Origin of the sequence: Streptomyces sp. NPDC058239, from assembly GCF_042882185.1 — a bacterium.
Taxonomy (GTDB): Bacteria; Actinomycetota; Actinomycetes; order Streptomycetales; family Streptomycetaceae; genus Streptomyces.
In genome coordinates this window covers 1-166684 of sequence record NZ_JBHVWS010000014.1, presented here as the reverse complement: position 1 = coordinate 166684, position 166684 = coordinate 1, and the positions used below count along the sequence as shown (strand labels likewise).

Annotated in this window: 99 protein-coding genes and 13 pseudogenes; 65 read left to right on the top strand and 47 right to left on the bottom strand. The window is 70.5% G+C overall.

Annotated elements, in window-relative coordinates:
- From ACFVYE_RS18150 to ACFVYE_RS18140, 3 genes are all read right to left on the bottom strand, one after another.
- The coding region (locus tag ACFVYE_RS18150; RefSeq protein WP_389606314.1) for a transposase at nucleotides 1-177 on the bottom strand (177 nt) is incomplete at its 3' end.
- A 109-nt stretch (nucleotides 178-286) separates the two neighbouring features.
- A complete protein-coding gene (locus tag ACFVYE_RS18145) occupies nucleotides 287-1249 on the bottom strand; it encodes an alpha/beta fold hydrolase (RefSeq protein WP_383958929.1) in 963 nt (320 codons plus the stop codon).
- Between the two features lie 137 nt (nucleotides 1250-1386).
- A complete protein-coding gene (locus ACFVYE_RS18140; protein WP_383958931.1) occupies nucleotides 1387-1746 on the bottom strand; it encodes a YrhB domain-containing protein in 360 nt (119 codons plus the stop codon).
- A gap of 153 nt (nucleotides 1747-1899) precedes the next feature.
- Here ACFVYE_RS18140 and tnpA point away from each other — a divergent pair.
- Nucleotides 1900-2199: pseudogene (gene tnpA, locus ACFVYE_RS18135) on the top strand (IS200/IS605 family transposase); the annotation flags it as partial.
- Between the two features lie 87 nt (nucleotides 2200-2286).
- Here tnpA and ACFVYE_RS18130 read toward each other — a convergent pair.
- A pseudogene (locus ACFVYE_RS18130) lies at nucleotides 2287-2601 on the bottom strand (hypothetical protein); the annotation flags it as partial.
- Between the two features lie 57 nt (nucleotides 2602-2658).
- Here ACFVYE_RS18130 and ACFVYE_RS18125 point away from each other — a divergent pair.
- The 5 genes and pseudogenes from ACFVYE_RS18125 to ACFVYE_RS18105 all read left to right on the top strand — a co-directional run.
- Entirely contained in the window at nucleotides 2659-4062 is a 1404-nt protein-coding gene (locus ACFVYE_RS18125; protein WP_383958933.1) for an SMI1/KNR4 family protein, read from the top strand.
- A gap of 89 nt (nucleotides 4063-4151) precedes the next feature.
- Nucleotides 4152-5120, top strand: a complete 969-nt coding sequence (ligD, locus tag ACFVYE_RS18120; RefSeq protein ID WP_383958935.1) for a non-homologous end-joining DNA ligase — start codon at nucleotides 4152-4154, stop codon at nucleotides 5118-5120.
- Nucleotides 5121-5324: 204 nt separating this feature from the next.
- A pseudogene (locus tag ACFVYE_RS18115) lies at nucleotides 5325-5616 on the top strand (TerD family protein); the annotation flags it as partial.
- A 247-nt stretch (nucleotides 5617-5863) separates the two neighbouring features.
- Nucleotides 5864-6877, top strand: a complete 1014-nt coding sequence (locus ACFVYE_RS18110) for a DUF4331 family protein (protein ID WP_389606305.1) — start codon at nucleotides 5864-5866, stop codon at nucleotides 6875-6877.
- A gap of 60 nt (nucleotides 6878-6937) precedes the next feature.
- A pseudogene (locus ACFVYE_RS18105) lies at nucleotides 6938-7174 on the top strand (IS1380 family transposase); the annotation flags it as partial.
- Nucleotides 7175-7300: 126 nt separating this feature from the next.
- Here the strand turns inward: ACFVYE_RS18105 and ACFVYE_RS18100 are convergent.
- Nucleotides 7301-8695, bottom strand: a complete 1395-nt coding sequence (locus ACFVYE_RS18100; protein ID WP_383959022.1) for a phage/plasmid primase, P4 family — start codon at nucleotides 8693-8695, stop codon at nucleotides 7301-7303.
- A 3058-nt stretch (nucleotides 8696-11753) separates the two neighbouring features.
- On the opposite strand from ACFVYE_RS18100, the gene ACFVYE_RS18095 reads away from it, so the two are divergent.
- The 4 genes from ACFVYE_RS18095 (at nucleotide 11754) to ACFVYE_RS18080 (ending at nucleotide 21953) form a co-directional block, all read left to right on the top strand.
- On the top strand, nucleotides 11754-12248 hold the full coding sequence (locus tag ACFVYE_RS18095) for an ATP-binding protein (protein ID WP_389606303.1): 495 nt from the start codon (nucleotides 11754-11756) through the stop codon (nucleotides 12246-12248).
- Between the two features lie 1522 nt (nucleotides 12249-13770).
- A complete protein-coding gene (locus ACFVYE_RS18090; protein ID WP_383958941.1) occupies nucleotides 13771-13980 on the top strand; it encodes a DUF5988 family protein in 210 nt (69 codons plus the stop codon).
- A gap of 178 nt (nucleotides 13981-14158) precedes the next feature.
- Nucleotides 14159-15442: a beta-ketoacyl synthase N-terminal-like domain-containing protein gene (locus ACFVYE_RS18085; protein WP_383958943.1), complete on the top strand. Its 1284-nt coding sequence runs from the start codon at nucleotides 14159-14161 to the stop codon at nucleotides 15440-15442.
- Nucleotides 15443-15590: 148 nt separating this feature from the next.
- A complete protein-coding gene (locus ACFVYE_RS18080) occupies nucleotides 15591-21953 on the top strand; it encodes an SDR family NAD(P)-dependent oxidoreductase (RefSeq protein ID WP_389606300.1) in 6363 nt (2120 codons plus the stop codon).
- 181 nt (nucleotides 21954-22134) lie between these two features.
- On the opposite strand, the gene ACFVYE_RS18075 is transcribed toward ACFVYE_RS18080, so the two are convergent.
- Nucleotides 22135-22779: a hypothetical protein gene (locus ACFVYE_RS18075; protein WP_389606298.1), complete on the bottom strand. Its 645-nt coding sequence runs from the start codon at nucleotides 22777-22779 to the stop codon at nucleotides 22135-22137.
- Between the two features lie 806 nt (nucleotides 22780-23585).
- Here ACFVYE_RS18075 and ACFVYE_RS18070 point away from each other — a divergent pair.
- The 6 genes from ACFVYE_RS18070 (at nucleotide 23586) to ACFVYE_RS18045 (ending at nucleotide 30288) form a co-directional block, all read left to right on the top strand.
- Nucleotides 23586-24533: a formylglycine-generating enzyme family protein gene (locus ACFVYE_RS18070; RefSeq protein ID WP_383958949.1), complete on the top strand. Its 948-nt coding sequence runs from the start codon at nucleotides 23586-23588 to the stop codon at nucleotides 24531-24533.
- Between the two features lie 78 nt (nucleotides 24534-24611).
- Nucleotides 24612-25178, top strand: a complete 567-nt coding sequence (locus ACFVYE_RS18065) for a PadR family transcriptional regulator (RefSeq protein WP_383958951.1) — start codon at nucleotides 24612-24614, stop codon at nucleotides 25176-25178.
- Between the two features lie 142 nt (nucleotides 25179-25320).
- Nucleotides 25321-26901 carry a sulfatase gene (locus ACFVYE_RS18060; protein WP_383958953.1) on the top strand — a complete coding sequence of 527 codons (1581 nt, stop codon included), beginning with the start codon at nucleotides 25321-25323 and terminating at the stop codon, nucleotides 26899-26901.
- A gap of 43 nt (nucleotides 26902-26944) precedes the next feature.
- Complete coding sequence (locus ACFVYE_RS18055; protein ID WP_389606295.1) at nucleotides 26945-28294, top strand: MFS transporter; 1350 nt, start codon at nucleotides 26945-26947, stop codon at nucleotides 28292-28294.
- Between the two features lie 207 nt (nucleotides 28295-28501).
- Complete coding sequence (locus ACFVYE_RS18050) at nucleotides 28502-28846, top strand: hypothetical protein (protein ID WP_389606293.1); 345 nt, start codon at nucleotides 28502-28504, stop codon at nucleotides 28844-28846.
- Nucleotides 28843-30288 (top strand): sulfatase-like hydrolase/transferase, encoded by a 1446-nt coding sequence (locus ACFVYE_RS18045; RefSeq protein ID WP_389606291.1) that lies wholly within the window; start codon nucleotides 28843-28845, stop codon nucleotides 30286-30288. The genes ACFVYE_RS18050 and ACFVYE_RS18045 overlap by 4 nt, the downstream gene beginning before the upstream one ends.
- 164 nt (nucleotides 30289-30452) lie before the next feature.
- Here ACFVYE_RS18045 and ACFVYE_RS18040 read toward each other — a convergent pair whose 3' ends face one another.
- The 3 genes from ACFVYE_RS18040 to ACFVYE_RS18030 form a co-directional block, all read right to left on the bottom strand.
- Complete coding sequence (locus ACFVYE_RS18040) at nucleotides 30453-31223, bottom strand: SDR family oxidoreductase (RefSeq protein WP_389606289.1); 771 nt, start codon at nucleotides 31221-31223, stop codon at nucleotides 30453-30455.
- A 149-nt stretch (nucleotides 31224-31372) separates the two neighbouring features.
- Nucleotides 31373-32227, bottom strand: coding sequence for an alpha/beta fold hydrolase (locus tag ACFVYE_RS18035; RefSeq protein ID WP_389606287.1), 855 nt, complete (start codon nucleotides 32225-32227; stop codon nucleotides 31373-31375).
- A gap of 143 nt (nucleotides 32228-32370) precedes the next feature.
- Nucleotides 32371-33069: an alpha/beta fold hydrolase gene (locus ACFVYE_RS18030; protein WP_389606285.1), complete on the bottom strand. Its 699-nt coding sequence runs from the start codon at nucleotides 33067-33069 to the stop codon at nucleotides 32371-32373.
- Between the two features lie 177 nt (nucleotides 33070-33246).
- Here ACFVYE_RS18030 and ACFVYE_RS18025 point away from each other — a divergent pair, with 177 nt between their 5' ends.
- From ACFVYE_RS18025 to ACFVYE_RS18015, 3 genes and pseudogenes are all read left to right on the top strand, one after another.
- Nucleotides 33247-33885, top strand: a complete 639-nt coding sequence (locus tag ACFVYE_RS18025; protein WP_383958967.1) for a CGNR zinc finger domain-containing protein — start codon at nucleotides 33247-33249, stop codon at nucleotides 33883-33885.
- A gap of 19 nt (nucleotides 33886-33904) precedes the next feature.
- A pseudogene (locus ACFVYE_RS18020) lies at nucleotides 33905-34110 on the top strand (TetR family transcriptional regulator); the annotation flags it as partial.
- Nucleotides 34111-34562: 452 nt separating this feature from the next.
- Entirely contained in the window at nucleotides 34563-35336 is a 774-nt protein-coding gene (locus ACFVYE_RS18015; RefSeq protein WP_389606283.1) for a glycosyltransferase family 2 protein, read from the top strand.
- Between the two features lie 40 nt (nucleotides 35337-35376).
- Here ACFVYE_RS18015 and ACFVYE_RS18010 read toward each other — a convergent pair whose 3' ends face one another.
- The 3 genes from ACFVYE_RS18010 to ACFVYE_RS18000 form a co-directional block, all read right to left on the bottom strand.
- Nucleotides 35377-36303: a TauD/TfdA family dioxygenase gene (locus tag ACFVYE_RS18010; protein ID WP_389606281.1), complete on the bottom strand. Its 927-nt coding sequence runs from the start codon at nucleotides 36301-36303 to the stop codon at nucleotides 35377-35379.
- A gap of 84 nt (nucleotides 36304-36387) precedes the next feature.
- Nucleotides 36388-37125 carry an ABC transporter permease gene (locus ACFVYE_RS18005; RefSeq protein WP_383958969.1) on the bottom strand — a complete coding sequence of 246 codons (738 nt, stop codon included), beginning with the start codon at nucleotides 37123-37125 and terminating at the stop codon, nucleotides 36388-36390.
- A 2-nt stretch (nucleotides 37126-37127) separates the two neighbouring features.
- Nucleotides 37128-38051: an ABC transporter ATP-binding protein gene (locus ACFVYE_RS18000; protein ID WP_383958971.1), complete on the bottom strand. Its 924-nt coding sequence runs from the start codon at nucleotides 38049-38051 to the stop codon at nucleotides 37128-37130.
- A gap of 109 nt (nucleotides 38052-38160) precedes the next feature.
- Between ACFVYE_RS18000 and ACFVYE_RS17995 the strand changes: the two genes are divergently transcribed.
- The 3 genes from ACFVYE_RS17995 (at nucleotide 38161) to ACFVYE_RS17985 (ending at nucleotide 41400) form a co-directional block, all read left to right on the top strand.
- Nucleotides 38161-39381, top strand: coding sequence for a sensor histidine kinase (locus tag ACFVYE_RS17995; RefSeq protein ID WP_383958973.1), 1221 nt, complete (start codon nucleotides 38161-38163; stop codon nucleotides 39379-39381).
- 5 nt (nucleotides 39382-39386) lie between these two features.
- Nucleotides 39387-40046, top strand: coding sequence for a response regulator (locus ACFVYE_RS17990; RefSeq protein WP_389606278.1), 660 nt, complete (start codon nucleotides 39387-39389; stop codon nucleotides 40044-40046).
- A 133-nt stretch (nucleotides 40047-40179) separates the two neighbouring features.
- Entirely contained in the window at nucleotides 40180-41400 is a 1221-nt protein-coding gene (locus ACFVYE_RS17985) for a cytochrome P450 (protein WP_383958976.1), read from the top strand.
- Nucleotides 41401-41425: 25 nt separating this feature from the next.
- On the opposite strand, the gene ACFVYE_RS17980 is transcribed toward ACFVYE_RS17985, so the two are convergent.
- Nucleotides 41426-43453 carry a BTAD domain-containing putative transcriptional regulator gene (locus tag ACFVYE_RS17980; RefSeq protein WP_389606276.1) on the bottom strand — a complete coding sequence of 676 codons (2028 nt, stop codon included), beginning with the start codon at nucleotides 43451-43453 and terminating at the stop codon, nucleotides 41426-41428.
- 294 nt (nucleotides 43454-43747) lie between these two features.
- On the opposite strand from ACFVYE_RS17980, the gene ACFVYE_RS17975 reads away from it, so the two are divergent.
- Nucleotides 43748-44419, top strand: a complete 672-nt coding sequence (locus ACFVYE_RS17975) for a DUF6875 domain-containing protein (RefSeq protein ID WP_383958980.1) — start codon at nucleotides 43748-43750, stop codon at nucleotides 44417-44419.
- Between the two features lie 109 nt (nucleotides 44420-44528).
- Here ACFVYE_RS17975 and ACFVYE_RS17970 read toward each other — a convergent pair whose 3' ends face one another.
- The 7 genes from ACFVYE_RS17970 to ACFVYE_RS17940 are packed head-to-tail and all read right to left on the bottom strand — an operon-like array spanning nucleotide 44529 to nucleotide 52512.
- A complete protein-coding gene (locus ACFVYE_RS17970; RefSeq protein ID WP_383958982.1) occupies nucleotides 44529-45578 on the bottom strand; it encodes an LLM class F420-dependent oxidoreductase in 1050 nt (349 codons plus the stop codon).
- 23 nt (nucleotides 45579-45601) lie between these two features.
- The gene (locus tag ACFVYE_RS17965) at nucleotides 45602-47236 is read right to left on the bottom strand and encodes an AMP-binding protein (protein ID WP_383958984.1); all 1635 of its coding nucleotides are present in this window, start codon (nucleotides 47234-47236) and stop codon (nucleotides 45602-45604) included.
- Between the two features lie 20 nt (nucleotides 47237-47256).
- Complete coding sequence (locus ACFVYE_RS17960) at nucleotides 47257-48450, bottom strand: CaiB/BaiF CoA transferase family protein (protein ID WP_383958986.1); 1194 nt, start codon at nucleotides 48448-48450, stop codon at nucleotides 47257-47259.
- 22 nt (nucleotides 48451-48472) lie between these two features.
- Entirely contained in the window at nucleotides 48473-49504 is a 1032-nt protein-coding gene (locus ACFVYE_RS17955) for an ornithine cyclodeaminase (protein ID WP_383958988.1), read from the bottom strand.
- Entirely contained in the window at nucleotides 49501-50532 is a 1032-nt protein-coding gene (locus tag ACFVYE_RS17950) for a cysteine synthase family protein (protein ID WP_383958989.1), read from the bottom strand. Before ACFVYE_RS17950 ends, ACFVYE_RS17955 begins: the two co-directional genes overlap by 4 nt.
- A gap of 7 nt (nucleotides 50533-50539) precedes the next feature.
- Complete coding sequence (locus ACFVYE_RS17945; RefSeq protein WP_383958991.1) at nucleotides 50540-51451, bottom strand: oxygenase MpaB family protein; 912 nt, start codon at nucleotides 51449-51451, stop codon at nucleotides 50540-50542.
- A 38-nt stretch (nucleotides 51452-51489) separates the two neighbouring features.
- A complete protein-coding gene (locus ACFVYE_RS17940; RefSeq protein ID WP_383958993.1) occupies nucleotides 51490-52512 on the bottom strand; it encodes a hypothetical protein in 1023 nt (340 codons plus the stop codon).
- Between the two features lie 319 nt (nucleotides 52513-52831).
- Here ACFVYE_RS17940 and ACFVYE_RS17935 point away from each other — a divergent pair, with 319 nt between their 5' ends.
- From ACFVYE_RS17935 to ACFVYE_RS17865, 15 genes are all read left to right on the top strand, one after another.
- On the top strand, nucleotides 52832-53611 hold the full coding sequence (locus ACFVYE_RS17935) for a thioesterase II family protein (RefSeq protein ID WP_383958995.1): 780 nt from the start codon (nucleotides 52832-52834) through the stop codon (nucleotides 53609-53611).
- A 17-nt stretch (nucleotides 53612-53628) separates the two neighbouring features.
- Nucleotides 53629-53916: a phosphopantetheine-binding protein gene (locus tag ACFVYE_RS17930; protein WP_383958997.1), complete on the top strand. Its 288-nt coding sequence runs from the start codon at nucleotides 53629-53631 to the stop codon at nucleotides 53914-53916.
- Nucleotides 53913-55304: a TrpB-like pyridoxal phosphate-dependent enzyme gene (locus tag ACFVYE_RS17925; protein WP_383958999.1), complete on the top strand. Its 1392-nt coding sequence runs from the start codon at nucleotides 53913-53915 to the stop codon at nucleotides 55302-55304. The genes ACFVYE_RS17930 and ACFVYE_RS17925 overlap by 4 nt, the downstream gene beginning before the upstream one ends.
- Nucleotides 55301-56524: an acyl-CoA dehydrogenase family protein gene (locus ACFVYE_RS17920; protein WP_389606272.1), complete on the top strand. Its 1224-nt coding sequence runs from the start codon at nucleotides 55301-55303 to the stop codon at nucleotides 56522-56524. Before ACFVYE_RS17925 ends, ACFVYE_RS17920 begins: the two co-directional genes overlap by 4 nt.
- Complete coding sequence (locus tag ACFVYE_RS17915; RefSeq protein ID WP_383959003.1) at nucleotides 56508-58190, top strand: amino acid adenylation domain-containing protein; 1683 nt, start codon at nucleotides 56508-56510, stop codon at nucleotides 58188-58190. The genes ACFVYE_RS17920 and ACFVYE_RS17915 overlap by 17 nt, the downstream gene beginning before the upstream one ends.
- Nucleotides 58172-58993, top strand: a complete 822-nt coding sequence (locus tag ACFVYE_RS17910; RefSeq protein WP_383959005.1) for an alpha/beta hydrolase — start codon at nucleotides 58172-58174, stop codon at nucleotides 58991-58993. Before ACFVYE_RS17915 ends, ACFVYE_RS17910 begins: the two co-directional genes overlap by 19 nt.
- A gap of 16 nt (nucleotides 58994-59009) precedes the next feature.
- Complete coding sequence (locus tag ACFVYE_RS17905) at nucleotides 59010-59375, top strand: nuclear transport factor 2 family protein (protein WP_383959007.1); 366 nt, start codon at nucleotides 59010-59012, stop codon at nucleotides 59373-59375.
- 5 nt (nucleotides 59376-59380) lie between these two features.
- Nucleotides 59381-60229, top strand: a complete 849-nt coding sequence (locus ACFVYE_RS17900; RefSeq protein WP_383959008.1) for an enoyl-CoA hydratase/isomerase family protein — start codon at nucleotides 59381-59383, stop codon at nucleotides 60227-60229.
- A complete protein-coding gene (locus ACFVYE_RS17895; RefSeq protein WP_383959010.1) occupies nucleotides 60229-61173 on the top strand; it encodes a TauD/TfdA family dioxygenase in 945 nt (314 codons plus the stop codon). Before ACFVYE_RS17900 ends, ACFVYE_RS17895 begins: the two co-directional genes overlap by 1 nt.
- 283 nt (nucleotides 61174-61456) lie before the next feature.
- Entirely contained in the window at nucleotides 61457-75664 is a 14208-nt protein-coding gene (locus tag ACFVYE_RS17890; RefSeq protein ID WP_389606269.1) for an amino acid adenylation domain-containing protein, read from the top strand.
- A complete protein-coding gene (locus ACFVYE_RS17885; protein ID WP_389606267.1) occupies nucleotides 75661-76980 on the top strand; it encodes a cation:proton antiporter in 1320 nt (439 codons plus the stop codon). Before ACFVYE_RS17890 ends, ACFVYE_RS17885 begins: the two co-directional genes overlap by 4 nt.
- A gap of 14 nt (nucleotides 76981-76994) precedes the next feature.
- Entirely contained in the window at nucleotides 76995-77993 is a 999-nt protein-coding gene (locus tag ACFVYE_RS17880) for a phytanoyl-CoA dioxygenase family protein (RefSeq protein ID WP_389606265.1), read from the top strand.
- Between the two features lie 123 nt (nucleotides 77994-78116).
- Nucleotides 78117-96347 carry a non-ribosomal peptide synthase/polyketide synthase gene (locus ACFVYE_RS17875; protein WP_389606263.1) on the top strand — a complete coding sequence of 6077 codons (18231 nt, stop codon included), beginning with the start codon at nucleotides 78117-78119 and terminating at the stop codon, nucleotides 96345-96347.
- Nucleotides 96347-97591: a crotonyl-CoA carboxylase/reductase gene (gene ccrA, locus ACFVYE_RS17870; protein ID WP_389606261.1), complete on the top strand. Its 1245-nt coding sequence runs from the start codon at nucleotides 96347-96349 to the stop codon at nucleotides 97589-97591. Before ACFVYE_RS17875 ends, ccrA begins: the two co-directional genes overlap by 1 nt.
- Nucleotides 97588-98541 carry a TIGR03621 family F420-dependent LLM class oxidoreductase gene (locus ACFVYE_RS17865; protein ID WP_383974303.1) on the top strand — a complete coding sequence of 318 codons (954 nt, stop codon included), beginning with the start codon at nucleotides 97588-97590 and terminating at the stop codon, nucleotides 98539-98541. The genes ccrA and ACFVYE_RS17865 overlap by 4 nt, the downstream gene beginning before the upstream one ends.
- Nucleotides 98542-98553: 12 nt before the next feature.
- On the opposite strand, the gene desII is transcribed toward ACFVYE_RS17865, so the two are convergent.
- The gene (gene desII, locus ACFVYE_RS17860; RefSeq protein ID WP_383974306.1) at nucleotides 98554-100011 is read right to left on the bottom strand and encodes a dTDP-4-amino-4,6-dideoxy-D-glucose ammonia-lyase; all 1458 of its coding nucleotides are present in this window, start codon (nucleotides 100009-100011) and stop codon (nucleotides 98554-98556) included.
- Nucleotides 100008-101213, bottom strand: a complete 1206-nt coding sequence (locus ACFVYE_RS17855; RefSeq protein WP_383974309.1) for an aminotransferase class I/II-fold pyridoxal phosphate-dependent enzyme — start codon at nucleotides 101211-101213, stop codon at nucleotides 100008-100010. Before ACFVYE_RS17855 ends, desII begins: the two co-directional genes overlap by 4 nt.
- 243 nt (nucleotides 101214-101456) lie before the next feature.
- On the opposite strand from ACFVYE_RS17855, the gene ACFVYE_RS17850 reads away from it, so the two are divergent.
- The 4 genes and pseudogenes from ACFVYE_RS17850 to ACFVYE_RS17835 form a co-directional block, all read left to right on the top strand.
- On the top strand, nucleotides 101457-101669 hold the full coding sequence (locus tag ACFVYE_RS17850) for an MbtH family protein (RefSeq protein ID WP_114248261.1): 213 nt from the start codon (nucleotides 101457-101459) through the stop codon (nucleotides 101667-101669).
- Nucleotides 101666-102541, top strand: a complete 876-nt coding sequence (locus tag ACFVYE_RS17845) for a hypothetical protein (RefSeq protein WP_389606258.1) — start codon at nucleotides 101666-101668, stop codon at nucleotides 102539-102541. The genes ACFVYE_RS17850 and ACFVYE_RS17845 overlap by 4 nt, the downstream gene beginning before the upstream one ends.
- A pseudogene (locus tag ACFVYE_RS17840) lies at nucleotides 102438-102689 on the top strand (sugar phosphate nucleotidyltransferase); the annotation flags it as partial. The gene ACFVYE_RS17845 and the pseudogene ACFVYE_RS17840, both read left to right, overlap by 104 nt.
- A gap of 26 nt (nucleotides 102690-102715) precedes the next feature.
- A pseudogene (locus tag ACFVYE_RS17835) lies at nucleotides 102716-102892 on the top strand (sugar phosphate nucleotidyltransferase); the annotation flags it as partial.
- On the opposite strand, the gene ACFVYE_RS17830 reads toward ACFVYE_RS17835, so the two are convergent.
- Both ACFVYE_RS17830 and ACFVYE_RS17825 read right to left on the bottom strand, forming a co-directional pair.
- Nucleotides 102862-103011: a hypothetical protein gene (locus ACFVYE_RS17830; protein ID WP_383974314.1), complete on the bottom strand. Its 150-nt coding sequence runs from the start codon at nucleotides 103009-103011 to the stop codon at nucleotides 102862-102864. The pseudogene ACFVYE_RS17835 and the gene ACFVYE_RS17830 overlap by 31 nt on opposite strands.
- An 86-nt stretch (nucleotides 103012-103097) precedes the next feature.
- Nucleotides 103098-104393, bottom strand: coding sequence for a glycosyltransferase (locus tag ACFVYE_RS17825; RefSeq protein ID WP_383974317.1), 1296 nt, complete (start codon nucleotides 104391-104393; stop codon nucleotides 103098-103100).
- Between the two features lie 134 nt (nucleotides 104394-104527).
- Here ACFVYE_RS17825 and ACFVYE_RS17820 point away from each other — a divergent pair, with 134 nt between their 5' ends.
- The 3 genes from ACFVYE_RS17820 to ACFVYE_RS17810 are packed head-to-tail and all read left to right on the top strand — an operon-like array spanning nucleotide 104528 to nucleotide 107049.
- Nucleotides 104528-105808, top strand: a complete 1281-nt coding sequence (locus ACFVYE_RS17820) for a glycosyltransferase (protein WP_383974320.1) — start codon at nucleotides 104528-104530, stop codon at nucleotides 105806-105808.
- Between the two features lie 7 nt (nucleotides 105809-105815).
- On the top strand, nucleotides 105816-106475 hold the full coding sequence (locus ACFVYE_RS17815; RefSeq protein WP_389606255.1) for a 4'-phosphopantetheinyl transferase family protein: 660 nt from the start codon (nucleotides 105816-105818) through the stop codon (nucleotides 106473-106475).
- Entirely contained in the window at nucleotides 106435-107049 is a 615-nt protein-coding gene (locus tag ACFVYE_RS17810) for a hypothetical protein (RefSeq protein WP_383976935.1), read from the top strand. Before ACFVYE_RS17815 ends, ACFVYE_RS17810 begins: the two co-directional genes overlap by 41 nt.
- Before the next feature lie 37 nt (nucleotides 107050-107086).
- Here ACFVYE_RS17810 and ACFVYE_RS17805 read toward each other — a convergent pair whose 3' ends face one another.
- The 3 genes from ACFVYE_RS17805 to ACFVYE_RS17795 form a co-directional block, all read right to left on the bottom strand.
- The gene (locus ACFVYE_RS17805) at nucleotides 107087-108730 is read right to left on the bottom strand and encodes an amidohydrolase (protein WP_389606253.1); all 1644 of its coding nucleotides are present in this window, start codon (nucleotides 108728-108730) and stop codon (nucleotides 107087-107089) included.
- Nucleotides 108731-108883: 153 nt separating this feature from the next.
- Nucleotides 108884-110347 (bottom strand): sodium:solute symporter, encoded by a 1464-nt coding sequence (locus ACFVYE_RS17800; protein ID WP_389606251.1) that lies wholly within the window; start codon nucleotides 110345-110347, stop codon nucleotides 108884-108886.
- Complete coding sequence (locus tag ACFVYE_RS17795; protein ID WP_383976927.1) at nucleotides 110344-110565, bottom strand: hypothetical protein; 222 nt, start codon at nucleotides 110563-110565, stop codon at nucleotides 110344-110346. The genes ACFVYE_RS17800 and ACFVYE_RS17795 overlap by 4 nt, the downstream gene beginning before the upstream one ends.
- A gap of 162 nt (nucleotides 110566-110727) precedes the next feature.
- Here ACFVYE_RS17795 and ACFVYE_RS17790 point away from each other — a divergent pair, with 162 nt between their 5' ends.
- Together ACFVYE_RS17790 and ACFVYE_RS17785 are read left to right on the top strand one after the other, a co-directional pair.
- Entirely contained in the window at nucleotides 110728-111765 is a 1038-nt protein-coding gene (locus tag ACFVYE_RS17790) for an Lrp/AsnC family transcriptional regulator (RefSeq protein WP_383976924.1), read from the top strand.
- A gap of 576 nt (nucleotides 111766-112341) precedes the next feature.
- Nucleotides 112342-114183, top strand: coding sequence for a protein kinase (locus ACFVYE_RS17785; protein WP_389606248.1), 1842 nt, complete (start codon nucleotides 112342-112344; stop codon nucleotides 114181-114183).
- Between the two features lie 337 nt (nucleotides 114184-114520).
- Here the strand turns inward: ACFVYE_RS17785 and ACFVYE_RS17780 are convergent, their stop codons facing one another.
- From ACFVYE_RS17780 to ACFVYE_RS17770, 3 genes are all read right to left on the bottom strand, one after another.
- Complete coding sequence (locus ACFVYE_RS17780; RefSeq protein ID WP_383976918.1) at nucleotides 114521-115033, bottom strand: GNAT family N-acetyltransferase; 513 nt, start codon at nucleotides 115031-115033, stop codon at nucleotides 114521-114523.
- A gap of 685 nt (nucleotides 115034-115718) precedes the next feature.
- Nucleotides 115719-116399 (bottom strand): sigma-70 family RNA polymerase sigma factor, encoded by a 681-nt coding sequence (locus tag ACFVYE_RS17775; RefSeq protein ID WP_389606246.1) that lies wholly within the window; start codon nucleotides 116397-116399, stop codon nucleotides 115719-115721.
- Between the two features lie 136 nt (nucleotides 116400-116535).
- On the bottom strand, nucleotides 116536-117327 hold the full coding sequence (locus ACFVYE_RS17770) for a hypothetical protein (protein ID WP_389606244.1): 792 nt from the start codon (nucleotides 117325-117327) through the stop codon (nucleotides 116536-116538).
- Nucleotides 117328-117586: 259 nt separating this feature from the next.
- On the opposite strand from ACFVYE_RS17770, the gene ACFVYE_RS17765 reads away from it, so the two are divergent.
- Entirely contained in the window at nucleotides 117587-118714 is a 1128-nt protein-coding gene (locus ACFVYE_RS17765; RefSeq protein ID WP_383972536.1) for a CynX/NimT family MFS transporter, read from the top strand.
- On the top strand, nucleotides 118711-119790 hold the full coding sequence (locus ACFVYE_RS17760; RefSeq protein WP_389606242.1) for a sugar ABC transporter permease: 1080 nt from the start codon (nucleotides 118711-118713) through the stop codon (nucleotides 119788-119790). Before ACFVYE_RS17765 ends, ACFVYE_RS17760 begins: the two co-directional genes overlap by 4 nt.
- Nucleotides 119791-119800: 10 nt before the next feature.
- Here ACFVYE_RS17760 and ACFVYE_RS17755 read toward each other — a convergent pair whose 3' ends face one another.
- Nucleotides 119801-120931: an acyl-CoA dehydrogenase family protein gene (locus tag ACFVYE_RS17755; RefSeq protein ID WP_383972532.1), complete on the bottom strand. Its 1131-nt coding sequence runs from the start codon at nucleotides 120929-120931 to the stop codon at nucleotides 119801-119803.
- A gap of 191 nt (nucleotides 120932-121122) precedes the next feature.
- Here ACFVYE_RS17755 and ACFVYE_RS17750 point away from each other — a divergent pair, with 191 nt between their 5' ends.
- Together ACFVYE_RS17750 and ACFVYE_RS17745 are read left to right on the top strand one after the other, a co-directional pair.
- The gene (locus ACFVYE_RS17750) at nucleotides 121123-122904 is read left to right on the top strand and encodes a CoA transferase (protein WP_383972530.1); all 1782 of its coding nucleotides are present in this window, start codon (nucleotides 121123-121125) and stop codon (nucleotides 122902-122904) included.
- Nucleotides 122901-124553, top strand: coding sequence for a class I adenylate-forming enzyme family protein (locus tag ACFVYE_RS17745; protein ID WP_383972528.1), 1653 nt, complete (start codon nucleotides 122901-122903; stop codon nucleotides 124551-124553). The genes ACFVYE_RS17750 and ACFVYE_RS17745 overlap by 4 nt, the downstream gene beginning before the upstream one ends.
- 139 nt (nucleotides 124554-124692) lie before the next feature.
- Here ACFVYE_RS17745 and ACFVYE_RS17740 read toward each other — a convergent pair whose 3' ends face one another.
- The 3 genes from ACFVYE_RS17740 to ACFVYE_RS17730 are packed head-to-tail and all read right to left on the bottom strand — an operon-like array spanning nucleotide 124693 to nucleotide 126949.
- On the bottom strand, nucleotides 124693-125493 hold the full coding sequence (locus ACFVYE_RS17740) for an ABC transporter substrate-binding protein (RefSeq protein ID WP_389606239.1): 801 nt from the start codon (nucleotides 125491-125493) through the stop codon (nucleotides 124693-124695).
- Complete coding sequence (locus ACFVYE_RS17735; RefSeq protein ID WP_383972525.1) at nucleotides 125451-126317, bottom strand: metal ABC transporter permease; 867 nt, start codon at nucleotides 126315-126317, stop codon at nucleotides 125451-125453. The genes ACFVYE_RS17740 and ACFVYE_RS17735 overlap by 43 nt, the downstream gene beginning before the upstream one ends.
- Nucleotides 126314-126949 carry an ATP-binding cassette domain-containing protein gene (locus tag ACFVYE_RS17730; protein WP_383972523.1) on the bottom strand — a complete coding sequence of 212 codons (636 nt, stop codon included), beginning with the start codon at nucleotides 126947-126949 and terminating at the stop codon, nucleotides 126314-126316. The genes ACFVYE_RS17735 and ACFVYE_RS17730 overlap by 4 nt, the downstream gene beginning before the upstream one ends.
- 330 nt (nucleotides 126950-127279) lie before the next feature.
- On the opposite strand from ACFVYE_RS17730, the pseudogene ACFVYE_RS17725 reads away from it, so the two are divergent.
- A pseudogene (locus tag ACFVYE_RS17725) lies at nucleotides 127280-127466 on the top strand (hypothetical protein); the annotation flags it as partial.
- Between the two features lie 45 nt (nucleotides 127467-127511).
- On the opposite strand, the gene ACFVYE_RS17720 reads toward ACFVYE_RS17725, so the two are convergent.
- The 3 genes from ACFVYE_RS17720 to ACFVYE_RS17710 are packed head-to-tail and all read right to left on the bottom strand — an operon-like array spanning nucleotide 127512 to nucleotide 130527.
- The gene (locus tag ACFVYE_RS17720) at nucleotides 127512-128039 is read right to left on the bottom strand and encodes a copper chaperone PCu(A)C (protein ID WP_383972521.1); all 528 of its coding nucleotides are present in this window, start codon (nucleotides 128037-128039) and stop codon (nucleotides 127512-127514) included.
- Nucleotides 128036-130333: a heavy metal translocating P-type ATPase gene (locus tag ACFVYE_RS17715; RefSeq protein WP_389606236.1), complete on the bottom strand. Its 2298-nt coding sequence runs from the start codon at nucleotides 130331-130333 to the stop codon at nucleotides 128036-128038. The genes ACFVYE_RS17720 and ACFVYE_RS17715 overlap by 4 nt, the downstream gene beginning before the upstream one ends.
- The gene (locus tag ACFVYE_RS17710; protein WP_383972517.1) at nucleotides 130330-130527 is read right to left on the bottom strand and encodes a hypothetical protein; all 198 of its coding nucleotides are present in this window, start codon (nucleotides 130525-130527) and stop codon (nucleotides 130330-130332) included. Before ACFVYE_RS17710 ends, ACFVYE_RS17715 begins: the two co-directional genes overlap by 4 nt.
- Nucleotides 130528-130982: 455 nt before the next feature.
- Here ACFVYE_RS17710 and ACFVYE_RS17705 point away from each other — a divergent pair, with 455 nt between their 5' ends.
- Nucleotides 130983-131612 carry an SMI1/KNR4 family protein gene (locus tag ACFVYE_RS17705; RefSeq protein ID WP_389606234.1) on the top strand — a complete coding sequence of 210 codons (630 nt, stop codon included), beginning with the start codon at nucleotides 130983-130985 and terminating at the stop codon, nucleotides 131610-131612.
- A 374-nt stretch (nucleotides 131613-131986) separates the two neighbouring features.
- Here ACFVYE_RS17705 and ACFVYE_RS17700 read toward each other — a convergent pair whose 3' ends face one another.
- The 7 genes and pseudogenes from ACFVYE_RS17700 to ACFVYE_RS17670 form a co-directional block, all read right to left on the bottom strand.
- The gene (locus ACFVYE_RS17700) at nucleotides 131987-133225 is read right to left on the bottom strand and encodes a cytochrome P450 (RefSeq protein WP_383972514.1); all 1239 of its coding nucleotides are present in this window, start codon (nucleotides 133223-133225) and stop codon (nucleotides 131987-131989) included.
- A gap of 780 nt (nucleotides 133226-134005) precedes the next feature.
- The gene (locus tag ACFVYE_RS17695) at nucleotides 134006-134440 is read right to left on the bottom strand and encodes an ester cyclase (protein WP_383972513.1); all 435 of its coding nucleotides are present in this window, start codon (nucleotides 134438-134440) and stop codon (nucleotides 134006-134008) included.
- A 105-nt stretch (nucleotides 134441-134545) separates the two neighbouring features.
- Nucleotides 134546-135268, bottom strand: coding sequence for an SDR family NAD(P)-dependent oxidoreductase (locus ACFVYE_RS17690; protein WP_389606232.1), 723 nt, complete (start codon nucleotides 135266-135268; stop codon nucleotides 134546-134548).
- Nucleotides 135268-135402: a hypothetical protein gene (locus ACFVYE_RS17685; protein ID WP_383972509.1), complete on the bottom strand. Its 135-nt coding sequence runs from the start codon at nucleotides 135400-135402 to the stop codon at nucleotides 135268-135270. The genes ACFVYE_RS17690 and ACFVYE_RS17685 overlap by 1 nt, the downstream gene beginning before the upstream one ends.
- 43 nt (nucleotides 135403-135445) lie before the next feature.
- The gene (locus tag ACFVYE_RS17680; RefSeq protein WP_383972507.1) at nucleotides 135446-135994 is read right to left on the bottom strand and encodes a dinucleotide-binding protein; all 549 of its coding nucleotides are present in this window, start codon (nucleotides 135992-135994) and stop codon (nucleotides 135446-135448) included.
- Nucleotides 135995-136181: 187 nt separating this feature from the next.
- Complete coding sequence (locus ACFVYE_RS17675) at nucleotides 136182-136646, bottom strand: MarR family winged helix-turn-helix transcriptional regulator (protein WP_382221163.1); 465 nt, start codon at nucleotides 136644-136646, stop codon at nucleotides 136182-136184.
- A 112-nt stretch (nucleotides 136647-136758) separates the two neighbouring features.
- Nucleotides 136759-137283 (bottom strand): annotated as a pseudogene (locus ACFVYE_RS17670) (alpha/beta hydrolase fold domain-containing protein); the annotation flags it as partial.
- 5 nt (nucleotides 137284-137288) lie between these two features.
- On the opposite strand from ACFVYE_RS17670, the pseudogene ACFVYE_RS17665 reads away from it, so the two are divergent.
- Nucleotides 137289-139760, top strand: a pseudogene (locus ACFVYE_RS17665) (LuxR C-terminal-related transcriptional regulator); the annotation flags it as partial.
- 58 nt (nucleotides 139761-139818) lie between these two features.
- Here the strand turns inward: ACFVYE_RS17665 and ACFVYE_RS17660 are convergent.
- Entirely contained in the window at nucleotides 139819-140466 is a 648-nt protein-coding gene (locus ACFVYE_RS17660; RefSeq protein ID WP_383044786.1) for a hydrolase, read from the bottom strand.
- 318 nt (nucleotides 140467-140784) lie between these two features.
- Complete coding sequence (locus ACFVYE_RS17655) at nucleotides 140785-141357, bottom strand: hypothetical protein (protein ID WP_389606312.1); 573 nt, start codon at nucleotides 141355-141357, stop codon at nucleotides 140785-140787.
- A 136-nt stretch (nucleotides 141358-141493) separates the two neighbouring features.
- Here ACFVYE_RS17655 and ACFVYE_RS17650 point away from each other — a divergent pair.
- The 6 genes and pseudogenes from ACFVYE_RS17650 to ACFVYE_RS17625 form a co-directional block, all read left to right on the top strand.
- Nucleotides 141494-141645 (top strand): annotated as a pseudogene (locus ACFVYE_RS17650) (IS110 family transposase); the annotation flags it as partial.
- Nucleotides 141646-141904: 259 nt separating this feature from the next.
- Nucleotides 141905-142432, top strand: coding sequence for a GNAT family N-acetyltransferase (locus tag ACFVYE_RS17645; protein WP_383968519.1), 528 nt, complete (start codon nucleotides 141905-141907; stop codon nucleotides 142430-142432).
- A gap of 77 nt (nucleotides 142433-142509) precedes the next feature.
- Nucleotides 142510-143022: pseudogene (locus ACFVYE_RS17640) on the top strand (FAD-binding protein); the annotation flags it as partial.
- A 7-nt stretch (nucleotides 143023-143029) separates the two neighbouring features.
- Complete coding sequence (locus tag ACFVYE_RS17635; RefSeq protein WP_389606310.1) at nucleotides 143030-143695, top strand: FAD-binding protein; 666 nt, start codon at nucleotides 143030-143032, stop codon at nucleotides 143693-143695.
- Nucleotides 143604-143846 carry an FAD-binding protein gene (locus tag ACFVYE_RS17630; protein ID WP_389606308.1) on the top strand — a complete coding sequence of 81 codons (243 nt, stop codon included), beginning with the start codon at nucleotides 143604-143606 and terminating at the stop codon, nucleotides 143844-143846. The genes ACFVYE_RS17635 and ACFVYE_RS17630 overlap by 92 nt, the downstream gene beginning before the upstream one ends.
- An 81-nt stretch (nucleotides 143847-143927) precedes the next feature.
- The gene (locus ACFVYE_RS17625; protein WP_389606229.1) at nucleotides 143928-144632 is read left to right on the top strand and encodes a GntR family transcriptional regulator; all 705 of its coding nucleotides are present in this window, start codon (nucleotides 143928-143930) and stop codon (nucleotides 144630-144632) included.
- Between the two features lie 132 nt (nucleotides 144633-144764).
- On the opposite strand, the pseudogene ACFVYE_RS17620 reads toward ACFVYE_RS17625, so the two are convergent.
- Nucleotides 144765-145397, bottom strand: a pseudogene (locus ACFVYE_RS17620) (ABC transporter substrate-binding protein); the annotation flags it as partial.
- A gap of 479 nt (nucleotides 145398-145876) precedes the next feature.
- On the opposite strand from ACFVYE_RS17620, the gene ACFVYE_RS17615 reads away from it, so the two are divergent.
- The 5 genes from ACFVYE_RS17615 to ACFVYE_RS17595 all read left to right on the top strand — a co-directional run.
- Complete coding sequence (locus ACFVYE_RS17615; protein WP_389606227.1) at nucleotides 145877-148273, top strand: ricin-type beta-trefoil lectin domain protein; 2397 nt, start codon at nucleotides 145877-145879, stop codon at nucleotides 148271-148273.
- A gap of 123 nt (nucleotides 148274-148396) precedes the next feature.
- Nucleotides 148397-151939: a discoidin domain-containing protein gene (locus tag ACFVYE_RS17610; RefSeq protein ID WP_389606225.1), complete on the top strand. Its 3543-nt coding sequence runs from the start codon at nucleotides 148397-148399 to the stop codon at nucleotides 151937-151939.
- A gap of 1109 nt (nucleotides 151940-153048) precedes the next feature.
- Nucleotides 153049-153405, top strand: coding sequence for a DUF5132 domain-containing protein (locus tag ACFVYE_RS17605; RefSeq protein WP_114248407.1), 357 nt, complete (start codon nucleotides 153049-153051; stop codon nucleotides 153403-153405).
- 221 nt (nucleotides 153406-153626) lie between these two features.
- Nucleotides 153627-155870, top strand: a complete 2244-nt coding sequence (locus tag ACFVYE_RS17600; RefSeq protein ID WP_389606223.1) for an ATP-binding cassette domain-containing protein — start codon at nucleotides 153627-153629, stop codon at nucleotides 155868-155870.
- Between the two features lie 106 nt (nucleotides 155871-155976).
- A partial coding sequence (locus ACFVYE_RS17595; protein ID WP_389606221.1) for an amino acid adenylation domain-containing protein occupies nucleotides 155977-166684 on the top strand: 10708 nt, incomplete at its 3' end.

Sequence of the window (166684 nt, the reverse complement as noted above, 5' to 3'; positions counted from 1 at the left end):
CGTGCGCAGCGTCTCGTGGTTGACGCCCACGTCCTTGGCCACCGACGCATACGTCCCACCCGGACTGGCGTGGTACAGCGCGACGGCATCGGCCCGGAACTCAGGCGAGTACTTCGATGTCCCCAACGGGAACTCCTGTCCTATGGATCTACACGATCCAATGATCAGGGTGTCCACGATCAAGGGGAAACGCCCGTCCTCGCCGACCGGCCTCCTTCACGCTTCCATGGAACCGAGGCGCTGCTGAACAACGCACAAGGGGGCTGTGGGTCGAGCCTGTCCGCCGTCAGCGGCGGGCGCGTCGCAGTCGGTGGCCGAGAAGAACAGCTCCCGCACCGACGATGAGGGACGCCCCGGCGAACCGAGCGAGGACGGTCATGGCATGTGCGTCATTCGCGGATCCGCTGGCTGCCAGGGACGGCCGGGGTGAGCCGGGAGCTGCAGCCGCCTGGAGGATCAGGTCGGCGACCGCCTCGGGGTGGGCGATCAGGGACACATGTGAAGAGTTGATCTCCACCGTGTGCGAGCCGGCCCGTTTTGCCTGGAAGCGTTCCTGATCCGGGTTGATGGTCTTGTCCTGCCGGCCTACCAGCGCCCAGGACGGTATCTGCTTCCAGGCCGCGACCTTGGCCTTCTCCGAGAAGGCGGTCGTGGCGACGGGCCGCTGGGTGACCCCCAGCAGATTCGCCTCGCTCTCCGGCAGGTCTGCCGCGAAGACCTGGTGGACCTTGTTGCGCTCGAGGTACAGGTCGGTCCCACTGCGACCGCTCTCCCGGAACGGGACGGACTTGGTGGCGGTGCCCAGTTCACTGGGGAACCGCGCGGCCAGCGACATGCCGCTCTCGCCCACGTCGGGCATCAGAGCCGACACGTACACGAGCGACTTCACCTTGGGGTTTCCGGCCGCGGCCGAGCTGATTACGGCGCCGCCGTAGGAGTGGCCCACCAGCACGACGGGGCCCTGGATGCTGTCCAGTACCGAGGCGATGTAGGTGGAGTCGTTGTACAGTCCGCGCAGCGGGTTGGAGGGTGCGATCACCGGGTAGCCGCTGCGCTCAAGGCGCGAAATCACCCCGTCCCAGCTGGAATTGTCGGCGAAAGCACCGTGTACCAGAACCACCGTGGGTTTCGCGCCGGAAATGTCGCCGTCCGCGAAAGCCGGGACTGCGGTCGTCGTGCACAGGACCAGGGCACATCCGGCCACGGTGACGTGCGCTCGCGATATGCCGGAGATCGCCGATGAGGTCATGCTGTTCTCGCTTTCCTCGATGCCAACAGCACCTCAGCGTTCACGCAGTGGCGCCGCCGGGCCCGGCAGTACCCCCCAACCGGGTGAAAGGCGCGTGCATCGGAGTGATTGGCCGGCCTCGCCTGGCGTGGCAGCGCTCACCTGCCCCATGACGGGGGCTGCCGGGTCCAGATGGTGCCGAAGGCGCGCGGGTCGGTCAGCTGGTTCAGCCGCTCCGGCCAGGCCCCGTCGTCACACCACGCCCGGCCCTCCTCGGTGGTCAGAGCGCTCGGCGTGAAGTCGATCAGTGAACCGTCCTTGAACACCACGAGCTCCCGAACCATGGGCGCCTGGGTGAAATCTCCCGTGTCGATGTGCTCCTGCGAGTCGAACCAGACAGTCCACGCCAGGCGGTACTCCGTCGCCGCGTCCGGCCCGATCACGATCGTCGGCGGCCCGTCGCCGTACCTGTCCCGAAGGAACGCCCAGGCGGCGGCAAGCGCCTGCTCCGCGGTCATATACATGCACCTTCCTTCGACTCTTCAGCCGGTTCTTGCGAGGAACCCCCGGCGTTCACGCCCGGAAGGAATCGCATCCTAGTAGGGCGGTGCGGAGCGCCGCATCGCTCCGGAATGCTGCCCCGCTCAGGAGCGGGCGTTCCTGGTTCTCGTGAGGAGATCACGCGGGAGGTCTGCACGGACTTCGGCGCCGAGCTCCGCGAGTTCAACGGCGAGACCGACCATGTGCACCTGCTCGTGCACTACCCGCCCAAGGTGGCCCCGTGCCGGTTGGTCGGCAGCCTCAAGGGCGTGTCCGCCCGATACCTCCGCCAGGAGTTCCCCGGCCACATCCGCAAGTACCTGTGGGGTGACCACTTCTGGTCCCCCATCTACTTCGCAGGAAGCTGCCGAGGCGCACCGCTCGCCCTCATCAAGAGCGGGGAGATGCGACCCGTGACCGCCCTGCCGTAGGGGCAGTCGGGAGCGCGAATCGGTGTAGATGATCTGAGCCAACAAGCCCGGTCGTTCACGGCCGAGAAGATGGCAGCGCCGTACAAGCTCCGCGAACTGCGGCGGAAGCGATGCGTCCGCCGTGGTGGCCGGCGCCGCCGAAGTGTCCGGCAGCATCTCCCGGGGCGGCAGAAAGGTCGTGAACCGCTTTCCGGACCGGCTCGCGAGCAGCCCTTCGGCAGGTCGCGCTCGGGCACGTTGGTGTACCGCACCCAGTTGACGCGTCTGGCGCCCTCGACCAGCTTGCCTTCGGGGCCCGGGGCCCGGGCCCAGGTGGCACAGCATCTGCCGGCCGTCCGAGCCGAAGAACGTGAACCGGCCTGCCAGCATGTCCAGCAGGGCGTCAGTCAGAGGCAGAGCCACGACCACCGGAACCCGCGTACGAGTATCAATGTCAGTGGCCCCGCGTACGGTCTGCGCATGGTTGATCAAAATTCTCCCTTGCCCTCGGTGCACGACTTCGCGACCTGGGAGCCCGTGCTGCGGCTTCTGCGGGACAGCGAGGCGAAGGAGCAGGCTGCCGCGCCCATCCGCGTGGCGGGACGCATCGGCCGACGGGGCTGGAGTCTGCCCCTGCGGCGACGGCTTCCCCCGCCCGGTCGGGCCGCCCAGGTCGAGGACATGCGGGACGAGATGGAGGCGGTGGAGCGGGTGCATCACGCGCTCGCGGACGCCGGTGTCGACGACATCTCGTTCACAGCGGAGATATCGCCGGTCGGGAAGGCCGTGCTCCGCCTGCTCGGGCCCAGCCCCGCCGTGGAGCCCGGCATCGGCACCCCGCACCCGGGGGCGCTCATCCTGGTTGAGGGCGCCATTCCCCAGCCCTGGCACTGTCTTCCCGACCCGGTACCCGGGGTGGTGCCGGCCCCTTCGGCGGATCCGGCGTTGCTGGAGCGGACGCTCCGTGAGCGGTTGCCCGATGCCATAGGCGCGACGGAGGTGGAGATCGCCGCTGCGGAAGCGCGCCTCGGCGTCACCCTGCCCGAGGAGCTCAAAGCGCTCTACCGGGTGACACGGTCACAGTGGGAGGACTGGGGCGACGACTACGAGGCAGTGGCACGTGAATGCATGGCGGTCGGCTGCGAGCTCTTCGCGTTGGACGACCTGTACATCGCCGACGCGTCGTCCCGCCACTGTCGTTGGGAGTTCGCGGCGATGGAAGCGGTCGTCACCCCGCCCGACGCCGCGGTGCAGGGCCTGGTTGGCTCACCCGGCTGGATCGCCTTCGGGGACAACGGCGGTGGCGACCGGCTGGCGGTCGATCTGACACCCGGCCCGCGCGGACACGCCGGGCAGATCATCATCCTCAGCCACGAGGAGAACATCGGCGCCTCCCTGGTCGCCGACTCGCTCACCGACCTGGTGATGAACCAGCGCAGCAAGCGACGTGGCGGCTCGGGCGGAGACCAGCCGCCGGCCGTGGCCCACGTCAATATCCGAAGCCTGCCAAGCATCGAGGCCGCCGCACACCCCGGCTTGGAGGTCCTGTCCATCGGCGTACGGGACGCTGAGCCACTCAGCCTTGCCCCGGTCACCGAGCTGCCCCGCCTGCGGACCCTTACCGCCTACCCCGACACGCTCGCCGATCCTCTGGAGATCGCCGAGCTCACCACACTGGAGTTCCTGGAACTCGGCCCAAAGGAATGGCGCGTCCTCCTCGACGCGGGAGCCGTCCCGCGCAGCCTGTCGGCCGCCGCCATCAAGGTGCACGGCAACCAGGACCCCCTGCCCATCGTGGCCATCGCCAACGAACTCCTGGCCCTCTGGGACCGGCCTCAGATCATCCAGACCGTCCTCGAAGGCAACCTCGCCCCCATGCCTTAGCCGACGGGCAAGCACTCGATCGCACAAACGGGCGAGTGTCGTCTGTGGTTGGACTGCGAAGACCTGTCCGTCGCTCAATCATCGAAAGTATGGCTTCGAATTCCAGGCGCACCCGGTTCGCCCCGCCGTATATCGCGCCGATGCTGGCCGTGCCGGGGCCGCTGCCCGCGCGCGATGAAGACTGGGCGTTCGAGGTCAAATGGGACGGTGTGCGGTGTGTCCTGACGACTGAGGGCGACGGCGCGGTCCGCCTGGCCTCCCGGGCAGGCAGTGACGTCACCTCTACGTACCCCGAGCTACAGGCGATGGGAGAAGTCCTGCGTGGGAGCGGCGTCGTCCTCGACGGCGAGGTCGTAGCCCTGGAACCGGCAGGGCGGCCGGATTTCGGGCTGCTCCAGCGCCGGATGGGTGTGGTGAACGCGCGCCGTGCCACCTATCTGGCACGGGAGATCCCCATTCATCTGCTGGTCTTCGATGTCATGTTCCTTGACGGCCGCCTGCTGCTCGAATCCTCATACCGCGAGCGTCGCCAGATCCTGTCCGGCCTGGCAGTGGCCGGTCCGCACTGGTCGACGCCCGCATCCCTTCACGGGCACGGTGCCCAGGCATGGGACGCCGTTGTGCGCGAGGGCCTGGAAGGGCTGGTCGCCAAGAGACTCTCCTCCCCGTATATGCCGGGAGCCCGTTCGCCTCACTGGCGCAAGATCAAGAAGGTGGAGACCGTGGACGTCGTCATCGGCGGCTGGACACAGAGCCGCGGCGCGCCCCGGGGCATGCCGGGCGCGGTCCTGGTGGGCGTGGAGGCGCCGGCCGGTCTGCGGTACGTAGGGTCGGTGGGATCGGGGATGTCCGAACGTGAGCGCGGCGAACTCGCCTCGTACCTGGCGGTCATCGCTCGCACCGAGTCGCCGTTCACTGACCCGGTCCGGGTGGCCGGCGCGCACTGGGTCCAACCACGGCTGGTCGCGGAGGTCGCCGTCTTCGCGTGGACCGCCGCCGGCCGTCTGCGTCATCCGGTCTGGAAGCGGCTGCGGCCGGACCTGACCCGGCTGGGCTGAGTCCCGGACAGCGGCGTTCGTCTCCCGCCGCTGTTCCGCTCCAAGCTGCCTGATCGCCTGCTCAGAAGCCGCCGGCGCAGCACTCACATCCTGGAGTGGTCGGCCGTCAGCTTCTTCACCTGATACATGGTGTTGCGGCCCCTCGAAGTTCCGGCCGAGTGTCCAGCCCCGGTTGGACCGGGCACGCCCTCCGATGAACGTGTCTTCAACGGCCCGAAGAGCACCGACGGGTCGGTCGAGCATACCGGCGAAGCCCCCACCGGTGAGGGCGAGGGCGACGGCGATGAGATCAAGGTGAACCTCGCCGCGTTCCGGCTGACGTCGACAAGATCGTGTTCCCGGCCTCCACCTGCGACGCCGATATCAGGGCGACTGGAAGTTCCGTGCCGCAGAGCCGGGGTACCCGTCGGAGCTGCGCGGTATCGCTCTGGACTTTGGCATCAAACGGACCAACTTCCTTTACGGGAAGTCGCTGCAGGTAGAGGCAGTGCTGTGACGCGGCGAGCCATCGGCCGAAGGCGTCGCGTGGGCACGACTCGGGTTGCGTCGACGGGGCTGCCGGGCAGCGGCCACGCAGACCGGCCCCAGCTAAGAATCTGACATATTTGACAGCTTTTGTGATTCAGTGTCTCAATCATTAGCGAAAGTCCATTTCGGTAGGGGTAGGTCGCCCGCGTTCCCCCAGCCTCCAGATCCTGGCCCCGCCTGGCAGTTGACCCATCACCAGCGAAAGGACATGCAGGATGTCAAATCACTTCACCGGTCTCAGCCTCGGCGCACCGCTTGGGGACCAAAGGCTCGACCTCTGTGACCTTTATGCGTTTCAGTCCCCCACCGACCCGACGAGGACGGTGCTCATCCTCAACGCGAACCCGAATGCCGATGCTTTGCACCCTGATGCCATCTATCGTCTCAACATCGACAATGACGGGGACTGTCTCACCGACATGGCGATCAGTTATGTCTTCTCTCCGCCGCAAGACGGCCGTCAGACATTCAGTGTCTTCATCGCAAAAGGCGATGAGGCCCGCTCGCCCGAAGCCGTCGGGGAGACGGTTGTCACTGACGCCGAGGTGTCGTTCGGCACGATGGGGAACCGCGTCAGCTCAGGTCCCTACACGTTCTTCGCCGGTAGTCGTAGCGACGCCTTCTTCTTCGACTTCGACGGGATCAAGAATCTTTTCGACACCAGTGGCGGCAGGAACTTCACCGCACCTCATCTCGGTGGCAAGTCGCCTTGGACCGGTGTGGACTCGAACACGGAAGCCAACGTGTTCTCGACGGTTGTGGAACTGCCGACGAGTGAGCTCGGGGCTGACCCCGAGATTCGCATCTGGGGCCGTTGCAGTGTGCGGGAAGGCAGCCAGCTCGTCCATGCCGACCGTGCGGGCCACCCTTCAGTCAGCAGCTTCTTCAATACCGACGAGACGAAGGAGGAGTACAACGCCAGTGAGCCGGTGAACGATCGTGAGCGTTGGACCGATCAGTTCGTTCACCTCATGGGGCACACCGGGAACTACACACGAGAAGAGGCGATCGCGGCGATCGACGCCGACGCCATCTTGCCTGACATGCTGGTCTTCGACCCCTCGAAGGCCGCGCGGTACCCCAACGGCCGCATCTTCACCGACGACGTCATCAACCATCGGCTCTCATTCCTCTCGAAAGGCGACATCCCTCCCACCGGGCTTGAGCCACACACCGACCTTCTGAACGAGTTTCCCTACCTCGGCAACCCGCACCCCAAGACGAACTAGCCTCGCGCTTTCACGAGGCAGGGTGTCCGAGGCTTGATCAAAAACGTGAGAAGTGGGGTCCGCGAGTCCGGTCTGGACAGCGCGATATCAACGGCGTTGGCGCCGTGGCCAAGCCGCGGGCGTGCACGATCCGGGCAAGATCTTGCTGGATGCGGCCCTGGCCGTCGCAATTGGCAGAGCTTGTCCGGCGAAGTCGGCATGCTGCGGGCCGAGCCGGGTGTGTCTGGCCCGGTGACATCCGACCCGACCGTCTCCAGGCTGGTCGACGCTCTGGCCGCGTCCGGGCCGACGGCCCTGGGCCACGTGATCACCCATGTGATCGACCGCCGACTACGCCGAAGCTCTGCCTGTCCAACCCCGGCTGACCAGTTATTTCAACCGTCCCGACATCCCGCACCGCCGCACCGGGTTTGTTGAGGGTGTTCATGTTTGCATTCCTGGTTCGGGGTTCAGTGCGATTCCGGGGTAGAACTTGCGTTGGTTGGACAGGAGCATATTTTTGGGTGTGGTGATGCCGATGGTTTCACGTACGCGTGCGGCGAACGCTCGTGAGGAGATCGGGTTGGCGCCTTCGAGCCGGCACCAGTTGCGGTAGCTGGTGTAGAGCTGGGTCTGTTCCGCGCGCATGGCGGGGTCCATGGTGCAGCACTTGTTCAGGAACCGGCCGGTGTGGTCTTCGGTTTCGGCGTATGTGTGGGTGGCAGTGCGTACCTGCGGGGGGCCGGTCAGGTCGCGGGGGCCGCTCAAATAGCGGCGTGCGCCGGTGACGAGCCAGTGCAGGATGCCGGGGCCTTCTTCGGTGACCAGGGCGTCGGCGAGGTTGTCGACCTTCCGGTCGTCGGTGACGGTCCGCTCGAACGGGATGAGTCTCATCCGGCGCCAGAACGCGTAGTCACCGGTGCCGGCTTCGGGGCGTTGGTTGCCGAGCAGCCACAGTGTGTGGGTGGGGGTGAAACTGAAGAAGTCCTGTCGCATTCTGCGGGCCTTGATCCGGTCTCCGCCGGTCAGCAACTTGACGCGGGACTCGTCGAAGCGGTCGCCGGGCTTGAGTTCGGAACAGACGATGATGCGTCGGCCGTGCAGCTCGGCGAGATCGGTGGGGTGCGTTTCGAAAGACCGGGCCATCAGGAAGCCGGGCGGCGCGGCATCCGCGTAGTCTCCGAGGAGTCTGACAATGACGTCCAGAAGAACGCTCTTGCCGTTTCTCCCCTGTCCGTAGAGGAACGGCATGATCTGGGCGCCGACATCCCCGGTGATCGAGTAGCCCAGCAGTTCGTGCAGGAAGCCGATCATCCGACGGCCGTCGGCGTCGTCGCCGAATGTGTCGGTGAGGAACCGCTGCCAGCGGGGTGTTTTCATCGGCCGGGCTCCGAGTGTCGTGGCACGTGAGTGGCAGTGCTTCTCCGGATCCGGCGCGGCGATCAGACCGGTGTGGAGGTCGACCACTCCGTCCGGTGTGCACAGTGCATAGGGATCGGCGTTCAGCAGTGAAGCGTTGAGAGCCATCCCCGGTGCGGCCTTGGCCTGTATCAGCATGGCCGTCATTCCGGATGTCGCCAGAGCCCGTCGGCGGTGCCGACGCAGTTCCGCCGTGCCGTGCCGTCCGTGCGGGTCGGTCTCTGCCAGTCTCTCGGCCATCTCGCCGGCCGCCCACAGTACGGTGTCGGCCTGGTCGATCTCCCACCGGTAGCCGGACCACCGGTGCCAGCCCAGGCCCGGCACGTGCCTGAAGTCCCGCCCGTACAGGGTGACGAACAGCTTGGCGTTGCCACGGTCGCTGAGGGTATCGGGCAGCAGACCGTGCTCGGTTGCCCGCATCGCCGTCGGCGCAGCTGCCCTGGAGACCTGTGCCGGGACGGTGCCGACGGGAGAGCCGGGCTGAATCCGGCGTGCGACCTGTTGAGGGTGGAACGGCCCGTTGTCGTGGCTCGGTGCGTGATTCACCTACTGTCTCCCGGATCGAGGGATGGCGGCTGCCCGCAGGTATCTTGGGCCGGATGATGTGCGGTGTTCGGCGTTCCTGGCCCGGGATGCTTGTGAACCGCGGCCGCCAGAAGGGCCGCTCTTGCGCCCCGCGTCGCCGGATGGCCCGTGGTAGCCCGCGGTGTGAGCGGCCGGGTCGGGCCTGGCACCGGAGTTTCCTCTTCTGCCGCAGCAGTGCAGGCGAGGACCGGGGCCGAGGCGGTGGCCGGATCCGCTTTCGCGAGGCGGGAGCCACCACCTGTGGCCGGGACGGCTTCCCGGGCAGGGTGCGGCACAGGTCTGGCGCGGTCCTGCCGGGCAGGCGGCACCGGCCGGTGGCCGGTCCGGGCGAGTTTTGACGCGAGCTTGTGCGGCGGTGGCGCCGGGCGGGTGTACCGAGGGGAGAGCCCTCGGTATGTTCTGGCGGCTGTCCTTGTCCCGGGCGCGAGGGTGCAACCGCCGTGGGCGCGTACATCCACGGGCGGGCCGGCGCCAGGCCCACCCGTGCGGTGAGACCGGCGGGGGAGTCGCGATGCCGGGCAGCAGCAGGTCCCGCTCGGACGGCGGTGCCCCGTGGGCATCGGCCTCGATGACGACGAGACCAGCACCTTTGCGCGCGATACCGGCCCCGGATCCGAGCTGTTGTGCCCACCCTGCCCGGATGCACCGGCATCGGCCCCGCGGCTTGGGAGCAGTGACACCGGCGGCAGCTGTGGCCAGATTCTTTGGCGATCGTGGCAAGGGGTGGAGGTGTCCTGCGACGGACAGTCGGCGGCTGCACCGGCCGGCGCCAGCGGGCGCACCAGCGAGATCGACGGGACGTCAGGCAGCGACGCTGTCGGCCGGGACGCTACGGCCCGGCCTGAGTCGCTGTCACACAGGTGCGGTTCAGGAACCATGTGCACTCCTTCCAGCGACTGAAGCGACTCAAATTCCAAATTGGTGGAGTGCAGATGGACCGGAGCGCCTGGGGCCTGCACGAGGTTCGCCCCGCGCTTGTTTTCCTCACGTTCGTCCGGCTGCGAGGGAAGTATTCAACCGGGGAACTATCTGGCTGAATCGATGCGGTGGTGACAAGGAGTCATCTCTTGTTTCATCTGTAAGGTCCAAGCTCGATCACCTTATATGTGGAAGAAATTTTACTTTCCGCATAAATGTGCTCTCCGGGGATCCAGGCGGTGCGCCGGGTAGTGCGCCGGGTGGTGCAGCGTGGAAATGGCTGGTTGTTATACAGATGTGGCTGGTGAGCATCGCCTGATCTCACTCACCCGACGTGAGATGCCGCAGGAAGCCTTTCGCTCGGGCGTCGGTTCCGTGGTCGGGTCCTTTGCCGGTATGCGACTTCATCTGCTGCAGCACCGAGGCTGCACCATTCCGTGACTCGGCGTCAAACGATCACTGTGATGCCGTGGTGGGGGTCGGTGGCCGACTGTGCGAAACGCGCCGATATGACTGGTCACGGCAGTTGACGGGTCTGTATCACGCCGTCCGTGGGCCTGGTGATCCGTGGTGCCTGGGGTGATCCGGCCTGTGGCGGTGCGGTTTCCGAGCGAGTCACGGGTGCCGGTCACGGTGTCGAAGTGCACAACCCCACAGGGTGAGAGGGTCGTGATGTTGTAACGCCTTATGACTCTGTCATGGGGGCGTTACCGGCCATCGAATTCTCCCACGTGATCAGACCGAACGGATCACGCCAGGAACAGCCGTGGCGGACGGTTGTGAAAGGGAGTCAGGAGAAGCGATTCGCCAGGAAGAACCGTCGCGCCGTGTGGCGTCGATTCCATGGCATCGCGGGCTTCCCACGTGCATGAACCACTTCATCCGGATGCTTGATGACGGCCCTGCCCGGGGAGTCTTCGATCGGTCCGGTGCGGGGGTGAGGGTATTGACACAACTACGCCATCCGGGTGACATCCTGTCGGCTTTGTTGCTGTCATATGCGGCCGAGAGGATAACTGTCACTATCCAAACCGGTGGGCCGCCCACCCTCTCCGGGGGAGCGGCTGCTCATTTCTCTCGCAGCTATCCAGGTGAGGTGAAAGCCTGGGGATCTGCCGGGTGGGACTGCCGCAATGGGCACCCCCGTGGGAGGGGTTTGGATCCGCCAGTCGGTGCCAGTAGCCGGTGCCGACTGGCGCGGCGACCCATGTGACCTCTTTGGGGGGCACCATGAGCGCTTCTCCGACGGTTGTTCCTGCGTCCGACGCTCGGCACCGGACTGCTGAGTTCTGCGGTGGGACCGCTCCGGTCGGCGCGGCGAAACGCCAGTCGGTGGGGGATACCTTGTCGCTCTCGCCCTGTTCTCAGCCGATTTGCTCATCGTCGCGCCGCGTGCGGGGGCTTTGCCGGAGCGCGGAGTTTCCTGCCTCCCACGGCACCGAATCGCCTTCCATGCCGGCGGCGGTAATCGTGCGGACCCCGTTCGGTGACTGGTGTTCGGGGCGCCGGTCCCGGCTGGACGGCCGTGTCACCACCGGGCGCCGGCACTGTCTGGGTGGCCGAGACCGCTCCTGCGGATCAGGGCGCCCGGTGCCGTCCTTCTCGGCGGGATCGCCGTTCATCTCACTTCTGTGCTGCTACCAGGGGCGGCACGGACAGCCTCGACGGCGCCGATCCGGGCACCGCCACCGGGTGTCGCAGTCGATCCGGGCCGGGATCGGCACCGCCGCGGATGCGGGACTGCGGGCGGCCTGGCTCATCCCGTGTACGGCCTGCCGTGCCGACGGCGGGCGGGTGCGCCCCGCTTCCCGTCACTGAACCGCCCGCCGGGCTCCCGGCGCGGTTGTCCCCGCCCGGCGGGCACATCGGGTACGGCAGGCAATCCACAGCCGGCGGCTTGTGCCGTGTTGTGTCCGCAAGCGCAAACCCGCCACCCCGCCACCTCAGCAAGGCCCAGAACGAGAGAGGAAGAACCATGCAGCCGACTGCTTGGCCGGGGGCGCAGATCGCACTGTCCCCCCAGGAGATTGAACAATGGCCGAATGCGGCGTCAGCCCGGGCCCTGGTCGACGACTGGCCTGCGGGGCGACCGGCCGCGTTCCGCGTGCCGACACTGGAGCGAGCGGTGCCGGTCTGTCGCCAACTGGCCCGCCTGTGGATGGACTTTGCGGGTATAACGGACGAAGGTGTCAGATGTGCTGCCTTACTTGTGATCTCTGAGCTGATGACCAACGCCATCGTCCACACCGACAGCCGCTCGATCACCGGCCGCCTGAAAAAGGACGGTGACTGGCTTCTCGTGGAAGTCCAGGACGAGGGAGGAACATCGTCCGTCCCGCACCGGGCCGGCGACGCCAACGAGTACGGTCGGGGCCTGGTGGTGGTCGCGCAGTCCGCCCAGGCGCTGGGAACGCGGCGAGAGACCGACGGCGGCCGCACATTCTGGGCACGGATCTCGCTGGCTGGGTGAAATCCCTCCAGGTTGCGGTCCGAGACCGCGAACCCGTCCGCCGGGCCCCGTGAACACAACACGGCGCCCGGGTCCGCCGCGGCTTGTCCGCGGGACGCGGCTGCAGCAGGGTCACAGAGACCGTCTGGGCCGGGGCGAACGTCCGGCACGTCGTCAGTGTGGACATGAGCGGGTCCTCCTGCGACAGGCGGACCGTTGCGGTCCGCACGGGGACCGGCCGAGAGCGACGGCGGGCTTCCCCCATGCCCGGGAAGGGGTCAGGGGGGAGAGGAAGAACGGCACTCGGTTCCGGGGAAGGCGACCGGGCAGTGGCTTGCGGTGATGGGTCCGCTCGGGACGGGGGCGGACCCGGCGGCGACCGGGGGCCGACGGGCATCAGCCGCGACGTGCGCACCACTGCCCGGTCTCAAGCACGGCGAGACGCTTCACCAGCCGATGTCGGGAGCACCCACCGGCCGGTGGCTCTCCGGGCAGCCGTGCAGTGGCTCTGCTCGCCGAAGCCCTGCCAGAAGGAAGGGCTGAAACGGGCGGGCCAATTGCCGAGCTCCCCGGAGAGGGATGGGCGGCCCACCGGTTCAACGACTTCAGTAACCCCAATGAATGAACTGTCATCAACCCCTGCGCCAATCAGTCACCCGATCGGCCCAGTCCGAAATTTGCTCCGGGAATGGCGGCCAGCTGCCGGCCGCTGCCTGTGCGACAGCAGAAATCACGCCAAGATCATTTCACCGCGACCGGCCACTACGGGATAATTTCCGGGTGTGCACCATTCATTTCCGGCCGTGAACCATCCGACGGTAAATCGCCACGAATCCGACCTCGTGCCCCGACGGGGCCGGATTTGCAGAGCCCGTCGAGAAGAAGGCGCCCCCGTTGAGTGCACTACGCCATACGGGTGAACTGCCAGCGGTCTCATTGCGAGATTATTCAGCTCCATGGGATAACCGTTTTGAATCCAACCGGTGGGCTGCCCTCCTTTCCGGGGAGCGCGGCAACCGACGATCCGCCGCAGAACTGGCCAGCCAGTTGTGAGCAGCATCGAGATCGTTCGTCGCAATGAGCGCCCCTCGGCAAGGAAGAGGCAGCTCGCATCACCTCGTCAAGGGGCACCATGCGAGTTCCCTGTGCTGTTCAATCCGTCATCCGGGTCTGTCTCCTGACGTCAGGACCGGCCGTGATCCCGACGGCCGCCTGCGCCAGAACCCCCGCGCTGCGCCCTGAGGCCGCGCTGGTCGATACGGTCGCGACGGCGCACACCGTCGGCTGCGGCACCGTGGCGTTCACACCGTTCCGTATGCGAGGCCGGCTGCCGATATCATCCGCGGCGCCTCCGGTTCGGCTCTCGCACGCCGGAGAATGACGCGCCGCGCATGGGATGCCTGGGCCAGTTGCGCGGCTTCGTGACACTCACTGTTCTGTGGTGGATGCATTTTCGGCAGCACTCAAGACGGCGTGGCGGAAAACAATCGAGCCGACGCCTCCGCTGATCACTCAGCGCTGATCCTCCCGACTGGAGAGCGCTATGTCTCAATCGATTCGAGTAATGCTCAGCGGGGGGCCGGAGGGCTCACCGTCGACCTGGGAAGTGAAATCACTGGAAAGTGAAACAAGAGTGACGGTTCCCCGCTGGAACGGTTATGAGCATTTCGAGTTCGCGGATCACTATGCCGAACTCGATGGCGAACTGCTGCCCGTCTACCGCTGGATCTACCGCACATACATTGCCGAATAGGGCCCTGCTCGAATCCGGCCGCTGCGGAATCTTTTCCTCAACAGCACACAGCCGCTTACGTGCGGGTGCTACCAACTGATCCGGAGGGGATCGAAATGACGAATTCTCAGTTGCCCGTAGGTGTGTCGTGAGCGGGGCGGCCCCCCTCTCGGGAGGTGGTCGGCACGCGCGGGATGCCATGGTCACCGGTATCGGGTTCTGCCTTCCCGGTGACGGGCGACCCGTCTTCACAGCGGACGACCTGTGGAACATCGCCTCCCGAGGGGCCTCCTGCCTCAGGCAGAGCAACGCCTACTACGGCTCCGTAGACCTCTCGGACGCCATGTTCGACGAACGCCTCCCCGATATCGCCCCGTTCTTCGCACGCCACTACACCGCAGCGCACCGGTTCGGCCTGGTGTCCATGACGGAGGCATGCTCGGATGCTGAACTGGATCCCCTCTCCGGCGACTTGGCCGATGCGGCGATCCTGGCCGGACGCGGCGGCGTCGACGCGAACATCGACAGCTACCTCGCCGTACTGCGAGCCGACCCCGAGACCATTCGCGTGACGGAGGCGATGGAACTGTTCGTCGCGGCGGAACAGGCCGTCACTCCCTCCGACGTCGCCCTGGTCCAAGGCGCACTGTCCCGCTCGAAGGGCCCCAACTTCACGGTGTCGTGCGGCTGCGCGTCATCCGCGGTGCAGATCGGCAACGCCCGACGCCTGATCGCCGACGGAGAGGTCGACATCGCCGTCGTGACCGGCGTCGACGTCTTCAGCGTCAAGCTGATCCGCAACATCCAGCGCCTGCTGCAGGGCGCGCAGAAGACGTACGAAATCATCCGGTCCAACGACATGCCCGCGCTTCTGCCGTCCTTCGACTCCCTCATGCGCCCCTACGACCGGCGTGCCGACTGCATCAACCACGGCGAGGGATCGGTGACCGTCATCATGGAGAGCCGCGAGCACGCCACCCGGCGCGGGACCCACCTGTACGGTCAGGTGCTCGCCCAGGCCACGACCCGCGACGGGCTGACCAATCCTCTGGCGTCCGATGAGACGGGCCGCGAACTGGTGAGCGCCGTCCGCCGATGTCTCAAAGACCGCTGGGAGACCGGCCAGGTGCCCTACGTCCACGGCGGCAGCGACGGCAACGTGGTGGTCACCGCCTTCGAGGCGAACGCGATCAAGGAACTGTACGGATCTGCCGCGCAGGACCTGCTGATGACGTCCCAGGAAGGCTGCTTCGGCCACAACGGCGCGCCCGCGGGCTGTCTCGGCGTCGCTCTGACACTTCTCATGATGGAGCGCGGCGAGGTATGTCCCACCGCGAACTGCGAGCAGCCGGCGGACAACCTCACCTTCGACCCCGTTCCCGGCACGCGCACCCGCCCTCTCGACTTCGACTACGCGCTGAGTTTCAACTACCAGGTCGGTGGGGTGAAGAGCGCGATCCTCCTGGGCAGCCCCGACGTCTGAGGCCCGTCCCGTAAACCTCAGTCCTCCGCGGCCCCCGCCCGACCCGCCCGATTCCGGTACGCATGCACGCCGCCGACCCCGGGCGGCGAACCGTCAACAGAGCGGGGGTTTCCCGCCCCTGCGCAGCCGATCGACAAGGAGAACTCCCATGGGCCGACACAGGCATACCTCCAACGACGCGACGGATTCTCTCGCCGTGATCGGCATGGGCTGCAGGCTTCCCGGCGACATCGACTCTCCCGCGGCCCTGTGGCGGCTGCTCGCGCAGGGGCAGGAGGCAGTCGGGAATCCGCCGCCGGGACGCGAGACGCTCTGGGCACAAGGCGACGCTGAACGAACCCCCGGCGGGCCCACGTCTCCTCAGCGAGGCGGGTACCTCGGCGACGTGTCGGGTTTCGACGCGGACTTCTTCGGTGTCTCCGGCCGCGAGGCGGACGTCCTCGATCCCCAGCACCGGCTGCTGCTGGAGGTGGTCTGGGAGGCGTTGGAACACGCCGGGCTCCCACCGGATCGACTGACCGGCTCGCCGACGGGGGTCTTCGCCGGTCTCAGCTACAACGACTACATGGATCAGCTCGCCGGACAGCCCCAGGAACTCGAGGGCTCCATCCTGACGAACGGGCATTGCGTCGCCGCAGGCCGTATCTCCTACCTCCTGGGCCTGCACGGTCCCTGCGTGGCACTCGACACGGCCTGCTCGTCCTCGCTCGTCGCGTTCCACCTGGCCTGCCGGGCACTGCTCCACAACGAATGCGATCTCGCCCTGGCCGCCGGTGTCACGCTCATGCTCCGACCCAGAACAACCCTGTCTTTCGCCCGGATGGGAATGCTGTCGCCGACGGGACGTTGCCACACCTTCGATGCCGCCGCGGACGGCTTCGTCCGCGGTGAAGGCTGCGGCGCCGTCGTACTCAAACGCCTGGCCGACGCCGAACGGGACGGCGACCGCATCCTCGCCGTCGTCCGTGGCACCGCCGTGAACCAGGACGGCCGGTCCGACGGCCTGGCCGCTCCCTCGCCCACCGCCCAGCGGGCCCTGTTCCAGCAGGCGCTCGCCAACGCCGGGATCGACCCGCAGGACATGGGAATGATCGAGGCTCACGGAACGGGAACCCCGGTCGGTGACCCGATCGAGTTCGCCAGCCTGGCACAGGTGTACGGCACCGGCCACGGCCGGTGCGCTCTGGGATCGGTCAAGACCAACCTCGGCCACCTGGAGCCCGCCGCCGGGATCACCGGACTGATCAAGACCGTCCTGTGCCTGCAGCACGGGCTCATTCCCCCCAACGTGAATTTCGCCCGTTGGAATCCGGCCATCGCCGCAGACAAGACCCGCTTCTTCGTACCCACCGAGCTGACCCCGTGGCCCGTACAGGCGCCGACCAGGCTGGCCGCGGTCTCCTCCTTCGGATTCTCCGGTACCAACGCCCACGTAATCCTGGAACAACCGCCACGGGACAGCCGAACAGCCCTGCCACTGCGGCGACAGACCCCTCCCGCCGCACCCGAAGTGGTCCTGGTCCCGGCCGGATCCCCCGCCGTACTGCCGGCCGCGGCACTGCGTCTGGCCGACTGGCTGGAGGGCGACGGCGCGAAGGTACCGCTGCGCGACGTCGCGCACACCTTGGCCCTGCGACGCAGCGCGGGGCGGGGACGTCTCGGAGTCGTGGCCCGTTCAACGCGCGACGCGGTCGGCGCACTGAGGTCGTTCGCAGCGGGCCGGGCCCACCCGGCCGTGGTGTCGGGGCCGACGAGTGTCACCGTCTCCCGGCAGCCGGTATGGGTGTTCTCCGGGCAGGGCTCGCAGTGGCCGGGCATGGGGCGCGGGCTGCTGCAGCAGGAACCGGCCTTCGCGGCGGCCCTGGCCGAAGCCGATTCCCAAATCTCCGCCGAGGCCGGGTTCTCCGTACTGGACGTGGTACGCGCCGGTGAACCGGTGACGGAGTGTTCCAAGGTGCAGCCGGTGCTGTTCGCCCTGCAGATCGCGCTGGCCGCCACCTGGCGCGCTCACGGAGTCGAACCGGCCGGTGTCATCGGCCACTCCATGGGAGAAGTCGCGGCCGCTGTCGTGGCAGGGGCACTGTCACTGAAGGACGGCGCCAGGGTGATCTGCCGGCGCTCCTCGCTGCTCTCCCGGATCGCGGGAGCCGGCGCCATGGCGACCGTAGGACTGGACCGGGCCTCGGTGGAGGCCGAACTCGTCGCGAACGATGCCGAGTCCGTCTCCGTGGCGGTCCTTGCCGCACCGAACTCCACCGTCGTGGCCGGCGACACCACACAGGTGGCAAGGCTGGTCGCCGACTGGAAGGACCGCGGAATCCCCACACTGCCCATCGCGGTGGACGTCGCCTCCCACAGCCCGCAAGTGGACCCGCTGCTCGCCGAACTCCTCGCCACTCTCTGCGACCTGGCTCCTCGGCATCCCCAGGTCCCCTTCTACTCCACCGTGCTGCAGGACCCGCACGAGGTGCCGGCCTTCGACGCCGCCTACTGGTGCGCCAACCTGCGCAACCCGGTCCGCTTCTTCCCGGCGGTGGCCACGGCCGGCGCAGACCGGAACCTGGTGTACGTAGAGGTCTCCCCGCACCCAGTCGTCACACACGCCGTCGTGGAGAGCCTGGGCGACCTGGCCGGCGAACCGGTCGTGCTGCCCACGCTGCGCCGCGCAGAGGATGAACCCACCACGTTCCGCACCCAGCTCGCGGCCTTGCACTGCGCGGGTGTGAAAGTCGACTGGTCGCCGCTGTACGCGCAAGACCGCCTCGCGGACGTTCCCACCATCACCTTCGACCGCAAGCGCCACTGGGCAGATGCCGCCCGGCCGGCCACCCCCGGCGAACAGAGCGCCGCACGCTCGGCCGTCGCGCTGCCGGGCAGCCACACCGAGGTACCCGGCGAACGGGTGCGTCACTGCTGGCAGGGGAACGCCGGAACCACGGAACTGCCCTGGCTGGCCGACCACCGAGTGCACGGCACCCCGGTACTGCCCGGCGCCGCCCACTACGCCATCGCGCTGACCACCGCCTGCGAGGTGTTCGACGCCGCCCCCATCGACGTAGAGATCACCGATGTCTCATTCCGGGAGATGCTGCGCCTGACCGGGCACACCGACCTCAGTACGACCGTCACCCTGACCACCCCGGATCACGCCACATGCGAGATCTTCGGACGCGGCGACGACGGCCAGTGGGTGACGTACGCCTCCGCCGTGCTGCGCCGTCTCTCCCTGCCCTCGCGCACCCGCACCGTCTCCGTCAACACCTTGGCCCGAAGGCATCCGGTCACCATCGACTCCGCAGCCCTCTACTCACGACTTCGTACCCGGGGACTGGAACACGGTCCGGCGTTCGCCGGAATCACGGAGCTGCGCGCCTCCCGCAGCCGCGAGAGTTTCTGGGCCCGTGTGGAGGTCCCGGAGCCCGCTCGGACCCCAGAGCACTCCTTGCAAGTCCACCCCGTCCTCGTTGACCTCTGCCTGCAACTCCTGGTCGCAGGGCCCGTCGAGGACGCCGGCCAGGGACTGATCCTCCCCGTCCAGATGCAGGCCGTACGGATTCTGGGCGATCCCGCGACCGCTGCGTACTGCCACGCGCGGATCGTCGAGACCACGGCCGACAGCGCCGTGGGGCATGCCCGCCTGCTGAACGAAGCGGGCAATCCGGTGATGGCCCTCGACGGAGTGAGGTTCGCACGCCGACGCCCGCAGAAGGCCGACACGGCCGACAAGTGGTTCCTGGAGGCAGGCTGGCATCCGGCCCCACGTCCGCAGGCCACCCAGCCGAGCCCGCCCGGAAACTGGCTCGTCATCGGCGAGGAAAGCGAAGACGCCGAAGCACTGGCCCGCATCCTGCGCGAGGCCGGGGCCCGGGCCGAGGTGTGGGACACCCCGCTGGGAGATGAGCGGCTCGGACTGTTCGGCGACTCCGTCAGCACACACCTGGAGGCCGTCCCGTCCCCCTCGCGCGCCGTGGTGATGCTGTGCGGCACATCGCCCACCACCACGGACGATCCCACCGTGGGCGCCCAGCGGCGTGCGCGGCGAATCCTCGGTATCGCCCAGGCAGCCGCCCGCAGTTCCACCCCTCCTCGCCTGTACGCGGTCACCCGGGCGGCACGTGCGGTAGCGGCCGACGAGACCGTGGACCTCGAGCAAAGCGCCCTGCGCGGCGTGATTCGCGTCCTGGCGTTCGAGCACCCGCACATGCGGGCCACCCTGGTGGACACAGACCATGGCGACCTGGGCCTGCGGAGTCTGGCCGAAGAACTGCTCGCCGACGGCCACGAGGACGAGATCGCCCTACGAGGCGCCACCCGGTACATCGCCAGGCTCGATCGCGCCCCGCTCGCCGCCTCCGAGGAGGTAACGGCCGCCACCCGCACCGTGCGCTACGGGGTGGACGGATTCCGGCTCCGCGCGGGGCGGCTCGGGGACCTCGGCAGTCTGGAACTCGCCGCGACCGGGCGCCGGACTCCAGGACCGGGTGAGGTGGAGCTGCGCGTCCAGGCGGCGGGCGTCAACTTCCGCGACGTACTCACGGCCATGGGCCTCCTGCCCGGCGAGCAGGACATCCAGTACCGGATCGGCTTCGAGTGCGCAGGCGTGGTGACCGAAGCAGGGCCCGGCGTCGAGCACCTGCGCGTCGGCGACCCGGTGCTCGCCGTGCACCTCGAAGGCGGCGCCTTCGCCTCGTTCGTCACTGTGCCCGCGACCGTGGTCGCCCCGATTCCGGCCATGCTCGACCCTGTCTCCGCAGCAGGAATGCCCACGGCTTTCCTCACCGCCTGGTACGCCTTGCGCCACGTCGCCCGGCTGCGCGCGGGGGAACGCGTACTGATCCATTCGGCCAGTGGGGGCACCGGTATGGCGGCGGTCGCCGTCGCCCGGCTGCTCGGCGCCGAGGTGCTGGCAACAGCCGGCAACGAAGAGAAGCGACAATACTTACGGGGCAGCGGGATCAGCCATGTGATGGACTCCCGGTCCCTGGACTTCGCCGAGCAGACCCGCAACGCCACCCATGGACTGGGCGTCGATGTCGTCCTCAACTCGCTCTCCGGTGCGGCAATCCGAGCAGGACTGGAGACGCTCCGGCCCTTCGGCCGCTTCGTCGAGCTGGGAGTGCGCGACATCCTGGCCGACGCCCCTGTCGGGCTGGCCCCGTTCCGGCACAACATCACCTTGAGCACCGTTGATCTCATCGAACTCCGGCGGACCCGTCCCGATATGTTCGCGACCGTACTGCGTGAGGTTCTCACCGAGTTCACCGAAGGCCGGCTGAAGCCGCTGCTCTGCACCACGCACCCGCTCTCCGAAGCCACCGACGCATTCCGCCTGATGGCCGGCGCCCGCCACATCGGCAAGCTGGTCCTGACCATCCCGGACCGAGGGGAAACCACCGCAGTCCTTCCCGAGGGGCCGCCCGTCGTTCACACCGACGGCGCTTACATCGTCACCGGCGGCCTGCGCGGCCTCGGCCTGGCAACCGCGCACTGGCTGGCCGGGCAGGGCGCGAGTCACATCGTCCTCAACGGCCGTACAGCTCCCTCCCTCGCGGCGGCACGCGCAATCAGGAAGCTGTCCGCCGACGGTACCCGCATCACTGTCGTACTGAGCGACATCGCCAAACCCGGTACCGCCGAACGCCTTGTGGCCACCGCCACCGAAGACCGGACACCTCTGCGCGGTGTCATGCACTGCGCCATGGTCCTCGAGGACGCTGCGATCACCAACATCCGAGACTCCCAGCTGAAGCACGTATGGAACCCCAAGGTCACCGGCGCATGGCAACTGCACAACGCCACATCAGCACACACACTGGACTGGTTCGTCGTCTTCTCCTCCATGGCCTCGTTGCTGGGCAACCCCGGGCAGGGCGTGTACGCGGCCGCCAACTCCTGGCTCGACGCCTTCGCCGCCTGGCGGACCAGCGCAGGCCTGCCCACGCTCGCCGTCAACTGGGGGCCATGGGGCGAGACCGGTGCCGCAACCGACTTCGGCAGCCGGGGCTACGAGACGATCCCGACCGACCAGGGGTTGCTGGCGCTCCACTCACTCCTGGCACACGGACGGGTCCAGACCGGAGTGATTCCCGGGGAGCCGAGCACCTGGATCCCCCTCGCCGGACGGCAGTCCTCGTTCTTCAGCCTCCTCGCCCCGGGCAACGAACACGCGGCCGACTTGCCGGAGAACTCCCCCGACATCCAGGCCCGTCTCACGGGCCTGGCACCGGGCACCGCCCGGCGCGAGGCACTCGAGACCTACCTGGCCGATCACATTCGCGGAGTTCTCCGGCTGGGCAGCACCACCCTTGACCCGCAGACCCCCCTGAAGGCGCTGGGCTTCGATTCACTGCTGTCCATGGAATTACGGGTCCGTCTGGAATCCGACCTCGGGGTCGAGCTCGCCGGCAACTTCGTCTGGCAGCACCCGACGCTGTCGGCACTCGCCGCAGGCCTCGCCGAGTGCATGGGTCTGGAACTGCAGAGCACCGATCAGCCGACCTCAAGCAGGTGATGGCCCAACCGGACTCGGGAGCCGGACGGCTCCGGAGTCCGCACGTCCTCACCGGTGCCCTGCACAGGCTTCCGGCGGTCACGGCCGTCCGTCCAGGCGGCAGTCCGGCCCGGACCGGGCCAACGGGGCCTCGTGGTGCACTTGCGTGCCCGGTCGGTTCAATGAGCAGCCTGAGGCGGTGTCATGCGCTGGCGCCGTGGCGCGTCCTTGGCAGTGGGCGAATGCACTGCAGATCTCGTTCATGGACATCGCCCAGGACGTCGCTGACCTGGATTCTGATGTCGAGCACGGCCAGGCGCTCAAGAGCCTTCGAGCCCAGAGCGAGCAGTTCCACACCATCTCGGCCGACGTTCGTCATCGGTATGGCCGCGCCGGAACCGAGGTGAAGGAGGAAGAAGTCCTGGCCCCGGTCGAGCCCAAGTGCCACAAGCGAGTCGATGGCGTCGTGCCAGGACATCCAGCCGGAGGGGAAGTCAGCGCCGTCCGCGTATGGCCCGGATGCCCGGATCCGGTAGGTGACGGAGCGCACCACGGATCGTCCCCCGCCGGCATTGACGAGGGAGACCGTTCGTAGTGAGTCCGTCAGTTCGCGGCTGTGTCCCGCGAACCCGGACCAACTCAAAACGGGCTGCATGGTCTGAGACAGCTGGGACCGGGTCACGATGATGCCGGTCAGCAGAGCGACCACGGCTGCGCATGTGGACGCGTCGAGCACCGTGAGCCGCCACGGCCAGTCTCCGCGCACATGGCTGCTCAGATTGGCCTTGACGATCTCCCAGGTCAGATCGACAAGGGCGAAGGAGAGCAATGCCCTCGGTAATCGCAAGGTCCTGCTGCTGGTCGAGACCCGCCGCTGAATCCATTGTGACTCTTCCACATGCTCTCCCAAGCCTTCGTACCCGCGTGGTCTCACCATGCAGCGCGCCGCGTCATGGGAGCAATAGCCTCAGGTCCGGCCGGCCCGCGGCTGACCGGCGACGCTGCCGTTGTTCGTGCCGACGGCCGAGCCTGCGGACTGCCCATTGAAGGGTCGCAGTCCCTCGCTGCAACGATCGGTGGTGAACACCTCGCCGTACGTGCAAGGCCCACGATCACCAGGACGACCTGGTGATGAACGCTCTCACGGTGGCGCGTGTTCTTCCCGTTGGGCCGATGGGTGGCCCGGCATCGGGCGAAGGACTTGGGCAGGCGCTGAGACATCGCTTCAACTGGGTCCGCGCGTCGAAGAGTTGGATGCCACATTCGGTCAGGAAGACCGCCCGGCCCCGTGCGACGCGGGCATAGGTCTCCCGCGACTCCATGGCCGGACAGCCATTTCCTGGCAACTGTTGGAGCCATCGATTGATCACTGGTGTAGCCCGAGGGGGCGTATGTCATTGGGCATCGGGTCGCGGCCGGCCAGGAGCGCGGATGAGGAACGCCGTTGCTCGGCGAGGCGCGTGAAGTCCGGCGCGTTGATCCCTTCCCGCCCCGTACGGCGGAAGGAAGCGCCGGTTGAGCGTGTCGAACATGACCACGATCGCCTTCATGCGGCTCTTCCCTCCCGCGGCTCTGGATAGCTATGTTCGTACGAACATAGGTTGGAGTTGTTGATGGGGACAACCCCCGATGACCAGGAGGATCGGATCCGAGATGAGTGTCTCCCGCGCCCCCGCGCGCTGCTGCATGCCGAACGGTGGAGGGTCCGCGGCCGTGTCGGTGCCCTTGTTCCCCGCGCCGGGCCGGGTGCGCGACGACCAGGGGATGGTGCCGCTGCCGGGCGGCGAGTTCCTGATGGGCACCGACGACACCGAGGGCTTCGCCGGGGACGGCGAGGGGCCGGTGCGGGCGGTGCGGCTCGACCCGTTCCGCATCGACGTGTGCGCGGTGACCAACGAGCAGTACGCGGCTTTCGTCGCCGCCACGGGGTACCGCACCGACGCCGAGCGCATCGGTTGGTCGTACGTGTTCGCCGCCTTCCTGCCGGCGGCCCTGCGGCGCGGGGTGCCCCGGCCGGAGCGCACCCCCTGGTGGTGCGGAGTGCGGGGCGCCGCCTGGGACCGGCCCGAAGGGCCCGGCAGCACAGTGGAGGGGCGCGGCAACCACCCTGTCGTGCATGTGTCCTGGAACGATGCCGCTGCGTACGCCGCGTGGGCGGGCAAGCGACTGCCGACCGAGGCCGAGTGGGAGTACGCGGCGCGCGGGGGACTTGAGCAGAAGCGCTACCCCTGGGGCGACGAGCTCGACCCCGACGGCAGCTACCGTTGCAACATCTGGCGTGGCACCTTCCCCGGGAAGAACACCGCCGCCGACGGGTATCGCGGCACGGCCCCCGCCGACGCCTTCGATCCCAACGGCTTCGGCCTGTACAACACCTCCGGCAACGTCTGGGAGTGGTGCATCGACTGGTGGACCACCGATCACGGATCCGCCCGGCCGCTCGTCAACCCCCAGGGGCCGCCGCAGGGTTCGGACAAGGTGATCCGCGGCGGCTCGCACATGTGCCACGCCTCGTACTGCAATCGCTACCGCGTCGCCGCCCGGACCGCCAACAGTCCGGACAGCTCCAGCGGCCATGCCGGGTTCCGCTGCGCGATCTGATCGTGGCATGACCCTTGACAGCAACCGAACCCCGGGTGAATCTGGGCCAGATAGATTCCCAAGAACATATGAGGTCGGATGCAGCTCGACTACGTGATCCTCGGTGCGCTGGCGCTTCGTCGGCTGTCCGGCTACGACCTGCGCCGCTGGATGGACGGGCCGGGCCGGTACATCGGCTACGGCGTCAAGCTGCCGCAGATCTACCGCAGGCTCGGCACCCTGGTGGAGCGCGGCTGGGTGGACTTCGACGTCGACCCGCGTGAAGGGCGGCCCGACGCCAAGGTCTACCGGCTCACCGAGGAGGGCGAGGAGGCGCTGCTGGCGTGGGCGCGCTCCCCGTACGAGCCGTCGCCGCGACCCATGGATCCCGAGTTCAAGCTGCGCTTCCTCTTCGCGGGTCAGCTCGATCCCGAGATCGCCCTGGACGTCGTCCGCACCGAGCTCGCGTACCGGCTCAAGCACGATGCGGGCAGCGCCGCGCTGCCCGTCCCCGCCCCGTACGAGCCGCAGATCGACGGCCTCGACGCGGACTGGGCCCGTGAGGTGCACACCATGGCCCACGAGCACGGCTACGCGTTCGCCGCCTCCTACATCGCCTGGCTCCAGCTGACCGAGGCCCGCCTGGAGGCCCGGCTCGGCCGCTGATCCCCGCCCCCTACCGGAAACCCGTCTCGAAACCTTCGATAACTCCATACCTGCATACCTGCATACCGCGTTCGCAGCGCGTGGCGAGCCGCACCGCCACGTGGCGGTCGCCCCTTGCCCGATCCCCTGCCGGGAGCTGCACATGCGCATCATCTACGTCGACGTGGACACTCTCCGCGCCGACCACACCACCCCGTACGGATATCACCGGCCCACGACCCCCAACCTGCAGAAGCTCGCCGACAAGTCCGTCACCTTCGACCGCTACTACTGCTCCGACTCGCCGTGCCTGCCGTCCCGTACCGCCCTGACGAGCGGCCAGTTCGGTATCACCAACGGCGTGATCGGGCATTTCGGACCGGCCGCCCAGTTCCGGCTCGACGCCGGGCACGGCCCCGAGCCCGACCGGCCGCTGCTCGGCCAGCGCCTCGGCTTCGGCGGGTATTACACCGCCGCCGTATCGGTCTTCGCCGAACGCCACCGCGCGTACTTCTTCCACGCCAACTTCCGCGAGTCCATCCGCGCCACCGACCGCATGGGCGACGAAGAGGCGCACGACGTCAACCGCGCCGCGATCGACTGGCTGCGCCGGCACGCCGACGACGACAACTGGTATCTGCACCTGACCTATTGGGACCCGCACACCAACTACACGCAGCCCGCGGAGTGGACCGAGAAGATGGCTGCCTCCGGGCCAGTGCAGTCCTGGCCGGACGAGGAGACGATCGCCGCGCATGCCGAGGTGTACGGCCCGCGCAGCGCCCTCGACCTGCACTATTCGATCGGTGGCGCGGGCACCTCGCCCGTACCGCACAACATGCCCGACGCGATCCGCTCCCGCGCCGACTTCGAGCACCTCGTGAACGGTTTCGACGGCGCCGTCGCCTACTGGGACCACTGCTTCGGCCAACTCATGGACACCTTGGAGGAGTTGGGGATCGCCGACGAAACCGCGGTGATCGTCAGCGCCGACCACGGGGAGTCCTTCGGCGAGCTGGGCTCGTACGCCGAACACGGGCATGCCGGCGAGCCCGTCCAGCGCGTCCCGCTGATCGTGCACTGGCCGGGGCTGACCGACCACCTGTCCGACAAGGCCCGCCGCAACGACGCCCTCCTCTACAACATCGACCTCGCCCCGACTCTGTGCGACCTGCTCGGCATGGACGTCCCGGCCGGCTGGCAGGGGGAGTCGTTCGCGCCCGCGATCCGCGGCGAGCGCATCGACTCGCGCGAGTACCTCGTCCTCGGCCACGGCGCCCACACCTACCAGCGTGCCGTCCGCACCCGCGATCACCTCTACATCCGCACCTACCATCCCGGCAGCTTTCGTGCCGAGTGGGAGCAGCTCTTCGACGTGTCCAAGGACCCGTATCTGACCAGGGACTTGATGGGCGAGGAGCCCGAACTCGCCGCCCTGATGCGGTCTCGTCTCGCCGAGTGGTGGCACGAGTACGCGGGCCGGCCCGGCGCCCTGCCCGACCCCATGCAGGCCACCCTGCAGACCGGGCCGACGTACTACAACGACCCCGTCCGCTACGCCGCGCACCTGCGCGCCACCGGCCGCGAGCATCTCGCAGACGACCTGGAGCAGCGCCTCGCGACGCTGAACATCCCCGTGTCCTGGCACGCCCCCGACCGGCCGCGCACCGCTGAGCTCCTCGAACGCTGGACTCATCTGCTGCAGACCCGTGACCAGCGCACTCTCTCCGGGTCGGGCGACTGACCCGCCTCGCCCTCGCATGTCCCCGCACCCGCAAGGAGCCGTGATGCCGACCGATGCCGTACCGTCCGCACCGTCGCAGGCCGCCCCGCCGCCCGCGAAGGCGCCACCGCCCTCAGCCCCGCGTCGATGGCGTCAGCTCTCCTTGCTCGGCGGACTGTTGAGCGTCGACAACAGCGAGTCCAGTGTGCTGTCCGTCCTCTTTCCCGCGCTGCGTGCCGCCCTCGGTCTTCCGCTCGCCGCGCTCGGCCAGCTGGTCGCCGCGAGCAAGCTGGTCACCGTGATCGCCGGGCCCGTGTGGGTCGCCCTGGCCCGCAGATGGCCGCGCAAGAACGTCCTCGCCGTCTGCTGCGGTTTCTGGGGCGTATGGACCGCGTCCATGGGTCTCGCCCAGAACTTCGTTCAGCTCCTCGTCCTGGCCACCGTCGCCGCGGCCGGGTTCGCGGGCGGCGGCCCGCTCGTCAACGGCCTGGTGGCCGACCTCTTCGACGACGCCAGTCGCGGCCGCGCGGCGGGCGTGCTCTACGGCATCGCCGCACTGGGGCTGGGCGTCGCAGGACCGGTGCTCGGCCTCCTCGCGGACGTGGAGAACGGCTGGCGGTACGGCTTCTTCGCCTCCGGCGCCGTCCAGGTGCTCTTCGGCGTGCTGATCCTCGCCTTCCTGTACGAACCCGGCGTCGGCGCAACGGAAAGCGGCAATGTCGGAAAGGCGGCTGCGCCCCGGCTGACCCGGGCGCAGCTGCGCGGTCTGCTGCGCAATCGCACCCTGCTGCTGATCTGCGTCCAGCGCCTGACCACCGGGCAGTTCATCCTGATCAGCTTCGGGGTGACCTTCCTGGTGGACGAGCGTGGCTTCAGCAATGCCACCGCCTCCCTGGTGACGCCGGCCGTCACCATCGCGTACCTGCTCGGCACGTTCCTCGGCGGCTTCCTCGCCGACCGGGTCCACCGGCGTCGACCACGCGCCGGCCGGATCGCGGCAATGCAGACCGCGATCGTCACCTATGCCGTGCTCGCCTGCGTCGCCACCCAGATCGACTGGGGTCCGCTGTGGGTGTACGCGGTCCTGTTCAGCCTGCTCGGCGCCGTGCAGAGCGTCAATCCCGGCATCAACCGACCGATCGTGATGTCCGTGGTGGTGCCGGAACTGCGCAGCACCGCCTTCGCGTTGATGCTCTCCGCCGAGGCCGCCGGGTGGGCACTCAGCTCCCTCCTCGTCGGTCATCTCGGCGACGCGTTCGGCCTGCAGACGGCATTCCTCTGGCTGACCGTCGTCCTCATGCTGGCCAACGGCGCGCTCGTCACTCTGCTTTACCGGCCCTACGCGCGCGACGCCGCGGCCCTCCAGGCGGAACTGACCCGCCGCGCCGCCCCCGGCCGAACGGAACACGCATGACCACCACCATCGAGACCAGAACCCACCACACCTCACCGGCTTCCGGAGACCGACTCCCGCTGCTCCTGTGGGAACCGGCGCACGCCGCCCCCACGGCCGTCGCGCACATCCGTGAACTTGCCACACTGTCACCGCTGTTCCTCGGCGGGCGGTCAGCTTGCGACGGCCACGGCGCTCACCGGGGCCGACCCGATTTCTGCCGGGCTCGTGCTGTTCAACCCTGTGGTGGACCTGTGCGGCAGAGGCGAGATCCTCGACCACTTCCGCGCCGAGCTCGGCCTCGACCCGCGCACCGCCGCCCGCCTCGCCGCTTCAACTGACACGCCCTGGTGTGCCGCCCGCGATCGCCTTCCAGGGCCAGGCCGACGACATCATCCCGCTCGGTGGTTCCGGAACACCGAGCGGGCGGCCGGAGCCGACTGCCGCCTCGTCGAGTACACGGGCGCGCCACACGGATTCTTCAACCCGGGCAGCGGCGAGGAGCGCTGGTTCGAAGAACCGGTGTGCCGCGCCGTCGCCTTCGTCACCGAGCAAACGGAGAACGCCTCGTGAGTACCCGCCCCAACTTCCTGATCTTCATGCCGGACCAGCTGCGCGCGGACGCGATCGGCGCCTTCGGCAACCCGCACGCGAGCACCCCGCACATCGACGCGCTCGCCGCGCGCGGCACCCGCTTCAGCAATGCCTACGTCCAGCACCCCGTGTGCTCGCCCAGCCGCGCCTCCATCCTCACCGGCTGGTACCCGCACACCGCGGGCCACCGCACCCTGACCCACCTCCTCAAGGAACACGAGCCCAACCTCCTGCGCGTCCTCAAGGACGCCGGATACCACGTCACGTGGGCCGGAATGCGCGGCGACACCTTCGCGCCCGGCGTCACCGAGTCCAGCGTCGACGAGTACGGCTTCTCGACCCGGCCCAGCAGGCTCTACGGCGGGGACTACCCGGAGGGCGTCTGGTCCCGCCTGTTCTACCGCGGCAGAGTCCCCGACGACGGCCGGATCGACCCCGACGAGGCGGCGGTGCACACCGCCGAACAGTGGCTGCGCGAGCCCCCGCAGGACCGTCCGTGGGTGCTGTTCGTGCCGCTGGTGGCGCCGCACTGCCCGTTCCAGGTGGAGGAGCCGTGGTTCTCGCGGTTCGACCGCGATGCGGTGCCCGATCCGGCCCCGCCGGGCGACCCCTCCGGCGAACCACGCTATCTGCGCGCCATCCGCGAAGCGCACGGCCTGGACCGGGTCACACCCGAACAGTGGCGCGAGGTCGTGGCCACGTACTACGGAATGGTCTCCCGCCTCGACGACCAACTCGGCAGAATCACCCGGGCAGTGGAGCAAGCGGGTGTCGCGGAACGCACCGTCACCCTCTTCTTCGCCGACCACGGTGAATACCTCGGCGACCACGGGGTGATCGAGAAGTGGCCGTCCGCCATGCACGACTGCATCACCCGTGACCCGCTGATCATCAGCGCTCCCGGGCTCGGTGAGGGCGGTCAGGAGTGCGATGCGATGGTGGAGATGGTCGACGTCCTGCCCACCGTGCTCGACATCGCGGGCGTGCCCGCGCCCCATCGCCACTTCGGGCGCAGCCTCCTGCCGCTGTTGCGCGATCCGGCGGCGCCGCACCGCGAACTCGCCTTCACCGAGGGCGGGTTCACCGTGGAGGAGGAGCCCCAGATGGAGCGCGCCGACTTCCCGTACGACCTGAAGTCGGCGCTCCAGCACAAGGATCCGACCTTGGTGGGCAAGGCCGTCGCCGTCCGGGACAGGGAGTGGACGTACGTGTGGCGGCTGTACGAGCAGCCCGAGCTGTACCACCGTGCCGAGGACCCGCACGAGTCCACCAACCTTGCGGGGCGCCCCGAGCACGCCGAGGTGGAGCGGCGCCTGCACGATGCCGTGCTGCGCTGGTCGGTGGAGACCTCCGACGTCATCCCGGCCGGCCCCGACCCGCGCCGGCCCGACGTGGACCTGCCTGCCCCGGCACATCCCTGATTGAGCCCCGCACACGAGCAAGGGAACCAACGATGCATCACCCCGACCGTGCCGCCGTCGTCGAGCGAGGCCGCTCCGGCCCGCCTCGACCTGGACACCAGGACCCGCCTGCTGGTGTCAGCAGACCGCGGGCGTCGCGCGCGGCGGAACGTATGTTTGCGCGATCAGACGGATTTGACCTCGCTTCCGTCCATGCGGAGCGTCGAGCCGGTCATCCAGCGGGCCGCCGGTGAGACCAGGAAAGCCATCAGTTCGGCGATCTCCTCCGGCCGGCCGTAGCGTCCGATCTCGGCCTGCTGCGGGAACTTGTCGATCGCTTCCTCGACGGTCATGCCGTGGATGGGCGCCCAGTGCTTGAGGTACGAGCGGCGGCGATCCGTCATGACAGGGCCGGGCATGACGCTGTTGACCTGGACGCCGTCGGTGATGCCACGGTCGGAGAAGGCCTTCGCGAGGGCGGCGATCGCTGCGTTGATCGTGCCCACCGCCGCGTAGGGCGCCTTGGGAAAGATGGCGGAGTTGCCCGACATCAGCACGACGGAACCTTTGGTCTCGGTCAGCGCCGGCCATGCCTCGATCGTCAGTCGCCGGGCCCCGTGGAGCTTGAGGCCCAGGCCCGCGTCCCACTGTTCGTCCGTCATCTCGAAGAGATCGATCTGGGGCACCGCACCTGCGATGTTGACCAGAGCGTCGATGCGTTTGAAGGCATCGAGGGTCTGCCCGACCACCGTTGCGGCCGCCGCCCGGTCCGACAGGTCCAGGTCGATGACGAGTGCCTCGGCCCCTTCCTCTCGCACCTTGGCGGCTGTCTCCTCCAGGTGGGTTCGGTTCCGTGCGACGAGCACGATCGAGGAAAAGTCCCGCGCCAACCGGATCGCCGTGGAGCGCCCCATACCCTGGCTGGCCCCGGTGACCACTGCTACTGACTTCGACATGTCACTTCTCTTTTCCTTCACTGAACTCGAGTCGTCCGCCCGGTCGGGACCGCCGATGAACCCTTCAGTCAACGGGCTCTTCCGTGTCGGCGGCCGGGTGGGGAGATGTGACCCTGCAGTGCGCGATCCGCACACCGACCGCTCGCTGCCTAGCTGGTGAGGAAGCCACGAATCGCCGTCGCGATCTCCTCGACATGGGTTTCCAGGGCGAAGTGGCCGGTGTCGACGAATCGCACGTCGGCTTCGGGGATGTCACGCTTGAAGGCTTCGGCCCCGGCGGGCAGGAAGAACGGATCGTTCCTGCCCCACACCGCGAGCAGTCGCGGCCTCCTGGTCCGGAAGTACTCCTGGAATGTGGGGTACAAAGCGACGTTGCTCGCGTAGTCGAGGAAGAGATCGAGCTGGATCTCGTCCGCGCCAGCGCGCGCGAGGTAGTGGTTGTCCAGCCCGTAGCCGTCCGGGCTGACCCGCGTTTCGTCGGGCACGCCGTGCTGGTACTGCCAGACCGTCGTCTCCGGCTGTACGAGCGTCCGGATCGCTTCCCGGTTGGCTGCCGACGGGGCCTTCCAGTACGCCTGCACCGGATTCCAGTTCTCGCTCAGGCCTTCCTCGTACGCGTTGCCGTTCTGCGACACGATCGCGCTGATCCGCTCGGGATGGCGGGCGGCGATCCGGAATCCGACCGGCGCGCCGTAGTCGAACACATACAGTGCGAAGCGATCCAGGCTCAATACCTCCGTCAGACGGTCGATCACATCCGTGATGTGTTCGAAGGTGTAGTCGAAGTCGTCTCGTGGGGGCATGTCCGACATGCCGAAGCCGGGCAGGTCAGGGGCGACGATGTGGAACCTGTCGGCAAGCAGGGGTATCAGCTCGCGGAACATGTGGCTCGAGGAGGGGAAACCGTGCAGCAGGATCAGTGTGGGTGCATCCGGTTCCCCGGCTTCCCGGTAGAACACCTTCAGGCCGTCCACGTCAGCCGTGCGGTATGCAATGTCAACCATGACGTTCCCCCTTTTTCTGGGCAGCCACCGGAGCGTGGCCTCAAGAACTGTTGAAATCGACTCCATTGGTAACTGTTCAAGCGGAACTCGAAGGGTTACCCGTCTTGCGTTTTCGGATGACCGCCGCAGCTTCGCCGGATCCGTCACCTCTCCGACCCGACCTCGCGCACGGCTTCCATCACGATGTCGACGACCGCTCCCGGCGCCGTGAGCATGGGAAGGTGATCGACGGGGGCCGTGCGCACCCGGGCCTTCATCCGCCGGGCCATGAACCGCTGGGTGTCCGGAGGGATCATGCGATCCTCCTCGGCCACCAGGAACCAGCTCGGCCGGTCCTTCCAGGCCGGACGCCCCACCGGGACTTTGATGGCTGCAGCTGCGAGGGGCCGCTGCGTAGCGGCCAGCTGCGCCTGCTCCTGCCCCGAGGCGTTCTGGGCGAATGCGTCGGCGAAGGCGTCTTCGGGCAGCCAGATCAGTTCGTGGTGATCGGGGACGATCGTGGGTGCCCGGGGGTGCGGCTCCGCTCGGTAGAAGACGTCGGCCACTGTCTCGCCCTGTTCCGGTGCGAGTGCGGCGATGTACACCAGTGCGGCGACCTTGTCGTCGTCCGTCGAGGCGATGACCGCGCCGGCGTAGGCGTGGCCGACCAGCACCACCGGACCGTCGACCAGTTCCAGCGTCCTGTCGAGCGCCGTGATGTCGTCGGCCAGTGAGGTGAGCGGCAGCGGCGCGGCAATCGCCTTCACCGCTTCGGATCCGAGCCCGGCGATCACCTTGTTCCAGCTTGACCCGTCGGCCCACGCCCCGTGGACCAGCACCACTCCGACGTTGTTCTCGGACATTGACTGTCCCTTCCGGGACGGCCTGCTCGGCGAGTTGGCGTACTCTAATGAATAACCGCCCTGATCTCATTTTCGAGGTTACGAGCGTCGCAGTAACTTGTCAAAGCGGCCCAGGGGGGTTACTTTCGCGTTCCAGCGCTGACGCCACGCACTCACGCACGGGAAGGTGCAGCCAGCATGGCCCAACACACTCCGGCTCTGTTCCTGGCCGATTCGCCCGGTCTGGACTTCCTCAACTCGGTCGCGACACCTGGCGACACACAGATCGACTGGATCGAGGACGGCGCCGGCCTGCTGGCTTGGCTGGGGCAGGCGGAGCTGGTTTCGCCCAACACACTCGCATCACTGCGGGAGCAGGCCATGCCCGGCGAGCTCGACACAGTCGCCGCCCAGGCGCGGAGCCTGCGCGAGGAGTTCCGAACATTCGTCCGCGAACACAAGGGCAGGCGCCTGGAGGCGGAGACCCTGGCAGAACTGGCGGCCCTGAACCGACTGCTCGCAGGAGACGAGGGATTCTTCCAACTCGACTTCGTGAAACAGCAGAACGCACCAGGTCTCCAACTGCGCAGGACACGCCGTTGGCGCTCACCGGACTCACTGCTGCTGCCCATCGGCGAAGCGCTGGCGAGACTCCTCAGCGAGGAGGACTTCTCCGACGTCAAGGTTTGCGAAGGCCCCACATGCACGCTCATGTTCGTCGACCACACCCGCGGGCGCGTCCGCAGGTGGTGCAGCATGGCGATCTGCGGCAACCGCGCGAAGCAGACCGCACACCGCAACCGGGTCAGGAAGATCCGGGACACCGCGGGCGCGTAACTTTCCTCGTTGAACCCGAATGCCGACGCCGTCGCGGCGAGATCGCGCGAACCGAGCGGCACCGCGATGGCGGCGAGCGGCCACCCGCGTCGTGCAGTGCGAAGGTGTCAAGAGCGTCACCTTCGGCTCCGTTGCCGCGGAGACCGGCCTGACCAAGGCGCACTCCTCTACCACTTCGCCTCCCGCGACGACCTCGTCCAGGCCATCCACCAGCACCTCGCCGACGAGCCGCTGCGACGAGCTGGTCCCAGGTGTTGTAGTGGGCTGCCATGGCGATCAGGAGCTGGGCCGTGGCGTAGGCGTCGAACATGGCTCGGTGCCGCTGTGCGGGGCCGCTCGCAGGTCTGGTTGGACGTGCTCGATCAGGGCGTCGAGCGAGCATTTCGGCAGGCCCGGGTAGGTGGCCCTGGCCAGCCGGAGCGTTTCGAGCACTCCGGCCGGCATCCACTGAGGCAGGTGCGCGGACAGGACGCGGTAGTCCACGTGCGCGTTGTGGGCGGCGATCCATGCCGCGGGTCCACGTCGAAGCCGACGTCACGGTGCCCCACCTCTGCGGTGTGGACGGCCAGCGGCAGTCCCCTATAGCCCTGACCAGCGACGACAACATGCATGGCAGCTCCTGCTCGATCGCAGTGCTTGAATGGACCGTCGTTCCTGGCTGAGCAAGGAGAAGCGCTGTGCCCCTGGTGTCTGTCGTGATGCCCGTGTACAACTCGGCAGCCACTCTCGGCCCGGCAATCCGGTCGGTGCTCACGCAGACCCACAGCGACCTGGAGCTGCTGATCACCGACGACAAGTCGTCCGATGGCTCCATGGACCTGCTCATGGAGTTCGCCCGGCAGGACAAGCGCGTCCTGCCGGAATCGGCACCCGAACGGGGCGGTGCCGGCCGGGCACGCAACCTCGCTGTCGAGCGGGCCCGGGGGGACTACGTCGCCTTCCTCGACAGTGACGACATGTGGCTGCCGGAGAAGGCCGAGCGGCAAATCGAATTCGCGGCGGCGGGTAGTGCACCTCTCACGTTCACCTCGTACTTCAAGATGGACGCCGACTACGACGGCGAGAGCACCGACTTCATCCCGAACGGGCGCGTGGTCCGCGCGCGGGAACACGTGGACTACCGCGCGATGCTGGTCCAGGACCACATCGGTGCTCTGACCGCCATGTACGACCGCAACGTCCTGGGCACGAGGCTGATGCCGGAGATGCGGAAGCGACAGGACTACGCGCTGTGGCTGTCGATCATGCGCGACGGCGCTGACGCCCGGGGCCTTCCCGAGCCGCTTGCGGTGTACAGGGCCCACCAGGCGGGGTCACTGTCCTCCAACAAGCTGTCGCTCGTCCCGTACAACTGGGAGCTGTACCGCGAGCACGAGGGACTGTCGGTCCCGCGGGCGACGCGGGCGCTGACCGGCGCTGTGTGGCAGTCGCTGCGCAACTCGCGGATCTAGGACCCTCCGCGAGACCCGGCCAGACACCCGCCCGCACGACCTACGAGGCGGCCTGACCCGCGGCGCCCGCACTGCGCAGGAACAGTTGGAGCAGCAGGCGGCGGTTCTCGGGCGTGACACCGTGCCGGCCGTCGCCGAGCGGCTCGCGGCCGTGGACCCAGCGGTGCTGGTTCACGATCAGGAAGTCGCCGCGCCGGAGCGTGCAGGAGACCTGGCCGGCGACCATCCGGTCCGCGAGTTCCTTGGCCGCCAGGGCGTGCCCCTCGTCGAGTCCGGGTTCGGCGAGCATCTTGGCGGTGAACCGGACGAATCCGAGGTCTTCGGGTTCGCCGTCCAGGACGGGGAACGGCGTGTACTCCTCGCCGACGTCAGACAGCTCGAAGAACGATCCGTAGCGGTATGCCACGTCGGCCAGGAGGGCGCGACTTGATGACGTCAAGCGCGATACGGCCTCGCGAGCATCGGAAAGTATGCTCGCGCCGGCACCGAGCGGATCGGGGCGGACGCACAGAAGCGTGGTGTAGTCCGGCGGCTGGGTCGCGTTGACCAAGTCCATGTGAAATGCGTTGTACCCCGTACCGGTGGACAGGCCGGGGTTGGCGTTGAGGTTGGTCCCGAGCTCCTTCCACAGCGGCCATCGCTGGAAAGGCTGGAAGGGGTTCGCTACTTCGGCAAGAATCGCCGTTGCCAAGCGGAGGAACTGGTCCCCGACTCCCAGTGCCTGGGCGATGTTCCCCATGCGCACCACGGCGTATCCCCCCGGCGCCCCGTTCAGCGCGGCGAGGAGACGGCCCCTGATTTCATCGAACAGCGGAGCCGAGTCCAGTTTGGTCGGGTACCTCTCGATCGTGGAACCCGCCAGGAAGGCGCCCTCCACGCTCCAGGCAGGAAGCGTGCTTCCAATCTCGATCAGATCGCCTTCCAGCTCTTCCGGCAGGTCGATGAAGCGGTCCGAGTCAGCGTTCACGATCTCGGGCATGTGCTGTGCCCGAGGACGTGGCAGGCCGGGGGCAGCCGGTCTCATCCGTTCCCCCGGCCTGTCACGCGGGACCTACGCGTCCCTGCGCCTCAGGGACCACCACCCCGCCAGAACCGCCGCGCCCGCCCACAGTGCCGTTACCCCAAGGCCTGCCCACGGCGTCAGGTCGCTCGGCGGGTTCACATACAGGACCTGCTGTCCGGCGCGGTCGGGGAGGTAGTCGGCGATGGAACCCGAGGTCTCGCCCAGGATCATGGAGACGATGAGGATGAACGGGATCAGGATGCTGAGCACGGCGAGGCCGCTGCGCAGCACCGCCGTCAGGCCGGCTGCGAAGAGCGCCATCAGCGCGAGGTAGACGGCCCCGCCCAGACAGGCGCGCAGCGCGTCCCCGTCGCCCAGGCTCAGCGCCGCGTCGCCCAGGAAGGCGCTGCCGCCCAGGAACGACACGAACGTCGTCACCAGGCCCATCGCCAGCGCGAGGCCCGCCACGTTCGCGAGCTTCGCCGCGTAGAACAGGCCCCGGTTCGGCACCGCAGTCAGCGACGCGCGGATGGCTCCCCCCTGGTACTCGGACGACATGGCCATCGTGCCGAAGGAGATCACCGCGATCTGGCCCAGGTTGAGGCCGAGGAAGACGGAGAAGAGCGCGTCGAAGTCGGCGCTGTCCGCTTCGGAGTCGCCGGTCGCCGCGTTGGCCGCGACGGCGAAGCCGGCCGTCAGCAGGAAGACGGCCAGCAACGACCACGCGGTTCCGCGCAGGGTCCTGATCTTGATCCACTCGGAGCGGAGTACGGCTGCGGTGGACATGGTCAGGCCTCCTGCGGGGCTCGTGCGGAGAATTCGGTGGAGGCAGCGGTGAGGTCGAGGTAGGCCTGCTCCAACGTGGCCTCTTCGGCGGCGAGTTCGAGAATGACGATGCCCTCCTGGGCGGCCAGCGGGCCGATGGCGTCGATCTCGACGTCGTCGATCAGCATGCGCCCGTCGTCCGACTCGACGGGGGTGTGGCCGTGCCGCAGCAGCGCCTCGCGCAGCCGTGCGGGCTCCGTCGTACGGACGCGGACACGCGGCTTGACGCGGGCCGCGATGAAGTCCTTCGTCGGCGTGTCCGCCAGCAGCCTGCCCTTGCCCAGGACGATCAGGTGGTCGGCGAAGGAGGCCGTCTCGCCCATCAGATGGCTGGAGACCAGCACGGTGCGGTTCTCCCGCGCGAGGCGGCGCATCAGCTCGCGGATCCAGATGATGCCCTCGGGGTCGAGGCCGTTCGACGGCTCGTCGAGCAGCAGCACCTGAGGGTCGCCGAGCAGGGCCGCGGCGATGCCGAGGCGCTGGCGCATGCCGAGGGAGAACGTCTTCACCCGGCGGGACGCCACGCTCGCGATGCCCGTCAGTTCGAGGACCTCGTCCACCCGCCGGTCGGGAATGCGATTGCTCGCGGCGAGAGCGAGAAGGTGGCTGCGGGCGGTGCGGGAACCGTGCGGCGCCTGGGCGTCGAGGAGGGCGCCCACATGCCGCAGCGGCTCGTCGAGCTGCGTGAACGGGCGGCCGCCGATCGTCGCCGTGCCGGAGCTCGGGCGGTCGAGGCCGAGCATGAGGCGCATGGTGGTGGACTTGCCCGCGCCGTTGGGGCCGAGGAACCCGGTGACCTGGCCGGGCCGGACGGAGAAGGTGAGGCGGTCGACCGCGCGCACCTGTCCGTAGACCTTGGTCAGGTCCTTCACTTCGATGGCTGTCATGATGACGACGGTGCCGTTCACAGGGGGGTGTCCGCTTCCCCCGGCGGAGGGAACGTCCTCCCCCACACGGGGGAGGCGACTGCCCCACCCCGCTGGGATCATGGTCCTCATGAAGCGTCTCCATCGGCTGCTGCGGCCCGTGTCGCGTGCGGTCACGTACACCCGGTGGCTGCACCTGTTCATTGGCGCGGTGGCCGCCGTGGTGGTGGTCGGGGTGGCCTTCCCGGGCCTTGAGGACCCCAGCGGGGGCATGTGGCTGCTGCTGTTCTTCGTGCCGCTCCCGCTGCTCGCGCTCGCCGCGGTCGTCCCCGGCACCCGGGTCGCCGAGACGATGCAGGCGCGGCTGCTGCTCTACCCCGGGCCGCAGTCACCGCAGGAGCATCCGGCGCCGGAGATCGCCGGTTCGCCCTCGGCCACGTGGGGCGACCGGTGGCGGGTCTTCGTGTGGCTGACCTTGCGGCTGTGGCTCGGCTTCGGGGTCACCGTGGTCACGCTCAACGGCGTCGTACTGACGCTGGGTCTGCTGATGCCGTCCCTGTGGCCGCCGTTCGGGCCCGCACCCATGCTGCTGCCCGGGAGATGGGGGTGGTGGTACCCGCTGCTGGCGCCGGTGTCCGGCGCCGCGCTGGTCGCCGTCGTATGGGGGGCCGGCGCGCTGATGGCCGACCTCGCACCCCGGCTGCTCGGCCCGTCCCCGGCGGAGCGGCTCGCGGAAATGGAGGAGCGGACCGAGCGGTTGCTGGAGCGCACGCGGCTCGCCCGCGAGCTGCACGACACCATCGGGCACGCGCTCACCATCGCCGTGGTGCAGGCGGGCGCGGCGCGCGCGGCGGGGACGCCGGAGTTCACCGACCGGGCACTGGCCGCCATCGAGGACACCGGGCGCGAGGCGCTGTCCGAACTGGACCGGGTGCTCAGGCTGTTGCGCGAGGACGCCCACCCGACGGCGCAGCGGCCCACGCTCGCGCACGCCGGACGGCTGGTCGAGTCGGCGCGCGGGGCCGGGGCCGACGTGACCACCCGGATCGGCGGGGACCTCAACGCCGTGCCCGGGCCGGCCTCGCGCGAGGGTTACCGGATGCTGCAGGAGTGCCTCACCAACGTGCTGCGGCACGCGGGCTCGGTGCCGGTGACCGTGCGGATCGAAGTCCTCGACAGCCGACTGGAGTTGGAGGTGCGCAACAAGCAGCCGGCTGAGTCCGGCGGGTCCAGCGGCGGCGGCTCCGGGCTGCGCGGGCTGCGCGAGCGGGCCGTCCTGCTCGGCGGTGCGGCCGCGTACGGGCCGTACGACGGGGTGTGGCGGGTTCACGTCACCCTGCCGCTACAGTGACGGGCATGCCAATCACCGTCCTGCTCGTCGACGACGACGCGCTCGTACGCGCTGGGCTGCGCGCCATCCTAGAGGCGCAGCCCGACATCGAGGTCGTCGGCGAGGCGGCGGACGGCGCGGCCGTCATTCCCCTGGTGAGGAAGCTGAGGCCGGACGTCGTAGCCATGGACGTACGCATGCCGCTGATGGACGGCATCGAGGCGACCCGGGCCGTGCTGCGGACGGTCACCGATCCGCCGAGGATCCTCGTCATCACCACGTTCGAGGAGGACGAGTACGTCTACGGGGCGCTGCGCGCCGGCGCCGACGGGTTTCTGCTGAAGCGCGCCCGGCCCACCGAGATCGTGCACGCAGTGCGGATCGTCGCCGAGGGCGAGTCGTTGCTCTTCCCGCCCGCGCTGCGATCCCTTGCCGCCGCGCACGGCAACGAGTCGGCGCGGCGGGCACTGGAGAAGGCCGCGCTCACCGAACGCGAGGGCCAGGTGCTGCGGTTCGTCGCGCGCGGCCTGGCGAACGCGGAGATCGCCGCCGAGCTGCACCTGGGCACCGAGACGGTGAAGACGCACGTGAGCGCGGTGCTGGCGAAGCTCGGCGCGCGCGACCGCGTCCAGGCCGTGATCACGGCGTACGAGTCGGGCTTCATCACCGCGGGGGCGGACGGGTAGCGGCACCCGGCCGCGCCGGGGTCCAGGGGCGGGGAGGGGCACTTGACCGTGTAGTCCGGCGACAGAACTGCGCCCGCCCGCGGGGCTAGCCTCCGTGTCCATCGAGCCCACGACGCGATACGTGAGGAAGCAGATGAGCGGTGTGCGGGAGCTCCCGGAGGACTGCACCACGGTGGATCTGGCCGACCCCTGGTTCTTCCGGCTCCACGACCAGTACGAGCTGTGGCGCAGGCTCCGGGCCAAGAACCCGGTGTTCTGGACGGAGCCCGGAGAGGGCCGGCCGGGTTTCTGGTCGGTTACGCGCTTCGAGGACGTGCAGCGCGTCTACCGCGACAACCGGCGGTTCACCTCCGAGCGCGGCAACGTGCTCACCACGCTGCTCGCGGGCGGCGACTCGGCGGCGGGAAAGATGCTCGCGGTCAGCGACGGCGAGCGCCACCGGGAGCTGCGCAACATCATGCTGAAGGCGTTCTCGCCCCGGTTCCTGCGGTCCGTGGAGCGCCGGGTGCGGGACATGGCCGACCGGCTGATCTGTGAAGTGGTGGAGCGGGGCGGCGACTTCGCGGCGGACGTGGCGGAGAAGATCCCGATGGGGACGATCTGTCATCTGCTGGGAGTTCCGGAGAGCGATCAGGCGTACCTGCTGACCCTCACCAAGTCCGCGCTGAGCTCGGAGCACGAGGACACCACCGAAGAGGCCGCCGTACGCGCGCGCAACGAGATCCTCCTCTACTTCCTGGACCTCCTGGACGGCATCAGGAAGACGCCCCGCGAGGGCGCGATCGCCGCCCTCGCGGACGGAGCGGTCGGGGGCCGGCCCCTCACGGAGGAGGAGATCGTCTTCAACTGCTACAGCCTCGTCATCGGCGGGGACGAGACCAGCCGGCTCTCCATGATCGGCGCGGTCCACGCACTGGCGGAGCACCCGGAGCAGTGGAAGCTGCTGCGCGCGGGGGAGACGGGGACGGACACCGCCGTGGACGAGGTGCTGCGGTGGACCACCCCGGCCATGCACTTCGGGCGGACCACACTGGAGGAAGTGACGATCGGCTCCCGCACGATCGGGCCCGACTCCGTCGTCGTGCTCTGGAACACCTCGGCCAACCGGGATGAGGAGGTGTTCGAGGAGCCCGAACGGTTCCTGCTGTCACGTGCGGCGAACCGCCATCTCACCTTCGGCTACGGACCGCACTTCTGCATCGGGGCCCACCTGGGGCGCGCGGAGGTCGGTGCCGTACTGGACGCCCTGCGCGCCCACGCCTCGGCGCTGGAGCTCACCGGCGAACCACGTCGGGTGCACTCGAACTTCCTCAACGGCTTCAGCAGCCTTCCGGTTGCCTTTACCCCGAACTGAGGAGGGGGCCGGGGCCCCGCTCTCGTCAGGCGCACCGCTCGCGGGCGTGCAGCCTGGTGAGCACCGGGAACGCGTAGCGGCCCGCGGAGTCCGGCCCCTCGAGGAGCTGGTGGTCGACGAGTGTCTCGGCCGCGTCCTCGGCGGCGACCAGGCTGCAGCCGAGCGAGGCGGCGGCGGCCCGCAGGGTGAAGGAGCCCCCGCAGGCCCTCGCCAGCGCCAGCAGGGCCCGCCGGGAGGCGCTCGCCAGGGAGACGAAGTGCGTGTCGAGGCGGGCCCGGACGTCGAGCTCGCCGTGGGACAGTTCCGACAGCCGGCCCTGTTCGTCGGTGAGCCGCTGGACCATGCGCAACAGGGACCAGTGGGGGCGGGTGACCAGACGCTGGCCCACGATCCGGATGGCGAGCGGGAGATGCCCGCACAACTCGGCGATCTCCTCGGCCGTCTGACGCTCGGCGAGCACGCGCTCCTCGCCCACGATCCGGGTCAGCAGCCTGACCGACTGCTCGGCGGTGAAGAGGGAGAGCGGCAAGTGCCGGGCTCCGGGGATGGAGGACAGCGGCGCCCGGCTGGTGAACAGCAGGGCGCTGGTGAACCCGCCGGGCAGCAGCGGCTGCAGTTGCTCGTCCCGTACGACGTTGTCGACGACGACGAGGACACGGCGCTCGGCGAGCAGGCTGCGGTACGCGGAGATCCGCTCCTTGAGCCCGCGCGGGACCTCGGCCTCGGCCATGCCCAGCGCCCGGAGGAAGCGATGCAGCGTGGTGTACGTGACGTGGTTGTCGGCCAGGGCTTCGCTGCGCAGGTCGGCGTAGAGCACCCCGTCCGCGTACCGGAGCCTGCACGAGTTCGCCACGCGGACCGCGAGGACGGACTTGCCGACCCCCGGCGGTCCGTAGATGGAGGCGACCGGCGAGGGGCCGAACAGGCCGCCGGGCGAACCGCTCTGGGTGAGGTGCTGCAGCAGCTGATGGTGCTCGCTGCGGCCCACCAGGTCGGGGGTGTCCGGCGGCAGCCCGTACGGACGCTCGGCCTCCGCCCGGGGCTGGGTGGCCCGCACGGCCTTCTCGTCAGTGGTGCGGCTGACGCCACGCAGCACGGACAGCTGCGCGGCGCGCAGTTCGGGTCCGGGGTCGATGCCGAAGTCGATCCGCAGGGTGCGGTCCAACTTGCTGAACAGGCCGAGGGCTTCGACCTGTTGGCCGGCTCCGGCCAGCGCGACCATCAGCTGGGCGTGCAGGCCCTCGTGCAGCGGATGGTGCCGCACGAGGGGCTGCAGCTGGTCGATGGCCTTCTCGTAGTGGCCGTAGGCGACGGCGAGTTCCGCGAGGCGCAGCGCCGCGGTGATCTGCCGCTGGTTGGCGTCCAGGGCGAGCGGGTGCTGCTGCAGCCGCGGCGAGGAGCCGTGCAGCACCGGACCCGACCACAGGCGCAGCAGGTCCGTCAGGATCCGCACCTCAAGGCTGAGATCCCCGCTGACCCGGGCGTGTTCGGCCTCCTCGGCCAACTCGCGGAAGCGCAGCAGGTCCAGCTGGTCTGCGCCGATCCGTAGCTCGTAGCCCGCGTTGCGGCGCACGATCTCCGACGCGTCGGAGCTCGGGTCGCTGTGCTTCGCCAGCAGCGCGCGCAGCCGCGAGACATACGTGTGGACCAGCTGGTTGAAGGAGTTCGGAGGGGCCTCGCCCCACAGCACGTCGACGATCTCCGCCTGGGAGACGCTCTCGTTCGCGTGCAGGGCCATCAGGCCGAGCAGGCTCTGCTGCATGGGGGTGCCTGCGTTGAGCACGCTCCGGCCGCGTACCGCGCTGAGCGGACCGAGGACCCGGAGCATCAGCCGGTCGTCCTCGCCGTACGCGGCCTCGTCCAGCTGGGACTTGGCGGCCGCATGGTCGAGCAGGCGGGGTTCCTTCAGCACTTCGGCCAGACGCTGTATGGAGTGCCGCCGCGGCATGCGGACACGGCCGTTCTCGATCTCCCGAAGTGTCCGGAGGCTGATTCCGGACCGCTCGGCCACCACCCGCTGACTCAGCCGGGCTCTCTCTCGCGCGTCTCTCACCAACTCCCCTACATCGTCGGTCTGTTCGTCTAATGCGCCTTGGACCGCCATCAATTCCCCGTTCGTTGACGAGCAGCCATTCCTGGCACCCATTCCGGCTAGGTATTTCACACGTCTGTACGACTCTGCGGAAGAGGCAGATCGTGCATCCAGTGTCTATCCAGTGAGACGCGTGAGCGCCATGGAAATATTTCTGCGCGTCGGACGAAGATCCGCTTTGAAATTGATTGTGCTGGATGATCCCTTGTAAGCGAAGCGTTAGGGTGGGCGTGCCCGGGTGGGAGTGACTCAGCCATGCTGATTCGCGAAAGCAGTGCGCGACTGACCTTGATCGAGCTGGGCGACCTCGCGCGAAATGATCTACCCTCATGGCTTGAGAAGCATGAGGAGTCCCTGCGTGAGATAGTCGAGTGGGCGTCCAGCTACCTCTCCCGACCTCACCCCGAAGTTGGGCGAAAGGGGCATGTCTGCCCGTTCGTCAAGACGTCGATGAACAGAGGGCTGTTCTATCTGGCGGTGGAATCAGGGGTTCCGAAAAGCTCCGCGGAGACTGCGGAGGCGCTTCGCGGATACCGTGACTGGTTTGTCGAACTCGCCCGTCAGAGCGGGGGTGCCGCGCAGTACGCGACGGTTCTCGTGCTCTTTCCCGATCTGCCGCGGGACAGGGTGGTCGAAATTATTGAGAACACCCAGGTGTTACTGAAAGCGGACTATGTCTCGCACGGGCTGATGATAGGTGAGTTCCATGACGGTCCGCCGGCCAAGGGTGGCTTATGGAATCCGGAATTCCGCCCGCTGAAGAGCCCTGTGCCGTTGCTGGCGATACGTCACATGGTGCCCACAGATCTGCCGTTTCTGAAGGACGACCCGGAGCAGCTGGCAGAGTATCTCCGCCGCTACGGCAAGGAGACACCGCCGGCCATGGCCGCGCGGCCTCCCGCGCGGGAGCGGGGCGAGGACCACTGAGCATTTCCGATCTTCACTCGCCCGAGGGCAGATCGGAAATGCTCACTGAAGAAACCGTCGGCCCCTGAAGAGGGGCCGACGGTGCGGTGGACCGAACGACCGGGGCTCGTCAGTCGCAGAGCTCCTTGAGCCGTGACAGCAGCCCGGCCTCCGTCTGGCCGTCCTGGGGCACGGGGACGACCTGGAGTTCGGTCACCCCGGCCGCGCGATATGCCGCGACCCGCTCCTTCACATAGCCCTCGGGCCCGCACAGCGTGGTGGCCTCTAGGAGTTCCGCCGGAACGGCTGCCGCTGCACCCGAGCGGTCACCTGCCCTAAACAGCCGCGCCACGGCCTCCGCCTGGGCCCGGTAGCCGTACCTGCAGACCAGGTCGTAGTAGTAGTTGTGCCCCGCGGCGCCCATCCCGCCGATGAACAGGGCCAGTTGGCCGCGGGCCAGCTCCCTGGCCCGGGCAGCGTCCGGGCCGATGGCGAGCAGCCCGCCCGCCGAGATCCGCAGCGGGCCGAGCCCCGGGTCCCGCCGCGCCGCCCCGGCCCGCAGGTCGTCGCCCCAGACCTCGTCGCACCGTTCGGGGTCGAAGAACATGGGCAGCCAGCCGTCGGCGACCTCGGCGGTCATCCGGACGTTGCGCGGGCCCAGCGACGCCACCCAGACGGGGACGGCCGGCCGCACCGGCGGGGTCAGCAGCTTCATGGCGGTGCCGAGCCCCGTGCCGCCGCCCTCGCCCGGCGGCAGCGGCAGACGGTGCACCCGGCCCTCGTACGTCACCGGTTCCTCGCGCCGCCAGAAGGCGCGCAGCACCGCGATGGTCTCCCGGGTCCGTGCCACCGGCTCGCGGTACGGGACGCCGTGCAGCCCCTCGACCACGCGGGGGCCGGAGGTGCCAAGTCCCAGGTGACAGCGGCCGCCTGAGAGTGCGTCGATTCCGGCGGCCGTCATCGCGAGCAGCGCGGGCGTGCGGGTGTAGACGGACATGATGCCCGAGCCGATCTCCACCCGTCGGGTGCGAGCGGCGATGAACCCCATGAAGCTCGGGGCGTCGTGGCCGTAGGCTTCGGGCACCCAGATCAGGTCGAGACCGGCGCGTTCGAGCTCCGCCACCTGCTCGGCGGCGGCCACGATGTCGCCGTCGTACCGTAACTGCATGGAAATCCGCATGGTGCGCTCCGGGTTCAGGGGGTTCAGGCGGTGGGGGTGCCGCTGTCGAGACGTTCCAGGCGGCCGCTGACGGCGAGTTCGGCTACGCGGAACCGCTGGACCTTCCCGGAGGCGGTGAGGGGGAGGTCTGCCGCCAGGAACCAGTGGACCGGGATCTTGTACGGCGTGAGCCGTCCCTCGCACTGGGCCAGCAGGGCCTCCAGGCAGAGCGCCGCACCCGGCGCGGGCTGGACCACGGCCGCGACCTCCTCGCCCCACACGTCGTCGGGAACCCCCACGACCACGGCCTCCCGCACCCCCGGGACCTCCGCGAGGACCTCCTCGATGGCGGCGGGCGCGATGTTCTCGCCGCCCCGGATGATGAGGTCGTTCAGCCGCCCGCCGATCCGCAGGGCCCCGGTGGCGTCCATCGAGCCGAGGTCGCCGGTGTGCAGCCAGCCCTCCGCGTCCACCTTGCCCGCGGTGGCGGCGGGGTCTCCGTAGTAGCCGATCATCTGCTGGTAGCCGCGGGCGCAGATCTCGCCCTGGACGCCGAGCGGCTGCACGGCGCCCGACTCGGAGTGGACGATCTTGCACTCGGCGTGCGGGAGGGGGCGTCCGACGGTGCTGGTCTTGTCCTCGACGGTGTCGTCGGGCCGGGTGAGGGTGAGGACGGAGGCGAGCTCGGTCTGGCCGTAGAGGTTGAACACGGTGGTCGAGAAGAGCCGTTCGGTCTCCGCGATGAGCTGCGGGCGGACCGGGGCGGCACCGGTCAGGACGGACGAAAGCACCGGGCGGTCCGGGACGTCGCGGGCAGCCTCGTTGAGCGTGCTCAGCACCGTGGGAACACTGGTCAGCACCGCGCCGGGCGCCTCGCTCAGCGTGCTGAGCAGCACCTTGGGGTCGAAGCGTTCGAGCAGCACGAACGTGCCGCCGCTCCAGAGCGGGCCCAGACATGAGATGACGCAGCCGGCCGTGTGGAACATGGGGAGCGGACTGACGACCGTGGCGCCCGGACGCACCCCGAGGGCCTCGAAAGTCAGCTTGGGGACGTTCACCACGGCCTGGTGGGACAGGAGAACGGCCTTCGGGGCGCCCGTCGTCCCCGAGGTGAACTGGATCTGGGCCGGGGCGGTCGAGGCCGGCTCGTGCTCCGCGGGCAGCGGCCTGCTGCCCTTGAGCTCGTCCCAGTCGGAGAGGGAGACGACATGGCGCAGTCGCGGCAGCCCGGCGGCGACCGATGACACCACGGCCGCCATGTCGTACGCGCGGCTGCGGTCGGCGTGGACCAGCATCTCCGCCTCGGAGAGACCGAGGGCGTACGTCAGGTCGGCGGCACGGAACGCCGGGTTCAGGGTCACCAGCGTCACCCCGGCGAGCGCCGCCGCATACTCGAATACGGGCCACTCGGGGACGTTGGGCGCCCAGATGGCGACCCGGCTGCCGCGCGGGATCCGGGCGAGGATGCCGGACGCGACGCTCTCCGCCTCGGCGAGCAGCTCGGCGTACGTCCACTGCCGGGGCGTGCCGCCGCCGTCCGGGACGCAGCGCAGGGCGACGGCCTCCGGGCGGCGGGCCACGGTCTCCCGGAGCAGCGCGCCGATGGTCCGGTCGGCGAGCGGGCTGCGCCCGTCCGCGCGCAGGACCGAGCCCGGGCGCGTTCTCGGGCTTCCGTTCACTGCCCTTACGGTTCGGCCGGTCACTGTGGCTCCTCACGTCGTCGGTCTGTGGCGTCGATCTCCGCCAGAACCTCGGCGGTGTGTTCCCCGTGTGCGGGAGCCGCGCCCCGCAGGGATTCCAGCCCTGCCCCGAAGAGCACGGGGAAGCGGACCTGGGTCTGCGGGTCGCCGCCGGGCGGGCCCGGAACGGTGCCGACGAGGCCGCGGGCCGCCACATGCCCGTCGGCGAGGAACTCGTCCGCCGACTCGTAGACCGGGGCCCAGGGCACGTCAAGGTCGGACAGGGCGGCGGACCACCACGTGAGGTCATGCCGCGCGAACACGTCCGCGAGCGTTGCCCGTACCTTCTCCTTGGCCCGGGTGCGGTCGGCCCGCCGGTCGTACGCGTCATCGGCGAGCGCGGGGAACTCCGCAGCGAAGCGGCGCCGGAAGGCGATCCAGAACTTGTCCTCGAAGGTGGCGAGGGTGAGTCGCCGCCCGCACGCCAGGACGAACACGTCGTTGTCTCCGGTGACCAGCGGATTCCCGCCCGGCCCCGCCCGGCCGTGCCGCGACAGGGCGAGCGGGGCCGCCCAGGCGGCCGCGGCCTCGTGCAGGGAGACGTCGAGGTGCTGGCCCTCGCCCGTGACCCGTGCCGCGAACACCGCCACGGTCGTGGACAGCGCCGCGTACATGGCGCCGGCCGTGTCGGCGACCCGGACGCCGACCCGGTCCACCGGGCCCGCCTCTCGGTGCGGCACCGCGAAGAAGCCGGACAGGGCGAGGAAGTTGAGGTCGTGGCCGGGCCGTGTCGCGTACGGCCCGGTCTGGCCGAAGCCGCTGATCGAGCAGAGCACGACCCGGCGGTTGGCGGCGCGCAGCCGCGCGTAGCCCAGCCCCATCTTCTCCAGCACACCCGGCCGGTGGCTCTCCACGACGGCGTCGCTGCGCTCGACCAGGCGCAGCAGCGTGTCGCGGCCCTCGGGCTCCCGGAGGTCGAGGACCACCGACCGCTTGTTGCGGTTGAGCGCGGCGAACGTGTCGGGGTCGACGAGCCTGCCGTAGTCGCCCCCGTCGGGGCTCTCGATCTTGATCACGTCGGCGCCGAGGTCGGCCAGCAGCAGTGTGGCGAAACCGCCGGGCAGCAGGCGGGACAGATCCAGCACCCGCAGCCCGGTCAGGCCGGGCCACCCCGCCGTCCCCGCGGTCCCGGCCGCCCCTGACGTCGCGTCCATGGCTGTTTCTCCCCTGTCGGTGTCAGTGCGGCAGTCGCGTGCCGAGGCCCAGTTCGGCCGCCCTGGTGTGCACCGCGGCGGCCACCGCGATGTCGTGCACGCCCATGCCGAACGGATTGATCACCACGCGGTCCCGGTCGCCCACCTGCCGCCGGTAGGCGCCCGCGAGCAGGTCGGGGAGGGCGGCGTCGACGGACCGGCCGCCCTCGGGGGCGGGGGCGCCGGGACCGGTGACCCGGCCCGCGCCGGCGAGCACGCCCAGCAGGCGGTGGTCGTCCTCGGCGACCAGCTGCCAGTCATCGACGAACAGGTGGTCGCAGCCGAGCAGCAGGCTCTCGGCCGCGTCGTCGAGGGAGACGTTGACGAAGGTGCCGCCCTCGGGCACCCAGTCGTTTTCGACGTACGGCTCGGTCGTGGTGGTCACCGCGAACGTCAACTCGGCGCGTGAGACGGCCTCTTCGGGCCGTTCGACCACGGACACCGCCACCTCGGGCCGGGCCGCGGCCCAGGTGGCGGCGGCCTGCTCGGCGCGGGCGCCGTCCCGGTCGTGGAGGACCACCTCCCGCAGCCCGGTGGCGTGGCGCGCCAGCAGCCCGTGATGGACCTCGGCCTGCCGGCCGCAGCCGAGGTAGGCCACACGGCCGATCCCGGCGAGGTCACGGACCGCGCCCACGGCGGCGAGCGACACCCCGGCCGTCCGCAGGGCGCTGATCAGGGCGCCCTCCATGATGCACAGCGGGCGTGCCGTCTCGGGGTGATCGAGCACGATCAGGCCCGCGGCCCGGGGCAGCCCGAGCGCCTGGTTGCCCAGCGAGGCGTTGATGATCTTGCAGCCGTAGTTGTCGCCCGCCCAGCCCGGCAGGATCAGGCTCCGGGCGGAGGCCCCCGAGGACGTGGTCCACCGCAGGGCGGCCTCGGGGGTGAGCCCGGCCTTGCCGGCCCGCACGGCCAGCAGCGTCTCGCGCACCAGCTCGACGACGGGCAGCTCGGCGCAGACGCGTGCCACGTCGGCGCTCGCGAGATAGGTGATCGGTGGCGGGGTGTGCACGGTCATGGCTGCGCCACTCCTTCGGCGACCGGGGGTGTGCCGGGGTGCGCGTACTCGTCGGAGCGGGCGTGCCCCAGGGCGTCGAGGGCCGCCGCGACCTCGGCGGTGACCCCTTCCGGGTTCCGTGTCACGACGCCGGTGAGCTGCGGGTACTTGTCGCCGCCGTCCGGGCAGACACAGGCCGCGTCGGCCGTATCCGGGCGCCGGGCCGCGTCCATGACGGTGGCGAGCACCGAGGCGCCCGCGCTGCCGCCGAGCGACAGGCCGGTCCGCTCCCGGATCCGGTTGCAGGCGGCGATGGCATCCAGGTCGCGGACCCGCACCAGGCGGTCCCAGTGGTGGCGCGCCACGAACCGCGAGGCCCGCCCGGAGCCGAACCCGGCCAGCTTGTCCGGGCGGTGCACCGGGGTCCCGCCCAGCGCCGCCGATCCCACGGCGTCGACCGCGATGATCCGGGTCGAGGGCCGGTGCGCCCGGAAGTAGTCGGCCACCCCGGCCAGCGTCCCACCTGTGGAGACCGCCACGGCGACCGCGTCGAAGCCCCCGCCCGGGGCGTCACGGGCCAGCTCCACGGCGGTCCGGGTGGTGTGGACGCGGGGGTTGGCGCTGCTCTCGTACTGATCGGTCCACACGGCGGTGTCGTCCTGGCGCAGGATGTCCCTGACCGCTTCCAGCCGGGCGTCGAGAGTTCTGCCGGACGGCAGTTCGGGCACGGTCACCACGTCCGCGCCGTACTCCGTCATCAGCGCGACGCTCGCGCGCGGGGTGCTGGGCTCGACGACCAGGGTGCACCGGTAGCCGCGGGCCGCGCACAGACCGGCCAGCGCGATGCCCAGGTTTCCCGATGTGGACTCCACCACCCGGTTCCCGGGGCGCAGCCTGCCGGCCTCCTCCAGTGCGTCGAGCAGCGCCTCTGCGGTGCGCGCCTTGATGGAGCCGAAGGGGCCCAGTGCTTCCAGCTTGAGCCACAGGCGCAGGGCCCGTCCGGGCAGGGGGACGCGTACGGGCAGCAGGGGAGTCGGTGAGTGGGTCACGGTCCGGTCAGCTCTCAAGGTTCTCGGCGGAGGTGTGGCCGAGGGCGAGTGGGCCCTGGTGGGTGTCCCGCGCGTGCTCGGGGCCGATACTGCTGATCCGGTAGCCGCGCGGATATCCCGGGTACGTCCTGGCGGTCGGCCGGGTCATCAGCCGCGCCATCAGCGCCGGCGCCGCCCGCTCGGCCCGCGCGTGGGCGTGCAGCCCGATCCGGTGCAGGGCTCTGGCCGGGGGAGACGCCTGCGGTATGCCCAGCGCCTGCCGGGCGGCGGCGTCGAGCCGGCACGGCAGCGTGGCGGCCACCAGGTCGGAGACGGGACGCGGATACCAGGAGGAGTAGAGCTTCATGACGGCGGCGCCGACCCGTACGCTGCTGGGGGTCAGCCGGAAGTTCGCCCGCTCGTACTCCACGTTGAACCGCTCGAACTCGGTGTACTCGCTGGGGAGGTCCTGGATGTTCATCCTGGCCCCCACCTCCCGGAAGAAGTAGAAGGCGGACAGCCGCTCCGTCTCGACGGTCCTGCGCCAGGCCCAGCGGTCGATCCATCGGATGGGCTCGAAGATGAACGTGGACAGCACGTACAGCATGTCGTCGTTGGAGATCGAGTAGCGGCGGTGCGCCAGGTTGATCTGCCGCAGGGCCTGCCGGCCGCGCTCGGAGGCGTAGCCGTTGCGCACGATCTCGCCGAGCAGGATCCGGGTGTCGTCGTAGCGCTTCTGCGCCCGCCGCGCGAACTCGCCCGTGCCGTCCAGGAGTTCGGAGATGCTCGGTATGCAGCAGGTCCGCCAGATGGCCACCTCAAGACCCCGGCCGTAGTCCCACGGGAACTCCCGGTCGGAGGACGTGCGGTGGATCACCTCGTGGTCCGCCTTCGGGTCGAGGGACCGCAAGTACTCAACGGTGGCATACCGGTTCCGCATGTCGCTCCTCGATCCGGATCGTGTGGTGTGGCCGTGGACTACAGCGGGGTGGATCCGGCGGCACTGGTCACTTCGGGGCGCGTGGGGTCGAAGCGCCGGGTCTCGTAGCGCCACTGGAGCTGGCCGGTCAGCCAGCTGCGCAGGCCCGCTACATGGCGGGCCAGCGCAGCGAGCAGGGACGGATCGAGAGAGTCCCGCAGTGGCGCGTCGGGGAACGTCCGGCTGAGGTCGGTGAAGGTGGTGACGCGGCCCTGGACCATCTCACCCACCGCGTCCACGGCGGTCTGGAGGCCGGTGCCATGGGCGTGCCGGTGGACGGCCACCAGGTTGTGCGGGTCGCCCAGCAGGGCCTCCTTCTCGCAGGAGAAGAGGTCGTTGGTCCACAGGTCGGCGTCGGAGAGGGACCGGTTCAGCTCGGTGAACACCGGGAGCCGGTAGATCTCCGCCGGGATCTCGAAGTGCGTGGTGACCTCGATGAGGTCCAGATACGGCATGAGGGCCCGGCCGCGCATCGCGATGTACTCGTCCAGCTCCGGCGTGCGCCCCGTGAGACGGTTCTCGGCCTCCCAGGCGCAGGTGTCGAAGAACGCGCCGATGTGCCCGGCGAGCCGGGTCCGCCAGGCGTCGGAGGTGTAGGGACGGGTACGGCGCCACAGGTCGGCGAAGGCCGGCCGGAAGGCCGTGACCACCGAGTGTTCCGCCGAGCCGGGCGCGGCCTCGTCGACGGAGCCGTCGGGGGTGAGCCAGCCGAGCACCTCGCGGCACACCGCGCGCAGCCGCTCCGGGTCCTTGCCCAGGTCCGTCTCGTCGAACTGGTCGTCCAGCACCAGCATGCAGCTGATCCAGTCGGTGACCAGGGCGAGTTCGGTGCGGCCCGCGTGCGGATAGGCGCGTGACATCAGGGTGCCGAGCAGCGACCGCTCGTGGTGCCGGCGGGCCACCTCGTCGGGCACGAGGCCGAACCGCCGGACGAACGCGCGGGTGCTCTCTTCCACCTGGTCCCGGAAAGGGCTGAGCTCCGTGGGGAAGTCCACCCGGATCTGAGGTATTCGGAGGGTCACGATGACTCCGGCGTCGAAGGAGCGGGCAGGGAGTGGATCGGCGGAACGGACACGTACAGGCGCGGGGGAGAAGCAATTCAAGAAAAGCGGAGCGGTTCGCATCCATGGGCGCGCCACATGCCGCCGTAAACAGAATTCACGGACAGAGATTCCATGCGGGGCGATTACAGCCTACGGGAGAGCTGTTCCCGGGACTGGAAGCAACCTGTACGACCAACTGCCCCTACTCGAAAGGGAAGTGACGGTGGATGAAGAACCGGCTAGGGTGCCGATTCGGAAGTGACCGAAGGTTGTTTGCCGCCCGATGGAGAGGCGACCAGTGTCCTCATCCGCAATTCCCGCTCAGCTTTCCGAAAGCGCCTGGCTCAAGCGGTTCGAGCCGGTGACGGCGCCTCGGATCCGACTCGTCTGCCTGCCGCACGCGGGGGGAACCGCGGGCGCCTACCACGCCTGGACCCGCGACCTGCCAGCGGACGTGGAGCTCGTCGCCGTGCAGTACCCGGGCCGCCAGGAGCGGTTCGGCGAACCGTGCGTGACGGACATGGGCACGCTGGCCGACCACGTCACGCGGGCGCTGCTGCCCCTGACCGACCGGCCGTTGGCGCTGTTCGGGCACAGCATGGGAGCGAGCGTGGCGTACGAGGTGGCGCTGCGGCTGATCATCCGTCACCAGGTGTGCCCCCAGATGCTGTTCGTCTCCGCCCAGACCTCGCCGCTGCGCCGGAGCGAGGACAAGGACCTGCATCTGCGTGACGACGAGGCGCTGTTGGCGGGGCTGCGCGCCCTCGGGGGCGTGGAGGAGGAGGTGTACGCCGACCCCGACCTGCGGCAGTTGGTGATTCCCTCGCTGCGGTCCGACATGCGACTCATCGAGAACTACCGGCGCACCCAGGTGCAACGGGTGGACATTCCGGTGACGGCGTACGCGGGTGATTCCGACCCGGAGGTCTCCGCCGCCGACATCGGGGCATGGCGTGACCTCACCACGGCGGAATTCGCGGCGCACACACTCCCGGGCGGTCATTTCTATCTGCAGGATCGGCAGGCGGAACTCGTCGCCGATATCGCTGCACGGCTGACTTCGGTCCGCGCCCGGTAGTTCGAAGGGAACCCACGATGGACAGCAATGACTACGAGTTGGCGGGCGTCGTACGGAAGCTCATGGTAGACGTCCTCGACCTTCGGCTGAGCCCGGAGGAGATCAAGGACGGGATGTCGCTCTACTCGCCGACGATTCAGCTCGATTCCCTGAATCTGCTGCAACTGCTGCTGGCGGTCGAGGACGAGTTCGGCGGCCACATCGACGACGAGGATGTCATGGAAGCCGATCTGGAGACCGTCGGCGACCTCATCGGGCTGGTGTCCCGGCATGTGCGGGAGAACCGTTCGGAGGCCGGCGCGTGAAGTCGAACCGCAATCAGTACCTGTTGGACGAGAGCGACGTCCCCACCCACTGGTACAACATCCTGGCCGACCTCGACGTGCCGACGGAGGGCGTGCGCAGGGCCCGCCCCGCCCCGAGCGCCCCCACGGCCGCGGTGGAACGGCAGGCACCGAACATCCCCCTGTCCATGTACCGGGACAGCGTCGGCGGCAGGCGCCACGTGGAGATCCCCGACGAGGTGCGCCAGCAGTACCAGCGCTGGCGGCCTACTCCCCTGGTGCGCGCCCACGCGCTGGAGCGCGCCTTGGACACCCCCGCGCACATCTACTACAAGTACGAGGGCGCCAACGCGGCGGGCAGTCACAAGCTCAACTCCGCGCTGGCGCAGGCGTACTACTACAAGAAGGCCGGCGTCCAGGAACTGACCACGGGCACCGGAGCCGGTCAGTGGGGCACCGCGCTGTCGATGGCCTGCCAGGCGATCGGCCTCGGCTGCACGGTCTTCATGGTCCGGTGCAGCTTCGAGCAGAAGCCGTACCGCCGTGTGCTCATGGAGCTCAACGGAGCCCGGGTGATTCCCAGTCCGAGCGGCACCACCGAGGCAGGACGTGCACTGCTCGCCGCGTCCCCGGACAGCGAGGGAAGCCTGTCCATCGCCAACGCCGAGGCGATCGAGCACGCCCGGTCCGTGAATGGCGGACGCTTCGCCGTCGGCAGCGGTGAGAACCACGTACTGCTGCACCAGACCGTCATCGGCGAGGAGGCGCTGCGTCAGATGGAGATGGCGGGCGAGTTCCCCGACGTGGTCATCGCGTCGATGGGGGCGGGCAGCAACTTCGCCGGACTGGCCTTCCCTTTCTACCGGGAGAAGCTGCGCACCGGGGCGGACACCCGGCTGGTCGCCGTGGAGCCGGATGCGTGCCCCAAGTTGACGAGGGGGCGCTATGCCTGGGACTACAACGACTACTCCGGCACCACGCCGATGACGAAGATGTACACCCTGGGACACACCTATGTCGCGCCCGGGGTGCACGCCGGCGGTCTGCGCTACCACGGGGCCGCACCCCTGGTCAGCCTGTTGCACCGGCACGGACGCATGGAGGCCGTGGCCGTCGGGCAGAACGCCGCGTTCGAGGCGGGCGCCCTCTTCGCCCGCACGGAGAACCTCGTGCCCGCCCCCGAGTCCGCGCACGCCGTCCGCGGCGTGATCGACGAGGCCGTACGGGCCCGCGAGGAGCGCCGCGCCACGGTCATCCTGTGCAACATCAGCGGCCACGGCATGCTCGACCTGTCCGCCTACGACCAGTACCTCGCGGGCACGCTCAAGGACCACACGGCCACCGACGAGCAGATCGCGGCCTCGCTGGCCGCCCTCCCGGACGTCGAGCCCGCCGGCGCGGCGTCATGAATCTCAGCCCCACCGAGGAACAGGTCGCTCTCGGCGAGCGGCTCCGCGACTTGGGCGCCGCACAGCTGGGCGCGGACGTCGAGGCAAGGGAGCGGACCCACAGCCTCCAGCCGGGGGACTGGGAGCGGTGCGCGCGGGCCGGGATCCTCGCGCTGCCCGTGCCGACGAAGTACGGCGGGCTCGGACTCGACCCGCTGAGCTGCGCCGTCGGCATGGAGGGCCTCGGCCACGGCTGCCGGGACAACGGCCTGCTGCTCTCCCTCGGCGCCCACATCTGGGCGGTCGAGATCCCGATCCTGGAGTTCGGCACTGAGGAGCAGAAGGAGCGCTACCTGCCCGCGCTGTGCGACGGCCGGATGGTCGGCGCCCACGCGCTCACCGAGCAGGAGGCCGGCTCCGACGCCATGGCGTTGACGGCACAGGCCCGCCGCGACGGGGACGGCTATGTGCTCAACGGCACCAAACGGTTCGTCACCAACGCGCCGATCGCCGACGTCACCCTCGTCTACGCCACCGTCAACCCGGCCCTCGGGTTCACCGGGGTGACCGCGTTCCTCGTCGACCGGGACACCGAGGGGCTGACCGTGGGGAGCCGGTTCGAGAAGACGGGGATGCGCACCGCGCCGTGGGGGGAGATCACCCTCCGGGACTGCCATGTCCCGGCCGGCGCCCGGCTCGGCGCCGAGAAGCAGGGGTCGCGCATCCTCGCCCGGGCGATGGCCTGGGAGCGCTCGCTGATCCTGGCCCCGCTGCTGGGTACGATGCGGCGCCAGATCGAGCAGTGCGTGCAGTACGCCAGGAGCCGCAGCCAGTTCGGCAAGAACATCGGCCGGTTCGAGTCGGTCGCGCACCGGATCGTCGACATGCAGCTCCGGCTGGAGGCGGCGCGGCTGCTGACCCACCAGGCGGCCTGGAAGCTGGGCCTCCAGGATGCCTCGTACGCCCCCGAGGCGGCGAAACTGACCACCAGCGAAGCAGCCGTGGCGACCTTCCTCGACGCCATGCAGGTGTACGGCGGGCTCGGCTACACCACCGACACGGACATCGAGCGGAACCTCCGTGACGCCCTGGGCACCCGCATCTCGTCGGGCACCTCGGACCTCCAACGGGTGCTGATGGCCGAAAAGATGGGGATTACGGCCAGGGCGCGCCGCACGCCCCCGCCGCGGTCGGCGGCCGCCGCCCAGCCCGGGGGTGAGCGGCGTGCCGACGCTCGTTGACGCCCTGGCGCGGTCGGTGGCCGAGCACCCCACGGGCGAGGCGGTCAGACTGCGCGGCCGCTCCCTCGACTACGCCGGTCTCGACCGGGCAAGCAGCGCCCTCGCCGCCACGATGCGCGAGGCGGGCGTGGTCCCGGGCGACCGGGTCGGGCTGTGGCTGGGCAAGTCGGTGGAGACCGTCGTGGCCGTGCACGCCGTGCTCAAGTGCGGTGCCGCGTATGTGCCCGTGGACCCGGCGGCGCCGCCCGCCCGCGCCGCGTACATCCTCAAGGACTGCGCGGTGGCCTGCCTGGTCACGGACCGCGGACGGCTCGACCTGCTCGCACCGGATACGCAGGGGCAGAGCACGGAGGGGCAGGTCGGCAGCGACGGACACAGCACGGACGGGCCGGGCACGGACGGCTGGTCGGCCGCGGTCCGGCTCGTCGTGGTCGTCGACGAGGAGGAGGTCGAGGACGGGCAGGCGACGGACGCCGCACCAGCCGTCGACGTCCCCCCTCGCCTCGGCTGGGGCCGGGCGGCCCGGCGGCCCGTCCCCAAAGGGTTCCGGCCCGCCTCCGTGGCCCCCGGCGACCTGGCATACGTCCTCTACACCTCCGGTTCGACCGGCGTCCCCAAGGGCGTCATGCTCTCCCACCGAAACGCCCGCGCCTTCGTCGACTGGGCCGTCGCGGAGTTCCGCATCACGTCCGATGACCGGCTCGCCTCCCACGCACCCGTCCACTTCGACCTGTCGGTCTTCGACATCTTCGCGGCGGCGGGCACCGGAGCCTGTCTCGTCCTCGTCCCGGAGAACCACAAGGCCCTCGGCATGGCGCTGAACCGGCTCGTGGCGGCCGAGAAGATCAGCGTCTGGTACTCGGTCCCGGGCGCGCTGGTGCGGATGCTCGACGCGAGGAACAGCGGCGAACTCGCCTCCTGCGGGCTGCGGACGGTGCTGTTCGCGGGCGAGGCGTTCCCGCTCAAGCACCTCAGAAGGCTGCGCGGCGTGCTCGGCGGGGCGGAGCTCTACAACCTCTACGGGCCGACCGAGACCAACGTCTGCACCTTCCACCGGGTCACCGACGAGGACCTGGCACCGGACCGCGTCGCGCCGCCGCCCATCGGCACCCCCTGCCCGTACGCCACCACCACCCTGCTCGACGCGGACGGCCGCGCCATACCGGACGCACCGGGTGCCGAGGGCGAACTCGCGGTCCGCGGCGACTCTGTGATGCTCGGCTACTGGACGCCCGCGGGCCCGCCCGCCGAGCCCGCGCCGGTCCACCGGACCGGAGACATCGTCAGGTCCGACGGCGCGCGGACCTACACATTCGCCGGGCGGCGCGACCACATGGTCAAGGTCCGCGGCTACCGGATCGAGCCGGAGGAGATCGAGGCGACGCTGCTGGCGCTGCCCGAGGTCCACGAGACGGTCTGCATGGCCGTCGGGGCCGGGGAGGACGACGTACGCCTGGAGGCGTTCGTGGTGCCGGAGTCCGGGGCGTCGATCGACGAGGCACGGCTGCGCCGCCACTGCGCCCGGACCCTGCCGCGCTACATGGTCCCGGCCCGCTTCGCCGTCGTGGACGGTCTTCCCCGTACATCGACGGGCAAGGCCGACCGGCGGGCGCTCGCCGCCGCGGCGGCCCGGAGCGAGGAGGGGTCGTGCACACCCGAGTCATGACCCCGTGCTGGCCCAGCCGGGCGCTGGGCCGCGACAAGCGGGTCAACGTCGTGCTGCCCGACACGTACACGAACCACGGTCCCGCCCACCCGGTGCTGTACCTCCTGCACGGCTACGGCGGCGGGCGGGACACCTGGCTGCGCCGTTCCGTGCTGTGCCAGGCCCTGGCGGGCAGCCGGCTGATCGTCGTCCTGCCGGAGAGCGGCCGCCGCTGGTTCATCAACGACCATGCCGGGCAGCGGTACGAGGACTACCTCGTCGAGGACCTCGTGGCGAGCGTGAACAACGAGTTCAACACGGTGGCCCGCCGCGAGGGCCAGGCGGTCGGCGGGTTCTCCATGGGGGGCGCCGCCGCGCTGTTCCTGGCGTTGCGGCACCGTGGGCTGTTCGGCGCGGCCGCCGCGCACGCCGGTGCCTTCGAGGCGGGCACGCGCATCGGAGACCCGTACGCCGCGTTCCGCGGGGACCCCGGCTTCGCCATGCCCACGGAAGCGGTCCACGAGCGGGTCTGGGGCCCGCCGGGCAGCGCCACCCGCCGGCTCTACGATCCGCGCCGGCTGGCCGGCGAGCCGCACGACGGCCCCCGCCCGGCTCTTTACCTCGACGTGGGCACCGGCGACCACGACCGCGTGATCGGGATGAACCGCCGTACACGGGACACGCTGCGGGAGCAGGGCTGGCGGCCGGAGTACCACGAGCGGCAGGGCGGTCACGACTGGGACTTCGTGAACCGCGCCCTGCCCGAATCGCTGAAATTCGTGATGCATCACCTTTCCGGAGCGACTGCTGTGGAACGACTGTGAACGGGGTGTCTGCTGCGTGATCGTCGTCGAGGAAGCCATACGTCTGGTCGAGCGGTACTACGACCTGGTCGACCGGAATGACATTTCCGGTCTTGTGTCGCTGTTCGCGACGGATGTGGTGTACGAGCGGCCGGGATATCCGCCCCTGCACGGAATCGGTGAACTGGAGCGGTTCTACCGGCAGGACCGTGTCATCGAATCAGGAAAGCATTCACTTCGCGAAGTCGTGGCGAACAAGGAACTGATTGCCGTGCACGGCGATTTCGAGGGCCGGCTCAAGAACGGGAATGACGTGTGCGTACGGTTCGCAGATTTTTTCCAGGTCGCCCGGGACGGTCTCTTCCGCCGGCGTGACACCTACTTCTTCAGCCCCCAGGTGTGAGCGGCATGACCGAGGAACAGGGCCCGCTTCTGGTGACCCGCCCCTCTCCGGAGATCGTCGTCGCCGCCCTGCACCGGCCGCACCGGAAGAACGCCCTGACCGAGGGGATGTTCCGGGCGCTCGCGGACCTCTGCGCCGAGCTGCGCGCGGACACCAGTGCGCGCGTGCTCGTCCTGACCGGGACCGGGACGGACTTCTGCTCCGGGTACGACCTCGACGAGGCAGGGCGGATCGCCGCCCTGCCCCCGGCGGAGCTGCTCGGCCTGCTCGAACGGCAGTCGGCCGCGGTGACCGGGCTGCGCGACATCCCGCAGCCGGTGCTCGCCGCCGTGGACGGCGTCGCGGTCGGCGCCGGGCTCTCCCTCGCGCTCGCCGCCGACCTGCGCGTCGTCACCGCCCGCGCCCGGCTGCGGGCATCCTTCGTGAACATGGGCCTGTCCGGCGGGGACATGGGTGCCTCCTGGCTGCTGCCCAGGCTCACCGGGCTCGGCTTCGCCTCGGAGATGATGCTCACCGGCAGGTTCGTGGCCGCGGACGAGGCCCTGGACCGAGGCCTGGCGAACACGGTGACCGACCCGGACGACCTGCACACCACCACCCTGGACCTGGCCCGGCGGATCGCCGCGCACAGCCCGGTCGCGGTGGCCCTGACCAAGCGCGTCCTCCAGGCCAACGCCTACGCCCCCTCGCTGGCCGTCGCCCTCGAACGGGAGGCGCCGCTCCAGACCGTGGCCGCCCAGTCGCCCCGGATCCGGCAGGCCGTCGCGGACTTCCGCTCGTCGAGGGCCGCCGGGGACACCGAGGACGCGCCGGACGCCGCCCCCCTGACACCTACGACACCCACGGAGAACTGATGGTCGACACCGCCCAGACCTGGCGGCCCCTGGAGGTGGATCCGGGCAGCGTCGGCGTACCGGCGAGCCCCGAGGGGCTGGCGGAGTTCCTGCGGGGGCAGGACGTGACGGAGCTGCTGACCCGGGAGAAGGCCGTTGTCTTCCGAGGGTTCGGGACCAGTGCGGAGTCGGCGTCGTACGACATGGCGGCCGATCTGCTGCTGCCGAACCGGCTGGCGTACGTGCACGGCAACTCGCCCCGGACCAAGGTCGGCAGGAACGTCTACACCTCGACCGAGTACCCGGCCGAGTTCGAGATCTCCATGCACAACGAGATGTCGTACAGCCACACCTGGCCCCGGCGCATCCTCTTCTGCTGCGCCTACCCGGCCGCGACGGGCGGGGCCACGCCCGTCCTCGACGGGGCGCTCTGGCTCGCGTCCCTGGACCCGGAGGTACGTGTGGCCTTCGCGTCCGGCGTGCGCTACACGCAGAACCTGCACGACGGGATGGGGTTCGGCAAGAGCTGGCAGGCGACCTTCGAGACCGAGGAGCGGGACGAGGTCGAGGCGTTCCTCGACGGCACGGGCGCCCAGTGGCGGTGGGCCGCCGACGGTTCGCTGCGGATCGGCCGGACCGCGCCCGCGACGGTCGAACACCCCGTCACGGGAACCGAGGTGTGGTTCAACCAGGCCGACCAGTGGCACCCCGCCGGGGTCGGCGAGGAAGCGGCGCTGCTGGCGGAGATGCTGCCCGAGGAGGAACTGCCGCAGAGCGTCTGCTTTGCCGACGGCAGCCCCATCCCCGCCGAGTACATCACCCACATCCAGGAGACCGGGCTGCGCCAGGCGGTCGACGTGGACTGGCGGCGGGGAGACCTGCTCCTGGTCGACAACGTGGCCGCGGCCCACGGCCGCCGGCCCTACACCGGCGAACGCCGGGTACTGGTGGCCATGTCGGACTAGCTCCACGCCCGGCCACCGGCGGGCGGGGCCGATGAAATTCCCGCCGAATTCCTCGCGCGGCAGATATCCGTATAGCGGTCGTCCAGGTGTACAGGACACCCCCTGGATAGTGTCACGGCAGTGAGCAATGGGTAGACGGGTGCCGGTCGGCGCGAGTTCAGTCCGAATGATCAGGGCACGTAATTCAGCACGGTCGATTCCCGCTTTACATCGTGCGCGTGTCCACGGCGGAGAGTCCCGTCCTCCTGGAGTTGCCCCCCCATCAGGTGAATGTCGAGGAGCTATGGATCGATCGCGGTCTTTCGCCGATGCCGAGCGCGAACTCACGCCGGCCGATGCGCGGGAACTCCCGCTGACCGGTGCTCAGGCGGGAGTCTGGTTCGCGCAGCGGGTCGATCCGGACCTGGCGATCTTCCGGGCCTCCGAATACCTGGAGATCCACGGGGCGGTGGACCCCGAGCTCTTCGAGCGGGCCCTGCGTCAGGTGGCCGACGAGACCGACACCCTGCACATCGCGTTCCTGGACACCGACGACGGACCGCGGCAGCGGATCGGCGTGCGGCCCGACTGGCGGCTGAACGTCGTCGACGTCTCCGCCGAGGCCGATCCGCACCGCGCAGCCGTGGAGTGGATGGAGCGGGACCTCGGCCGGCCGATGGAGCTCACCGAGGCACCGCTGTTCACCTACGCGCTCTTCCGGATCGCCGCGGACCGCTGGTACTGGTACCACGCGTACCACCACATCCTCCTCGACGGTGTGGGCGCCGGACTGCTCGTCCGCAGGGTCGCGCAGGTCTACACGGCACTGGCGGAGGGCCAGGACCCGGGCCCGGCGCCCTTCGAGTCCGTACGCACCCTGCTCACCGAGGACCTTGCCTACCGCCAGTCGCCCGAGTTCGCCGCCGACCGGGAGTTCTGGCTCGGGCAGTACGCCGACCGGCCCGATCCGGTGGCCCTGTCGCCTCGCCCGCTGCGGCCCACCGCGGACTTCATCCGGCGCAGCGCCCACCTGCCCGCCGAGGTCCACCGTGCCCTGACGGAGGCGGCCGAGCGGGCCGGTGTCTCCCGGTCCCGGATCATCGTCGCCGCCACCGCCGCGTTCCTGCACCGGATGACCGGGAACCCGGATGTGATCCTCGGTCTCTCGGTGACCGGCCGGACCAGCGAACGGTCCTTCAAGGCGCCCGGCATGGCGGCCAACGTCCTGCCGCTGCGCGTCCCGGTCGACCCCGCCATGACCGTCGGGGCACTCCTGGACGGCGCGCGGTCCGCCGTGCGGGGGGTGATGAGCCACCAGCGCTACCGGGGCGAGGAACTCCGCGGCGACCTGGGGCTGCCCAAGGACCACCGCAGGTACTTCGGACCGCAGCTCAACATCGTGCCGTTCGACTACGACGTGCGCTTCGCCGGCAGCCGGGCGGACGCCCACAACATGTCGCAGCGCCTCATCGAGGACCTGGCGATATCGGTCTACGACCGGGTCGGCGACCGCGGGATCCGGGTGGACTTCGACGCCCACCCCGGGCTGTACGACGCCGGTGAACTCGCCGCCCACCAGGACCGCTACATCGACTTCCTCGGACGCATGGCACGCGCGTCGGCCGAGCCGGGCACCTTCGTGGGCCGCGTCGGCCTGCTCGGCGACGGGGAATACGCGGCCGCGGCGCCGCCGGCCACCGCCCCCCACGCGCAGGGCCCCACGCTGCCGGCCCTCTTCGAGCAGCAGGTGCGCCGGACGCCCGCGGCCACCGCCGTCGAGTGCGAGGGCACCACCCTCGACTACGCGGAACTCAACAGCAGGGCCAACCGCCTCGCCCGGCTGCTGGCGGCCCGGGGCGTCGGGCCCGAGGACCGGGTGGCGCTGCTCCTGCCCCGTTCGGAGCTGTTCGCCGTCGCCGCGCTCGGCGTGCTGAAGGCGGGCGCCGCGTACGTGCCCATCGACCCGGGCTACCCCGCACGGCGCGTCGGCCACATCCTCGACGACGCCGCGCCCACCTGCGTCGTGGTGGCGGACGGCACCGCCTTCCTGGTGGCCGGTGCGGACGCCCCCACCCTCGTGCTCGACGCGCCCGACACCACGGCCTCGCTCGGCGGGTACGCGGCCGACGACCTCACCGACGCGGAGCGCACGGCCCCGCTGACCGCCGCCTGCCCCGCGTACGTGATCTACACCTCGGGCTCCACCGGGCAGCCCAAGGGCGTCGCCGTCACCCACGCCGGCATCCCGAACCTGACGCGGGCCGTCGTCGCGCACCTCGGGGTGCGGCCGGGCAGCCGGGTGCTGCAGTTCGCATCCATGGGCTTCGACGCCGTGGTCCTCGAACTGTGCATGAGCCTGCTGACCGGGGCGACCCTGGTGTTCGCCCCGGGGGAGAGGCTGCTGCCCGGCCACCCGCTGGCCGAGTTCACCCGGCAGGCCGGCATCACCCACGCCCTGCTGCCGCCGTCCTCGCTGGCCGTACTGGACCCGGAGGGCGACCTGCCGCCGGACATGGCCTTCTTCGTGGGCGGCGAGGCGTGTCCCGCGGAGGTGGCCGCCCGCTGGTCCGCCAAGCACCTCGTGGTCAACGCCTACGGCCCCACGGAGATCACCGTGGCCGCCACCATGAGCGGGCCGCTCACCGGTGACGGGGAGCCGCCCATCGGCGGCGCCCTCGACGGGACCTGCCTTCACGTGCTCGACTCCGGACTCGGCCCGGTGCCGCCCGGCGTGCCGGGGGAGCTGTATGTCGCGGGCACCGGAGTCGCCCGCGGTTACCTCGGCCGTCCGGCGCTCAGCGGCGAGCGCTTCGTCGCCAACCCCTTCGGGGCCCCCGGCGAGCGCATGTACCGCACCGGGGACCTGGTTCGTCGACGCCCCGACGGGACACTGGAGTTCGTCGGCCGCGCGGACGAACAGGTCAAGATCCGCGGCTACCGGATCGAGCCCGGCGAGGCCGAGAACGCCCTGCTGAGGCTGCCCGCCGTCGTCCAGGCCGCCGTCGTCGTACGCCCGGACGCGAACGGCGCCCCCGCGCTCGCCGCTTACCTCGTGCCGAACGACGGCGTCGCCGTCGACCTCGCCGCGGTACGGGACGAACTCGCCGAGCTGCTCCCGGCCTATCTGGTCCCCGCGACCTTCACGGTCCTCGACGCGATACCGGTGACCCCCAACGGAAAGACCGACCGCAAGGCGCTGCCGGACCCGGTCGCCGCGGAGGAAAGCTCCGGCACCTTGCCGCGCACCGCGCGCGAGAACGCCCTGTGCGTGCTCTTCGCCAAGGTGCTCAAGACCGAACGGGTCGGCATCGACGACAACTTCTTCGACCTGGGCGGACACTCCCTCCAAGTGGCCCGCCTGGTGCTGCTGATCCGCTCCGGGCTCGGCGTCGAGTGCGGCGTCGAGACGGTCTTCGACGCGCCGACCGTACGCGAGCTGGCCGCACGCCTCACGGGCGAGGCGGACACGGCGGACGCGCCCACCGGGCCGGTGCCCGTACCGCGCGACGACGACCTGGAACTCTCCTTCGCCCAGCGGCGGTTGTGGTTCCTCAGCCGCCTCGACGGGCCGAGCGCCGCCTACCACATCCCCCTCGTCCTCACCCTGGACGGCGCCCTGGACGGCGGCGCGCTGGAAGCCGCGCTCGGCGACCTCACCGACCGCCACGAGAGCCTGCGCACCCTCTACCGGGAGCGGGACGGCGTGCCGGTCCAGCACATTGTCGCCGCGGGCCCCGCGTCCCGGCCGCGGTTGCCGCTCGCCGACTCCGACGACGAACGGCTGTACGACGAGCTCACCGCGGCCGTGGCCCGGCCCTTCGATCTCGCCGCCGAACCCCCACTGCGCACCACGCTGTTCGCCCTCGCCCCCGACCGGCACGTGCTGCTCCTGTTGCTGCACCACATCGCGGCCGACGCCGAGTCGTTCGGTCCGCTGTTGCGCGACCTGACCGCCGCCTACACGGCGCGCCGGGACGGACAGGCGCCGGACCTCGCCCCGCTGCCCGTGCAGTACGCCGACTACGCCGTCTGGCAGCGCCGCGCCCTCGACGACGAGACGGACCCCGACAGCGTCGTCGCCCGGCAGGCCGACTTCTGGAAGCGGGCACTGGCCGGGCTGCCGGACCACATCGACCTGCCCTTCGACCGGCCGCACCCGGCCGGCGCGGGCGTCGTGCCCTCGGGACACCTGGTGCTCCGCCTGGACGCGGAGCCGCACCGCCGCATCGCCGAGCTCGCCCGGGCCACCGGCGCCAGCACGTTCATGGTGCTCCAGGCCGCGCTCGCGGTCACACTGAGCAAGCACGGCGCGGGCGACGACATCGCGGTCGGCGCCCCGGTGGCCGGCCGTCCCGACGAGGCCCTGGCCGACCTGGTCGGCTTCTTCGCCAACACGGTGGTGCTGCGCACCGACACCTCCGGCGACCCCACCTTCCGTGAACTGCTCGCGCGGGCACGGGAGTTCTCGCTCGCCGCCTACGACCACCAGGACCTGCCGTTCGAGCGGCTCGTCGAGACCCTCAACCCGGCGCGCTCGATGTCCCGGCACCCGCTCTTCCAGGTGATGCTGTCGATGGACAGCTCCCGGCGCGCGCTGCCGTCCGTCGCCGGACTGGAGCTCGGGCTGCTCGACCTCCCCGCGGGCAACGCCAAGTTCGACCTGTCGTTCAACGTCCGCGAGACCTTCACCGCCGACGGCGCCGCGGACGGCCTGCTGATCGCCCTGGAGCACCGGGCCGATGTCTTCGAACAGGACACCGCCGAAGCCCTGTTGGCCAGGTACGGCCGGCTGCTGCGGGCCTTCGCCACCGACCCGGACACCCGGATCGGCCGTGTCCCCCTCCTTGACGCACAGGAGCACCGGCGTCTGCTGCGGGAGTGGAACGAGACCGCCGCGGCCGAGTCCCACCAGGACGTGGTCGCCCGCGTCCGGTCGCTGGCCGACGAACAGCCGTCCGCCGTCGCGGTCACCGACGAGGACGGCGACCTCACCTACCGCGAACTCGTCGACCACACCGACAACCTGGCCGCCCGCATCCAGGAGTCGGGCGCCGCCCCCGAGTCGCTCGTCGCGGTCCTCGCCGACCGCGGCCGCCTGCCCGTCGTCGGGTTCCTGGCCACCCTCGCGGCCTCGGCCGCGTACCTCCCGCTGGACACCGACGCGCCGGCCGAACGCTCGGCCGAGCTGCTGACCGACGCGGACACGCCCCTGCTGTTGTCCGGCCCGGAGCACGGCGACCTCGCCGACGCCATCGCGGCGGCGGCCGGACGCCCGGTGACGGTCCTGCGGATCGGGGAGCCCGGCACCGCGCGCCCGGCACGACCGGCGGCCCCGGCCGCCGACCAGTTGGCGTACACCATCTTCACCTCGGGCTCCACGGGCCGCCCCAAGGGCGCGATGGTGCACCACCGCGGCATGAACAACCACCTGCTGGCCAAGGTCGGGGACCTCGGGCTCACCGCGACGGACACCGTCGTCCAGAACGCCCCACTGACCTTCGACATCTCCATCTGGCAGATGATTTCCCCGCTGCTCGTCGGCGGCCGGACGCTCGCCGTGGGCAGGGCGGTCGCGGCGGATCCCGACGAGCTCTTCCGGCGGGTGGTCCGCGAGCGGGCGACCGTCCTGGAAGTGGTGCCCTCGCTGCTGCGCGCCGCGCTGGAGGCCTGGGACGAGGGCACCCCCGTACCCGCCCTGCCGGATCTGCGGTGGCTGGTCGTCACCGGCGAGGAGTTGCCCGGCGAGCTGTGCCGCCGCTGGTCCGCCCGCTTCCCGGCGATCCCGGTCGTCAACGCCTATGGCCCCACGGAGTGTTCGGACGACGTCACCCACGCCGTCATCACCCGCGACCAGGGGGCCGGGCGCACGACCGCGCCGATCGGCCGGGCGATCCGCAACACCCGCCTGTACGTGCTCAGCGACGAGCTCCAGCCCGTACCGGTCGGCGTGGTGGGCGATCTGTACGTCGCGGGCGTCGGCGTGGGGCGCGGCTATCTCGGCGACCCGGCCGCGACCGCGCACACCTTCGTGGCCGACCCGTACGGTTCCGGCGGTGGCAGGCTGTACCGCACCGGAGACCGGGTGCGGTATCTGCCGGACGGACAGCTGGAGTTCCTCGGCCGGCGGGACAACCAGGTCAAGATCCGGGGTCGGCGCATCGAGCTCGGCGAGGTCGAGGCGCGGCTGCGCGAACAGCCCGGGGTGAAGGACGCCGTCGCCACCGTGACGACGGGACCCGGCGGCCTCCCGCGGCTCGTCGCCCATGTGGTGGGGGACGCGGACCCTCGGGCGGTTCGCGAGGCGCTGGCCCGCGCGCTGCCCGACCACCTGGTGCCCTCGGCGGTGCACGCCCTGGACACCATACCGCTCACCCCCAACGGGAAGACCGACCGCAAGGCGCTGGTGGCATCCGAGGAGCCCGACGGGCCGGCCACGGCGGGCCGGGCCCCGCGGACCGCGCAGGAAGAGCTGCTGTGCATGCTGTTCGCCGACGTGCTCGGCGTCGGCCGGGTCGGGGTGGACGAGAACTTCTTCGAGCTGGGCGGACATTCGCTGCTCGCCACCCGCCTGGTGTCCCGGATCCGCTCGGCGCTCGGTCTGGAGGCACGGGTCGCCGCGGTCTTCGAGGCGCCGACCCCGGCCGCCCTGGCGGCGCGCCTCACGACCACCGGCAGGCCCCGCCCGGGCCTGGTGCGCCGCGACCGGCCCGAGGCGCTGCCACTGTCGCACGTCCAGCGCGGGCTTTGGTTCATCAACCGGCTGGAGACCGCGCAGAGCACCTACAACATCCCGTTCGTGGTGCGCCTGACCGGCGAGCTGGACACCCGGGCGCTCGAAGCGGCGTTCGCCGCGGTGGTGGCCCGGCACGAGAGCCTACGGACCGTCTTCCCGGAGGTCGACGGCGAACCCCGCCAGGTCGTCCTCGACCCCGCCGCGGCCGCCCCGGCCCTGACCGTGGTCGACGCCGTGGGCCAGGAACCGGCCGCGCAGGTCGCCCGGGCCGCCGGGGAGGGCTTCGACCTCGTCACGCAACCGCCGCTGCGCACCACCCTGTTGAAGACCGGCGAGCGCGAGCACGTGCTGGTCGTCGTCGTGCACCACATCGCCGGCGACGGCTGGTCGTCGGCGCCGCTGGCCCGCGACCTGTCCCAGGCGTACGCCGCCGCCCTCGACGGCGGGACACCCGCTTGGGAGCCCCTCCCGGTCCAGTACGCCGACTACGCCCTGTGGCAGAACGAACTGCTCGGTGACGATTCGGATCCGGACAGCCTCATCAGCCGCCAACTCGCGCACTGGACAGCAAAGTTGGCAGACCTCCCGGAGGAGATGCCGCTGCCCTTCGACCGGCCGCGGCCGGTCGGGACCGGACTGCCGGGCGGCCGCGTCCCCTTCCGGCTGACGGCCGGAACCCACCGCGCGCTGCTCCGGCTGGCCCGGGAGCGCGGCGCCACCCCCTTCATGGTCCTGCACACCGCGCTCACGGCGCTGCTGTCCCGGCTCGGCGCCGGCACCGACATCCCGGTGGGCACCTCCGTGCACGGCCGCGGCGAGGAGGCCCTCGACCCTCTCGTCGGCTACTTCATCAACTCCTTGGTGCTGCGCGTGGACAGCGCGGGCGACCCCACCTTCGAGGAGCTCCTGGAGCGGGTCCGGCAGGCCGACGTCGCCGCCTTCGCCCACCAGGACCTGCCCTTCGAGCGGCTGGTCGCGGCCCTCAACCCGCGGCGCGTGCTCAACCGGCACCCGCTCTTCCAGGTGAAGCTGCTGCTGCAGAACCTGACCCGCGCCGACTTCACGCTGCCCGGACTGGCCGCCGATGTGCTGGACCACGACCCCGACATGGCCAAGGCCGACCTCCAGTTCAGCCTCTCCGAGACCCTCGACGGGCACGGCGAACCCGCCGGTGTCGAAGGGGCGGTGGGCTACTCGGCCGACCTGTTCGACCGGTCCACGGTGGAGTCGTTCGCGTCCCGCCTGGTCCGCCTCCTGGAGGCCGCCCTCGCCGACCCCGGCATCCGGCTCGGCGCCCTCGACGTCCTTGACCCGGCCGAGCGGCACGAACTCCTGGTGACCCGCAACGACACCGCGCACCAGGTGCCGGACGCCACGCTGGCGCAGCTGTTCCAGGAGCGCGTGGCACTCGCCCCGGACGCCCCCGCCGTCGTCGACGGCCCGCTCCGCCTGACGTACGCCCAGCTCGACGCGCGCGCCAACCGGCTCGCGCGGCTGCTGGCCGAGCGGGGCGCGGGAACCGAGACGCTGATCGCCCTCGCACTGCCGCGGTCGGCCGACGCGGTGGCCGCGATGCTGGCCGTGGGCAAGGCCGGCGCCGCGTATCTGCCGCTCGACGCGGACCAGCCGGGCACCCGGCTGGCCACGGTGCTCGCGGATGCCCGGCCCGCCCTCCTGGTGACCTCGACCGGGACACTGGCCGGCACCCCCGCGCTGGCCGAGGCGGACATCCCGCTGTTGCTCCTGGACACGGACGACACGGTCGCCGCGCTGTCCGGGCGGCTCGCCGACCCGCCGCAGGTGAACGGCAGGGCGCATGACGCCGCGTACGTCATCTACACCTCGGGCTCCACCGGCCGCCCCAAGGGCGTCGTGGTCGAACAGCGCTCCCTGGTCAACTACGCGCTGCACTGCGTGGCCCGGTACCCGGGCCTCGTCGGGCGGACCCTGCTGCACTCCCCGCTCTCCTTCGACCTCGGACTCACCGCCCTGTACGGCACGCTGCTCGCCGGCGGCTGCCTGCACGTCGCCGACCTCGACGAGCGGCTGGACGTGCCGGGCGGCCTCACCTTCGCCAAGGTCACCCCGTCGCACCTGCCGATCCTGGAGACGCTGCCGGAGGTGTTCGCGCCCACTGCCCAACTCGTCGTCGGCGGCGAGGCGTTGCGCGCCGAGCAGCTGACCGGGTGGCGCGCCGCGCACCCCGAGGCGGACGTCGTCAACCACTACGGCCCGACCGAGACCACCGTGGGCTGTCTGGACCACCACATCCCGGCGGGGACACCTCTCGCTGACGGTTCCGTGGTGGTGGGTGGTCCTTTGTGGAATACGCGGGTGTATGTGCTGGATGGTGGTTTGGGTGTGGTGCCGTTCGGTGTGGTGGGTGAGTTGTATGTGGGTGGTGCGGGGGTGGGTCGGGGTTATGTGGGGCGGCCTGGTGTGACGGCTGGGCGGTTTGTGGCGGATCCGTTCGGGGGTGTGGGGGAGCGGTTGTATCGGACGGGGGATTTGGTGCGGTGGACGGTGTCGGGGTTGGAGTTCGTGGGGCGTGTGGATGGTCAGGTGAAGGTGCGGGGGTTTCGGGTGGAGTTGGGTGAGGTGGAGTCGGCGTTGCGGGGGGTTGTGGGTGTGTCGGGTGCGGTGGCGTCGGTGGTGGTGGGTCAGGATGGTGTGGGGCGGTTGGTTGGGTTTGTGACGGGTGGGGTGGATCCGGTGGTGGTGCGTGGTGTGGTGGCGGGGGTGTTGCCGGGGTATGCGGTGCCGTCGGTGGTGGTGGGGTTGGCTGAGTTGCCGTTGACGCCGAACGGGAAGGTGGATCGGGGGGCGTTGCCGGTGCCGTTGGTGTCGGGTGGGGTGGGGCGTGGTCCGCGGTCTGCGGGTGAGGAGATTTTGTGTGGTTTGTTTGCCGAGGTTCTGGGTGTGGGGGTGGTGGGGCCGGAGGACGACTTTTTTGCTTTGGGTGGGCATTCGTTGTTGGCGACGCGGTTGGTGTCGCGGGTGCGGGGTGTGTTTGGGGTTGAGGTGCCGGTGCGGGCGGTGTTCGAGGCGCCGTCGGTGGCGGGTCTGGTGGGGTGGGTCGAGTCGGGTGTGGTGAGTGGGCGTGCGGGGGTGGTGGTGCGGGAGCGTCCGGAGACGGTTCCGTTGTCGTACGCCCAGCGACGCCTGTGGTTCATCAACCGGCTCGAAGGCCCCGGCGCCACCTACAACATTCCGCTCGTCCTGCGTCTCACCGGCGAGATCGACCGCCCCGCCCTCCGCGCGGCCCTGAAGGACCTCGTGACTCGTCACGAAAGCCTGCGCACCGTCTACCCAGAGCACGACGGGGTGCCCTGCCAGCGCATCCTCGACCCGACGAAAGGCGCCCCCGAACTGGAGGAGTCACAGGCCGCCCCCGACGAACTGCGGGCAGCCGTCGATAAGACCGTCCTGCACGGCTTCGATCTGGCCACCCGGCCGCCGCTGCGCGCCAGGCTGCTCACCACCGGCACGGACACCGCCGCGCTCGTCCTGGTCATGCACCACATCACCGGCGACGGCTGGTCACACACCCCCATGCTGCGTGACCTGTCCACCGCCTACGGGGCGCGCCGGGACGGCAGGGCCCCGCAGTGGGAGCCGCTGCCGGTCCAGTACGCCGACTACACGCTCTGGCAGCGCGAGATACTCGGCGACGACGGCGACCCGGACAGCGAGCTGAACCGGCAACTCGCCTATTGGAGCCAGGCGTTGGCGGGCCTCCCCGAGGAGCTGGAGTACCGCCCCGACCGCCCGCGCCCCGAGATGGCCACCCATCGCGGCGACAGCGTGCCCATCGAACTCGGCCCCGCGGAGCACGCCGCCGTCGTCGAGCTGGCCAGGGCGAACGGGGTCAGCATCTTCATGGTGCTCCAGGCGGCCCTCGCCGCGCTGCTGACCCGCATGGGCGCCGGGACCGACATCCCGCTCGGCGCCCCGACCGCCGGCCGGACCGACAGCGCGCTCGACGACCTCGTCGGCTTCTTCGTCAACACCCTGGTGCTGCGCACCGACACCTCGGGCGACCCGACATTCCGTGAACTCCTCGCGCGCGTACGGGAGTCGGACCTCGCCGCCTACGCCCACCAGGACGTTCCCTTCGACCGGCTGGTCGAGGAGATCAACCCGGCGCGCTCCCTCGCCCGGCACCCCCTCTTCCAGGTCATGCTGATCCTGCACAACACCGCGGAGCCCGACGTCGACCTGCCCGGGCTGCGGGCACGGGTCGAGGGGGCAGAGGCCCCGGTCGCCAGGTTCGACATGTCGTTCAGCCTGTGGGAGCGGTACGGGGACGACGGCGGCGCGCAGGGCATCCAGGGCCGGATACGGTACGCCGTCGACCTGTTCGACCGGTCCACGACGGCCGCCCTCGCGGCCCGCTTCCAGCGGCTGCTCACCGCTGCCGCCCACCGCCCCGAACTCACCGTCGACGCGCTCCCTGTACTGGACGAGGAGGAAGAGCGCGAGCTGCTGGTGGCCCGCAACGACACCGCGCACGCCTTCCCCGACGGCTCCCTGCCCGAACTCTTCCGCAGCCAGGCGGCACGCACCCCGCGGGCCATCGCCTTCGAAGACGGGGCGACCACGCTCACGTACCAGGAACTGGACGAGCGCTCCGACCGCCTCGCGGCCGCGCTCGCCACCCACGGCGTGGGCACGGAGGACCGGGTGGCGCTGCTGCTCGGCAGCCGGGCCGAGCACGTCGTGGCGGTCCTCGCCGTGGCCAAGGCAGGCGGGGTGTACGTCCCGCTGGACCGGCGCAGCCCGCAGGGCAGGCTGCGGCACATCCTGGACGGCACCCGGGCCGTGGCCGTCGTCGCGGACCGCACGACCCTCGCGGACGTCCCGGACGGCCCGGCCGCGATCGTGCGGGCCGACGAACCGGCAGCGTCCGCGGCCCGGGAGTCCGGGCTCCGCGGGCCCGGACCCCGCACCCCCGTCCACCCCGACCAGCTCGCGTACGTCATCCACACCTCGGGCTCCACGGGTGTGCCCAAGGGCGTCGCCGTCTCCCACCGCAGCGTCGTCGACATGGTCCACTACCGCTGGTGGGGGCACGGCACCGACGACCGCGTGCTGATGCATCTGCCCGTCTCCTTCGACGCCTCGACGTACGAGCTGTGGGGGCCGCTGCTGCGCGGCGCGCGGATCGTCGCCTTCGACGGCGAGGCCACGGACATCGAGGGCCTCGCCCGCACGATGACCGGACACCGGGTGACGGCGGGCCTCTTCGGCGAAGGGCTGTTCCGGCTTCTCGCGGAGAACCACCCGGAGTGCTTCGCGGGGCTGCGCGACATCTACGTGGGCGGCGACGCCGTCTCGGCGACCGCCGTGCGCAAGGTCCTCGCGCACGCCGGCGCGGCACGGCTGACCAACACGTACGGCCCCACCGAGTGCACCCAGTGCGCGGTCCACCACGCCCTGACGGCCGAGGACGTGGCGCGCAACTCCGTGCCCATCGGGCGGCCGCTCGACAATACGCGCGTCTACGTGCTCGACGACCGGCTGCGGCCGGTGCCGCCCGGTGTCACCGGCGAGCTGTACATCGCCGGCACCGGCCTGGCCCGCGGCTATGTCGAGCAGCCGGGGCTCACCGCCGAACGCTTCGTCGCCGATCCGTTCGGCTCCGCCGGAAGCCGCATGTACCGCACCGGCGACCGCGTCTGGTGGCGTCGCGACGGCGTCCTGGAGTTCGCCGGGCGGACCGACACCCAGGTCAAGATCCGAGGGTTCCGCATCGAGCCGGGCGAGGTCGAGTCCGCGGTCGCCGCCTGCCCCGGGGTCGCCCAGGCCGTGGTGGTCGCCCACGAGGCACGACCGGGGGACCGGCGGCTGGTCGCGTACGTCGTGGCCGAGCCGGACGCTTTCGACGAGGCCGCGCTCGCCCGGCAGGTCGCCGCGGCGCTCCCCGACTACATGATCCCTGCCGCCTTCGTCCGCCTGGACGCCCTTCCGCTCAGCCACAACGGAAAGCTCGACAAGTCGGACCTGCCGGCACCGGAGTTCACGGTCGGCGCCGGGCGGGCGCCGAGCGGCACCCGTGAGCGCGTCCTGTGCGGACTCGTCGCGGAACTGCTCGGCCTCCCCGAGGTCGGCGTCGACGACAACTTCTTCGCCGTCGGCGGCGACAGCATCGTCTCGATCCAGCTGGTGGCGCGGGCCCGGCAGGCGGGGCTGCTCATCACGCCGCGCGACGTCTTCCAGTACCAGAGCGTGGCCGCCCTGGCGTCGGCCGCCAGGGCCGTCGACACCGCGCCGACGCCGGCCGACGACGGCGTCGGCGCCGTCCCCGTCACGCCGATCATGGCGTGGCTGCGCGAACGCGGCGGCCCCTACGCCGGGTTCAACCAGTCGCTGCTGCTGCGCGTGCCGCCCGCCCCGGACAGTGCCGGGCTGGTCCGCGCGGTCCAGGCGGTCCTCGACCGGCACGACATGCTGCGCGCAGTGCTGTGCCGCTCGGACGACGGGCGGTGGACGCTGGAGACCCGGCCCGTCGGCGCGGTGCGCGCCGAGGAGTGCGTACGCCGGGTCGCGCTGCCGCCCGGCGGCGAGGAGGCCGACTGGGCGCGGACCATCGCCGACCACGGCGAGGCGGCACGGCGCGAACTCGCCCCGGACGCCGGCGTCATGACGAGGGTCCTCTGGTTCGACGCGGGCCCGGACCGCGAGGGCCGGCTGCTGGTGATCGCCCACCACCTGGTCGTCGACGGAGTGTCGTGGCGTGTCCTCGCCCCGGACCTGATGTCGGTCTGGCACGACCGTACGGCCGGCTCCGCGGCCGAACTCGCGTCCGTCGGCACCTCCTTCCGCGGCTGGTCGCACCGGCTCGCCGAGCAGGCGCCCACCCCTCAGGTGCGGGACGAGCTGCCCTTCTGGCGGGCCGTGGGCGCCACCGCCGATCCGCTGCTCGGCCACCGGCCGCTGGATCCCGCCAGGGATACCGTCGGTACCACCCGCCGGGTCACCGCCGAACTGCCCGCCGAGGACACGGCGCCGCTGCTGACGACGGTGCCCGCGGTGCTGCGCGCCGCCGTGGACGAGGTCCTGCTGAGCGGCTTCGCGCTGGCGCTGGGACGCTGGCGGGCCGACGGCGGATCCGCCGCGTACCCGCAGGGACCGGCCCGGCACACCGCGGTCCTCGTGGACCTGGAGGGCCACGGCCGTGACGAGGCGGGCGAGGAAGCGGACCTGAGCCGCACCGTCGGCTGGTTCACCACCCTGTACCCGGTCGCGGTCGACCCCGGTGTCGTCTGGCGCGAGGGTGACGCGGCGGCCGCGGGAGAGGGTCTGCGCGCCGTCAAGGAGCAGCTGCGCGCAGTGCCCCGCAAGGGCCTCGGCCACGGTCAACTGCGGTATCTCGACCCGGAGTCGGCCGACGAGCTCGCCGGGGCGGCGACGCCGCAGATCGGGTTCAACTACCTGGGCCGGGTGCGGGTGGACGCCGGCGCGGAGCGCTGGGGAGGCGCGCCCGAGGACGTCCGGATCGCCTCCGCCGACCCGGACATGCCGTGCGCCCACGCGCTGGAGATCAGCGCGATCACTCATGACACCACGTCAGGACCACGCCTGCGGGCAACACTCAGCTGGCCCGAAGGCCTCATCGACGAGCGGCGGGTCCAGGCCCTGGCCGACCTCTGGTTCGCCGCACTCGGATCGCTGGTCCGGCACGCGGCGGACCCGGCGGCGGGCGGACACACCCCGTCCGATCTGCCCCTGATCGACCTTACCCAGGAAGAAATCGACGAGCTGGAGGCAGAGCTGTGAGCGGAGACCTGTTGACCCGTCTCCTGGTGGGCGCCGCCGTGATGATGGTGCTGTGCCGGGTCCTCGCGGCGCTCGCCGCCCGGGTCGGGCAGCCGCCCGTCGTCGCCGAGATGGTGGCCGGCATCGCCCTCGGACCCTCGCTGTTCGGGCTGGTGCTGCCGGACGCCCAGGCGTGGGTGTTCCCGGCCGACGGCACACCGGTGCTGTACGCGCTCGGCCAGCTGGGGATCGCCTTCTACATGTTCCTGGTCGGGCTGGAGTTCAGAGGCTCCCTCGTCCGGGGATCGGGCCTGGCCCGGCGCTCCTTGTCGGTGTCGTTCGCGGGCATGGCCGCTCCGTTCGTGCTCGGGATAGCGGCGACCTACGTGGTCTTCCGGGCCCAGCCCTCGACCGTACCGGAGAAGGGCCTGATCGAAGGAGCCCTGTATGCCGGGGTGGTCGCCTCCGTCACGGCCCTGCCCATGCTCGCGCGGATCATCGAGGAGGAGGGCCTGCTCGGATCCCGCGCCGCGACGGTCGCGCTCGGCGCGGCCGCCGTGGACGACGTGGTCGCCTGGGTGGGGATCGGGCTGATGCTCACACTCACCGGGGCGGGCCATATCGACCCGCTGCTCACGGTGGCCGGTTTCACCGTGTTCGTCGCGCTCCTGTTCACCGTGGTGCGGCGCGCACTGCGCACCTTCCTCGCGACCTCCCTGGACCGGGGCGGGCAGGGATTCCTCCCGCTGGTGTGCGCGCTGCTCTTCGCGGCCTGCGCCGCCACCGAGTTCCTCGGCCTGCACGTGCTGATCGGCGCGTTCGTGCTGGGCCTGGCCTTCCCCAAGAGCGAGGCGCTGTCCCGCTGGGAGGCGTCCGTCCGGCCGTTCGCGGTGGGCGTGCTGCTGCCCTTCTACTTCGTCTACACGGGGCTGCGCACACAGATCCAGGCCCTCGACGCGGGCCCCCTGCTCCTGGGCGTGGGAGTACTCCTCGCCGCGTCGGTGATCGGGAAGCTGGGCGCCTGCGCGCTGGCGGCCCGGCTCCAGGACCCCGGCTGGCTGCCGGCGCTCCGGATCGGCGTCCTGATGAACACGCGCGGCCTCGTCCAGCTCATCGCGCTCAACATCGGCCTGGAATCCGGACTGCTCACCCAGACGTTGTTCACCCAACTCGTGATCGTGGCCGTCCTGTCCACGGTCCTGACGGCGCCCGCACTCTCCCTGACCGCCCGGCTCGAACGCCGTCGCCGCCCGGCGGACGCGCCACCCACAGGAGAGCAGGCGGCGCCGGTCTCCGCTCTCCCCGAAGACCACACCGGTCGACCCGCTCGACCATGAAGAAGGGACTGTACGTGTCAGCACCGACCTCGCCCGTCCTGGCGCCCCACGAGGCGCTCGCCCGCGACGGCTTCGTGGGCCCGTTCCCGCGCTTCGCCGACAACGACACGATCGGCGAAATCGCCGAGTTCTACCAGGACATGCTCGACAACCCGCCCATGCAGCCGCTCTACAAGAGGTACTCGGTACGCGACTGGCACCTGGTCAACGACAAGGTGCGCGAGCTGCTGACCGCACCGGAGCTCCTCGCCAACCTGCAGCTGGCCACCGGCGCCGAGTCGATGATCCTCTGGCGCACCAAGCTCTTCGAGAAGTACCCCGGAGACGGCGCGATCGACTGGCACCAGGAGTACGGCTACTTCGACGGCGAGGAGGTCGGCGGCCACCGCCCGGCCCTCTTCCCCTTCGGCTCGCCCGGAGAGTGGGACTGGACGCTCTGGCTCGCGCTCACCGACGTGTCCGAGGACGACGGAGTGATGGAGTACGTCAAGGGCTCGCAGCGCAGCGCCTACCCGAAGCGCATGGTCAAGCTCACCGAATCCGGCGCCTTCGTCGACCCGCGCAACCGGATCGAGACCAAGGAGGAGCTGCTGTCCCGCGCCGCCGACAACAGCCTCATCCTCGACATCGACACCCGCCGTGTGTACGAGGGCGTCGACCCGCGACAGCACTCGCTCGACGAGCTGTTCGACATCCTCACCGCGCACGTCGACCAGCTGCAGGCCGTCGTCACCGAGCCCTTCGAACTGAAGCCAGGCGACACCCAGACCATGCCGATGAAGGCCGGCGAGTACGTCATCTTCAGCGAGCGCTGCATGCACCGCTCCCGTGCCTCGCTGCCCGGCGCCAAGATGCGCCTGGCCGTCAACGCCCGCTACACCCTCGGCGACACCTGGGTGTACCCGCAGCGCGTCACGGGCGACACCTTCGACGGCTCGAACCTCGACATCAGCGGCCACCGCTGCATCCGCCTCTTCGGCGACCGCTTCAACCCCGCCAACGCCTACCTCTGATCCCGGAACCCGCCGGGCCACGGACCCCCGACCCGCCGACACAGGGCGGGCGGGGGCCGGGCCCGTGCCCGTGCGCCTGACCACGACGTACCGCCGAGTGCGACGCTGCCTGGAGGACGACAAGTGACCCGCAAGACACGTTCCGGCGATGTCCGGCCCGCACTCGACGACGTACTGCCCCTGACCTCCCTGCAGGAAGGCCTGCTCTTCCACTCCCTGTACGACGACCGGCGGCCGGACGTGTACACCGTCCAGCTCGCCGTGGGCCTGGCCGGACCCCTGGACGCCGAGCGGCTGCACGACGCCGCCCGCGCGCTGCTGCGCCGCCACTCCAACCTCCGCGCCGGGTTCCGGATGACCGGGTCGGGCAAGGCGGTCCAGTACATCCCCACGGACACCGAACCGCACTGGCGGGAGACGGACCTGACCGGCCTCGCCCCCGACCGGCGCGCGGCCGCACTCGACGCACTGCGCGAGGAGCAGCGCACCACCCGCTTCGACCTCGACCGGCCGCCGCTCACCCGCTTCCTGCTGGTCCAGGAGGAACCGGAGCTGCACCGCCTGGTCGTCACCAACCACCACATCCTGATGGACGGCTGGTCCGGCCCGCTGCTGCTGCGCGACCTGATGGCACTGTACGAGCACCGGGGCGACACCGCGCGGCTGCCGGCCGTCACCCCCTACCGCACCTTCCTGGGCTGGCTGGCCGGACAGGACACCGAGAGCGGGCTACGCGCCTGGAGCGCGGCGCTGGAAGGGCTCCAGGCGCCGACGCTGCTGGCCCCCCGGGGCGAGACAGCGCCCCCGGTCCGGCCCGAGCAGCTCACCGTGGAGCTGCCGGACCGGCTCGGTGAGGCGCTCCAGCGTCAGGCGGCCGCCCACGCAGTGACCCTGAACACCGTGGTCCAGGCCGTCTGGGCGCTGCTCCTCGGTCGGCTGACCGGCCGGGACGACGTGGTGTTCGGGGCCACGGTCTCCGTCCGGCCGCCGGAGGTCCCCGGCGTACAGGGCATGGTGGGCCTGTTCATCAACACCGTGCCCGTCCGCATCCGGTTGCGGCCCGCCGAGACCTTCGCCGGCCTCCTCACCCGGGTGCAGCGCGAACAGACGCTACTGATGGACCATCAGCACATCGGGCTCGGCGACATCCAGCGGACGGCCGGCCTGGGCAACCTCTTCGACACCACCGTGGTGACCGAGAACTTTCTGGTGGAGCGGGAGTCGCTGGAGCGCGCCGTGGCCGGCGTGCGGCTGACCTCCGCCGACGGGCACGACGCCACGCACTACACCCTCGGTCTGATAGCCGCGCGCTCCGGCGAACGCCTGGAACTGCGCCTGGAGCACCGCCCGGACGCCTACCCGCGCGCCGCCGCCGAGGCCCTCATGCGGCGCTTCAGGCTGCTGCTCGAAGCGCTCGCCTACACCCCCGACCTGCCCACGGGCCGGGTCGGTGTGCTCAGTGCCGACGAACGCCGCGTCCTGCTCGACGAGTTCAACGACACCGCGTCCCCGCTGTCCGGCGACTGTCTCGTCGACATCTTCCAGCGGCGGGCCGCGCGGACCCCCACGGCCGCGGCCGTCGTGCACGACGGCGAGAGCACCGACTACGCCGGGCTCAACGCCCGTGCCAACCGGCTCGCCCGGCACCTGATGGGCCTCGGCATCGGCGCCGAGGACGTCGTGGCCCTCGCCCTGCCCCGCTCCACGCGGACCGTCGCCGCCCTGCTCGCCGTGCTCAAGACCGGTGCCGCGTATCTGCCGGTCGACCTCGACGACCCGGCGGACCGCGTCGCCGGGCTCCTCGCCGACGCCCGCCCCGCCCTGCTGCTCACCGAGTCGGGGCCGCTGCGGCGGCTGCCCGCCACCGACGTCCCCGTCACCCTCCTCGACGACCCGGACACGGCCGAGGCCCTCGGCCGGTGCGCGGCCACGGACCCCGGACCGGCGGAGCTCCTGCGTCCCGTGCACCCGGACCACGCCGCCTACGTGCACTACACCTCGGGCTCGACCGGTACGCCCAAGGGCGTCGTCGTGCCCCGCGGCGCCCTCGCCAACCTCTTCCTCAGCCACCGGGAACACGTCTTCGCGCCCGCCGCGGCCGGCGCCGGGCGGGAACGGCTGCGGGTCGCCCACACTGCCGGTCTCTCCTCCGACGCGCTCTGGCCGCCCCTGCTGTGGATGATCGCCGGACACGAGCTGCACTTGGTCCCCGACGACGTGCGACGCGACGCCCAGGCGCTGTGCCGGTACGTCGCCGAACACCGCGCCGACATCGTCGACGTCACCCCCACCTATGCCCAACTCCTTTTGTCCCAGGGGATCCTGGAGTCCGGCCTGCGGGGCGTCATGGTCGGCGGAGAGCAGGTCGGCGAGGGCCTGTGGAACGACCTGCGGGCCGCAGGCGTCGTGGGCAGGAACTTCTACGGGCCCACCGAGACGACCGTCGACTCCCTCGTCGCCTCGCTCCAGGACGACGAACGGCCCGTCATCGGACGCCCCGTCGGCAACACCCGGGTGTACGTGCTCGACGGCGGGCTCCAGCCGGTGCCGCCGGGCACCGGCGGCGAGCTCTACATCGCCGGCGCCGGACTGGCCCGCGGCTATCTGGGCCGCGCGGCGCAGACCGCGGGACGGTTCGTCGCGGACCCGTTCGGCGGCCCGGGCGAGCGCATCTACCGGACCGGGGACCTGGTGCGCCAGCGCGCCGACGGCGTGGTGGAGTACCTCGGACGCACCGATGAGCAGGTCAAGATCCGCGGCTTCCGCGTCGAGTTGGGCGAGGTCGAGGAGACCCTGCGGGAACTGGGCGACCTGGCCCAGGTCGCGGTCGTGGTCCACGAGGTGACCCCCGGCGACCGGCGGCTGGTCGGCTACGCCGTGCCGCGCCCCGGTGCCGTGCTCGACCCCGACGCGCTGCGCCGGGCCGCCGCCGCGGCGCTGCCCGCCCACATGGTCCCGGCCGCCGTCATGGCCCTGGACGCCCTCCCGCAGCTTGCCACGGGCAAGGTGGACCGCAAGGCCCTGCCGGCACCGGAGTTGACCGGCAGCCGCGACGCCCGCGGCCCGCGCGACCCGCGGGAGGAAGTGCTGTGCGGCCTGTTCGCCGAGGTCCTCGGCGTGGCACGGGTCGGTGTCGACGAGGGCTTCTTCGACCTGGGCGGGCACTCGCTGTCCGCGACCCGTCTGGTGAGCCGGATCCGGGCGACGCTCGGTACCGAGCTGCCGGTCCGCGCGCTCTTCGAGGCGCCGACGGTGGCCGCGCTCGCGGAGCGGCTCACGCACGCCGACGAGCGGCCGGCCGAGCCCGTGGTGCCGGTGGCACGGCCCGAGGTGGTGCCGCTGTCGTCCGCCCAGCGCCGGATGTGGTTCCTCAACCGGCTCGGCGGCCAGGCCTCCGCGTACAACATCCCGGTGGCCGTGCGGCTCCGCGGGGATCTGGACCGAGGAGCGCTGCGCGCCGCGCTCGCCGACGTCGTGGCCCGGCACGAGGCGTTGCGGACGCTCTTCCAGGAGACCGGCGGTGAGCCGCACCAGGTGGTCCTCGACGCCGCGGATGCCGTCCCCGCGCTCGACGTGGTCGAGACGGACGAGACAGGGCTGGCCCGGGAGATGTCCGAGTGCATCGGCCGGGGCTTCGACCTGGCCGGCGAACTCCCGCTGCGCGCCCGGCTCGTCGCCCTTGCGCCACGCGAGCACGTACTGGTCCTGGTCACCCACCACATCGTCAGCGACGGCTGGTCGTCGGCACCGCTCGCCAGGGACCTCGGGACGGCCTACACCGCGCGGTGCGAGGGACGTGCCCCCGCATGGCGCCCCCTGCCCGTCCAGTACGCCGACTACACGCTCTGGCAGCACCGGCACCTGGGTGCGGAGGACGACGAGGACAGCCGGATCAGCCGTCAGCTCGCCCACTGGACCGAGACCCTGCGGGACCTCCCGGACAGCCTGGACCTGCCCTTCGACCGGCCCCGGCGCACGGCCGAGGGAACGCCGGGCCGCACCGTGCGCTTCACGCTCGGCGCGGAGCTCCACGGCCGCATGGCCGCCCTCGCCCGGGCCCGCGGTGCGACCGTCTTCATGACGCTTCAGGCCGGTCTGGCCGCACTCCTGTCCCGGCTGGGCGCGGGAGACGACATCCCGATCGGCGCCCCGATCGCCGGGCGCACGGACGAGGCGACCGAGGACCTCGTCGGCCTGTTCCTGAACACCCTCGTCCTGCGGACGGACACCAGCGGCGACCCGAACTTCCGGGAGCTGATGGACCGGGTGCGCGCCGTCGACCTGGCGGCCTACGCGCACCAGGACCTGCCGTTCGAGCGGCTCGTGGAGGTGCTCAAGCCCGATCGCGTCCCGGGCCGCAACCCGCTCTTCCAGGTGTCGCTCACCCTGGACAACGCCCCCGACGCGCACCTGGCGCTGCCCGGCCTGGAGGTGGCCCCGGAGCCGCTGTCTGGCGCGGCGGTCAAGCTCGACCTGCTGTTCAACCTCCGTGAGCGGCGCGGCGCCGACGGCAGCCCCGGCGGCATCGAGGGCATCGCGCAGTACAACGCGGACCTGTTCGACCACGCCACCGTGGAAACCCTCATGGAGCGTCTGGAGCGGCTGCTGCGCGCCGCCGTGGCCCAGCCCGGCCGCCCCCTCAGCGGCCTCGACCTGCTCGACTCCGGCGAGCGCACCCGGCTCCTCGCCGAATGGGGCACGGGGGAGGGCGGCCACCCGGATGCGGACCCGTCCGCGCTGCTCCCCGCCCTCTTCGAGCGGCAGGTGTACCGGACGCCGGACGCGCCCGCGGTCACCGACGGCGATACCGCGCTCTCGTACGCGGAACTGAACGCCCGAGCCAACAGGCTGGCCCGGCTGCTGATCGACCAGGGCGCGGGCCCCGAGCGGCTGGTGGCCGTGGCGCTGCCCCGGTGCACCGATCTGGTCGTCACCCTGCTCGCGGTGCTGAAGTCCGGTGCCGGCTACCTCCCCGTGGAACCGGACCTCCCCGCCGACCGGGTCGCCGCCATGCTGGCCGACGCCCGGCCCGTCCAGGTGGTCACCGGCAGCGGCGTCGCCGCCCCGCTGCCGGCCACCGCGATCCGGCTGGACGCGCCCGCGACCCGGGCCGCGCTGGCCGCCTGCCCGGCGGACGACCCGGACGACGGCGACCGGACGGCACCGCTCACCCCGCGCCACCCGGCCTACGTCATCTACACCTCCGGAACCACCGGCCGCCCCAAGGGCGTGGTGATCGAGCACCGCTCCCTGCGCGAGTACCTCGGCTGGGCCGCCGCCCGTCATCCGGGCACGCGCGGTGTGACGGCGGTGCACTCGCCCGTCTCCTTCGACCTGACGGTCACAGCGCTGTACACGCCCCTGGTGTCCGGCGGCTGCGTACGCATCGTCGACCTCTTCGGCGCCTCGGGTCCGGGGCCCGAGGTGACGCCCGAGCCCGGCTTCGCCTCCTTCATGAAGATCACGCCGAGCCATCTTCCGCTGCTGTCCGCCCTCGACGACGGCTTCTCCCCCTCGGAGGAACTCGTCGTCGGCGGCGAGGCGCTGACCGGCCGTGACCTCGAGCGGTGGCGGCGCCGCCATCCCGGGGCCACCGTCGTCAACGCCTACGGACCCACCGAGTCCACCGTCAACTGCACCGAGTTCCGGGTGGCGCCCGGCGACGCCCTGCCCGACGGGAACGTCCCCATCGGCAGGCCACGGGGCAACTGCCGGGTCCTGGTCCTCGACGACGCACTCCAGCCCGTGCCCGCGGGAACCGTGGGACAGCTGTACCTCGCCGGACCGCAGCTCGCGCGCGGCTATCTGGGCCGGCCCGCGCTGACTGCCGAGCGGTTCGTCGCCGACCCCCTCGGCGGCCCCGGCGAGCGCGTGTACCGGACCGGCGACCTGGTGCGCTGGCGCGCCGACGGAAACCTGGAGTTCGTCGGCCGGGCCGACGACCAGGTCAAGATCCGCGGATTCCGCGTCGAACTCGGCGAGATCGAGGCCGCGCTCGCCACGCACCCCACGGTCGGCCAGGCCGTGGCGACGGTGCGCGAGGACCGCCCCGGGGACAAGCGGCTGGTGGCGTACTGCGTGCCCGCCGACGCCGACGCCGACGCCGACGCCGGCGCCGGGGCAGGGAAGCACGGGACGCCGGACCCGGCCGCACTGCGCCGGTTCGTCGCCGGACACCTGCCGGAGTACATGGTCCCCGCGGCGATCGTGGTCCTCCCCGAGCTGCCGCTGACCGCCAACCGCAAGCTGGACCGCGCCGCCCTGCCCGCGCCGCGCCACGGTGCGGCGGAGCAGGCCCAGGGGCAGCGCACCCCGCACGAGGACATCCTCCGTGGCCTGTTCGCGGACGTCCTGGGCACCGACGAGGTCGGCCCGGACGACAGCTTCTTCGCACTCGGCGGCCACTCGCTCCTCGCGATCCGGCTCCTGAGCCGGATCCGCCGGGACTTCTCCGTGCAACTGGGCATCCGCACCCTCTTCGAGACGCCCACCCCGGCGGGCCTCGCCGAGGCGGTGCGCGGCTCCGGCTCGGGACCGCGCCCGGCGCTCGCCCCCGCCGACCGACCCGACCCGCTGCCGCTGTCGTACGCCCAGCGCCGGCAGTGGTTCATCAACCGGCTCGACCCGGACAGCCCGCTCTACAACCTGCCGATCGTGCTGCGGCTGCACGGACCGCTGGACCGGGCGGCCCTGGACGCCGCGCTGGCCGACGTGGTGACCCGCCACGAGAGCCTGCGCACCGTCTTCCCCGAGCGGGACGGCGAACCCGGTCAGCGGATCCTCGACCCCGCGTCCCTGGCCGGCCGGCTGCTGCGCACCGTCGCGGTGACCGAGGCCGACCTCGGCGAAACCGTCGCCGGGGCCGCCCGGGAGGGCTTCGACCTGACGGTGCGCCCGCCGCTGCACACGACCCTCCTCGAACTGGGTGAGCACGACCACGTGCTCGTCCTGGTCCTGCACCACATCGCGGGCGACGCGATGTCGATGCGCCCGCTCGGCGCGGACCTGTCCGCCGCGTACGCGGCGCGCCGGGAGGGCGGGGCCCCGCGGTGGGAGCCGCTGCCGGTCCAGTACGCCGACTACACGCTCTGGCAGCGCGAGGTACTCGGCGACGAGAGCGACCAGGACAGTGAGCTGTCCATCCAACTCGCCTACTGGAAGCAGAAGTTGGCGGAACTGCCCGAGGAGCTCGCGCTGCCCGCCGACCGGCCGCGCCCCGCCACTGGGCCCCAGCGGGGAGCGCGGCTCCGCTTCTCCTGTGACGCCGCCCTGCACCGGCGGCTCCTTGAGCTGGCCCGCGCAACCGGCACCAGCCTGTTCATGGTCGTTCAGGCGGCGTTCGTGACCGTGCTCAGCAAGACCGGCGCCGGTGACGACATCCCGATCGGTACCCCCATCACCGGACGGTCCGACGGGGCCCTGGACGACCTGGTCGGCTTCTTCCTCAACACCCTGGTGCTGCGCACCGACACCTCGGGCGACCCGACCTTCCGTGGGCTGCTCGCGCGGGTCAGGGAAACCGACCTCGCCGCGTACGACCACCAGGAGCTGCCGTTCGAGCGGCTGGTGGAGGAGCTGAACCCGCCGCGTTCGCTCGCCCGTCACCCCCTCTTCCAGGTGGCCCTGACCGTGCAGAGCGGCGGCGGCGCGCAGCTGGCGCTGCCGGGCATCGAGGTCGAGGCCGTGTCGAACGAGACACTGTGGGCGCGCTTCGACCTGTCCCTGGCCCTGGGCGAACTGCGCGACCCCGACGGCGCGCCCGACGGGCTCGACGGCGTTGCCGAGTACTCCGCCGAGCTCTTCGATGCCTCGACGGTCGAGTCGCTGCTGCGGCGCCTGGAGCGGGTGCTCGTCGCGGTGACGGACGACCCCGGCATCCGGCTCGGCGCCCTCGACGTCCTCGACCCGGCCGAGCGGCACGAACTCCTGGTGACCCGCAACGACACCGCGCACCCGGTCCCGCAGGCCCCGGTGCACCGGCTCGTCGAGGCCCAGGCCCGCCGGGCCCCGGCGGCGGTCGCCGTGACGGACAATCAGGTGACGCTTACATACGCCGAGTTGGATGAACGGGCAAACGGCGTGGCGTGCCTGCTCGCCGCGCGGGGCGTGGGGCCGGAGTCGGTGGTGGCGCTCGCCGTGCCGCGGTCCGTGGACGCGGTCGTGGCGATGCTGGCGGTGTCCAAGACCGGTGCGGCGTTCCTGCCGGTGGACGTGGACTTCCCCGCGGAACGCGTGCGTCTCGTCCTCCAGGACGCCGCCCCTGTGCTGGTGCTCGCGACACGGGAGACGGCGGCGAAGCTGCCCGCCGGGCCGGCCGTCCCCACGGTCCTGATCGAGGACACGAGGCCGGTCCCCGAGTGGGCGGCCGCGGTGCCGGCCCTGCCGGAGAATCCCGCGTACATCCTCTACACCTCGGGCTCCACCGGCCGCCCCAAGGGCGTTGTGATCCCGCACGCCGCGCTGTGCAACTTCCTGGCCTCGATGGGCGAGTTGGTGCCGCTGGCGCCGCACGACCGCTGGCTGGCCGTGACGACCTTCGGCTTCGACATCTGTCTGCTGGAGGTCTTCCTGCCGCTGGTCTCGGGAGCGACCGTGCTGGTCGCCGGGCGCGACGTCGTCCGCGATCCCGCGGAGCTGGCCCGCCGGCTGCGTGTTGACGGCGCCACGGTGATGCAGGCGACGCCGAGCCTGTGGCGGACGCTGCTCGACGCCGCCCCGGACGCCGCCGACGGGCTGCGCGTGCTGGTCGGCGGAGAGGCCCTGGACGACGTCCTCGCGGCCCGGCTCGCGGACCGGGCGCTGTCCGTACGGAACATGTACGGCCCGACGGAGACCACCATCTGGTCGACCTCCGCCCCCGTGGTGCCCGGTGGTTCCGTGGTGGTGGGTGGTCCTTTGTGGAATACGCGGGTGTATGTGCTGGATGGTGGTTTGGGTGTGGTGCCGTTCGGTGTGGTGGGTGAGTTGTATGTGGGTGGTGCGGGGGTGGGTCGGGGTTATGTGGGGCGGCCTGGTGTGACGGCTGGGCGGTTTGTGGCGGATCCGTTCGGGGGTGTGGGGGAGCGGTTGTATCGGACGGGGGATTTGGTGCGGTGGACGGTGTCGGGGTTGGAGTTCGTGGGGCGTGTGGATGGTCTGGTGACGGTGCGGGGGTTTCGGGTGGAGTTGGGTGAGGTGGAGTCGGCGTTGCGGGGGGTTGTGGGTGTGTCGGGTGCGGTGGCGTCGGTGGTGGTGGGTCCGGATGGTGGGGGGCGGTTGGTTGGGTTTGTGACGGGTGGGGTGGATCCGGTGGTGGTGCGTGGTGTGGTGGCGGGGGTGTTGCCGGGGTATGCGGTGCCGTCGGTGGTGGTGGGGTTGGCTGAGTTGCCGTTGACGCCGAACGGGAAGGTGGATCGGGGGGCGTTGCCGGTGCCGTTGGTGTCGGGTGGGGTGGGGCGTGGTCCGCGGTCTGCGGGTGAGGAGATTTTGTGTGGTTTGTTTGCCGAGGTTCTGGGTGTGGGGGTGGTGGGGCCGGAGGACGACTTTTTTGCTTTGGGTGGGCATTCGTTGTTGGCGACGCGGTTGGTGTCGCGGGTGCGGGGTGTGTTTGGGGTTGAGGTGCCGGTGCGGGCGGTGTTCGAGGCGCCGTCGGTGGCGGGTCTGGTGGGGTGGGTCGAGTCGGGTGTGGTGAGTGGGCGTGCGGGGGTGGTGGTGCGGGAGCGTCCGGAGACGGTTCCGTTGTCGTACGCCCAACGACGCCTGTGGGTCCTCGGCAAGCTGGCCGACACCGGCCCCCTCTACCACATCTCCCTGGCGGCCCGGATGCACGGCGCCCTGGACCGGAACGCCCTGGAGGGCGCGCTCGCCGACGTGGTGGCCCGCCACGAGAGCCTGCGCACGGTCTACCCCGAAGCGGACGGTGTGCCGCACCAAGTGGTCCTGGACCCCGACGCCGCGCGCCCGCGCCTCGGCGTCCTGGAGGTCCGGCCCGAGGAGGCGGACCGGGCGGTCGGCGCCGTCGGCGCCGAGCCCTTCGACCTGGCCGCCGAGCCTCCGCTGCGGGCGAGGCTGCTCGCGCTCGGGCCGGAGAGTCACCTGCTGGTCCTGGTCCTCCATCACATCGCCGGTGACGCCGGTTCGGTGCGGCCGCTGGTACGGGACCTGTCCACCGCCTACGCGGCACGCCGGGCGGGCGAGGTCCCGCAGTGGCAGCCGCTGCCGGTCCAGTACGCCGACTACACGCTCTGGCAGCGCCAGATACTCGGCGACGACGGCGACCCGGACAGCGAACTGAACCGTCAACTCTCCTACTGGCGGCAGAAGTTGGCGAACCTCCCCGAGGAGATGACACTGCCCGCCGACCGCCCGCGCCCCGCGGAGGCCCGGCACGAGGGCGGCGTCGTCCCCTTCGAGGTGGACCCGGAACTGCACCAGAAGCTGCGGGACCTGGCCCGCGCGCACGGTGCGACGCCGTACATGGTGCTGCACGCCGCGCTCGGCGCGCTGCTGACCCGCCTCGGCGCCGGAACGGACCTGCCCATCGGTGCCGCCGTGTCCGGGCGCGGCGACGAGTCCCTCGACGACCTCGTCGGCTTCTTCGTCAACACCCTGGTGCTGCGCACAGACACCTCGGGCGACCCGACCTTCGACGAACTCCTCGACCGGGTAAGGGAGTCGGACCTCGCCGCCTACGCCCACCAGGACGTCTCCTTCGACCGGCTGGTCGAGGAGATCAACCCGGCGCGCTCCCTCGCCCGGCACCCCCTCTTCCAGGTCATGCTCGTCCTGGACAACTTCACCCGGCCCGAGACCGGACTCGACGGACTGAGCGGCAAGGACCCGGCGGGCGACGCCACGGCCGCCGCCGTGGAGCCGCCGCGCGAGGCGCCCGGCCGGGCCAAGTTCGACCTGTCCGTACGCCTGGTGGAGCAGGCCACCGACGGGGAAGCGGCGGGCCTGGCCGGATCGGTCGCCTACGCGCGCGATCTCTTCGACCGGTCCACGGTCGCGGCGATCGCGGAACGGTTCGTCCGGCTGCTGCGTGCCGTGGTCACCGACCCCGGCCGGCCCATCGGCGAGGCGGAGATCCTGGGCGAGGCCGAGCGCGACCGGCTGCTGCGTGGCTGGAACGACACCGAACGCCCGCTGCCCGCGCTGCTCCTGCCGCAGCTGTTCGAGGAGCAGGTCGCGCGCACCCCGGACGCCCCGGCCGTCATCTGCGGCGCGGACACCGTGTCGTACGCGGAGCTCGACGCCCGCGCCAACCGGGTGGCCCGGCTCCTGGTCGAGCGCGGCGCGGGACCCGAGAGCGTGGTCGCCCTGATGGTGCCGCGCTCCGTGGAGATGATCGTCGCCGTCCTGGCCGCGCTGAAGTCCGGCGCCGCGTACCTGCCGGTGGACAGCGAGTACCCTGCCGACCGGATCGGCTACATGCTCGACGACGCGCGTCCGGTCCTCGCCGTGACCACCCGGGCGACCGCGGACCGTCTGCCGTCCGCCTTCGGCCGGATCGTCCTCGACGACCCGGCCACCGCCGAGGAGCTGTCGCGCCGTTCTGCGGCCGACCTCACCGACGCCGACCGGCGGGCCCCGCTCACCCCGCGCACTCCCGCCTACGTGATCTACACGTCCGGCTCCACCGGCCGGCCCAAGGGTGTGGTCGTGGAGCACCGCTCCGTCCCGAACATCGTGCTGGCCAGGATCGGGGCGTACGGCATGGGGCCGGGCAGCCGGGCGCTGCAGTTCGCCTCGCTCAGCTTCGACGCGGCCGTGTCCGAAATCTGCACACCGCTGTGCGCGGGAGCCTGCCTCGTGCTGGGCCCCGCCGACATGCTCGACCAGGCCGACCGGCTTCCCACGCTGATCCGGCAATACGGGGTGACGCACGCGACGCTGCCGCCCGCGATCCTCGCCCAGCTCCCCGACGACAGCCTGCCCTCCGTGGTGAACCTGGTCATCGCGGGCGAGGCGGCGCTGGCGTCCCTGGTGCCCAAGTGGGCCGCCGGACGCCGGATGTTCAACGCGTACGGCCCCACCGAGACCACCGTCTCGTGCACCATGGCCGGGCCGCTGCCGGCCGTGCCGGGCGTGCCGCCGATCGGCGGGCCGCTGCCGAACGCCCGCGTGTACGTCCTCGACGACGCGCTGCGGCCCGTCCCGGTCGGCGTGCCCGGAGAGCTGTACGTGTCCGGCCTCGGCGTGGCCCGCGGCTATCTGGGGCGTACGCCACTGACCGCGGAACGCTTCGTGGCGGATCCCTACGGCCCCGCCGGAAGCCGCATGTACCGCACAGGTGACCTGGCGCGCCGGCGGGCCGACGGCCGGCTGGAGTTCGCCGGCCGCGCGGACGACCAGGTGAAGATCCGCGGCTTCAGGATCGAACTGGGCGAGATCCAGAGCGCGTTGACGTCCTGCCCCGAGGTGGGCCGGGCCGTCGCCGTCGTACGGGAGGACCAGCCCGGCCGCAGGCGGCTGGTCGGCTATGTGACCCCGGCGCCGGGCACCGACACCGAGGCCGACACCGAGCGGATCCGCGCCCGGCTCGCCGAGCTCCTGCCCGAGCACATGGTGCCGACGGCGGTGGTGGTGCTCGACCGCATACCCCTGACCGTGAACGGCAAGGTGGACCATGCGGCCCTGCCCGCGGTCCGGCAGGTCGCGGCCGACACCGCACGCCGCCCCGGCGACCCCCGGGAGGAACTGCTCTGCCAGGTGGTCTCGGACGTGCTCGCGCTACCCCGGATCGGCGTCGACGAGAACTTCTTCGCCCTGGGTGGCGACAGCATCAGCGCGCTCCAGGTCGCCAGCCGGGCACGCGCCGCCGGACTGGTCGTCACCCCCAGGGACCTGTTCCGGCACCAGACCGTGGCCGAACTCGCCGCGGCCGTACGCGAGTCCGCGCCCCAGGACCACCGGCGTCGCGACGACGGCGTCGGCGCCGTACCGGCGACCCCCGTCATGCGCTGGCTCGCCCAGCGGCGCGGCCCGGTCGCGCACCTCAACCAGTCGGTCCTGCTGACGGTGCCCGCACTGGGACTCGATGCACTCGTCGCCGCCGTGCAGAGCCTGCTCGACCACCACGACGCGCTGCGCGCCACCCTGGTCGGCGGCGCCACCAAGGTCACCTGGGGCCTGAAGGTCGCCCCGAGCGGCGACGTCCCTGCGCGGGAGCGCGTGCGGCGGGTGGACATCACCGCTCACCCGGACGGCTCCCCGGAGCTCGCCGCCCTGGTCGCCCGGGAGGGCGAGGCCGCGCGGGACCGCCTGGACCCGGAGTCCGGGTCGATGTTCCAGGTGGTGTGGTTCGACTCGGGGCCCGAACGCCCGGGGCGACTGCTGCTGATCGCCCACCACCTGGTTGTCGACGGGGTGTCCTGGCGCATCCTGGTGCCCGACCTGGCCCAGGCGTGGCGGACCGCCGCGGCCGGCGGCGAACCCCGGCTCGCCCCGGTGGGCACCTCGCTTCGGCGCTGGTCCCAGCTCCTCCTCGCCGAGGGCCAGGACCCGGAACGCGCCGCCGAACTGGACCTGTGGACCGGCATGCTGGACGGCGACGACCCCCGCATCGGCGCCGGGGCGCTCAGGCCCGCCCGGGACACCCGGGGGACGGCCGAGTACCTGACCGCCACCCTGCCCGCCGACCTCACCGGCACGCTGCTCACCTCCGTACCGGAGACGTTCCAGGTCCGCATGAACGACATCCTGCTGACCGGGCTCGCACTCGCCGTCGCCGACTGGCGGGAGCGGCACGGCTGGGGCAGCGACCGCACTGTCCTGCTGGACGTGGAGGGCCACGGCCGGGAGGAGATCGCCGACGAGATCGACCTCTCCCGCACCGTCGGTTGGTTCACCAGCGTGTTCCCGCTGCGGCTCGACCCGGGAGAGCCGGACCCGGGCCGGGTGCCGGCAGGGGAGCCCGCGGTGGTCGACGCCCTCAAGCGGATTAAGAGCCGCCTGAGGGAACTCCCCGACAACGGGCTGGGATTCGGACTGCTGCGCTACCTCAACCCGGACACGGCCGGCGTCCTCGCCCCGTACGGCTCCCCGCAGATCGGCTTCAACTACCTGGGCCGGATGAACGGCGGCGCCCTCGACGGCGAGAGCCCGGCGCCCACCGAGTGGTCGGTCAGCACGGACCTCGCCGCCGGCGTCGACCCGTCCGACGGCGACCTGCCGTTCGCCCACGCCCTCGAACTGGCGGCGGCCGTCCGGGACCTGGCCGACGGGCCCCGGCTGAGCGTCAGCTGTGCCTGGCCCGCCGCGCTGTTCCCCGCCGAGGAGGTCCAGGACCTGCTCGACACCTGGCTGCGGGTGCTGCGCGCCCTGGCCGACCGGGCCGGGCGGCCGGGCGCCGGCGGACTCGTCCCCGCCGACCTGCCGCTCGTCTCCGTCACCCAGGAGGAGATCGACGCCTGGGAGGCCGAGCCGGACGGCGTCGAGGACGTCCTGCCGCTCTCGCCGCTCCAGGAAGGACTGTTCTTCCACGCCCTGTTCGCGGGCACCGGCCCCGACGTCTACACCATGCAGACCACGCTCGACCTGACAGGCCCGCTGGACGCCACGGCGCTGCGGGCCGCCGGGCAGGGCGTCCTGGACCGCCACCCCAACCTGCGGGCCGGGTTCCGCCACCGCGGCGGGGGCGACAGCGTCCAGATCGTCCCCCGGCAGGTCGAACTGCCCTGGACGGAGGTGGACCTGTCCGGGCTCGACGAGCCCGCCAGAGCGGCCGAGTCGGCACGGCTGACCGATGACGCCCGCACCCAGCGGTTCGATCTCGGCCGGCCGCCGCTGATCCGGTTCACCCTGATCAGGCTCGGCGAGGACAGACACCGGCTGCTGATCCTCAAGCACCACATCCTGCTCGACGGCTGGTCGGTGCCGCTGTTCATGCGCGACCTGTTCGCGCTCTACCGGCACGGCGACCAGGGCGCGCTGCCGTCGGTCGTCCCGTACCGCGGCTATCTCGACTGGCTGTCGCGGCAGGACCGCGCGGCGACCGAGGCGGCCTGGCGCGAAGCCCTGGCCGGTGTCTCGGAGCCCACGCTCCTGGCGGGTGCCGAGCCGAGCCCGCCGACCGAGATGCCCCGCAATGTCGTCCGTGACCTGCCCGCCTCGCTCACCACGGTGCTCCAGGAGCAGGCGGCACGGTCCGCGACCACCGTCAACACGTTCCTGCAGGGGGCGTGGGCGGTGCTGGCCGGCCGGCTGCTCGGCCGCGACGACGTGGTCTTCGGGACCACGGTCTCCGGCCGCCCGCCGGAGATACCCGGCATCGAGTCCATACTCGGCCTGTTCATCAACACCATCCCGGTCCGGGTCCGGCTGAGGCTCGGCGAGACCTGGCAGGAGCTGACGGCCCGCATCCAGCGCGAGCAGACCGCGCTCAGCGCCCATCACCAGCTCGGACTCGCCCGCATCCAGCAGCTGGCCGGCGCCGGCGAACTCTTCGACGCGCTGGTGGTCTACGAGAACTTCCCCGCGCCCACCTCCGGGGCGTCGACGGACACCGGGCTGAGCGCCAAGGCCAGGGAGGGCCGCGCGGCGGCGCACTACCCGCTCGCCCTGATCGCCAACATGACACCGACGGGACTGCGGCTGCGCCTGGACTACCGGCCCGAGCTCCTCGCCCACGAGCGGGTCGAGGAGCTCCTGGACCGCCTCGTACGCGTCCTGGAACAGGTTGTCGGCGACCCGCGGCGGCCCGTCGGGCGGATCGACGTCCTCGATCCGGCCGAGCGGCGACAGCTCCTGGACGGCTGGAACGGCGACGCGTTCACGCCGGCCGCCGCCCGGCCCGCCACGATTCCCGGCCGGTTCGCCGACGCCGTGGCCCAAGGGCCCGAGGACACGGCGATCCGCCACCTCGACCAGCGGCTCACCTACCGTGAGCTGGACGAGCGCGCCAACCGGCTTGCGCGGCTCCTCGGCCAGCTGGGGGTGGGCCGGGAGACCCGTGTGGCGGTGCTCCTCGACCGGGGCGTCGACCTCGTCGTCGCCGTCCTCGCCGTCCTCAAGGCCGGTGCCGTGTACGTACCGCTGGAGCCCGACACCCCGGAGCTGCGCCAGCAACTGCTTGTCTCCGAGACCGCCGCGCCCGTTCTGCTCACCCACGAGGGACTCACGCCCGCGTGGACCGCCGGGCCCGACGCGGGGGTGCGGGTCGTCGCGGTCGACAGCGACCCCCGGGTGTCCGGCCAGGACGTCACCGCGCCGCACGTCGACGTGGCACCCGACCAACTGGCCTACGTCATCTACACCTCCGGATCCACCGGCACCCCCAAGGGCGTCGCCGTCACCCACCAGAACGTGGTGGAACTCGCGGCGGACCGCTGGTGGGGCCTCGACAGCCGCCGCAGGGTGCTCTTCCACTCGCCGCACGCCTGGGACGCCTCCACGCTGGAGTGGTGGGTGCCGCTGCTCAACCACGGGGAGATCGTGGTCGCCCCGCCGGGCAAGCTCGACCTGGACGCCCTCGCTGCCCTCGTGGTCGAGGAGCGCGTCACCGGCCTGTGGGCCTCCGGAGGTCTGTTCCGGCTGCTCGCCGAGGAACACCCGGAGTGCTTCGCGGCCCTGAGCGAGGTGCGCACCGGCGGCGACGTGGTCCCCGCGGACGCGGTGCGCAGGGCACTGCGCGCCTGCCCGGACACGGTGGTCACCGCCGGGTACGGGCCGACCGAGACCACGGTGTTCTCCACCCGGCACTCGATGCGCGCGGGCGACCCGGTGCCGGAGAGCGTGCCCATCGGCCACCCGCTGGACGGCACCCGGGCCTACGTCCTCAGCCCGGGCCTCGAACCCGTGCCGGTGGGCGTCGTCGGCGAGCTGTACCTGGCGGGCTCCGGGGTGTCGCGCGGCTACGAGAACAACCCGGCCATGACGGCCGAGCGCTTCGTCGCCGACCTCTACGGCCCGCCCGGCACGCGCATGTACCGCACCGGCGACCTCGTCCGCCGGCGCGCGGACGGGCTCATGGAGTTCGCCGGGCGCGCCGACGAGCAGGTCAAGCTGCGCGGATTCCGGGTGGAGCTGCGCGAGGTGGAGGTCGCCGTCACCGGCCACCCCGGGATCGGACAGGCGGTCGCGCTGGTCCGGGAGGACCGCCCGGGCGACAAGCGCCTGGTCGCGTACGTGGTGCCGGACGCCGGCTCGCCGGCCCCCGACCTGGCCGCCCTGCGGGAGCGGCTGGCCGGTCTGCTGCCGGAGTTCATGGTGCCGTCCGCCTTTGTCGTCCTCGACCGGCTGCCGCTGACCGACAACACCAAGCTGGACCGTGCGGCGCTGCCCGCGCCCGACCACCGGGCCGAGCGCACTCGCCCGCCGCGCACCCCTCAAGAAGAGGTGCTGTGCGGTCTGTTCGCCGACGCGCTCGGCGTGCCCGAGGTCGGCCTCGACGACGACTTCTTCATGTTGGGCGGCAACTCGCTGACGGCCGCGGCGCTCGTCAGCCGCATCCGCGCCACCCTGGGATCCGGGCTGAGTGTGCAGGCGCTGTTCACCGCGCCCAACGTCGCGGCGCTGGCGCGTCGGCTGGAGCCGGACACCGGCCCCGACGAGCACGGCGGCCTGGAGGTACTGCTGCCACTGCGGACCACCGGAGACGAGGCCCCGGTCTTCTGTTTCCACGCCGGCGGCGGACTGAGCTGGCGGTACGCCGGACTGCTGCGGCACCTGCCGTCCGAGCACCCGGTGTACGGACTGCAGGCCCGCGCCTACAGCACGCCCGGCTACCGGCCGACCGGCGTCGAGGAGATCGCCGCGGACTTCGTCGAGCAGATCAGGAAGGTACGGCCCACCGGCCCCTACCACCTGCTCGGCTGGTCCTTCGGCGGACTTGTCGCCCACGCCGTGGCCGCGCGGCTCCAGGAGGACGGCGACGAGGTCGCCACGCTCGCCCTGCTCGACGCCTACCCGGTCGAGGCGGGCACCGCGCCGCCTGCGGCGGCCGGCGACGGCGGCGAACTGCTGCGTGCCCTGCTGGAAGTGACGCACGCGGCGCCTTCCTCGCCCGGCACCGAAGCCATCACCCGTCAGGAGGCGGCCGCGGCGCTGCGTGCCCTCGGCAACCCGCTCATGGAACTGCTCGCCGACCGGCTCGACACGGTCCTGGAGACCTTCGAGGACCACGTGGACCTTCGGCACGCGTTCGTCCCGCGGGTGTTCCGCGGGGACGCGCTGCTCTTCGCTGCCCTGCCCGACGGCGCCGGCGCCGGCGCCCAAAGCCGGGCCGAGCGCTGGCAGCCGTACGTCGAGGGACGGGTGCACGCCCACGGGGTGCGCTGCACCCACGAACACATGATGGATCCGGAGCCGCTCGCCGAAATCGGGCGGATCGTCACCGCGCGGCTGCGTCGCACCGAGAAGGGAACGGACGGCTGATGGGCCAGGACATCTACGAGATCGGTGAGATACCGCCGCTGGGGGAGGTGCCGCGTTACATGCACGCGGCCATGATCCGGCAGGAGCGCTACGGCGCGCCCGCCGACGCCATACGCATCGAGCAGACCGAGGTGCCGCCGGTCGGCCGGGGCCAGATCCTGCTCCTGGTGATGGCGGCCGGGGTCAACTACAACGGCGTGTGGGCCGCGCTCGGCGCGCCCGCCGACGTCATCGCGGCCCGCCGCAAGCAGGGCGATCCGCACGACTTCCACATCGCGGGCTCCGAAGGGGCCGGGGTGGTGTGGGCGGTCGGCGAGGGCGTCACCCAGTACCGCGTCGGCGACGAGGTGATCGTGGGCGGGGTCCGCTGGGACGAGTCCGCCCCCGACATCCGGCTCGGCACCGACCCCACCGCCTCCCGGTCGCAGCGCGCCTGGGGCTATGAGCTCAACTACGGTTCCTTCGCCCAGTTCACGGTCGTCGACGAGTACCAGTGCCACCCGAAGCCGCAGCGGCTGACCTGGGAGGAGGCCGGCTGCTTCCTCGGCGGCGGCTCCACCTCGTACCGCATGCTGACCAACTGGCACCCGCACCATGTGCGGCCCGGTGATCCGGTGCTGATCTGGGGCGGCTCCGGCGGCCTCGGATCGATGGCCATCCAGATCGTCAACCACTTCGGCGGGATCCCCGTCGCGGTCGTTTCCGACGACGCCAAGCGGGACCACTGCATGCGGCTCGGCGCCCACGGGGTGGTCAACCGGAGTGAGTTCACCCACTGGGGCGACCTGCCCGGCCCCGACGACACCGCGGCCTACGGCGCGTGGCTGGACGGCGCGCGCTCCTTCGGCCGGCGGATCTGGGAGGTGCTCGGCGAGCGCCGGTCACCGCGCATCGTCCTCGAACACCCGGGCCGGGACACGCTCGCCACGTCGGTGTACGTCTGCGACAACGCCGGCATGGTGGTGACCTGCGCGGGCACCAGCGGCTACATGGGCCACATCGACCTGCGCTTCGTGTGGATGTTCCAGAAGCGGCTCCAGGGCTCGCACGCGGCCAACGTGCGCGAGACCCGGGCGATCATTGACCTGGTGGCGGCCGGACGCGTCGATCCCTGCCTGAGCGAGACCGTGCCCTTCGAGGAGATCGGCCGGGCCCATCAGCAGGTGTACGAGAACCGGCATGCGGCGGGCAACACCGCGGTGCTCGTGAACGCCCCGGGCCCCGGCCTGACGGGCATGCCGTGACCGGCGGACCGCCGGCCGGACGGCACCCGTTCCGGTTCGGTGTGTACGCGGGGGCGCTCTCCGGCATCGGCGCCCTGCGCGCGCTGGCGGTGGGCTCCGAGGAGGCGGGCTACGCGTCCCTGCTCGTCCCCGACCACCTGGACGAGCGCTGGTCGCCCGTGGTCTCGCTGGCCCTCGCGGCCGGCTGGACCTCACGGATCGCCCTGGGCACCCTGATGCTCGCCGCCGACCTGAGACGCCCCGCCGTGCTGTTCAAGGACCTGGCCACGCTCGACCAGGCGGCACCGGGGCGCCTGGAGATCGGCCTCGGCGCCGGCTGGTATCCCCCCGACTTCGCCCGCGCCGGCATCCCCATGGACCCTCCCGGCATCCGCATCGAACGGCTGGCGGAGACCGCGCACATCCTCAAGGAGCTCTGGGAGAAGGGGGCGATCTCGTACGAGGGTCGCCACTGCTCGGCCGTCGACGCGATCGGCGCGCCACGGCCTGGCCCGGCCGCCTGGGTCATGGGAGGGGGTGGCCCCCGGATGCTGCGGACCGCCGTGGAGCACGCGGACATCGTGTCGCTGACCGCGCGGCTCTCCTCCGGCCGCCGTGACAAGCCGCTCGGCGACAACGCCCGCGCCGAGCGGTTCGACGAACGGGTTTGCTGGGTGCGGGAGTTCGCGGCCGCGGCCGGCCGGACCTCCGTCCCGGAGCTGCAGTGCCTGCTCATCGACGCCGCGGTCGTCACCGACTCCGAGGAGTACGCCACGCGCGAGCTGGCCCCCCGCTTCGGCCTGCCGCCCGGCGAGGTCCTGGACTCGCCCGTGGTCCTCGCGGGCACCGTCGACGAGATCTGCGCGCGGCTGCGGGACCGCCGCGAGCGGTTCGGGATCAGCTACTGGGTGCTGCCCGCGGCACGGTGGGAGGAGTTCGTGCCGGTCGTGGAGCGGCTGACCGGCACATGAGCCCTGCCTCCGTCAGCGCAGCAGCCCGCGGTGCGCCGCCCAGCCCGCGGCGATGTCGGCCTCCAGCTGGTTCAGCCGCGCCGTGACCACCTGGTCGAAGCCGTCCATGAAGTACTCGTCACCGGCGCGCGGGGCCACCGAGGCGCGGGCCGTGACGAAGTCCCCGACCAGGTCGAGGAGTGAACGGCCCGGCCCCACCCGCCCGGCGATGTAGCGGTCGGCGCCCTTCAAACCGGGGAAGCCCGCCTCGCGGTACAGGTACACGTCGCCCAGCACGTCGACCTGGACCGCGATCTGCGGATGTGCCCGCGGCCGCATCGTCTCCGGCCGGATGCGCACCAACTCCGCCTCGGTGCCCGACTTGAGGGCGTGCAGGGCGTAGCCGTAGTCGACCCGCAGGGTGGGGGCCAGGCGCCGGGCCTTCTCCTCGAAGGCGAGCAGGATGTCCTGGAGTTCGGTGCGCTCGGCCGCCGAGAGCGCCCCGTCCGGCCGTGCGCTGTAGTCCTCGCGCAGGTTCAGGAAGTCCACGGGCCTGCCGGGGGCGGCGGCGTTCAGCTCGGCGACGAAGTCCAGCACGTCGAGCAGCCGCCGGGCGCGCCCCGGCAGGATGATGTGGTTCAGCCCGAGCCGCACGGGCGTCTCGCGCTCGGCCCGCAGCCGCTGGAAACGCAGCAGGTTCGCCCGCACACGGCCGAAGGCCCGCCGCTTCCCGGTGGTGGCCTCGTACTCCTCGTCGGACACCCCGTACAGCGAGGTGCGGACGGCGCCGAGGTCCCACAGTCCCGGCTGGCGCTCCAGCGTCTGCTCGGTGAGGGCGAAGGAGTTGGTGTACAGCGTCATGGGGAAGCCGCGCCCCGCGGCCCGCCGCACCAGGTCGCCGAGCCCGGGATTGGTGAGCGGCTCCAGGCCGCCGGAGACGTACAGGGACTCGGGGGAGCCGGCGGGCAGTTCGTCGATGACCGAGGCCAGCGCCGCGTTGCCGTCCGCCAGCGCGGAGGCCGGATAGCGCGCCCCCGTCACCCGTACGCAGAAGTGGCACCGGAACATGCAGCTCGGCCCGGGGTACAGGCCGACGATGTGCGGATAGGCGGGCCTGCCCTCCAGGACCGCGTCGAACACCCCGCGCCGCTCCAGCGGCAGCACGGTGTTGGACCAGTACTGGCCGGACGGGCCCGCGGTCACCGCGTCCCGGAGTTCGGGAAGCCGCCCGAAGAGGTCGAGGAGCCGCCGGAAGTGGTCCGTGTCCAGGGCGAGTTCGCGCCGTACCTCCTCCAGCGGCGTGAACGGTCGGTTGCCGTAGTGCCGTGCCAGGGCGACGAGTCGACCGGCGGCGGTGTCCGCCTCGTCCGGTGGGCAGTGGCGGCGCTCCGTCAGCAGGTGCCGCACGGCCGCCGCCGCCGAGTCCGGGTCGTGGCCGGGGGTCGCACAGTGTGCCACCGCCCCGGTACGCGGATCGAGTGCCGACGTCATGTGGGTCGTCCCTTCATCTGCTGCCAACGGGAGGTCACTTCATCGCTGCGGGAGACGACCAGCCGCAGTACGTCGCAGATCCTGCGGATGCTCTCGCGCGTCACGGCCGAACCGGTGGGCAGAGCCAGCACGCGCCCGGCGAGCCGTTCGGTGTGCGGGAGCCGGAAGGTGCGGCCGGACCGGTAGGGCTCCAGTTCATGGCAGGCGGGGGAGAAGTACGGCTTCGCCATGATGTGTTCGGCCTGCAGGATCTCCAGGACGAGGTCCCGGTCGACGCCCGCCACGGACTCGTCGATCTCGATGATCACGTACTGGTAGTTGCGTGACTCCGACGGGTCGTGCGGCACCAGCCGCAGCCCGGGGATTGCGTCCAGCCCCGCGGCGTAGGCGTCGAAGTTCGACCGGTTGTGGGCGACGGCCCGTTCGAATCCGTCGAGCGAGGTCAGCGCCATGGCCGCGGCGGCCTCGCTCATCTTGCCGTTGGTGCCGCCCGCCGGACTGCCGCCCCCCGGTCCCATACCGAAGTTGCGCAGGCTGCGCAGCCGCCCGGCCAGGGCGTCGTCGTCGGTGACGATCGCGCCGCCCTCGAACCCGGCCACCACCTTGGTCGGGTGGAAGGAGAAGACCGACGCGTTGCCGAAGGAGGCGACCGGCCGTCCGTCGAGGGTGCAGCCGATGGCGTGAGCCGCGTCGAAGAAGAGCGGAAGCCCGTGGTCGACGGCGACCTTCTCCAGTTCCGGGGCCGGGCACGTCCGGCCCCACAGGTGCACGCCGAGGATCGCCGAGGTGAGCGGGCCGACCGCCTCGGCCGCGAGGACGGGATCCAGCTGACCGGTCTGCGGGTCGACGTCCACGAACACCGGGTCGAGGCCGACCCAGCGCGCGGCGTGCGCGGTCGCGGCGAACGTGAGCGAGGGCATGATCACCTCACCGCTGAGCTCCAGCGCATGGCAGAGCATCTGGAGCGCGACCGTCGCGTTGCAGGTGGCGACGGAGTTGCGCACACCGGCGAGCTCGGCGGTCCTGGCCTCGAATTCCACGGCCAGCGGGCCGCTGTTGGAGAGCCACTGGTTGTCCAGTGCCCAGTTGAGGCGGTCGAACAGACGGTCACGGTCGACCGTGTTGGGGGAGCCGACGTACAAGGGCCGCAGAAAGGCGTGCACTCCACCGAATATCGCGAGATCGCCTGTGGTCAGTTTCACAACGCTCCCCTGTATATTCGCCTATTCATTCCGCGCGGTAGCGGTCGCATGATTCCGGAATGGGCGGCAGAGCCTTCAGATAACCAACTCCCTTGCCAGAGCGTTATGTTGGCAGAAGAGTCGATGAATTGCGACGGCAGTTTCGCGTACAGGTCGGGTACAGCCGATCCGTGCCCGTATCGTGCACCATTCGAATTCCATGACTCTCGCGATTTCAGGACACCGACCCAAGGGAGTGCCCGCATGACGAACCCGTTCGAGAATCCTGACGGCCGGTATGTTGTGCTGGTCAATCACGAGGACCAGCACTCGCTCTGGCCGGTCTTCGCGGAGGTACCGGCCGGCTGGACGGTCGCCCACCCGGAGGACAGCCGCCAGGCCTGCCTCGACTACATCGAGGAGCACTGGACCGACATGCGGCCCAAGAGCCTCGTCGAGCAGATGGGGGGCCGATGACCGGGTCCGGGGAAGGGGCGGTCCAGGCCCTGCCGAGCCGCACGGTCACCGGCTGGAGCGGCGACGCCGACTACTTCGGCTTCCCCGAGCACTGCGAGTTCCGCCCCGAGCTGGTCGTCGACGTCCTGCGCGGCCGCCGCGCGGGCGTCATCTTCCGGGGCATGGTCGCGCGGGACGTCTGCGCCGAACTCGCCGCCCGGTTCTGGGACAGCCCGGACCGGGAGCGGCGCAGCACCGAGGCCCCCAGCCACCACCTCGGCGCGTACCACTACCACAAGACGACCGAGCACTACCTGGACGAGTCCGAGCGCGGCGCCGCGGCCCTCGACAAGGTGCTCGACCTGCCCGACGACCCGCTGACCACCTTCTACACGGGCCTGGCCGAGGAGCTCGCCCCCGAGGGCGTGGACGTGCGCCTGGCCCGCCATCAGGGGCGCAGCGCGTCCCGCGGCCTGCTGCGCTCCTGGCACGGCGACGGCAGGTACGCCCTGGACCCGCACGAGGACCGCTCCCAGTGCACCGAGCCCCGGCAGGCGGACTTCGAGATCCAGCGGGTGGTCGACCACGAGGTCTGCGCCCTCAACATCTGCCTGGAGAAGGGCGACGGCGGTCGGCTGCTGGTGTGGAACATCCAGCCGGACGACGCGTCCAAGCGGCGGATGGGCCTGCACCACACGGGCTCCCCGTATCCGACCCAGACCCTGGACGGCATCGAGTGCCGGTGGATCGACGTCCACCCGGGAGACGTCTACGTCTTCAACGGCTCCCATGTGCACGCCGTGGAGCCCAACTCCGACCCCGGCAGCAGGCGCACCACGTTGGCGGGGATCTTCGGGTTCATCGACGACGGCACAGTGGTCTCATGGACGTGACCGCCCGGCACCGACGCGGCGGGGAGAACCACGGGTGAAGGCCCTCGTCCTCGCGGGCGGCACGGGCACCCGGCTGCGGCCGATCACCCACTCGACCGCCAAGCAGCCGGTCCCGTTCGCCGGCAGGCCCGTGCTCTGCCACGTCCTGGAAGACGTGGCGGACAGGGAGACCACGTCGTCGGCGTGTACCTGTTCACCCCGGCGGTCCACGGGGCGGTGCGCGCCATCTCCCCGTCCTGGCGCCGCGAGCCGGAGAACACCCACGCCGCCCAGTGGCTGACCGACCGGGGCGCCGACATCCGCTCCACGGCCCACTCCGGCTACTGGAAGGACACCGGCAACATCGCGGACTGGGCGCGACGGAGTTCGTGCGCACCAATGTCCTCGGCACGCAGATGCTGCTTGAGGCCGCGCTCCGGAAGGACTTCGACACCGGGCTCGCCGAGACGGTCCAGTGGTACCGCGACCACCGCACCCTGATGGGAGCCGCCCGTCCGGCGTGCCGCACCGTGAAGGCGGCGTGCCGCACGGCCAACCAGCCGGGGGCGGCGGGGCGTCAGCGCCCCCGCACCCCCTCGGCGTGGACCTTCTCCAGGACCCGGACCGCCGCCCCCAGCCCGTCCTCCGCGCCGAGCAGCGCGCCGAAGCGGGCGGCGGCGGCCGCGATCCCCGGGTCCGTCACCGCGTGCCGGATGTCGGCGGCGAGCCCCTCGGGGGTGAGGTCGCGCTGCATGACGGGGGGCGGGGCCACCCCCAGCCGGTTGAGGTGCTCGCCCCACATCCGCTGGTTCGTCTCGAACGGGCAGATGACCTGGGGGATTCCGGCGCGCAGCGCGTCGTTGTACGTGCCGGGCCCGCCCGCGTGGACCACCGCGCGCACCCGTGGCAGCAGCCACGCGTAAGGCACGTCCTTGACGGTGAGGATGTCGTCCGTGTAGTCGGTGACCTGGATGCCGCCCCAGCCCTCGACGACCACGGCCCGCTGCCCGGACGCCCGGACACCTTCGAGGACGACCCTGGCCGTGGCCTGCGGATCGGGGCTCAGGGTGCTGCCGAAGCCCACGAACACAGGCTTCTCGCCCGCCTCCAGGAAGCGCACCAGTTCGGCCGGCGGCTGCCAGCCGGGAGCCGCCGGCAGATGCCAGAAGCCCGCGGTGTGCACGGTGTCGGGCCAGTCGGCTGCGGGCGTGATCACATGCGGGCTGAAGATGTGCAGCACCGGGGTGGGGCTTCCGTCGGACCGGTACCGGAAGTCCAGGAAGCCGTCGCGGGGCGGCAGGCCGAGCGTCTCGGACCGCCAGTGCTCGATCATCGTGATCAGCTGCGGTGGAATGTAGCTGTACGGGTCCGCCCCGCTCTCGTCCACCTGGTCGCTGAAGACGTCCGACAGCCTGCCGAAGGCCGGGTACTGGCGGGAGACCACGAAGTTCGGGTAAAGCACCGCGAACACGTTCGGGATTCCCAGCTTCTCCGCGATCTGGGCAATCTGTTCGCGTGACGCCTGCGAGTGGATGATGATGTCGGCACCGTCGGCCGCCGCCTCCCACATGTCCTTGAGGACAATCGGGTAACGGTCCACCGCCTCCTGCTTCAGGGCGGCCCGCTGACGCTCCGTCTCCGGTGTCCGCCGGTCGCTCGTCCAGCGCAGCTTGCGGACCTCGGGCCTGCGCCACAGCGTGATGGACCAGTCGTCCAGACCGGCGAATTCCACGTCGTATGCGGCGGCGAAAGGAGCGAAGAGCCTGGGCGCCACCAGGGTCGCGGAGTGCCCGGCCCGATTCAGAGCATGGGCCAGGGCCAGATACGGCTGCACGTCCCCACGGCTCCCGTGGCAGTACACCAGAGCCTTCATCTCGGTCTCCTCCGCTGGTGGACGACATGGATCACGATCATGCTCATCGACCGCCACGGCACTGACAAGAGGCAGCTTCCCGCGTGCAGACAGCGTCCAGCCGGCCACGGTCCGGCGCCCCTAATGTCGCCGGGGTGAAGGTGCTCATCTATTCCCATGGCACGCGTGGCGATCTGCAGCCCTATCTGGCCGTCGCCCACGCACTCAATCGCGCCGGGCACACCGCCACCCTCGTCGGTCCGAGCGTTTTCGAACCCTTCGCGGAGTCTTACGGTGTGCGGTTCGCCCCGGTGACCGACGAAGGCGTGAAGCTGCTCCAGCGGCCGGACGTCCGCAAGCTGCTCCTCACCACGGACCCGGAATCCGAGGAATACCGAAAGGCCCGCGAGGCGATATTCCGCGAATTCATGCCCAAGACGTATCCCGTTCTGCTCCGGCAGCTCTGGGACGCGGCACGCGGTGGGGCCGATCTGCTGGTCCACTCGCACCATTCACGTCAGGTCATGCACCAGATGGCCGAGAAGCTGGGCATCCCGAGCGTGCTCGCCACGCTCTACCCCAACTTCGTGCCGTCCCGCCGCTACCCCGCACAGCTCGGCTCGCTGGAGGCCGGGCCGGACAATCTGGAGCAGCACGCCCGGGTGAACAGCGCTCCCCTCAATCCGATGCTGGCGGAGATGATCTCCACGTGGCGGACGGAGACCCTGGGGCTGCCGCTCCGCGACGACTACCTGGACTTCCGGCACCGCCCCGACGGCAGGCCCACCGCGGTCCTGCACGGCTTCAGCCCGCACGTCCTCGAACCGGCCCCGGAGTGGTCCGACTGGGTCCACACCACCGGCTTCTGGTCGCTGCCCGCCAACCAGCAGCCCTCGGCGGAGCTGCTCCGCTTCCTGGAGGCCGGCGAGCCACCGGTCTTCTTCGGCTTCGGCAGCCTCTCGCACGGCGATCCGGAGAAGACCGGGCAACTGGTGCTGGACGTGGTGCGCCGGACGGGCGTGCGTGCCGTGGTCGTCACCGGCTGGGGCGGCATCAGCATCACCGATCCGCCCGCGAACGTCCTGGTGGAGAGCGACGTCCCGTACGACTGGCTGTTCCCCCGGGTCCGCGCGGCCGTGCACGCCGGGGGCCCGGGCACCCTCAACGCGGCCCTCGAGGCCGGCATCCCCCAGATGGCCTGCCCCTTCCACAAGGAACAACTGATGTGGGGCAACCACCTGCGCGACCTCGGTGTCGCACCGGCGCCCATCCCGTACAACGACCTCACCGTGGATGAGCTCGTCCGGGCGGTGCGGCACACGATCACCGACCCCGGGATCGCCGACAACACCCGTCGCCTGGCGGAGAAACTCAAGGGGCAGAACGGAGCGGAGAACGCGGTGAAGGCGCTGGAACACATCCACCGGGAAGCCTGAGACCGGCGTGGCGCGTGCGGGCGCGACCGTGCTGTGGGGACCCACGGTCGGCGACTCACGCGCCGCGGCGCACACCGCCCTGCTCCGCGGCGCGACGATGCTGACCGGAGAGCCGGCCGACGCGTTTCGCCTGACGTACGAACCGGGCGGCCGCCCCCGCCTGGCCGGCGCCGCCGCGCCGCCGCACGTGAGCATCAGTCACGGCCGCGGTGTCTGGGCCGTGGCACTCGGCACCGCGGGGCCGGTCGGCGTGGACGTCGAGGCCGTACGGCCCGTCCCCGCCCTGCGCATGGCCAGGCGGTGGCTGGACGCCGCCGCCGCGGACTGGCTGGCGCGCGTCCCGCCGGCCGCGAGGCCTGCGGCCTTCCTGTGGCTGTGGACCCAGAAGGAGGCGATCGGCAAGGCGCGCGGCCGGGGGCTGCGCGGCGGAGGCCTCGGCCGGCCGGTGCCGGTCCCGGAGCGCTGGCCGCCCACGCCCGCGCGCGGCGGCCTGCCCGCCCTGCGGCCACTTGCCGACGATCCCGGGATCTTCTGTGCCGCCCTGATCGCCGACTCCGGACGGCAGGTCCTCGCGCTCGCCTCGGCCGCCCCCACGACCGTCGAACTGCGCGGACGCTTCGGACCCGGTGGCGGAGACCCGGCTGATCTTCGCCCCGCGCGAGGGTAGGCGCACGAAGGCCGGCCGGGGGCTGGGCTCCATGCTTCGTGAACTCTCGTGCGCGCACGGCACCAGCGATACACCCCTGCTCGGTGACGACATCGGCCGTAACCTCGACCGGGCCGTCGCGGCCCGGCCGGTGCGGCACGCACTCCTGGACGCCGCCGTCTCCGTCGGCCTGGACGAACCGGCCGCCCGTTGGACCGAGTTGAGCTGCGACGACTCGGTCAGCATCCAGTACACCCAGGGCACCACCGGCCTCACCAAGGGGGCGGGGCGAGCAGCGAGAGCCCCGGCCGCTGCGATGCATCCGTCCTGCTTCGGACTGGCGACGACGCCACGGCCGACAGCACAGCATCACGAACCCCTGCACTGCGGGGGAGTGGCACTCGACACCATGAGGGCTCTCGCGAGCAACGCGCTCGTTGACCACCGAGCGTGGGCCACGCGAGCACGGGTTGCGGCGGTGCAGAAGGTCATACGCGCCCTCACCCCCGCACTGGAGAAGGCGAAGAGCGCCCTCCGGTCGGCCGGGATCTTCTCCGGCACGAACAAGCGCGCCGCCGCCCAGAAGTGGCTGTGACCCACGTTGCCCGCCCCGTCCCGCGCCACCGTGGCGCTCACCCGTCGCCGTTCGACCAGACCTGACGGGCGCCTACCCACGTGGCGCGCACCGGAACGGCCGCGAGGGCGTCGGGGGCGGTGGCGAACAGGTCCTGCCCGAGCACGGTGAAGTCAGCCAGGTATCCGGGAGCGATGCGGCCCTTGAGGCGGGACTCGCCTGTGGCGTGCCCGGAGCCGGCGGTGTAGACGCTCAGAGCCTCACGGACCGTCAGGGCCCGGTCGGCGCCGAGGACATCGCCCTCGCTGGTGCGCCGGGTCACCATCGTCTGGAGGGCGAGCAGCGGCTCAAGGGGACCCGCCGGGTGGTCGGACGAGCCCGCGACGACGACGCCGGCGTCCAGAAAGGAGCGGTGGTCACTGACCCGTGCGGCGCGCGCGTCACCGTAGTAGCGGCGCAGCTTGGAGCCGTGCCCGTGGACGAACGCGCCGAACGGCACCGGGGTGACCTCTGCGGCGCGGATCCGCTGGACCAGCTTCTCGTCGACGAGGGAGCAGTGCTCGATGCGGTGGTTGATCCGCTGCTCGGGGTGGGCGGCGCGGGCCGCCTCAATGGCGTCGAGGACCTGGGAGACGGCCAGGTCGCCGTTGGCGTGCACGCCGACGCGCAGGCCCGCCGCGTGCAGGGCGAGAACTGCGTCGGCGAGCTCGGTCTCGTCCAGGAGCTGGATTCCGTTGTCGGACCCGGTCTCGGCCGGGTAGGGGTCGCGGCACAGGCAGGTGCCCCCGGCCAGCGCGCCATCCATGATGATCTTGACGCCGACGATGCGCAGCCACTCGTCGCCGAATCCGGCGTGCAGGCCCGCGTGGCGCAGGGCGTCCGCGTAGCGATGCCACAGGAGGGCGCCCACCCGCATTGTCAGCCGGCCGCGCTCACGCATGTGCTGATAGGTGCGCAATGCGGCCGGGGTGGTCACGGCGTCGCAGACGGAGGTGACGCCGGCCGCGTGGTAGGCGGTGAAGACGTCGGCCAGCGGTTCGAGCAGGGCTTCGGGCGCTTCCTGCGGCAGCAGGGCGGGTTCGCCGGAGGCACGGTAGAGCTGGTCGAACCAGGTCCGCTCGTAGAGCCAGCCGTCCAGTCGGCCCGTCGTGTCGCGGCCCAGGTCGCCGCCGGTCTGGGGGCCGCTGCCGTCGTGCAGACCAGTCAGCATCAGAGCCGCGGAACCGGCGACCGCCATGTGGAACGAGAAGTGGATCACCAAGACCGGGTGGCGGGTGGTGATCGCGTCGAGCGCGGTGCGGTCGAGGCGGCCGTCGGGGTCGGTGGCGGGGTTGTAGCCCTGGGCGACGATCCATCGGCCCGGTTCGGTGGCGGCCACTCGCGCCGCGAGCCGCTCCCGGGGGGTTCCGGCGCCCGCGCCCAGGTCGAGGCGGAGAGCGGCGTTGGCCACGTCCATGGGATGGCAGTGCGCGTCATGGAAGCCGGGCACCAGGTGGGCGTCGCCCAGATCGACGATCTCGGCGCCGGGCAGTGCCGTGTACGCCTCGGCTGCCTCGCCGACTGCGGCGATCCTCTCGCCGACGGTGGCGAGGACTCGGGTGTCGGCCTCGCCGTCCAGGGTGGTGATGCGGCGGGCCCGGACGATGCGAACAGGCGTGGGAGGGGCGACGGGGCCGTGCTGCCTGTCGGTCGCGGTGGTCATACGTTCGGTCTCCTTCTTGTTCCTCGTTCCCGTGCGGCTGGACATGTCTACGAGGACGGCGGCCGGAAGGGAACGAGGGGGCGGTGCGGTGGTGTGGCGACGACCGGCGGACGGTCGCTCGTGACGGTGCGTCTTCGGGAAGGGATTGCGAGGTCAGCGCACGGGTGTCGGGGCCGGCGCCGGGACCTCCCGCTCCTCCTCGGCGGCACGGCTGCCCCGCAGGCGAGAGACCGTCTCGATCACCACTGCCACCAGGACGTTGACCGCCAGGGAGACGAGACCGTGACTGACCGGACCGTCGTAGATGCCGCCGAAGGTCAGCCAGATGAGGACGGCCTCACCGGCGACAATGCCCGCCCCCGCCGACGGTGCGCTCAGCAACGGGCGTCTGGTCAGAGCGGCGGCCGTCGCCGGGGCCATCTGGGCGAGTCCGCTGTAGGTGAGCAGGAGCAGGTTGGCGAGAGCATCAGGCCGGGCGATACCCAGGACGAGGGCGACCCCGACACCGGCCACCACAGTGGTGTGGTTGACGATGAGAGCGCGACGGCGGTCTTGTACGCGCAGCACATTGCGGGCCACCATGGTCGACATGCCGAGCACGATGGCGGCGGCCGGGACCATGGCGGTGGCGGCCGCTGCGACGGCCACGACGCCCACGAGCCAAGCGGGCAGTGCCTGGGAGACCAGGGTGAGCAGGACTCCGTTGTTCCCGTTCACGGGAGCCGAGAGCGCGGTGATCGCGACAAAGCCTACGATGATCGGGATGGCCTGGGTAGCGCCGTAGACGGGCATCCAGATGCTGTTCTTACGCAGGGCGCGCTCGGAGTCGGCGGCCATGACCGCGGGCCAGCCGTGAGGCATCGTCATGAACAGCACGCTGAACAGACTGGTCAGCATCGCGGTGAAGAACCAGACGGTGCCGTGCGGGCCACTGTGCGGGACACTGAGCAGCTCACTGTGGTGGGCTCGCAGTTCACCGCCGAGGCTGCCGAGCCCGCCGTGAAAGTGGGCGGGGACAGCGACGAGCAGGACGATCAGGACGACCAGCATCAGGGCGTCCTTGAAGTACGCGGTCCTGGCGACACCGTGGATGCCGGACCACAACACGAAGGAAACGATGAGCACCGAGGCGAGGATCATCGCGGGGGTGCCGACGTTGTCCTTGCCGGTGGCGAGTTCGACGACCAAGCCGAGTCCGGTGATCTGCAGTTGCAGATAGGGCAGCAGGAAGAGCACGCCGAAGACAGCGGTAACGGTGCCGAGCAGGGGACTGCGGTAGCGATCGGCGAAGAAGTCACCTTGCGTGACATGGCCGCGCTCGCGCCCGATGCGCCACACGATCGGACTGATGACGTAGAGGCCGACGTAGGCGATGGGCAGGTACGGCAGGGCGTAGACGACCGCGACACCGGAGCTGAAGGCGAGGCCCGCGAGGCCCAGGAAGGTGAAGGTCGTGTAGATCTCCCCAGCCTGCAGAAACCAGGTGGTCAGGGCGCCGAAGTTACGGCCTCCGACGCTCCACTCCTCAAGATTGGCGGCGGGCTTGCGGCGGCCCATCATGCCGAGTAGGCCGATGACGACTATGCCGACGACGCAGACGACAAGGACGGTGCTCATCGGCGTTCCTCCTGGAGGTTTTGGGGGCCGGCGGCGAGCGCGGTGCGGCGCCGCTCGACGAAGGCGAGGGCAGGGGTCAGGGCGAGGACCCAGACGACGGACCAGACCAGCAGGGACGGCATGCCGAACCACAAGTGCGGTCCGTTGACAAAAGGCAGCCAGACAGCTGACAGCAGGGCCACTACAGGCACGGCGGTCAGCAACCACGGAAGGCGCATGGCGAACTCCGAGACATGTCGCGAGTCGGTGGTCGGCTGCCGAGAGACGGACAGCCACCGCGGCGGACGGCCGGCGGCCGTTGCCAAATCACACAAGGAGCTTGAAACTCCTGGAGTGCACCCCATGGATTTCTGCATAATTCATTCAGGAGAGATGCCACAGTGACCGATTCCGCCACCGGCTTGCTGGACGAGCTGGACCTGTCCCTGGTCAATGCGCTCCAGACCGCGCCCCGCGCGCCCTGGGCGCGGGTAGGAAGGGCCATCGAGGTCAGTCCGGTGACGGCGGCGCGGCGCTGGGAGCGGCTGCGCGCCCAGGGCCTGGTCTGGGTGACCGCGTACGGCGGAGCCTTCGTCAACCACCACCACTGTGTCGCCATCGTCGGCGTGGACTGCGAACCCGGCCGCATCCCAGCGATCTCGGCCGCGCTTGCCGAGCAACCGCAGATCGCCAGCATCGAGCACACAGCGGGCCACCACGACCTGTCCCTCAACGTCATGGTGAACTCGCTGGCCGACCTCTCCCGGCTGCACACCGAGGTCCTCGGGAGACTGCCCGGGGTGCGTGCCACCCACAGCCGGATCGTCACCCGGTTCTTCACCGAGGGCTCCCGTTGGGACATTCGCGCCATCAGTCGCGACCAGCGCGAGGCGGTCCGCTCCGGGGCGCCCCCTGCGGTGGGTGACGTCGATCCCGCACCGGCCGAGGCCGACCGGGAACTGCTGCTCGCACTCGGCGCCGACGGGCGCGCCGGATACGGCGAACTGGCCCGACGTACGGGAATGAGTGAGTCGACGGTGCGGCGCCGAGTGGCGTGGATGGTGCGCACGGGGGCCGCGCTGCCCCGCTGCGAGGTGGCCCACACCTACTCGCCGTATCCGGTGTTCGCCACCTTCCACGCGAACGTGCCCTCCGACGCGCTGGCCCGGATCGGCCCCGCACTGGCCGCGCTGCCGGAAGTGCGGATGTGCGCGGCGACCACCTCGAACCACAACCTGGTGATCAACAGCTGGGTGCGTTCCACCCCCGACGTGCTGCGCCTGGAGTCGTACATCGCCGAGCGCTTTCCGGAGATCGCTGTGGCCGACCGCTCCCTCACGCTCGGCAATCCCAAGCGCATGGGCTGGATCCTCGACGAGGCGGGGCGGGCGGTCCGGCACGTACCCATCGACCTGTGGCGGCGGCCGGGGGCCGGCTGAGCCCGCAGCAGCACCTCGGCTTCCCTCGGATGCAGCGGCGGGCGATCACCGCCTGGACCCGGCCCAAGGTCCACCGCTGATCTTCGAAGCCATGGGCGGCCGGGCCGTTGCCCAGTTCCTCCTCCAGCACTGCAAATTGGGCATCCGAGATCCTCGGCACCTTCGCCGGCCCGGCGGAACGCAGGGCGTCCGGACCACCCTCTCGCCGAGCTCGACGCCGGCGTTCCACCGAACGCTCGCTCATCCGCAAGTCTTTCGCGATCACCGCGGCTCCTTCACCCGCCGCGAACCTCTTGCCGGCTTTCCCCACCAGCAGTCCCTATGTCGGCGCCTCATCCCTGGGCTTGCCCGATCCGGACTGCCAAGCGGGTCGGGCGAAGTCAATCACTGATCATTTGGGGCGCCAAGGCGCCGACTGTGGGAGGCGAAAGGATCAGTGCTGCACTTCGCTGAGCCGCTCAGAACCGTCCCGCTCGTACAACGCGTCCCTCAACTTCACCAGGTACATCAACAACGTCTATTCTCATCCGAGTTACGCCGTTGACCAGGCGGGAAGAGCGGGGGAGTCACACCATCATGAGCGGTACGAACGGGGACGGACGCGACGAGCGGGACGACAGCGTCGACGGGGGTATCAAGCCGCTCGCGGTGAGCGACCCCGCGCGCATCGGGCCGTATCTGCTGCTCGGGCGGCTTGGTGCCGGTGGCATGGGGAGGGTGTTCCTCGCGCGGTCGGACAGCGGGCGGACCGTGGCCGTGAAGGTGGTGCACGAAGAGCATGTGTCCGACGAGCACTTCAGGGCGCGGTTCCGGCGGGAGATCGAGGCGGCGCGGAGGGTCGGTGAGCGGTACACGGCGCCGGTGCTCGACGCGGGTCCGGGCGACGAGCCGCCGTGGGTCGCCACGGGGTACGTTCCCGGGCTCTCGCTTGAGCAAGTCGTGCGGCTGTACGGGCCGTTGCCGGCCGCGTCCCTGCACACCCTCGCCGACGGGTTGCTGAAGGCACTCAAGGACATTCACGGCGTCGGGATCGTGCACCGCGACCTGAAGCCGTCCAACGTCATGCTCACCGTGGACGGCATGAAGGTCATCGACTTCGGGATCGCGCGGGCGCTCGAGACGTCCGTCGAGTCCTTGTTGACCAGTACGGGGATGGCCATCGGCTCTCCCGGGTTCATGTCGCCGGAGCAGGTGCGCGGGCAGCGCGCGGGGGTCGAGAGCGACGTGTTCACCCTCGGGTGCGTGCTGACGTATGCGGCGACCGGACAGCTGCCGTTCGGGCAGAGGGCCAGTAATCAGCACGCGGTGATGTTCCAGATCGTGGAGGGCGAGCCCGACCTGACGCGTGTCGAGGACGCCGCGCTGCGGGCGCTCATCGCCCGGTGTCTGACGAAGGGCATCGATCAACGGCCGACCGTCGACGAGCTGTTGGAGGACCCCGAGCGGCCGCGTCCTCGCGCCGCACGCGGGGCCTGGCTGCCTGCCGGCGTCATCGCGCACCTCGCGCAGCAGTCCGCACGGCTGCTCGACGCCGAGGCGGCGCCACTGCGGGAGGAGCCCGTGGACCTGGCGACCGTCGGGCTGCGGCCAAAGGGCGGGCCTCCCGAAGTCGTCCCGGCGGACAACGACATCGCGACGCGACGGCGGGAGGACGAACGGCGGCCCCGCCGACGTCGCAGGCTCATTGTTCTGCCCATCGTTGCCGTCATCACCGTCGGCGGCGGCGGCACGGTCGTCCTGCTCCAGCCCTTCGGGGGCGGCAGCGGGGACGGAACGCACGCCCAGCCACCGGGCAGCAGCGCGAGTGTCACTCCTGGTGGCAGCAACTCGCCGAGCGCGCCCAGCAGTTCACCTTCCAAGGGTGGAAACGGGAAGGACGGGGGCGACGGCAAGGGTAAGGACGGCGAGAAGGGGCAGGCCGGCGAGGACGGGCCGGATGGGCCGAATGCCCGGGAGAGCGGCAGCAGTTCATCCGATGGCGACAGCGTCCCCGGCAGTGGCGGCACCGGCGGCGCCACCGGCACCAGCGGCGGGTCCGGCTCTACGGGGTCGTCTGGCTCTTCGGGCTCGGACGGCGGAGATTCGCCCGCCCCCGGCGGCTCGTCCTCCGGCTCGCGGCCGCCCGCCATGACGAGTTACAGGGCCGCGTACACCAACTCCTGTGTTGGCGCGTGCGACATGCCGATCAAGGTGAGCTGGTCGGCGATCTCCCGAGCGACCAGGTATGACGTCCACTACACCAACAAGGGCAGCAACTTCACCGAGAAGAACGTCGACACCATCTATTCAACCGGCAGCACCAGCTACACGATCAAGGGTCCGTTCTCCGGTGACGAGATCTGCTTCACGGTGCGCGCGGCCAACAAGTACGGTGCCTCTGCCTGGGCGGAGACCTTTTGCGACACAGTGCCTTACTGACCTCGCTGTTTCGCTTGGGGTGACGAGGTGGACGCTGTGGGTTTCTCGGCGGCCCGCAGCCAGGCCACCTCCCGGGCTGCGGAGCACGGTGGAATACGCCGCCGTCAGCCCGGTCGCTTCGGCGAGGTCCGCCGGCAATCGTGCTCCGGCGTGCCCGACCACCCCCGACCCGTCAGTGGACACCACAAGCCGGGGCCGTGAACCGATGCCCGTCACGCAGAAACTGCCTTCCCCTGGCGACGACAGAACCCCTGGACAAGGTCCATCGTCCCAGCTCAGGAAGGAACTTCTGCGTTTCTACCCAACCCGCAGCCGCACCCCAACCGAAACGGCGAGGCTAGGAGGCGAGACTGCCGGTCAGTTTCCTTTCCCAGAACACTTCATCGCGCCATGCGCCGTCGGCGTAGAAGTGGTCATGGGCGATGCCCCAGGAACTGAATCCGTGCTTGCGGAGGATCGCCTGAGACGCGAGGTTCTCCAGTTGGGTGTGTGCCTCCAGCCGATGCAGGTTCAGCTCGTCTTCGGCGATCCGCAGCGCGAGGCCGACGGCACGGCTCGTGTGCCCGAGTCCCTGGTAGAGAGAAGAGACCCAGTAGCCGAGGAATCCCTTCTGGAACGGGCCGCGCAGGATCGAGCTGATGTTGACCTGCCCGATGATGGTCTCGTCGGAGACCACGACGCCGGGCCACGCGAGCCCCTCGCCGTGGGAGGCCAGAAGGGATTCGATGACCGAGGCTTGCCCGTCGGGCGTGTAGAAATCTGCGGGCCTCGCGGGCAGCCAGCGCGCATACGCCTGCTTGTCCCGGGAGAGCAGGCCGGCGAGTGCGGGGCCGTCGGAGGGCTCGATCAAGCGAATCAACGTGGAGCTCACGGTGTTCTGCTGTCCTGTCAGCTGCGGCAGTCGGTCGGTTGCTCGGGAGTCTTACGGGGGTCGCGCTCGATGCTCGGCTCAAGGATACGCCGCTGTCAGCCCGGTCGCTTCGGCGAGGTCCGCAGGCAAACGTGCTTCCGGCGTGCCCGGCCACCCCCGACCCGTCAGTGGACACGACAAGCCGGGGCCGCGAACTGATGTCCTTCACGCAGAAATTGCCTTCCTCTGGCGACGACGGAACCCCTGGACAAGGTCCATCGCCCCAGCACAGGAAGGCACTTTTGCGTTTCTACCGGCGATCTGTTCGTGTCGCTGGTGCAACGGCGCGGGTACTGGGGGTACTTGGCGGGTTGCCAGGCGCCGCGGGAGCGGAACAAGACACTGACCTGCCTGGCCGGGGCCGAGCCGGTGACCTGGGCCCAGCATCCGGCGGTGCAGTGGCTGCAGAAGTCACAGCGGGCGCAGGCCATCCGATGCTGACACTGTTCGAAGCAGGAGTAGGCGCACCAGCCGTGGAACCACACAGCCCCGCGTCGTTTCCTCTGGCGCTGCGACAACGCGTGTGCCCCTGCTGCCCAGATGCCGGATGAAGGGCAGCCCCGGCGGGCGCTGGCGCGGTTCATCTCTGCGCCAGCGCCCCGTGGAGCGTGCGGGCCTTGACTTCTCAGACAGCTGCGGCGACGAGTGCCGGCACTCGGCCACGAGAGATCGGTCGCACCGGCTCCCGGTGTGCGGCGGGAGTCTCTGCGTCCTTCAGCAGTTCGAGCAGGGTGCCGCGGGCCCGGGCCACACGTGAGCGGACAGTGCCGACGGGGCAACCTACGGCTGCCGCGGCCTCCGCGTAGGGGAGTCCGAGGAGTTGGGTGAGCAGGAACGATTCACGGCGTTCTGCCGGGAGGATCGCCAGGAGTTCGGCGAGTGCGATCCCGTCTTCGAAGCCCGGCAGGTCGCGTGGCTGTGTCCTCTCGGCGGCGGACTGCCAGTCGTCCCGGTCCGAGATTTTGGGTCGAGCGGCGGCATGACGGAGGCTGTCCACGACGGTGCGGCGGGCGATCGAGAGTAGCCAGGTACGAGCGGATGAGCGTCCCTCGAACCGGTGAAGGCTGCCGAGTGCGCGCAAGAACGTGTCCTGAGTGAGGTCATCGGCCGCCTGGGGGTCGGCGCTGAGGTGGGCCACGTAACGCCAGACGTCCCGGTGCAGGGCGCGTACGAACCGGTCGACGGCGTCGGGGGAGCCGTCGCGTGCAGCCAGTGCCAGTCGTGTCACCGGTTCGTCGGCGCTATGGGTATGACGTGATGTGCCGTCGTCGGCTGCGGCTTTGTGTGGCGGCAGGGCAGGGGGCATCGCCTGATGTCCTTCCAGGATCCGGGATCCGGTTCCGCGCGTGCGCGGGCCGGTGAGATGTACGGCACCGCTCGCGGGCGATGCCGAGTCCCGAGGCGTGCGGTGAAAGGACACCGGCACGTCGGGAAACCAGCTGTCAGATGACAGCGATCCCGGACGGTGGACCTCGCGAGGTGAGGGCGTGGATGAGGAAGAGCTGCCGCGGCGCGCGGGCTCCGTGGTCGCGGCGAGCACGGATGCGTGGCCGGTCAAGTGGTGCGGGTAGGCGGAAGAGCAGGTGCAGTGGAGCGGTGATCCACCCGGCGAAGGTGCGCAGCAGGCGGAAGGTGGCTCGTTCTCCGTAGGCGAGCCAGAGGCCGCACAGCAGGGCTGCCAGCAGGTGGGCGGCCAGCATCCCGGCCGGCGACATGCCTCCCATGGAGTGCCCTGTGGGCATGACCGTTGAGGGGTCGGTCATCGTCTGTATGCCGGCATGGGCGTGCTGCATTCCACCCGGCATGGCCATGTCTGTGGTACCGGGCGGTGGCTGGTGAAGGCGACTGCCGAGCCCGGCGTCGGTGACGATGCGTACCGCCTCTGACTCCGAGATCGAGGTGGAGCCTGTCGGACCGCAGAGCAGAGACTGGGCCCATTGCCGGGCGAAGGACGGAGTGTCGGCCACCGAGGGGTGAACGGCTGTCTGAGCCAGTGAGAATCCGGAGTGCAGCGCGGCTTGGGCGGCAACCATCATCGAGGTCACCGCGAAAACGCCGCGCTCACTGCCACTGAGGAACCAGGCCGTGGCGGCAGTCGCCGCGAAGGCGGTGGCCATGGCCCACCAGGGGACGGCCGTTCCTGACATGAGGACGTGGCCGAGGGCAGCGAGCAGCACGCAGGTCGCTGCGAACACCGCAGCGCGTACCGCGCGACAACATCGGCCTGGAGTCATGGCGGGCCCATCCTTGCATTCCTCCCTCGGTCGCCACGGGTGGGTACGCAAAGTGCGGGTGGAAGCGCTCCACCTGACGCTTGTGGCGCACGCCACATGAGTCGCCGGGAACTCCAGTGCCGTGCGGTCCGACTCCTGACCTGGCGACAAGGTGAACCAGCAGCGCGGGACGGAGACACCGGTGCGGACAGGGCGGGGAACATCGGCGGCCCCGGCGGCAGGAGCTGACAGACCGCTGACGGCGCTGCTCACCTGCGCCATGGCGTTCTCGATGCTGCAGCTTTTCCTCCTGGGAGCCCTCAGCCCGCGCCTTGTCGACGAACTGGGGATTTCCCCCTCGGTGCTCGGCCTGACGACGACGATCGGCTTCGGGACCGCGGCGATTCTTTCCCCTGTGGGCGGACGCGTCGTTGACCGGGTCGGCCCCAGACGATCAATCGTCGCCCTGCTTCTCGTGTCCGCCGGCGCGCTCGCCCTGATCGCCGCGGCGCCCGGCACGGGGTTTCTCCTCGGCGCCGTTGCACTTGGGGGTCTGCCGCAGGCGCTGGCCAACCCGGCTACGAACAAGGCGATCCTGGCTGCCGTTGTGCCGGCCCGGCGGGGTTCGGTGACCGGGATGAAGCAATCGGGTGTGCAGCTCGGGGCGTTCGTTGCCGGGCTGCCCCTTGCCGCGCTGGCCTCAGGGGTGGGTTGGCGTGGTGCGCTGTGGACTGCCTCCGGCACCGCTTTGGCCGTGGCTGTGTGGGCCATGCGTGCGCTGCCTCCCGATCCACCGGCAAAGGGGGCTCCGCTCCGCGCCTCGCTGGTGCCGCAGGGTGCCATTGCATGGCTGGCGGGATTCTCGTTGTTGCTGGGCTGTGGCATTGCTTCGGTCAACACCTATCTGGCGCTCTTCGGCGCCCAGGAACTCGGAATGAGTCCCTCGACGGCCGGTGCGCTGGTGGCCGTACTGGGCGTGGCGGGGATTGCCGGCCGGGTGGGCTGGTCGAAGCTCGCCCGGCCGGGGCGGGCCGAGTGGCTGCCGGGGTGGCTGGCGGCCGGTGCGGTCGGAGCGGCCCTCCTGCTGGCCGGTGCACTGCTCGTCCACACGCTGGCATGGGTTGCGGCGACAGCCGTCGGTGTGTTCGCCGTGTCGGGCAATGCCGTCTCCATGGTGCTGGTGATGCAGCGCGCCGCCCCCGGCCGTGCGGGGCAGGAATCGGCACTCGTCTCCGCCGGGTTCTTCGCCGGCTTCGCCATAGGCCCACCGGTCTTCGGCGTGCTCGCGCAAGCCGGCCACTACGGGCCCGGGTGGCTGCTGGTGGCCGCGGAGTTCGCGGCGGCCTGCGCTGTCGCTTTCGTATGGGCAGCGCAGGAGCGCAGGCAGCGCACGGCGGTTCAGGCGTGACGGTGGCGGGGGCCTGGGCCGAACACGCGCTCGCAGACATCCTGCACCGGGTCGGCGTGACCCGAGCCGAAGTCGGCGCAAGGTTCCCGCTGTTCGCCGACCCGGATACGGGTCGCTGGGAGACGACCGGCCGCGGATCGTGGACCGGCGGATTCTGGGCGGGGCTGCTGTGGCTGCGGGCCCGGTACACCGGTCACGAGGCCGACAGGGCCGTGGCCTCGGCCTGCACGGCGCGGCTGACGGGATGGGTGGAGGCTGATACTGCCACCCGCGGTCTGATCCTCTGGTACGGAACCGCCCTGGCCGTCAACGACCGGTCGGCGGACGAGCTGCGTAGCCGAGCTGCCCGTGCCTGCCTGGCCGCGCTGGAGCCCGAACAGGGGCTGGTTCCCTGGGGATCCGCGTTCGGTGGTCCCAGGCTGCTGGCCCGTGTGGACGGAGTGCCCGGCACGGTGCCGCTGCTGGCTTCGGCGGGAATCGAGGGCGCTGCGGCAGCCGCTTCCCATCTCCACCGGCATATCGATCTGTGCCGCGTCGATGGTTCTGTTGTGCCCGCCCTGAGGTTCGAGCCGGACACGGGCTGGCGGCCGTGCGACGACCCACCGCCCGGTTGGAGCCGGGGGCGGCCGTGGCTCTTGCTGGCCGTGGCCGACGCCCTGCATCAGCCCAGGACCACGCGGTGGAACCACCAGCGGCTGGAAGCGACGGCCGCCGGACTGGTCGCCGCCCGGACCGGGCTGCCACCGTGGGGTGTTCCGCCGGCCGACGAGGGACAACCGGACGGCCCGCAGGACACCTCGGCTGCCGCGATCACAGCGGTAGCGCTGCTGAAGCTCGCGCGCGTCCCGGGCCCCCGGGCAGCGGAGTACTCCTCCCGTGCACTCGCGATTCTGGACCACCTCGTGGCCTCGCATCTCAGCGGGCCGAGCGGCGCTCGGCCCGCCGGGATGCTGCTGAACGGCTGCTACGACGCCGGACGGTCGGTCGCCGTGCGCCACGAACTGATCTGGGGTGACTTCTTCCTGGCTCTCGGACTGGCCGCACTCACCGGACTGATCGACATCCGTACGGTGTAGATATGGCCGCTCAGGTGTCGTAGCCGCGCAGCACGCGGCGTGCGACGGACGTGATGTGCAGCTCGTCCGGACCGTCCAGGATCCGGGCGGCGCGGCCGGTACGGAAAAGCGCGGGCAGAGGAGTGTCGGGTCCCAGGCCGGCCGCGCCGTGCACCTGGATGGCCGCGTCCGTCACCTGCTGGAGCATGCGGGCGGCGGCGACCTTGGCCAGGCCCACCTCGACGTGCGCGTCCAGCCCGGCATCGATCCGGGTCACGGCCTCGTGGACCAGAGGACGGGTCGTACGCAGCGCAAGCAGCGACTCGAAGACATGCTGCTGCACGAGCTGATGACCGCCGAGCGGACCACGGGAGCCGGCCCGGTCGTTGACGCGCTCACACATCAAGTCGAAGGCCCGCTGCGCCTGACCGATCCAGCGCAGGCACCGCAGGGCACGGCCGAGCCGGAGCCGTTCCCCGGCAATGGCCAGCGCACTGCCCCGCCCGCCGATCAGATGGTCGCCGGGGATACGGACACCGTTCAGTTCGATCTCCCACTGGCCACCCGCGCCAAGGACCGGAAGCTCGCGTACGACGCGGCAGCCGGGCGCGCCGGCCGGTACCAGAAACAGGGAGAGCCCGCCGCGGTCCGCGGGTGCCCTGTCGGTGCGGGCCAGGACGGTCACCAGGTCGGCGCCGGCGGCTCCGGAGGTGAACCACTTGCGGCCACTGACCCTCCAGCTCCCGTCCGCTTCCTGTACGGCGCGGGTACGGGTCATGGAGGGGTCGGTACCCGGGACGTCCGGTTCGGTCATTGCGTAGCAGGCACGGAGTTTCCCGGCGGTGAGTCGTTTCGGATACTCCTCGCGTATGCGCGCGCTGCCGTGGCGGTGCAGCATCAGCACGTCCAGCAGCGATGCCGACCCCAGGGCGGCAGGTCCGTGGTCGCTTGCTCCTTCCACCTCGGCCACCTGGGCGTACTCGGTCAGGGAGAGTCCCTGACCGCCCAGCTCGGCGGGCAACGGGAGGGCCCATAGACCTTGTTTCCGGGCTTGGTCGTGCAGGTCGCGCATGGTGGCGGTGGAGGCCGGCCCGCCGGCGTCCAGGACACTTTCGCACGGCATTACCCGCTCGCGTATGAAGCGGTCGACCTGCCTCCTCAACTCAGCTGGTCCGCCTGCACCTTCAGAGACCTGGTCTCGGTCCTCCACCACTTTCCTCCAGTCTGCCGGGAACCCGTGGGAGCGACAGCCCGACTGCCTCTCCACGGAACTGGTCGGGCGCGAAGGTGCCCTGGTTCCCGCGTTGAGGACATCCCCGGCTCCGGCCATCGCCGGGCGAGGAGAGGAGAGGCATGGCGTCACCAGTCACCACGCAGACGGTCCGCCCACTGGACGGGCTTGACCTGGACACCTCGGGGCCGCCCGAGCTGACCTGCCTTGCTGCGCAGCACCTGCGGCTCCTGGGGGCCCGCACCCGCCCGGAACCGGCCGCGCCGCAACCCGCGACAACTGCGCAGATAGCGTTGACCGGCGATGGAATTCCGCCCATCGAAGCCGAGGTGAACTGGGCGGATCCGGGGAGTGGGATCACCGACGAGGTCACCGTCCAGGCCGCAACCGGGATCATGGCCGTGCACGGGCGACGTGACGGCGGGCCGCGGGGCCTGGCCGTCGACTACGCCACCACCGCCGCCTCCGTTCTCACGGTCCAGGGAATGCTGGCAGGGCTCTTGGGCCAGGCCCGTGGGGGAACCGCCGCACGCGTCAGTACGAGCGTCGACCGGGCCGGACTGCTGACCGTCTCCCAGTACCTTGCCGCCGCCGGCGCCGACGAGGGTGAGGTTGCCGAACTCGCGCCGGGGGGACCGCCCTTCACCGACGCGGTCGGCACACTCTTCGAGCTGGAGACCTTGGATCCGGGGGCCTGGGCTGCGTTCTGGCGGGCCCTGGAGGCACCCCCCGAGGCGATACGGGCCGGCTGGCGGCCCTACCAATTCCGGTACGCCACAGCCTGCGCCCCCTTCCCGCAGGCCCTGCATACGACGACGCGCGCCCAACCCTGGCAGCGCATCCGCCAGGCGGCAGCCGTCTCCGGCGCAGAGGTCTGCCCGCTGGGGTCCCTGGCCGGGCGGGCAGCGGAACACGACGGTGCACCGCCCTGGTCACTCACCTCCCACGGGCCCGGCCACCGTGCCCCCACAGTTCGCCCCACGGCCGAACGGCCTTTGGCAGGGCTGACCGTGCTGGAGGCCGGCCGTCGTATCCAGGCACCGCTCACCGCTCACCTTCTGGGACTGCTCGGCGCCGAAGTGATCCGGATAGAGCCGCCGGGCGGGGATCCGCTGCGCGGCATGCCACCGGCCTGCTCCGGCATCTCCGCCCGCTGGCTCGCGCTCAACCGCGGCAAGCAGGCCGTGGAGGTCGATATCAAGGCCGAGACCGACCGGCGCCGGCTACGAGAGATGGCGGCAGAGGCCGATGTCTTCCTCCACAACTGGGCCCCGGGAAAGGCCGCCCAGCTCGGTCTCGACGCCGACCACCTGTTCGCGGTGAACCCCGCACTGGTCTACGCGTACACCAGCGGATGGGCCGACCGGATCCCCGGCGCCCCGATGGGGACCGACTTCATGGTCCAGGCACGCACCGGAGTCGGAGAAGCGGTACACCCGGCAGGGGAAGCGCCCGCACCGTCCCTGATGACCCTTCTCGACGTCCTGGGCGGGCTCCTGGGAACAGAAGCAGTCCTCGCGGCCCTGCTGCTGCGTGAACGCAACCGACAAGGCGTCCGGGTGGACTCCTCGCTGCTGGGAGCGGCCGACGTCCTCACCGCCCCCGCCCTGCGCCGGGCCGCAACGGGAGGGACCGCGAGAAAGCCGGCCGGGTTCCGTCACCCGCTGCGCACCGCGGACGGCTGGGTCGCTCCCACTGATGCCTCCGCCGGAGCAGCCCGCGCCTGCGAACTGCGTGGTCTGTCCACTCACGACGCCCTGGCACGGCTGGACACGCACGGACTGGCCGCGACGGCGGTGACTACCGACCTGGCCGCCCTGCATCACGATCCGCGCTTCGCCGGCTCGATCAGCCGCGACGCGCACGGTGCCCCCACTGTTCCCGACCCCTGGAGCTTCACATGACCGTCGCCCTCCACGACCTGCTTCCCGCTGGCCTCCGCCGCTCCTGGGTGATCGACGGGACCTGCCCCGACCTCGACCTCTACAGCCTCTTCCGCGCCCGGCAGATCGCGGACCTCCACCGCACAGCGATCCTCGATGACAGAGGCAGACTCTGTTACACCGCCCTCGACCGCAAGGTGCGATGTCTGGCCACCGGCCTGAGAGACCTCGGCATACGCCCGGGCGACGTGGTCGGCACCCAACTGCCCAACGGCCGCGACGCCGTCATCGCCGATCTTGCCCTGGCCACCCTCGGCGCGGTGACGCTGCCCTTCCCGGTCGGCCGCGGCAGCCTGGAAGCCGAATGCCTGCTCCGCCGCGCGGAGGCCGTTGCCGTCATCGCCGCCGTCGAGCACCGGGGCAACCACCACGCCGCCGACCTCCAGGCGTTGGTCCCGGCGTTTCCCTCCTTGCGCCACGTCATCGCTGCCGGCCCCGGCGACACACCTGAAGGAACGATTCCGTTCTCGGAGTTGCTGCGCTCCGACCCCAGTGGATTCGTTCCCGCACGGCCGGACCCCGACAGCGCCGCCCGCATCCTCGTCTCCTCCGGCTCCGAGGCCGAGCCGAAGATGGTCGCCTACTCCCACAACGCACTGGCCGGCGGACGCGGTAACTTCCTCGCCTCGCTCATCCCCGACCGGACTCCGCCCCGCTGCCTGTTCCTTGTGCCGCTCGCCTCAGCCTTCGGCTCCAACGGCACGGCCGTCACCCTCGCCCGGCATGGCGGGACTCTCATCCTCCTGGACCACTTCACGCCGGAGGCCGCGCTCGACGCCGTACGCGAACACCGGCCCACCCACATCCTGGGCGTTCCCACCATGGTGCGCATGATGCTCGACCGCCTCGACACCACGGGCGAGAAGGTGCCCGCCCCGACGGCCCTGATCCTGGGTGGCTCCGCGCTGGACGAGACCACGGCGGAGCACGCCGCGAGTGTATTCGGCTGTCCTGTCGTCAACCTTTACGGATCGGCCGACGGCGTCAACTGCCACACCGGACTGTCCAGTACCACTCCGGACGCGGACGACCGGGGGGTCGTGGCCGGGCGCCCCGACCCGCGGGTGGCGGACATACGTATCACCGACACCGAGACCCATGAACAGCTGACGGACGGCGGGATCGGGGAGATCGTGGCGCGGGGCCCCATGACCCCCATGTGTTACGTCGCCTCCCCGGAGCTGGACGCCCGCTACCGCACTTCCGACGGGTGGGTGCGCACCGGGGACCTCGGGTTCCTCGACGGTGACGGCGTCCTGCACATCGTCGGACGCCTCAAGGACGTCGTCATCCGCGGCGGAGCCAACATCAGCCCTGCCGAGGTCGAAAGAGAACTCGCCGCCCACCCCTTCGTACGTGATGTCGTCTGCGTCGGGATCCCGGATGCGTTGATGGGGGAGCGGCTGGCGGCATGCGTCGTGTCCCGCGCCACGGAGACCCTGACGCTGCCGATGCTGTGCGAGCACCTGACCGAACGGGGGCTGGAACAACGCAAGCACCCCGAGCGCCTCCTGGTCGTGGACGAACTGCCCCTCACCCCTGCGGGCAAGCCCGACCGGGCGGTACTGCGGGACCGCATGACCGAGATCAACCACCCCCGCACGAACTAGGAAGTCCCCCTCGCGCAGACGAGCTGAACGGTGCCACGGCCAAGGGCCCGGGACACCCGGCCGCCCGGCGACTCCTTCTCGGCACATGAACGAGCGAACGTGGGGGCAGTGGCACTCCGGACTGCCCCCACGCGGTACTTCAGGACGAGGGCATGGCCTCCTTCAGCGCGGCTGCTGCGTTGCGGTATACGGGCAACAGGTCGAGGTCATCCCCCGGGTAGTTGACGATCTCGACCTGCTTGGCGCCGGAGTCGGGCAGAACCGAGCCGGTCGACATGTGCGCGTTGTCCAGAACGAGAGCGGGCTTCTCCTTGCCCAGCTTCGCCAGCTGGGCAGGGGTGACGGCTTCGGGCCCGTAGGTGCCGACCAGGTTCGCGCCCGCCAGCTTTGCGGCCCAGGTGGTGAAGACCTGGCTGACGACCACCGGGCTCTTCCCGCCCGGCCACCGCGCCTTGAGATCCTTGGACAACCTGGCGTACTCGCTGTCGAAGGCCGTCTTCCACTTCGCTGCGGTGTCCTCGGTGCCGAACAGCTTGCCCAGTTTGGTCACCTCGGCGTCGACCTTGTCCGAGTCGTTGTCAAGGTTCACCTCGACCAGTTCGGCCGTGGATCCGGCGGCATCCTTGATCTTCGCGGCGTACGGCTCGAAGGGGGCGTAGAGCACGAAGTCGGCACCGGCCACGGCCGCGAGGTCGGAGGGCTTCGGGTCGTAGTCGGGTGCGTGCTGCACGGACTGGGGGACGATGACCTGCACGTCCTCGGCGCCCGCAGCTTTCGCCAAAGCCCCTTCCCAGGTCGTGGTGACGACCACCACCGGCTTCCCGTCGTGCTTGTCGCCGCCGCCTTCGGCGGACGACGAGTCGTTTCCGCAGCCGGCCACCAGGGCCAGTGCTGCACTCAGTGCGAGGAGGGAAGTGGTACGGCTGCGGTTGCGCGCCATGAGGTGATTCTCCGTTCGGGTATGAGATGGACGGCGAGGACGGCGGCCCCCGCGGTGAGGACGAGGACCGGCCCGGGGGGCCAGTCCAGCCACAGTGCGATGAGGAACCCGGTCAGGTTCACGACGATGCCGATGGCGACGGCCCAGAGAGTGATTGACTTCAGTGAGGTGCCCAGGCGGCGCGCGGCGAGAGCCGGCAGGAGGGTGAGGGCGTCGACCAGTAGCGCGCCCGTGAGCTTGATCGCGCCTGCGACCGCGACCGCGACCAGCACCAGCAGTACGAGGGTCAGCGCACGCACCGCAACGCCCGAACACTGGGCGAGCTCCCGGTCGTACAGCAGCAGAGCGATATCACGGCGCCGCCACAGAAACAGGCCCATGACGACGACGGCGAGCATGCCGAGCACGACCAGGTCGGCGGTCCCGACGGACAGAATCGACCCCCAGAGCAGGGCGAACGCGCCAGAGGCATTGATCCCCGAAACAGCGAGCACCAACAATGCTGCCGCGATCGCGATGCTCATGAGCAGCCCCATCGCTCCGGACAGCCCGTCGGGTGTACGAGCGAGAGGAGCGACGGCGGCCCCGGACAGGGCACACGCCACAAGCGCGCACAGCATGGGGTCGAGTCCGGTCACGATGCCGACCGCGATGCCGAGCAACGCGACGTGCATCATCGCGAACCGCACCGGCATGATGTCGAGACCCACGATGACGACACCGACCACCGGCAGGCCGATAGCAGCGAGCAGCAGCGCGAATCCCGCCCGTTGCACGGGGAGCAGTTGAAGAAGTTCACCGAGATCGGCGGTCGCGAGCGTCACCGGACCTCCCGCAGACGGCCTGCAGCCATTTCCAGCACCCGGTCGCAGCGTTCCGCCAGCGCCCGGTCGTGCGTCACCACGACGAGCGTCACCGGCAAGGAGGTGAGGGCGTCGGCCGCCTCCTCCTGGCCCCCGAAGTCAAGAGCAGCAGTGGGCTCGTCGGCCAGCAGAACCTGCGCCCCGGCCGCGACACAGCCGATGGCCCGGGCGAGATACATCCGCTGCAACTGCCCGCCGGACAGGGTGTGCAGAGGCCGCTCGGTCAGCGTCCCCACGCCGAGCCGTGCCGCTGCCGAGGCCGCCTTCGCGTGAGCGCCGCTGCTGGCCAGCAGCTCGGTCCCGAGAAGAGGGAAGCGGCCTGCCGCCGGCTTCTGCGGAATCCAGGCGCAGACACGGCGGCGCCACGCCCACTCCGCGGGCGAGCGGGTGCCTCGCCCGCCGACCAGGATCGATCCCGTCACCTGTCGGTGCAGACCGAGCACCGCACGCAGCAGCGTCGTCTTGCCCGAGCCGTTGGTTCCGGTCAGCGCCAGCCGTTCACCGGCGGCGATCTCCAGATCGACGTCGGCGACGGCCTCCAGCCGGCCATGTCGGCAGGTGACCTCCCGCATACGCACATCCAGCCCACCCATCACATGCCCTTCGATCGTCAGCCACTGCCGCGCGGGTTGGGTCGCTGGTCAACTTGCCAGCCCCCGGCAGTAGTCGGATGACGGACGGACTCGGTTCCCAGGAGACGAATGCCGCTCGCGGACATGCTGGTGAACAGGCCATGTCGCCCCGGCACGGCAGGCAACCGGGTGACGGGACTGCCCGCGTGCTGTGCCGCCGGGGGCTCCCGCACGGTGCTCGTTCGAACGACGTGGAGCGGGCGGGCGACGAGGAGCCGGTGGCGGCCATTTCCGCTGTGTCCGGTCCGCGGGAGGCGGTTCTGCGGTGGGACGTACGGCGACGCGGAAGCCATGGCTGATCTCGGTGCCATGGAGCCTGTGGCAACGTTCTGCGTCAACTGCAACTGCGGTTGCCCTCAGCTGTTCGTCGATGAGACCGCTCCTGCCGAACGCAGGATCGTGACCACCGACGGCTTCGGTTCAGCAGGTCCGGATGAGCGCCGATCAGTTCGGCTCAATCGGTGAGGACGCCAAGGCCTGGACTCCGTTGTTGGGGGTGAAGTGGCTCTGGTCGGAAGCTGATTCAGCTACCGGGACGGACAACGACTGCCAGGGCCTCGACTGGATCGCTGTGGCGGAAGTGAAGGACGAAGGGCAGCATGTCGCCCACGTGCAGGCGGTCCTTCACCTTCACCATCACGTCCACCGTGGTTGCCGACATGGCCAGGGTCTCTCCAGCCGGCAGACCGACCGAGCTGACCATGCTCATGGAGCCTGCACCACTGTCGTGACGTACGTGCCGGCTGAGCATGGCGCTGTCCACGGCCGCGGAAGTGACGGAGACCAGCCGGTCGTCGGCTCCGCCGCTGTTGGTGATCCGGAAGAACGCCGCGGTGTCCACGTTGCCGTTGTAGGGCAGGAAGACCCGCCCACCGCTGATCTCCAGTCGTGGTGGGGTCCCGGCGGCCCCCGATGCGGTCCAAGCGGTCAATCCGCCCAGGGCCACCGAGAAGGCTGCCAGGGGGGCGACCACGGCGAGCAGCCCGTCGTACAGGCGACGGCGCGTCGGAATCCAGCCTTCGGCGGCGGTCCGTCGGGCGGGATCCGTCATAGCTGCATCCTTCCTCGGTGAAGCGAAAGCCGCGACGCGGGGTGGCGCGCGGGCGACGGCTGCCAGGCCCGCAGACGCAGACTGTTGCCCACCACCAGGAGTGAACTGACAGACATGGCTGCGGCAGCGAACATCGGGTTGAGCCATCCGATCGCGGCCAGTGGCACGGTGACCGCGTTGTACCCGAACGCCCACATCAGATTGATTCGGATCGTCCCCAGGGTGCGACGAGCGAGGCGGACGGCGTCGGTGACTGCCTCTATGTCACCGCGAACCAGCGTCACATCCGCGGCGCCGATGGCCACATCCGTTCCGGTGCCCATGGCGATTCCGAGATCCGCGCCGGCCAGGGCGGCGGCGTCGTTCACACCGTCACCGATCACGGCGACCCGGCGGCCCTCACCTTTCAACTGCCTCACCAGATCCCCTTTGTTCTCGGGGCTGCATCGGGCGTGCACTTGGATGATGCCGAGCTCACCGGCTACGGCGTGGGCGGTGAACTCGTGGTCGCCGGTGGCAAGAACCGGTTCCACGCCCAGGCGCCTGAGCTTGTGCACGGCCCGGTAACTCCCCGGCCGCAGCACATCCCCGACCGCGATGAGGGCCTCGTCGACGCCGTCCACGCGCACCAGGACCGGAGTGTGCGCGGCCGCTTCGGCTTCGGCCAGAGCCCGCGCCAGGGTCTCTGGAAGATCACCTTGCGCGGCGCACACCTCCACCTGACGGCCCTCGACACAACCCGCGATGCCCACCCCGGGTGTCGCCCTGAAGGCGAAGACGTCAGGCAGGGGGTGCTCGGGCAGTGCGCGTTGCGCGTACGCGGTGACCGCTCGCCCCACCGGGTGCTCCGATCCCTGCTCGGCCGCACCTGCCAGCCGCAGCACGGCCTCCCGCCCGATTCCCTCCGCTACTACGGTGATGTGGGAGACGGCCATGTGACCGCTGGTGAGGGTGCCGGTCTTGTCCAGCACGACCGTGTCGATGTGACGCAGCATCTCCAGGGCCTGCGGCCCGTTCACCAGAACCCCGAGTTGAGCACCTCGGCCGGTGGCGGCGAGAAGGGCGGTCGGGGTTGCCAGCCCGAGTGCGCAGGGGCAGGCGACGACCAGGATCGCCACGCACGCGGTGATGGCCGTCTGCGGGTCTGCTCCAGCACCGAGCCAGAATCCGAGGACGGTGACGGCCAGCGCCAGGACGGCGGGAACGAAGACGCCCGCCACCAGGTCCGCCAGACGCTGAGCACGGGCCTTCCCCGACTGAGCTTCGACGACCATGCGCGTAATCCGGGCAAGCCGGGTGTCCGCGCCGACTGCTGTGGCACGCACGAGCAGCATGCCGCCGGCGTTGACAGCGGCCCCGGCCACGGCATGGCCCGGGCCGACTTCGGCCGGGTCGCTTTCCCCGGTGACCAGAGACAGATCAAGAGCCGAACTCCCGGAGACCACCACTCCGTCGGTGGCGACCCGCTCCCCGGGCCGGACGACGAACTCCTGCCCGACGCGGAGCTGTTCGACAGGAATCCGTCGCTCCTGGCCGCTGTCCCGTAGGGTCACGTCTTTGACGGCCAGTGAGGCCAGCGATCGCAGCGCCTCACCTGTACCGTGCCGGGCCCGTGCTTCGAGAAACCGGCCGGTGAGAACGAACAGCGGAACCGCGACAGCGGCTTCCAGATAGACGTGTGCAATGCCTCCGCCGACGGAGGGAAGCAGAGTGAACGGCATGCGCATGTCCGCTGCGCCCGCCCCGCCGAGGAACAGTGCATACACCGACCAGGCGAAGGACGAGATGACGCCGAGCGAAACCAGAGTGTCCATGGTGGCGGACGACTGGCGAAGCCCGCGCAACGCACGCAGGTGGAAGGGCCAGGCACTCCACAGGACCACCGGAGCGGACAACGTGAAGCACAGCCACTGCCAATTGCGGAACTGCAGAGAGGGCACCATGGAAAGCACCACCACGGGGACGGCGAGCAGGGCGGTGATCACGAGCCGATTGTGTTCCGGCGTGCTCTCGTCCCGTGTCCGATCCGACCGACCGGCCGCTTTGAGGGGATCGGGCGCCGAGGGGAGTTCGGCTGTGTAGCCCGCGCGTTCGACAACGGCCACGAGAGCCTCCGCTGTGACCTCAGGGGGGTGGCTCACCCTCGCCTGTCCGGTGGCGAGGTTGACCGTGGCGGTCACCCCGTCGAGCTTGGCCAAGCGCTTCTCCACGCGATTCACACAGGCCGCGCAGGTCATACCACCGACGACCAGGTCGGTGGTCGCCAGCGCGCTCTTTGACTGTGCTGCCGTCATCCCGCACCACCCGAGTGCATGTCACCCATGTCATCGCCGTGCGGATCGGACCGGCCGCCGCCACCCGTACCGGTGGAGTGCATCCCGGGTGCAACCGGGCCGACGGCATCACCGATCTCGTACGAGACAGCGAACATCGACACAAGCAGCACAAGGAAGCCGATCAGCCCGGGGGGCGGCACCCACCGGGGCAAACGTTCAACGGTGCGTGGGGATCGTTGCTGTACTTGCATCGCCACTCCAGACAGGGAATCACGCTGATGGCGCAGCGCGGGGACGGAGAATCGCCCGAGGGTCCGGCAGCGGGTGTCGCTCGGCCCACGGGTCTCATGTTGGCATTGACAGAGCGTCAGCAATCCCCATATAGGCGTCTGTTCACGCGTGACTCTTCTCGCGGCATTTCGTCGGAACTCAACCCACGGCTGCCACGACTTCCTCTTCCAGGCGACGTCGAAGTACGCGGGACCGTTCAGGACGCAGACGTTGCCTGCCCTAATGGCGGGCAGGTCGTCCGGCAAGTCCCTCGTCGACGAGAAAGCCGCCCAGTTCGCCGTCACCGAAGTCCTCGACTGGCATTCCACACCCTCGAAGCTCGATGTCGGTGGCGCCGGATACCTTGCAGCAGACGATGCACACCACTGGAGGGCTCATGCCGTCTCAGGGAACAGTTCTCGCCGCACTCACGGGGATGATGCCGCCACATGACGGGGCCGATGAGCAGGTGGACTGGGATGCGGTCCGGCGGGCTTGGGGAGTCGGCTTCCCCTCCGACTACATCGACTTCATGAGCATGTACGGAGCCGGCGGAATCGACGGCGCGCTGAGCGTCGTGCTTCCCGAAGCGAGCACGCAGCCGGCCGCCAGCCCTGGCCTCGGGGGCATGGCGGCCGAGACAGCCAACATGCGGCACATGTGGGAGTCCGAAGGAGGACCGGACGAGATCGATGCCGGACCTGATTCTGTCGTTGCTCGGGGCGTCAGCTGCGGAGCCGACATCCTCGGGTGGCTCACCGTCGACCACGACCCCAACAAGTGGCCCGTCATCGTGTGGGAACGGCACGGCCGGCCCAACTGGAAAATCTACGACTGCGGAATGGCGGAGTTCCTTCGGCGCCTGTTCACCAAGGGCTTCGACGAGTGCCCACTCAGCGACGCCTCCCTCTGGGGAAAGTCCTTTCCGCACTTCGTCCACTGGCGTGAGGAACGACGACGGTGGGAGTCCGGCGTCGACCCCTACACAGGCGGACCCGACCCGTACTTCGGCATGAAGTTCGACTGATTGCGCCTCGGCACCTTGCCGACGACCGCGACACCTCGCCGACAGACGCCCCGCTGGACAAAGTCTCTCGCCGGTGAGCGAGAGCTGCCGTTGCCGGCCCTGGTGCCGGCTGCTCTCAAGTCGTTCAAGGACCTCCGGGCCAAGGAGAAGCCGGCTCCGGGGGAGGCTTGTCCGGACTCCGGGTGGTCAGCGGGCCGCCCACCTCGCGTCCGATGCCCCGGCCGTTACGGGATACCGGCGCGTGGCCGACAACATCACGGACCCCGTGGCGCGGGAGAGTGGCACGGGACACCGTGAGGGCTCTCGCGAGAAAAGGGCTCGTCGACCACAGGGCATGGGCCACGTGGGTCCGGGCTGCGGTGGCCGGCGTGCTCCTAGGTGTACCGGGCGACCGGCCGCAGGCGAACGGGAAGGGTCACGTGCCCGTTGCTGATCAAGGTCGGCAGAGGCTGCAGTTCCCCGGCGGGTGAAGCGAGTTGGGCGTCGGGAAAGCGCGCGAACAGCTGACGCAGGGCGGCGGCGACTTCGAGGCGGGCGAGGGGGGCGCCGAGGCAGAAGTGGACGCCGTGCCCGAAAGCCAGGTGATCCTTGGTGGTTCGGGTGGCGTCGAAGAGGTCGGCGTTGTCACCGTGCCAGTCCGGGTGGCGGTTGGCGGCTGCGTAGGAGGCGAGGATCGCCTCCCCGGTCCGGATGGTCTGCCCGCCGGGCAGTGGGATGTCCTCGAGCGCGTAGCGCAGAGGCAGGTGCTTGAGAGCCGGCTCGTGGCGCAGCGTCTCCTCGACGACGTCATTCCAGTCGCACCGGCCGGCGCGGACGTGGGCCAGCTGCTCCGGGTCGGTCAGCAGGGATGTGATCGCCTGGTCGATGACGTTGACGGTCGTCTCGTAGCCGGCACTGATCATCAGCACGAGGGTGCCGCGCAATTCGGCGTCGCTGAGGGCACTGCCGTCGCCCTCCTCGTCGCGGGTGGCGATCAGGAGGGAGGTCATGTCGGCGCCGGGCGAGGCCCGCTTCACGGCGATCAACTCGTCGAGAAGCTGGTACAGGGTGGCCGTGTTCGCCGCGGCCTCATCCGCGGAGAGGGTGGTGGCGAACACCCGGTCCACCACCGTGCGGAGCCCGTTCAGCTGGGTGGAGGAAAGGCCCATCATCCGGCCGATGACCGCGATCGGCAGTGGATAGGCCAAGTGCTCGCGCAGGTCTACCACTTCACCGGCCGGGAGGGCGTCCAGGTCGTCGAGGATGCCCGTGACGAGGTCCTCGACGACAGGCGTCAGGGCGGCGATACGTCGGGCCGACAAGGCCGGGGCGATCAGACGACGCAGACGGCGGTGGTCGCTGCCGTAGGCGGTGAACATGTTGTCGACCGTCACCCAGAGAGCGAGTGGCCAGGTCGGAACCGTGTCGGCGAACGCCGGCCAATGCGTTCGGGCGTCCTTGGAGACGTATGTGCGCGTCAGGAGATGCTTCAGGAGGCCGGGGTCGGAGACGGACCACGCGGTTACCCCGAGGACGTCCACGAGCGTGGCTGCCCCGCGGGCGCGCAGGGCCCGGTCCTCGGCGTGGTGGTCGGCACCGGTGGGGTCGAGGACAAGTGGCTGCTCTTCGGGCATGTCCAGGGTTCCTTTCTGACATGTGGCATACGTATTTCTGGCGGAGCGGGTGGCACACGAGCTGGGCGCCGGCCTCGGGATCGCTGCTGGTGTCGATGGTTCAGGCAGCCACGGACCGATGTAGGTCTCGCGGCGGACCCGGGCGGACTGGGCCACGCTGATGGCAGGCCCGGTGGTGGCACTCGACAGGAGTGCCGCGGGGCTGACCACTGCCGACCGATCGGTCTCCTGCCGGCGCAGCCACGCCTCCTGGACCACGTCCTCGGCCGTGCTTCCCAGTACGCGGTAGGCGATGCCGAAAGGACGTGGTCGAAGCTCCACGAGGACAGAAACGGCCTCGTCCGGGCTGCCTTTCCGTGGGGGACCATTCGAGGTGCATGAGTCTGCTGTCTCCGATCCTCCGGTAGGCATGCGGTCAAGAGGCGCGATCGTGCGGTCATCGGGTGAACAGCCGCTCCGGCGACGGCTTTGGGCACGGTGGTACCAATCGCCGGATGTTCGGGGGCGGGCGGCCCGGAGTGCCCATGAGCGGTGACCGCTGGAATTTCACGGCTGCTCCCGCCGCGTCTACTTCATAGACCACGACCGTCCCCGTTCTGTGACAGGTTCGCCGTGCCAAGTTGCTGTTGACGCTCGAAGGACGCTGGTCTTGCGAAGCGTCACTCCGGCTCTGCGGCGCAACGGCTCGCTGCCGGGGTTGGAGATTCGTGTCACTGCCTTGACGTTGCAGGCCGGCACCTCCGGCTGGAAGCTGAACACGGCCGCAGAGAGGTCGAGCATCTATACGGCAGCCGGCAGCGCGCCGAGCTGCTGCATCAGCGAGAACAGGTTCGCGACGCCCCAGTGCTCGGTAATCTTCCCGTCGCGAACCCTCATGGCGTCCACGGTTTCGAAGCTGATCTGCTTGCCGGTGGGCGCGATGCCGAAGAACTCGCCCTTGTGGGTGCCGTGATACGTCTTGTACGTGGTGACGAGGCCGCCGTCGGCGGACTGCCAGTGGATGACGGCGTGGAAGTCGGGGAAGGCCTCGCGGAGCACCTGGTACAGCTGGCGTGCGCCCGCCTTGTCGGCCGTACGCCCCGGCTGCGGTGTGTGGTCGAGGAAGTCGTCGGCGAACAGTTCGTCGAAGAGGGCGAAGTCCCCGCCGCCCTGTACCTCCTCGGTGTTGCGACGGACGATCGCCTTGGCGGCCTCGCTCGGATTGTTCTCGCTCATGGGATTCCTTCGTGGAAGGTGCGGTCGGCCGGTTTGGCTCGCACAGGTCTCGCAGGTGGCAGATCACCGAGGTCAGGCCGCCGTCGACGACGCGGGCGGCTCCGTTCACATAGCTCGACAGATCCGATCCGAGGTACGCCACGGCGTCACCGGTCTCGGACGGCTGCCCCAGGCGCCGCGGCGGAGTCCGCTGCCGGTACCCGTCCGCGGCTTGCGCGATGTCGGGCGTGGACCGCAGGAGATGGGTGTCGATGGTGCCGGGGCACACGGCGTTGCCCCGGATGCCGTCGGGCCCAAGGCGTCGGCGAGGGACTTGGCCATCAGGATGACCCCGCCCCTGCTGGTCGAGTGGGCGACGGTGAATCCGGCGCCGACCAGTTCGCCCATGCCGGCCATCAGCACGATGCTGCCGGGCGTCGCCGGGTCCTTCATCTGCCGTGCCGCGGCTTGGGCGCCGAACAGGACACCGTCTAGGTCGACCGCCGTCAAGCGGCGGTGGTCGGCCTCGGCGACGTCTGCCCCGTCCGCGCCGAGCGTGATTACGGCGTTGCACACCATGACGTCGACTCCGTCGAACTCGCTCGCGGCGTCCACCAGGGCGCCGGCGTGGGCGCGGCGGGTGACGTCGGTGGCAACGAACCGCGCCGGGACGCCCAGCGTTTGGATCGCTGCGACGGTGGGCTCGCCGCCCTCGTGCGGGGTCTCGGTGAGGTCGGCGACGATCACGCCCTTCGCTCCGTGCCGCGCTGCCGCGACCGCGATGGCCCTGCCGATCCCGCTTGCGGCGCCGGTGACCACGACGACCTTGCCTGCCGGGATGTCGCTCATCACGCCTCCGACGCGGCAGTACACGGGGTCGCCGGTGCGCTGCTCGACGCGGCGACCCGGTCGGGCAGGGCGATGGCCGCTGAGCCGTTGCGACCGAAGCCGGTGCTGCCGGTGATCGCGGCGGTGGTGGTCATGGGGCGGCTTGCTCCTTGGACATGTGTGGCGGACGGTGAAGGTTCACAGCTCGCCGGGACGCCCGTAGCGGTAGAAGAAGGGGCCCAGCTGTCCGGCCAGCGCACGGGTGAGTGCTGAGCTGTCTTCGAGCAGGCGGGCGCCGGGATCGAGGTCGCCGACGAAGACGGGGTCGTAGCCGGCGTCCCGGATCAGCTGTTCGGTCGTCTCCCGCGCGGCCGCTTCGGCGGCGAAGAGGTTGCTCGGGCGAACACGCTGCGCCTCGATCTGGTCGTACATCGCGGCGAAGTTCGTCGAGAACGACTTCGCGGTCGGTCCGCCGACGATCGACTTCACCTGGTGGGACAGCGAGGGGAAGGAGCCGTCCCGCGGTCCGTAGAGGTTGCAGGCGTCGATGGTCACTTGTCCGGCCAGCCCGGACACCCGGGCCAGCGCATCGGCGATCTCCGGGCCCGGCACCGCGACCACCAGGACGTCGGCACCGGCCGCGTCGCCGCCGTCGCGGCCAAGACCGGTCACCTCGTGGCCGGCCTTCTCCCACAGACCGGCCAGGCCGCCTCCGACGCGTCCTCGTCCCACAACAGTGATCTTCATCCCGACTCCTCACGTAGGTCTGCCACAGCCGACACTCGCAGCACGTCGGCCGACTCGCGTCGGTGACGGTCGCCTATATGGCGGGGCTGCGTAGGGTCTGCCGACGGCGCGATCCAGTGCGGCGCTGCGCGGCGCGTGCGGGCACTGCGCCATGATCAGCTATGTGAGGGGGCGGACGGAGGAACGGTCAGTCCGTGTCGCGTGCGAGTGAGGCGAGGAGCCGGTCGAAGAGTACGCCCAGCGTTTCGACTTCGTCGTGGGCGAGCGGGTCGAAGAAGTAGCGGCGGACGGTCTCGGCGTGCTGCGGCGCGGCAGCCTCGATCGCGGCCCGGCCCTGGGCAGTCATGCGCACCATCGAGCCGCGTGCGTCGTCCTCGCACGGCTCACGGGCGACCATGCCGCGCTTCTCCATGCGGCTGATCTGATGCGACAGCCGACTCCGTTCCCAGCCCAGCTCGACCTGGAGCTCCCGGGCCCGTAGGACGTCGCCCGGCGACTCGGACAGGGGGACGAGTACCGCGTAGTCGGCTCCGGACAACACGGAGTCGCGGGCGAGCTGCCGGTCCAGGGCGCTTTGCAGTTGGCGCTGCAGGTCCCGGTACTTCTTCCAGACAGCCGCCTCACGCTCGTCGAGCCAGCGTGGTTCGTTCATGAGGCCAATCTTCTGGGTGTGTGTCCACTGGTTCGGGAATCGTAGCCGGAGGGCCTCAAGCGGCTTCGCGTGGTGCCCGAAGGCAGCGGCAGCCGGCCGGACCGGAGCACGTCTACAGAATCCGGCGCAGCCAGCGCAGCCGGGCCGCGCGGGCGGCCTGGGACAGTGCCGCGCCCGGCACCATGGCATCGAAGCCATGGAATCCGCCCGGCCACACGTGCAGCTCCGCGTCCCCGCCGGAGAGCCAGAATCGGGACGCGTACGCGACGGCCTCGTCCCGGAATGTCTCGGCGGAGCCGACGTCGATGAACAGCGGCGGCAGACCTGACAGGCTCGACGCACGTGCCGGCGCCGCGTACGGGGAGACGTCGGGGCCGCCGCGTTCCTCCCCGAGCAGCGCGGTCCAACCGGTGTCGTTCGACGTGCGGTCCCAGACGCCGCGTCCGGCCATCTGGATGCCGGACAGTGTGTCGTTGCGGTCGTCGAGCATCGGGCAGGCGAGGAGTTGACCGGCGACGCGCGGGCCGTGGCGGTCCCGGGCCAGGAGCGTGGCGGCCGCGGTCAAGCCCCCGCCCGCGCTGGCCCCGGCGACCACGAGGCGGCCGGGATCGACGCCGATGCCGGACGCGTGGTCCGCGACCCGAACGGCTGCCCGCGCCGCAACGCGGGGCGCTTGACGCGGCGTTCGGGCAGACCGGGGACGGCGCGCCGAACCGCTTCCACGTAGGCTTGGCGGTGCTCAACCTCCTCTCCGAGGCTGCGGCCGAGCAGCCTGTGCTGTGCGTCATCGACGACGCGCATTGGCTCGACCAAGCATCCGCGCAGGCCTTGGCCTTCGTCGCGCGCCGGCTCCAGGACGAACCCGTGGCGCTGCTGTTCGCCGAGCGCGATGCGAGCGACCGCCACGAACTGGCGGGCCTCCCTGAACTGACGCTTCGCGGCCTGGCCGACGACGATGCCCGTCGGCTCCTCGCGTCGCAGCTGCACGTGCCTCTCGACGGTGCCGTACACGACCGCATCATTGCCGAGGCGCGCGGCAATCCGCTCGCCCTCCTCGAACTGCCACACACCACCGACCTCGCGGGCGGGTTCGCGCTGCCCGCGGCGTCGCCCACCTCGGGGAAGGTCGAGGCGAGCTACCGGGCGAGACTGGCCGAACTCCCCGTCGAGACACGGACCCTGCTCCTGATCGCGGCAGCCGAGCCGACCGGCAGCCCGATCCTCCTGCGCGCGGCGGCGGAGCAACTCGGCGTCCCCGACGACGCGGTGACGCACGCGGAGGAGTCCGGCCTGCTGGCCATCGGCGGCCGGGTGCGGTTCCGCCACCCGCTGGTGCGTTCGACCGTCTACCGGTCCGCTGCCCTCGACGAGCGCCGCGCGGTCCATCGCGCATTGGCCGAGGCCGTCGCGGACACCGAGCCCGACCGCAAGGCGTGGCACTACTCACAGGCTGCACGCAAGCCGGACGAGGACGTCGCCGCGGCGCTGGAACGATCCGCCGACCGGGCCCGGGCCCGCGGCGGCGTCGCCGCCGCAGCGGCCTTCCTGGAGAAGGCCGCGAATCTGACGCCGGATCCCGCCCGCCGCGCCGAACGAGCCGTCGTCGCTGCGCGCGCCAAGCGCGACAGCGGCGCCGCGGACTCCGCATTGTCCCTGCTGTCCATGGCGGAAGCCGGACCGCTCGACGACCTCCAGCGTGCCACGGTGGCCACGCTGCGTGCACGGATGGCGTTCGACAAGAACCGGGACGACGCCGCAGTCGAGAAGCTGCTTCGGGCGGCCCGGCTCATGGCACCGCTCGACACCTTCTCGGCCCGCGAGGCATTCCTCGAGTCCCTCGCCGCGGCGGTGTTCGTCGGCCGGTTCACCACCGCTGACCGCATGCTCGACATCGCCGAGGCCGCCCGTGCCATGAGTCCCACCCCACCGAATCCACGCCCGCTCGACCGACTGCTCGACGGATTGACCACCCAGATCAGGCACGGGTACACGGAGGCGGTGCCGGAATTGCGCCGGGCCGTGGACGTCTACCGGCGCGGTGCGGGACGCGACGCGTACGACGTGGGCCAGTTATGGGTGGCCTGCGGTCCCGCGATGGACCTGTGGGACGACGCGGCATGGCGGGAGCTGGCCGCCCGCCAGCTCGAGCTGGTGCGCGGCGAGGGCATGCTCGCCGAACTGCCCGTGGCCTTGAGCTACCGGGCCCTCGCACATGTCCACGCGGGCGAGTTCGCCGACGCCGCCGCGCTGGTCGACGAGGCGCACGCGATCGCGGCGGAACTCGGCACCCCGGCCATGCTCCACGTCGACGTCACCGTGGCCGCGTGGCGCGGCGACGAGAAACGCACCACCCGGCTCGCCGACATCGCCACCCGCGACGCCGGCGCGCGCGGCGAGGGACGGCTCCTCAGCGCCACCGAGTACGCCCGGACCGTACTGCTCAACGGCCTGGGCCGCTACGACGCCGCCCTCTCGGCGTGCCGAGCGGCAGGCGATCTCGACGAGATCAGCTTCCACTCCTGGATACCTGTGGAGTTCATCGAGGCCGCGACGCACGCCGGACGCCCCGATCTCGCGGAGCCCGTCGTGAAGCTCCTGTCCGAGCGCACTGCCGCGAGCGGCTCAGAGTGGGCGCTCGGGACCGAGCTGCGCTCGCGGGCCCTGCTCGCCGAGGGGCCGGCCGCCGAGAAGCTGTACCGGGAGGCGATCGAGCATCTTGCCCGCAGCGACGGCGCCCCCCACGTCGCGCGCGCCCGACTGGTGTACGGCGAATGGCTGCGCCGCGAGGGCCGGCGGTCCGAGGCGCGGGTGGAGTTGCAGGCGGCGTACGAGCAGTTGTCCGTGCTCGGGGCAGCGGCGTTCGCGGGACGGGCTGCCCGAGAGCTCGCCGCGACCGGCGCCCGCGCGCGGCGACGGGTCGGCGACGCGCCGACCCGTCTCACCGCGCAGGAGTTCCAGATCGCCCGGCTGGTCGCCATGGGCGCGACGTCGAAGGAGGTGGGCACGCAGCTGTTCCTGAGCCCGCGCACCATCGACGCCCATCTGCGGAACATCTTCCGCAAGCTCGGCATCACCTCGCGCCGCCAACTGCGCGACCTGCCGCTGACCACATGACCATGTGACCGCGGTGGGCGGCGCCGAGGCGCGGCCCACCCCGCCCACATGCGAGTTGTCAGTCCTTGCCGAGGAGCTGAAGCTCCCAGGCCAGGCTGGTGCCGAAGCTGCCGCCGTGGTCGAACATGATCTGGCTGATGCCGGGGACGGTCGCCTCGCGTGCCCAGTCGCGCTGCCATTCCGCGATGACGGTCCCGGCGGTCATCGGGATGACGCCCGCCTGGATCATGCGCTGGACTCCGCGTTCATGGGCCTCGACCGTCGTCGCGCCGGACGCGTCCGTCACCGCGTAGACCCGGTAGCCGTCGGCCATGGCGTGGATCGCCGGGAAGGCGAGGCAGATGTCCGTCCACAGGCCGGCTATGACGAGGTCCTTGCGGCCGGTGGCGGCGACGGCGTCGACGACCCGCTGGTCCTCCCAGGTGTTGATCGTGGTGCGGTCGATCGGCTTCTGATCGGGGAACACGTCCTGGATCTGCCGGATGATCCGGCCGCCGCGGTCCTCGACGACCGTACTGAGGATCGTCGGTACGTCGAACAGCTTGGCGCCCTTCGCCAGGGCGGTGACGTTGTTGACCACGAGGTTGGGGTCCATGCTGTGCGTCCCGGCGAACTGCGCGCCCTGGTGGTCGATCAGCAGGAGGACCGACCTTTCGGGTGCGAGCAGTGCGTCCAGGCCGGTGTAGGTGACGCCGTTGGCTGCCATGTATGAGTCTCCGGTATCGCTGGTTCCCCGAGAGGCCGATCGGCCCTCGCCGAACCGAAGCTCCCATCGCGGAGCGCGGCCTCGCATCGGTGATGGCTACTTAGACTCGTGTTACGTACTGGCCCTGGTCCACCGCGACCGGGTTCCGCTGCGGCTGGAACTCCTGCTCGTTCCACACCTTTGGTCTCCAGGTCGTCGCAGGGGTCCGCGAAGTGCCAGCGGCGTTCAGGCGAAACACATCGACTGACCTGCGTCGCGCCCGCTTCGCCCCTGCAGGGAGGAGCCGGCGCGGCGGGGGTACTGGCGGCACATCTCGTGTCAGCGGCCGACAGAGGCAGCAGCGGTGAGGTGCTGCCAAGAGAGGTATGTGGTGACGTCGTTCGGGTCGTGGGTGGCGAGGGCGATGTAGCCGTCGGGCCGGATGAGGAAGAGGCCCGTGTTGGCGTATGCGTTGCGGGCGTGCCTGTGCGTGTCGTGCAGGGTGTCCGAGCCGGTCCGGGAGGTGTGGATGCGGTAGGTGCGGACCTGTTTGCCGGTGAGGCGCGGGGTGGGTGTGTCGCCGAAGGCCAGGAGGGTGAAGTGGGGGCTCCGGAAGATGTCGAATAGGCGTACGAGAGTGCCGGAGGTGTCCGTGCAGGGGGCGTCGGGTGCTCGGTCGCCTGCCTGAAGCGCGTCGTCGGCGGGAGTGGGGCGGCGGTCGATGGCCAGCGGGCCGCCCCGGTAGGTCAGATCGAGTTGCAGGGTGTCGTCGCCGCGGCGGGTCCAGCCCGTCCGGGAGTCCTCCTGGTCCCGGCTCAGAATGCCGCTGGAGCGTTGCAGCAGGTCGGCGGCGACCTGCTGCCGTTCGGCGTGATAGGTGTCGAGGAGTTCCGGCGGGGCGTTGTGGCGCAGTACCGCCCCCAGTTTCCAGCCGAGGTTGTAGGCGTCCTGGACGCTGGTGCGGACAATCTGATGGCAATGGAGATGCGCGCCATGGTGGCGGACTCCGGAAACGACCGCAATGCGGTGGCGCCCTAGCTGCGGCGAATCGCGGAGCTTCTACGAGCGCAAGCGCGCCGAAGGCAAACGACCCACCCAGGCCGTCCTCGCCCTCGCCCGACGCCGAGTGAATGTCTTGTGGGCCCTGATTCGTGCCAGACGGTGCTACCAAAGCAACCCCCAGTCACAACTGCCGCTTGACGACATCATTGGCCTCGCCGTTTCGGTTGAGATGAGGCCGGGAGCGGGGAGGAAATACGAACGTGCCTTCTGAGCTGGGACGATGAACCTTGTCGAGGGGTTCTGTCGGTCCAAGCGGAAGGCGCTTTCTGCGTGCAGGGTGTCGAGAAAACGAGCTGCGCGATCGACTCGATCCTCCGGCGGGCGCAGGGTGCGGCGGCGCGGGCACCCTTGCATAGGCTGGCCGTCTCATCCGACGCACCGCGACGAGGATCAGCCCATGCGCAGCAGCACCAGGATCCGCCTGATCGAGCCCACCGACGCCGCCCCGATCGCCGCGCATCGGATGCGGGACTTCGAGGCTTTCCGGCCGTGGGAACCGGCCCAGCCGGCCGACTTCTTCACCCCGGAGGGTCAGGCGGAGCGGATAGACAGCCTGCTGGCCGGATACCGGGCCGGCACGGTCTGGCCGGGCGTGGTGCTCGCCGACGACCAGGTGATCGGGCAGGTCACCGTCGGAGGCATCCTGCCGCAGCCGCACCTGCGCCGCGGTTCCGTCGGATACTGGATCGCCAGCGTCGCCCAGAATCAAGGGCACGCCGGGCACGCCGTCGGGCTTGTACTCCGGGTGATGACGGACGAACTCGGGTTGCACCGCGCCGAGGCGTCCACCAATCTGGAGAATCTGCCGTCGCAACGGGTGCTGCGCCGCAACGGGTTCAGCCCGTACGGCGTCGCGCACTCCTCGATCTTTCTCGACGGGAGCTGGCGGGACGGGCTGCTGTGGGAGCGGGTCCTCGGCGACTGACCTCGCCGCTTCGGTTGAGATGAGGCCGGAAGCGGGGAGGAAGCACGAACGTGCCTTCTGAGCTGGGACGATGAACCTTGTCGAGGGGTTCTGTCGGTTTAGGCGGAAGGTGCATTGGTACGGCACCCAGATCCTGGTCCGCGCCGACAGCGCCTCTCCAGCGGTCCCTGGGGATCGCCGACACTGCCGAACTGGCCCTGGCCGACTGGCAGCAGATGGGCGGCCCGACCGCGGATCTCGAGTGGGCTCGCCGCTACATCGCTGACAGCGCACGCGATGTGTACCAGTGGTGTGCCGAGCTTGGTATCGAGTGGGTGTCTCTCGACCAGCCCGAGGGGAACAGCGTGCCGCGCCGGCACCTTCCCGCTGGTTGGGGCCGCAGGATCATCGAGGTACTCGAAACTCGCGCCCGGGCACTGGGCGTCACCATCCGGACCGGCGTGACGGCCGAGGAACTGTGTCATGCGGATGGAAGGATCACCGGCGTGAGGATCCGCTCCGCTGGAGAGGTGGAGACCCTGGCCACACCAGCAGTCGCCATATGCACGGGCGGCTTCATCGGTCGTATCGAAACAGTGCTGAAGCACTCCCCCCCAGCTGCGGGCACTGCCCCGCGTTCTCGCCGGGGGAGCCCCCACTGCGGTCGGTCTGGGACACGATCTCCTGCATGCCTGCGGTGCGGAGTTCACCAACCTCGACCACCTCTGGGTTTACCCCACTGGAACCCCCGACCCGAGCGACCCTTCCGACACGCGTGGACTTGGTCTGCGGGGCGTCACCACAGAGATCTGGCTGAACACTGACGGCCGCCGATTCCACGACGAGTCACTGCGCGGCGGCCACTCGGGCACCAATGCTCTCCTCGAACAGTCCGGGCAGACAGCCTGGTCGGTCTTTTCGGCAGCCGAAGCCGAGCACGTGCTGTTGATCGACAATGAGTACTACGGCACGTCGGCTGGGCCGGATCCGACCGCAATGAAGCAGTTCTGGGCCGAGTCCGCTCACGTGCGCACCGCTGACGGCCCGGCCGAGCTGGCCCGATCGGCTGGCCTCCCCGAGGAGGCAGTGGTCCAGGCACTTGACGACTTCAACGCGGCGGTCACGTCGGGGGACGCAGCAGAACCGCTTACCGGGCGCTCCTTGGCCGGGCTACGTGAGGTGACCGGGTGGGCTGATCGCCGTGCAACTTTTCCCGATGGCGCAGAAGAACCTCGGTGGCGTGCACACGAGTCCACAGTGCGAAGTACTGAGTCGCTCCGGTGAGCCGATCGAGGGCCTGTATGCCGCTGGCGAAGTATCGGGCATGGCGGGAGGGCGGATCAACGGTCGAGCAGCGCTCGAGGGCACGATGTTCGGGCCCTGTCTGTACTCCGGCAGGATAGCGGGCCGGGCCCCTGCGAGCCGGGCCCAATGAGTCCGGGCCGCGTGCGGTTGCTCGGGTTCTGGTCATCCAGATATACCTTGGGCATTGTTGAAGGCGGAGGTGGATCGGTCCATGGCGAAGCAGCGCAGAACTCTTGTCGCGGCTGAGTCGGATATCGAGTTGCCCGCTCGCCGACTCTCGCTGACGGAACAGGTCTACCACCGTCTCAAGGAGGAGATCCTTCAAGTCCGTCACGGCCCTGGTGCGCTGCTGCTCGAGCCTGAACTCGCTGCGCGTTACGGCATTTCGAAGACCCCTGTGCGCGAGGCCCTGCGGCTACTGCTGCAGGACGGCTGGGTTGTGGTCATGCCGCGCAAGGGATATCTCGTGCGCCCGGTCCGACTTGAGGACATCCGAGAGGTGTTCGAGGTCCGTCGGATGGTAGAGCCGGTGATGGCAGCGCAAGCGGCTCAGTTGCGTACCACCGAGGACGTCGCCAGGTTGTCCGGGCTCTGCTCCCAGCAGTCCAGTGACGCCGATTCGATTGAGCATGCGCTGGGCGCGGCGAGGGCTTTCCACAGTGAACTGGCTGCTCTGACGGGCAACGGCAGGGCCCTTGCGATCTTGACTGACCAACTCGACGAGGTACGTCGACTGCACCACCTCATGCCGAAGGTCGAGGACCACATCACCTCGACCGAGGAACTCACCGCGCACCGGCAGATCCTGGCCGCGGTGGAGGCGAAAGATGGGTCGGCAGCCTCCGAGTTGATGATGAATCACCTCGCTGAGGTAGCTGGAACGATGGTTGACGCCTTCGCGGGCGTTCGGCGCTGACAGCAGCGCACACCAGACCTGCCAACCGGCTGGCCGCGTGATATCGGCCAGCCGGAGCCAAGCCCCAGCCTCGTACTTTCACGAAGCACGGTGTCCGACGGGTGATCGGGGAAACGAAAAGTGCCCCTGACCGGCGGGCCACTTGTCCTTGTCGCCGAAGGCGATGGGGACCAGACCGTCCTTCTTCATCTGCTTGCACAGCGCGATGAACGCGGACCAGGTGGCGGGCACCTCGTACCCGTACTTCTGGAAGACACTCTTCCGGTAGAAGACCGCCCAGGGGCAGGTGTGCATGGGAACGAAGTGGTACTTCCCGTCCGCGCCCTTGCTGAGGTCGTGCATGGCGGCGGGGAAGTTGCCGCCGGTCTTCTTCCAGACGTCGTCGATCGGGGTCGAGAGCCCCTTGGCCGCGAAGAACTGCATCCGGTAGCCGGTGAACCAGCCGAACACGTCGTCCGGTGTGCCCTGCAGATACGAGTTGATCTGCTCCTGGAAGGTGTTGTGGTCCTTGGTGTTGACCTCGACTTTGATGCCGGAGCGCTGGGTGAACTCGGCGTAGACGTCGGCGAATGCCTTCTTCGGTACGTCGTCGGAGGCGCCGGAGCCGAGGGTGACCGTGTTCGGGTCGGACGACCCCGAGGCGTTGCCGCCGCACGCGCCGAGCAGCGGGATGCCGGCGCCGAGGGCCGTCGCCCCGCCCAGTCCGCGCAGGATGGTGCGGCGCCCGGGGCCGTGGGCGGAAGTGGCGGCAGGAGGGAATCTCATGACGGCTCCTGAAGGCAGAGGGAAGGGTGATTGCGTCATCGCGGTCCACATGGTCACTCAGAACAGAACGCGATCCAACAGCAGCGCCCATGTGAGCCGTTCGGCTGATCGAACGTCGAGGGTTTTGGTGCACCTTTCTCGGCAGGTGGGCGGCGCGGGAGATCGGATAGATCGACTCCGTTTCGCCGTACGGCCGTCCGACTTGGTCGCTTACCTCTAGAGAGAGCGCTTTCCCTAAATGACCATGGTTTAAGGCGAGTTGGCGACGTGGTGGACAGAAGTCCAAGGTCGTTCGACATTCCTCCATGGCGTCACCTGAGTCGCAGGGATAGAACTCGACGGGGTCGAGCTCCGATGATTCGTGGCCCGACGGGGGTGCGGATCGTGTTGTCTGTGCCTCCAGTAATCCACCACAACCGAACATCGCAGTCGGTGTCTGTCGGAACGATCACGTACTCCCCTTCCACCTCGGAGTCGACATGACCTGGACAAGCAAGTGGAGGCCGGCGCTGTTCGCGGCGCTCCTGGCACTGCTCCTCGGTGCCGTGACGGGCTGGGGCGTACCGCCCGCCCACGCGGCCACCAGTACGGCCGTCACCGTCGACGGCACTCAGTCCGGCCGCACTTTCGACGGCATCGGCGCGATCAGCGGCGGCGGCGGAAACTCGCGGCTGCTGATCGACTACCCCGAGCCGCAGCGCAGCCGGATCCTCGACTACCTCTTCAAGCCGGGCTACGGCGCGTCCCTGCAGTTCCTGAAGCTGGAAGTGGGCGGCGACACCAACTCCACCGACGGCGCCGAGCCCAGCCACATGCACACCCGCGACAAGGTGGACTGCAACAGCGGCTACGAGTGGTGGCTCGCAGAACAGGCCAAGGCCCGCAACCCCCGCATCAAGCTGCAGGCCCTGTCCTGGGGGGCGCCGGGGTGGATCGGCAGCGGCAACTTCTGGTCCCAGGACATGATCGACTATCTGATGTCCTGGTTCGGCTGCGCGAAGAAGCACGGGCTGACCATCGACTACGTGGGCGGCTGGAACGAGCGGGGCTGGGACGCCGACTGGTTCAAGCAGCTCAAGTCGACGCTCATGGCGAAGGGTTACCGCACCAAGGTCGTCGCGGCCGAGAGCTTCGGCTGGGACGTCGCCGACGCGATGGCCAAGGACAGCGAGTTCAAGGACGCCGTCGACGTCATCGGATCGCACTACCCCTGCGGCTACCAGAGCGCCTTCACCTCATGCCCCTCCAGCGACGTGGCCCAGTCCATGGACAAGCCGCTGTGGGCCAGCGAGAACGGGTCCCTCGACACCGATGGCGGAGCCAAGGCCGTGGCCCGCGCGATCAACCGCGACTACATCGACGGCAAGATGACGGCGTTCGTCAACTGGCCGGTGATCGCGTCGCTCTACCCGAACCTCTTCTTCTCCACGGACGGCATGTCGATCGCCAACCAGCCGTGGTCCGGCGCCTACCACATCGGCGCGACGACCTGGGTGACCGCGCACACCGCCCAGTTCACCCGGCCCGGCTGGAGCTACATCGACTCGGCGAGCGGCTATCTGGGCGGTGATCGCTCCAACGGCAGCTACGTGTCGCTGAAGTCGCACAACGGCTCCGACTACTCCACCGTCATCGAGACGATGGACGCCACCGCGGAGCAGACGGTAAACCTCACCGTCCGGGGTGGGCTCCCGACCGGAACGGTCCACGTCTGGTCCACCGATGTGGAGTCGTCCGGCACCGATGACGACTTCGTCCGGGGCGCGGACATCACGCCCGTGGACGGCTCGTACTCGCTGACCCTGGAGCCCGGGCACGTCTACACCCTCACGACGACCAGCGGCCAGGGCAAGGGCACCGCGACGTCCCCGGCCAAGGCCGCGCTGCAACTGCCCTACTCCGACAACTTCGACAAGCGAGCCGCCTCGAAGAGCCCCCGCTACTTCACCGACATGAACGGCGCCTTCGAGACCACGGTGTGCGCCGGCGGTCGCTCCGGCACCTGTCTGCGCCAGATGGCGCCGACCAGCCCGATCCGGTGGACCGACGAGCCCTACAACGCCCCGTACTCGATCATGGGCGATGGGTCCTGGTCCAACTACACCGTCACCGCGGACGCCCTGTTCAGCGAGAAGGGCACGGTGGAACTCCTCGGCCGGGTCGGTCAGCAGGGCCGCAACAACAACGGCCTGAACGCGTACCACCTCCGCGTGAGCAACAACGGCACCTGGTCGATCGACAAGAGCGACACCACGTGGAAGTTCACCCGGCTCACCGGGGGACGGACCAGCACCCTCGGCCTGAACAAATGGCACACCGTCGCCTTCACCCTGCAGGACACGAAGCTGACCGCCTCCGTGGACGGCAAGGAACTCGGCAGCGTGACCGACTACTCGCTCAGCAGCGGCCAGGCCGGGCTCGGGGTGACGGGCTATCAGACCCAGCAGTTCGACAACTTCGACCTCACCCCGGGCGCACCGTCGCCGCAGCACCTCGGCCCCGTCACCTCGGGCCTGACCGACACCTGCCTCGAAGCGGAGAGCGGCGCCGAAGCCGACGGCACCCGGGTGCTGGCGGGCGACTGCGCGGGCAGCGCCGCGCAGACGTGGTGGTGGGGCAATGGCCGGCTGCGCTTGGGCAGTTCGACCGGCAGGTGCCTGGACGTCACCGGAGCGGGCACCGACAACGGCTCCCCGGTCGAACTGTGGGAGTGCAACGGCGGAGGCAACCAGCAGTGGGTGCCCCAGACCGACGGCACGCTCCAGGGCCAGCAGTCCGGGCGGTGCCTCGCGGTGCCCGGAACTGACGCGACGCAGCAGCTGGTGATCCAGGACTGCGACGGCACGGCGGTGAATCAGCGCTGGACCCTGCCGTAGCGGGGCATGGGGCGCACGTCTGCGCCTGACCCGATCGGTGTGGTGCGACGGCGGTACGTACGGTCCGGTAGCCGTCGCACCACACCTCACTTTCGCCGGACCACGCATCGAAGGAGCAGACGCGTGATCGACAACATGAATGGTGTGAGACGCCGGGGTGTGCTCGCCGCCGGCCTGGCCGGTGTGGGCGCCGCGCTGGTACCCGCGGGGCGGGCCGCCGCCGAGCCGGGCGGAGGGGTGTCGTTTGTGTCCGACGGCGCCGGCCAGCGCGGGCGCCGGGTGCTGAACTGCAACGCCGGCTGGGCCTTCTGGCGGGAGGACGTCTCCGGTGCCCACAAGCCCGGCTTCGACGACACGCAGTGGGCCGCGGTGTCGCTGCCGCACACGATGCGGCTGGAGCGCAAACACCCCTCGGTGTACGACGTGTTCGCGGGGATCGGCTGGTACCGGCGGTACTTCCGCCTCGATCCGCAGGACGGAGGGCGGCGGCTGAGCGTGGTGTTCGACGGCGTCCAGACCGACTGTGTCGTCTACCTGAACGGTGAGAAGGTCGCCGAGCACCAGGGCGGCTACATGGGCTTCGTCGTGGACATCACCGGCAAGGTCCGGTTCGACGGCGACAACGTCCTCGCCGTGCGGGTGTCGAACCTCGACGAACCGCTCACCCCGCCCGGCAAACCCCGCACCCAGCTGGGCTTCCTCACCTTCGGCGGCATCTACCGAGGCGTCACGCTCCGGATGACGAACCCGGTGCACATCTCCGACCCGCTGCAGGAGGACCTTGTCGCCGGCGGCGGAGTCTTCGTCTCGTACTCGAAGGCGACCACGCTCCGAGCGACCGCTCAGGTCAAGACGCATGTGGTGAACGAGACGGCCGACGCCGCCCGGATCAGATTGACCACGGACTTGTACGACGCCGAGGGCACCGCCGTCGCACACGCCACGGACACCGGGACGATCTCCGGGAAGGACGGTCGCACGTTCACCCAGCCCCTGAGCGTGGCCCGGCCGCACCTGTGGCATCCCGACTCCCCTTATCTTTACCGGCTGGTCAGCCAAGTCTTCGTCGACGACCGCCTGGTCGATACGGTCACCACGCGGACCGGAATCCGGCGGATCGACTACAAGGCGGACGGGTTCTACCTCAACGGCGAGCGGCTGTACCTGCGCGGCGCCAACTGCCACCAGAACTACGCCTACATCGGCGATGCCGCCCCGGCCTCGATGAAGTACCGCGAGGCACTCCGGCTGAAGCTCGGCGGGTTCAATGCCGTGCGGGCCGCGCACTACCCGCACGATGTCGCCTTCCTCGACGCCTGTGACGAACTCGGTCTCCTCGTCGTGGCCTGCGAGCCGGGCTGGCAGTACTGGAACGGTGACCAGACCTTCGTCTCCCGTACGTATCGCGACATCGCCACGATGATCCGGCGGGACCGCAACCGCCCTTCGGTGATCCTGTGGGAGACCTCTCTCAACGAGACCCACTACCCGCAGTGGTGGGCCAAGGAGGCCGACTCCGTCGCGCACGCCGAGATGCCGGGCGACCAGATGTTCACCTCGGCGGACTACGGGATCTGGGGCGGCGAGTACGACGTCGACTACAAGGTCGTCAACACCGACGGCTCGGATCCCGCGCCGAACGTGCCCTTCCTGACCCGCGAGTGGGGCGACTGGGAGGACCCCAGCCGCACCGACCGGGCTGCCGGAGAGAGCGCGATGGTGAACCAAGTCGTCATTCGCCAGCGTTACTTGAACGGCGACGGCTACTGGGACTGGGGCGGTCTCGACGCCAACAACCGAATCGGCGGCTACTTCCTGTGGGTATTTGAGGACTACGGCACCAACGACGTCTACCAGAAGTCCGGCGCCGTCGACATCGACCGCTACCCCAAGTACTGCTACCACTGGCTCAAGTCCATGCAGCCGGCACGCAATTCGAACCACGGCGGCCCGATGGTCTTCGTCGCCAGCGCCCACACCGCCGACTCCGAGAAGAAGGTGCGGGTCTTCAGCAACACCGACCGCGTCCTGCTGTACCAGAACGGCCGGCTCGTCGGCGAGCAGACCCGTGCCGGCAACGCCGCGACCGCACCGAACGTGGCGGCCAAGGGCGGCAGCCCGTACTACACGTTCACCCTGCCGCAGTTCGCCGCCGGAGAACTCAGCGCCGAGGGCTACCTGGGCGACGTGCTCGCCGCGACCCACCACGTCAACACCCCTGGTGCAGCACACCGCTTGGAGGTCGTCGCCGACGACGCGGGCGGCCGGGCCGCGCTCATCGACCTGCTGGCCTTCGCCCTGGGCGACAGCTCGCAGGACGGGAAGAAGACGGCACGCAAGCTGCTGGACCGGGTCGAGCCTGGACAGGCGGAGAAGCTCGTCGATCTGGCTGGTGCGCAGCGCGGCCGCACCCTGTCGGCGAAGGAGGCCGCGGGCCTGCGCATGGCCGCCGGACTGCTCGACCGGATCCGGCCGGTCGCCGACGGCTCCGACCTGATCCCCGTGTACATCAAGGTCGTCGACGCCGACGGCACCCTCGTCACCGACTCCTCCGCCACCCTCGCCATCGAGGTGACCGGAACCGGCACGCTGATCGGCGAGAACATTCCCCGGATCGCGACCCAGACGCAGAAGGCCCAGGGCGGCATCGGCTACGCCCTGATCGCCACCGGCACCGCAGGCGGCTCCCTCACCCTCACCGCGACCTCGACCGGCCTCGACAGCGGCCAGTACACCGTGCGAACCGAGCCGTACACAGGTACCCATGTCGCCGACGGCACCCACCCCACCTGGAAGAACATCTCCACGCTGGAGAGCCAAGGCGCGCAGAACCTGGCCCTGTTCAAGGAGGCGACCGCCTCCACCGCCCAGTCAGGACACGCACCGGCCGACGCGGTGGACGACGCAGCGGAGTCCAAGTGGGTGGGGAACGGGCCCGACCCGGCCTGGTGGCAGGTCGACCTCGGGGCGTCGGCCGAGCTAGAGCAGTTCCAGATCCTGTGGGAGACCGACCGGACCGCGTACCAGTACCGGATCCTGACGTCCGACGACGGCACCACGTGGACGACGACCGTCGACGCGCATGACAACACCACGATGGTCACCACCGCCGTCCATCAGGTACAGGTCACGACGCGTCACGTACGGGTCGACATCCTCGGCGCCGGTGACTGGTGGCCCTCGATTCGCGAGTTCCGCGCGGTCCCGCCCGGCGGCAGCGGCGGTGTACCCCCGGCCGACCCCGGGCCGAAGATCGCCCGCGACCAGATCAAGACGGTCACGGCGTCCAGCGCCGCCACCGGCTTCGAACCCGACAAGGCCTTCGACGGCGACATCACCTTCGGCACCGGCTGGAACGCCGCCTCCCCGGCGGTCCCCCAGACGCTCACCGCGGAACTGGCCGCAGCCCACGACCTCGCCGGAGTGCGCATCCATTGGGGCAAGGACAGCAGCTGGTACACCTTCGACCTGGAGACCTCGAGGGACGGCAGCACCTGGGACACGGCACTCTCCGGCCTGACCCGAAGCGGCCAGTACACCCTCCCTGAGCTCTTCGCAGCGCCGAACGTGCGCCAGATACGCATCACCGTCACCCAGGTCAGCGGCGGTGGCGCGCAGAGCGTTGCGGGAATCGCGGAGGTGATCCTCTACGGGACGCCGGCCTGAGGAAGGACGGGGCTTCGCCGGCCAGGAGGACCGGGTGACCGGAACGACGCCGGCGAGACTGTCGGAGGAGTTCAAGCGGGATGCGGGCAGGCTGGTGGCGCCCACCGGCCGGTCGATCAACTCCATGGCCAAGGGGCTCGGAATGCACCGAGTCGGCGGGCCGCAGCGTGAGGGCTTGTGGTGCGTATTACCCCCAGGCCGGGCTTCTGCACTGGCGTGGGGAACCGCTGACGCCCAGCCCGCCGGGATGGACACCCATGCCGCCCTGGAGGGGCCCATGCTTCCGGTCGCATCTGCATCCGGTCGCGGATTGCGAGACGGGCCGGGCGGGGTGGTGACAACTGTCCTTGAGCTTTGACGGTCCCACCTGGCACAGGTCGTAACGACCGTTCAGGGGCGTCCAGTCGATCCAGGACAGGCGCGTAATGCCAGTTCAGGGCCTCCCGGTCCGGGGGAGTCCGCACAGTTGGTGAGACCTGTGTGAGAGCGCGCAAGACGACGAAGCCCTGCCGGATTGCTCCGGCGGGGCTCTTCGGTATCTGACGGAACAACGGACTCATGTGCGCGTCCGCGGCCTTCATCTACTCCACAGAGGTCCACTTGCTCCTGACGCGGCCCCGTTGCTCGGCGTGATTTCTACGCAGTACGCCCGGGGGTTGCCGAACTCTCCGCCGCTGTGAGGTTCAAGCTCCCATCGGACACCACCGAACCCGGAAGGTCCATGTCTGGCTCCACGAAGCCGTGCTTGGGGGCGGGCTGCCGTTTCCCGCCCTGCGGCGGCGGGTGAATGCAAACTCGGCAGTAATCAGTACGTAGGAAAATCGGTCCAATAGAACGTTCGGTGAGTGTGCGTACAACAATCAATGTTGCTCGGGAAGATCAAGAGCACTCACATGAGTGAACCCGGTCGAAACGATTTGGCCTCGATGTACATGGCTCCACTACGGTGGCGGAAGAGCGGGTACTGGACCCCATCGACGAGGAATTCGACCCAGCAGGGAAAGCGAATTCTGGAAATGGGTGCTTCCGTCCGCGCATCTGTGCACTGTTTCGGTGTGCGCAGTGCCCGAGGTCCCTGTCATACATATGCGTAGCGAGGATGGAGCATCATGCCGCCCGTAGTACCGCCCTTCCTGTTCGGCCTCATCGCCGCTCCACTGGCCAGGCGTCTCCTCAAGCCGCTGATGCGAGGCGTCGTCAAGGCATCCGTCGGTCTCGCCGTTGAGGTGAAGAAGGCGACCCTTGAGGCCGGAGAGAACATCCACGACCTTGCGGCCGAGGTGGCCGCCGAGATGGTGGCGGCGCAGATCGCGGCCGGTGACGTCGAAGCCCGTTCGGGTGACGGTCAGCAGGCCTCCGAGAGCAGCGCCCCGAAGGGCGCGAAGGACGAGGCCGCCGCCAAGGCTGAGGGCGAGGCGAGGGCTCCTAAGATCCGCGCGAGCGTCGGCGCCGGCAAGCCGCGCTGACGGTTTGTCCGGCGGCCCGGCCGTCACCCGGGCTCGGAGAAATGCGCCCGAGTGACGGTCCGCCGCGGATCTGTCGGCCACATCGATTTCCCCAGATATTCCGCTCTTTCGCATTGATCCGTCGTGCTGGTGACGGCTTTTGCGACCTTCACAAACAGGTGAACGTACACATGCCATCTCTGCTGGGTGCCGCAGCCGGATATCGCTCCGTGGATTTGGGCGTGCGACCGCGTTCGGTCATTCCGGGCCGTCAGCGCTGGGACGTCAAGCTGGTTCTCGGACGGCCTCAGGCGGCCGAGGTCCTCGCCGCGACCCTGCGACGCCTTCCCGGCATCACCGAGGCGCAGGCCAGCCCGATCACCGGCGGGGTCCTCGTCCGGCACGATGCGCGGGTGAAAGCCGCGGACGTTGGCCGGCTCGTCCGCAGAGCCGTCACCCTGGTCGTGGAGGGCTCGGCCGGAGCGGGGCGTCCGGCCCCGGCACGGCCCGCCGCCGAGCCCGCCCCGCGCGCGGATCGCGGCGTTGTGCGCCCCGTGCTCGCCGTCGGGGGTGGGGTGGCGGCCGGCATCGCCCTGATCCGCGGGTCGGCGCTCAGCAAGCAGCTGGTGGCGCTGGGCGGAGTGGCGGCGGCGACCGCGGCCGTTGTCCGGACGGCCTGGCGCAGAACGGTCGACGTGACCCGGGACCTGCCCGGAACAGGAGCCGAACGACACCCCCTGCTGGAGATCGTCGAGCCGCACCGTCGGCATCTCTACCGCGCCTCCGCGCTGTCGGTCGCCTGTCAGGTCTCGGAGATGGCGCTCGGTACCTTCCTCGGCTGGACCGCGCTGGTCCTCATCAAGGGCGAGGCCGCGCCGCTCGTCCGCTTCGGCCTGACGACCGCGTCCGCCCAACTATGGGGCTTGGCAGGGCTGGTGGCAGCAGCCTGTGCCGCCGTGGCAGCCCTCTCGTACTCCTCGAACCTCCAGTGGCGCCAGCTCGGCCAGGACATCGAGCACGACTGGCGCAACCGGACGTACGCTCATGTGCAGCACCTCGAACTGCGGCACCTGGAGGGCGAACGGACCACCCGGATCGCCGGCGCGCTCACCGACGACGTCCGTCAGCTGGGCACCTTCTTCGCCACCTCGGCCAACGACCTGCTGCAACTGGGCACCAGCCTGGTCCTCCTGGTGCCGCTGTTCCTGCTGCTGGCACCGCAGATCGCCTGGATCGCGTTCCTGCCCATTCCGGTCATCGCCTGGCTGTCGGTCCGCTACCAGGACAAAGTCGCGGCCGACTACGCCGTCTCCGGCGAGCACCGCGCCAGGCTGCACAGCCAGCTGGTGAACACGCTGGAGGCCGGCGCCACCGTCAAGAGCTTCTGCACCGAGGACTACGAGGCCGAGCGCATCGACGGGCTGAGCGGGGAGGCTCAGGAGAGCAACCAGCAGACCGACCGGAGCACGATCCGTCACGCTGAGATCGTCCGGGTCTGCACGACCAGCTCGATGGCCGGCACCCTGCTGATCGGCGGCCGGTCGGTGCTCAACGGCAGCCTGTCGTTCGAGGTGTTCAGCCCACTGATCGGGCTGCCCCAGATGGTGCTGCTGCGGATGAACCGGCTCGGCGGCATCGTCGACCAGTACCAGCGCACGATCACCGCCTACGACCGGGTCCAGCGGCTGCGCGCCCTGCCCGCCGAGACCGACGGCACCGGCGAACCGCTCGACGTCGAGAAGGTGCACGGGGAGATCGTCCTCGACAACGTGACCTTCGCCTACCCCGGTCGGCCGCCGGCGCTGGAGGACCTCTCGCTGACCATCCCCGCCGGGCAGGTCACCGCCCTTGTCGGCGCCACCGGCTCCGGCAAGACGACGATCGCCAAGCTGCTGATGCGATTCCAGGACGCGGAGTTCGGCAGCGTGCTGCTCGACGGGCGGGACGTGCGCGACTTGCCGCGGCACGATCTGCGCCACGCGATCGGGTTCGTCGCCCAGGACCCCTTCCTCTTCGACGGCACCATCGCCGACAACATCCGCTACGGCAGCTTCGGCGCCTCTGACGAGGCCGTGGTCGAGGCGGCCATGATGGCCGAGTCACACACCTTCATCGCGACGCTGCCGGACGGCTACGACACGGTGATCGGCGAACGCGGAGCCGCCCTCTCGGGCGGGCAGCGGCAGCGGATCGCGCTGGCGCGCGCGATCCTCAAGGACGCGCCGGTCGTTGTCCTCGACGAAGCCACCTCCGCCGTGGACAACGAGACCGAGGCCGCCATCCAGCGCACGCTCCGCGTCTTCGCGGCCGACCGGACCATGGTGATCATCGCCCATCGGCTCTCCACGGTCCGCCACGCCAACCGGATCTACGTCATGGACAAGGGCGGAGTCGTGGCCGAGCAAGGCACCCACGACGAACTCCTCGCCCAGCACGGACTCTACGCATCCCTCTGGCAGCTCCAGGCCGGCGAACTCGCCGCCTGACCGCAACTGCCGCGCCATCCGACCGCCGACCGCGTGACGTCACCGCGGTCGGCGCGTCTCGGCGCGCCCTGCGCACACGCCTGCCCACACTCCTGGAGGTACCCCCATGTCCCGTCGCGATGGCGACTCCTTTCCCCTGACGGCGGCCCAGCGTGAGATCTGGCTCGCCGAGCAGCGCGCGCGGACAGCGCTCGACGCCTACCGCATCGGCGAATACCTGGAGGTCCACGGCCCGGTTGACGCCGAGCTCGTCGAGACCGCGCTGCGTCGGGTCGTCGACGAGATCGATGCGCTGCACGTGACCTTCGTCCACGACGGGCAGGAGCCACGCCAGGTCGTCCGTGCGGCATGGGACTGGGAACCGACCCGGCTCGACCTGAGCTCGGAGCCCGAACCCCGGGCGGCGGCCCTGGCATGGATGGCCCGGGACCGGATGCGTCCGCTGGACCTCACCCGCGATCCGCTCTTCAGCTTCGCACTGATCAGCCTCTCGCCGGTGCACCACCTCCTGTACCAGAACCACCACCACTTGGTGATGGACGGGTTCGGCCTCTCCCTCGTCCGGCGGCGGGTCACGCGGATGTACACGGCGCTGGCCTCGGGCGGCCAGGTTCCGCCGTCGCCGCTCCGTTCGCTGGACGACCTGCTCCGCAGTGAGGCCGACTACCGCGCCTCGGGGCAGTGCGCCTCCGACCGGTCGTACTGGACGGAGCGGTTCGCCGACCGGCCGGAACCCACTCAGTTCACCGGCCGAGCTTCGCGTGGCGGGAGCGGGCTGCGTTCCTCGGTGGAACCGGCGGTGCTCCGCGTGGACGCGCTGCGAGCGGGGGGAGCGCATACCGAAGTCCACTGGTCCCGCCTGCTGATCGCGGCGGCGGCTCTCTACGCGCACCGGCTCACCGGGGACCGGGACGTTCTGATCGGCCTTCCCGTCACCGGGCGCGAGGGGGCCGAACGCGCCTTGCTGTCCACGCCCGGCACGATGGCGAACGTGGTGCCCCTGCGCCTGCCAATGCGACCGGACATGCGGTGGCAGGACCTGGTCGCCGAGGCGGCACGGGAGGCCGACGCGGCCCTCGCGCACCAGCGTTACCGCAGCGAGGACCTGTTCCGGGACCTCGGTGTTCCCGGTCCCCCCGGGGCGGCGTTCCCACTCGTCGTCAACATCTTGGTCTTCGACTCCGCGCCGAGCTTCGCCGGGCACCCCGCCACGCTGCGCTACCTGCTCCCGGAACCGACCACCGGGCTGGCCCTCTGGATCACGGGCCGACGGGGAGACAATGAACTCCGGGTCGAACTCAAGGGTGCGCCCCAGACCTGGAGCGACGACGAACTCGCCGTCCACCAACGACGGCTGATCACGCTGCTGGACACCGTCGCGCACTGCGGCCCGCAGGAGCCGGTCGGCCGGATCGGTCTGCTCGCCGCGGACGAGGAGCGTGAGCTGCTGGCGCTGGGCGCCGGTCCGGTGGCCCGGGCCTCCGCCGAGAGCCTGCCGGAGGTGTTCCGGGCGCAGGTGCGGGCGACGCCGGACGCGGTGGCGGTGGTGGGGCCGGACGCGTCGCTTACGTATGCGGAGCTGGACGCGCGGGCGAACCGGCTGGCGCATGCCCTGATCGCCTGCGGGGCCGGGCCGGAGCGGCTGGTCGCGGTGGCCCTGCCGCGCTCGGCGGAACTGGTGGTGGCCATCCTTGCGGTGCTCAAGGCCGGAGCCGCCTGTGTTCCGGTCGATCCGGAGTACCCCGCCGCCCGGATCGGGTACATGCTCGACGACGCTCGGCCGGTCCTGGTGGTGACCGACTCCCGCACCCGGGACCGGTTGCCCGAGGCCGGTTCCGCCGAGCGGCTGGTGGTCGACGCCCCGGAGACCGCGGCCATGGTGACGGGTTGCCCGGCAGCGGATCCTGAGGTGGCCGTGGAACCGGAGCATCCGGCCTACATCATCTACACCTCCGGTTCCACCGGGCGGCCCAAGGGCGTGGTGCCGACGTACGGCGGCCTGCTCAACCTGTTCGCCGACCAGCAGCGGGCGCTGTACCCGCCCCTGCTCGTGGAAAGGCGCCGGCTCCGCGTGGCCCTCACCACATCGGTTTCGTTCGACGCGTCCTGGAACCAGTTGCTCAGCCTGTTCGCGGGCCACGAGCTGCACGTCCTGGATCAGGCGACCTGGACCGACCCGGACGCCTTCGTCGACTACGCCGGGCGCTGCCGCCTCGACTTCGTCGAGGCCACCCCGTCGTACCTCCAAGTTCTGGTCGCGAAGGGGATGTTGGACGATCCGCGGTGTCCCGTGATGGTCGCAGCGGGCGGGGAGGCCGTCCCGGATCAGCTGTGGGAGCGGCTGCGCGCGGCCGACGGAGTCTCCTGCGTGAACCTCTACGGGCCGTCCGAGTGCACGGTGAACTCGGTCGTCGCGCCGCTGGAGTCGAGCCGGCGCCCGGTGATCGGCCGGCCGGTCGGCAACACCCGGCTCCATGTGCTGGACGGTGCGCTGCGGCCGATGCCCACGGGCGAGGCGGGTGAGCTGTACATCGCCGGCGCAGGCCTGGCACGGGGCTACCTGAACCGGCCGGGTCTGACTGCCGAGCGTTTCGTGGCCGACCCGTTCGGGCCGGCGGGCTCGCGGATGTACCGCACCGGCGACTTGGTGCGGTGGGGCTCGGACGGCAACCTGGAGTTCCTCGGCCGTACCGACGACCAGGTCAAGGTCCGGGGATTCCGGATCGAACTCGGCGAGATCGAGGCCGTGCTTGTCGAGCACCCGCAGGTCGCGCAGGCCGCCGTTGTGGTGCGTACCGAAGAGGACACCCGGCTGGTCGCCTACTTCGTTCCGGTACCCGGCACCACGGTGGCCGTGCCCGCGCTGCGCGAGCACCTGCGCGAGCAGCTGCCGGAGTACATGGTGCCCACCGCGTTCGTGATGCTGGACGCACTGCCGCTGACGCCGAACCGGAAGCTCGACCGACGGGCCCTTCCGGTCCCCGAGCAAGCCTCGGCCGCCCCGGGCCGCGCACCGCGCACCGCGACCGAACACCTACTGGCCGGGCTGTTCGCCGAGGTGCTCGGGGTGGCTGTGGCCGGGCCGGACGACAGCTTCTTCGACCTCGGCGGGCATTCGCTGCTGGCCACCCGGCTGGTCGCCAGGGCGCGGTCGGTGCTGGGCGTGGAGCTGAGGCTGAGTGACCTGTTCGACGCACCGACGGTGGCGGGACTGGCGGCGGCGGTGGACGGCGCGGGCCGGGCGCGGACGGCGCCGGGGCGGCGCGAGCGGCCCGAGGCGATCCCGCTGTCCTTCGCGCAGCGCCGGTTGTGGTTCCTGCACCGCATGGAGGGCCCGAGCGCCACATACAACATCCCGCTGGCGCTGCGGCTGTCCGGCGACCTGGACCAGCGGGCCCTGGAAGCCGCTCTGGCGGACGTGGTCGAGCGGCACGAGAGCCTGCGCACCGCCTTCCCCGTGGTCGACGGGGTGCCGTGCCAGCGGGTGATGGACCTCGAGGCGGCACGGCCGCGACTGCGGGTGACCGAGGTCGGCGAGGGCGACCTGCCGGATCGGCTGGTGGCGGCGGCCCGGCACGGCTTCGAGCTCTCCGAGGGACCGCCGCTGCACGCCGAACTGTTCCAACTGGGAACCGACGAGCACGTGCTGCTGCTGGTGGTGCATCACATCGCCGGTGACGGCTGGTCGATGGGACCACTCTCACGGGACCTGGCGACCGCCTACGCGGCCCGGTCCGAGGGGGCGAAGCCGGAGTGGTCTCCGCTGCCGGTCCAGTACGCCGACTACGCCCTCTGGCAGCGGGAGCTGCTCGGGGAAGGCACTGACCCGGGCAGCCTGCTGAGCAGTCAACTGGTCTACTGGCGGAAGCAGTTGGCGGATCTGCCCGAGCAGGTCGAGCTGCCGTTCGACCGGCCCAGGCCGACGGCGATGTCCCACCGGGGCGCCCATCTGCCGGTGCGGATCGACGCCGAACTGCACCAGGGCCTGCGCGCGCTCGCCCGTGACGGCGGGGCCAGCCTCTTCATGGTGCTCCAGGCCGGGCTGGCCGCCCTGCTGGGCAAGCTCGGCGCGGGCACCGACGTCCCGATCGGCACGCCGATCGCCGGACGCACCGACGAGGCCGTGGACGACCTGGTCGGCTTCTTCGTCAACACCCTGGTGTTGCGTACCGACCTCTCCGGCGACCCGTCGTTCACCGAACTGCTGGGCCGGGTGCGCGCCGACGCGCTGGCCGCGTATGCGCACCAGGACGTGCCGTTCGAGCACCTCGTAGAGGCGCTGAATCCGACCCGGTCGCTGGCACACCACCCCCTGTTCCAGACCATGCTCGCGTTGCAGAACGCTCCGCTCGGCACGTTCGACCTGCCGCGGCTTCGGGTGGAAGCAGACCTGGTGCACACCGGGACGGCCAAGTGCGACCTGACCTTCATGCTGGCCGAACAGCCCGACGAGGACGGGCTGTCGGGCCTGGTGGAGTACAGCACCGACCTGTTCGACGCAGCCACCGTGGAGGGGATCGTCGATCGGTGGCTGCGGCTGCTCCGCGCAGTGGTGGCCGCCCCCGGTCGGCCGATCGGCCAAGTGGACGTGCTGTCCGCCGACGAGCTCCGCGCGCTGCTGCCGGCCGTCGTCGACCGGAGCGGAGAGTTGCCGGAAAGCTGCATCACCACGCTCTTCGAGCGGCAGGTACGGGCGAACCCGGCTGCGGTCGCAGTGGTGAGCGGCGAAGTCACGCTGACATATGGCGAGTTGAACGCCCGAGCCAACCAGCTTGCGCACGCCCTGATCGCCCGGGGCGTGGGACCGGAGCAGCTGGTGGCGCTGGCCCTGCCGCGCTCGGCCGAGCTGGTAGTGGCGGTCCTCGCGGTCCTCAAGGCGGGAGCCGCCTACGTTCCGGTGGACCCGCAGTACCCGGCCGCCCGGATCGCCTACCTGCTTCAGGACGCCCGGCCGTCGTTGCTCGTGACGACGGGTGGGATCGGTGAAGTGCCGGGCGCCGACCCGGTGGAACGGCTCCTGCTGGACGCCGCCGACCTGGACGGACTGCCGGACACCGACCCGGAGATCCCCCTCGATCCAGGCCACCCCGCCTACGTCATCTACACCTCCGGGTCCACCGGCAACCCCAAGGGCGTCGTGGTCCCGCACCGGAACGTGGTGCGGCTGTTCGGCACCACCCAGGAGCTGTTCGACTTCTCCGCCAAGGACGTCTGGACCCTCTTCCACTCCTACGCCTTCGACTTCTCGGTGTGGGAGCTGTGGGGCCCGCTGCTGTACGGCGGCCGTCTGGTGGTCGTGGACCACGAGACCAGCCGCTCGCCCCACCGGTTCCTGGAGCTCCTCGCGCGTGAGCGGGTGACGGTGCTCAACCAGACGCCGTCCGCCTTCTACCAGCTGATGCAAGCGGACGAGGAGGCACCGGAGACCGGCCGTTCGCTCGCCCTGCGCACCGTGGTGTTCGGTGGCGAGGCGCTGGAGCACACCCGGCTGACGAGCTGGTACGAGCGATATCCGGACGACGCGCCGCTGCTGGTCAACATGTACGGCATCACCGAGACCACCGTGCACGTGACCTACGCCGCGCTCGACCGGTCCGGCGCCGCCGGCCAGGTCGGCGCGGCCATCCCGGACCTGCGTACGTACGTGTTGGACGCCCACCTGCGGCCGGTGCCCCCGGGCGTGCCCGGCGAGCTGTACGTCGCGGGCGCCGGTCTGGCCCGGGGGTACCTGAACCGGCCCGGTCTGACCGCTGGGCGCTTCGTGGCCGACCCGTTCGGGCCGGCCGGTGCGCGCATGTACCGCAGCGGCGACGTCGTGCGCCGGTGTGCGGACGGCAGCCTGCGGTTCGTGGGCCGGGCCGACGACCAGGTGAAGGTCCGAGGCTTCCGGATCGAACTCGGCGAGATCGAGGCGGCGCTCGCCGCGCACCCCGGAGTCACCCAGGTCACCGTTCTGGCGCGGCAGGACCGGGCCGACGACACCCGGCTGGTCGCGTACCTGGTGGCCGCCCCGGGTGCCGCCCCGGGCTCGGCCGAACTGCGCGAGCACCTGCGGGAGCGGCTGCCGGAGTACATGGTGCCGGCCGCGTTCGTCACCCTGGAAAGCCTGCCGCTGACCGCCAACGGCAAGCTGGACCGACGTGCGCTGCCCGCACCCGACCTCGCTCCGACGAACACCGGCCGCGCGCCGCGTACGCCGCAGGAGCAGATCCTGTGCGAGCTGTTCGCCGAGGTCCTCGGGGTGGCCGAGGCCGGTGTCGAGGACAGCTTCTTCGATCTGGGCGGGCACTCGCTGCTGGCGACCCGCCTGACCGCCCGGGTCCGCGCGACCCTGGGAGTGGAGCTGGAGCTGCGCACCCTGTTCGAGACCCCGACCCCGGCCGGCGTGGCCTCCGCCCTGGCGGGTGCCCGCCAGGCGCAGCCGGCCCTGGTGCCCCACCCGCGTCCCGAACGGATCCCGCTGTCGTTCGCGCAGCGGCGGCTCTGGTTCCTGCACCAGCTGGAGGGTGCCGACGCGAACTACCACATCTCCCTGGCATGGCGGCTGTCCGGGAACCTGGACCGGCGGGCCCTGGCAGCCGCCCTGGCGGACGTGGCGGCCCGGCACGAGAGCCTGCGCACCGTCTTCCCAGTGGTGGACGGCGTGCCGTACCAGCAGGTGCTGGACGTCGCGGCGGCCCGCCCGCGGCTGGATGTGAGCCGGACCACCGAGGCCGGGCTGCCGGACGTGCTGGCGACCGCGAACGCCCGACCGTTCGACCTGGCGGTCGATCTGCCGCTGCGCGTCGGTCTGTTCGAGCTCGCGCCGGACGAGCATGTGCTCCAGGTGGTGCTCCACCACATCGCGGGTGACGGCTGGTCGCTGGGCCCGTTCGCACAGGACCTGACCGCCGCCTACGCGGCGCGCCGCCGCGGCGAGGAGCCACAGTGGGCGGAGTTGCCGGTCCAGTACGCCGACTACACCCTGTGGCAGCACGAGCTGCTCGGCGACGCAACCGACCGGGAGAGCCTGTTCGCCCGCCAGACGGCCTACTGGACCAGGCAGTTGGCCGATCTGCCGGAGCAGCTCCGGCTGCCCGGCGACCGGCCGCGCCCGGCGGTCGCCTCGCACCGGGGCGGCCTCGTGCGCGCCGGGCTGGACGCGGAGCTGCACCGCGGCCTGCGCGAGCTCGCGCGTGTGCACGGGACCAGTCTGTTCATGGTGCTTCAAGCCGGGCTGGCGGCGCTGCTGAGCAAGCTCGGCGCGGGCGACGACATCCCGGTCGGCAGCCCGGTCGCCGGCCGGACCGACCAGGCACTCGACGAGCTGGTCGGCTACTTCGTCGACACCCTGGTGTTCCGTACGGACACCTCGGCCGATCCGACGTTCGCCGAGCTGCTGGGCCGGGTGCGGGACACCGCGCTGGCCGGGTACGCCAACCAGGACCTGCCGTTCGAGTACCTCGTCGAGGCCCTCAACCCGGTGCGGTCGCTGGCGCATCACCCGCTGTTCCAGGTCATGCTGGTGCTGCAGAACGCGCCCCGGGCCGACTTCGCCCCGCCCGGGCTGCGCGTCGACGAGGTGGAGCTGACCACGACCACGTCCAAGTTCGACCTGGTCTTCTCGCTGTCCGAGCGGCACGCCGGAGACGGCTCACCGGACGGGATCGACGCGTTCGTCCAGTTTGCGAGCGATCTGTACGATCCGGCCACCGTCGATACGATGATGGCGCGCTGGATGCGGCTGCTGAGGGCGGCCGTCGCCGACCCGCAGCAGCGGCTCGGCCGCGTAGATCTGCTGTCCGTCGAGGAGCGCTGCGAGCTGCTGCCCGCCGTCGAGGGCGAGGCGGTTGCCGCGAGTCTGCCGGAGATGTTCGCGGCGCAGGTTGCGGCGACGCCCGAGGGCGTTGCTCTGGCCTCCAAGGGCATGGAGTTGACGTACCGTCAGCTGAATGCGTGGGCGAACCGGTTCGCGCATGCGCTGATCGCGCGGGGTGTGGGTGCGGAGCAGATCGTGGCGGTGGCATTGCCGCGGTCGGTGGAGTTCGTGGTGGCCGTCCTGGGCGTCCTGAAGACAGGAGCCGCCTATCTGCCGGTGGATCCGGCGTATCCGGAGTCGCGGATCGCGTTCATGCTGGAGGACGCGCGGCCGACCGTGGTGGTCGACGACCCGGCGACGGTGGCCGACGTGTCCGAGTGGCCTGATACCGATCCTGCCGTCGTGGTGGACGCCCGGCACTCGGCATACGTGATCTATACGTCCGGCTCGACCGGACGGCCCAAGGGCGTGGTGGTGAGCCACGCGGGCCTGCGGGGAATGGTGGCCGAGCAGGTCGAACGGCTCGGCATCGACTCGGCCAGCCGGGTGCTCCAGTTCTCCTCGCCCAGCTTCGACGTCTCGCTGTGGGACCTGTGCGGCGCCCTGCTCACCGGTGCCACCCTTGTGCCGGCACCCGCGACCGAGCCGGTCTCCGCGCTGACCGACCCGAGCCTTGCTCTCACCCATGCGACGGTGCCGCCGTCCGTGCTGGCGGCGCTGTCACCGGACTCGGTGGCCGTGCCGACGTTGGCGGTTGCGGGTGAGGCGTGCCCGCCGGAGCTGGTCGTGCGATGGGCGCCAGGGCGGCAGATGGTCAACGCGTACGGTCCGACCGAGACGACGGTCATCGCGACGATGAGCGAGCCGCTGTCGCCGGGGTCGGGCGTGCCGCCGATCGGCCGTGCCGTCGCCGGGTTCCGGGCGTATGTGCTGGACCAGCGGCTGGGCCTGGTGCCACCGGAGGTGACCGGGGAGCTGTACGTCGCCGGTCCGGGGCTCGCGCGCGGCTACCTGAACCGGCCCGGGCTCTCCGCGGGGCGGTTCGTTGCCTGCCCGTTCGGCACGGCAGGTGAACGCATGTACCGCACCGGCGACCTGGTGCGCCGACGCGCTGACGGCCAGTTGGAGTACCTCGGCCGCGCCGACGACCAGGTGAAGGTGCGCGGCTTCCGGATCGAACTCGGCGAGATCGAGACAGCGCTGGCGGAACACCCGCAGGTCGGCCAGGTCGCGGTGATCGCCCGGAAGGACCAGGCGGAGGACACCCGCCTGGTCGCCTACCTGGTGCCCGCCACAGGCGCCGAGCTTCGGCCGGAGGAACTGCGCACTCACCTCCGCGAGTGGCTGCCGGACTACATGGTGCCCGCGGCATTCGTCGCCCTCGACGCCCTGCCGTTGACCGCCAACGGCAAGCTCGACCGGCGTGCCCTGCCCGAGCCGGAGTTCACCGGATCGCGGGTCGGCAGGGCGCCGCACACTCCGCAGGAGCAGGTGCTGGCCGAGCTGTTCGCCGAGGTCCTGGGCCTGACGCAGGTCGGCGTCGACGACAACTTCTTCGACCTGGGGGGACACTCCCTGCTGGCCACCCGGCTGGTGGCCCGGATCCGGGCGGCCCTGGGCGTCGAGCTGGCGCTGCACACCCTGTTCCGAACCCCGACGGTGGCCGGGCTGGCCGCCGTTCTGGGTGGCGCCGACCGAGCCAGGCCCGCCCTGGACCGGGCGGAGCGGCCCGAGCGGGTACCGCTGTCGTCCGCGCAGCGGCGGCTGTGGTTCCTGCACCAGCTGGAGGGCGCCGGAGCGATCTACAACATGCCGCTGGCGTGGCGGCTCTCCGGGCCGCTGGACCGGGTGGCTCTGGAGAAGGCGCTCGCCGACGTCGTCGACCGGCACGAGAGCCTGCGCACGATCTTCCCGGCGGCGGACGGCGTGCCGTTCCAGCAGGTGCTGGCCCCCGGGGCGACGCGGCCGAAGCTGCCCGTCACCCCGGCCGACGGGACGGACCTGACGGAGCTGCTGACGGCGGCCGCGGCGCGCGGATTCGACCTCGCGACCGAACCACCGCTGCGCGCCGAGCTGTTCGAGGCGTCACCGGACGAGCATGTGCTGCTGCTGGTGGTCCACCACATCGCCGGTGACGGCTGGTCGCTGGGCCCCTTGTCGACCGACCTGGCCACCGCGTACACGGCGCGCCGCCGGGGCGAGGAACCTCGGTGGGTGGAACTGCCCGTCCAGTACGCCGACTACACCCTGTGGCAGCACCAGCTGCTCGGCGACGCGGCCGACCCGGACAGCCTGTTCGCCCGCCAGGCGGCCTACTGGACGCGGACATTGGCGGACCTGCCGGAACAGATCCGGCTTCCTGCCGACCGCCACCGCCCGTCCGCTCCCACCTACTCCGGCGGCCACCTCGCGATCGACCTCGACGCCGAGCTGCACGCCGGGCTGGTCCGCCTGGGCCGGGAGCACGGGGCCAGCGCCTACATGGTGTTGCAGGCCGCGCTGGCGGCGCTGCTGGACAAACTCGGCGCGGGAACGGACATCCCGGTCGGCAGCCTGATCGCGGGCCGGACCGACCAGGCCCTGGACGACCTCGTCGGGTTCTTCGTCAACACCCTGGTGCTGCGGACCGACACCTCGGGCGACCCGACCTTCGCCGAGCTGCTGGGCCGGGTCCGGGAGAACGCGCTGGCCGCGTACGCGCACCAGGACCTGCCGTTCGAGCACCTCGTCGAGGCCCTCAACCCGGCCCGGTCGCTCGCCCGCCAGCCCCTGTTCCAGGTCATGCTGGCGCTGCAGAACGTGCCCCGCACCGAGTTCGCCCTGCCCGGCCTGAGCGCCGAGACCGTACTGGTGCGGACGCCCACGGCGATGTTCGACCTCGCCATCCACCTGCTGGAGCGCGGCGGCACCGGCGGGTCGGCCGAGGGCATCATCGGGCGGGTCGAGTACAGCACCGACCTGTTCGACCACGCCACGGTGGAGGCGCTGGTCGCCCGGTGGCTGCGCCTGCTGGCGT

Bases quoted from the DNA above. Each gene is read 5' to 3' on its own strand.
- ACFVYE_RS18035 (WP_389606287.1), bottom strand. From the start codon at position 32,227: ATGGTTGACATTGCATACCGCACGGCTGACGTGGACGGCCTGAAGGTG.
- ACFVYE_RS17900 (WP_383959008.1), top strand. From the start codon at position 59,381: ATGACCGAGGAACAGGGCCCGCTTCTGGTGACCCGCCCCTCTCCGGAG.
- ACFVYE_RS18140 (WP_383958931.1), bottom strand. From the start codon at position 1,746: ATGACCGCGGAGCAGGCGCTTGCCGCCGCCTGGGCGTTCCTTCGGGAC.
- ACFVYE_RS17605 (WP_114248407.1), top strand. From the start codon at position 153,049: ATGCCGCCCGTAGTACCGCCCTTCCTGTTCGGCCTCATCGCCGCTCCA.
- ACFVYE_RS17800 (WP_389606251.1), bottom strand. From the start codon at position 110,347: ATGAGCACCGTCCTTGTCGTCTGCGTCGTCGGCATAGTCGTCATCGGC.
- ACFVYE_RS18145 (WP_383958929.1), bottom strand. From the start codon at position 1,249: ATGACCTCATCGGCGATCTCCGGCATATCGCGAGCGCACGTCACCGTG.
- ACFVYE_RS17990 (WP_389606278.1), top strand. From the start codon at position 39,387: ATGCCAATCACCGTCCTGCTCGTCGACGACGACGCGCTCGTACGCGCT.
- ACFVYE_RS17845 (WP_389606258.1), top strand. From the start codon at position 101,666: ATGACCGGGTCCGGGGAAGGGGCGGTCCAGGCCCTGCCGAGCCGCACG.
- ACFVYE_RS17775 (WP_389606246.1), bottom strand. From the start codon at position 116,399: ATGCCCCCTGCCCTGCCGCCACACAAAGCCGCAGCCGACGACGGCACA.
- ACFVYE_RS17765 (WP_383972536.1), top strand. From the start codon at position 117,587: ATGGCGTTCTCGATGCTGCAGCTTTTCCTCCTGGGAGCCCTCAGCCCG.
- ACFVYE_RS18110 (WP_389606305.1), top strand. From the start codon at position 5,864: ATGTCAAATCACTTCACCGGTCTCAGCCTCGGCGCACCGCTTGGGGAC.
- ACFVYE_RS17895 (WP_383959010.1), top strand. From the start codon at position 60,229: ATGGTCGACACCGCCCAGACCTGGCGGCCCCTGGAGGTGGATCCGGGC.
- ACFVYE_RS17890 (WP_389606269.1), top strand. From the start codon at position 61,457: ATGGATCGATCGCGGTCTTTCGCCGATGCCGAGCGCGAACTCACGCCG.
- ACFVYE_RS18070 (WP_383958949.1), top strand. From the start codon at position 23,586: ATGAGTGTCTCCCGCGCCCCCGCGCGCTGCTGCATGCCGAACGGTGGA.
- ACFVYE_RS17805 (WP_389606253.1), bottom strand. From the start codon at position 108,730: ATGACCACCGCGACCGACAGGCAGCACGGCCCCGTCGCCCCTCCCACG.
- ACFVYE_RS17750 (WP_383972530.1), top strand. From the start codon at position 121,123: ATGGCGTCACCAGTCACCACGCAGACGGTCCGCCCACTGGACGGGCTT.
- ACFVYE_RS17720 (WP_383972521.1), bottom strand. From the start codon at position 128,039: ATGACGGATCCCGCCCGACGGACCGCCGCCGAAGGCTGGATTCCGACG.
- ACFVYE_RS18085 (WP_383958943.1), top strand. From the start codon at position 14,159: ATGGTCACCGGTATCGGGTTCTGCCTTCCCGGTGACGGGCGACCCGTC.
- ACFVYE_RS18100 (WP_383959022.1), bottom strand. From the start codon at position 8,695: ATGCGGGCAACCGAGCACGGTCTGCTGCCCGATACCCTCAGCGACCGT.
- ACFVYE_RS18025 (WP_383958967.1), top strand. From the start codon at position 33,247: ATGGCCCAACACACTCCGGCTCTGTTCCTGGCCGATTCGCCCGGTCTG.
- ACFVYE_RS17970 (WP_383958982.1), bottom strand. From the start codon at position 45,578: ATGCGGATTTCCATGCAGTTACGGTACGACGGCGACATCGTGGCCGCC.
- ACFVYE_RS17625 (WP_389606229.1), top strand. From the start codon at position 143,928: ATGGCGAAGCAGCGCAGAACTCTTGTCGCGGCTGAGTCGGATATCGAG.
- ACFVYE_RS17675 (WP_382221163.1), bottom strand. From the start codon at position 136,646: ATGAACGAACCACGCTGGCTCGACGAGCGTGAGGCGGCTGTCTGGAAG.
- ACFVYE_RS17975 (WP_383958980.1), top strand. From the start codon at position 43,748: ATGCTGATTCGCGAAAGCAGTGCGCGACTGACCTTGATCGAGCTGGGC.
- ACFVYE_RS17785 (WP_389606248.1), top strand. From the start codon at position 112,342: ATGAGCGGTACGAACGGGGACGGACGCGACGAGCGGGACGACAGCGTC.
- ACFVYE_RS17660 (WP_383044786.1), bottom strand. From the start codon at position 140,466: ATGGCAGCCAACGGCGTCACCTACACCGGCCTGGACGCACTGCTCGCA.
- ACFVYE_RS18055 (WP_389606295.1), top strand. From the start codon at position 26,945: ATGCCGACCGATGCCGTACCGTCCGCACCGTCGCAGGCCGCCCCGCCG.
- ACFVYE_RS17685 (WP_383972509.1), bottom strand. From the start codon at position 135,402: ATGACCACCACCGCCGCGATCACCGGCAGCACCGGCTTCGGTCGCAAC.
- ACFVYE_RS17680 (WP_383972507.1), bottom strand. From the start codon at position 135,994: ATGAAGATCACTGTTGTGGGACGAGGACGCGTCGGAGGCGGCCTGGCC.
- ACFVYE_RS18030 (WP_389606285.1), bottom strand. From the start codon at position 33,069: ATGTCCGAGAACAACGTCGGAGTGGTGCTGGTCCACGGGGCGTGGGCC.
- ACFVYE_RS18080 (WP_389606300.1), top strand. From the start codon at position 15,591: ATGGGCCGACACAGGCATACCTCCAACGACGCGACGGATTCTCTCGCC.
- ACFVYE_RS18125 (WP_383958933.1), top strand. From the start codon at position 2,659: ATGGTTGATCAAAATTCTCCCTTGCCCTCGGTGCACGACTTCGCGACC.
- ACFVYE_RS17730 (WP_383972523.1), bottom strand. From the start codon at position 126,949: ATGGGTGGGCTGGATGTGCGTATGCGGGAGGTCACCTGCCGACATGGC.
- ACFVYE_RS17955 (WP_383958988.1), bottom strand. From the start codon at position 49,504: ATGACCGTGCACACCCCGCCACCGATCACCTATCTCGCGAGCGCCGAC.
- ACFVYE_RS17850 (WP_114248261.1), top strand. From the start codon at position 101,457: ATGACGAACCCGTTCGAGAATCCTGACGGCCGGTATGTTGTGCTGGTC.
- ACFVYE_RS18090 (WP_383958941.1), top strand. From the start codon at position 13,771: ATGTCTCAATCGATTCGAGTAATGCTCAGCGGGGGGCCGGAGGGCTCA.
- desII (WP_383974306.1), bottom strand. From the start codon at position 100,011: ATGACGTCGGCACTCGATCCGCGTACCGGGGCGGTGGCACACTGTGCG.
- ACFVYE_RS17985 (WP_383958976.1), top strand. From the start codon at position 40,180: ATGAGCGGTGTGCGGGAGCTCCCGGAGGACTGCACCACGGTGGATCTG.
- ACFVYE_RS17945 (WP_383958991.1), bottom strand. From the start codon at position 51,451: ATGCGGAACCGGTATGCCACCGTTGAGTACTTGCGGTCCCTCGACCCG.
- ACFVYE_RS17715 (WP_389606236.1), bottom strand. From the start codon at position 130,333: ATGACGGCAGCACAGTCAAAGAGCGCGCTGGCGACCACCGACCTGGTC.
- ligD (WP_383958935.1), top strand. From the start codon at position 4,152: ATGGCTTCGAATTCCAGGCGCACCCGGTTCGCCCCGCCGTATATCGCG.
- ACFVYE_RS17930 (WP_383958997.1), top strand. From the start codon at position 53,629: ATGGACAGCAATGACTACGAGTTGGCGGGCGTCGTACGGAAGCTCATG.
- ccrA (WP_389606261.1), top strand. From the start codon at position 96,347: ATGGGCCAGGACATCTACGAGATCGGTGAGATACCGCCGCTGGGGGAG.
- ACFVYE_RS17705 (WP_389606234.1), top strand. From the start codon at position 130,983: ATGCCGTCTCAGGGAACAGTTCTCGCCGCACTCACGGGGATGATGCCG.
- ACFVYE_RS18060 (WP_383958953.1), top strand. From the start codon at position 25,321: ATGCGCATCATCTACGTCGACGTGGACACTCTCCGCGCCGACCACACC.
- ACFVYE_RS17920 (WP_389606272.1), top strand. From the start codon at position 55,301: ATGAATCTCAGCCCCACCGAGGAACAGGTCGCTCTCGGCGAGCGGCTC.
- ACFVYE_RS17960 (WP_383958986.1), bottom strand. From the start codon at position 48,450: ATGGACGCGACGTCAGGGGCGGCCGGGACCGCGGGGACGGCGGGGTGG.
- ACFVYE_RS18095 (WP_389606303.1), top strand. From the start codon at position 11,754: ATGCAGCCGACTGCTTGGCCGGGGGCGCAGATCGCACTGTCCCCCCAG.
- ACFVYE_RS17825 (WP_383974317.1), bottom strand. From the start codon at position 104,393: ATGAAGGCTCTGGTGTACTGCCACGGGAGCCGTGGGGACGTGCAGCCG.
- ACFVYE_RS18000 (WP_383958971.1), bottom strand. From the start codon at position 38,051: ATGACAGCCATCGAAGTGAAGGACCTGACCAAGGTCTACGGACAGGTG.
- ACFVYE_RS17695 (WP_383972513.1), bottom strand. From the start codon at position 134,440: ATGAGCGAGAACAATCCGAGCGAGGCCGCCAAGGCGATCGTCCGTCGC.
- ACFVYE_RS18040 (WP_389606289.1), bottom strand. From the start codon at position 31,223: ATGTCGAAGTCAGTAGCAGTGGTCACCGGGGCCAGCCAGGGTATGGGG.
- ACFVYE_RS18005 (WP_383958969.1), bottom strand. From the start codon at position 37,125: ATGTCCACCGCAGCCGTACTCCGCTCCGAGTGGATCAAGATCAGGACC.
- ACFVYE_RS17700 (WP_383972514.1), bottom strand. From the start codon at position 133,225: ATGCCCGAAGAGCAGCCACTTGTCCTCGACCCCACCGGTGCCGACCAC.
- ACFVYE_RS17690 (WP_389606232.1), bottom strand. From the start codon at position 135,268: ATGAGCGACATCCCGGCAGGCAAGGTCGTCGTGGTCACCGGCGCCGCA.
- ACFVYE_RS17740 (WP_389606239.1), bottom strand. From the start codon at position 125,493: ATGGCGCGCAACCGCAGCCGTACCACTTCCCTCCTCGCACTGAGTGCA.
- ACFVYE_RS17995 (WP_383958973.1), top strand. From the start codon at position 38,161: ATGAAGCGTCTCCATCGGCTGCTGCGGCCCGTGTCGCGTGCGGTCACG.
- ACFVYE_RS17795 (WP_383976927.1), bottom strand. From the start codon at position 110,565: ATGCGCCTTCCGTGGTTGCTGACCGCCGTGCCTGTAGTGGCCCTGCTG.
- ACFVYE_RS17770 (WP_389606244.1), bottom strand. From the start codon at position 117,327: ATGACTCCAGGCCGATGTTGTCGCGCGGTACGCGCTGCGGTGTTCGCA.
- ACFVYE_RS17645 (WP_383968519.1), top strand. From the start codon at position 141,905: ATGCGCAGCAGCACCAGGATCCGCCTGATCGAGCCCACCGACGCCGCC.
- ACFVYE_RS17745 (WP_383972528.1), top strand. From the start codon at position 122,901: ATGACCGTCGCCCTCCACGACCTGCTTCCCGCTGGCCTCCGCCGCTCC.
- ACFVYE_RS18065 (WP_383958951.1), top strand. From the start codon at position 24,612: ATGCAGCTCGACTACGTGATCCTCGGTGCGCTGGCGCTTCGTCGGCTG.
- ACFVYE_RS17615 (WP_389606227.1), top strand. From the start codon at position 145,877: ATGACCTGGACAAGCAAGTGGAGGCCGGCGCTGTTCGCGGCGCTCCTG.